This window comes from Synechococcus sp. WH 8101 (assembly GCF_004209775.1).
GTDB lineage: Bacteria > Cyanobacteriota > Cyanobacteriia > PCC-6307 > Cyanobiaceae > Synechococcus_C.
In genome coordinates, this window is record NZ_CP035914.1 from 879,780 (window position 1) to 1,096,830 (window position 217,051).

Here is a 217,051-nt window from a genome sequence, read left to right on the forward strand (position 1 = left end):
TTGCCTTGCAGCGGGCCCGCAGCGCCTGCCTCAAGCAGGTGGTGCGCCATCAGGGGCCGGTGCTGCAGTTGGCCAGTTGCCTGCGCGATGGTCGGATCGCCTGTGAGCGGCCTCCCCTGTTCCAGCCCTTGCGCACGCCCCAGGGGTGTGTGGCCGCTCTGGAACGTCAGGCCTGGCTGGGGCGAGCCCAGGCGGCGTTGAAGCAGGCGTCGATCAGCGACAACCCGGATGCCGCGCGCATTCTTTGCTGGACCAACCGCAGCCTGGAGCAGCTGGTGCCCCATGCCAGGCGCGCGATTCATGGGGAACTCGCCGATCAGATGCCCGTGCTGCCCGGCGAGGTGCTGATCACGCGCACGGCCGTGATGGCTCCCGCCTCCCGCGATGGCGGTGAAACCGGTGAGGAACCGGATCTGGTGCTGGGCTCGAATCGGGAGCTGGTGGTGGAAGACGTGACACCAGAGCGCTGCGATCTGGTGGATTTCGGCCTCAGCGCCGCGGATCTGCAGACCAATGGCTCGCTGGCGCCAGTGATCGAGACCCAGATGGCCCAGGTGCGGTGCGGTGAACTGGAGCTAAGCCTGCGCTTGCTGCCTCCCGCAGGTTCCGAACCGCGTCAGCAACTCGATTCTTGTTTGCAGCGTCTGCGTCAGCAGGCCCGGGAGGCTGGCAAGCGGGACGGTCGCGGCCTCTGGCGTCGCTTCTTCCTGGTGCGCGATGCCTTCGCCTCCCTGGGGCCGGCCGCCGTGCTCACGGTGCATCGCAGCCAGGGCAGCAGTTTCGGTGAGGTGTTCGTTGCCGATGATGTGTTCTGGCCCCAGGATTTGGCCCTGCGTCGCCAGCTCGTGTATGTGGCCGTGAGCCGTGCTCGGGAGGCGGTCTGGATGGTGGGACGCGCTGGCGCCGGCAACGCTGCGGAGCGTTGGCAGGCGGCGCTCAGATCAGATGAAGACCGCTAATGCCCTGCCAGCCGAGATAGACCCCGAGCCCGAGGCTCACGCCCCCCACCACGAGGCCGCTGCGGGCGAAGAGCACCTGTTTGCCCTTCTCCAGGAGGGGCAGCACCCTGTCGCGACCGATGATCACCGCCAGCAATGGAGTGAGCAGGAACAGGCTGGCGCCGATCGTGAAGGCCACCAGCCCCACCACTTCCTGCCAGGTGGGCAACTGCGCCGCCAACACCACCCCGGCGGATTTGGCGAACAGCACCAGATCGTCGGGGCTGATCACTTCACCGACGGCCCCGAGCAGGAGCAGCAGGGGGAGGGGCATGGCCACGAACCGATCGATCCCCGTTGTCCAGGCCGGGGGCTCTGTCCCGTCGGCAAAAGAACGCAACAGTTCACGACCGCCCAGCGCCACCAGCGCGCCCCCCGCCAGCAGGTCGAGGCCGGTGCGGTGATGGGAGCCATGGCTCATGTCCAACAGCAAGACATGTCCCACGGTGAGCAGCAAAATGGCAGTGACCAGGGTGGTGACGATCCAGCCCGTCACGAACCAGCTGCCGCGCCAGATCGGACGCGGACCAAGCAGAAGCAGCAGCAGCACGGCGATATGGATCGGCGACAGGCCGATGCCGGTGCCATACGCCAGCAGTTCGGCCCAGAGCGTCGTGTCAGTCATGCAGATCAGAACATCCCGTCGGTGGGGGCATTCCAACGGCTGATCGCCCGGCTGCCCCGCTCAAAGCCAAGCACGCAGATGCTGCCGGTGTTGAGTTTGAGCAGCCGGCCGCCTGTGGCCCCCAGGCCGAGCCAGGTGCCGGCGAGGGCGCGCAGCAGGTGTCCATGGGCAAACAGGGCCACATCGCCCTCACCCTGCACCGCCAGGGCCTGGTTGATCGCTCGTTCGCAGCGCGCCTGTACGGCGGGTGCCGCTTCACCGCCCGGACAGCCATGGCTCCACACGGTCCAGTCGGGCACGGTCTGGCGGATCTCGGCGGTGGTGATGCCTTCATAGGCGCCGTAGTTCCACTCGAGCAGCTCGTCCATCACCTGAGCTTGAGCGCCGAGGCCCCCCAGTTCGCAGGTGCGTCGCGCTCGCTGCAGGGGGGAGGTAAACACGGCCGCAAAATCGTGGGCCTGCAGCACCGGCGCCAGGCGCCGCGCCTCCGCTTCTCCCTCCGGGAGCAGTGGCAGATCGGTGCTGCCGGTGTGGCGGCCGTTACGGGCCCATTCGGTGGCGCCATGGCGCAGCAGCCACAGTTGACGTTCCCGGCTCATGCTTTCACCTCAAACCAGTCGTCTCCCGTGATGGGCAGATGGCTGAACCGCACCATGCGCACATGGGCCCCAGTGGGCCCCCGCTCACACCAGAGCCTCAGCTCGTTCAGGGCGAGTGGATCACCTTCCGCCTGCACCTCCACCCGACCGTTGCTGAGGTTGCGCACCCAGCCGCTCAAGCCGAGGTCGGTGGCGCGGCGGCTGCAGCTGCTGCGGAAGCCCACCCCCTGAACCTCGCCTTCCACCATCAGCCGCCAACGTTCCTTGAGTGCGGAGGCGCGGGGCGGTTGGCGCTTCAGAAAGCGGTTGCTTTCACCGCGGTTTCGAGCGCGGCGCGCCATCGGCATGGGATCGTCCAGGAGCCGCCCCAGTGGAGGTGAACCCAGCTGGCGTGCACGTTGGTTCTCTTCCATCCTTCCTCCCGTCGCTCCGATCTCCAGCCCTCAACCTGCCACAGGCGTTCCTCGTTGCCCACAGGTGGATCACCCGCCAGCGGCCGCAGTTGCCAGCGATGGAATTCATGGCCCATCCAGCGCTCCCCCCGGCGCAGCAGCAGACTGTCTGCGCAGGTCGTCAGCTGGCGATAGCCCACCTGAAGTCTGTCCTTGGCGGCTTGGAAAGGAAGCAGCCCGGCCATGGCATGGGCGGTTCCCTCCAGGTCGGTGAGGCTGTGACCCAGCAGGAGCATGCCGCCGCATTCCGCGTAGAGAGGCTTGTGGCCGAACCAGTCGCGGAGGGCCTTCAGGCTGCGTTGGCATTGGCTGAGGGCGGCGGCATGTTGTTCGGGGAAGCCGCCGGGCAGGATCAGACCGATTGCCTCGTCGGGAATCGGTGCATCCGCCAGGGGGCTCCAGGGAAGCACCGGCATGCCCAGGATCTCCAGGGCTTCCTGCATTTCCGGGTAGCGGAAATGGAAAGCGGCATCCTGGGCGACGGCCACCGGCAGCGGTGTTGTGGGCTGCACCACCGCTGTGGTGTGTCGCTCGAGTTGGGCCTGTAGCGGGTCGATGCCGCCGCTGGGCGCGGTGAGCAGCGGTCGTAGGCGGGTGATGTCGAGGTGACGCTCGGCGAGATCGGCCCAGGCGGCAAGGCGGCTGGCGAAGCGCTCGATCTCGTGGGCGGGGGCCAGTCCCAGATGGCGGCTGGGCAGGTCCAGCTGCAGATCCCGGGGCAGGGCCCCGAGGAGGGGCACATCGATGCTGCGCAACACATCCGCGAGCAGGTCGCGATGGCGATCACTGCTGACGCGGTTGAGCACCACCCCGGCTAGCTGCACCCGTGGTTCATGGCTCTGAAACCCCCGCACCAGGGCGGCCAGTGATTGCGCCTGACCGCCCGCATCCACCACCAGCAGCACGGGCAGGTTGAGCTCTCGGGCCACGGCGGCGCTGCTGCCGTCGCTGCCACTGCCGATGCCATCGAATAGCCCCATCACCCCCTCCACCAGGGCCAGATCCGTGCGGCCGCCATGGCTGTGAAAGGTCTGCTGCACCCATCGGCTGCCGCACAGGGGCAGGTCGAGGTTGCGGCAGGGGCGACCAGCGGCGACCGAGAGCAGCTGGGGGTCGAGATAGTCGGGGCCCACCTTGAAGGGCTGCACGCTGAGGCCCTGATGACGGGCCCAGGCGATCAGGCTGAGGCTGAACAGGGTCTTGCCGCTGCCGCTCGCAGGAGCGGCGATCAGACAGGCCATGCAGCAGCTCGGTGGGTCAGCTGAGCAGCTTGGCAGCCAGGGGAGCAGCGGCGGCGAGGAGGGGGTTGGTGGTGTCGTGGCCGCCCTCCAGCAGGCGGGCCACATCCGCTTCCACGGGCTGGTTCTGAACTGGTACCACCTCCTCCAGCAGTTGCATGCTCGCCATGCCACCGGCCTCCAGGCGCATGCAGCCCCCCGATTCGGCGCAGAGAATCACGCACACCGCTGGGGCGGACTCGGGCTTGCTGATCAGGCGCAGCCCCACGATCTGACCGGGATGAATGCTGGGGGCGCCCATGGGCACCGGTGCAATGCGCATCTGCACCGCTACCCCATCCGGGCGCTGAAATTCGGCGCTGATGCTGTGATCCTCGTTGCGCTGCGATCCGTTGAGGTGCCAGCCGAGGCGGTCGGCGATCCAGGCAGCGAGAAGCAGCCCCTGCACCGGATGCTCGCCTTCCACATCAAGATCCAGCTGCACCACATGGCTGAGGGCATCGCGCCGGTTCGGCGGATCGAACACCATCGCCAGGGTTTCGCGCCAGCTCCGCAACCGCAACCAGTTGAGATCATTCACCGCCAATCGGGCGTCGATGCGGGCGGCGAGCAGGTCGAGGCAGGCGACTGGGTCGCCGAGGGCGGAATCGATGATCAGCCGCCGGGGACCGATCGCCAGCTGGCGCAGGAGATCCGGTGCTTCGTCGAGGTTGCCGTTCCACCACACCCAGGAGGGCAGGTCCTCGGGCAGCAGCGGTTGGAGGATGCCAAGTCCACGCTTCAGGGCGTCGTGGCCGCCCCGCAGCACCACCACATCGCCGCAGGCGGCCGTTCCACCACCTTCCTCGGGCAGGGGGCAATACGCCGCCACCAGGGTTTCCAGCTCCTGGGTGGCGTCCAGGGTCGGTGCCAGGGTGATCAGGCGTCGGGGCCGCAGGGAGCTCACCGAGGCATCCACGTGCTGACCGCGCAGGTCTTCCGCCGTCGTTTCCCCCGCCAGGCCGGCGAGGGCGTCAGCGACTGTGGCGCTGAGCGGTGGTGTGCTCAAGGGGAGATCCACCTCGATCACGGCCTGACGGGCCGCGGCGATTAGCTCCTGGCGCTGCACCCCGGTGATCGGCCCACTCAGCCGTCCGGTGCGGATCAGCTGTTGCTCGGTCCACGCCGGTTGCCAGATCAGCAGACAGAAGGTGTGGGCGCCGGCGTTGCCATTGCTGGATTGGTCCTGACCCCAGAGCTGCTCGAGGTAGGCGGGAACGTCGGCGGGCGGGAGTTCGAGCGGGGTCTGGAGGGTGAGCTGGGGAGACATGGCTGGCCTGGAGGGGAAGGGCGTCGGGGTGAGGGGCTGGGGTGAGGAGAGGTCAGGGGCGGCGCCAGAGCAGACCGTCGCGGGCCAGCAGGGCATCCGACGCGGCCGGTCCCCAGGTGCGCGATTCGTAGGGATGGATGGGGAGCTGCCAGGGACTGTCTTCAATCAGTTCCAGCAGGGGGGTGTACAGCCGCCAGGCTGCTTCCACCTCGTCGCTGCGGGTGAACAGGGTGGGATCGCCGAGCATCGCGTCGGCCAGCAGGCGGACGTAGCCCTCATCGGAGGGTTCACCGAAGGATTCGTCGTAGGAGAACTCCATCTCCACCGGACGGCTGCGCATGCCTGAACCGGGGGATTTCACATCGAAGCGGAATTCCGCCCCCTCATCCGGCTGGATGCGCAGGATCAGCTGATTGGCTGTGGGGCTGCCACCAGCGGCATCAAAGAGATGCACCGGGGCCTCCCGGAAGGTGAGCACCACTTCGCTGAGCCGTTTGGGCAGGCGTTTGCCCGTGCGCACGTAGAAGGGGACCCCCTGCCAGCGCCAGTTGTCGATGAAGAGTTTCATCGCCACGTAGGTCTCCGTGGTGCTGTTCGGATCCACGCCAGGTTCCTGGCGGTAGCCGGCCAGGGGAGCGGACTGGCTGCCGCCTGGCCCGTATTGACCGCGAATGCAGCAGTTCCAGGGTTCCTGTTCGTCGGCGAGGCGGGCGGCCTGCAGCACCTTCGCCTTCTCGCTGCGGATGGCTTCCGGGTCAAACCGACCCGGGGTTTCCATGGCGGTGATTGCCAGCATCTGGGTGAGGTGGTTCTGCACCATGTCGCGCAGGGCGCCAGAGGTTTCGTAGTACCCGGCCCGCTCCTCCACACCCACCGTTTCGGCGGCGGTGATCTGAACACTGGAGATGTAATTCCGATTCCAGATCGGCTCGAAAATGGTGTTGGCGAAGCGCAGCACCATGATGTTTTGCACCGTCTCCTTGCCCAGGTAGTGGTCGATGCGGAAGATCTGCTTCTCCTGGCCGCAGGCTTGCACCACCTTGTTGAGCGCCTGGGCGCTGCTGTAGTCGCGACCGAAGGGTTTCTCGATCACCACCCGGCTGCGATCCGGATCCTTGAGCAGTCCGGCATCGGCCAGGGCGCGGCAGCCGCTGCCGTAAAACTTCGGTGACACCGAGAGGTAGAAGGTGCGGTTGCTCCGGGTCGCCCGCAACCGATCGATCTCCTGAAGGCGATGCCCCAGCTTCACCAGATCCTCCGGCTGCTGCAGGTCGACCGGTTCGTAGAACATGCCGGCCGAGAACTGGTCCCAGGCCATCCTGTTGTCGCTGACTTTCGCTCCCATGGCTTCCGCCATCTTCTGGCGGAACTCCTCGTCGCTCCAGGGGCGGCGGGCACAGCCGAGCAGGGCGAATTCACTGGGAAGACGCCGCTGTTGAAACAGTTCGAACAGGGCCGGCACCAGCTTGCGGTGGGTCAGGTCACCGCTGGCGCCGAAGATGATCAGGCACTGGGGGGCGATGACCCGCTCCTGACGCAGGCCGACCCGCAGCGGGTTCGTGATCGTTGCGCTCATGCCACGGAGAGATCTGCTGGATGTTTAACCAGGAATCCTCGGCCTGACAGTGTTCCAGAACAACCCGCCATGATTTCGCCATCAAAAAGCCCGCCTGATGGCGGGCTTTCGAATCACTCCGATCAATCGAATCAATAGGTCTCGACGTGCCAGCGCTCGGCTTTCTTGAGCTGAGGCCGCAGCTCACTCCAGTCGAGCCCCTTGGCGGCGGCAGCAGCGGTCATCGCTTCGTCGATGCCCGGCTCCATGCCGCGCAGACCACACATGTACACATGGGTCTTGGGATCTTCAATCATCGCGAAGATCTCATCGGCATGCTCGAGAACGCGGTCTTGGATGTACATCCGACCGCCCTTGCTGTTCTGCTGCTCGCGGCTGATCGCCTTGGTGTAGCGGAAGTTGTCGGGGAATTGCTCCTGATAGTGCTCGAAGTCGGCGTCGTAGAGCAGGTTGGGGGTTTTGGGCGCTCCCATGAACAGCCAGGCCTTGCCGCGGAAGTGCCAATTGTTGAGCTCCCGCTCCTTCGGCTCGAACATGCGACGCAGATAGGTGCGCATGGGAGCGATGCCAGTGCCCGTCGCCAACATGATCACGTTGGCCTCCTCGTCGTCGGGGAGGAGCATCTCCTTGCCCACTGGCCCGGTGATCTTGACTTTGCTGCCGGGCTCGATGTCGCAGAGGTAGGTGGAGCAGACTCCGTTCACCGTCTCCCCATCCTTTTCATATTGCAGCTGGCGCACGCAGAGCGACACGGTGTGGTCGGCGTAGTTGTCGCCATGACGGGTGCTGGCGATCGAGTAGAGGCGCAGCTTGTGGGGTTTGCCATTGGCGTCCTCGCCCTCGGGAATGATGCCGATGCTCTGGCCCTCCACGTAATGCAGCTGCGGGTCACCACCACTCAGGTCGAAGGTGATGTGTTGCACACGCCCGATTGCACCCTCCGCCAGCAGGCTGTAGTTCTCGGTGACGGTGCCGATGAAGGGGGTTTTCGGCTTGTAGAGGTTGACCGGAACGGCCTTGTGGGCCGGTTTGGGGGCGGAAGCAGTCACGGGGGCGGCGGGGGGTGTCGACGAAGGGGCGGGGCTGGCGCCAGCAGCGGCGCCCGGAATCACCGCTTGGATCGTGCCACCACTGGCCGTGATGCGCCGCACGGTGGCCTGAAGCTGACTGAAGCCCACGGTGAAGCGACGTTCAGCACGACGCTGACGGCCTGACTGAAGGCCAAGCACCACCACGGTGAACATGCGTTCTTGGGAGTCGCCTGAACCAGCCGTGCTGACACGCATGGACTTTGCCTTCTTGGGAAACGGCGCGATCATAGGCGCGCTGTTGCAGATCAGGAGTTACGTTTGCCGACTGCAGCACTCCTGTCGCTCGCCGCTGCACAACGCTTTCCTTAGGATTTTCGGATCAACACATTCAGTTTTCCTGCGGAGTTCTGCTGTTGACGTCCACTGACCTGCCACTGCAGCAGTCCATCGCTCCAGGCATGGCGCCGGTGAAGGGGGTGCGGCGCCAGACCATCGAGCAGACCATGGAACGGCTGCCCCAGGGGGTGCGTCGCCTGGCGGTGCAGCTGCGCACGCCCATCAGTGTGGATCTGCTCTGGTCGGTCCTCACCGATTACGACCAGCTGAGCCGGTTCATTCCCAACCTCAGCAGCAGCACGTTGGATTGGCGTGAAGCCAACCGTGTGCGTCTGTCGCAGGTGGGCAGTCAGCAGTTGCTGGGCTTGCGTTTCTCCGCCTCGGTGCAGTTGGAATTGGTGGAGCACCGGCCCGAAGGTCTGCTTCAGTTCCGCATGCTGAAGGGCGATTTCCGTCGTTTCGAGGGTTCCTGGCGTCTGCAGACCCTGCCCGATGGCAGCTCCTTGCTCTATGACCTCACCGTTCAGGGATGCCTCGGCATGCCCGTGGCTCTGATCGAGCAGCGGCTGCGCAGCGATCTTTCGGCCAATCTGCTGGCCGTGGAAAGGGAAGCGCAGCGACGTTTATCTCTCAGCTGAGTTCGTCACATCTGTCAGGTCTTGATGAAATAAACCAATTTGGGCTATTCAGATCGCGATTAGTTACAATTATTGTAATGCAATCATATTGGTTCAATTTTTGGCAACTTAATTGAATTTCAGCAATTGGATTGCTGGTAATCAAAAGTTTGTTAGTTATACCCCCAAGGGGATTCGAACCCCTGTCGCCTCCGTGAAAGGGAGGTGTCCTAGGCCTCTAGACGATGGGGGCGAGGCCGTGATCGCTCGGATGTGCTCCCGATCACTTGATGAAATTAGGCGTCCGACTGACCCTCCGTCAAGGACGCCACCGGGCTGATCTGATCCTGTCCTTGCCAGACTGGAACGGTGAAGAAGAAGCAGGCGCCTTCCCCCGGTTCGGAGACCACCCAGATCTTGCCGCCGTGCACCTCCACAATCCGTCGGCACACCGACAGGCCCACGCCGAATCCTGAGGTGCCGCCGGAGGTCTGCGGCAGTCGCACCCGATCCTGAAAGAGGCGTTGCTGCTCCTCCTCCGGGATGCCCGGGCCGCTGTCGCAGATGCTGATCTGTAGCCACTGACTGGTCCGGTGCAGCATGGTCAGGGCGATGCGGCCGCCGTCCTGGGTGTATTTCAAGGCGTTTTCCAGCAGGTTGAGCAACACCTGGCGCATGCGCCGCTGGTCGGCGTAAACCTTCGGTAGGTCCGAGGGGATGTCGGTGTGGATCGCCACATCCCGGCCCAGCCAGAGTTTTTCCAGCTCAAGAATCGCTTCCGCTGCCACGCTGGCCAGGTCGAGCCGCTGGGGATTGAACAGGGCCTCCCAGCGCGTGCTTCCCACTTCCAATAGGTCCTTGGAGAGCAGGGCGATCTCGTCGAGGCGGCGTTTGAGCACATCCTGAAAGCGCTCTAGGTCGATCTGTCCGAGTTGCTGGCTCTGCAGGGCGAGGGTTGCTGCCGTCAGCGGTGTGCGCAGTTCATGGGCCACCATCCGCAGCAGGCGTTCCTGCGCGCCGAGACGGTCGATCAGGGTTTCGTTTTCCTGGCGCAACACCAACAGTTGGTCTTCCAGTTGCAGCTCGCGCTGGGTGCGACTGCCATCCAGCTCTGTGGGTTGCAGGCTGAGGCCAAGGCCGCTCACCACCTCATCCTGTTGCCAGCGCGGCAGCCAGCTGCGCAGTTGCTGAAAAATGCTGCTGCCGGCAAACACCTGTTTCGGTGAAGGCTGCAGCTTCACCAGCGCCGGGGTCACCACCAGCCGATGCAGCTCGAGCAGTTCCGGTTGCTGGGTGGGGTCCGACATCTGAAGTGTGACGTCGAAACCGCAGTCCTCGTATTCGAGAAACTGAATCAGGGAGCGAAGATCGCCGCTGGAGAGGTGGTGCCTGGCGGCCACCAGCAGGAGCTTGAGCTGCTGTCGCGGATTGGGACCGTTCCCATCCACAGGGCGATCAGAAGCAAAGATGAGGCTCACCTTATGGGGTTTTGCAGCCTGCGGCAGAGCCGCTATGACGAAGAGGTACAGACTGTCGTTTCACCGAGCGTTCCATGCCGCTGTTGCCGCTTGAACGACGGGGAGTCTCCGAGCCCCCCGGAGATCCGCCGATCGTCCAGCGGCTGCCGCTTGACAGCCATCTGCGCCGTTGGTTCGCCCGCAATCTCGGTCTCTGGCGTTCCCGTCGGCAGTACCTCTTTCCGGATGATGAGGTGCTCACGCTCGACATGATGATCCGAGTGGAGATCTTTGCTGAGTCGCCCTCCGGTCAGCCCCGCTACCGCTTCACCTGGTGGCCGGAGCACGAGACGGATTTCTTTGAGCGCAAACCCCGTTATCGCCGTGAGGGCGTGATGGAGGCCACCCTCAACGGGCATCAGCTGCAGCGCGATCAGGCTTACCTGGAGGCCGTGCCGGTGCGCACCCGCATCCGGCAGGTGGATGAACACGAAGTGATCTTCGAATCCCACTATGGCGACTGGCACATCCTGGAGCACACCCGGTTGATCGATCAGGACCGCTACCGCTCAAGAGCCATCTACAGCTGGGAGAACGGGGAGCTGGCGATCGTGGAGCATCACCACGAAACCCGGATGGAGGATGCGTCGGCGCCGATCGCTCGATGAGCACCTGCACTGGCCCATCCCAGCCCGGATGGGGCAGCATGGCGCTGTTATCTGACTCGGACTGTTGCTCTCCCTCCCCCGCCGACTCCGGCTTGTTCTTGCAGCTCCCCTGCTGATCTCCCCTCTGGCCCTGGTCGGTCCCTCCGCTCTCGCCCAGGGTGCTGGCAACGCCGATGCCAAACCCGCCACCAATGAGGACGTCTTCCTGTACCGGGGTATGGGGTCGTCCTATGTGTGCAATGCCCGTGCCGCCGGCGTTGAATTCCCCAAGGCGGTGGGCATCGCTGCCGCCACCTATGTGCAGATCCTCAATGGTCGTCACGGCGGCCAAGTGGCCTCGGCCGGCGACAAGAAACTCACCAACGAGCAGCTGTTTGCCGGTGCGGAGTTTCAGATCATCACCGGAGCGCTGCAGTTCTGCCCGAAGGAAGTGCCCGCTGATGTGAAGGCGAAGGTGGAGGAAGCGCTGAAGAAGCAGAAGGCCGGCAACTAAGGCCGGCAACTGAGGAGCCGCCTCCCGCAGTGGCAGAGGGCCAGGCGTCAGGATCTCCAGAACGAGAGCTGCGCATGGCCCCCCTTTCAACCTCTCCCGACCAGACGACTGCCGTGGTTCGCCTTTGCGACTACCGGCCCTATCCCTTCCGAATCCCCACGATCGATCTCGACGTTGTGATCGGGGATCGGCAGGTGCAGGTCACCAGCGTTCTGCGGATCGAGCCACGCTCGGATCAGTCGCCTGATGATCAGGTGTCCGAGCCGCTCGAACTGCGTGGTGTGGCGCTGGAGCTGGTCAGCCTTCAGGTGGATGGCCAGCCCTGGCCGGCCGAGGCCTATCGGCAGGATGCCACCACCCTGGTGCTGCATGAGCTGCCGCAGGCGCCATTCAGCCTCACCACGGTCTGCCGCTTCGATCCCCACGCCAACACCTCGCTGGAGGGCCTCTATGCCAGCGGCGGCATGCTCACGACCCAGTGTGAGGCGGAGGGCTTTCGGCGCATCACCTTCCATCCCGACCGGCCGGATGTGCTCAGCCGTTTCCGGGTGCGGATCGAGGCCGACCGGGAGCGCTATCCGGTGCTGCTCTCCAACGGCAACGCCGTCAGCAGCGGCCCTCTGGCCCGTGATCCCTCACGCCATGAGGCGATCTGGGACGACCCCTTCCTTAAACCCTCCTATCTCTTTGCCCTGGTGGCGGGCAATCTGCGGGAGGTGCGAGATCGCTTCCTGACCCGTTCCGGCCGCAGCATCAATCTGCGTCTGCACGTGGAACCCGGCGATGAGCCTTACACCGCCCATGCGATGGCCTCGTTGAAACGGTCGATGGCCTGGGATGAACAGGTGTATGGCCTCGAATACGACCTCGACGAGTTCAACACCGTCGCCGTGCGCCACTTCAACATGGGCGCGATGGAGAACAAGAGCCTCAATATCTTCAACTCCAAACTGGTGTTGGCTGATGCGGAAACGGCCACCGACGGCGAATTGGAGCGGATTGAAAGCGTTGTTGCCCATGAGTATTTCCATAACTGGTCGGGGAATCGGATCACCTGCCGCGACTGGTTCCAGCTCTCCCTCAAGGAGGGGCTCACCGTGTTCCGTGATCAGAGCTTCACCGCCGATCTCCATTCCGCTGCACTGAAGCGAATCGAGGATGTGGCGATGTTGCGCAACACCCAGTTCCGCGAGGATGCCGGTCCGACGGCCCATCCGGTGAAGCCCGACGCCTATCAGGCGATCGATAACTTCTACACAACCACGATCTACGAAAAGGGTGCCGAGTTGATCCGCATGTTGCGCACCCTGTTGGGGGAGGAGCGCTTCATGGCGGGCATGCGCCTCTACTTCCAGCGTCATGATGGCGACGCGGCCACCACGGAGGATTTCGTGGCGGCCATCCTCGAGGGGGCCTGTGCCAAGGGCGAGCCCCTCGGCTTCGATCCGAGCCAGTTTCAGCGTTGGTATCACCAGGCCGGAACGCCCACGGTGACCGTGCAGAGCCAGTGGGATGCAGGCAAGGGGCGCCTGACGCTGGAGCTGCAGCAGGCCACTCCCCCCACCCCAGGCCAGGCGCAGAAGCAGCCGCTGGTGATACCACTGCTCTGGGCGCTGATTGGATCGGATGGGCGGCTTGGCGAGGAGCGGCTGCTGGTGCTTGATCGGGCGGAGCAGACGCTGGTGGTGGAGGGTCTGCCCGCCACCGAGCAGCCACCGGCCCTGTCGTTGTTCCGGCAGTTCTCCGCCCCGGTGCACTGGCAGGCCCACCAGGGCGACGACGCCTTGTTCACCCTGTTCGCCCGCGACGATGACGCCTTCGCTCGCTGGGATGCGGGGCAGCAGCTCTGGCGTCGCCTCTTGCTCGCACGGGCCAAGGGCAGCGGCGATGCGGCGCTGGAGCAGCGCATGGTGACGGCTCTTTCGGTGTTGCTCCGGCCCGATGGCGAGTCGGATCCTGCCGTGGTCGCCACCCTGCTCAGTTTTCCCGGTGCTGCTGAGTTGGAAGGCCTGCAGGCGGAGGCGGATCCGCCGGCGCTCTATCGCGCTGCCTGCGCGCTGCGGAGTGCGTTTGGAACGGCGCTGGCCCCGCTGTTGCAGCGGCGTCTGGCGGAGGCGGCCTCCGGCCTGGCCCGGCCCTGGCCCGAGGGGCAGGGGGAGCGGCAACTGACGGCTCTGATCTGGAGCTGGATGGCGGCCGCCGGGAATGGCGCCGTGCGGGCTGAGGCTCTTGCCGCTGTGAACGGCCCCTCCATGACCCTGGCGCGGGCCGCCCTGCGCGCCCTGCAGCCGATCGATTGCGCCGAACGGGATCAGGCCCTGCAGGCTTTCCATGACCGCTGGCTGGAGCGGCCTGTGATTTTCGACAGCTGGTTTGCCCTGGAGGCGTCCACACCACGACCGGATGGCCTGGAGCGGGTGGCCGCCTTGTTGCGTCATCCGCGTTTCGATCCAATGGCACCGAACGCCGTTCGCGCGGTGCTGGGCGGGCTCGCCGCCAACCCATTGGTGTTTCATGCCCCTGATGGCAGCGGCTATCGCTTCATGGCCGAGCAGATCGCCGCGGTGGATCAACGCAATCCGATCACCGCCTCGCGCATGGCCAAGGTGTTCAGCCGTTGGCGCAGTTATGCCCCCGCCCGCCAGGACGCGGTGCAGCAGGCCCTGAAGGCCCTCGATGGAGCCGATCTCTCGACGAACACGCGGGAGGTGGTGGGCCTGATGCTCGCGAGCTGAGGGCTCAGAGCACAGTCGCTCATGGGCTGGCGGCGCCGAGGGCCTGGAAGGCGGCCCGCCTGAAGGCGGGCCCTTCCTCGCCGGCGTGTTCTCCCCAGAGCCCTTCCCAATAGAAGAAGATCACGCCGTGGCCGCGTTCACGGGCGAGGCGCACTTTTTCGCGTAACACCGGAATTGGTGTGGTGCGCTTGCCGAAACCGGCGAGCACCCCGATCTGCACCGGCAAGCCCCAGTCTCGCGCTTTGCGTAAGGCCGGTTGATCGAGGTCGCGCGCGAAGCCTTTGAGGGAGTAGGCGTAGTTCTGCACCACCAGATCATCGATCAGTTCGCCGACCGCCCAGAGCTCCCAGTCTTGAAGCCAGTGGTTGTAAGCGAAGCGGAAGGGGCCCGGCGAGAGGCTGATCCGTTGCGGCAGGGCTTGCTTTTCCAGGCTGGCGCGCAGCTCCCGCAGCAAGCCGGTGAGTTTGCGGCGACGCCAGGTCATCCAGGCCCGGTTGGTGTGATCGCGCGGCGGTGGCGCGCCGGTTTCGCGGGTGTAGAGCGCCACGGTGTAAGGGTCATAGCCCAACTCCACCGGCCAGGCGAAATGGTCATCGAGCTGGAGCCCATCCATGCGGCAGCGCTGCATCACCTCGAGCACCAGACCGATGAAGCGCTCCCGCACCTGGGGATGGGCGGGATTGAGCCACACCATCGGTTTGTTGTGCAGCATCGTGATCGGGCTGCCATCCGCTTTCTGCAGCACCCACTCGGGGTGCTCCTTCACCACCGCGGCATCGGCTGGCTCCATCAGGCCGTATTCGAACCAGGGAATCACCCGCAGGTCGCGGGCATGGGCCTCATTGCTCAGGGTGCAGATCGGATCGATGGCGATGCCGGCGGCGGCCAGGGCCGGTTCCACGGGGGCAAAGCGACTGCGGTGGAAGGTGGTGCCCCGACTCCACACATTCGGGTACAGCGTCGTGAATCCGGCCTGTTGAAGCTCCTTGACGGCGTCCGCCAGGCGCCGCCGGTCGTAATAGAGGGGGCTGGGGCTGTTGGTGAGCCAGACCCCGAGGCTCTCCTTGCGTCCCACCGACGCCAGGCGACTTTTGAGGCTGCTGAACTGGGCACTCGCCGCCCCCATCGGTGGCGGTGGTGGGGGTGGCAGCGGAGCACCATGCAATGCCGGGGTAGCTCCGGCGGCCAGTGCCCCCAGCAGGCCAAGCGCAGCGGACCACCGCCAGGGGGTGATGTTCACGTCAGCGGAACATCGAGCTCACGGAGCTCTCCTCATGGATTCGCCAGATCGCTTCTCCGAGCATGTTGGCCACCGAGAGCACCTGGAGCTGGGGGAAGGTGCGGTCGGCGGGGATCGGGATGCTGTTGGTTACCACCACCTGCTCGAACAGGCCGTCGGCGGAGAGTCGTTCGCAGGCCGGCGGCGAGAACACGGCATGGGTGGCGCAGGCGATTACCCGCTTGGCGCCCTGCTGACGCAACAGCCTTGCTCCGGCACAGATCGTGCCACCCGTATCGATCATGTCGTCGATCAAGATGGCGGTGCGGTCGGCCACATCGCCGATCACGGTGAGGCTTTCGGCCATGTTGTGACCAGTGCGGCGCTTGTCGATGATCGCGAGGGGGGCATCCTGCATCTGTTTGGCGAAGGCGCGGGCCCGGGCCACGCCGCCCACATCCGGCGACACCACCACCACATCACCCAGATCCTGCGCCGAGAGGTAATCCACCAGCACTGGCGAGCCGTAGATGTGATCGCAGGGGATGTCGAAATAGCCCTGGATCTGGGCGGAGTGGAGATCCATCGCCAGCACCCGATCCACCCCCGAGGTCACCAGCAGGTTGGCGGTGAGCTTGGCGGTGATCGATTCCCGCCCAGCGGTTTTTCGATCGGCGCGGGCGTAGCCGTAGTAGGGCACCACGGCCGTGATCTGCCGGGCTGAGGCACGCCGGCAGGCATCCACCATGATCAGTAGCTCCATCAGGTGGTCGTTGACCGGGGCGCACGTGGGCTGGATCAAGAACACATCGCAGCCACGGATTGATTCCTGGATCTGCACATAAAGCTCGCCATCCGCGAAGCGCTTGCACACCCGAGGGCCATCGGGAACACCCAGATAGGCCGCGATTTCCCGTGCCAGGGAAGGGTTCGACGTGCCGCTGAAGAGGCGCAGGCGGCGGGTGTCTTGGTGGATTTTCTCCTGTTCGGCACGGGCTGCAGTCAGGAAACTGGTCACGGGCCCGCAGACGAGGACAGTTGTTTTCCGATGGTAGTGCTGCGTCGCTCCCGATAGGGTTGCGCCATGCCCGAACACCACCTGGTTCTGATCGGTGCGGGCCTGCAGCCCGAGTTGCGGATGCGCCAGGCCGCTGAAGCACTGGCGAGCGCCTGGGGCCGTCCCCTGCGTCATCAGGCCTGCGGTGAGGACCCCGACCCCCTGCTGGCGGCCCTCGCCGGGGAATCCGACCCCGTGCTTCTGCGGCTGGCCGGTGATGTGGCGGCCGAGCGCCCCGATGGCGCCTGCTGGCTGGAGGGCCTGGCGGCCTGGCGCCAGCCCACGCTCCTGGTGGCCGCGCCAAGTGCTGATGGCACCATCCCCGGCGTGGTGCCTGCCTACGCGGCGCTCTGCACCAGCCTCCGGGTGCCCCTGCTGGGTCTCGTTCAGCTGGGTGGTGCTTGGCGACCTGAACGCCGCCGCCGCGATGGTCTGCCCTGGTGCGGGGTCTGCCTCGGGCAGGGAGACCACCTCGAGCAGGGAGACCACGCTGATGACCTCATGCCCCTGGTCGATCAGTTGAAAACTCGCCTGCGTGCCGTTGCGGCCCCAGGTCAGGGTGTGGCGCTGGCCTGATCCGGCCAAAGGGGGCGGCTGGCATCGGCCTTCAACTGGCGCAGGGTCTGCTTGCCGGCGCGGGGCGCCAGGGGAAGCGTGCTGATCCGGGGCGGTTGGTTGCTGCTGAGGCTGGCCGCCGCCAGGCTCAGCCACTCGCCACTGCTGAGGTTGCTGTTCACCTCCGATGACACCTCGCCGAGCAGCCCGGGCAACAGGGTGATGGCATTGGGTTGACGCAATTGCTCGCTGATCGCCAGCAGCAGCCATTGCTGGCGAATGCGCCGCGCTTGGTCCTCGAGAGGCGTGGCACGGAAACGCGCCAGTTGTTCAGCCTGGGCACCGTTCAGGGTCTGGCGCCCCGCCTGCAGGTTCACCTTGTAGTTTTGGCTGCGGTCGGTGTGGCTGTACGACTGATTCAGGGTCACCTCCACCTGCCCGAGTCCATCCACCAGATCGCGGAGCGCCCGGCGCGGCACCACCACATACCGCTCCGGTTCATCCGCGGGCAGGCCGACCAGCTCGCGCACCACATCGGTCGTCAGCGCCACACCGCCGAGGCGATAGCTGGCCCCCAGGGGTTGCATCTCCTTGCGACCGGGCAGGTGCACAGCCAGCTCCACCGGCAGCTGCAGGATCTGGAGCGGTTGGCCGGCCTGGAACCGCACCAGCATCACCATGTCGGCATTCGGAGCGCCCTTGGGGGCGGCCTGATTGATCGAATCCTCCACCCGATCGGCATCGATGCCCACCACGAGCACCGTGACCGGACGGCTGGGGTAAGGGGCGAGGCTGGTGGGATCCTCGGCGGAGGGCACATCAGCAGCCACCCGATCCGCTTCCGGCCACACCAAGCTGAGGGCCGCCCCCACCAGGCCAACGGCCACCACGGCGGTGCCGATCCGCAACAGGGTGCGAGTCGGATGCTGGCCCAGCCAGCGGCGCTGCTGCGGGGTCATCAACCGGCCAGAACAGAACGGCGCCCAGTCTCGCCCAACTCCCGCTCATTAGCGTTGGAGGCCTCCAGGACCCAACGGCTTCGTGACCCAGACTCCCGCGACCCCCGCCCCCCACGATCGGGCCCGGCCGATGGCGCGCGACACGGTCCGTCCGGCCAAGGATCTGTGCAGTGACTGCGGCCTTTGCGATTCCCGCTGGGTGGCTTACGTGAAACGGGCTTGCGCTTTTCTGCACCAGGATTTCGAGGCGATGGAGCGGCGGCATCACGGTCGCTCCCGCGATCTCGACCAGGAGGATGAGCTCTACTTCGGCGTGCATGAGCGCATGGTCACCGCCCGGATGCGCGCGCCGATCGACGGTGCCCAGTGGACCGGCATCGTTAGCCATCTGGGGGCCAAGGCGCTGGAGCAAGGCCTGGTGGATGCCGTGCTCTGCGTGCAACAGAGTCCGGAGGATCGCTTCACCCCGGTGCCCGTGCTCGCCCGCACTCCCGAGGAAGTGATGGCGGCCCGCGTCAACAAACCGACCCTGTCCAACAACCTTTCGGTGTTGGAACAGCTGCCCGGCAGTGGCATCCGCAAGCTGCTGGCGATCGGCGTCGGTTGTCAGATCCAGGCCTTGCGCGCCGTTCAGGACACCCTGCCGCTCGATGCGCTGTACGTGCTTGGTCTGCCCTGCGTCGACAACGTGTCGCGCCAGGGGCTGCAGACGTTTCTAGAGAGCGCCAGCGATTCACCGGAGACGGTGGTGCACTACGAATTCATGCAGGATTTTCGTATTCACTTTCGGCACAACGATGGCCGCCAGGAAACGGTGCCGTTCTTCGGGCTCGATACGCCCCGCCTCAAGGATGTGTTCGCCCCCAGTTGCCTCAGCTGCTTCGACTATGTGAATGCGGGCGCGGATCTGGTGGTGGGCTACATGGGGGCGGAGTACGGCCGCCAGTGGTTGGTGGTGCGCAATCAACGCGGCGCCGCCCTGCTCGATCTGATCAAGGCCGATCTCGATCTGGCGCCGGTTACCAGTCGCGGTGATCGCCGTGCGGCGGTGCAGCAGGGCATCGATGCCTACGACAAGGCGGTGCGCTTGCCGATGTGGCTGGCGGAGCTGGTGGGCTGGGTGGTGCAGCGCATCGGACCGAAGGGCCTGGAATATGGCCGTTTCTCGATCGATTCCCACTTCACCCGTAACGCTCTCTGGTTACGTCGCCATCATCCGGAGGTGGTGGATCGGCATCTGCCGGCTTTCGCCCGTCGCATCGTGGAGCGTTATCGCCTCCCATCCACCTGAAGGCCCGTCATGCGTGAACTCGGAGTGCTGCTGCACCCCACCGCCCTCCCAGGCAGTCCGGTGTGTGGCGGTTTCGGTGCTGCGGCCCAGCGCTGGCTGGAGGCCCTAGCACGCCATGGCATCCGCGTCTGGCAGGTGCTGCCGTTGGCCCCCCTGACGGCACCGGCTCTCCCTACAGCTCGCCGTCGAGCTTCGCGCTCAACCCCTGGTTCCTCGATGCCGATGCGCTGGTGGCGGAGGGCTTCCTGGCGCTCGAGAGTCTGAGCGGCCTTCCCGGCCAAGACGCTCAGGCTTCCCCAGAAGGGGCGGTGGATCTGGCCCTCGCCGAGCGGCGGGCCGCCGCCCTCGGCGAGGCGCTGCTGGCGGCCTGGCCGGAGCAGTCGGAGGAGCGTCAGCGTCACTTCGCGGCCTGGTGTGCCCAGCAAGCGTTTTGGTTGGAGGATCACGCCGCTTTCATGGAACTGCGTCGCCAACAGGAGGGGCGCCCGTGGTGGACCTGGCCGGAGCCGTTGGCACAACGCCAGCGCCGGGCGCTGAAACGGTGGCGCCGGGAGCATGGGCCGGCGCTGCAGCGTCAACGCCTGCTCCAGTGGCATGCCGATCGGCAGTGGCAGGCCCTCCGCGCCCTGGCTCAGGATCTGGGGGTGCGCCTGTTCGGCGATCTGCCCTTCTATGTGGCCCGCGACAGCGCCGATGTCTGGAGTCATCGCCAGCTCTTTGCGCTGACGCCGGCGGGCGAGCTCATTCTCCAGAGCGGTGTGCCGCCGGATTACTTCTCCGCCACGGGCCAGCTGTGGGGCACGCCGGTGTACCGCTGGTGGCGGCATCGGCTCAGCGGCTTCCATTGGTGGCGCCAACGCTTCCGGCGTCAGTGGCAGCTGGCGGATCTGCTTCGGCTCGACCATTTCCGTGCCCTGGCGGCTTACTGGGCGGTGCCCGGCGCCGACGACACGGCGATGCACGGCAGTTGGCGGCCGTCGCCCGGAGCCTCGCTGTTGCGGCGACTTCGCCGCGACGCCGGGGGCGTGTTGCCTCTGGTGGCGGAGGATCTCGGTGTGGTCACCGCCGATGTGGAGCGGCTGCGGGATCGCTTTGCGCTGCCGGGCATGAAAATTCTTCAGTTCGCCTTCGACGGCAATCCCGACAACCCCTACTTGCCGGCCAACATCAAGGGGGAGCGCTGGGTTGTGTACACCGGAACCCACGACAACCCCACCAGCATCGGCTGGTGGCAGGGCTTGGATGAGGCGGCGCGACAGCGGGTGACCGCTTTGCTGGGGCGGCCGGTGGAGGCGCCGGGTTGGCAGTTGCTGGAGCTGGGCCTGGCCACCAGCGCCGGGCTGGTGGTGGCACCGCTTCAGGATCTGCTCCATCTCGACGACGCCGCCCGTTTCAACACCCCCGGCACGGTGGGCGGCAACTGGACCTGGCGGCTGGCGGTGGAACCGGCGGCACTGGAGGGGGCGCTCAAGGGTTATGGAGAGCGCGGCGCGGTCTGGGGCAGGCGGTAAGTCCCCGGTTGGCCTTTGCTGGCGCTGAGGGGAGCACCGTTCCAGAGCACCTGATCGGTGGCCGACGGGGCTGGTTCGATGCTGAGGCTGAAGGGGGGGAGCAACTGGAGGCTGAGTTTGCCCTGGGCTCCGTTGAGTTGGCTGCGATCGCCGCCGGCGCTGCTGAAACGGATGGCGCTGGGGCGGTTGAGCGACAGTTCCAGCACTCCGGTGCGGGTAGGGGCGTTGTTGGCTTCGGCTTCTTCCCGCGGCGGCAGCCATTGACTGAGGGGGCGCCGGCGCGCTTCATCCAGGGGGCGCAGACCCTGGAGGGCCGGGTCGCTGGCGGCGGGGGCGAGCTGGAGATCGTCGCTGCTGGGCGGAATCGGGGTGAGGCTGAGGCTGTTGCGCATGGCGAGGTAGCGCTGTTGCTGATTCAGGGCCAGCAGGGACCCCACCATCACGAGGGCATACACGACGCTGCCCTGCCAGGTGGTGAAGATGTCGATGCTGCCGATCGTGAATCGGGCTGCACCCCGTTGTCGGCCCTGCAGGCGTGAGGGCTGAACCGGTGGCAAGGCGCCGTTGAGACTGCCTGGATCCAGATCCAGGTGATGCTCCAGGCGATTGAGCATGGCGCCCAGGTAGGCCGCTTCGGGCAGGCGGTCGCGCCAACCTTTCTCCAGCGCCTCGAGCACCGGGGTGGTGATTCTCATGTCGCGGGAGAGATCGCGCAGGGAGAGGTTGCGTTCTTCCCGGCGTTCCCGCAGCAGCTGGCCGGCGGCGAGCAGGGGATCCACGCCGTCGCTGCCGGTGCTCACCACAGCCTGATCGCGCTTGCGCCGTCGCCAGATCCTGGGAAACCTCATCGGCGCGTCGTCGGCTGCCCCGTCTCGGGCATCAGATGGCGCCATTCTCCCCTGTGCAGGGCCCGCCATTCACCCTCCGCCAGGGATCCCAGCGGGATGCCGGCGATGGCGATCCGCTGCAGGTCGAGCACCGGATGGCCGAGCTGGTCCGCGGTGCGGCGGATCTGGCGGTTTCGGCCCTCCTGCAGTGTCACCTCCAGGAGGGTGCGGCCGCCTTCGCGGCGGAGGCGCTGCACCCTTGCCGGCTGGGTGCGCTGCCCATCCAGCCACACCCCGTCGCGCCAGGTTTGCAGGTACTGGGGCGATGGATCGCCTTCCAGCCAGACCCGATAGATCTTGCTGTGTTCGTAGCGGGGGTGGCTGAGCCTCAGGGTGAGCTGGCCGCGGTTGGTGAGCAGCAGGGCGCCGCGACTGTCGGCATCGAGCCGTCCGATCGGGTGGAGGCCGCGGCGGAGGTGGTGCGGAATCAGATCAAGCACGGTGCGACGGCCGCGGGGGTCATGGCAGCTGCTGATCACCCCCACCGGTTTGTTGAGCAGGAGCAACCGGGTGGCTTCGGGTGCCCTCAGGGGCCGGCCATCCACACAGATCCGGTCCTGCTCCGGGTCGGCCCGATCGCCAAGCGCCGCGACCTGGCCATTCACGCGCACCCGTTGCTGCCGCAGCAGCTCCTCCGCCTTACGGCGGGAACAGAGGCCAGCGGCGGCGATCAGTTTCTGGAGGCGTTCGCCGTTCAAGCTGCCTGGCCACCCTTGGGGAGCAGCAGTTCCACATTCGTGCCGCCTTCGGGGTGGTTCCGGGCCTGGATGCGTCCACCGTGATTGACGGCGATCTGCTGCACGATCGCCAGGCCGAGACCGCTGCCGCTGCGGTTCGAGCGCGCCCTGGAGGGATCGCCGCGGTAAAAGCGCTGGAACATGTTGGTGAGATCCTTTTCGCTGAGGCCGGGGCCATGGTCCCGGATCGAGAGCAGCCACCAGCCACCGCTAGGAAGGATCTCGACCTCCACCTGGCTGTGGTCGGGGGAATAGCGCAGGGCGTTGTCGAGCAGGTTGAGGATGGCCCGGTGCAGGCGCCGCTGGTCGCCGAGCAGGGGTGCCGGCTCATCGCTGTGCAGGGCCAGCGACACCCCGCGCTCTTCGGCGAGGGGGCGGATGCTCGTCCAGGCGTTCTCCACCAGATTGTCGAGGCAGAGCGCGCTGTAGGCCTGGTCATCGCGGGGGAGGCTGTTCTCCAGGCGCGAGAGTTCGAGCAGGTCTTCCACCATCAGCTGCAGCCGGCGTAATTCCTTCTGGAGCCGCTCCACCAGCACGGTGTCTTGCCCCTGCACGGCCGATTCGAGCCGATCGCTCACGAGCATCAGGGCGGTGAGGGGCGTTTTCAGTTCGTGGGCCACATCGCTGACCCAGCGCTCCTGTTGCTGTTGCTGGGCTTCCAGGGAGCGACAGCTCTGCAGCAGCACGAGCAACCATTCATCTGAGCCCGGCAGCACGATCGCTTCGAGTGGGTCGCTCTGCCATTCCCATTCCGTGCGCTGGGGACGTTGCTGGTGGCGCACCCGCACGATCGCTTCCTCCAGCTCGGGAATGGAGAGCACCTCTTCGAGCGGTTGGCCGCGCACGAGCAGGTTGCGGGAGATCTGCAGCAACCGCTCCGCCTTTTCGTTGATGTAGGCGATGGTGAGGTCGGGGGTGAGGATCAGCCATCCCTGGGTGGCGGCATCAATCCAGGCGAGCAGCTGGGGGGTGGTGAGGGTCTTGCCCTGGAGCACCGCACCCCGTTGAGACCTTCGCTGGCGCTGTTGGCGTTGCCCTGTCCAGCTGACGGCCGCTCCAATCGCTGCCCCCAGCACCAGGCCCAGGCCGAGCTGTTCTGCCATCGCCTGCCTCAGCCGAAGCGGTAACCGAAACCGCGCACGGTGCGGATGTGTTTCGGTGCGGAGGGTTCGTCTTCGATCTTCTCCCTGAGCCAGCGAATGTGCACATCCACGGTTTTGGTGTCGCCGACGAAATCGATGCCCCAGATGCGTTCCAGCAGCTGATCACGGCTCCACACCCGGCGGGGATTCTTGATGAACAGTTCGAGGATTTTGTATTCCTTCGGGGAGAGGGTGAGGTCGTGGTCATCGCGGCTGACCCGGCATTCCTCGGCAAACAGGCAGAGGTTTTCGTGGCGATACACCTGGGGCGGCGCTTCGCTGCTGGAGGGTTGCTGGGAGCGGCGTAACAAGGCGCGGCAGCGAGCCACCAGTTCGCGCAGGCCGAAGGGTTTGACCAGGTAATCGTCGGCACCCACCTCCAGGCCGAGCACGCGATCGGTTTCGCTGTCGCGGGCGCTGATCACCAGGATCGGGGTGCTGTTGTCGTTTTTGCGCAGCTGGCGGCAGAGATCGAGACCGCCGAGGCCGGGGAGCATCAGATCGAGCACCACGAGATCGACCGGTTCGGCGGCGGCGTCGGTGAGGGAGGCCAGCGCTTCGGCGCCATCGCCGCAGGCAAGCACATCGAAGCCTTCAGCTTTTAGGGCTTCGCGGACCGTTTCCCGGATCGATTCATCGTCTTCCACCAGGAGAAGCCGGGCCGTGCTGACGGCCGTGGCGGCTGGGCTGATCACCGGGAAGCTCCGCTCTAGCGCCATTCTGCCCAGGCGGTGCAACCTTGCCCGGGGGAAGGGAGCGATGCCTGTAAACGATGGTAAATTACGAAACAGATCGGTTTCGTAATGACGCATGGCTCCCCTGTCCGTTCTCCCCGACGTCGATCTGGTGCGTTCGTACCTGCGGGACATCGGTCGTGTGCCGTTGCTGAGCCATCAGCAGGAGATCACGTTGGGCCGCCAGGTGCAGGAGCTGATGGAGCTGGAAGCGCTGGAGTCTGAGCTGCGCGATCAGCGCGGTGGTGAGGCGGTGCCGGCAGGGGAATTGGCGACAGCGGCGGGGTTGAGTGCGCTGCAACTGAAGCGAAAGCTCCAGGCGGGCCGCCGCGCCAAAGAGCGGATGGTGGCGGCGAATTTGAGGTTGGTGGTGAGTGTGGCCAAGAAATACACCAAGCGGAATATGGAACTGCTGGACCTGATCCAGGAGGGAACGATCGGCCTGGTGCGGGGTGTGGAGAAATTCGACCCAACGCGGGGCTACAAGTTCAGTACGTATGCGTATTGGTGGATCCGTCAGGGGATCACGCGGGCGATTGCGGAGAAGAGCCGCACGATCCGGCTGCCGATCCACATCACCGAGATGCTCAACAAGCTGAAGAAAGGGCAGCGTGAACTGAGCCAGGAGCTGGGGCGCACACCGACGGTGACGGAACTGGCGGCATTTGTGGAACTGCCGGAGGAGGAGGTGAAAGACCTGATGTGCCGTGCGCGTCAGCCGGTGAGCCTGGAGATGAAGGTGGGGGATGGAGATGACACCGAATTGTTGGAGCTCTTGGCAGGTGATGGCGAATTGCCTGAGGAGCAGGTGGAGGTGGAGTGCTTGAAGGGCGACCTGCGGGATCTATTGGAACAACTGCCGGACCTGCAACGGCGTGTGTTGCGGATGCGGTATGGGATGGACGGCGAGGAGCCGATGAGCCTCACCGGGATCGCCAAGTCGTTGCGGATGAGCCGTGATCGCACCCGCCGGCTCGAACGCGAAGGCCTCGAGATGCTGCGCCGCTTCGATGGCCAACTGGAGGCCTACGTGGCGGCTTGAGCCCAGTTCAGAACAACTTGGCTCAGAAAAACTCGTCGAAGTTGTCGAAGTCGACCGCCTTGAAGTTGCCGCTCTCCACCTGGCGCATCAGTCGTTCCAGCTGCACCCACAGCGCCCCACCGGTGAGGAGCGACAGCAGCAGGGCGATCAGGTAAGCGGCCCCAGAGGCAAAGCCGAACACCTGGAGCGAACCGCCGATGAACAAGGTCACGCCGATCAGGGTGCCCGCGTAGCTCATCGTGGTTTCTGCCGTTCCCAGGGGCAGCAGCGCCAATCGATCCTGCTTCCAACCGTTCAGGCGATCCTGCACCAGCTGGGCAAAGGTGAGGCCGCAGAGCACGCCGATCGCCAGACCGAGGCCGGCCACCAGATACGGCGGCTGACTCAGCGGCGCGTACTCGAGCAGGATGTCGTTGGCGCTCAGGTCGCCGAAGGCACCGGAGAGCACATCGAGCTCGGCCTGTTGGGCATCGATCGGAGCGAAGTCGGGGACTGGTGCCATGGCGGGCCGAACTCCCTGAATCAGGGCGGATGCAAGCGCCGACCTTATCGGAATCAAGCCACCGCGAGGGGATTGAGCCGTTGCAACATGTCGCCGGCCACCCGTCTGGGGCTGAAGGTGCGTCTGAGCAGCCCCATCAGGGCGCCGATGTCCTCGGTGCTGAGCCGGTCATCTTTGATCAGCGTCAGCAGCAGCCGTTTGCGCAGATCGGCGCCATCCCGGCCGAACAGCAGCCTCAGGCCCGCTCCGGCCACGGGCAGCAGATCGAGGCCAGGGCTGGTCGCCTCCTCGCCCACCACGTTCAGCAGGCTCTCCAGGCGTTCAATCCGCAGATGGCCGTCGCCATCGAAGATCACCTCCAGCAACTTCTCGCGCATCTCGCGGGTGTCGCCCGCTAGCAGTCGCCTGGCCACATAGGGATAGGCCACGGCGATGATTCGGAAGTCGGGGTCGAGCCGCAGCGCCAGACCTTCCTGACTCACCACCGCCCGGATGATCAGGGCGAACCGGGCCGGCACCCGGAACGGGTAATCGAACATCAGCTCCGAGAACCGATCGGTGATCGCCTTGAAGTTGAAGGAGCCCACGGCATCACCGAGGCTGCCGCCGAGCACCTCCTCCAGCGCCGGAATGATCGGGGTCAGATCCGCGTCAGGGGCCAGGAAGCCCAGGGTCTGGAAATCCTTGGCCAGGGACGCGAAGTCGCGATTGATCAGGTGCACCACCGCACCGGTGAGGGTGAGGCGATCGGCATCGCTGATCGAATCCATCATCCCGAAATCGACGTAGGCCACATGGCCCAGATCGCCGCTGCGGCCGCTGAGGGCAAACAGGTTGCCGGGGTGGGGATCGGCATGGAAATAGCCGAACTCGAGCAATTGCTGCAGGCCACTGATCACGCCGGTGCGAATCAGGGCACTGGGATCGAGGCGCTGCGCCCTCAGTTCCTGCCGATCGCGCAGTTTGGTGCCGTGGATCCAGCTGGTGGTGAGCACGCGCCGGCTGGAGAGCAAACGCTCCACTTTTGGGATCGTGACCGCCGGGTTGTCGGCGAACAGCGCGGCAAACCGCTCGGCGTTGTCGGCCTCGCAGCCGTAATCGATTTCTTCGAACAGGCTGCGGCCGAATTCATCAATGATCTCCCCCAGCCCGAAGCCCAGGTTCAAGGGCAGAAACGGCGCCGTGAGCACGCCGAGGCTGCGGATCAGCACCATGTCGCGCCGGAGGATGAAGGGCAGATTCGGGCGTTGCACCTTCACCGCCACCCAGTGCTGGCCGTGCAGCCGGGCTCGATACACCTGGCCGAGACTGGCGGCGGCCACGGGCGCATCGGGGAAGTCGGCGAACAGCTGCTCCACCGGAGCGCCGAGGTCCTCCTCCACCGTTTTCAGAGCGATTCCATGGGGGAAGGGGGGCAGATCATCCTGAAGGCGGGTCAGTTCATCGAGCCAGTCGCGCCGGATCAGGTCGGGCCGGGTGGAGAGCGCCTGCCCGACCTTGATGAAACAGGGCCCCAGATCGGTGAGGGTGCGCAGCAGGCGGCGGGCCAGGTTGCGCTGCACCTGGGGGTTCTGGCTGCCGCCGCGGATCAGGAGGCTGAGCAGCAGTCCGATCATGGCCCAGAGAATCTGGATGGCCCGCGGAATGGCGATCCAGGGGCGGAGCAGTAACCAGCGGGCATCGCGGCCTGGGGCGTAGCGGATCTCCGGCTCGCAGGAGCGCGATCGTTCAGCGCTGGTTCCGATGCTGCCTGTCATGCCCTCACCCCCACAGCCCGAATCTAGTGAGAGGGCCCTGGCCGATGATGCAGTTCGGCTGGGGGGTGCCCTAGGGAAACGGATGGCTGCATTGCTGTCGCACCTGCGATCCGGTCGTTTCGCGGCCCCGATCGATGCCCTGCATCTTCCCGCCCATGGCCGGGGCGCTGGCCTGCCTGTGGCGATGCGGCGCCTGCTGCGCCGCCGGCCCGGCAGCTGGGACCTGCCGGAGCTGCCCCAAATCGGTGGTCCACTCGAAAGCGAAGGAGCGGTGGCCGCCAGTCAACGGGCTGCTGCCGCTGCGGTCGGGGTCTCCGCCTGCTGGTATGGCGTCAATGGCGCCACGGGGCTGCTTCAGGCGGCCTTGTTGGCGTTGGCGTCACCGGGGCAGGCTGTGCTGATGCCCCGCAACGCCCATCGCAGCCTGATCCAGGCCTGCGCCCTGGGAGGCCTGACGCCGCTGCTGTTCGATCTGCCCTTTCTGAGCGACCGCGGTCATGTGGGCGCCCTGGAGGCGGCCTGGCTGGAGCGCGTTTTGGCGGAGCTCGACCGCCAGGGTCAGACGCCTGCGGCAGCTGTGCTTGTGCATCCCACTTATCACGGCTATGCCAGCGATCCGCTGCCGCTGGTGGCCCTGCTTCACCAGCGCGGCCTGCCTGTGCTGGTGGATGAGGCCCATGGTGCCCATCTCCAGCCCGGCGTTGACCCTGCCCTGCCCATCTCGTCGCTGGCGGCTGGGGCTGATCTGGTGGTGCATTCGCTGCACAAATCCGCCGCCGGCCTCGGCCAGACCGCCGTGCTCTGGTGCCAGGGCACCCAGGTGGACCCGGAGCTGGTTCAGCGCTGCCTGGGCTGGCTGCAGACCACCAGCCCCAGTGCCCTGCTGCTCGCCTCCTGTGACACGGCGCTGCACCAATGGCAGCGACCTCGTGGCCGCCGGGCCCTGCGCCGGTGCCTGGATCAGGGGCGGGCCCTTGCGGATCGGCTCAGCGATGCCGGTGTGCCCTTGCTGCGCACCCCAGACCCCCTGCGCCTGATCTGGCACACGGCCGCTGCCGGCATCAATGGTCTTGAGGCCGATGCCTGGCTCCTGCAGCGGCGGCTGATTGCTGAGTTGCCCGAACCGGGATGCCTCACCTTCTGCCTCGGTTTCGCTCGACACCGGGGCCTGGCGGGTCGGATGCTCCGCCGCTGGCAGCAGCTCCGGCTCGCGCTGGGCAGCTCCACCCCCCTTCCTCCGTTCACACCCCCGCCCTTGCCATTGCTGGGAGCGCCGGAGCATCACCTGGTGGAGGCCTGGCGGGGGCCGCAGCGCGCCGTGCCGCTCGACGACGCCTGTGGTGCGATCGCCGCTCAACTGATCTGCCCCTACCCACCTGGGATTCCACTGGTGATTCCGGGGGAGCGGCTGGATCGGTCCAGGCTGCGCTGGCTGCAGGAGCAGCGCCAGCTTTGGCCGGATCAGATCACGGCTATGGTGAAGATTGTGGCTTGAGGGTCGCCGATGCAGCGACTCAGCAGTGGCCTCCTCGCTGGAGCGTTCGGACTGCTGGTGGTTGGCTTGGGCGGATGGTGGTTCACCCTCGCCCTCGGTGTGATCGTGCATCTCGGCCTGCTGGAATTCTTCCGCATGGCCCAGTTCACCGGGATCCGGCCAGCCACGAAAACCACCCTGGTGGCCTGTCAGCTGCTGTTGATCAGCACTCAGTGGGGGGTGGCTGGTGGGTTGCCCTCCCATCTGGCCGCTGCCGTGCTTCCCCTCTCCGGGGCCGCCATCTGCGGCTGGTTGTTGCTGCAGCCAGTCACCGGTTCGATCGCCGACATCGCCGCTTCGATCTTCGGCTTGTTTTATCTGGGGTTCCTTCCCAGCCACTGGCTGCGCTTGCGCAATCTCAGCGCCATCGATCTCGCTCCGGCTCTCAGCCGCTTGCCCCCCTGGTGCAACGGCTGGATCACCGCCGGCATGGTGATCACCCTGATGGCCTGCTTGATGATCGTCGCCAGCGACATCGGTTCCTACGCGATTGGCCGACGTTTCGGACGGATTCCGCTCTCGCCGATCTCCCCGGGCAAGACCGTGGAGGGCGCCTTCGGGGGCTTGATTGCCGCCGTGCTCGTGGGCATCGGCTTCGCCGTGGTGCTGCAGTGGCCGATGGCCCCCTGGCTCGGTGGCGTGCTCGGAGCGCTGGTGGCGCTGTTCGCTCTCGTGGGTGATCTCACCGAATCGATGATGAAGCGGGATGCGGGCCTCAAGGATTCCGGTGATGCCTTGCCTGGGCATGGCGGCATCCTCGATCGAATCGACAGCTATCTATTCACACCGGCGGTGGTGTTCTATGCCGTCACCCTGGTGCTGCCCCTGATGCCTTGAGCTGGAACGGCCGTCTCAGGGGTTGACGCTCGCTTCACCACGCAGGTGCAGCTGTCCCCCCTGCAGCCGCGCCTCCTGGATCTGAATGCCTGGGTCCATCGGCAGCTGCACCGCTTCCTCGGCCTCGAGATGGCGAATTTCCACTGTGCCCGCCGCCGCCTGCAGCCGGAAGCGCCGTCGAATCGCATCGCCCGCATTGATCACCGGCGCCTCCAGCAGAAGCACGTCGTTGTCGACCGTCAGGCAGCCCAGCGTGGGCAGGCCCATCAACTGGGCGGCCAGCCAGTCACCCAGCCAGCGCCAGCGGTCACTGAGCAGGGCCCGGTTGAGATCTGTGCCCAGCATCGTCACCTCTCCGTTCAACTGAAAGGGGTCCTGCAGCTGGGGCAGGCCGGGGCGCAGATTCACATGCAGGGGCCCGCTGCGCAGTTGCGCATGCTGGATCGGTAACCCCTGGAAGGTCACCCGCCGCGCCTTCAGCTCCACCGACACAAGTCGACCGCGCAGCAACTGCAGGGCAGAACCATTGAGCCGCAGGTTCAACTCCCCCACCTCATCGCATTGGCTGCGGATCCAGAGGCCCAGGCCATTGGCGAGCAGCTGTAGAAGCGGGCCGGTACGGTCGCTGGTGTCGGTCATGACGGCATCTCCGGTTGCCGCCAGCGGCGGGCCACCAGCTGGGGCTGATCCAGATGGGGCAGATGACCGCAGTCTGTCACCTCCTCCAGCCTCTCTCCCAGCAAGGCCATGGCAGCGCGCCGTTGGGGTGGACGCAGGATGCGGTCGTTCTTGCCCCAGAGCACATGCAGAGGCTGGGGAGGCAGCGGGCTGCCGCAGCCGGCGAAGCCACCGCTGCGGGCGAAGGCCGCCAGGGAGGGGCCCCAACCCGGCACCTGGAGCTGAAGCGAGGCGATTTGCAGTTCGGCGTCGCCGACGCTGCGCTCCGGATCGGCGAAGGCCTGCCGGCACAGCCCCCGGCGCACGCCTGGGCGGGAGAGAAACCAGACACCGAGCCGATCCAGTCCGGGAGGAATCGGCATCGGCCGGCCATCGAGACCGGCCGGCGCCAGCAGCAGCAGTCGCGCGATGCGCTTCGGCTGACGGCGCGCCAGCTCCATCGCCACCGCTCCGCCCATGGAGGCGCCGATCAGGCCCAGCGGCTGGTCTTGAGGCAGCTGATCCAGCAAAGCCTCCAGGTGCTGGAGCACCGCCTCGGGGCCGTAGCGACCCTGTTCCGGCTGCGGCCTGGGAGAGAAGCCAAAGCCGTGCAGATCGGGGATCAGCAGGGTGTGATCGCTGGCGAGCAGGGGGGCGAGACGCCGGAATTCGAGCCCGCAGCTGTCGAAGCCATGCAGGAGCAGCACCGGCGGGCCCGTGCCGATCCGGATCAGGGGGTAGGGCTCTGTGGCCAGGTCAGGGGTGCGGTCGCCATCAGCCAAATTCCACCACTCCAGGTGTTGGAGCAGCGCCCGGCCCTGGGGATCGAGCAGGTTGCGGGCGGCTGCCTCGAGCAGCTCCCGGTTGGTCAAGCGCCGCGCCTCCGGCTGGTCTCGGAAGGTTCCAGCAAAGCCTCGGCACTGATCAGCGCTTCGAGCAGATCGGTGTCGCTCACCGGGAAGGGCAGATGGTGCAGATCGGAGTCGGGGCGACAGGCGAAGCGGCAGGCCTGGCGCAATTCGTGCAGCCCCACCTGGCTAAGGCCGAGATCAGCGAGGCTGACCGGAAGACCGAGATCCCTGAGCAACGGCAGGAGCTGGCGGCGGGCCTGGTGCGCCAGCCGGTTGCCGCCGAGCTTCTCCTCCAGCCGCAGCTGCACCAGAATTCCGAATCCCACTTTCTCGCCATGCAGGTTGTTGTGGCAGGCCTGCAGTTGGGTGAGGCCGTTGTGCACGGCGTGGGCGGCGACGGTGCGGCACTGGGCCCCCCCGAGTCCCCCGATCACCCCTGCGGTTAGGGCACTGGCTTCGGCGACGCGGATCCAGGCGTCGCTCTGGGGATCACGGCAGGCTTCGCGGGCATCGATCAGCAACTGATCGCGCAGCACACGGGCCATCTGCACCGCCTGTTGAATCAATCCGTCCTGGCTGGAGCCGCTGCTCACGGAGGCCTCGTACCACTTCGCCAGGGCATCGGCGACTCCACTGGCGAGGGTGCGGGCTGGCGCCTGCCGCACCAAGTGGTGATCAAACACGAGGAGATCGGGGCAACGGGCGAGGGCCTGATCGCGCAGAAAGGCCCCCTCCGGTGAATAGATGTTGGCCAGAGCTGTCCAGCCGGCGCAGGTGGCGGCACTGAGGGGCACGGTGATGCAGGGAAGCTGCAACCGATCCGCCAACCACTTGCCCGCATCGAGCACCTTGCCACCGCCGGCGGCGATCAAGCCATCCACGGCCTCGGCCCTGAGGCTCGCCTCCAGGCGTTCCAGATCGGGATCGCAGCAGTCGTGCTCCAGCGTCTCCAGCGTCACTTGCAGCCCGGCGGCCATGAGGTCGCTGGCCAGGCGTTGACGGGTTGCGGCGGTGGCACCACTGCGCCCGAGCAGAACGGGCCGCTGGCTGAGGGCCTTGATGCGTGGCAGCGCATCCGCCCAGGCCCCTGGACCACGGAGCACCGTGGCCGGGGCAATCGCATGGCTGGCCAGGGGCAGCGATGCAGCGGATTGGCTTGACATGGCTGTGGTCAGAGTCCGGCGCTCGCGAGTTCCGGCGTGGCCGGTGCAGGGGTGTTGGTGCCGTGACGCACTACCACCTGCTTGTTCTCATCCACGTCTACTTCCACGGCATCACCGTCCTTGATCCGACCGGAGAGCACCTCTTCCGCGAGGCTGTCTTCGAGCAGACGCATCACGGCACGACGCAGGGGGCGTGCGCCATAGGCGGGGTTGTAGCCCTCCTCCACGAGCCGTTCCTTGAACGCATCCGACACCGTGAGGGTGATCCCCTTCTCGCCGATGCGGGAGAAGACCTCGCGCAACATGATCTCGGCGATTTCCTTCACCTCCTCGCGATTGAGCTGGCGGAACACAATGATTTCATCGAGACGGTTGAGGAATTCTGGCCGGAAGTATTGCTTGAGTTCCTCATTGACCAAGGAACGGATCCGATTGTATTGATTCTCTTCGGCGTTCTCGCCAGAGAATTCGAACCCGAGGCCGCCACCACCCTTTTCGATCACTTTCGACCCGATGTTTGAGGTCATGATCACTAGGGTGTTCTTGAAGTCGACGGTGCGCCCTTTGGAATCGGTCAGTCGACCATCTTCCAGCAGTTGCAGCAACAGGTTGAAGACATCAGGATGGGCTTTTTCGATCTCATCGAAGAGCACCACGGTGTAAGGCCGGCGGCGCACCGCTTCGGTGAGTTGGCCGCCTTCGTTGAAGCCCACATAGCCCGGAGGGGAGCCGATCAACTTGCTGACCGTGTGGCGCTCCATGAACTCCGACATGTCGAGGCGGATCATCGCCTCTTCGCTGCCGAAGAAATACGTAGCCAGAGCTTTGGTAAGCTCGGTTTTGCCCACACCGGTGGGTCCGGAGAAGATGAAGCTGGCGATCGGACGATTCGGATTCTTGAGGCCGACCCGTGCCCTGCGAATCGCTTTCGACACCGCCTTCACCGCTTCGTCCTGACCGATCAGGCGCTGGTGGAGCGTTTCCTCCATGTTCAGCAACTTCACCGATTCGCTCTCGGTGAGCTTCTGCACGGGCACCCCGGTCCAGGAAGCCACGATCTGGGCGATGTCTTCTTCGCCGACCACCGGCGTGGTCAGTTCGGACTCCACCGCCGTGCTGGCGGTGGCTTCAGTTGCGGCTGGCGTGGCAGCGTCATCGCTGGCGGGACTGTCGTCACTCGTAGGACTATCGCTGCGGTTGCTTTGCAGCAGGGTGCGGATCTGCTCGCGCAGCTCCACCTCCTTGTCGCGCAGTTCACCAGCGCGAGTGAAGTCCTGCTCCCGCACGGCGTTCTCTTTGTCTTTCTGCACCTGGCGCAGTTCCTTGTCGACTTCCTTCGCGGCGGGAGGCAGCTTGGAATTGAGCAGGCGCACCCGGCTGCCGGCCTCATCGATCAGGTCGATGGCCTTATCGGGAAGGAAGCGATCGGAGATGTAGCGATCGCCCAGGGTGGCGGCGGCCTCCAGCGCTTCGTCGGTGATTTTGAGGCGGTGGTGTTGTTCGTAGCGCTCGCGCAGGCCCCGCAGAATCTCGATCGTGTCGGTGATCGAAGGTTCGCCCACCATCACCGGCTGGAAGCGGCGTTCAAGCGCGGCATCGCGCTCGATGTGTTTGCGGTATTCATCGAGGGTGGTGGCACCGATGCACTGGAGTTCGCCGCGGGCCAGGGCCGGCTTGAGGATGTTGGCGGCATCGATGGCACCTTCGGCGGCACCGGCACCGATCAGGGTGTGCACCTCATCGATCACGAGGATCACATTGCCTGCGGCCTTGATCTCCTCCATGATTTTCTTGAGCCGCTCTTCGAACTCACCGCGATATTTGGTGCCAGCCACCAGCAGGCCGATGTCGAGGGTGAGAACGCGCTTGTCTTCCAAAATGTCGGGGATGTCCCCCTGTTGAATCCGCTGGGCCAGCCCTTCGGCGATGGCGGTTTTGCCCACGCCCGGTTCGCCGATCAGCACCGGATTGTTCTTGGTGCGGCGGCCGAGGATCTGGATCACCCGATCGATCTCGTTCTGACGGCCGACCACCGGATCGAGTTTGGCTTCGCTGGCCAGCTGCGTGAGGTTGCTGCCAAATTCGTCGAGGGTGGGAGTTTTGGTGGAGCCCTTGCTGCCGCCGCCACCGCCCCCGGCGCCCACTTCCGCCGTCTCGCCGAGCATGCGGATCACCTGGGTGCGTACCTTGGCTAGGTCGACCCCGAGGTTTTCGAGCACCCGGGCGGCCACCCCTTCCCCTTCCCGGATCAGGCCGAGCAGCAGGTGTTCGGTGCCGATGTAGTTGTGGCCGAGTTGGCGCGCTTCCTCGAGCGACAGCTCCAGCACCCGTTTGGCCCTAGGTGTGAAAGGAATTTCCACCGCCACGAAGCCGGAGCCGCGGCCGATGATCTTCTCCACCTCAACGCGGGCGTCCTTGAGGTTCACACCCATCGACTTGAGCACCTTGGCGGCTACACCCGTGCCCTCACCGATCAGGCCCAGCAGGATCTGCTCAGTGCCCACGAAGTTGTGGCCGAGGCGACGAGCCTCTTCCTGGGCCAGCATGATCACCTTGATGGCCTTCTCGGTAAACCGCTCAAACATCGTCCAGGCCGGATGCAGATAAAACCAACCTATCAGGGGTGAAGCGCACCTGTGAGCGGATAGCCGTACCGGCAACTTCCCAGACAGCTCGTGGGAAGACGGGACGCCAAAGTAATCACAATTCGCCGCATTGTTGCGTCGGATTTTTGTTATGAAAGTGGACTGGTCCAGGTCGTTGGCTTGGCCCTGGCTCAGGCACTGCTGCCCAATCGACACCATTGGATCAGGGCATCGCCGCCGTCGCTGTAGTAATTGCGACGACAGCCGGCTGTCTGGAAGCCGCAATCCTGATAGAGGCTGACAGCGGCTCGGTTATGGCTGGCCACTTCCAGGGTGGCGTGGCGTGCCCCGGAGGCCCGGCCCTCCTCCATCAGAGCGACCAGGAGCTGGCGGCCGTGCCCCTGGCGTCGCCGCTCCGGTGCCACGGCGACGGCGGTGATATGCAGTTCATCCACCACCAGCCAGCCGCAGGCGAGGGCGATCAGGCCGTGGTGCTCAACGTGGCCGAGGCCAATCCGCCCCGGCTCGGAGAGTTCGCGTTGCCATTGCGCCAGGCTCCAGAGCCCCCCCAGGGCCGCCTGGTCGAGTTGATGACAGGCCGCTGCATCCGTGGCCCTGAGCGCCCTCACACTGCCGCTGGCCGCCTCGCTCATCGTTCCTTCAGGCCCTGTCACGCCGGTTCCTACATTGCCGGCCGAAAGAGCCATCCATCGCGTCATGCCGACCCCCTTTGAGCCGGGCTCTGATCCCCAGAGCCCGAACCGCAACCTCGCACCAGTCTCAGCGGCCCTGGATGAAGAGGGACGTTTGATGGTTGGCGGCTGCCGCCTCAGTGCTCTGTCTGAGCGCTACGGCACACCGCTGTATGTGCTGGATGAAGCGTCGATCCGCGCCGCCTGCCGCGCCTATCGGGAGGCACTGCAGCGTCACTACCCCGGCCCATCGCTGGCGGTGTACGCCTCCAAGGCCAACAGCTCCCTGGCGATGACGGCCCTGGTGGCGTCCGAAGGACTCGGCCTTGATGCGGTGTCCGCCGGTGAGCTGCTCACGGCGTTGGAGGGAGGCATGCCCCCCGAACGCATCGTCTTGCATGGCAACAACAAATCGGATGAGGAGTTGCTGCTGGCGTATCGCAATGGCGTCACGGTGGTGGCCGACAACCACCATGACCTCGAGCGGCTGGCCCAACTGGTTCCTGACGGTGGTGCGCCAGCGCGACTGATGCTGCGTTTCACGCCAGGTATCGAGTGCCACACGCACGAGTACATCCGCACGGGCCATCTCGACAGCAAATTCGGCTTCGATCCCGATCAGCTCGAATCGGTGCTCCGTTCCCTCAAAGGTGCCGCCTGGGCCGAGGTAAGCGGACTCCATGCCCATATCGGCTCCCAGATCTTTGAGCTCGATCCCCATCGCGATCTGGCGGCGGTGATGGCCGACGCCTTGCGGCTGGCCCGTGGCCTTGGTCATCCCGTGGAGGACTTGAACGTGGGCGGTGGCCTCGGCATTCGTTATGTCGAATCCGATGATCCGCCGAGCATCGACAGCTGGGTTCAGGTGGTGGCCAGCGCCGTCGCGAAAGCCTGTGAAGACCGACAGTTGAGCCTGCCGCGCCTGCTCTGTGAACCGGGCCGATCCCTGGTGGCCGCCGCCGGCGTCACGCTGTATCGCCTCGGTTCGCGCAAGGAAGTCCCTGGGCTGCGCACCTATCTCTCGGTGGATGGGGGCATGAGTGACAACCCACGCCCGATCACCTATCAGTCGCTTTACACCGCCTGTCTGGCCGACAGGCCGCAGGCTGCGGCCACGGAGACCGTGACCCTTGCCGGCAAGCACTGCGAATCCGGCGATGTGCTGCTCAAGGATGTAGCGCTGCCCGCCAGTGTCAGCGGTGATGTGCTCGTGGTGTTGGCCACAGGGGCCTACAACGCCTCGATGAGTTCCAACTACAACCGCATCCCGCGCCCGGCGGCGGTGTTGGTGCACGACGGCGAAGCCGACCTGATTCAACGGCGCGAGCGGCCAGAGGATCTGCTGCGCTACGACGAGATCCCGTCTCGCCTTAGCCCGGTAGGCTGAAGCTGGGATCTGGAGGACTGGCGTGAACGTGACGGGGGTGTTTCATCCGCGCCTGCTGCTTGACGTTCTGTTCGCTTCCGGTCTGGGTTTTCTGCTCTTTTCAAGGGTCAACGAGCAGCGGACTCTTTGGTTGCTGCGGGGTTACCTGCTGTTGGTGGCGCTGGCCTGGTTTGTGCAGCGTTTTGCCAACCTGCCGCTCACCTCGAAGCTGATCGATGCGCTGGTGCTCGCCTGCTCCCTGTCGCTAGCGGTGCTCTGGCAGGGGGAATTGCGCCGGCTGATGGAGTTGCTCGGCACCGGTCGTCTCGCCGTTCTGCTGGGCAATCCCCAGGGCAAGCAGCGGGCCACCGCCAGCACGGTGGCCCAGCTCACCGATGCCGCCGGTCGACTCTCGAAAGGGCGCCGCGGTGCCCTAATCGTGGTGGATCTCGGCAGTGATCTGCGGCCAGAGGATTTTCTCAATCCCGGCGTGGCGATTGATGCTGTCCTGAGCAGCGAATTACTGCTCAACCTGTTCGCCTCCGACACGCCTCTCCACGACGGTGCCGTTCTGGTGAAGGGCAGCCGAATCATGTCGGCCGGAGTGATTCTTCCTCTGTCACGGCAGGGCATCAGCCGCTACGGCACCCGCCATTTGGCAGCCCTGGGCATCACCGAACGGTTCGATCGCTGCATCTGCGTGGTGGTGTCCGAGGAGACCGGCACCCTCTCGCTGGCCAACCAGGGCCGCTTGGAGCGCCCGATCACCAGCAGCCGCTTGCAGGATCTGCTCACCGAGCTGATGGGTGTCTCGCCCCAGGCCGCCGTGGCCAAAACTGCTTCCACGCCCGTTGGGCGTAGCGTGAGCGTAGGCACCCAGGACCCGCTGTCGTGAGCCAACGCTTGGCCGCCCATTCCGACGACCCAAAGCTGAGGACGCTGCCAGCTGACCTCGATTCCAGCCGGCTGCCGGCCCATATCGCCGTGATCATGGACGGCAACGGACGCTGGGCCCAGGCGCGGGGGCTGCCAAGGGTGATGGGGCATCGCGCCGGCGTAGAGGCGCTCAAGACGACGCTGCGTCTCTGCAGCGACTGGGGTGTTTCGGCCCTCACCGCCTATGCCTTCTCCACCGAGAACTGGTCCAGGCCCGGTGATGAGGTCAATTTTTTAATGACCTTGTTCGAGCGGGTGCTGCAGCGGGAACTGCAGGCGCTGGAGGCGGAGCAGGTGCGGATCCGCTTTCTCGGAGATCTCCAGGCCCTGCCGTCACGGTTGCAGGATCTCATCGCCGAGGCGACGGCCCGCACCGCCGCCAACGCGGGGATTCATTTCAACGTCTGCACCAACTACGGCGGACGCCGGGAGCTGGTGCGTGCTGCCCGCCATCTGGCGGAGCAGGTGGCCCAAGGGGAGCTCGATCCTGCCCAGATCGATGAAAACCGCCTGGCGTCTGAACTGTTCACCGCCGGTGAGCAGGATCCCGACTTGCTGATCCGCACCAGTGGTGAACGGCGGATCAGCAACTTTCTGCTTTGGCAGCTGGCCTATGCGGAGATCCACGTCACCGAGGTGTTCTGGCCCGATTTCGATCACGCCGCCCTGCTCACCGCCCTGCGCGATTACCAGAGCCGCAGCCGCCGTTTCGGTGGTCTGCAGGGATGGAGTGAGTCAGACGCTCTGGGATCCTGAGACAACAACCTGAACGCAGCAGTGGAGGGATTCGGCGCCAATGAGCGATGAGCTGACCATGGCCCCGGTGGAGCGGCGTCATGACTGGAGTGTGGCCGAGATCCAGACCCTGCTGGAACTGCCCCTGATCGAGTTGCTCTGGCGGGCCCAGCAGGTGCATCGCCTCGCCAACCCTGGCTACCGGGTGCAGCTGGCCTCCCTGCTCAGCGTCAAGACCGGGGGCTGCGAGGAAGACTGCGCCTATTGCCCCCAGTCGATGCATCACAGCAGTGATGTGACCGGTCAGCCTGAGCTGGATGTGGCGCCTGTGCTGGAGCGGGCCAGGGCGGCCAAGGCCGCCGGTGCCGATCGGTTCTGCATGGGCTGGGCCTGGCGTGAGATCCGCGAGGGGGCAGCGTTCGAGTCGATGCTGGCGATGGTGCGTGGCGTGCGCGAACTGGGGCTGGAGGCGTGTGTGACGGCCGGGATGCTCACAGACGAGCAGGCGGAGCGTCTGGCGGCGGCGGGATTGACGGCCTACAACCACAACCTCGACACCAGCCCGGAGCACTACGACCAGATCATCACCACGCGCACCTATCAGGAGCGCCTGGAGACGCTGCAGCGGGTGCGGCGCGCCGGAGTGACCCTTTGCAGTGGCGGCATCATCGGCATGGGGGAGACGGTCCAAGACCGGGCCTCGATGCTGCAGGTGCTCGCCGCCATGAACCCCCACCCGGAGAGCGTGCCGATCAATGCCCTCGTTGCAGTTGAAGGCACGCCTTTGGAGGAGCGGGCGCCGGTGGACCCGCTGGAGCTGGTGCGCATGGTGGCGACGGCACGGATCCTGATGCCCTCCAGCCGTGTGCGACTCAGCGCAGGGCGAGAACAGCTGAGCCGCGAAGCCCAGATCCTCTGCCTGCAGGCCGGCGCCGATTCGATTTTTTACGGCGACACCCTGCTCACCACCGGCAATCCGGCGGTGGAGGCTGATCGGGCCCTGCTCGCCGCTGCCGGTGTGAAGGCCAGCTGGGAAGGGTCGGCCCGTTGATGAGCGAGCGACCGCCGATCCTGGTGGCGGCGTTCTATGCCTTCACCCCCGTGCCTGAGGCGACGCGGGAGTCGTTGCTCACGGCCTTGCCGGCGCTGGCATCCCGCGAAGGGGTGCTCGGCTCGGTGTTGATCGCCGCTGAGGGGGTCAACGGCACGATCAGTGGTGCGGAGGCGGGCGTTGAGGCGGTGCTGAACCAGTTGAGGGATGCCCTGTGGTTGGGGGAGGCGCCCTTCGCCCGGCTGGATGTGAAACGCAGCTGGTGTGCGCATCAGGCCTTTCGTCGCTTTCGGGCTCGCCGCAAGATGGAGATCGTCAGTCTGGGCTGTCCGGAGGTGGATCCGCATCGCAGTGTGGGCACCTATGTGGAGCCCGCCGATTGGAATGCCCTGATCGATGACCCAGGCACCCTGGTGATCGACACCCGTAACCACTACGAGGTGGCGATCGGCAGCTTTGAGGGCGCCGTGGATCCGGGAACCGCCAGCTTTCGCCAGTTCCCGGCCTGGGTGGAGCAGCACTTGAAGCCGCGGCTGGCGCAGCAGCGACCGCAGCGGATCGCCATGTTCTGCACCGGCGGGATTCGTTGCGAAAAGGCCAGCGGTTATCTGCAGCAACAGGGATTCGGTGAGGTGCATCACCTGCGCGGCGGCATCCTCAACTACCTCGAGCAGGTGCCCGAAGCACAGAGCCGCTGGCGGGGGGAATGTTTTGTGTTTGATCAGCGGGTTGCCCTCAACCATCGCCTCGAGCCCGGTGTGCACCAGCTCTGTCACGCCTGTGGCCTGCCGTTGACCCCGGAGCAGCTGGCGATGGACTCCTACAGACCCGGGGTGCAGTGTCTGCACTGCGTCGATCGGTTCAGCGATGCCGATCGGGCCCGTTTCGCGGAGCGGCAACGCCAGCTGCAGCAACGCCTCCAGAGCGACAAGCGCTGAGGTGCATCGGATGCCCGCGAGCCCGATCCTTTACAGCTTCCGCCGCTGCCCCTACGCGATTCGTGCCCGGCTGGCCCTGGCGGCGGCGGGGTTGCGGCCAGGACCTGATCTGGAGCTGCGTGAAGTGGCCCTGAAGGCCAAGCCGCCGGAGCTGGTGGAGGTCTCCGCCAAAGCCACCGTGCCCGTGCTGGTGTGTCCGCAGGGCGAGGTGATCGAGGAAAGCCTGGCGATCATGCATTGGGCGCTGGCTCAGGCCGACCCTGGCGGCTGGCTCGCGGGATGGAGTGCGTCTGATCGCGCCACGATTGAGGCCTTGATCCACGAGAACGACGGCCCTTTCAAAGACCATCTCGATCGCTTCAAGTATCCCGATCGTTACCCGGGCGCAGTTTCTGAAGCTCATCGCCAGGAGGCCCTGGCCATCCTGCGGCGCTGGAATGAGCGTTTGGCGGCTGCGGGTTGGCTGCTCGGTGCGCGGCCTTCCCTGGCGGATTGGGCCCTGATGCCGTTTGTGCGGCAGTTCCGCCTCGCCGATCCGGAGGGCTTCGACGCTGAGCCTGGGCTGGCGCCGCTTCAGGGTTGGTTGGCGCATTTGTTGCAGGGCCCCGAGCTCGCGGCGGTGATGGAGGCGCCCTGGGCATCGCGCAGCGCCTGGCGCTCCCAGGCCTGGCTGTATCACCTGGCGCTGCGGCCGGAGTGGCAGGCGGCGCGGCAATCGGGGACCTACGACCGTTCCACCCGGGGACAATCCCTGGAGGCGGTGGGCTTCATTCACCTCAGCGCTGCCGATCAGGTGGACGCCACCGCCCAGCGTTTCTACGCCGATCTGCCGCCCGGTGAGGTGCTGGAGCTGTGCATCGACCGCCAGCATCTGATCAGCGCAGGCCTGGAGGTGCGCTGGGAGCCGGTGCCGGGGAGCGGCGAGCAATTTCCGCACCTCTACGGTGCCCTTCCCCTCGACGCTGTGGTGTTGGCCCAGCCCTGGACACCATGACGGCACCCTCTTTGGCGGAGATCGAGCAGCTGGCGGCGTCGCGGGGGCTGTTGCTGCGCCTTCAGGTGGGGCGCCCTCTGGGTCTCTGGAGTCTGCGCCTGGTGGTGGCCCAGCCGCCGCAGACCCAGGGGCAACCCTTGCTGTTGCTGGGTGAATTGAAGGCCTGGGCCTATGGCGCTCCGGCTGGCCTCCAACTCGACACCATGCGGGTGCTGCCGGCCGCTCCTGCCGGCGTGGGGGCGTTGATCTGGGCCGCCACCTTCGCCTGGGCGTTGGACTCCACCCCCTGCCGCAGCGCTCGGCTGCTGGCGATCCGGGATGACGACCGTCAACATCGCCGCCTGGTGCGCTACTTCCGCCGGCTGGGGTTTGCGCCCCTGCGTGAAGTGGGAGCGGCGGCCGCTGATCTACCCCTGCGCATGGTGTGGGGTGGGGCTGGGCTGTTGATGCGGGGTGATTGCAGGGAGGGATTGGCTCGGGCCTGGCGGCTTGCTCAGCGGGCCTCGGCTGCGTGATAACTGCTGCGCACCAGCGGCCCTGAGCGCACATCAGCAAAACCCAGCTCCCGGGCGATGGTGCCCAGCTCTGTGAATTCCTCCGGTGTCCAGTAGCGATCCACCGGCAGGTGGGCCAGCGATGGGCGCAGGTATTGGCCGAGGGTCAGCCGCTGACAGTCGACGGCGCGCAGATCCCGCAGCGTGGCGATCACCTCATCGCGCGTCTCCCCCAAGCCCAGCATCAGGCCGCTTTTGGTGGGGATCTGGGGGGCCAGCTCCCGGGCGGCGGACAGGAGCCCGAGGGAGCGGCTGTAGGTCGCGCCCCGGCGCACCTCCCCCTGCAGGCGCTGCACCGTTTCCAGGTTGTGGTTGAAGCACACCGGATGGGCTGCGAGCACGGTCTGGAGTCGTTGCCGCTGGGCCTGTTCGCCCTCCCTGCACTCCCGGTGACCTCCCCAGAAATCGGGGGTGAGCACCTCGATCGCGATCAGGGGGTTGCGGGCCCGGATCGCCGCCATGGTGGAGGTGAACAGGCTGGCGCCGTGATCGGCGAGGTCATCGCGGGCGACGGCGGTGAGCACCACATAGCGCAGGCCCATGCGTTGCACCGCATCGGCCACCCGTTCCGCTTCGCCTGCATCGAGGGCCATGGGTGCCCGGCCCTTCTCCACCTGACAGAAGGCGCAACTGCGGGTGCAGATCGATCCCCCCAGCAGGAAGGTGGCGGTTCCGGCTGCATAGCACTCGGCACGGTTCGGGCAGCGTCCCTCTTCGCAGATTGTGTGCAGGGCGCCCTGCTTCACCACCGCTTGCACTGCCTCCAGCGCGCTGGCATTACCCACGGGCCGGCGCAGCCAGTGGGGCAAGCGCTCTTTGGGGCGCAGGCTGCTGTAGCGGCTGACTCGGCTCATACGACGTCTCGGCGACCTTCAAGCGCTCGACTCAGGGTGACATCGTCGGCGTATTCCAGCTCGCTGCCCACCGGCAGGCCGTAGGCGATCCGGCTCACCCGGGTGAAGGGCCGCAGCAGCCGGGCCAGATAGAGGCTGGTGGTGTCGCCCTCCACACTCGGGGTGAGCGCCAGGATCACCTCGCCGATGCTCTCCGCTTCCACCCGCTGCACCAGGCTGCTCACCTGCAGCATCTCCGGGCCGATGCCATCCATCGGCGAGATCAAGCCGCCGAGCACGTGATAGCGACCGCCGTATTCCCGGGTGCGCTCCAGGGCGAGCAGATCACGGGAATCGGCGACGACGCAGAGCAGGCCACTGGTGCCGCGTTCGGGATTGCAACAGATCTCGCAGGTTGGCTCGGCGCTGAGATGAAAACAGGTCTGGCACTGCCCCACTTGGCGACGGGCCGCCAGCAGTGCTTCCGCGAAGCTTTGGATCTGCTCCTCCGGTTGGCGCAGCAGATGAAGCGCAAGCCGCTGCGCGGTTCGGGGGCCGATCCCGGGCAATCGTTCAAATTGCTCGATCAACCGGGCCAGCGGTCGGGTGAAGCCGCTCAGGGATCTGCCGCGAATCCCACGAATTTAGGCAGGCTGCCCAGGGGCAGAATGGCCTCCAGTTCTGTTTTGGTCTTGGCGTCATGCGCTCGATCCTGCAATCGCCCTGGCGCCTGCTGCTCGCCCTGCTCTGTGTGCTGTCGCTTTCGGCCTGTGCTGGATCCACCGCCGGTTTGAACTCCTTTCAGAGCCCCGATGGGCGTTATGCCTTTTTGTATCCCACCGGCTGGACCCGGGTGGCTGTAAGCAACGGTCCCCAGGTGGTGTTTCACGACCTGATTCACAGCGATGAAACAGTGAGCCTGGTGGTGTCGGATGTGGACGCCAACGATGACCTCACCCAGCTGGGCAGCGCCGTGGCGGTGGGTGAGCGGCTTCGCCGAGACGTGATCGCTCCCCAGGGCAGTGGCCGCGCTGCCGATCTGGTGGAGGCGACGGAACGGGAGAGTGGCGGTCATACCTTCTACGACCTCGAATATGCCGTGCACCTTCAAGACCGTGACCGGCACGAACTCGCCACTGTGGTAGTGGATCGCGGCCGCCTCTACACCCTGGCCACTAGCACCAATGAGGAGCGCTGGCCGAAGGTGAAGGGTCTGTTCGACAAGGTGATCAGCTCCTTCACGCTGCTGATCTGATCGATTCCGACCTGAGCGGTCCTGAGCTCATCGGATCGTGGCCTGGGCCGTTTCAAGCAACTGTCCCCAGCAGCACAGCCATCCCCCTCCCCAGGGGCCATGCTTTGGCCCATGACGACGTCCTCCCGGGTTGAGCGCCTGAAAGGTCGCTGGAACGGCCTTTCCGACCACCAGCAGGTGGGAGCTTCCCTGTTGGGCGTGGGCGGCATCTTTCTGTTCTGGCTGGTGTTCTGGCCCGTACCCACCCAGGTGAAGGGCCAGGGGGTGCTGATCTACCCCAACAACGCCGGCGTGCTCAACGCCCGCGCCACCGGCCAGGTGCTCGATGTGAACGTGTCGGTGGGCGACAAGGTGCGCAAGGGGCAGGTGTTGATGACCCTTTATCTGCCGGTACTCGAACGGCAGCTGGAGCAGCAGAAGGGCAACCTGGCCCAGTTGGTGAGGCAGAACAACGAACTCAACCAGCGCGACGCCCTGCGGATCAACACAGCCCAGGTCGCGCTCGACACGACCCTGGCCAAGTTGGCTGATGATCAGGCCCGTCTCAGCCAGCTCCAGGCCACCTATGGCAGCAAGGTGGAGAACCTCAACTGGCTTTCCAAGCGCGCCGTGGTGGCGCCGCTCTCCACCGCTGTGGTGTCGGCCGAGCAGGGCCTCACCAGCACGAGCGTGCAACTGGATGACATCAAGATTCAGCGCAAGGAAGCGGTCACCAACTTTCAGCAGATCAAGCTGAACATCGAAACCGAACAGCTCAATCGCAATTACCAGATCGATGACCTGAAACGTCAGATCAAGGTCACCGAAGCCCAGATTGCTTACGACGGCACGATCACGGCGGAACGCAGCGGCACCGTTCTCGATCTGCAGGTGATCCCAGGGCAAACGATCAAAGCGAAGGATCGTCTGGGCACGATCGGCCGCGCCGAAGCCCCACCGCCCGGTGAGAAAAAAGATGGCGGCGACCTGATCGCCGTCGCCTACTTCCCCCCCGCCGATGCCCGCCGCTTGCCGCTCGGGCTCCCTGTGGAGGTGGTGCCCCTCTGGAATCAGCGCGGTCGCTTCGGGGGGATTGAAGGCACGGTGCGCAGCGTGCTCACCCTGCCGGCCACCCCGGAAGACATCTCCACCACCGTGGGCAACACCCAGCTGGCTAACGAGCTGGTCAAGGAGGGGCCGGTGATGCGCGCCGAGATCAGTCTCGATCGTGATCCCCGCTCCGACGACGGCTACCGCTGGACCCTCTCTGGCGGCAGCGGTGTCTTCCCGATTCGCGATGGCTTGACCGTCGACACCTTCGCCTACGTGGAGTGGCGTTCGCCGATCACCTACATCTTGCCCGGGCTGCGCTCGCTCACCGGCGGCTATCGCTCCCTGCGGATCGATCGCCTCTGGAACCTGCCCTTCCTGCGCCAGCCCGGTACCCCTCGCTAGCTCGCCAGTCCCGATGTCTCTTCGTCCTTTGCTGCGTCAGGAACTGCCCTGGTTGATCGCCGAGGTGGTGCTGTTGATTGTGCTTATGAATGCCAATCCGCCCGAGCTGTGGTTCTGGTTGGTGGTGTTCCTGGTGGTGTTTGGCTACCGGATCGAACGGTGGTGGTCGTCAAGGGCGCTCTGAGCGGTTGAGCGTGAGTTGGGTGGGAACCGCTACCGAGGGGTCACTGGGCATGGGCAGCAGTTCGCGCAGCAAGCGGGCGTAGGTGGTGTTCACATCCACGGTGGCGAAGAGGCGGCGCACCAGGGAATTCACCAGTCGCTCCTGGGTCACCGAGAGATCGATTTCATTGGCCAGACCGGTCTGATAGCGCAGCTTCGTGTCGCGGAAGGCCTCCTTGCTCGCCCCCACGGCCCGTCGAGCCGACACGAGCTTGGCGAGGCTGGCTTCATGGTTGAGGAAGGCCTGCTCCAGGCGTAGACGGATGTCGTTGCGGGTGCTGGCGTAGCGCTGCGCTTCCGCCCGTTCCTTCAGCGCCAGGGCTTTGACGCTGTTGGCGGTGGTGCCGGCATCGAAGATCAGCCAGTTGAAGGCCAGACCCACCGACCACTCGTAACCGCTCACCTGCTCCAGTGGAAGGAAGGTGGCACCGCAACAGCCACCGCCGATGACCGAGAAATTGAACAATCGCTCCACCGACCCCAGACCACCGGCAGCGGCGAACAGGCTCAGCTTGGGCAGCAGCTGGGCGGCGGTGGCGTCCTGGCGCAGGGCGAGGGCGCGGCGGGTGGCGAGGATCGCTTCCAGTTCGGGGTTGTTGTCGTAAGCCGCCAGCAGGGTCTGCTCCAGATTGAGGGGCCAGGCCGGTTGCAGGCTGATCGGATCGGCGGCGCTGGGGGTGACCGAGGCCGGCAGGTTGAGCACGGTCCAGAGGCGGCGGCGGGCGACGGCACGGTCGGCCAGGGCCTGAATCAGATCCTCCTGATCAGCCGACAGCACGGCGCTGCGACGCAGCAGGTCGACCCTGGGCACCAGGCCGGCCCGCTTGAGGTCGAGCACGTCTTCGAGCACCACCAGATCGGTGCGCACCACCGCATCGCGGATGCGCACCAGCTGCTCGCTGCGCTGCAGGTCGTAGTAGGCCTCGCTCACCGCCAGCTGCAGGGCGCGCAGGTCGTTGGCGTAGGTCTTCTCCTGCTGTTCGAGCACGGCCTGGGCAGCCCGCACCCGCGGCGTCCGGGCGAAGTCGATCACCGCGTAGTTCAGTTGCAGGCCCGCATCGGCCGACACACCGTTGGCGACGGCTCCCAGGCCTCCTCCGGCTGGCACGTAGAACGGCCCGGCGGAATCGCCGCTGACTGATGTGCCGTTTTTGGTGAGGGCGAAATTCGGCATCTGCCCCTGGGTCGCAAAGGGGGGCCCAAAGCCGTAGGTGTTGTTGCCGTAGGGGGAGTAGGTGGTGGTGCCACTCTGGAAGCCCTCGACGTTGCCGAACACGCTGATCGTGGGCCAGTAGCTGCCGGCCGCGGCGGCCACGGTGGCGGCCTGGGCGGCGATCTGATCCCGCTGCACCTGCAGGTTCGGGTTGTTCTGGAAGGCGATCGCGATCGCGTCCTTCAGGCTCACCGCCTTGATCTGGTTGGCGGGGGTGCCTGCGTTCGGCAGGCTCAAGGGCGCATCTGGACGAGCCTCCTCGGGGCTGAGGGGACCGGAAGGCGGTTGGTTGGCATCGAGCAGGTTGGCGGGTACCTCGGGGGCGGCCAGATCGTCGCTGCTGTCAAGGCCTGGCGCCGGACCCAGCATCGAATCGAGCGCCTCCATCTGGCGGTTGAGCTGATTCCAGCTTTCTTCCAGCTGGCGGGTGCCGCCGCCGGTGTTGAGGGGGGGCACCGCGGTGGCGCGGGGTTGCACCGGCTGTGCGCCAGCGGGAGAGAGCGCTGTCAGCAGAGTGAGCAGCGGCGTGAGACGGGAACAGCGGCGGAGAATCAGGAGCACAAGTCCGGCGCTGGTCATCGCAATCCGCCTGATCCTGCCGAGCCATCGCTCGCCAGCGCCTGGGCAAGGACAGGTGTTGATCCGGCCAGGCCTGGGGTGTTGTCTCGGGTGATCATCACCATGTGTCCCAACAGCGATGCCCGCAGCACCATCTGGCGCAACCGTTGGGCGCTCACCTGGGCCTGGGCTGATTTGGTGGTCTGAAGTACTTGGTGCTCAAGCTCGTTTGCCTCGGTTTGGAGGTCCTGAAAGGCGCTTTTCAGGGCCTCGCAGCGCATGGTTTGTTGATTGAGAAGTGAGGGGCGCCTGATTTCATCAGCGAGTGTGTTCAGAAGCGTGATTTCCTTTTCCAGCACCCTCACCTCTTGTGTGTGGAGGTGGCGGACGTCGTCGGGAAAATGAATCGGTGCCGGCAGGCCCCGAAGCCCATCGATTGTGCTGAGCAGCTGGGAGCTGAGGAGATCCAATTGGCTCCAGAGACGATGCAGGGGGTGGTTCTCGGGGCTGGCTCCCAGCTCCATCTGGGCCGTCTGGCGCTGTTGGCGGATGGTGTTGATTGTGTTTAGAAGAGTGGTTCTACGGGTGCGTCGCTCTGTTGTGGAAAGTCGATGGGGCCTCTCCTGCTGGAGTTGGTGGGATTCGAGATTCAGTTCCTCAGCAAGTGAATCAAGGAAGGAAGCCCATTGCTGATGCAGCTCTGGGATGGTGCGACTTGGCCAGATCCATCGGGCAGCCCACAGGGAGATGACGATGCCCAGCGAGGTCCAGAACAGGCGTAGCGGTCCCCAGACGGTTTCTTCGCTGTTGTGAACCAACCAGCCCATGATGATGATGTTGCCCGCCACCTTGTAACCCACCTGCAGGCCAAGCGCTCCGCCCAGGAGGCGTGTTGCCCCCAGAGCCAGACCCAGGGAGAGAGCGAGTGGGAGTTGCAGGCTGCGCGAGAAGATCACCAGCAGGATCACCCCCATGAGCGACCCAAGCAGCCGTTGGATGCCCAGCTTCAGCGAACTGCCGTAGGAACTGGAGAGCACGGCTGCCGTGGTCATCGGCAGGTAGTAGCCGAAAGGGATGTCGCTGAGCAGACCGAAGCCGGCGCTCAGGCCGGTCACCACGGCCAGGCGTAGATCGCTTCGCACCACCCAGGGATTGCGTTGCGTTGTCTTTGGCGTTGGAGCAGCCATTAGGCCATCGCCCGTTCAAGAATTTGTTGGCTCCGAATCAGGCGAGTGAGCCGCGTCACCTGCTCCTCAAGGGCGATCCGTTGGGGCACGCTGAGTTGTTGCGTGTCGCGGGGAAGCATTAGTGCCTGGAGGTGTAACGGTTGCTGGGGATCTAAATAGCGACCCAGTTCAGGCAACGCGAGCATTCCCTCCTCCGGCCGCAAGCGCTCCAAGAGGCGCTCCACGAGCAACCAGCGCACCTGCAGGCAGCGCAGCAGGCTCATCCGTTGTGGCCAACGGCGTAGGCGCAAGCGCTGGATGTGGCGAGGTCCGAGGCTTTCCTCCACATTGATCAGGCGTTGCAGTTCCAGCAGGCTGCGCGTAATCGCTTCCGAATCAATCGGTTCCGGCGCTGGGCCTCGGCCCTGGAAGGCGGCGCTGTGGGCCTTCAGGCGGTGATGCAGGATCGCCACCAAGTCATCGCTGAGCTCCTGCATGCGGGCCAGCCGATTCTTCGGCCAGAACAGGCGACCCATCAGCAGGGCCACAACGATGCCCACCACCGTGTCGACGCTGCGGTTGAAGACGTAGCTCCAGTTCAGCAGGGCGTAGCCCGGAATTCCCAGGAACATGATCGTAATCACCGCGGCGGTGGAGAGGCCGCTGCTCCAGCCGAGGCGCCGCAGCAGCGGAATCGAGATCAAGAGGCTCACCAGGATGCCGATCCAACCGGAGAGGATCGTGTGCACCACAAAGGTCACCAGCCCGCCGGTGACCGTGCCCAGGATGCGACCCCGGGCTGCCCGCAGGGAGTTGTCGTCCTGGTCGTCGACCACGAAGGTGACGGCGAGCAGGGGGTACCAGAGATAGGTGATGCGCTGAAAATGCTGGGCGATGGCGCAGGTGATCAACACGCTCAGCCCGAGACGCAGGCTCTGTCGCAGCAGATTGCCGTTCACGCCGAAGCTCACGATCGCTGCCATTGTGCGGGCACGGCCTCGTTGTCGCCCGTGTTGTCGCCCGATTTCCTCTCCACCGCGCTGTCGCACACCACCGATCTCGACCTCGACGCGCTCTGGCGCATGGGTGCTGCGGTGGCCTGTGGCTCCGCTGTGGGGTTCAACCGCTTCCGCACCGGTCGCGATCATCCGCATCGCTTACGCGTGCATGTGCTCGTGGGGCTCAGTGCCTGTCTCCTGGTGCTCGCGGCCGGTGATGGGCTGGATAGCCGTAGTCGGGCGATTCAGGGGGTGGCCACGGGGGTGGGGTTCCTCGGTGCCGGCGAGATTCTTCAGGAACCGCGCTCGCGCAAGCGCGGTGAGCCGGCCCATGTGCGCGGCCTCACCAGCGCCGCGTCGATTTGGTTCACCGCGGCGTTGGGGGTGACCGTGGCCACGTCCACGCCATCGATTGTGCTCATCGCTCTGGTGCTGGCCCTGATCGTGCTCAGCTTTGGGGGTCAGAACAACACCCGGTAGCGCCAGCTGCTCGTTTCACTGGCATCGGCACCGCTGCTGTTGCCCCCGGGCCATTCGGTGTCGAGATAGCTGATGCCATTGCGGTCGAACGGCGTGGCCTTGAGCCGCTCGGTTTCCAGATCGGTAGTGCCCATGGCGGTGATCAATCCACCGAGTTCCATCGGCCCTAGATCGGTTTTGAGATTGCGCCCTGCGGCCGTGATCAGGGCGGGTAGGCGCACCAGATTTTCCGGTCGTTTCAGCGAACTGAACAAACTCTTGAGCACCAGTTGTTGGCGCGCGAGCCGGCCTAAATCGCCTTCGCCGTCGTGGCGCCAGCGCAGAAAACCCTCCAGATCTCGTCCTTTGAGGGTCTGCGGTCCCGGTTGAAGATCAATCTCCAGCCCCTGCGAGCGGTCGAGGTAATACAACCGCTTGGGTACATCCACCCGCACGCCGCCCACCAGCTCACCCATGGTGCGGATGCCTTCCAGGTTCACCAGGATGTGGTGTTGGATCGGTCGCCCCATCAGCCGCGAGAGCTCCTGCTTCACCGCCTCCGCGCCACCCCGGGCATAGAGGGCGTTGACCTTCATCGGGCCGAAATTGCGCGAATCGATGTAGCTGTCTCTAGGGATCTGGGTGATGCGGGTTTCGCCGTTCTCCACCCGGATGGTGAAGATCGCATCGGTGTTGCCGCCACCGGCATCCATGCCGAGCACCACCACTTCTCTGTTGCCGAAGCCCGACCAGGCGGCGAAGGGATTGCTGATTGGCAGCAAGGAGTCACCGGCTTCCGTTGCGGGTCCCGGTGCTAAGGAGCGTCGCAGGGGGATGGAAAGCAGCAACCCCGCACCCAGGCCGATGCTCACGGCGATGAGCAGGGAACGGGCGGCTGTTGGCCTTGGGTACGGCGCTTTCATCGGCCAACTTTAGCCATGCCTTTTTCTTTTCTTAAGCTTGGTCTCCAGCGCTGCTGGCGTCGTGTTGCAGCGGTTCAATGCAGGGGCTCGCTGATCACCATGGTGGGGCAAGCGAGCTGGCGGATGAGGCCACTGGTGCGATCGCTTGCCGGGATGGGCAAGCCGGCCACCCGGCGGCGCTGGGAGCGGAGAATCACCAGATCATGGTGGCGGCTGGAGCGTTCGATCATCTGGTCGATGCCTGGCCCTTGCACCAGATGGATGCGGATGCGCTCGTGCGATTCCCCTGGGGGATGCCAGCGCCGCAGTTCCCGTTCGATCCATTGGCGATCGTGGCGGCTGAAACGGGGATCAACGATGTGCAGCAGGGTGATCACCCCTGAGGCTCCGCCCCCGCCATGGTTCAGCAGGCGCTGCGCCAGTTCGAACTGCTCGCGCGCGCTGGCGGACAAGTCCTTGATCGGGACGAGGATCCGTTGCAGCTCTTCCGGATCCCGTCCGGCCAGATTCACCACCACCACAGGACAGTGGGCGCTGCGGCAGACCCCATCCACCAGATCACCGAACAGCCACTGGCGCAGTTTGTCGGGCTGTCCTGTCCCGATCAGCAGCAGATCGGCCCCCTGTTCCAGGGCGCTGCGACTCATGCCACCGGCGATGTCTTCATCCAGCCGCAGCAGGCAGTGCGTCGGCACCCCAAGGGTGGATCCGATGGCCGTGGCCTGTGCCAGTCGCTCTCTGGCGGTGGCGACGGCCCGGGTGAGACTGCCACGGGCTTCCTCCAGGCTTGGGCAGACCAGAGCCATCGGCAGCAGCTGGCCGGAGTGGTCTGATCCTCCAGTCAAGAGACGTGAGGCCATGCTCAGCAGGCCGTACTCCGTCGCGGGATTCGCCACTGGCACCACGATTTTCAGGGGACGTCGAACCACCGCTCTGGGTGGATCTGCGAGGTCATCACCGGATGTACTCGCAAGAAGCGATGGTTTGGAGGTGACGAGGAAGGATTTGGTGTCGTCATCAGGTTCGACAAGTTGTGTGACGGAGCGAGCCGTGAGCGCTGGCCCAAGGGACGCTGTCACCACCATCATTGCGAGGACTCCGTTGAGCACAGAGGCACTCAAGAGGCCCGCTTCATACCCCACAAAGGCCGCAGCCAGAGTCGCGGCAACCTGAGGCATGGCCAAAGACCACATCATCACCACTTGATTGCCGTTGTAGCCAAAGAGTTTGCCGGCGATAAAGCTGACAATCCCTTTGCATGCAATCACTCCAAACACCATTAAGGCGGTGAGTTCAAACTCGCTGATGCTGTTGCGAAGACTGTTGAGATCGATCAGTAATCCAAGATGAATAAAAAAGATTGGGATAAAAAGAGCTCCCCCAACAAAGATGATTTGTTGCTTTGCCTTGCCTTCAGGTAGAACAGAGTTGATGGCCAGGCCGGCTAGAAAAGCGCCCACGATTTTTTCGACGCCAGCCAGTTCGGCTCCGAGTGAAGCGATAAAGAGGGTTAGTAGAACGGCGAGGAAAATCCGGTTTTCATCGTTGATGCTGCTTTTGAAAATCTTTTCTCCGATCGTGCGGATGCTGACAACAACAAGGACTGCGAACAAGCAGACGCTGGCAATCAGGCTGATGACGCTGGGAACTGAAAACGATCCCTTGCCGAGCCCCATGGCAATTGCGAGGACCAGCAGTGAGGCGATGTCGGTGAGAATTGTGCTGCCAACGCTCACAACGACCGATTCATCGCGTTGGGCTCCGTAGCTGCGGACAATCGGGTAGCCAAGAGGGGTGTGGGTGGCAATCAATGTGCCCACAAGAATGGATGGAACAAGGGGGAAGCCGAACAGGATTCCGATGCCTGTTCCTGTTGCCATGCCAAACAGAAAGTGGAGAATTCCGAGTGTTAAGGAACGGGTCTTGACGCGGCTGAATTCGTCAAGATCGATCTCTAGCCCTACGATGAAGAGGAGATAAATGGCGCCAATATCCGAGAAAAGATTGACGGTTTCTCCGCCGGGTTGTAGCCAGTTGAGGAGGTTGGGGCCAACGAGGATTCCTGCGATCAGCAGACCCACCAGGTCGGGTAAACCTGTTTTTCTGACGATGGGTGGCACCAGCATCGAGATCCCCACCAGCAGAGCGAAAACCCCCAGCGGGTGGTGAAAAAGCTGAGAGATCGATGCGGTTGATGGCGCGGCCGCAGCCAGCGAGGCATTCATCAGAGGGCGAGGGCTTCGTCAGGACGCAGGCCTGCCTGCACTCGCCAGAGATCGGCGTAGGCGCCACCGCAGGCGATCAGGGCGTCGTGCGTGCCTTTCTGGGCAATGCGTCCGTGATCCATCACCACAATCCGGTCCGCGTGCCGCACGGTGCTGAGGCGGTGAGCAATCACCAGTGTGGTGCGGTTGGCCGTGATCTGCAGCAGCGAGCGTTGAATCGCCGCTTCTGTTTCGTTGTCCACCGCTGCAGTGGCTTCATCGAGCACCAGGATCGGCGCATCTTTGAGGATCGCCCGCGCCAGGGCGATGCGCTGGCGTTGTCCGCCTGAGAGCCGCTGGCCACGTTCGCCCACCACGGTGTCGTATCCCTCGGGCAGGGCGGCAATGAAGGCATGGGCCTCGGCCAGTTCGGCAGCGTGACGCACGGCTGCGGCACTGGCCTGCTCCTGGCCGTAGCGGATGTTGTCGGCGACGCTGCCATGAAACAGATACACGTCCTGGCTCACCAGGGCGATGCAGCGCCGCAGATCGGTGAGATTGAGCTGGTCGATCGCCAGGCCATCCAGGCAGATTCGCCCGGCCTGGAGGGGATAGAGGCGCAGCAGCAGTTTCACCAGGGTGCTCTTGCCCGATCCGGTGGCGCCGACAATGCCCACAGTTTCACCGGCGTTGATCCGAAGGCTGAAGTTCTGCAGCAGCGGTGCCCGCTCGCGGTAGTGGAAGTCGACCTGGTCGTAGCTGATGGCGCCTCGGAGCGTGTCCGGGTGGAGCCGCCGTTGGCCTCCGGTGATTCGGATCGGCGTGTCGATCAGATCCAGCACCCGCCGGGTTGAAGCCATCGAGCGCTGATAATCGTCGAGGGTGCGGCCCAGGGTGGTGAGGGGCCAGAGCAATCGCTGAGTGATGAACACCAGGAAGCTGTAGGTGCCCACGGCGATCGACCCTTGCCAGGCCTGCAATCCGCCGATGAGCAGGATCGCCAGGAAGGCGAACAGGATGGCGAAGCGAATCAGGGGGATGAAGGCGGCGGAGAGACGGATCGCCCGGCTGTTGCTTTGCCTGTAGGCGTCACTGGCCTGGCGGAGTTGCTCCAGTTCCCAGGCTTCGCTGGTGAAGCTCTTGATCGTGAGCATGCCGCCCAGATTGTTGGCGAGCCTGGCGGCCATCGCACCGGCCCGATCGCGCACGTCGCGGTAGCGGGGAGCGAGGCGCTTCTGGAAATGGAGTGACCCCCAGAGGATCACCGGGATGGGCAGATAGGCAAACAGGGCGACGCCGGGTGCCATCACAGCCATCGCTCCGCCCACCAGCACCACCGTGGTGATCAGCTGCAGGATCTCGTTGGCGCCGTGATCGAGGAACCGCTCCAGCTGGTTGATGTCATCGCCGAGCACGGTGAGCAAGCGGCCGCTGCTGTCGTTTTCGAAGAAGGCCATCTCCAGGTTCTGAAGATGGTCGTAGGCCTGGAGGCGCAGGCTGTGTTGGGTGGTCTGGGCCAGGTTGCGCCAGAGCACGCCATAGAGATATTCGAACAGCGATTCCGCACTCCACACCAGGAAGGAGAGGCCAGCCAGCACGCCGAGCTGACTGGGGACGGTCACGGCGCCCAGTCTGGCCAGCCAGGAGGTCTGCTGTTGCACCACCACATCCACAGCGAGACCGATCAGCACCGGTGGCGCCAGATCGAAGAACTTGTTCAACAGGGAGCAGGCGCTGGCGGCCAGCACCAGGCGGCGATGGGGGGCCAGGTGGGCGAGCAGCCGCTGCAGGGTGGAGGGGGGATGTGCCATCGCTGCATTCAAGGCCAGGCGCCGGTGGAGCTGTGCAACGCTCAAGCGATTGAGCGAGTGGCCCCGATGCATGCGTTCATCAGTCCTGCCGATCAACTGCGGGCGATCTTGGCGGGGGAGTCGTGCCAGGTGATGCCCTGCTGCTTCGATGCCCTCTCGGCGCGGTTGGTGGAGCGGGCCGGCTTTCCGCTCACCTTCATGAGCGGCTTCTCGGTGGCCGCGGCGCGGGCCGCGTTGCCCGATACGGGCTTGCTCACCGTGACGGAGATGCTCGATCAGGGGCGCTCGATCTGCAGTGCGGTGCGCATCCCGGTGATCGGCGATGGCGACACGGGCCATGGCAACGCGGCCAACGTGCAGCGCACCATGCACCAGTTCGCCCGGGCCGGGTTCGCGGGGATCATGTTGGAAGACCAGCTGGCCCCGAAGCGCTGCGGCCACACGGGGGTGAAGGAGGTGGTGAGCCGCGAGGAGGCGCTGGGCCGGATTCGCGCCGCGGCGGCGGCCCGCGCCGAAGGCGCCGATCTGGTGATCGTGGCGCGCACCGATGCCCGCTCGGCCCTGGCGGCCAGCCATGGCGATGAGGCTGCGTTGGAGGAGGCCCTGTGGCGCTTGAAGGCCTTCGCTGAGCTGGGCGCCGACGTGTTGTTCCTGGAGGCGCCCCGTTCGGAGGCGGAGCTGCGCCGCTTCTGCGCCGAGGTGCCCGGCTGGCGCATGGCCAACATGTTGGAGGGAGGCTTCACGCCGCTTTTGCCGCCCGCACAGTTGGCGGCGATGGGCTTCCGGCTGGCGGCCTATCCGCTCACCCTGCTCTCCTGCGCCGCCGCCGCGATGCAAGCCGCCCTGGCGGATCTGGCGGCCGGGCGTCCACCGGAGCGGATGCTGGAGTTTGCGGAGCTGCGTGAGCTGGTGGGGTTCGATCAATACGACGCCATGCTGCAAGCCCACGCCCGTAGCTCACTGTGAAGCTGTTGCTGATGAACAGTGCAGGGGTTGCCCCCGGCGTTAGACCAGTGGTGTCACCACCAGGAGGTGTTCATGACACGGACCCGAGACTTCCATCGCTTCCACCGTTGGACCGCCAAGTTGCGTCGTCGCAGCCTGCGCCAGGCTCTGCCGGAGCCCCGCGAAGGCGAACTGCAACCCACCCATCCCGTGGCCGAGGTGCGTTGCCGCGAGTGGCAGCGGGATCAGCTGCATGATCTGATCGAGCTCGACGAGGCTGAGGCGATCGCCTGACCTCTTGAAGTCGCAAAAAAGCCCTGGGCCGGCCAGTTGACCGAAACCCAGGGCTTTCTGTTGAGCGGACGCGATTGCTCAGAGGGGCTGGATCACCAGCGGTTGCCACCGCCATAACCACCACCGCCGCCGCCGCCACGGTTGCCGCCACCGCCGTAGCCGCCACCACCACCACCGGTGCGCTCGCGCGGGGTCGCTTTATTGACGCGGATCATGCGGCCCATCCACTCCACGTTCTGGAGATCGTCGATCGCTTTCTGCTCGTCGCTGTCGTTGTTCATTTCCACGAAAGCGAAGCCACGCTTGCGGCCGGTTTCGCGATCCAGGGGCAGGCTGGCGCTCTTGACGTCGCCGTACTGGCTGAAGAGGTCGAGCAGATCCTCCTGCTCCGCTTGGAAGGAGAGATTGCCGATGTAGATGGTCATTCCTGTTTGGACCGATGGAGAAATGTGATCAGTGAAGCCGTGGTCCGAAAAGGAAAGTCCTTGATGCTGAAGCCGTGTGAAGCTGAAGCCTGGGGGAGCGAGCCGATCAGAGCCGAACGCTGAAGCTGATGCGGTTCCAAACTACAGGGGCATGTGCTCAGTGAGTTTCTATCGCGCGCTGTTCACAGGATTGTGAAGGGAAGTGGAAGAAGCCGGGGCTGGCCGCGCTCATGCATCATTGTCAGAAGATCCTGACAGGAGGGAGCGATGGGGCTGGCTTCGATCCGGGCGCTTCAGTGGACGGCGGAGGGTGAACTCAGCCCCTCCGATCGCTTGGACCTGCTGCAGTCGCTGGTGCATTGCAGCGTGCCAGAAGTGCAATACGAACTGGTGCGCGCTGTGGAACTGCTCAGCGTCACCCAGCTGGATGTGTCCAGTCAGGTCACGGTGTCCTGACTGGCGCTTTCAAATTTTGTAGCGAGCGGCTGCCTTCTGCTTGCAGCTCTCCTGGGCGGACTGAATCGAGGCGCCGCTGTTCACCTCAGCCAGAAAGCAGTTGCAGGTGTAAGTGCCCATTCCTGCCGGTGGCGTTTTGCCGGCATGGCTCATGGCGGCATTGAAGCCAGCGAGGCAGAGGCGTTGGATCATGCCGTCGTCTCCGGCGGCCCAGCCACTGGCCGGAACGGCCGCAGAGAGGCCCAGGCCGGCCGTGGTGGCAAGCAACAGTGTTGAGAGGGTGCGCATGATTCAGGTGAACGGGCGGATCTGCAGTTCCCTGTTCATCACCTTCAGGCGCTTCAGGGACTGAAACACATCCTGGGGCATCCCTTTGGGCAGGTCCACCAGGCTGTGGGATTCGAAGATCTGGATGCGGCCGATCATCCGCCCCTGCAGACCGGATTCATTGGCGATCGCCCCCACCAGGTTGCCTGGTTTAACCCGGTCGCGATGGCCCACCTCGACACGGAATCGCTCCATGTTGTCTTCGGGTGGTCGGGAGGGGCGCTCCTGCCGACGTCGGTCGCCGCGTTCGCCGCCACGGCTGCTGAGTCGATCTTCGCGCGTGCGGCCGCGGTTGGCGTTCTGTAGCCAGCTTTCATCTCCCTGCACGAGCAGCGGCTGGTCGCCCACCGCCAGGGTGAGGGCGGCCAGGGCGAGTTGCTCCATGCTCAGGCTGTGCTCCTGGGCGACGCGCTGCAGCAGTTCCTGCAGGAGGGGGCCTTCATCCGCCTGGCGCTCAGCGCCATCACCGTTGGCCACGGCCGTCAGTTTCTGGCGCAGATTGTCGAGCCGGGCCTGATTGATCTCGGCATTGCTCGGGATCTGCATCGGCTCGATCGGTTGCCCGGTTGCCCGCTCGAGGTTGTTGACAAACCGGCGCTCTCGAGGCGTGACAAACAGAATTGCCTCACCGCTGCGACCGGCCCGGCCGGTGCGACCGATTCGGTGCACATAGGCCTCACTGTCGAAGGGCATGTCGTAATTGATCACGAGGCCGATGCGTTCCACATCCAGGCCCCGTGCTGCCACATCGGTGGCCACCAGGATGTTCACCGTGCCTTTGCGTAGGCGCTCCACCGTGCGCTCCCGCTGATTTTGGGGCACATCACCGTTGAGGACGGCGACGTCATGACCGGCCGCCTCCAGGTTTTCCGACACCGTGAGAGTGATCGCCTTGGTGCGGGCAAAAATGATCACCCCTTCGCCGGTGACCGCCTCCAGTACACGGTTGAGCGCTTCCAGCTTGTGGCTGTTCTGCAGCGTGATGCAGCGTTGACGGATGCGTCGGGCTTCCTTTTCCTGCGTTTTGATCGTGATTTCTGCCGGTTCGCGCAGATAGCGCTTGGATAAGCGACGAATTTCGGCCGGCATCGTGGCCGAAAAGAGCACCACCTGGCGTTCTTCTGGCAACTGATCGAGGATCCATTCGACATCGTCGATGAAACCCATGCGCAGCATTTCATCGGCTTCATCGAGCACGAGGCTGCGCAGATGGCTGGTGTTCAGCGTGCCCTGGCGCATGTGATCCATCACTCGCCCCGGGGTGCCCACCACCACATCCACCCCACGCTTGAGGCTGTGGATCTGGGAGCGGAAGTCGGAACCGCCGTAGATCGCCAGCACATTCAGGTGGGGATGGCCGGCTGCATAGGCCTTGAACGACTCGGCCACTTGCATGGCCAGTTCCCGAGTGGGAGCGAGCACCAGCACCTGGGGGCCCGGTCCCTCCGACTGCAGCCTCTCGAGCAGGGGCAGGGCGAAGGCGGCGGTCTTGCCGGTGCCGGTTTGGGCCTGTCCCACCAGGTCCCGGCCCAGCATCAGCTCGGGAAAGGCGGCCCGCTGGATCGGTGAAGGTTCCTGATAGCCCTTGCTGGCCAGGGTGCGCAGGAGCGCCTCACTGAAGCCAAAGCCGTCAAAGCCCGACGCCGCATCCTGCGGGTTGTTGATCACGGTGGTGAAGAGGGGATCTTCCGAGCCCGACGCTGCATTGGTCACGCTGGCCGGAGGGGCGTCGTCGATCGTGGCGGCGCTGAGATCCACCGAACACGACAGCTCACTGCCGTGCGTTGCACTCTGGGTCATGTCGAAAAGGCACTGGCCTGATTGATCCTTCAAATCAGGCCTGCAACGTCCAATCGGTCGGAACCGTGATGTATTGCTTGCCCTTCCTTCAAAGGCTTTGACTCAACCTATCACCCGACCGAAGTCATCTTCTAGGCGTTCGATATCGCTTTCGCGCAGATCTGTGCCGTGTTGCACTTCGATGATCAGGAGATCTCCCCGGCCGGCGCGGGCGCGATGGATGGCGCCGCAGGGGATGTGCAGAGTCGTGCCCGGTGTTGCTGGATGCCAGTGGCCCTCGCAGTAGAGCTCGCCCCTGCCGGCCGCCACCGTCCAGTTTTCACTGCGGTGCTGATGCCGTTGCAGGCTCAGGCGTTGCCCCTCGCGAATCCAGAGCCGCTTGAGCTTGTAGCCGGGTCCTTCGAGCAAATCCTCATACCAGCCCCAGGGCCGCTCGACCCGTGGGCCAGGCTGCAGGTTCACGATGTCGCTGCGATCGCTGACTCCAGCTTGGCGGGATCCGTCGCGCGGAGCAGCAACAGTTGTTGGCTGGCCCGGGTGATCGCGGTGTAGAGCAGCGCCGTGGTGGTGTCGTGTGGCGTGTCAGACATCGTGTCGGGCCAGAGCACCAGCACCCGATCGGCTTCGCTGCCCTGGGCCTTGTGAATGGTGAGCGCCAGGGCGGGTTCGAGGCGCATCAGGCGTGCCGGGTGGAACAGACGGAGCTGCGTTTCACCCCTGGCATCGACGGAGCGGAACAGCAGGCGACGCTGCTCGCCCAACCCCACCGTCAGGCCCCGGTCGCCATTGGCCAGCCCCAGCTCATCCTGGTTCTCGGCGCAGAGCACGGGCACGCCAATAGGCCAATCCTGCACGCCACCGGCAGGCAGCAGACTTCGATGCACCGCATCCACTCCCCAGGGCCCGCGCCGCCGGGGGCAGAGCACCTGCAGGCTGTCCAGGCCCTGCAACACCGTGTCAGCGGCTTCGGCATTGAAGGCACCGCTTTCTCCCGGTTCCGGTTGGACGCTCTGCAAAGCAGCACGCAGCTGTTGCAGTTGCTCCTGCAATGCCTCGATCACCACCGACGGGATGGTGCGCCGGTCAGCCCGCTGCAGCTCAACGTTGGTCTCGGCAAGGGCAGCGCTGAGTCGATCAGGCGCTGCCGCTGCCCAGAACGCCTCCATGCCCTCCTGAAGCAGCACGGCGCTGAGGTGGGCCAGGGCGCCGCGGTTGCGATACACCCGATGCAGCTCCACCGCTGCGGTGCCGAACCGTTGCCGCTGAGCCGGCTGTTGCAGGTGGCTCCAGACCGCGCCCACGCCGATCGGGGGCAGCTGGGCGGCATCACCCACCAGGATCAGCTGGGCGTTCGCCGGTAAGGCCTCCAGCAGGGCTGTGGCCATGGCCAGGTCCACCATCGAGAGCTCGTCCACCACCAGCAGATCGAGAGGCAGGGGCCGGTGGCGGTGGCGGCCATAGCCGCCGGGCCTGGCTTCCAACCAGCGATGCAGGGTGGCGCAGGGCAGTTGCCCCAAGCGCTCCTGCAGGGGCAGCGGCAGCTGGGGCAGGCCCGAACGGATCGCCTCCTGCAACCGTGCCGCCGCTTTCCCGGTGGGGGCCGCGAGGCCGATCCGCAGGTCTGCCTGGTGCTGCAGAGCCTGGGCGAGCATGCGCACCACCGTGCTCGTTTTTCCAGTGCCCGGCCCACCGCTCAGCAAGACGACCCGATGGCGCCCGATCGCGGCGACCGCCTCGCGCTGCTCCTGATTCAGCCCGTTCAGGAGGTTCGGATCCACGGGGGCGGATGGGACCAACCGGTCTGGGGCACAGCGCTGCAGCAGGACCTCCACCAATTGCGCCATGCCCTGCTGCCATCGGCGGAAGGCGAGCTTGGCGCCCTCCCGCACCAGAGGGGCATCGGGCCCATCCAGCCAGCCGCTCGCTTCCACCGCTTCGAGCTGCTCGGCGGCAACGACACTGTGGCTGGCACCGCTTGCCAGGGCCTCGACCAGGGCGAGCACCACGGCATCGAGGTGGGTCGAATCCCGGCGCGGTGGTACGAGGCGGCGCAGGGTGGCCAGCACGCCCTGCGCCAGGGCCAGGGAGGCCTCGCTGGCGCCAGGGTTGGAGCGGCTGCTTTCAGCTATGGCGGGGAAGGGAAGGGTCATGGCACTCCCCCGTTGAGCACGCGATCCAGAGCCAGAATTCGCCGCACCGGCGCCGTCTCCACCAGCACCCCCGGGGTGATGTCTCCGTCCTGGACGTTGACGTTGTTGATGCCTGCGGCTTGGACCTCGGGAAGGCCACGCAAAAAGACATAGACGTAGCCGCCGAGATGGCGTTCGGGCGCGTAGTCATGCAGGCGCCAGCGCAGAAAGCGATGCAGCGCCACCAGGTAAAGGTGGGCCTGCAGGGGGTAGTGGTGGTGCACCATCTCCCGCTCCAGAGCTTTGGGGTGGTAATGGCTGGGCCCACAGGCCAACGCCTGACTCGCTGGATCACGCTGCCCCAGCCAGTTGCTTTTCCAGTCCGCCACCCACCAGCGGCCGGTCTGGGGATCGGGGTCATCGCAGAACACCAGATCGATGGAGCCGGTGAGGTAGCCGCGGCTGTGGATGCTCAGCTGGGAGATTCGGGCGGCGTAATCGCCCCCGAAGCGCGCTTCGGCTTGCACGCGAAAGGCTTCAGCGAGGTTGCGGGCCAACACGGCCTCGCCGTCGTGGGCCACGGGTAAATCGAAGTTCAGTTCATGGCGGCGGCGGTCGGCGTTGATCTGCTGGAGACGGAGCTGGCCCAGGGCGCCCCCCAGCGGTGCCAGGAGCAAGCGTTGCAGCCCTTGCTGCACTGCTCCAGCCCAGTCCGGTGCCAGTCCGGCCCGGCGCAGTTCTTGCTCGATCGCGTCACGACTGGCTGCATCCTCCGCAAGCGTGTCAAAGCCAACCCGCTCGAGAATGCGATGGAGGCAGTCGCCAGCAGCCGGCCCGCGCGGGAACTCGCAGAGGGGCCCGTTGGCGCTCTCCTCCGCCGGCAGGGCCTCCGCTGCCCCATCGAGTTCAGCCTCCGGATCCTGGTCTCGGCCCTCCTCCTGGCGATGGGGATCCGACGCGTTGGCGCTCCAGGCGGAATAGCTACTCCGCCCCCAGAGCCGATCCAAGGGGCGTTGCGGCACAGATCCCAGCTGATGGTCCTGGATCTCGGCCGTGCGCTGCCAGCGGCGCCGCGGCGTGTCCGGGGAGAGCACCAGCGGATGGAGACCCTTGGGTCTGGCTTGCAGCCAGCTCTGCAGGGGGCCTGCTTCCTGGCCGCTCGCCTGGGCGTTGATCAGGATCAGCTGGCGCACGGCCCGGGTCATCGCCACGTAGGCGAGTCGTTCCGCCTCTGCGCGGTTGTCGCCGTCTTCCTGGGCTGCCATCGCCGCTCCCGCACCCCACTCGCGGTTGAGGGCCACCACCCAGCGGCCGTGATGGCGCCAGAGCGGTCCCTGGGCCGGCGCCGGTTCCTGCCAGAGATAGGGGCAGATCACCACCGGATATTCCAGGCCTTTGCTGCGGTGCACGGTGACCACTGCAATGGCGCTCTCGGCCGTGTCGCTGTGGGGTTGGCGTTCCTCCGGTAACGCCTCCAGCGGTTGCAGGCGTTGGCGCCGCAACCAGTCGGCGGCGCTGGCGAGATCCAGACCCAGGCGATGCATGGCGTCCTGCACCAGGCGGGCGCTCTGTTGCAGATCGCTCCCAAAGCGCCCTCGTTCCGAGAGGCTGGCGACGGTGTCGCTTTCCATCACCTGGGCGAGACAGCCGAGCAGGCCGAGATGGTCCCACTGGGCCGCCAGGACGTCGATGCGTTGGGCCAGGCGATCCAGCTGGCCGTTGTCTTCCGCTGCCTTCAGCTCCGCCGCTGACCACTGCACCAGGGCGGAGCAGGCAAGCAGCCGCAGGCGGGCGCCATCGGCAGGGTTGGCCAGGCTGTCGAGCAGGCGTTGCAGCGCCTCCGCCGCCCCTGTCGCCAGCACATCACCCTGGCTCACCAGACGGCTGGGCAGGCCGCTGGCGGCGAGCTGGCGGCGCATCGCTTCCGCCTGGCGGTGTTTGCTCACCAGGATGCAGAGATCACCGGGCTGGAGCGACGGCTGCCTGTGCAGAAGGTCGATGGCGATCTGCGTCACGATCCTGGGCAGTTGCTCGTCCAGGGCGGTTTTGCTGGAGGCGCTTCCCTCCGCCGTCAGGTCGAGCAGCTGCAGGGGGCCTTGCGCGCCGTTTTCGCTGAGGGGTTCCGCGCTGCTTTTGGCCTCCAGCGCCGGCACTTCCAGCTGAGAGTGGAGCAGCCCAGGCGCCATGAAGCGGTTCAGGGCCTGCATCAGGGGGGCGGTGGTCCGGAAGTTGTCGAGCAGGGCGTCGATGCGATCGGCCCGCGCGCGCGCCAGTCGATAGGTGTTCAGGTCGCCGCCGCGGAAGCGGTAGATCGCCTGTTTCGGATCGCCCACCATCAACAGCAGGTGCGTCTCGCTGCCCGCGAACACGCTGCGCAACAAGCGCCACTGCAGCGGATCGGTGTCCTGGAATTCATCGATCAGGGCGACCCGGTAGCGGCGGCGCAGCGCTTCGACCACCGCCTGCTGGCGTTCCGGCGGCTGGGTGGCTGGATCGAGCGCATCGAGCAGCCCGGAGAAGCCGATCACGCCGCGCCGTTCGCGCCGTTGGCGGAGGGCCGCCAGTCCCCACGGCAGAGCATGGCGCCAGACCTGCTCGGCCGGTCCATCCCAGAGATCGGCAATTGCCGTCATCAGGCCAGGGCAGGGCAGGCTGGCGGTGGCGTCTCCGGCCTGGCGCGCCACGCGGCTGAACTGGCCCGGGTGGAAGTAGCCGCCGAGCAGCTCCTGGGTGCGCACGCTGTCGTAGCGGGGAGCGGCGGGGCAGGCCTCCTGCTGCTGCACCCAGGCATGGAGCAGTTGCTGGCGTTGCTTGCGCGGTTTCGGGCTGTAGTCGCCGGTTTTCTTGAGGCCGGCGCGGCTGCGCCAGTCGGCGGCGGCAGCGCGGAAGGCGGTCTCGAGCGCTTCCCCGTCCTGCCGCCAGGCTTCGACGAAGTGTCGCCAGCGTTCCGATCGCCAGTGCTCGAACTGCTCGCGAAGGTTCTGCTTCGGATCGGGGGCGTCGGTGCCGGGATCGAGAGCAACGCCGCTGTCGCCATCCAGGCGCACCAGGGCTTGGCTGAGGGCCTCGGCGGAGAGTCCGGCCGCCTGCAGACCGCGCAGGTCCCCAGGTTCAAGCTGCAGCACCTGCTCGTGCCAGTAGTCATGGGCCACTTCCCGGCACAGCCGGTCGCTGTCGCTTTCCAGGGCAGGGTCCATCGCCTGGCCGCTCTGCAGGGCCTGACGCTGCAAGGTGCGACGGCAGAAGCCATGGATCGTGGTGATGTCGGCCCGCTCGAGGCTTTCCAGGGCGCTGAGCAGACGACTGGCGAGCTCGCGGCAACGGCCGGCCTCCTGGCCCTGCCGTGCCAACCAGTCGAGCAGCACCGGATCAGCTCCGGCCTGCGCAGCGGCTGAATCCTCAGGGGTCTGGTTCGCAAGCAGGCCCTGAAGGGCCTGCTCTAGGCGCCGACCGATGCGATCGCGCAATTCCGCCGCTGCCGCATCGGTGAAGGTGACCACCAGCAGTTGGTTGAGATCCAGGTCACGTTCCGTGACCAGGCGCAGCACCAGGTGGGCGAGGGCGAAGGTTTTTCCGGTGCCAGCACTGGCTTCAAGCAGGCGCACACCGGGATCGAGCGGATAGGTGTTGTGCTCGAACCGTTTCATCGCTGCAGGTGCTCCACCAGGGGCTGGTACAGGCCGTGGAAGGCCTCCTCGAAACCCGGTGCCTCCAGCAGCTGATCGCTGTCACAGCCCTCGCCGAAGCAGAGGCGCATCTCCGGTCGCTCCCGCTCAGGGAAGGCCTGGAAGTCGCCTTGCCACTGGCTGCGGAAGGCCCGGTTGGCGGCGTCTTCGCCTTTATGCAGCTGCAGCGCCCGCGTTAAGCCGCTGTCGGGAGGCACCGGCCAGCAGTGGTGCCAACCCTTTAGGGCGCAGGCCTGCAGGGTGTGGAGATATGCCACGGCCCGATCCGGGTCGAACCCTCGCCAGCGCAGGGCCACAGCAAATCGGTCGCTGGTGCCCCTGCCCGTGTCGCGGGCGATCATCACCGTGTCGCGGCCCTCAGCTGCCGCCTGCGCCTGCAGATGCTGCCACCAGCCGCGGAGAACCCCCCGAGCGCGCAAGCGTCCAGGCTGGGCGACCACCAGGGTGTCGCCGGCGACCAGGCGCCCACCTTGCCGACGCACGGATCCGACTTGCAGCAGGGCGCTCTGCAGGCTTTGCCAGCGCTGCTCCAGGCGATCGGTCTCCACTGCGGCGGCGGCGGCAGGGGGGAGCCAGCCTCGGCCCCGGCTGCGTTCCAGCCAGTGCCCCGGTTCCGGTTCGCTCCAGCCGCGATCGATCTCAGCCTCGGGTAGCTGATCAATCCGTTGTTGCAGGCTCTCCTGCAGCAGCGCCTGCCTGTCCCGTTCCGCCAGGTCGAGGGCCTCGAAGTCTTCGATCGGCTCCAGCCATTCCTGGGGCCTGAGGCCTTGCTCCTCCAGCCAGACCCGTTGGGGGGCCACCAGCCAGCGTTCGATCTGCTCCCCATCCAGCGAACCGAGATCCTGCGAACCGTTGGCCTCCTCTTCGGTGGCGTCGCTGAGGGCCCAATGCAGCGGTTGGGCCAGGCCCTCCTGGGCATCGCTTGTGCTGGTTGTCATGGCAGAGCCTCCCTCCCCCCTGAGGGCCTGATCAAGGCAGCGGCGCGCCAGCAGCAGGCGTTGGTCACAGCTCGCCAGAACAACCGGTGCCTGTGGTTGGAAGTTGGTCGGATCGAGCGGATTGGCGGCGGGTTGAAGCCGCAACGCCCTCATGGCGTCGGGGCCCAGTTGCTCTTCAAGCAGCGACAACCACTGCTGCACCGGCGCCGCGGGCGGCAACGACTCCCCCCGTCGCTCGTCGCGGGCGTTCCAGCTGATCAGCAGATGTTGGCGCGCCGAGAGCAGGGCCTCGAGCAGGGCGTAGCGGTCCTGATCGCTGGGGGAGGGATCCCCCAGCCGGCGTTGCTGTTCGAGCAGATGGAAACCGGGGCGCTCGCTCTGCCTGGGAAAACTGCTGGCATCCAGCCCCATCAGGACGATCACCCGGTGAGGGATGGCGCGCATCGGTTCCAGGGCGCTGATCGTCACGGCGCCACTGCGATGACCGAAGCGACCGCTGTCGCGCGAGAGCACTTCCCGCAATACCGCCACCACCACGCTCGGTTCCAGCTGCAGAGCACAGGTGTCCGCCCGTTCCCGCCAGCCCTCCAGAGCCGCCAATACCGCTTGCTTCTCTTCGCTCCAGGCGCCGCCATCGCCATAGAGCTCCTCCAACAGGGTGAGCAGCAGGGGGATCCAGTCGCTGCAGCGACGCGGCTGGCCGAGGCGGTCGAGCCAGCGGGCGACTCGATCGAGCAGGGGCCACCAGCGGCCCAGCTGCTCCGGTGTCAGCCCATCGCTGAATGGGGCGGTGTCACCGTTGCCCACCGTGGTGGCGTCATCAAACACCAGGCCGAGCAGCCAGCGATCCAGGCACCAGCGCAGGCTGTGGGTGGGATCGCCGCGCCGGTCGCGCCCATCCAGGCCCCAGCGGAAGCCGCAGCGCTGCAGGCAGCGATGGATCGCCTCCACCTCGCTGCGCTCGAGCTGTTGCGCCGCCTGCAGGGCCGGGTTGGCGAGCAGTTGCTCGAGGCCTGTGGCCGTCAGGCGTTCACCGGCCATCTCCAGGAGTTGGAGTACGCTCTGGCAGAGGCCGGGACTGTCCTGTTGGCTGCGGTCGGTGAGGCGCCAGGGCAGGGCGACGCCCGTGGCCGCGGCGTCGTTGAAGACCGAGCTCAGCAGCGGCGCGAAGCGATCAATCTGAGGGGTCATCACCAGCACATCCCGGGGTTGGAGCGTCGGGTCCGCCGCCAGCCACTGCAGGATCTGATCGCGCACCAGTTGCACCTCGCGCCAGCGGCCTGGACTGGCCAAAAAGCGGAGTGACTCGTCTCCCGCCCGATGCTGCAGGTCGGTGTCCTGCGCCACCACCAGCTGCTCCTGCAGTTGTTCCAGCAGGGAGGGACGTCGGTTCGCCTCGAGGGCGTTGGTCATCGGCGCGGCGAAGAGATCCCCGTCGGTGCGTTCACCCAGCTGACAGTCGCCGCTGCCTTCGAGCAGCAGCTGAAATTCCGCACCCATGCGCCCTGCCATCGCCTCCAGTCGTGGTGCCTCCAGCAACCAGGACCCATCCAGGGGGGCCTGCCAGTGGTCGCCCAGCCGGCGTCGCCGTTGCCCCGAGCGTTGCCAGAGATCTGGGCAGGGGGTGAGCAGAAACAACTGCACGTCGATCACGCCCGAGAGGGCCTGCAACAGCTCCACCTGCACCGGCGCCATGCTGCTGATTCCGAACAGGCGCAGCTGCCTGGGCAGGCGCTCGGTTGGCGCTGCACCGGAGCGCAGCCGTTGCACGGCATGCCGCACCTGGAGGCCAAAGGGGGGGGAGGGGCAGTGTCGGGCCAGCCGTTGCACCAGCAGGGGTTGCCACTGCAGGGCGGTTGGCAGGTCCGGGTCCGGGCCGCTGCGGTGCAGCCAACGCTCCAGCTCGTCGGGCCGATACAGGGCGTAATCGTCGATTGCATCGGCGAGGCTGCGGGCGAGCAGCCAGCGGTCCCGGTTCAGCTGATCGGGGCCGCTGGGATGCAGGGCCATCCATTGGCGCAGCGGTTCAGCCATCGCTTCCTCCAACAGGTCTGGAAGCACCTCGAGCACGCGCCACACCAGCCCCTCCGCCCGCCAGGGATCGTCGGCAGCATCGGGTTGCGTGGCGTCGCCATCAAGGCTGCGGACCAGCTGACGCAAGCGGGAGCCTGGGAAGGGGAACCGCACCAGGGCGCTGATGCCGTTGACGGCCGCGAGCTGCTCCCCGAGCCAGCGGCTGGTGGGCCAGGTGTTGACCATCACCTCCACCTCGTCGAACGGTGCCGGTGGCGCCAGCCTCAGCTGCTCCGCCAGGATCCGGGCCAGCCATTCCGCCCGGTTGCTCCGGTAGACCGTCAGCAAGGCACGCGCTCGACCTGATCGGCGCGCTGCTGCAGGGCGGGGCTGGGCAGGGCGGTGTGTCCGATCACCTGCACAACGGCATCGCTTTCCGGGCAGTAAGCGGTGAGCAGTCCTCCGTACACCGCGCCGGTGTCGATCATCACGATGTCCCCTTTGCGCTCCACCGAGGGTCTGGGCGTGTGGCCCACCACCACCCGGCCATAGCGACCGTCGTAGCTGTCCCAGAAGGGTTCGCGGATGCGCAGGTCCGGTCGGCCCTCGGGATCGAAACCGGCGTGGGTGGCGACCCAGCCATCACCGCGATAGAGATCCGGCAGGCGGCGGAGGCGTTGCAGCCATTGCCGCGTAAGGCCATCGCCGAGCTGGCGATAGGTGTCGATGGTGAGCAGCTGGCTGTCGCTGCGCCCGGGGCTCCGTTCGAGGCCCTCGATCAATGCCTGTTCGTGGTTCCCGCGCAGCCAGGTGGCGCGACCTGTGCAGACCAGATCCCACACGAGGTTGATGGTTTCGGTGATCCCCGGGCCGCGGTTGATCACATCACCACAAAACACCAGGTGATCGCCCGCGGGCAACACACTCAGCAGCCGCCGCAGCGGCTGATGGCAACCGTGCACATCGCCGATCACCCAGTGACGAGGCGCCACAGCCACGGGATGACCTCTCTCAGCATCACATCGCTTCGGATTCTGACGAACGGCCGGGGTCGTGTCAGCAACCCTGCCTACGGTGTTGCCTCGCTGAGACGAGAGCTGTGAATCCGCGCTCATTGCCGGTGGCCCGCCGGGTCGCCCTGTTGGTCAAGGCGCTCGATGGGGCGCCACGCACGAATGAGGCCCTGGCCAAGGCCGCCGATGGTGAAGCGATGTTGGATGTGCTGGTGTCGGCGTCCGAAAAACTCGGCCTGGGCCTGACCCGGGAGGAGTTGAGCCGAACGCCGCCGATTCGCGACTGGATCTGGTGGCACGGCAAACAGGCTCCGATCACTATCGGCAATTGAGCGGCTAACGATCGATTTCTTGCTCAGGTTTCACCAGGGGTAATCCTCCGGTTTGGCATCCGGCGGGCAGGGATCGGACGCCCGCCCTCCCGGCAGATCCTCATCGCCGATGATGTCGTTGAGGTAAGCGGCGCAGAGTTGTTCGGGGGTGAGTGAATTCACCCAGCTCTGCCAGCCTCCGCCGGAATCCGCCCACGCCGCCCCGGCACTTGTGAGCACCAGGCTGAGGGCCAGGGGGAACAGGCAGGAGCGGTGGGGCATGGCTGAGCAGGGCGTCGGGGTCAACTCAATGGGCCGCCACCAGGGAGGCGAGGGCTTCGGGGATCGTGGCGCTCGGGGCTTCGAACTGCCCCTCCACCACAAATTCAAGCCGCAATTTCATGAAGGTGATGAAGCTGGCGTCGGTGGACACCACCGCTGCGGCCGGCTGGGGCACCTGGGCAGCCAGATCCTTCAGCTCCGGAGCGCTGAGGAAGGCCGGTTGGCGCACTAACCAGAAATCAATCTCCCGGCCCTGCTCGCTGTAGTGACGCTGGCGCTCCCGCAGCACCTCATCGAGCGGCTCCTCCTCGGTGAGGAAGCGTTCGCTGGCGGCGACGAAGTGATACGTGGTCATGACGGGGTGCTTCCAAAGAGCGGCTCACGGCGGGGATTCTGAACCAGACGCTTCATTTCGCTGACGGCGCTCTGCAGGCCGACCGCCAGGGCGCGGGCCACGATCGTGTGGCCGATGTTCAGCTCCTCCATGCCTTCGATCGCCGCCACCGGCTCCACGTTCTGGTACGTGAGGCCATGGCCGGCGTTGACGCGCAGGTCGAGGTTGCGGGCGATGAATGTGCCTTCGATCAACCGCGCCAGCTCCAAGGGCTGGTCGGGCCACGCCGCTTCGGCGTAGCGGCCGGTGTGCAGTTCCACCCAGCGAGCTCCCGTGGTGCGGCAAGCCTGTAGTTGGCGTGTGTCGGCATCCACAAACAGGCTCACGCCAATCCCGGCGTCCTGCAATCGGCCCACCAGTCGCTGGAGCGGCTCTACCTGGCCGGCCACATCGAGGCCCCCTTCGGTGGTCACCTCCTCGCGCTTTTCCGGCACCAGGGTCACCATGTCGGGGCGGATCCGCAGGGCGATCGCTTCCATCTCGGTGGTAGCCGCCATCTCCAGATTGAGCCGGCTGCGCACCGTCTGACGCAGCAAGTCCACGTCGCGGTCCTGGATGTGGCGACGGTCTTCGCGCAGATGCACGGTGATGCCATCCGCGCCGCCCAGTTCGGCCAGCAGGGCGTAGCTCACCGGATCGGGCTCAACGGTGCGGCGGGCCTGACGCACGTTGGCGATGTGGTCGATGTTCACACCGAGGCTGGCCACGCTGGAGTCGCGAACGTTGAATTGAATCTATGCAGCGGCACCCGGCGAGCGGCCGAAGGATCAACTGCCCAGCAGAGCCAGGAAAGGCCGGCTTCGGCCTTTAGGTTTCCTGCCGTTCGATGACCACGCCGACGCGGTGACCTCCAGCCTGGCGACACGTGAAAGTGCCCTGGGTTCGGGGATTGACCCCTTCTGGGCCCCCTTGGCGATGGTGCTCACCCAGGACCTGGCCTTGAAGGCCTATTTCCGAGAGCGCATCGTGCTGGGAGCGGAGCGGTTGCCTTTGGAGGGTCCCCTGCTACTGGCTCCAACCCATCGGGCTCGCTGGGATGCCCTGATGCTGCCGATGGCGGCGGGACGGCGCATCACTGGGCGTGATTGCCGCTTCATGGTGACCCGCACGGAGATGGATGGGGCCCAGGGGTGGTTTCTGCATCGGCTCGGCTGCTTCGCCGTCGATCAGGGGCGACCGTCCCTGACCACCCTGCGCTTCGCGATCGATCTCCTCGCCGCTGAGCAGCAGGTGGTGGTGTTCCCGGAGGGGCGGATCAACCGCACGGATGACCCCATCCGCCTGCAGCAAGGATTGGCGCGCCTGGCTCAGCTCGCCCATCGCCAAGGGGTTCCGGTGCGGGTGCTGCCTGTCGGGTTGGCTTACAGCCAGGCTTTGCCACGTTTCTGCGCCAGGGCGGCCATCTGTTTCGGCGAAGTCATGGACGTCGAGGGCCATGGCAGGGAGGCGGCTCGCGCCTTCAACGCCGAACTGGCCCAGCGCATGCAATCAGCTGAACAAGCGGCCCGGGAGGCGGTGGGCCGTCCCCTCAGCTCCCCTTAAAGTCCGGCCACTGTTCCGGTCTGTTCATGCGTTCCTGCCTCTCGCTGACCGCCTTGGCTCTGGCGGCTGGCCTGTCGCTGACTCCCGGTGTCGCCATGGCTCAGGCCGATGGTGCTGCCGACAGTGGTGTCGCCAAGGTGCTCGCCAGTGGTGGTGCCGGTTTCAACGTGGCTGCGGTGCAGGATCTGATCAACCGTGGTGATGCTGCGGTGGCGGCCGGCAATCTCCCGGAGGCGCGCAAGGACTACGACAACGCCCGCTCTGCTGCGAAGCAGCTCCTAGCGTTTTACCGCGATCTGAGCGGTGCCTTCCGCGGTCTCGATGCCCGCATCCCCAGGGAAATGGATGCGAAAGGCCGGGCCGCTCTGGGGCTTTTGGCGGAAGCGAATCTCCGCCTCGCCGCCCTGTTCCGGCGTCAGAACCAGCCGGAGGTGGCGGTGCCCGTGCTGGTGGAGGTAGTTCGTCTGATGACCCCGTCGCAACCGCAGGGCCAGAAGGCTTACCAGAGCCTGGTGGAGCTCGGCTTTGTCGAGACGCCGTTCGCGGCAGCGAAAACCACCCCTGCGAACTGACACGCCTGGTTGTTGCCACGTCGGTGGCAGCCGCCATCTGTCAGCATCGGCACGCATCTGAGACAGGCGCTCATGGTTCAACCCGATGCAGTGGTGGCGGCGATCCGTCATGCCCTACCGGATGCCCAGGTGGAGGTGGAGGACCTCACCGGTGGCGGCGATCACCTCCAGGTGACGGTGGTGTCGAGCGGCTTCAGCGGGCTCAACCGGGTTCGCCAGCATCAGCTCGTTTACAAGGCCCTGCGCGATGAGCTCGCCAGTGAGGCGATTCATGCCCTGGCCCTCAACACCTCAACGCCTACCTAATCGCCGCTCGTCTTTTATCCCATTGCTCTTCCGTCATGGATGCCCAGACCAAGGCCCGCATTGAGAGCCTGATTCAATCCAGCCCGATTGTCGTGTTCATGAAGGGCACCAAGCTGATGCCCCAGTGCGGCTTCTCCAACAATGTGGTGCAGATCCTGAATGCCCTCGGTCTGCCGTTTGAAACCTTCGACGTGCTCTCCGATATGGAGATCCGTCAGGGCATCAAAGAGTTCTCCGATTGGCCCACAATCCCCCAGGTGTATGTGAAGGGGGAATTCATCGGCGGATCGGACATCCTTATCGAGATGTACAACTCCGGTGAGTTGAAAGAAAAGCTTGAGGTGGCGCTCGCGTCTTAATGCTGCGGTTGCCTGAACAGGGTGCTCAGGTCGCCGTCGGGTCCGATGAAGCTGGAAGGGTCAAGGATCCAGCGATCCACCAACCCTTCCAGCCTGGCCTGCTCGCGTGGTTCCAGGCTGCCGGTTTTCCGCAGGGCGTGGAGGTAACCGTCCGCATAGAGCCGGAGCTCCGCAGGACTGTGATAACGGTTTGTCAGCTCCTGGCAGGCGTCACACAGCGACTGGAAGTGTCGAATCGCCTCCGGATGCTGCAGAGATGTCATGGCCAGTGAGGACGGCAGCCTCTGTTACCAGCGTGCCTTGAAATTGGCCTTAGCGTAAGCATGCACTCCATCGGCTTGTGACCTCCTCCTCCCGCGATCTGCTGCAGAACGGAGCGCCGCCAGCTCCTGCAGCCACCTCCATGCGATCCAGCGGGAGTCCGAAGGAGCCGTCACGGGTGCTGGTGGTGGAACCGCATCCCACCCTGCGCACCGTTCTGGTGCAGCGTCTGCGTCAGGACGGCCACCTCACGGCGGCGGTGGCCACCGCCGCCGAGGCTTTAGAGGTGTGCCAGGAGCAATCGCCCGATCTGTTGGTGAGTGCTGAGATCCTTGAGCAGAGTTCCGCCCTGCGGCTGGGTCAGCAGCTGCGCTGTCCAGTGATTGTGCTCACGGCCCGTTCCGGTGCCGAGCCCGTGGTGGGCCTTCTCGATGATGGTGCCGATGATGTGCTCCGCAAACCGTTTGGGTTAGAGGAGCTGGCGGCCCGTTGTCGCACCCTGCTGCGCCGTGGCGGCACCGGACTGCAGGAGCAGGTCACGGTGGGGCCGCTGCAGGTGCATCTGCTCCTCCGCCAGGTGACGCTGCGCGAGAAGCCCGTGGAGCTGAGCCCGCGGGAATTTGCCCTGCTCTGTGCCCTGCTGATGCCACCGGGGATGGTGCGCAGTCGCCAGGACCTGTTGCGCATGGCCTGGCCCCCCTTCAGCGGTGGGCCGCGATCAGTGGATACCCAGGTGCTCACCCTGCGGCGCAAGTTGGAGCAGGCCGGTCTCGGTGAAGGTGGCGGCATCACCACCGTGCGCCAACAGGGCTATCGCTTCAGCCTGGAGGGCCTGCCGGCAGCGTGAGCCAGCCGACTCTCATCGCTCCGAACACGACCAGTTCCGACGTGAGCATGAGGGTGGCGAGCACTGCAAGGAGCTGATAAGTCCAGGGAGGGGTGAGCCGTTGCACCTGGGAGGTGTCCACGCCGCTTGCGGCCTGGAAGCGCGCGAGAAAATCGTTGAAGCGATCGAGCCGCTGAGGCAACAGATAGTGCTCCTGGCGGGCACTGCTCACGTAATACACCGTGCCGCCCTGACTGGTGCCCATGGGAATGAGGCGGCTGATCTCCTGCCAGGGCAGCTGCCAGCCGCGACGCAGCAACCAGGCGCACCAGCGTGGATATCCCACCTGGATCCTCTGGTCATTGAGAAGCACCTCTTCACTGAGCAGCGCCCACACCAAAGCAAGGCCGATCGGCGTGGCGAGAAGCAGCAGGGGGCGAAGTCCGGCTGGTGCTATCAGGGGGAGAGGCAGCACCAACGCCAGGTAGACGCCGATCAGCGTGCCCCGGATCAGTGGTGAGATCTGGAATCGTTCGTCCATCGCCTCCATCTCAGCGATCGTCGGCGGAACCGGGAAGCGGCTCGATCAGGTCACTGGGGCTGTAGCGGCCCTCGAACACTTCGGCTTCGCGACCTTTCCAGAATTCCCCAAGCCGCATCAGATCAGCATGGGCCTCCTGAATGCTGCGCATGTAGGCCTCCGGACTCATCTCCTCACGGGCTTCCTTGAGTTTCGCCAGCCGGAGCATCTGCAGCATCCAGGGTTTACCCAGCTCACCCCGCTGCTCGATGTAGCGGGCCAGATCCGCTGCGCTCGGGGTGCTGTCGCTGGAGGCGGCCATAAAGCTACACAAGACGCTTGATGGCGACACCCTATGGAGAGGGGGGCAGGCGCTGTGAGTGGGGAGCGTTGCCCCCGGCTTCTTGCCTTGGTCTGATCAGGCTGGCAGCGCCCAGTGGTTCAGGCCCAGATCGGCGCCGATGCGGTGGGCGCAGGCAAAGCCGCTGAAGGCAACGGCATTGAGCCCCTGGCCGGGGAAGCAGGAATCTCCCACGCAATAGAGGTGATTCACGCCGGTGCGGTTGAAGGGCATGGGCAATAGGCCGGGCAGGCGCAGCGCCGGGATCGGGCCGTAGCTGCCGCCCATGCGGCCGAGGAAGCGGCGGTGGGTACGGGGGGTGCCGATCTCCTGGTGGCGAATAGCGGCGCCGAGGCCGGGGAGAATCGCTTCGAGCCGCTGCACCAGCCGTGCTGCGTCGGCGCTTTTCTTGGCTTTGTACTCGGCGGGGCTGAGCTTGGTCCAGGCCTGGATGTCACTGGGGGTGAAGGTGTGCACGATGTGCCGGCCTTCCGGCGCCAGGGAGGGATCAAGCAGCGTCGGGATCGACACGAAGATCACCCCCTGCTCGCTTTCCATCTCGGCCCAGTCGTCGAGCAGCAGGTGGTGGCAATGGAAGCCTTCGGGAATCACCGAGGCGTCTACGCCCAGGTGCAGCGAGAGGAAGGAGGGGGAGGGCTTGTAGCGGCGGCGCCAGGTGGTTTCGGCTTTGGGGGTGTGGGCGGCGTCCACGAGTGCGGCGCTTCTGGGTCGCTGCACATCAGCGCTTTCCTGCGGGGTTTCAAAGGTGTCCCAGCGGCTGGCGTTGCTCACCACGCGGCGGGCGCGCAGCTCCTCGCCATCGGCCAATCGCACACCCACAGCCTGACCATGCTCAATCAACACCTTCACCACGCGTGCCTTGTAGCGGATGGCGCCGCCATGGCTCTCCAAGCCGGCCACCAGCTTCTCGGCGATCACTCCCACGCCGCCTTTGGGATAGTTGATGCCGCCGGCATGGCGATCGGAGAACACCATCCCCGCATTGATCATCGGCGTGAGGTCTGCGGGCATCACGCTCCAGCAGAAACACTCCATGTCGATCAGCTTGAGCAGCCGGTCGTCTTGGATGTGCTTGCGGGCTACATCGCCCACGTTGAACGGCAGCCAGCTGGCCAGGCCCAAGCAGGCCAGCGGCGCCTTGAAGAACACCTTCGTGAGATAGGCCGGGTCTTCGAGCGAGAGCAGCGGCATCGCATCGAGGCACTTGAACACCTGCCAGCAGGTGTCGTAGAAGGTTCGGATGCCTTCGGCTTCGTGGGGGAAGAGGGTGGAGAGCCGCGCGATGAAGGCCTCGTAGTCGCGGTCCACCGCCACGTTCAGGTCGCCGGGCAGGTGGTATTCCAGCTGCACTGGATCGGGCACCGTGTCGCAGTGCTGGCCCACATCGGCCAGGGCGCGGGTGAGCAGGTTGGTGTGGCCCCTGTCTCCGAAGCCAAAGATCATTGAGGCGCCCACATCAAAGGTGTAGCCCTCGCGCCGGAAGCTGCCGCCCGAGCCCCCAGGGATCAGGTAGCGCTCGAGCACCAGCGTTTTCGCGCCCTTCGCCGCCAGCTGGGAAGCGGTGACCAGGCCGCCGATGCCCGAGCCGATCACGATCACGTCCCAGTGAGGCTTTGGCACGGACACCCGTCAATCAGGCCTGAACCCTACGAGGTGCTGGAGGCGCTGAAGGGAGGTGTGGCCGTGAGGATCACTTCTGATCGCACCGGCATCCGCAGGAGCTCGCGGCAGCGTTCTTCAATCCGATCGCGGATCAGATCGATGGCGGCACCATCCATGGGTTGGTTTGGATTCAAATACACGACCACGAAGGCGGTCCGCCCCACCTGCATCACGGTGAGGTCGAGCAGCCAGCAGGAGAGTCCGGCCAGAAGATCCGTCAGGGCCAGGCGAGTGCTGTGGATCATTTCCCCTTTCGCTGATGCACCGGCGGCCTGGCCAAGAGCAGTGAGGAAGGCTTGCAGCGGTTCGCGCAAGACCACCAGGCTCACCACCAGCACCAGCAAAGCGTCGGTGATCGGACCGAGACCAGCCAGAGCGGTGCCGCTGAGCAGTGGGGATGCGAGCAGGGCGAGCCCGGTCAGGCCGCTGATCAGGCCATCCACCCGGGCCGCTTTCGCTTCGGTGAGCAGCAGCTGGGATTGGCTGCCGGTGCGTTGCCAGTCGTGGTGGTGACGCCAGGCCAGCCCCCAGCAGATCACCACCATCGCGCCGGAATAGAGCGCCACTGGGCCGAGGCTCACCGGACTGATGGCCTCCCCATTGGCGTAGTCGATGATCGTGCTCAGGGCGGAGATCGCCGCGAAGCTGAGCACACCTACGAGAACTAAGGAGCGAAACAGCACATACAGAGCTTCCTGGCCGTCGTAGCCGTAGGGGTAAGCGCGATCGGGGGGACGCACGACGTTGCGGCTGATCCGTGCCGCCACCAGCCCAGAGCCCACCATGACGGCCGAATAGAGGCCATCCAGCAGAAGGGCCGTGGAACCGGACAGAAGATGCACCCAGACGCCTGCAAGGGCCATCAGGGCACTGGCGAGCACGCCGATCTGCAGGGATTGCCTTTCGATCAGGCGGGCGTGGCTAGCCCGTGCAGGCGACATGGGTTGGCGACCTTTTCTCTGTTGCTAGCAACAGATCCGCCAGGGCCCGATCGCGGTAGGCGCCGTAGCGGCGACGTTTGTCGCGGATGCGCTCAGGCAAATCCGGCAGCAGCCCGAAGTTGGGGGGCATTGGTTGGAACTTGCCCGAGGGTGCGCTGCTGATGAAGTGGGTGAGAGCGCCAATCATTGTGGTGGGTGGTAAGGCGAGCGGTTCTTCACCGCGGGCCAGCCGGGCCGCATTGGTGCCGGCTAGCCAGCCGCCGGCTACTGCTGCCGCGTAGCCCTCGGTGCCGGTGATCTGGCCTGCCGCGAGCAGCGTCGGGCGCTGGCGGAATTGCAGCGTGGCATCGAGCAGTTGTGGTGCCTCGAGGAAGGTGTTGCGATGCATCACCCCGAAGCGCACGAATTCGGCGTTCTCCAGGCCAGGGATCATCCGCAGCACCCGCTTTTGCTCACCCCACTTGAGGTTGGTCTGGAAGCCCACCAGGTTCCAGAGGCGGCCGTCTTTGTCTTCCTGGCGCAGCTGCACCACGGCGTAGGCGCGCTTGGCGCGGCGCACATCGCGGTCGTTGACGTCACCCCAACGCGGATCCCAGAGGCCGATCGGCTTGAGCGGGCCATAGCGCATCGTGTCTTCGCCGCGGCGGGCCAACTCCTCGATCGGCAGGCAGCCTTCGAAGAAGGTGGCGTTCTCCTTCTCGAAATCCTTGAGTGCGGCCTGCTCCGCCGCCAGCAGCGCCTCGCGGAAAGCAAGGAACTGCTCCTTGTTCATTGGGCAGTTGATGTAATCGGCGTCGCCCTTGTCGTAGCGGGAGGCGCGGAAGGCCACGTTCAGGTCAATGCTCTCGCCTTCCACAATCGGGCTGGCAGCATCGAAGAAGTGGCAGTCGGCCCGGCCGGTGAAGGCGCGCAGCTGCTCTGCCAGCGGTTCACTGGTGAGCGGGCCTGTCGCGAGCACGGCGATCTCGCCAGGGCCGGGGAGTGCGGTGTGCTCGCGGCGCTCCACCGTCACCAGCGGGTGCTGCTCCAGTGCTGCGGTGAGGGCGGCGCTGTAGCGGCCGCGATCCACCGCCAGGGCGCCGCCGGCGGGTACAGCGTGCGCATCGGCGGTGCGGATCACCAGCGAGCCCAGGCGGCGCAGTTCCTCCTGCAGCAATCCAGCGGCGCGGTCGCTGCTCAGCGCCCCGAAGCTGTTGCTGCACACCAGCTCGGCGAATTCGCTGCTGTGGTGGGCCGGGGAGCGGCGGATCGGACGCATCTCCACGAGACGCACCGAGACCCCGGCGCTGGCGATCTGCCAGGCGGCCTCAGTACCAGCCAGGCCGGCACCGATCACGACGACAGGGGCGTCCTGGTTCAAAAAACCTGAATCAGTGGTGATTGTTCACCCTATCGATCAGGCCTGTAGTTCAGGCGCGGCTGCGCTTGAGCATCAGTTGCAATTGCCCCACGGCGGCGCGACCGATGTTGAAGCCTGCCCAGCCCAGTGCCAGAAGAATGGGTGATGCCACGAGGACAAGCCGGAGATCCATGGGTCCGAACGGATGGTGCAGCTGATCTTAAGGACTGCTTGATGAGTGAGTGGGATGGTTGGTGCTGACCGTTTGGTTTTGCAGCATTGCAGCGTTTTGGTCGCGCCACTGCGCGGCCAGGGCGGCGTAGTGGTGGGCGTGCTGCCGTTGCTCTTCGACGGTTGCCTCTGGGAGTTCCCGTTTCACCTGGGCCGGCACGCCTGCCACCAGGCTGCGGGGCGGGACGTCTTTGGTAACCACGGCTCCCGCGGCCACCAGAGCCCCCTCGCCAACGGTGACGCCATTGAGCACGATGGCGCCGATGCCAATGAGGCAGCCCTTTTCGAGGGTGGCTCCGTGCACGACAGCGCGATGGCCGATCGTCACGTCCTCGCCGATCTGCACTGGTGCGCCTGGATCGCCATGGAGTACGGCGCCGTCCTGAACGTTGCTGCGGGCGCCGATGCGGATGGCGGCCATGTCACCGCGTGCGACTGCCATCGGCCAAAGACTGGCACCGGCGGCGATCTCCACATCGCCCATCACCACCGCCGTGGCGGCAACCCAGGCCTGGGGATCAACGCGTGGCTGCCCCCAGCGTGAAGAGATGGCTGTTTCCGGCATGAATCCAACGCGTCGGCCAGCCCAGTCTCCCGTCAGGCCCGGTGATAATGTCCACCAGTGCCAAACGGCATGCCCACGCGGCGGGTCGCTAGCTCAGCGGTAGAGCACTCGGCTTTTAACCGATTGGTCCTGAGTTCGAATCTCAGGCGACCCATGATTCGAGATCCGTTGGACTGCAGGGCATTTCCCTTGCGGCCCAAGCGATCACAAGGGGTTTCGAGGCTTCTTTTCTTGGGCGGAATGAGTCCGAGAAGGATCGCCGAAAACCGCTGTTGTGTCATTTCCTTGGCATAACTGCCAAGAAACTGCCAAGGACGTCACCGGTCTCAGGGCCTGTCTCAGGGCTCTGATCCAGAGGAGCGGGGAACCCTCTCAACAGTGGTTTCACCGTCATGCCTTGCCTTGTTTCTCCCTTGGAGCGCGCCAACGGGATCCTGCGTCTCCATGAACTGCCGCTGCGCATCCGAGTGCGTCGGCATAGCCAGTGGCTGAGCGTCTATGAAATTCGTCCTGGCGGCGGCACGCGGGAGCGGGCCATGCGTGGATATGCAGCGCAGAGTGACGCCGATGTGCAGCGCTTATGCGACGCCCTTATTGAGCAGTGGCGAGCGGATGGGGCAAAGGGCTGGACCCTGCTTGCAGAGCCCAATGCCGCGAGTGATGCTCACCTGGCCCTGCCCCACTGGCCGGAGATCTGCGCGGCGTTGGTGGCGTTCCAGAGGGCCCAGGGGGTGAACATGAACCTGGTGGGTCCGTTCAAGGGCAAGGGCTATTTCTGCCTGCTGCCCGCCGACCGCCCGGCGACGGAAGCGGATGTGCGCCGCTTTGCGCTGCATACCAGCGAGAGCCTCAAGGCCCGTCTGGAGGATCCAGCGGCCTTGCTGCAACCGATGGCCACTCACCGCCAGGGGTTTCGCCAGAAACGGGAGGTGGTGTCGCTGCTGCGGCGCGCGGGTTTTGGTGCGATTGCGCCGGAGAGCCTGAGTGAGGAGCTCAAGGCGATGGTGAACAAGAAAAAGGTGGCGCTGTTAGCAGCCGGTGAATCACGCCGCCGGATTCCGAGCACAGCGGCGATTGAGAACTGGCTGGATCAGGTGATGGAGGAGGAGCCGCTGTGGGGCTGGGTGTTCGCGATGGTGGCGACCTATGGGCTCCGGCCGCATGAGGTGTGGCACATCGCCGAACTGCCCGACGCCAATGGCTTGATCACGATCGGTGTGGCAGCGCGGCACATCAAGGTGACCAAGACGGGCTTTCGCGTGGCGTTGCCCCTGCCAGCGGAGTGGGTGGAGCGCTACCAGCTGGGCGGCGTCAATGGAGAGCAGCGACTGGCGGAATTGCGCCGCCGCTATGTCCCGAAGTTCGTCAATGAGGAGGGTCAGCCGTTTGATCCGGAACGGGACCTCGTGAAACGCTGCGACAACAACGAACGGCTGGGGGCGGTGTGCTGCCACAAGCTGCGCAGCTCGGATGCCAAAGCGGAGTTTGAGCTGCAGCACAAGCTCTATGCCTGGGTCGAGACCGCACCGGCTCAGGGCAAGAAGAAGGCGCAGAAACGGAAAGAACGCTGCGTTCCCTACGACCTGCGCCATGCCTATGCGATCCGGGCGCGGGAAACGACGACCTGGAACTACGCCGATGTGGCGGCGGTGATGGGCCATAGCCCCGAGGTGCACCGCCGGACCTATCTGAGTGAGATCACAGGAGAGCAGACCAAGGCGTCGGTGGCGCGGCGGATGCTTGGCGGCCAGCCAGAAGCCGCCTGATCGTTCCAACGATGGCTGCTGTTGCTGGAGCCGACAGCACAAAGGGGGCCATCGGCCCCCTTTGGTGTGGATGAGATGGCTGGGCCGACGCTGTGATCACAACTGGCGCTGTGGCTGGAGCAGAGCGCGGCAGGTTGCGAGGTTCCAGAGCAGGGAGGATTTGGCCGTGGTGGGGTTCTTGCGGACCCAGTGGATGGATTGCCTGAGCACCCGTCGTTGTTGCCAGCGGCAGAGCTTGGAGCGGCTGATGCCGAGCTGGGAGCAGAGCTCCGGAGTCGTGAGCCAGGAGATGCTCGTGCCCTCAGGGGAGCTGGCCTGGTTGGCGTTCAGGCTCATCAGCTGATCCTCCCGAGGGCGAGCTCACAGCGTTGGCGATGCCAGAGCAGGTGGGATCGCGCGCTGGTGGGGTTCTTGGCGACCAGATGGCGCCCGTCTTTGAGCAGCCCGGCTTTGCGGATGGCAAAGAGGGTGGAGCGACTGATGGCGAGATGGGAGCAGAGCTCGCTGGTGGTGCACCAGAGGGAGTCTCGCAAGGGCCAGGAGCGTGGATCAGACGCTGCAGCGAGGACACCGGCAGCGAAGAAGGCTACCGGCGCCCCCTTGTAGGGCCGCGTGGGCGTCAATCAGAGCTGTTCATCCCAGAGGCCCATGCGATCGAGCCAGGCATCGGCCTGTTCGAGGTCCCAACCGTGATCGGTTTCGAGGACGTCGGCGATGGCGATCATCAGATCAAAGAGCCGGCCCTCATAAAAACCCTGCTCAGAAGCGGTCTGGCGCAGGGCTGAGGCGAGCTGGAGCAGATCGAGTTCCGCCAGCCAATCGCCCTGTTCAAAGGCGGCAAGGGAGTGAATGGCATCCAGACCGCTGAGGGCGTTGGTCTCGTTGGTCAGGTTTGTAGGAAGCGGAACGTCCTGGTGAGAGGCATTGCGGGACTGCTGCGGCCAGGAGAGCAGCGGCAGGAGCGTGGGGAGCAGGTTGAGGGCAGAACGGAAGAAGGCGTTCAAGGAGGAAGGCGTGAGGCCTGAAAGGGTTCCGGATCGATGGAATCGGCTGTGCTGCAGAGGATTCAGCCAGAAACATTGAGCAGGAGGCAGACAACCAAACCAATCCCTGCTAGTACATGCGTACGCATTGAGGCTGGTCCGCATGTCGAAAGGAAAGACGCAAGCGCAGGGGCCCGTGCTGGTGCCGGTGAGCGCTGACTGCGAGGGCTGGCCCTACCTGCCACCCGATCTGCTCCGGCCCAGCCGCAGCCGCAAGGTCTGCATGACCTGCCACTGGTTTCGCCACCACGCCGGTGCGGAGTGCATTCCGCTGCTCACCTGCCGGCTGCACCACGGCCTGATTGCCCAGGGTGAGCACCTGATCAACCGCTGCCAGGGTTGGACCGACGACATGGCCCGCCAGCGGGGCTGGGCACCAGAAGCTGGTTGAGGCGTGTTCGTTCATAAGACGGGCCAGCAGATTCCATCGTCTCCGGCTGAGGGCTGGCTGAGCGATGGCCGACAGGTGCTGCATTTCCGGCCCGTGATCTGGGAGCGCTCGCACCAGGAGCTGGAAGTCACCAGTGGTGAGTGGCTGGCGGGACAGGCGGCACCACTGCTCAAACGGCGAAAGCGGCTCGAGCGCCACAAGGCCCTGGCGCTCTGGCGGCAGAAGCGGCAGGAGGGCTGGATGCCGTGCGAACCGCAGTGGCAGCCGCCGCAGCCGCTGCAATGGCCGCATTGGCGCTGACTGCAGCACAAACCATCCACCCTGCTCCCGCTCAGCGCCAGAGGCAATGCGTCTAAATCCCGATTGCCCAGCGCCATGGGCGGCGCGATTCTGTGTCCATCAACCAAGGAGGCGCCCGCATGGACGACACGCCACCCCGCTACCAGCCATAAGCACGCTGACTGCAGGCTCCTGCTCCAACAGTCTTCACCCAACCGTGGGCAGGTCGTCAGTTCGGACACTGGATGAGGGACGTCTGAACCGTCGACACTCCGTCTGCACCGCCATAGGTGCCCCAGGAGAACCAAGAGCCCACACCTGGAACGTTCGGCCCCAGGCGCCAACGCCAGCAGCTTCGACCAACGACAGCCATTGGACTATTGATTGACTCATGACCCCTGGGCTGCGCCTGGGGGTTTTTGATTGAGCAGAGCTAAGTGTTTGTGGATCAGCCCTATTGCTCGCCAGGTTCAACACGTGGCGATGCCTCGTCACCGGAATAACAGCAGTTCGTCGACCAGGCTCATCACACCCATGGGCCGCAGCCCGGGGTGATGCAGTGCTGGTATCTGAACACAGGCGTCAATTCTGGCCGCTCTGACCTGCCCACAAGACCGAGCGATAAACCCGGATCAATCTCTCGCCGTTGATCTCCTGGAAGAGCAACAAGAGCCATGCAAGCATGCCGCCAGAATCAGAACGCCGGTGGACCCTGATAGTCACTGAGACTGGCGAGCTGCTCCAGAGGTTTGACGCCGGAGTCGATCACACCATTGATCTCCCAGCTCGGATAGCCCTCAATCCCTTTCTCCTTGCACAGAGCAGCCTGGTTGTTTCGGCCATCTGGTGCACATTCAATGATTGTTAGTTCAGTGACCGCTGCCTGGCCAAAAAGCTCTTTCTGGTCGTGGCAATGGGGGCACCAATAAGCCGTATACAGCTTGGCGCCGATCCCGGTGAGGTGCTTCGCCAACGCCACCTTGGCGGGCGTGCTCTCATTCCGGACCGGCGGCGGGACACCGGGGCCACCCTCGACAACAGGTTGATCAGCCAGCGAGGCCCAGCCCAGACCGATCAGAAACACCAGAACACCGGTGATCGCCACCCGAAAGATCAATGTCCCGCGGTCTTCTCCACGGTTGAGCACCACGCTGAGCAGGAACAACGCGCCACAGAGTGCGGCGGACAGCACACAGAACGCACAGATCGCCTTGATGGTGAACAGCATCAAACCCACGAGCACCAGGCTGAAACCAGCCATGGCCGTGCACAGAAGCAGCAGAAGCTGTTGACTCCATTCATTCAGGTTCCGGCCACCTTGATGCCCGTGCACCAGCGGGGCGAGTGCCAGAACCAGTGCCAATCCGTAGGCCAGTGCTCCGTAGAGGGAGAGGGGCTGGCCGAACAGCGTGCCCCAGGCACTGCCGAGCACCTTGTCGCAGCCATCGCTGCCGCCAGGGCAGGTGAGGCTGCCGATCAGACCCCAGCGTTTGAGGGTGATCGAGGCGGTGTCGAGCAGGCCGATCGTGGCCAAAACACCCATCGCCACCCGCAGCCAGGGGCCACGCGTTGGGGAGCTGGGCTGCTTCTGCCGCAGCCTCTCACTGAGCAAAGAACTGGTCACGACAGCGTTGGGTGTGGCTGCCTCAGCAAAAACCCTCAAGCAGCTAGAGGGTCAAGATGCTCTGCCCTGGGGCGAACCAACGGGCGCCTCCGGCGGTTTCGCTTGACCCTGCAGCAACTCCAGGGTTGATGCTGCAACTGAACGCCTCCTGCAGCCCGATGGTTCACGACCGCGACCACGGTCACCACGACTGCTGCGGCACTGACCATCGGGCTGCGCAACCAGCTGATGGCTGCATCAGCTCCGCCTCGGCGACTTGTCCGCCACGGGCAGGCGCCGGAGAGGTGCTCTGGCGCATCAACGCCATGGACTGCGCCGCAGAAGAGAACGAAATCCGCCAGGCGTTGGCGGGTGTGACCGGCATCGCTGATCTGCGCTTCCAGCTGGCTTCCCGCACGCTGGCGATCCGGGCCAAGCCGGCCGCTCTGAGCACGGCCGAAACGATCCTGCGTCGGCTCGGGTATCCGCCGCAGGTGCTGGAGTCAGGAAGCCCCGCTGCTCCGGTGACCGGCTCAGTGCCCTGGACACGCCTGATCGCCGCACTGATGCTGGCGGCGGCGGCTGAGGGGATCCATGCGCTGTTGCCTCAGTCCTGGCTGCACGAGGCTCTGGAGATCGCCCTGGCACTGGGAGCCATTCCCCTGGCTGGGCTGCCGGTGTACACCAAGGGCCTGGCGGCCCTGCGCCTGGGGCGGCTCAACATCAACGCCCTGATGACGGTGGCTGTCACGGGGGCCTTCCTGATCGGCCACTGGCCTGAGGCCGCCATGGTGATGGCGCTGTATGCCATCGCCGAGGCCCTGGAGGCCCAGGCCGCTGATCGGGCCAGAGCGGCGATCAGCCGGCTGATGGAGCTGGCACCGGAGCAGGCGCGGATCAAGCAGGACTCAGGCGAATGGGCCTTGGTTGGCGTTGCCGCGGTGGTCATCAACCAGCTGGTGCGGGTGGAGCCAGGCGAGCGCATTCCTCTCGATGGCGTTGTGGCCACTGGAAACAGCGCCGTCAATCAGGCGCCGGTCACCGGCGAGAGCCTGCCGGTTGAAAAGGGAGCGGGTGATCAGGTCTTTGCGGGCACGGTCAACACCCACGGCAGCCTTGTGATCACGGTCACCGCGCCTGCTTCAAAGAGCACCCTGGCGCGCATCATCCATGCGGTGGAGGAAGCCCAGGCATCGCGGGCCCCGATCCAGCGCTTTGTGGATCGCTTCGCAGCGCGCTACACCCCGGCGGTGTTTGTGCTGGCGCTCGCGCTGGCGTTGCTCTCCCCGCCACTGCTCGGTCTCACACCGATCGATGCGGTGTATCGCGCATTGGTGCTGCTGGTGATCGCCTGCCCCTGCGCCCTGGTGATCGCCACGCCGGTCACCCTGGTGAGCGGGCTGACCGCCGCTGCTCGTCGCGGGATTGTGATCAAGGGCGGGCTCTATCTGGAGCAGGCGCGTCAGCTGCGCACACTGGCCTTCGACAAGACAGGCACGCTCACCACCGGCCGGCCAACGCTGGAGGCTTTTCAGGTGATCGATGGACGCGTGCCGATCACGCTGCAACAGCAATGGGCGGCGTCGTTGGCTTCGCGCTCTGACCACCCGATCAGCCGCGCCATTGCAGCCGCCCTCAATGACGAGCGGCTGGCGGTGGAGGCGCTGAAGGCCTTGGGAGGACGGGGCGTCAGCGGAGAGATTGATGGCCAGACACTGCGTCTCGCCAACCACCGCTGGGTCCACGAACTGGGGCTCTGCACCCCGGATCTGGAACAGGCGATGTCGGCCCATGAACAGCGGGGCCGCAGCGTCAGCCTGTTGACGGATGCCCATGGCGTTCTGGCTCTGATCGCTGTGGCGGATCAACCCAGGGCCACGGCAGCAGCCGCCATCACTGGCCTCAGACAGCTGGGGCTGACCCCGGTGATGCTCAGCGGCGACAACGCGCGCACCGCCGGCGTGATTGCTGATCGGCTGGGGATCGAGCAGGTTCGCAGTGAGCTGTTGCCTGAGCAGAAGCTGGCAGCAATCGCGCAACTGCAGGCGCAGGCACCCACCGGCATGGTGGGCGACGGCATCAACGACGCCCCCGCCCTGGCCGGTGCCGCGATCGGAGTGGCGATGGGCGCCGCCGGCAGTGATACCGCCATGGAGGCCGCCGATGTGGTGGTGATGGACGACGATCCGCAGCGCCTCGTGGAGCTGATCCGGCTGTCGCGCTGCACCTGGGCCGTGCTCTGGCAGAACATCGCCCTGGCACTGGGAATCAAGGGCGCCTTCCTGGTGCTCACCCTGCTGGGAACCGCCACCATGTGGCAGGCCGTGTTCGCCGACATGGGCACCAGCTTGCTCGTCATCGCCAATGGCCTGAGGCTGCGGCGTCAGCAATGGGCCTGAGTGAGCTGTTCAAGTGAGGGGGGTGCCTGCACCGCAGTCAGGTAAGGCCAGGGTGGAGTCGGGCTGACAGCTCAATGATCAGGTTGAGCTGCCTGCTCCAGACTCTGGAGAATGCCGCAGTCAGCGGCGGTAGCCGGGGCCGTGCAGCAGGAGCGCAACTGTTGCAGTTCTGCCTGCAGGTCCTGCAACTCGCGCAGGCGGTGGTCCACCTGCAGGAGCTTCTCGTCCAGCAGCCGGTTCACGGCAAGGCAGCTCTGGTTGGGATGGCTCCGAAGTGACAAGAGACGTCGGATCTCGTCGATGCCGATGTCGAGGCTGCGGCAGTGGCGGATGAAGCGCACCTGCTCCAGGTGATCCTCGGTGTAGAGGCGGTAATTGGCGCGACTGCGCCGGGGCGGGGTGAGCAGCTGTTCCTGTTCGTAAAAGCGCAGGGTTTCAACAGCAACGCCGGTCGCACTGGCGAGCTCGCCGATTCGCATCACCGCATCCACCGATGGCTGATCAGGCTAGAAGCAGTGGGTGGTACGTGATCGGGTTCACCAGGGCTGCCACGCGCGTGGCACGGATGCGCTGCGGCTCCTGGCAGAGGTCCGTTCAGTTCAGAGTGGACCCGATGCGTCGGCAAACAATCCACATTGATCCCGCTCAGCGCCAGAGGCAATGCGTCTAAATCCCGATTGCCCAGCGCCATGGGCGGCGCGATTCTGTGTCCATCAACCAAGGAGGCGCCCGCATGGACGACACGCCACCCCGCTACCAGCCAGAAGCACGCTGACTGCAGGCCCCTGCTCCAACAGTCTTCACCCAACCGTGGGCGGGTCGTTCAGCCGGGCATGAGGAGGAATGGTATCAACAGCCGCCTCAACCTGTGCGCCTGACTGATCGACACTCCGTTTGCACCGCCATAGGTGCCCCAGGAGATCAAACAGCCCGCACCTGGAACGTTCGGCCCCAGGCGCCAACGCCAGCAGCTTCGATCCAGACCAAACGCTTCATTTGACGTGAATAGCCAATGACCCTCGGGCTTTGCTCGGGGGTTTTTGATTGACCCTGGCCTGATCTCTCAAGACCTTCCCGCATCACCATTCAGTGATTCAGGCAGGCTTGGTTTCATATCAACCGATCATACAGTCGTCGCCAATCACCACTTCAGGAACCAGAGGAGCGTGTTCACTGGTGTCTGTGACGGTGGTGCGCGTCGCTCACATGGGGATGCTTGTGCTCAAGCTCCTCGTGCTCATGTTCATGGGCATGCCAATAGGGCCGATCGCCTGGATAAGCCAGTTGAGCGTCGGAAGGATGGGCGTGGTTGTGATGGGGATCTGGGTCGCTCGGGTCATGGCGGTGGCGATGGTGATGGCGCTGCGCCGCGTGGTGATGCCTGTGGCTGTGCTCGTCCCTGAGCAGTAGAACCACACCGGCGACCATCAGTCCTGCAGCCATCGCCAATGGCAGGGTGAGTGCATCACGCAACACCACCACAGAGAAGAGCGCTCCAACGAAGGGTGCCGTGGCAAAGATCACGGCTTCACGGGCAGCACCAAGGGCACGCAGTGCCAACAGATCCAGCCAGATCGAGAGGCCATAGCCCAGCGCTCCAATCAGCAGCACCAGAGCCATCTGGGCAGGCGATGGAAAGCGCTCCTCCAGAGCCCACGCAAGCGCAAGCATCGGCAGGGCGGCTCCGATCGCTTTGAAGCTGGCGATCTGCAATGGGTCCCGGAGCGACAGCCGCTGGCTGATGTTGTTGTCGATGCCCCAGGCCAGGGTGGCCAGAGCGATCAACGCCGTGCCTGGCCAGGTGCTTCCTGCCAGCGATCCGCCTGAGAGCAGGGCGGCGCCGGCGAGGGTGAGCGCAGCGGCAAGCAGGCCACGCCGACCCAGATGTTCCTTGCCGATCACTACGGCAATCAACAAGGTGAACACCGTTTCCAGATTGAGCAGGAGTGAACTGGAGGCGGCGGGCAACAGAGCCAGGCCATGCACCAGGGCCAGAGGGCCGATCACTCCGCCGAGCAGCGTCAACGCCACCAGAGCCTTCCAGTCGCTCGGTTGCACCGGGGCTTCCTGCGTCGCCGCTGGCTGCACCAAGCGCAGCGGCCAAAGCACCAGGGCCGCACCGCCATAGAGCAGCCCAGCCAGGCTGAGGGCCGAGCCTGCGTGCGTGAGCGTGCTGATCACAGGAGCACTGCAACCGAACAGCACGGCAGCGATCAGTCCGGCCCACTGGCCTCGCGCCTGCGGATCAGCGTGCAGGCGCATCTCCCTGGAGCAACACAGCCGTGTTGCCACTGAGGATCTGCTCACCGCCCTGTAACCCCTGCACAATCTCCAATTGATCCGATCGGGCTGGCCCGAGTACCACCCGCACCGGCTCGGCGGAGCCGCGCTGATAGCGGTAGACCACCGGCTCACCGTTCAGCAGTTGCACCGCTTGACGGGGCACGGTGAACTGCTGCTCGCTCGACGGCACCAGGGCAAAGGCCGTCACCGCTGTTCCGGTGGGGGGTAAAGCCCCTGCCACGGGCGTGGCGCGCACGATCATCACGCGGTTGGCGCTGGCGGAATCCGGCGCCACGGCCACCACCCGGGCGCGCATTTCCTGGCTCCCTGCTTTCACGCGCAGCACCTGATCGCTCTTCAGGTTGGCGGCCAACAGAGGCGACACCATGAAGCGCAGTTCACGGCCCGAGGTATCGGTGATCTCCGCCAGATCACTACCGGCCGGCAACACCGATCCTGGGGTAGCATCCAGAGCGGCCACCGTGCCGGTGATCGGGCTGCGGATCTGAAGCACACCAGCGCTGGTGGGAGAACCGATGGCCCTGACCTTCGCCTGAGCTGAGCGGGCATCAGTGCGCGCCTTCACGCTGGCGATCCGCCGTGTTTCGAGCTCATGCCAGGCCAGGGCACCCTGGCGTGCCATCGGCAGGGCCCGCTGATACTGCTGCTCCAGCGATTGCGCTGTGGCGGCGGAGCCGTCGGCTTCTGCGCGGATGGCTGCCGCCTCCGGGCTACGCACCTCGGCCAGTACCGATCCGGCCTGCACCCTTTGTCCCGGGGCCACGAGCAAACGCATCACCTGGCCCGCCACCGGCATCCCCACCAGCGCGCGGGCACCCACATGGGCCTCCACGAATCCGGTGATCGGCCGCTCGATGGTGGTGCTCAGTTCAGGCCGGATCAGCGTCAAGCCCGCCTGGCGGAGTTGCTGCTCCGTGAGGGGAATGGTTCGGTTTTCACCTGAAATCTGAGCCGAATCGGCTTGCGGCGTTGTGCTGTTCGGTGATCGGCTGTGGCGGCCCAGGCCGAAAGCGAGGAGCAATGCCACCACGAAAACGAAGGGCAAGGCCACAGCACGGTTGGCGATCCACCAGGCCTTCTGCGGGCTGGCATCCAGCTTCCCGGTGAACCGGGTGAGCGTTCTTGCGAGGGTGTTGGTCATGGGGGATCAGAGGTCTGCAGAGAGCGACGACAGTTGCGCTGCGGGGAGCAACCAGCGTCCGAAACGGGCATAGAGAGCCGGGATCACCAGCAGGGTGAGCGCGGTGGAGGTGATCAGGCCGCCGAGCACCACCACCGCCAGCGGCTGGAGGATTTCACTGCCGGCGCCAAAGGCCACAGCCAGAGGCAGCGTTCCCAGGGCCGAGGACAGCGCCGTCATCAAGATGGCGTTCAGGCGCTCCAGGCTTCCCTCCTCAATCACGGTGTGCAGAGGCTGGCCAGCGGCATGGCGGCGGTTGTAGTTGTCCACCAGCAGCAATCCATTGCGCACGGCCACACCGAACAACGTGATGAAGCCGATCAACGACGCCACCGACAACACCGCACCGCTGAGCAACACCGCCACCACACCACCCACCAGCGCCAGCGGCAGATTGAGCATGATCGCGACAGTGGCGGGCACTGATTTCACGGCCGTGATCATCAACAACATGATCACCACCACCGCCACCAGGCTGTAGAGCACCAGGCTGCCTGTGGCACGTTCTTCTGATTCGAATTGACCTCCGTAGCGGATCGCATAGCCCTGCGGTAGGCGAACCTCGCGTGCCACGACCCGCTGGATGTCCCGCACCACCGAACCGAGAGCGCGGCCGCTCACGTTGGCGGAGACAACGATCAGGCGGGAGACATCTTCCCGGTTGACGATGTTGTTGCCGAGACCCTCCTCCACCCAGGCCACGCTGCCGAGGGGCACGGTCATGCCATTGGAGAAGGCCACCGGCAGGGCCCGGATGGCGTCGAGACTGCTGCGGCTGGCGGCATTGAGCTGCACGAGCACATCGCTGCGCACGCCGGCTTCCACAACATGGCCCGCCACCTTGCCGTTGAGGGCGATCTCCACGGCCTGGGCCAGATCCTCGATGCTCAGTCCGAGGGCGGCCGCCAGGGGGCGGTCGTAGTGGATCTGAATCTGGGGGATGGGCAGTTGGGGCTCAAGCTGCAGATCCACTACCCCCTCAATCGGCTCCACCACCTTCACCACGGCTTCGCCGAGGCGCCGCAACTCCGCCAGATCGGTGCCATAGATCTTGATGGCGATGGCGCTGCGCACACCGGAGAGCACCTCATCCATGCGGTGCGAGATGAAGCCACCGATGTTCGGGGCCACACCGGGAATCTTCAGGAAGGCCTTGCGCAATTCCGCAAGCGCGGCGGGCCTGTTGTCCATGGCCCTGGCGCTCAGCTCCACATCCACGTGGGCCAGGTTCACCCCGGCTCCGTCGGCATCGCCGGGAGCACGGCCGGTGCGCAGCTGCACCCACTCCACCAGCGGACTGTCCTGCAGCGAGCGCGTCAGCGCCAGGCCGGCGCGATTGGTCATCTCCAGCGACACACCTGGATAGAGCACCATCGAATTCACCAGCGACTGCTCGCGGAACTCCGGCAGGAACACCCGGCCCAGGCTGGGCAGGATCAGCGCGGTGCCCACCACCAGGCTCAGGGCGATCGCGAGCAGCCGCTGCGGTTGCGCCAGCGCCATCGCCAGCCAGGGCCGATAGATCCGTTCGCAGCGGTTGGCGATCCAGGTGTTTTCGGGCGGCAGCTGCACCGGCGCGAGCAAAATGGCGCAGAGAGCCGGCGAGAGCGTCACCGCCACCAGGGTGGACGCGCCGATCGAGAAGAGATAGGCCAGGCCCATCGGCGCAAAGATGCGGCCCTCCACCCCCGTGAGCGAAAAGATCGGGGCAAACACCACCGCGATAATCAGGGTGGAGAACAGCACCGGCTGACGCACCTCCACCGAGGTGTCGAACACCACCTGCAGCGGCGACCGTGGTGTGGGACTGCTCTGATTGCGGCGCAGACCGCGGTAGCAGTTCTCCATGTCGACGATCGAGTCGTCGACCACCGAGCCGATCGCCACCACCAAACCGCCCAGGGTCATGGTGTTGAGGCCAAGGCCAAAGGCCTTCATCAACATCAGGCCAACCAACAGCGACAGGGGAATGGCGCTGAGGGTGATCACGGCTGCGCGCCAGTTCATCAGAAAGGCCACGATCACCAGGGACACGATCACAATCCCGAGCAACAGCGATTCGCTCACATTGCGCAGCGCAGTGTCGATGAAATTGCTCTGCCTGAAGGTGCGCTTCACCCGCACATCCGTCGGCAGGGTGCGATTGAGCTCAGCGATGCGCTGCTCCACCGCACGGGTGACCGTGGGCGTATCCACATCCGGCTGCTTGATCACCATCAGCACCACCGCCGGTTGACCGTTGAAGCTGGCGTCGCCCCGTTTCAAGGCAGGCCCCCGCTGCACCTCCGCCAGGGTGGAGAGCAGCACAGGCCGGCCCTGCTGATCGGTCACCGCTACATCCGCCAGATCGCTCGTCTGCTGGATCTGAGCCAGCGGCCGGATCAGGCGCTCCTGGCCGCCAGCTACGAGGAAGCCTCCCGGGCTGGTGGACATCGCCGCAGAGACCCCCTGCATCACAGCTTTGAGGCTGACCCCTTTCACCTGCAGTTCCTGCGGATCGAGGAGCACCTGATACTGCGCTTCTTCCCCGCCATAGACAGTGATCTGCGCCACCCCAGGCACCGCCAGGATCGGGTTGCGATAGGAGCGCAGCACCAGCTGTTGCAGATCCATCAGCGACGTGGTGCCGCCGGGTTCCACTGTGAAGGCGACCTGAAGAATCGTGCCCAGGGGCGATACCAGCGGTGAGATCTCCGGCGCTGCGGCATTGGCCGGCAACTGGGTCTCCACCTGCTGCATCCGCTCGGACACCGATTGGCGGGCCCGATAGATGTCGGCGTTCTGGTTGAACACCACCTGCACCATCGAGAGCCCCGCCTTGGAGGAGGAGCGCACGGTCTCCACGCCGGCGATGCCATTCAGCGCCGATTCCACCGGCAGGGTGATGCGCGTTTCCACCTCCTCCGGCGACAGGCCATCGGCTGTGATCTGCACATCCACCTGCGGTGGGGCGAACGGCGGAAACACATCCAGCGGCATCTGGCGGAGCATCCCCAGGCCAGCAACGCTGACCACCACGGCGGCCACCACCACCAGCCAGCGGCGGGCGATCGAGAAGCGCAGGGTGGTGTTGAGCAGCGCTTCGATCATTCGCCCTGCTGCTTGCGGCGCAGGGTCAGCGTTGCCCCGGCGGCCACCACCAGGGCAGCAGCGACGCCACCGGCGATCAGAGCGCTGTTGCCTTCAGGTTGATCAGCTGGGCGATCGGCGCTGGCCTCAGCGGCGGAGGGTTCGGCCTGCTGCGTTTTTTTCGATTCGGCATACAGCGAGAGGGCACCGTTCACCACCACGTCGTCGGTGGGATCGAGGCCCTCGGTGATCACGATCTGATCGCCAAGGGTGGGACCGGTCTGAACGAAGACCGGGTCGTAGGTGGTGGCCGTTTTCACGAACACCAATGGTTTGCCATCCGCCTGCACAACCGCGGCCGTCGGCACACTCAGACCCTCCGGGCCCTGTTGTGGTTGCGTGGCCGTCACACCCAACAGGGCATCGGTTTCGGTGTTCGCCTTCACCTGGCGCACATCCCCTTGCTGCTGAAATTCATCCCCATGGCCCACGTGGGACCAGGCCGGGGCCGTCAGCAGCAACGCCGCGGAGGCGACCAGAGCGGAGGCACTCCCTTGAACAATGCGGTGGATCAAGGCTGGACAGAACAACACTGCGCGGAGGATGGCGCAGGCGCGATGAAAAACAGATGAAATCCGCTGCCCCACCTAGCCTTTTGGCGATCTGAACCGCACGCCATGCCCTTGCGGATCCTGCTGGTGGAAGACGAGCCGGATCTGGCTGAATCCCTGGTCGCCGTTCTGGAGCAGCAGGGCCATGTGGTGGACCACTGCAGCGATGGCCTCTCCGCCTGGACCTTGCTCAGTGGTGATCTGGCGCGCTACGAGCTGGCGCTTGTGGACTGGATGGTGCCGCAGCTCAGTGGTGTTGAGCTCTGCCGGCGCCTGCGCGCCGCAGGCTTCACCGTGCCGGTGTTGTTGTTGACGGCCCGCGATGGCACCGCCGACCGGGTGGAAGGACTCGATGCGGGTGCGGACGACTACCTGAGCAAGCCGTTCGCCATGGAGGAACTGCTCGCCCGGGTGCGCGCCTTGCAGCGCCGCCATCCGGGCTACCGCGAGCCGCAGCTGCAGGTTGGCAGCTACAGCCTGGATCCCTCCCGCAGCGAGCTGACGGTGCAGGCGCCAACTGGCGCGGTGCGTGTGCCGCTCTCGGCCAAGGAATTGCAGCTGCTCACGTATTTCATGGAGCACTCCGGAGACATCCTCAGCGGGTCTCGCCTGCGCAACCAGCTCTGGGACCTGCATCAGGACCCGGTGAGCAATGTGGTGGCGGCGCAGGTGCGGCTGTTGCGCCGCAAGCTCGCCGATCACGGTCTGCCGTCGCCGATCACCACGGTGCCCTCCCGCGGCTATCGCTTTGATGCAGACGCCACGGGCAGCGCCTCGCAGCCGAGCTGATGGCAGGGCTTGAGCACAACTTGATCCGGCGTGCACGCCTGCGGCTGGCGGGCCTCTCCCTGCTCGTGATGGGGAGCATCCTCTATGCAGCGGGATTCTCGATGGGCCGGCTGTTGCTGCAGGCCCAGGAACAGGCCCTGCAGAGCGAGCTGGTCAACCTGGCCGGCACCCTGCACGACAGTCTCAAGCCCGTGCTCCCGCCGCCTTCGGCAGGACCTGCCTCACTGGCCACGGTGCTGCCTGGGCTTTGCCTGGCGGATCGCCCCTGCCCTGCGCCCACAACCCTGATCGAGCGCCATGCGCTCGGCGTCACCGATCCGGAACGGTTTCAGCTGCAGATCCTCAACGGTGAGGGAGAGGTTGTGGCCACATCCCCACCATCTCGGGAGCCAACCCCCGGTTCGCTGATGCTCACCACCAGCGTTGTGCTGCACCGCTCTCACGGCGATCAGGAACAGGACTGGGGCAGCTTGCGCCTCAGCCGCAGCCTCGCTGGCCTGGAGGCGGAGGCACAGCGCCTGTGGTGGCTCGGCCACGGCGTGTTTGTGCTGGCGTTGGTGGTGATCGCGCTGGCGAGCTGGTGGCTGGCCGGCCTGGCGATGGCACCGTTGATCGAGGCCTACCAGCGCCAGGAGCAATTCAGCGCGGATGTGGCCCATGAGCTGCGCACGCCCCTGGCCAACTTGCTTGCTGTTGCTGAGGCTCAACGTGCCCAACCTGGAATCGAGCGGGTTCTGGCTCAGGGCCAACGGCTGCAGCAGCTGATCGCCGATCTGTTGCTGTTGGCCAGCCTGGAGCGGCCCGGCGCCAAGACGCCGATGCAGCGCTGCGACCTGGCTGAGATCACAGCGGATGTTGTGGAGGACTGGTCCGAGATCGCGGTGGCATCGGAGCAGACCTTGTCGATGGCGCTGGAAGCAGAGACCACCACGCTGCGCGGAAACGAGCGGGAACTGAGCCGGCTTCTGATCAATCTGATCAGCAATGCGCTGCAGCACTCACCCTGTGGTGGAACGGTGGAAGTGCGCCTGGAAACTCAGGGCCGCTGGTTGGCTTTGAGCGTTCGCGATCAAGGCCCCGGCATCTCGCTGGAGGATCAACAGCGGATCTTTGAGCGCTTCACACGCCTGCAACCGGATCGCTCGCGTCAGAACGGTGGTAGTGGCCTGGGGCTGGCCATCGCTCAGGCGATCGCAAACCGCCATGGGGGAGAGATCCGCGTGGCGTCAGAACCGGGGCACGGAGCCACATTCACGGCACTGCTGCCAGCGATCGGCTGAAGCCGCCCAATCGCCTTGACTCTCCACCCACTGGAGACTATACGGTTGATGGAGATGTCTGATCCCGTGATGCCCGCGCTCCCCCTAGCCCTCGCCCTGGCGGGCCTCTCCGTCGCCGCCGCCGCACCAGGTCACGCCGCTGAGGTGGTGTCGGCCTACCGCTCCGCCAGTTGCGGCTGTTGCAAAGGCTGGCTCGATCACATCCGGAAAGCCGGCTTCACGGTGCAGGACCACGTTGTGAACAACCTGCCGGCGATCAAGCAGCGCTATGGCGTTCCCGGCGCCCTCGGCTCCTGTCATACCGCCACGATCAACGGCTACGTGATCGAGGGGCATGTACCGGTGTCGGCGATCCAGAAGCTGCTCAAGGAGCGCCCCAAGGTGGCTGGCATCGCTGTGCCAGGCATGCCCCTGGGCTCACCCGGCATGGAGTCGGCGCTGCGGAGTGAGACCTACACCGTATTCACCTTCACCAGAACAGGGGTGATCAAGCCGTTCCAGACGGTGAAGGGTTGATGGAGCAGACCCCGACCAGCGGCAGCGCAGCTCTGCGCGATGTGCGTCTCTACCGAATGGACACGGCTGATCACGCCTGCCCGTGGGGGCTGCGGGCGGTGGCGCTGCTGCAGAGCCAGGGCATTGCGTTTGAGGACCACCGCCTGCGCAGCCCTGAGGAGGTGGAAGCGTTCAAACGCGCCCACGGGGTGAGCACCACCCCGCAGGTGTTCAGCGGCCAGCAACGCATCGGTGGCTACAGCGATCTGGCGGCACGGCTGGGGGTTCGGGCCGAGCGAGCAGACGTGAGCTACACACCGGTGATCGTCGTGTTTGCCACCGCGGCCTTGATGGCCCTTGCCCTTGGCGTGGGTGTGCGCAGTTTCATGGGCCTGGCCATCACTCTGCTGGCCATGCTCAAGCTGATGGATGTGCCGGCCTTTGCCGCCAGCTTCCTCAAGTACGACCTGCTCAGCCAACGCTGGCGAGTCTGGAGCCGCCTCTATCCAGGCCTTGAACTGCTGGTGGGGCTGGGCATGCTCACGCCGCCGTCCATCTCCGCTCTCGATGGGCTGGTGGGAGCGGTGGCGGTGTTGTTGGGCGGAATGGGCATGCTGTCGGTGGGCAAGGCGGTGTTCATCGATCACCTCGCCCTCAACTGCGCCTGCGTGGGTGGCAACACGCGCACACCGCTTGGCGTGGTGAGTTTTGCCGAGAATCTGATCATGACCTTGATGGGCGCGGCGATGGCACTGGATGCCGTTGCTCATCGCTTGCCGTGGAGTGGATTGCCATGAATCGCCGCTCGTTTCTGGCGTTGACGGCCGGTGGCGCCGCCGCCGCTTCTGCAGGGCTGGTGGGTCAGCGTTGGCTGAGTCATGCCCGTGAGGTCGCTGCGGCCGGTGCGGCTAGGGCTGTGCGATCCAGCCAAGGTGTTCTGAACCTGGATCTCGTCGCGCAGGAAACGCGGATCGCGATCCCAGGAACGGCTGGTCGCGCTCTCACCTACAACGGCCTGCTGCCAGGGCCGTTGCTGGAATTAGAGGCTGGTGACGCTGTACAGATCCAACTGCACAATCAACTCAGACAACCCACCAACCTTCACTATCACGGCCTTCATGTCTCGCCAGAGGGGAATGCCGACAACGTATTTCTGAGTGTTCAGCCCGGGGCCAGCCAGAGCTATTCCTTCCGGATTCCCGAGGATCACCCTGCTGGCCTGTTTTACTACCACCCCCATCACCATGGAACGGTGGCCGATCAGGTGTTCGGCGGGCTTGGTGGTGCCCTGATCGTGCGCGGTGCTCTCGACCGCATTCCGGAGGTGCAGGCCGCCCAGGAGGAGGTGCTGTTTCTCAAGGATCTCCCAGCCGATCGGGAGTCATCGATGGGTGGAGCGATGCTTGGCCGCGAGGGTTCGGTGCTCACCGTGAATGGGCAGTTGAACCCCAGGATTGAGATCCCTGCCGGGGGATTACTCCGGCTGCGATTGGTGAATGGCTCCAATGCACGCTTCTGGCGCCTGGCGCTGGAAGGGCATCGTCTTCATCTGATCGCCACCGATGGCGGTGCACTGGAGCGGCCGGTTGCGGTGGAGGATCTGCTGCTGGTACCCGGCGCACGCGCCGATGTGCTGGTGCAGATCTCACCGAGTGGCGGACGATTCCGCTTGCGCAATCGCGCCTACAACCGTGTTGGCCGGCGCATGATGGGAATGAGGCGGATGATGGCTCCCTCCCAGGGTGAGGAGACCATTGCCACGGTTCAGACCGATGGCACCACAACGCCAAAGCCGCTCCCTCAGCAACTGCTTCCCGTCCAGCCGCTCAACAATCCGGTGCGCACGCGCCGCTTTGTGATGAACCATGGCATGGCCCCAGGCATGGGCATGGTGTTTCTGATCAACGGGCAGGCCTACGACCATCAACGCATCGATACCCGGGTGCGCCTGGGTGAGATCGAGGAATGGGAGCTGATGAATACCGGGGTGATGGATCACCCCTTTCACGTGCACGTGAACCCCATGCAGGTGATCAGCCGCAACGGACAGCCGGAGCCATTCCCGGCCTGGCGCGATGTGGTGTTGGTGCGGGCGGGAGAAACGGTGCGGGTGCGGACGCAGTTCCGCGATTTCCCTGGTCGCAGCGTGTACCACTGCCATATCCTCGATCACGAGGAGCTGGGCATGATGGGCAACCTCCTGATTGAGGCCTGATCAGCGGCCCCCGCAGGATTGCCAGCCGGCGAGCATCGCCTGCAGATCCGATTCCAGGCTCTGGAGAGCTTCGATGCGGCTTTGGATCTCACCGAGCTTGCCGCGGATCGTGGCCTGCAGATCCGCGCACGTGCACACCCCGGAGCGGCGCGCGCTGAGCACGCCATGAATGGCGCTGAGGGGAAGATCCATCGCCCTGAGATTGCGTATCAGCGCCAGGTCGGCGAACACGCTCTGATCAAACAGGCGGTAGCGCCCCTCCGAGCGCGAGGTGGGCTGCAGCAGGCCCTCATCGCAGTAGAAGCGGATCGTTTTCACCGGCACGCCCGAGCGCTGCGCCACCGCACCGATCTTGAGGAGCTCATCGGCCACCGCTGCACCCATGCGTCTTGACTCTCCACCTGCAGGAGAGTGCATCGTAGGAGGACTGTGCCACCGCTCATGCGCCTTCTGCTTGCACTCGCGGCCTTCGCGCCCCTTCTGGCGCCCCCGGTCCTGGCTCAATCAGGCCATGAGCACCACGATCATGGGCAACACGCGATGCCGATGCCGGCAAGCGGCGCGAGCGACCATGGCGCCCACGGCAGCCATGGCCATGACGTTGGCCCCGCCGGAAGCACCTACGACCTGCGCTGGATCGACGCGATGGTGCAGCACCACACCGGCGCCCTTCGCATGAGTGAATTCGTGTTCAACGTCGGCTCCCCGGGAGTGGGGGCTCTGGCGAACACCATCTGGAGCGATCAAGCCCGCGAGATCAAGGCGATGGGGCAATGGCGCAAAGCTTGGTATCCCCAGGCGCCTGTGTATCCGGTGACGCTGCCGCCGGGCGGCGACCCCAACAGCTTGGCGGCGCTCAGGCGCATGTCTGCCGCGCAGATCGCGGCGATGCAGATGGCGGGAACGGCACCGAGCCCCGACACACGGGTGACTTGGTTCCTCGAGGGAATGCTCGAGCACCACGGCGGGGCGCTGCAGATGGCCCACGACGCCCTGGACAAGAGCACCACCCCCACCATCCGCCGCCTGGCGCGGGAGATCATCGTGGCCCAGCGCCGCGAAATCATTGAGCTGCGGCGCATGCTCCGCCACGACGGGCTCAACAAGCCCGCCTACTACCAGTACGACGCGCTTTTTTCCCTGTGAATCAGCACGTGCTTCACCGTTTCAGCCTCGCCGCTGTGGCCATTGGCATGGCGTTGCTACTGGGCCCCGAGGCCGGCTGGTCCCACAGCAGAGGTCTGTACGCCACCCAGGCGGAGGCTGAGCAGCGCGCCAAGCAACTGGGCTGCAAGGGCGTGCATCAGAACAACGGTCAGTGGATGCCCTGCAGCAATGAGTCGATGTTGCATAAGGAACTGCGAGAGGAATGAAGCCTGTGTCTCGCGCTCGCAGGCTGCATCGGCTTCTGGTTCCCCTGGCCGCTGCGCCTCTGCTGCTCACTGCGGCCAGCGGATCGCTCTACAGCCTGTTGCTCGAGCAGGGGGTGGATGCCTTCTGGCTGCTCAAGATCCACACGGGCCGCTTTGGACCGGTGAATCTCCAGCCCTACTACTCGATCCTGTTGGGCCTGGCCACGCTGGTGGTGATCGTCTCCGGGGTGGTGCTTCTGCTGCCGCGCCCGCGGAGCTCGGTGCGCTGACGGCAACCGCAGGGTCTGTATCAGCGCCTCTGCAACATTGCCTCCCCAAGAAGCACGCTGACAGAAGGCCCCTGCTCCAACAGTCTTCACCCAACCGTGGGCGGGTCGTTCAGCCGGGCATGACGAGGAAGGGCATCACAGCCGCCTCCACCTGTGCGCCTGACTGATCGACACTCCATCTGCACCGCCACAGGTGCCCCAGGAGAACCAACTACCCCACACCTGGTACGTCCGACCCCAGGCGCCAACGCCAGCAGCTTCGACAAGCCACAGCCATTGGAATGTTGATTGACTCATGACCCCTGGGCTGCGCCTGGGGGGGGTGATGGGCGCGCCGGCATCAGCTCACCGCAGGCACGCGGGCCACATACACGCCGTAACTGAAGAGGGATCTGAACTTTCTGTACAGAGCGATTTCTACCTCCATGTCGGCGACCACAGCACGTGCTTCGGCTGAGTGGTTGTTGCGCTCGAGGTAGGCCGCGAAGCGCTCCTGCATCGGCATGTAGAAGTGATCGATCCAGCAGTCTTCTGGAAGCGCAAAGTAGGCCTCCGGCGCATATCCAAGCTGCTCCAGAACGGCTAACTTCTCAGAAGCCAGGCCAATCTCGGGGTATTCCGTCTCCCAGTGCTGGCTGAGTTCGGCGGGCCGCTCAGCGGTGAGCCAGGTGATTTCCGAGACCACAAGCCATCCGCCGGGCTTGAGATAGCGCTTCCAGGTACGCGCACCTTCGGCAAAGCCGATGTTGTAGATCGCTCCCTCCGACCAGATCACATCCAGCGATTTGTTCTCGAAGGGAAGCGCATCGATGCTGCAACAGAGGGTCTCAATTTGATCACTAATACCTCGTTCTCGAGAGCGGCTTATAAGCGTATCGAGAAAGGGTTGCAGGAAATCAACGGCGATCACTTTGGCGTTGAGTTCTTCCGCTAGCACCATCGCTGATGCGCCGGTGCCGCAGCCAAGATCTGCAATCTGCAAGGGATGCTCTCGGTTCAGTCCCGTTAGCTGCAGGGCTTTTTTGGTGCAGGCGTCGCTTCCCGGTCCCTGACGCTCGCCATCCACATGGAGATCGATCAACAGGCTCAGATCATCCAAGGGGGGATCAATCGCTCTCTGCAATTGTAGTCCGCCATAGCAAGCGCTATTGAGACTGGTGGCTGCCTACTCAGGTGTGCAGCAAAAAGCCCCAGGCCTGAGCCTGGGGCATGGGAGAGCCGGTGTCTGGAGTCCAGGCGTCAACCCTTGGTGGCTCTGACCTCCCAGAATGCCGCGCCGAGGCTGTAACTGGCGAGACCGCTCTGTTGTTCATAGCTCTGGCGTGCCTTGAGCTGGCACTCGATCTCCTTGCAGTCGATGGAATAACGCCACTGCTTGCGGCCGGGGCGGCGGTTGAGCACCAGGTCCGGGGTGATCTGATAGCCGTTGCCGTCTTTACCGGCAGGCATGCAGGTGAGCAGGTCGCCGCGCAGGTGGGCCAGGCGCAGCTGCTCGTTCAGTTCCTTCTGCTCGGAAGCCAGGAGGTCCTGCTGCTGCTTGACCTCAAGCAGGCGACTGACGCAGCTGGTGATGGCATCGGCGGAGAAGCGCGGGTCGTCTGCACCGGCACCGGCCGGGAGAACACCTGCAGTCGCAAGAAGCAACAGGGCCTCGGGGGTTCCCGGTGCCGGTTCGCCGAGTGCGGCGGGAGCAGTGGTCGTGACGGTTGCGGTCATGTGCGTGTGTGAGGTGTGAGCGAGTGGACGTGGCCTGAATTGCAAGGGGCCCCTGGCCCCCCACTGGCCCCTCAGACGCCGAGGGCCTGGATCTGGTTGAGGGCCTCGATGAGTTCGTTGCGGCGCAGGCGTTCGATGGCGGAGGGCAGGGAGGTGCGATCGATCGGGTAGCTGCGCAGCAGGGAGCGGAGTTCGACCACCGAGAGCTCATCCCAGAGGGGCGAGAGGTTTACCGGGCAGCAGGGGGCTGGCTTGGTGGTGCTCCGGGTGGGGACCTCCTCCATCCAGGGCTCTGCCGCCGCGGCGGTGGGCTGGTTGATCGGGAATTGCTGGCTGAGCTGGCTCACCAGTTGGGTCAGCCCTGTGATCGCCTGTAGGAGTGCGCTCTGGAGCTCGGTGGCGGCCAGCTCAGTGCTGAGCTGGGCAGTGGCGCAGGTGCCGATGGCACCGGTGGTGGTGGAAACGGTCATCAGACAACAACCTGGAAAACGACAGAAGGGGTGTGGAGCTTGCGCTCGCTCTTGGGGCAGTAGGCCTCCCATTCGGCGGCAAAGGGATAGGGCGTGATGCCGGTGACGTCCTGGAGGTCGACCTTCATCCCATCGATGGCGCCAGAGCCTTTGGCATCTGTGCCTTTGGCACCGGTGACGATGTGGATGTTCTGCGCGGCCTTGCTGCAGAAGTTCAGACCGGCTTCTGAGTAGGCGTTGCTGCCCACCAACGAGGCATTGCGGGCGTGGTAGTCGCCGATGGCGCTGGCGTGCAGGTGGCCAAAGAGCGTGTAGTCGACCGTGATGCCCTGGGCGGCGTACTTGCCGCTGATCTCTTGCACCGATTTCTGCACATTGGCGCCGATCTGATGGCCGTGCAGGCAGAGGAAGGTGCGGCCCATCACTTCAAAGAGGAGCTCATTGGCCTGGAAGCCGCAGAACTGGATGCCATCGGCGCCGTCAAAGCCGCGTTTGAGGATCTCGTAGATCATCAGGTCGTAGCTGTCGGTGGCGAGTGCATCGCTCCAGCCCAGCTCCTTGCTGACGCGGCTTTCATTGCCGGTGATGCCATAGACCTCCAGCTCGAACTGCTCGCGTAGATCGAGCAGAAACGCCCGCAGGATGTCCACCGCCAGCAGCGTCGCGCGTGAGCGGTTGGTGCTGTTGGAGAGCAGCTCATCCAGGCGCCGGTCGCTATTGAGAAAATCCCCAAGACAGGCGACGACGACTTTGCGGGCGCCGTAGCTCTGGCCCAATTGCTTGACGCGCTGGGCAAGCTTGGCGAGGCGCTGCGCCGCCACAGTGAAGTCGTAGCGATTGGAGGGCAGCTCGACCCGTTCGTTGAAGTGCAGATCGCTCAGTTGCACGATCAACACCGCGTCGCCGCCCTCGGGGATGCGATTGAGCGTGACGCCCTGGGTAAAGCCCCGTTCATCCAGGAGGGAGCAGAGCTCGCGGGTGTAGGCGGTGACGGCGTTCTCGATGCGGGCGTGCTCGCGGAAGGCCTTGCGCTCGATCCGGTTGGTGTCGGCCTGGGCCTGGCGGGCCTTGGCGAGGCGCACATTGAACTGGAGCAGTTCGCGGTCTTGCCCTTGATCGGGGACGGGGCAGCGGCCGGGGAGATGCCTGGTGTGCCGGCGGCGGTTGCGGTTGTGGTGTGCTCTGGAACCCATAGGGAGAATCGGCTGCGGGAGGCTATTGGCATCGGCCCTGTTCCATGGCCGCGGGGGTTGGTTTCGTGTCAGGCGATTCAGTCGCGCAGAACGTCGTGCAGCGGTAAGGGCCGTTGGCTGCAGGCAGTGCGGCAGTCGAGCCAACGTTCCAGGGGGACCTGGAGTTGCTCCGCGATCTGCTGATCTGAGAGTCCGAGGGCAACGTGCCGGCGCGCTTTGATCCACAGCTCCCGCAGGCTGTGGCTGATGCGCAGGGAGAAGCCGGTGTCGCGCAGGTGATGGAGCAGTTCCCCTTTCACCTTGGGGACGAGGTAGCTGGAGGGTCGATGCCCGCGGCTGGCGTCGTAGCCGATGGCGCCTTTGCAGAGCCCCTCATAGGCGGGACCAAGCAGGTCATCGCTGTGGAGCGACCAGCGTCGGGCAAAGCGATGGGCCTGTTGATGGGCCAGGCCGAGGTGGGCGCAGGCAAAGGCGCGTTGGGCGCGGGTCATCGGCCGGCGTAGAAGGCGTCGCCTGGACATGGGCTGGAAGGTGCGGGTGCGGGAGGCTATTGGCGTCCCGCCTGCAGCACCGCGCTCGAGCGGATGGTGGTGCTGGTGACGAGATCAGTGCGCATCAGCGGCAGCGCCTGGCGGCGCTGGGCGCGATCGATCAAGACCAGAAGCGGGCTGGGGGCCTGCAGCTGCAGGGTCAGGGCGAGCAGTCCACCCATGCAGGCGGCGCGATGGGGCAGGGCCATGGGCAAGACAAGGGAGGCGAGACGCAGCAAAGGGTTCCGGGCCCCGGTGCCCAATGCCCAGTGGCGCAGCTGCCCGCAAGGGCTCAGAGCCTGACGCCCATGCCCCAGGCGAGCTGACGATCGTTGTGCTCCTCGCTGAGCAGGGAGGGCAGATAGCGCTGCAGGATGGCGAGGACGATGGCGGGCGGCACCTGATCAGCGGCCTGCTCGATGTGGCGGTTGTAGGCCTCGGGGTCGTTGGCGGCGATGGCGGCCTCCAGATCGTCAAGCAACTGGATGGCCCGGCGGCTCGCCGCTGTGTCCGGGGCCGTGCAGGCGGCGGCAGGAGTGGCGCTCGAGGTCAGGCAGTCCATGGGGGAGGGGAGGCGGAACTGCCCAGAGGATTCCCCTCTCTCAGGCTTGGCGTGAGATCAGGTCGATGCTTGTGCTCGGTAGCCGGCTCAGAAATGCCTAAGCAGTTGGCAGGATAAATCGGTCATCGTGTTCCCTGAAGCCGTTTGTGAATCGAAGCGCAATTGCCAAGCTTACTGTTTTGATGAGTCGTGTTGATCTCCTGCCCACTGGTGATCTTGGTAAATCTTTGAGGCAATCTTCTTTGATGTTTCTGACTGTCGTCAGATTTTCACAAGTCCTCGTAATTTGTGTAAAGAATTTCTTCGTAGTCGAAGCCTAGCCACTCGCAAAGCGTTTCCTCTGTCAGATCGCTTAGGTCTTCGTCATCAACTTCTACGCAGCACTCGACCTGGTCGCCATAGACGTCAAATTGAATTCCAGCGTAATCGCTGCTTTCTTTGTCCTCGATTTCTTCGGTGAAGTAACTCGTTCCAATATGGAAAACAAATCGATTCGACATTGCCTTTGTTCAATGTGAATTGGGGCGTTGGTGGGTGGCTGTGCTTGCTTGGTCGCAAAGGATTTTAGCGTCGCCGCCTGTTAATGCGATCCATCTGAATCCATGTTTGTTTTGCCCATCCCATTCTCAAGTAGAGAAAATACCTCAAGAATTGCCAGCCACAGTTGCGCAATGGTCACTCAGGGGCACCCCATTGTGTTGTATCGCGCGCTCCTTGCCAGCAGAGCAGGCTCGTGGCTGCATGTCATCGATGAACGATCACCCTGCTCCGCTGCTGCCATGGACGACCAACTGCGCCTGAGCGTTGCGCTCAAACCTGAACTGGTGGACCGTATCGACTGTTTGCGTCAGGAGTGGGGGCTGCGCAGTCGCAGTGCGGTGCTGGAGCGACTCCTGGAGGAACTGTTGGCCTCGCCAGAACCAGACGCCCGCTGACTGCCAGCCGGATCATCGGAAACCAATTGGAGCTTTTGCGGTGACACCGCAACGCCCGCATGGGGCTGAGCCCTGATGGCGACTGCTCGTGGCACCAGCGGCTGAGCCGGGCGAGCCGGCGCTGCCACGGCTGTGGCCTGGCAAGCCCACGCCGGTGGGCTGGGGGCTGCCACAGCTGTGGGCGGTGGTGCTGGGGTGCCCGGAGCCAGAACCAGTGCAGTGATTCCTGATCGCCATGACCACCAAGGTTCTGCTCACCCACCACCACCGCGATGCAATGGAGAACGCTGCCGATCGCGGCTTCTGGATGCCCTTGCCCCTGCCGGTTGCGGAAGGCTCGCTGGATGAGCTGATGTATCTGACTGCCGTGAGCTACGGCAGCGGCCAGATCCGCGAGTTGCTGCAGATCGAGAGCTTTGAACCCTGGCGTGAGGCGGATGGCATCCAGCGTTGGTTGCCGTTCGTTGGCCGCCGGATTGCCCTGCCCCGGCCGCTGCCCCTCGGCAATCGCGGTGCCCTGGCGGGTTGGTTGCCGCGTCAACGGGAGGCGGTGCAGATCGTCGATCTCGATGCCCTGCTTGCCGCCAAGCGGCTCAGTGATGTGTTGCCAGGTTCCGGCGCCTGTTGCCATCTGCCGCAGGGAATCCCGGCTCTGACGCCGCTGGTTTCTGCTGAGCCCATGTCAGGACTCGCCGCCTGACGCCGTTCGCTCGTCGTGGGCCTTGTGCTTCTACGCTGGATCCATGACGAGCGTGCATGAGATCGAGACAGCCGTGCAACGGCTGGCACCGCAGGAGCGGGCTGAGTTTCGCGCCTGGTTCGAAGCCTTTGATGCCCAGGAATGGGAGCAACAGATGGCTGATGATGTCGCCAATGGCAGTCAGGTTGATCTATGCGCCGCTGGTGGCGCTGCAGCGACAAGATCAAGCGGCCTGATCAGGCCCTGAGCGATGGACCAGGCGATCAGCCCGCGTTGATCGCTGACGCCCGTCTTGCGGTAGAGGAGGCTGAGTTGACGCCGGATGGTGTCGCGTCGCTTCTGCTGCAGGGCGGCAATTTGGGTGGCGTTGTGCCCGCGGCCGAGGAGCTGGATCAGCTCGCGTTCCCTGGGGCTGAGGTCAGGTTCCTGCGAATGGCCTGAACGGGGCGTGAGGGCGTGTGAGCGGGCCTGTTGGAGGGGCGCTCGGAAGTGGGCATCGACGGTTTGCTGACCATGCAAGGCCTGGATCAGGGCGCGGAGCACGGTGCCGCTGCCACCACTGCGCTTGGAGCAGAGCGCATCGAGCCCGGCGCTGTGCAGGGCCGCCAGACGTTCGGGGGCGGTGGTCTGCGGCAGATAGGCGAGGAAGCGGCAGGTGGCTTGGGGGAGATGGTGATGCAGCTGGTGCATCAATTCGAGTGCGCCACCATCGGCGAGGTCGTCATCACAGATCACCAGCAACTTGTCGAGGTCTGGTGGCACCCGGGCGAGCAATTCGGCGATCGACTGCGTGGCGAGATGACAGCTGGGCAGGAAGACCGACCCCATGGCGATGAGTTCATTGTTCGGGCTGCAGATCGCCACGGTCCAGTCCTCTGCGGCTTGGGCAATGGCGTCTTGCAAGCTCCGCAGGTTGGAGCAGATGGTGTTGGGACTCATGCCGGCGATGGAGGCGTGGCAGATCGATCGCACAAGGCGCCTTTGTTGATGGTGGGGCGCTGGGGTGGAGAAGGATCAGCGGCCTTTTTGCTGTAGCCATGCGGGCCGCAATCGCGCCATGATCTGAGCCGATGCGCGGTGTTTTATGCAGTTTCTGCATCACTGTTCATCGCTTGGCGCAGGCTGGCGAGCGCCTGGTCATGGAGTTGGCCGAGTTCCTCACTGCTGATGCCTCCCAGAGAGCGGCGCAGCTGGGCGGGACTGAGGGCCGGCCGGCGCAGGTAGCGGTTGCGGATCAGGCGTTGTTCCCGTTCGCTCAGGACGCTGAGGATGGATTGCATCCGGGCGTTGTGATCCGCTTCTGCCTCTGCTTCTGCCTCGGTGTCCGCTGCTGAGGGTTGGTGTTGGCCAGCGGCGAGGTGATGGCTGCGGCTCCAGTCGGCGTCGTCCTCACCGGCGTTGTCGATGGACACAGTCTGTGTCGTGTCCCATTGCCGGATGAAGCTGGTGAGCTGCTCGGTGGTGAGCGGTTTGCCGTGGAAGCGCAGCTGGTCCGCCAGCCAGCTCAACGCCGGGGTGGTGCCATGGGCGGCGAGGTGTTGCTGGCTGAGGCGCAGGGCCTTGAGCACAATCGCGGCCTTCTCGGCGGGGATGCGGATCGCCCGTTTGCAGCGCTGCTCAAAGTCATGGAAGCCGCGCCGAATCCAGAAACTGGCGTAGGTGGAGAAGCAATAGCCCTTGGCGGGATCGAACTTCTCCGCCGCCCGCATCAGGTTGAGAGCTCCCTCCTGGAGCGCATCGGCGGTGGTGTCGTTGTGGGCAGGAAGGCTGGAGCGATGGCGACCCCAGGTGTGGGCGACCAGGCTGAGGTTGTGACGGACCAGCTGTTCGCGGGCGCGCAGAGCGCTCTGGCGGACGGGCTTGGGGGCATGGGATGGGCCACCGGGGTGTTGCTGCCAGCGCTGGATGCGGCGGGAGAGTTCGAGCACGGTGCGCTCACACAGGGGCCTGTGACGGCTGCTGCTGCGCAGCCAGTTGGACACAGAACTGGCCTGGTGTACGGGATGGGCCTGGACTGCCATAGCGATGCAATGGGAGCGACAACTGCTCAGAGGATTCCCCGCAATCGCACGGTTGCGCGCCCTGCTGCGCCTGCGGTAGTGCGGAGGCCAAGACGCAGGCCTGGGGTTGTGGTGGCGATCTGGCCCCAACGGCCGCGCTTTGTGGCTGGTGGTGCGTGCGGAATGCCCCAGCTGTGGGGTCAGATGGCCCGCACCGGTGTGGGCAGTCCGCCTGCAGTGGTGGAGGCAGTGCGCCCCCAGCAGTGGGTGCAGATGGCACCACCATCTATATCTCTGAAAAATCAGAGAAAAAAGAACAAACCAAAAGCGCGAGCAGGTGGTTTGGATGGGGCTTTCAGCCAGGCAGGTTGAGGCGTGAGCAGCTGTTAGGGCCGGTGCCCATAGCCTCCCGTGTCCATTCAAGGATCGCTGCTGCTGCTTCCTATGCGCTTTTACGCCGTTCGCACCGAGGCCATTGAGCTGACGCATCAGGCCTTGCAGAAGCTCGATGAGAAGCGCACCGGTTCAAGGCGCCCGAGCCGTGCCCTGCGAGTGGCGACGCTGTACGGCCATCTGCAGTGCAGGGCTCAGGGCGGGCAGCCGATTCGCCTGGGTTGTCGCGAGCTCGCCAGTGCCTGGCATCTGCAGCCCCGTGAACTGAGGGCTGATCTGCAGGATCTGGCTGCGATCGGCTGGTTGAGTTACACGAGCAGTTCATCAGGGCTGTGCATTCGCCTGCATGACGCCGATGCGGTGATGTCAGCTGAGACGGAGGGTCAGGAGGGGGCAAGCGCGGCTGATGACCGCGCCAGGCAGGACGTCGGCCCCAGGGAGGGTGCTCTGCCGCTGGTTGTCTCTGAGTCGCCAGAGCGCAGGGCCGCAGCGAGTGATTGGATCAGCCGGTTCACGGCGCTCTACAACGCGCACAAGCCGGCGGCCTGGCCGGCGTGCAACAGCAGCTGCGCGGTCCTGGCGTCACGGCTGCAGCAGGCGATTCTCCAGGCCGGTGGCGCAGAGGCGTTCTGGGCTGTTCTGATCCGTGCCCTGCGGGGGATGCCTGAGTTCTGGCGTCACACCTACCCGGAGGGCCGCAGCGGCGTGGAGTGCGCCAGTGCGCTGCTCAAGGTGGATCGCGGATCAGAAGGCCGCGGAGTGGAGCACTGGCATGTCTTCTGCTGGGGGGATGGTGTGGATGTTGGTGGTGATGTTGCTGGGGCCGCTGCGGGTGAGAGCGATCTGCAGAAGGCGCATCGGCTCCTCTACTGGAGCCGTGACCACTGGCATGGCCGCGGGATTGAGACATCCAAGCTGGATCGCCGCGAGAAATGGCGCCTGGCGGAGTTGCTGGAGGCAGAAGGAGAAGGAACGCCAGGCACCGCCGCCGAACAGTTCAGCCAGCCGCCGCGTCAGCACTGAGGCCGCGGGGCGAGAGCGCCCTGACCAGGGCGTTGTTGTTGCCCGCACCGATCTCCCTGACCACCAATCTCCCTGACCACCCCGAACTCCCTGCCCTTGACTGCCACTTCCACTTCCACTTCCACGCTTCCTTCCACTGTCACTCCCATTCCGACTGTCACACCGGCGCAGGACCCGACGTCCGCTCAGTGCACGGATCCCTCAAATGCGGCTGAGCTGGAGCAGGGGATCCCTGGAGGCTTTGATCCAGCGCTGCTGCAGCGTCTGATCGATCAAGGGATCTTCCTTGAGACCGCAGCCGGCCTGGTGGCAGCTGCGCCAGCCGATGCGGCGCCGGAGCCGGTGTTGGTGGAGCACGAGAAGAACCTGCTGGCGGCTGTCCTGGTGGGCCCAGGCGATCAACGGGAGCGCTGGGGCCAGTTCCGCCGCGCCATCGGGCTGCGCTTTGACGAGCTGGTGCCCGGTTCGCTCTGGAGCCAACCGGGGCTACGGGCGCTGGCGCTGGAGATCGATGAACTGTTCCGAGGGCAGCGCGATGTTGCCGTGCTCAATGCAACAGCGATTCGAGAAGACCTGCAGCGCCGCGCCCTGGATGGACGCTTCCGCGGCTCGCTGCAACAGCTGGAGGAAGCGCTCAGGGAGGTGATCGCCTGGGGGGAAGACGGTCAGCCCCATCCGGAGCTGGAGTTCAGTCTTGCTTGTCAGTTATTCCAGAGCGCCAAGGCGCGGGCGGTGTTCTATCCCGGCCTGCGCCGCTTGATGGCCCGCGAGCAGCGCGATGGTGGCATCGACGCCGAACTGGAACGCTGCCGTGAGCTGCTCAATGAAGCAACGGCGATCACCGCCGGGCGCTTCCGGAGTCAGATGGAGATCTGCAGCGCCGCTGATGCGGCAACGGAATGCATCGCTCTGGCTTCCCTGCCAGAAGAGCAACGCCCCCAACCGATCTCCACTGGCATCCCCTCATTGGATGTGGACATGCGCGGCGGTGTCTTGCCTGGGACGGGCGACAGCACCTGGGTTCTGGCGGCCCGCTCAGGTGTGGGCAAAACGACGGTGGCGATCGCTGCTGCGATGGGTCTGGCGATCAACGGAGCGTCTGTTCTGGTGCTCTCCTGTGAACTGAGCCAGCGTGCGATTGGCGCCAGGCTGCTGTCGCACTACTGCCGGCGCGCCAGCGGTGGTTTCTCCTCCCGGTATTCGAGCAATGCCCTGGAGGGCCGCGCGGAGGTGATCGCCGGCCGGGATCTGGAGCGTCTGCAGCAACTCTCGTCCCAGTTCGCTGAAGGGATCGCCCCCAATGGTGAGCGGATGGGCCGGGTGCTGTATCAGAGCCAGTTCGCCGCGACGGCAGAAGAGCTGGCGGCGCTGGTGGAGGACTGCAAGAGCGCCCATCCCGAGCTGGCGGCGGTGGTGCTCGATCACTTCCATGCGATGGGCCCGACCGCGGGCTACGGCAGCAACACGACGGCGGAACTGGCGGCGCGGGCGACGACGATCAAGGCGATGGCGGGCCGCTGTGAACTGGATGTGCTGGTGGTGGCGCAGCTGAACCGGGGCGCCTATGGCAACCCCAGCGGCCCGGATGTGTCGCACCTGGCAGGGACCTCGGAACTGGAGCGTTACGCCTCAGCGGTGTGGCTGATCGATCGCCCCAAGGCCGATGAATTCGGCAAACCGCAAGCGGGTGTGCTGGAGGTGCATCACGGCAAGGCGAGACACGGCCAGCTCAGCGGTGAGGACGACTGCAGCAAAACGAGGATCCGGCTCGATCGCGGCCATTGCTATCTGGAAGCCGATGAGGCCCGTCACCTGTTTGCCGGCCATGACCTCTACCCCGGTGTGGAGTGCCTCTGATGGTGCCTGTGACGCGTAATCGCAGTGGTCCTCCCGCCTCGCTGGTGACGCCGGCGTTGCTGGAGCAGGTGCGCGAGCGGGCGCAGATCGTGGATCTGTTTGCCGCCGCTGATCTGAGGCGAGCCGGCCGGGAGTTTCTCGCCCGTTGCCCCTGGCATGACGACCGCCGGCCCTCGTTGACGGTCAGCCCCAAGCGCAACCGGGTGCATTGCTTTGTCTGCGGCAAGGGCACCGATGCGATCGGCTGGCTGCAGGAGCAGCAGGGGATGAGCTTCCAGGAGGCGGTGCTGGAGCTGGCGCGGCGCACGGGGCTGACGGTGGCGGAGGGTGACCCGGCGGCGCAACGGCGCTTTGAGCAGGAGTGGCGCGAGCGCAGGGCGTTGATGGCGCAACGCAGCGAGCAACGGGCCCGGTTTCAAGACGCGCTCGAACAACAGTTGCAAGAGGCAGATGGAGCTGGTGAGGCGGCGGCCTATCTCCAGTCCCGGGGCATCAGCGTCGACTCAGCGCGGCAATGGCAGCTGGGGACCGCGGGCGGACGTCTGATGATTCCTCTACAGGATCCCGCCGGTCAGGTGGTGGGTTTCTGCGGCCGGGCGATGGGGCAGCAGCAACCGAAGTACCGCAACAGCGCTGGCGATCTGCTGTTTCAACGCAATGGTCTGGTCTTTGGCCTGGATCAGGCGGCTGAGGCGATCCGCAGGGAGGGAACGGCGCTGCTCGTGGAGGGCCCGTTGGATGTGATTCAGCTGCATCAGGCCGGCTTTCGACATGCGGTGGCCTGTCTGGGCACGAGTGTGTCGGCGATGCAGCTGCAGCTGCTCAGGCGCCACGGCCTGAAGCAACTGCTGATCGCACTGGATGGCGATGCGGCCGGTCAGGCCGCCACGGAGAAGCTGCTTGTGCAGTTGCAGGATGCGTTGTTGGGCGATGGCCTCCAGGCGCTGGTGGTGCCGTTGCCTGAGGGCCAGGACGCCGATGGTCTGCTGCGCAGTCCCGGTGGCATCGCGGCCATGAAGGCATTGCTGGCCTCGGCGCCGCACTGGCTGGAGTGGCGGCTTGCGCGGGTGCTCGCACCCTTGAGCTCGGCTGAGCCCGCAGCGGGGGCTGATAAGCCAGGCCAAGGTTCAGGTGCGACCCCATACACGGGCCAAGGTTCAGGTGCGGCAAGCCTGGAATGCCTCCAGGCGGTGGAGCGGGCCGGCCAGGCGCTGGTGGACCAGCTCCCCGAGGGGGTGCTGAGGCGAACGGCGCAGCAACGACTGGAGCAGGCGCTGCGCCACCACAGCGGCGTCCCGCAGGAGCCGCTGGAGGGGAGTGGCTCTGCCGCAGTGGCTGGTGGCATCCAGTCCGGTGTTGCCCGTGTTGCCCTGCCAGAGGTCTGGAGCGGCGGGCTGCTGAGCGCGCGTCAACGGTTGGAGCGCCGGGTCTTGCGTTTGTTCATCCATGCACCGGACTGCCGCGAGCTGCTCGGTTGCCTGGCGCTGGAGGATCCCGCAGCGGCCGTGGCGATGGAGTGGCTGCGTCAGCTGGCGGCTGTGGCGGCGGCAACTGATCTTGCGGCGATGGTGCTGCCGCTGGCGACGCAATTGCCCGGCTCGGTGGCGGCGTGGCTGAGGCAGGCAGCAGCCCCCGGCCCTGAGGTGATCGCCTTGTTGCAACGGGACCCGCAGGCGGAACTGCAAGCACTGATCGAAGCCTTGGAACCGGTGACGTGAGCGCGTTGGTAACGGCGCGAACGCCATGGTGGTTGACGCCGGGTCTAAGAAGGAGATGTAGCAACAGCTACCAAGCGTTCACTCCACCACTTGCGTGGAGCGCAGTTCGATCCAGGCCAAGGAACGGGGACCTGGACTTGCTCCGAGGAACTGAATCATGACCCTGACCTATCGCGGCCAGACCGTCCAGCAGCGCCACGCTGCCGTGACGATGACCAAGCCTGCCCTGACCTACCGGGGCCAGGCCGTGGCCGAACGCAAAGGCGCAGCAACAACGGCAGTTCACCCTGCCCTGACCTATCGCGGCACGACCTATCGCAAGTGAGCGGTACTGAGGCGATCTGCCGCCCGAGTCAATTGCTGAGCCCCGCCCGGAGCGGGGCTTTTTTGATGGCAAGCCCTGCGGCTCAGAGCACCGAGACGGTGACGCCGGGTGTGCCCTGCAGCTTGCGGGCGATGGCATGGGCGCGCTCAGCGGGAATCAGGCGCTTTGTTTTGACGGGTTTGCCGCGCTTGCCGATCCACTGCAGCTCATAGGGGCTGGTGCCGCCTTTGGGGACACCGGGCGCGTAGCGATGAATGCAGAGGAAGCGGATCGGGCAGGAGAGGGGTTGAACAGCGCAGGCCATGGAGCGGAAGTGCGAGGGACACCACAGGTGAGGCACGGCCGCGCAACCCTCAGGCAAGGACACCCCGCAGGGGTGCATGGCTCGATCCTTGCCGGGTGAGCAGGCCCGTGGCTGGATGGGGTCAGACCTCGCGCTGCTCTGTGGGCCGGCTGGGCTCAGTTTTCCTCCCGTTCTGATGAATCCGATGACACACCTTCATCGCTGCTGTCAGGGCGATAAAGCTGCAGCGCTGGAAGAACCCGTCCAGCTGACTTTGACGCTTCAGCCCGCAGTGCTCGATCAGGTGGAGCAACTGAGGTTGGAATGGGGCCTGAACAGTCGCGCTGCCGTGGTCGAGCGCTTGCTGGTGGAGGTGTTGATGCCGATGGTGTGAGTCTTCAGGCCAACTGGCGTTTGCTGTGTTCTGCTGAGGACTGAGTCGGTGCAGAGGTGAGGGGTCGTGTTCCGTCGCTGTTGCCGGTGTTGCCGCAGGCGCTGGCCTTGGCGTGGGCAGGGCTGGTGACTACGCAGGTGGCAGCGTCACCGTCCTGGGCTGGATCCCAGGACAGGCAGGGTCAATTGCCAGCTCAGGTTCAGCCTCTGGCCCGTGAGCTCCAGGCTTATGGCTTCCAGATCCGACTGGCGCCGCCACCCAAACGCGGTGCCTATGGATTGTTTGACAGCAAGAGCCGAACGCTGTGGATTGCACCGGTCACGATCCCTCTGGGGATTGCCCGTCAGACCTTTCTGCATGAGGCGGTGCATGCCATCCAGAGCTGCCCGTCCGGTCAGTTGACGCCCCTGGGAGTCAGCGGCCCTTTGAATCCGGTGGTGGAACGTGAGATCAGCGCGATCCTGCTGCGGAACTATCACCACACCAACCGCTTGCTCGAACGTGAGGCGTTTCTGATGCAGGCCCAGCCAGATGCAGTGCCCCGCCTGCAGGCGCTGCTCAAGCGTCGCTGCAAGAAGTCTTCCCGCTGAGTATCCAGCTGCTCAGGCTTTGCCTCGTCAGCCAAGCTGCAGCAGCCGGATGGATGACGCCTGGACCAGTGAAGTGGGTCACGTCATCTCAACCGAGCAGGAGAGCCGCTCGGGGGGCGTGAGCACCGCGCAGGAAACCCTCGACGCTGAGATCTTCATCGATGTCAGGCCAATGGATGCCAAAGCCGCCACCAGCCGGTTCCCAGTTCCGGCGCTGCTCGGCAGTGGCATGCAACAGGCGGGGATACCAGACCATCGGTACGGAGATGGTGCGTCCGTCTTCTAGATCAACCGTCAATTTGTCGTCGGTGCAGACGACATCAGCAACACGTTCGCCTGGGTTAGCCATGCCAAACCTCCCATGCCTTGAGAAGCGTAGATGCAGGTCTCGATTCGCTTCTCGAGTTGCTTGGGTTGATGAACCAAAGACTCTTGTTGGACCCCCCGGCGGCGGGGGATGAGGATGCCACGCGGCGCAAGGGCTGCGCGAGCCGATCAAGGCGCGATGCGCTGATCGGCCCTTGCCCTCGCGTGTGGGTTTTATTCCTCGCCGCCACCGGGGTGGGTGGTTTGGGTTCTGATCGCATGAATGGCCTCCCGCGACTGCGGTGGCCCGGCGCATTGAGGCCGCTCTGAGGCGCCTGAAAGCGGCTGTGGTGGCTGCGTTGGTGGCGTTTGGTGTTGTGCCTTGGTCTTATTGAAATAGCGTCACTGCTGCTGCCTCAGGTGTGGTGAATCAGGCGCATTAAGTTCTAAGAAGAGGGGCAGAAATAGACCGGCGGCACTAGCGCATAGTACGCCTGTATTGATAGAATAAGAGGATGCTCGAGGGAGGGCGTTACGCCCAGCGAATCCCTTGCTGCTGCTGTCTTTTGCCTTCTAAACATTGGCTCTCAATCTTTGCTCTGGTGCCGCCGCATTGGCGCCGCCTGTTGTTTCATCAGATCCCTTGTCTGGTTGCACGCAACTGGTGATGGTGGCTGGTGGCGGCCGTGATCTCACCTGGCCGGTGGAGCGTGTTGCGGCCCATCTGCTTGAGGTCTCCTGTGGCCGTTTGGTTCAGGCCTTGTTCCATGGCGCAGCCCGCGGCGCCGATCAGGCGATTGCCGCTGCCGCTGAGCAGCTGGGTTGGCCCCAGTGGCCCTGCCCGGCGCAATGGGATCGCCATGGCCGCTCGGCCGGCCCAATCCGTAATCGGCTGATGCTTGTCACAGCGCTGGAGCGTGTTGCGGCCTTGCCGCAGGGCTGCGGCCTGCTGGTGATCGGCTTTCCCGGCGAGCGGGGCACGCGCTCATTGCTGGAGCAGGCCCGGTGCATGGCGCAGCGTGCCAGTTCCTTTCGGGTCGCGGTGCTGCAGATCCCAGGGGCATAGCCCACCACCCCACCACCCCACCACCCCTCACTTCTCTTCATTCCCTTTTCTCTCCTCACACCCCCATTCACCGATGTCTGTTGCCATTCCCCTTGCTTCCCCTCCGGCAGAAGCCGCCAAATTGCCCAGCCTCTGGGAGCTCGGCAGTGCCCTTGAGGCCGAAACCCATTGGATCGCCCAGCTCGCAGAACGCCTCGATACAGGTGATGAGGACGAACGTGCCCTTGCGATTGCCGATCTGGAGGACTCTCTCGCCTCTGAGGAGCACCAGCGGGAGGCGTTTGTGCGTAAGGCCGATGCCACCTGCTGGGTGATTGAACGTCTCCGCGCTGAGGCCAGTTACCACCAGTGCCAATCGAAACGCTTTGCTGCGCTGGCCAAAGGGGAGGACAACCGCGCCGATGCCCTGGAAGCCACCCTGGTGCATCTGCTCGATCGGCTGGAACCCGGCGCCAGTGCCCACCGTCTCCACGATCACTGCCTCCGCTCACGGCTGACAGAAGCAATTGAGATCGATGACGCCAGCGCCTTGCCCGCTGAGCTGCTCACGATCCAGACGACAAGCACCCCGAACAAAAGCTCGATCAAGGCCCGCATTCGCGCCGTGATTGCAGCAGCCGTGGCGGGCCTGCCCAAACCAGAAGCGGCTCACCTTGCCTTTTCGCTGGCTGCCACAGCGGTACCCGGCGCCCGCCTGATCAAACGACGCCACTGGTCCATCACCTGAGGCCACGGGCCTCCTTGCGATTGGGTTTGCAGCAGCGGGCCGGGGTTGATTCATCGATCCGGCCAGGCACTGCAAGCCCCATTTCCACTCCTTTCTCTCCAGTTCTCTCCACTCACTCACTCACGCCCTGAAATCTCGCCATGGCCATCACCTCCACAGCTACCAACGCCCAAGCCAGCAAGTCCGCAAGGCCTTCTGCCAGCGCCGGAGCCGAGCGCTCCGCCATGCCGCGACTCCTCCAACGCCACCCCTCTGCGTTGCAACTGCTGCGCGAATCGCTCCAGCAGGAAGGCGACGCCACCACACCCGCTCCTGCTGCGCCTCCGCACGTTGCAGCTGCTCCAGCTAAAGCAGACCCTGCGAGCGATGTAACCCCAGGATTCAGCGCCCGCCAACGGGAGTTGCTCGCCGCCCCGCTCGATCGCGCCAAGGTGCGGCAACGGGAGCAGGGCCGGATGCGGGTCAGCTACTTGGAGGGCTGGCAGGTGATTGCTGAGGCGAACCGGATCTTTGGTTTTGATGGCTGGGACCGGCTCACCTTGAACGCCAGCTGCGTGGCGGAACACGAGCGGCCGGTGGGGCGGGACCGCAAAAGCGGCTGGGGTGTGACCTACACCGCCCGGGTGCGGATTGTGGTGATCGCCGGTGAACGCTGCTTGATCCGCGAGGGTTCCGGTGCCGGCCATGGCATTGATCTGGATCAAGGTCTGGCCCATGAATCAGCGCTCAAGGAAGCGGAGACCGATGCGACAAAACGGGCGCTGATGAGCTTTGGCAACGCCTTTGGCCTGGCGCTCTACGACAAACAACAACGCCAGGTGAGCAGCGGGATGGAGCAGGGCCAGGCCCAGAGCCAGGGCCAGGCAACCAAGACCGCTCAGCAACAGCCCGAGCCGGTTGCTGCCCCCCTGGAGCCAGCGGTGATCACAGGGCTGCAGACGCGGATCAAGGCGCTGCCCCCGGCGAGGCTGGAGGCGTTCTCCAGGGGCTTCCGTGCTGCGTTCCAGGTGCCTGATGCTCAGCCCTCATTGGCGGGACTGATCACGACCAGCGCCCATCAGCGCTGGATCGAGGGGTTCCTGGCGGAGGAGGCCAATACCTGAACCTCCAGCACTGACCCTTTGCCCGGGAGCAACAGAAAAGGCCGGCCAAGGGGCCGGCCTGGACTGGGGCCTCAGCAGAGCTGGGAGGAGGAGGCCTGGATTGCCTCGATCAACGCCTCCTGCTCGGCCTCAAGCGCCTGATCGATTTCATCGATGCGGGCGAGGAAGGAGGCGATCACCGGCATCACCTCCTCTTCCAGGCGGGTGATCTCTTCTTCTCCGTAGGGGTGATCAATCCAGGGCCTGGGGATCAAGAGCCCCCTGGCGGAACGAGAGGAAAGGATCCACTCCACGGCGCGGTAGCAGGACTCAACCAGGGCGATCGGATCACCTGGAGAGGCGGAGATCAGGGAATGAAAGGCCATGAGCAACTGACGCCTGATGGCGCAGCGACGGGACGCCTGCAGGAACACCCCGCCCGGCAAGGGGCGAGTCCATCCGCTGATGCGCGGTGAGCACCGGCCCCGCCGGGGCGATCGCGCCAGAGCAACCAGCCGATTCGCCTCGCGTCAGCCCTTGCCCAGGGGTGACCCTGGAGAGGCCCGGCGCAGCGTTTCTTGCGGTGCCTCCGGGTGTTGGTGCTGCCGATGTCCCCTGCCCTCGCGGTCCGGTGGCGCAGTGCGCTCACCGCGCAGTCACCAGAGCGCCTGCCATGGCGATGGCGTGCCCACAACCAGGATGCCCACCGGTGCGGGGTTGGCAAGGATCAGGCCTGGCCGCGGTCTCTGCAAGGCGCATCTCTCGGTGCGATGCATCAAGCGCACCTCACGGTGCGACGCGGTCCCTGCCACCCCCACCCCAGCGGGCCTTGGACCTGGGTGTTCCACGCCAGTTCTCTCCATGGCACGTTCCTCTGCTCCCTGCTGCGAAGTCCGCTTCCTGGTGCTGCACACCTACCCGGATGGCATCAAGGCCTATGGCCATGAGCGGCTCACCATCCCGATCGGTCGGCGCGGCAAGCCGGTCAAAAAGATGCGCCTGATCCCTGCCGAGAGGGCCCATGCCCTGGCGCGGAAGCTGCAGGGCCGCTTCGGCACCACGGTGTCAGTGCTCTGAGGGCGATCGCTGATCGCCCTGGCCGGGAGGCGCATCAGCCTCCCGGGGTTGTCTGGGCGTATCAGCTGGAACTTGCCTGGATCCCTTCCTGGCGGCAGTGTGAATCCACCCCTGGGGTTGTCCCCGCATGAGCTGGCAGGAGTTCGAACGGCTGGTGGACGATGCCGAGAGCGACCGGGAGCTCCGCTGGGTGTTGCGCCACTGCCGCAGCGCCGAGGACCTGGTTCTGGCCGCCCGCAAGCTCGGCTACCGGGTGACGCGGGTGGATCTGCAGCGGGCGATCGAGGAGGAGCGGCAGGAGCAACGCGGTGATCGTCCGGTTGCAGCAGCAGCTGACGCCACCGCGCTGACCGGTGGCTGGGATGACGCGCGGGAGCGGTTGTGATCACCACTCCGCTGCACCAGCAGAAACAGAAGCTGCGGATCACCTACCGGGTGCTCTGGCCCAATGAAACCTCCCGGGTGTTCATCTCCGATGCCAGCCGAGCTGACGCCCAGCTGCAGGTGGAGCGCTGGCAGGCCTGGCGATCCTTCACCCGCTCGCAGTGGTTCCCGGCACCCTTGACCGCAGATCAGATGCAAGAGCAGGTGGAAGCAGATCTGCGTCAATCCCATCCCCGCGCTCTTGATCTGGTGGTGGAGCGAATCGAGATGGTGCGCCGCTGAGGGCGCAACGAGGAGCGCGATCGCCAATCTCGTCTGGTGCTGATGCGCTTGGCGCCAAAGACCAGCTGTTGCGCTGCCAGACTCATCGGTCTCATGCTGCTCCGGTTGCCAGCCATGACCGTCAACATCGAATGGCAGGACCAGCACGGCCGCTGGCATCACCTTCAAAGCCAGCAGAACCAGACCGACGCCTATCGCGTCGCCATGCGCCGGGCTGAATCCACCGGCAAACGGCATCGCCTGGTCGACGACTCAGGTCGATTGCTGGAGCTGCTCGCCGCCTGAGCTTGCGTTGAAGCGCTCCCGGCTGATCCAACGGCTCAGCCCCTCAGCTGCAGTGAGCGGCTGCGGCAGCAGAGCGGGGACCATGGGCGGGAAAGGTGATCACGAACCCGCGATCGGCTTGAGAGCAGAGAAGAAGGCCAAATCTGCATGGTTACGATTAGGCAAAGTTGCCACCTATGTGGTTATTACGGGCAAGTCGGCTTGCCCTCACCGCTCTGGCGGCGATGTAGATCGGCTGCCCAGCCGAGAGCATCGTTGTATCGCTAGCTGTGGGCGAAGGGTGCATCGTTCACGGGTTCTGAGCGCTTGGACTGTTCTGCATGCGGTGTTCCAGCTGCATCCATCGCGCTCTGTAGGCCTCCAGGCTGATCGTCCCGGCAGCCAATTGATGATCGAGTTTGCTCATCTCCTGAAGTGCGTGAGCTGACTCTCGCTCACTGGCGCCTGCTTCCAGGCCTGGATCCTGTGACCCTGGCTCCGGGAGTTCTTGCTTGCGGAGTTTGTCCTTCACCCAGCCGAACGCGGAACCCATGGCTTCGGTGGCGCTTCCGGCAGCGCTGCCAACCACATCACCGACGGCACCCATGGCCTGACCCAGGACTCCTTCTTCCTTTCGGTACCTCTCACATAGCTCCTCGGTTTGCTGCAACTGGTGGCTCTGATTCAGCGCAGCAAGTAACTGGCTGAGGGTCTGCTTCTCGGCTGGATGAAGAACGCCGTCCGCTGCTGCAATCAAGCAGAAGCAGTGTGCAAGAGCTTTTGAACACTCCTCATCGCCAACGGTGCTCAGCTGGGCCAGTACCCCATTGAGATCGGCATGCACCTTCCCGGCAAGGCCTTCCAGTTGTTCGGGACTGAGCTGCAGCTGCCTGAGGAACGTGAGGTAGACCTCATGCTCCAGATCGCTGAAATCACCATCAGCTAGAGCCAGGGCCACGAGCCCTTCCACCATCGCCAATGCGGTGGACTCATCTGTTGTGACCTTGGCCTGAAGTCGAAGGGCCTCCTCTCTCAGCCCAGCCTTGATGCGTACTTCCTGGCGAACCCGGCTTCCCATCGCTCGGGTGGCTGTGTAGTTCCATCCCGCAGACAGGGCCACACCCACAACGGGGACAGCTGTTTTGAGAATGCCTTTCTGGGTCACACTCCTGGCGATGCGAGGACCCAGGACACGGTTGACAGCCGACTGGATTGCCTTGGTATTGCCATGAATCAGCCGATACAGCTGGGCACGCATCACCTCGGGACCCAGGGCTTTGGCACCGATGCCACCGACCTCCGCCAGCTTGACGCCATAAACCACGGCGAAGATTCCCAGTAGATCTTCTGGATCCGAAGCGTCGAGAGGAATGCCGTAGAGGAGGTGCAAGTCGTAGACGAGCCTGAGCTGCAGCCGAACGGTGTAGAGCACTTCTGCCATGACGGCGGACACGGCCATTGGAATGCCAACGCCGGCGGTGAACACCGCACCGCTGGCTGCAGCACCGGAGAGACTTCCGGCGATAGCGGACGTCTGTTCAGCCAGTTCGCAGAGCTTGCCCGCAATCGCTTCGGTGGGGAGGCCCGGGTATTTGCTCCGTAGCCAGGCTTCACCGCCCTGCTCGATCACCCGTTCCTGGTATCCGCGAAGGCAGGCCAGGAGAAAATCGTTAAACCAACTACCGCTTTTGATCGCATCCCAGCCAAACGCTTGAGCAGTCTCTTTGAGATCATTGATCTCATTGAGAATGGCAGATCGGAAATCAGCCGAATTTTGAGCAAGTTCTTCTGGCGAGGATTGGATCGTCATAAGGTTTAGGGGACGGATGTTGCAAGTGGCCGAAGCAGGTCAATGGGCTCGGTGAACATGAAAGAAGATGAATCGTGGCTGGCACCCTCCGCTACGTCGCAGCCAGTCGGTAACTGGACGGATAAACTTTGATGCGACCATCGCTGATCATGCTTTGCAGTTGAATGCCGGATATTTCTGTAATGCGTCCGCTGGTGTCAGGAAGAAGGATTGAGTGTCCATCAGGAAGGCGCTCGAGGAGGCCAAATGCAACCGTATCTAGCTCCAAAGGGGATGCAACGATGGGTGATGTCCTAACGAGAAAACGCTTGATCTCTAGGCCTGAAGGCGCTTCAAGAATCCATGGGAAAAGTTCACCTCGCTGTCGGCGCAATGTTGTTTGATCACTGCCACGGAAAACACCATCGCTTACCTCTTGAAGGTCTAGCGACTGTGCATATTGTGCTATGACACCATATTGAGCAGAGACTCCTGGTTCTTCGCTTGGTTGAGATTGTGATTCAGATCTGCCTTGGTGGTCACTATTTATATCAGGAGAGGCACTCGGTTCATGTGGGCTATCTGCTGCACCAAGCAGGGCTGAACCCCGATATTCGCCCAGAGAGGCCTCTTCTGGCGATGGCGTGGATGAGTGAGATGCGGGCGCATCGGTGAATACAGTTTCAAAATCATTTGGCTTGAGGAAGGAGGGTATTTCTTTGTGCGCTGTGCGAATGGGTTCCTGTTCTAATTCCTTTGCGAACATCTCCTGGTGTGACTGATTTGATTGCTCAGGGCTGGTTTGGCTTGCTACTATGGACCCATGGTCGTATTCGCGTTCCTCTGGATTCGTAACCTGGAAAGTTGATTCGGCCTGAGGTGCACTGGTGGCGGCCAACGCAAAGTTGGGAGCGGTCAAAATTACGTTATAGTTTACTCTAAAATATTCTCTTATGATTTCATCCGATCGCTCATAGCAATAAGCTGCTGCTGCCTGTAGGTCTGCACTCTGAAGATACTCGCCAATGATGATTGGGATTAAATTGGCTAGTCGCGGGCCTGGAAGTTGTTTTACGTAGATCGCGCTCGAAATCAAGGCTCCATCCTTTTCGATGGCTAGTCCAATCGGTTTTCCATCCAGGATTGGAGTTACGCGCAGATCATTCCGGAAGTAGATCGGCGCCTGCGATAGAACAATGCCGGCATTAACCGAATTGCTTTTGTCAGTTGATTCTGGCTTGATTTTGCTGACGCACTGGCCAAAGGTCTGGAGCCATTCATGCTTTGCAAAAGCTAATTGAGTGCTGTCTGGAGCGTCTGTTAATTGGTAACTCAGTGAGTTCGTGATTTCCTGAATAGTGCCTTGCTGTAGCAGGAGGTCTAGGGAGTAGCCATCAACAAAACGCAGATCGGCGCACCGATCAAGAGTCTCGTCAAAGAGCGAGTTGGTATCGAACGCCTCATCAGAAAGTCCGTAGGGAAGTTCTGTTAAAAGCTTGAGTTGCTTGGATAAAGAAAGCCAGACGCCACAGCGATCGATCACACTGTCGGTGAACCTGCGCAACAGGATCTGCAGCAAGTTCAACACTTCTGTACTCAGATCTGAGTTGAGGCTGATCGCACTTACCAAGGCAACGGCTGAGTCGGCATCAGGTCGTTCTCGCAGTCCCAGCTGCCGCCATAGCGACAAATGCCGAACTGATTCGACGACGGTTGCGATGCCAGATCCTTCAAGGCCATCGGCAGAAATGAAGACATGGAGAGGCGATGACCAGCTGCCTTGCTCTGTGAGAATCAGATTCTCAGCTTTGAACGCATCAAGAATCAGGCTTTGCTCTTCTGACTTGCTCAGTAGATAAAGCTTGTCGAGTTGTTCATAGAGCTTCAGTGCTTCAGCTCGAGGGGGGCATTCGAGTGCTGTCAGAGTGTTGAGTAGCGAAAGAAGGAGTTGGGGGCCGGGCAACGCAGCTGACACACCAAGCGCATTGAGGATGTCGTCGTTGGCTTCATTGTCAAACCGCTTTTCGATAAATCGCTCAACACCAATGAGCGGCTCTGTTTCTTCTGATCTCCTTAGTAGCTCAGCCGGCTTACATAAATTGCCACGAGTATCTGGAATGCACGCACTATTGCGGATTCGTCGCAGCCAGGAAGCAGAGATTTCGTGTCCTTCGACGAGTTTCTCTCTTAGCCCATTCGTATTTGTTTGATAGATCTCGAGCCTTGCTTTTGTGAACCAGTCTGTGGATGAAGTTTCAAGGATATAGCGCACCAATACGGCTAGAGACGTGTCGACGGACTGTTCATTTAGCCAGTGTGCGAGAATCTGCTGGTCGAAGTCATGGTCAATGATGAAGTACCGCTGTGTTGCGGAGTATCGCTCCCACTTGTAGGGAAACAAGCTGGTTTCTAGCGGCTCACCATAGTTCGACTGCAGGTGGTCAAGGAGATCTTTTGAATGCCGAAATTCATGCTTGCGCTCTGCGATTGGCGGCAGAGATTTCAGGCCTGGCTTTCCCGATGCGATCCAGCTATCCCATTCATCAGTACTACATGAGTGTGGGACTGCCCAGTAGTCGTTCGCAATGAAATGCTCGTCTGTATAAGAAGAGGGGAGAAGACCTTGAATCGTCTTCGTCTGGTCATGACAGACCCCCCTTGCAACGTGCCGGATCTTGCCTGATTGGGTGATGTAGGGAAAGTTCTTTGGAACACGGCAGTCCAGCCGTGCGCAGATGTGAGCAAGCCGTACGCACGATGCTCCGTCGAGAGTTCTACTTTCGCTCAGGCTTGTAGCGATTCTCTCAACGAGCTTTGTGGTGTCGGTGCCATCGGCCAACCCCATGCGTTGGAGTAGGGATAGAGCAGCCTCCTTCGCAGTAATCGAACTATACTTACCCTGCTGAAGTGCATAGTCGGTATCTTGGTCAACGAGGTAGATAAGCCATTCACGGTCAACAAAAAGTACATAACTTGCTAGCCAATGTAAGTCGCTCTCATCCAGCTGTGACTTTGAATTCCCTAGCCTGACCGTGCTGCGAGGTGGTACTAAATGATTCTTGTCTGCAGCGGGAACAATCGCAAGCTCATCGAGGCTGATCCCAGTTGCTGGCTTTGTGAACTCGCCAGAAACATAGACCCAGAGTCTCAGGAGTTTTTCTTTGCCTGGATTTGGTGGCGCAATCTGTTGGAGTAGGCTACAAAAAAGTACGCGACTTATCTTTTCGATCTGCTCTAGCTTCTGTAGTAGATCTACGGTTTCCCGTGGTATGGCTGTGCTGATTAGTTTTCTTTTTTTTGGGTCAAGGATACCGGTGTAAAAGCTTGATTCCCAGATGTCCTGGACTTCTTTTTCTAGCGCAATGCAGGAGCCACTCCCTTCCACGCATCCGTCGTGGGCAAGGACAATGCGCTGATGTTGTATGTGGTGAAAAAATGACTGACTGACTTCTTCGACGCATTCGTCCTCGATTCCTCCTTGGTTGGCAATGCTGAAGTAAGCTCTCGTTCGACTGCCAGATAGTCCAGCCTTCGGAATGAGTTGGTAGGCCTGAGCTCTTGAGCTCATGTCGAGTGCCTGGTTTGCTAGCCAATTGACCATGCATGACGCAGCCAATCTCCCCACGCGGGCAAGCAACCAGCGATTTGTAGGAGATGTTTCAGGATCTTTAATCTTGACCCGCGCTGGGTCCTGCATGAACGGGCCATTGCATGCAAACGGAAGATCTGGTTTGACTGATGTGGGAAGGACAACGTAGATCCCTGCACTCGCTCCAAGGACGAGTTCAACCCTGGAGGGCGGCAGAGAAAAGTCTGAGTCCGCGCCTAAGATCCTTTCGTGTTTGATTTCGTCTACGCATTCGCTAGGAAATTCTTCGGGTTCGGATCTCGCCAGGAGATACCTGTCTGACTCAGTGTCATTCAGCGAATACCATTCGCTGCCATGAACCGGTCCGGCCCCTCGGGAATGCCAAAACAGCTGATGCCCGTCCAGCGTCAACCTGCGGATATTCCTAAAAAAGAGCAGGGAGATAGGGCTCTGCTTCCATTCGGCGAGATTTTTTGCTAGTTCAGCTTGCCTCAATTTGTCTTGAATCTCAACCAGGATGCAGGTCTTATTCTGATCATTCGTGGTGTCTTCATACCAGCAGGGCAGCGTGAATCGATCTTTCTCGAAAAAGACGCTCAGGGATGGCGTCCGAATCCCAACAACAGGGCCAAGGCTGAATGTGCTTTTGAAGCCAATGCCCCTGAATCCAATGGTGTGCAGTGAGCGTTTATTTGAGTATCCAAATCTGCACAAGGATGCGAAGTGGTCTGGCTGAAAGTCCTCGCCATTGTGCGTGAACTCGAAGACGCCGTTAACCACACGAGCACTTGCTTCGGTGGCTCCTGCATCATCGGCATTCTGGAGCAGCTCAGAAAGAACATGCCTGGGACTCTGAACTTGCTTGAACAGCTGATGCCATGGCCCTGCTAGTTCAGGGTCAGCCTCAAGTTGCTGCCAACGCCGCTCTGCAGCTTGGCGGATGGGTTCGAAATACTCAGGTGGCTGTCGGTTCATGCGTCTATCTGAGCTTCAATACAATCCCGGCTTCTCAACCTTTAGCGCCGCCGAGTTCTCCAGCACGATCCGAGCGGTTTGTTCATCGATACCGCCGGGGGCGTTGACTTGCACTTCCAGGGTCATCTCGATCTGAACGCCGGGTAGGGCCTGCAGGTGTGACATCACCTCCTCCACGAAGGTGCTCATCTGCAGGCTGGCACGGGTGGGATCGAGCTTGACCGAGGCCACATAGCGCGTTGGCTGCGCTGGTTTGGATGATTCTGCGGATGTGGTTGTTGGGTCAGTGGTTGTGCCCTCGCCAGCTGGTTTCGCAACAGCCCTGCCGATGCCTGGACTGGACGGGTTTGTGTTGGTGAAGTTGCTTGCGGTGAAGCTGGACGCCCCGGACTCTGTTGCGGCGGCGGCTTGTTGGGCAGCGGCTTTGTCCGCAGCGATCTGCGCTTGGGCCACCTCGTCTTTGACGATCAGGCTGTTGAGGTTGGGCAGCTGACTGCTGGAGGCCTGTTGGGGCCGGAGGCCGTTGTAGCGACCGGTGGACTCATCGATGGCATCGGCCAGGTGGAAGGTGGTTTCGCCGCTCATCGCCGCTTGGGCGTTCACGAGAGCGTCGAGGATCACCTGATCGGTGGTGACGCGCGGCAAGTACAGGTATTTGCGGCACCAATCCACGAGCTCGCGCACCTGAACGTGGGGACGTTCGCGCCAGAGAAAAGCGTTGAGCTTGTCGCGGATGGCACGGGCACCGAGCTGGTTGGCGAGTAGGTCTTCCTGCACGCATTTCTCGCTGGCCCGTTCAGCAAGGGACCCCTTGCCGCCGCTGAGCCGCTTCTCATCCCAGTTGGCGCCATGGGGGCCCGGTTCGCTCTGGTAGGGCACCAGCAGGTGAGACCAGGTTTCGGGGATGCGGGCGTCAATGGTGCGGTTGGCGTCCTCCACCTTCGCGGCGGCTTGGTTCTCCTGGTTGACGGTGAGATTGAGCAGGAGCTTCTCATCGAGAACCCTCTGCCAGGCGCGGCGTTCGGCCAATGCCAGGAAGAGGTTGTCGAGGTTCTGCCCATCTGGTGCCAGGAACACCAGGGTGTTCATGAACTGGCGGGGGGCATTGCCTTTGCTCTGCAGGCACTGCGTAGTCCACTGCATGGCGGAGCTGAACTCCACCCCTTTGCGGTGGGTGTACTGGGCCGCGAGCAACACCAACCGGGTGGAGGGTTCATCGGGGATGCCGCTGCTGTCGATCTGAGCGGTGTGCACACCGGCGAAATCACCTCGCCTGGCGGCCTCCTTGCTGATCAGAGTGTTGAGCTCCGCCACCAGCTCGTCTTCTTGGCGCAGGTAGCTCTCGCGATAGTCTTCAGCGGTGCGGTTGAGGTTGGGGCTGGTGTCGATCCAGTAGCGGTCGCCGTCTTGCTGGATGTAGCGGCCGCGATCCCCCAGCCGCCGCAGGGCGTCGCCGAAGACAGCAATGGGTTCACCGGGCATCACGCAGGCGAGCTTCACGCTCTGGTCGTTGATGCCTTTGCGTTCACGCGTGGCACCGGGGGCCGTACCCATGTAGAGGCTGCGGGCCACACGCTTGCAGGCGCTCACCCTGCCGAAGTTGGGGTTCTCGGCATCGAGGCGGGTGGGGATCGATTGGCCGCCATCCACGTCTTGAGAAATGATCGGCTCCCACTGGTTATCGAGGAAGCGCACCAGCTCGTTCTTCACGTCGTTGTCGTCGATCGGCATCGAGCTGGGCATGATCAGCAGGTCTTTGCTGTTGCCGTTCCAGAGGCCTTCGATGGTGAGGGCGAGCAGACGCAACACACCGCGCGTGCGTTGGAAGCGATCGAGGGTGCTCCAGTCTTCGTAGAGACGGTCGAACAGTTCCGGGTGGATCGGGTAGGCGGAGGTGAGCAGGTCGCGGTAGCCGGGTTCACGGGCCTGGGCGGGGAAATCAGCCCGGTTGGCGGCGTACATGTCGCAGAACTTGCGCACCACCGCATCGCGGTTAGCACCGTCGTCCTGGGTGGTGATCGGCTCGAACAAGCGGCGCCGCACGATCTCGAAGCTCTCGTTGCCGGTGGCCGGACGCCACTGGTAGGCGAGACGGGTGACGACGTTCTTGAGGCCGTTACAGGCCAGCTCGCCATTGCTACCGCCGATCTCATTGATGCTCTGGGGCACCGAGATCAACAGCAGGGCATTGACCACCTGCTTGGTGGCTTCTGTGAGCTGTTGGGCAAAGGTGAGCTGGGTGTCGTAGGTGCCGGCCGGTAGGTCGGACTTGTCGACCAGGTTGCGGGCATAGGCCACCCACTCATCCACCAGGATCAGGCAGGGACCATGGGCTTCAAACAGGGCAGCGAGGGCACGGGCACCGGGTGCCACCTGCTGCTGGTCGCTTTCGGCGATCTGGGCATAGGCCGCTGCACCGCCGAGTTGATAGGCCAGTTCACCCCAGAGGGTGTGGACCTCGGTGCCATCGGGTTTGACGTCGACCTTGGACGGGTTGAAGGCGGTACCCACCAACACGGCCCGTGAAGCCTTGGGAACACTGTTGATACCCAGCTCGCTGCACACCTCATCAAGGCCGGGCAGGTTGGCCAGGGGAGTGCCGGAGCTCAGGTGGTAGAGCGCCAACATCGAGTGGGTTTTGCCACCACCGAAGTTGGTTTGCAGCTCGATTACCGGTTCACCGCCCTGGCCGTTGAGGCGCTGCAGGGCGATGCGCAGCAGTTCCTTCAGGCCATCGGTGATGAAGGTGCGCCGGTAGAACTCAACCGGGTCGGTGTATTCCGCGCTGCCGATGCCGCGTTGCACCAGATCGAGATCGGCGGCGAATTCGGCTTGTTGGTATTTGCCGCTGATCACATCCGGGTGCGGCGTGATCACCTCCCGCCAGGGTTTGAGGCCGGATTCCACCTCGTTGGCGATGGTGGCCTGATAGCGGGTGCGGTTGCGGGCGCGCTCGTTGAAGACCTGCTGCTGCAGCTCTTCCCGCATGGTGCGGATCGCTTCTGCCTGCTCGCTGGCGTTGATGTTGCGACAGAGGCGAACAGCGGTGTCGAGATAACGGTCAACGTCGTCCGACGACATCGCTTCCGAGTGGGCCCACTTGTTGCGGGCTTCCTTCAGTTCACTGACGTAGGCACGGTCGGACTGGCTGAGCAACCGCTTGAACACCGTTTGCCAGTGCTCCATGAACAGGCCCAGCAGAACGGAGACGTCTTGGAGGTTGTTGGCCTGAGGCGGCAGGCGGTCTTGCCAGTTGGTACCGACGTTGTCGTAGAGCTGGCTGGAGATATAGGGGAGCATGGCATCACGGAGCTGATCGAGAGCCTTGCCGATGCGGTCGCGGTTAGAGATGGCCATGGCGGGATTAGATCAGGGAAGCCTGAACGGTGGTTTCGGTGCTCTGGGATGCGGCTAGACGCTCAAGTTCGGGCCAGGCGATCACAAGGCCGTTGTAGGCGCGGGCTTCTTCTGCTTGTTTGGTCTTCTCGCAGTGGTTGTATAGGCGGTAGGCCAGTGCCCGGCAGTTTGCTGCGAGGTCGCCGTGTCCAGAAACCTTCTTGAGCTGGCCCAATAGCTCGGCCGCCGCACCTTCTCCACCCGCTTCCAGCCGCTTGATCAAGTGCTGGGTGGCCTCCCAGACGCAGAGACGTTCGTCACAACTCGGATCCCAGTCATATGCGAGTTGATCGCGCCGCAGGAGCCATGCTTTGCCTGCTACCGACCGGAGAATGCCAGCCTTGGCTACTCCTTCCACAGAAACGTTGCGTGCTTTGGCAAGGCCTTCAGCATCCCCAAAATCCCGCTCGGAATATCCAAAGCTCTCAAAGAAAGTCAGAGCAAAGCGACTGTCAGCATCCAGCTCTCCATCACCCTGTGACAGGCACTCATCCAGCGCAGCATTAATCTCAATCAAAGCATCTCTCACTGACATGCGACTGTCGTCTGGATTCAGAACTCCATTTGCACTGCTAAAAATAGCCATGCCAGGCCCAATTGCGGCCTGAGCCATATCAGCGGGAGAGATTAATGCTTTAGAGAATTCGGCTATAAACGTTTGCAGTTCATTGCGCAGACTCCTCTTGAATGCTGATCTGCTCAATGCGGATGAATTCGCAGACCTCTTCCTGCAAGACAGCACAATGCTGGACGACAGAGCATTTGACTCCTGATTACGCTTTCTATTTTCTCGCTCGGTGCTAACTGGCCAGGCCGCTGTAATCACTAAACCAGTCGAAACAAGCGCATCCAAGAACGCTTCCCATCCTGTGCTAAATGACTGACTCGATGAACTCGTCTCAGACTGCTTGAAAGCATAATATATGGTCATTGGATATGCTGGATGAGAATTCGCTGCAATAGCCATTACAGCTTTTTTCATGCCATCCAAGAAAAACTCGGTAGCCCCCTTCTTCCCGCCATGTCGAGCGGGAGTGGCAACCAGCTCTTCATGCTTTGGTGTTTCAATTGTTCCAAACAGCAAAGGATAATCTGCCTTGATAGCCCTTCTCAGCCAAACATAGAAGTAGTCAGAGAGGTCCGCGTAGCCAATATTGTCAAAGTAAGGCGGATCAATTGATACTACCCTTGCCGCTCCCGCTTTCTGCTGCGCCGCGTCTTCAAGAAACGCAACTCCTTTGTATTCACTAGATGTCGCTACTGACCTGAGGCCTGACACAACAGTGTCAACCATGCTTTCGAAGGAGCCACTTGGCCCACTGAGAATATTCGCCTCGCAAAAGTCCCATGTCATCGACAATGTCTGTCTAGAAAAAACATCGCCAGGGCATTGAACACCCGATTTAAATGTGCAGAGAGAGCTCGATCTATTACTCGTCTTGCTCACCGCAATTGACAAATATAGCCTGATCGCCTTTATGTAACTATCTTTCTTTTCCTGGCTCCAGTCGCTTATAGACAGCCTTCCTAGGCGAATTCCTTTATCTATGTCGCTGGAGACCAACAAGTCAAGTGCACCTAGTTCATCGCAAAGAGTGGTGAGGGCCAGTGCCTGCCTGTTTGTATACAAGTCGCCCCAGCTGCTCATGCCGTAGTTGCCGACACGAAAGCCCAGAGCATCCTGCAGAAAAGCCGTGTTTGGTTTCCAAGGTGGCTGCTCTATCTGTGCAAGCCTTAGCTGATCTACGGTTGGCGTTATGTAAACTCGCTCTTTGTTACCTTGCAAAACAATCGCGATCATTTGACTGCCTAGCCTGCCTTTCCTGGCTTCTTCGCGGATATATTTTGCAGTTATAGGCGCCCCTGACAGCAAGCACTTGAAATTCGCACCATTGACCTTGGTGCCTGATCTCCACTTGTAGGCAGCAGGTGGCCGACCCTTAATTACGTTCAACCGATACTTGTTGCCAGATACAATCGGCTCTATCCATGACTCCGACTGGGAATTACTTGTTAAGATAAACGTAGATGCCAGTGGGACTTCGCAATCCGAGTATGATGGGTCAGGACTCGAAACCGTTCGAGCCCATATCCATGCAATACACTGAAGATTTTGATCAAGATATTTTGATAAGTCAGGCCTGGAATCAACAATGTCGGCCGTGATCTTGACGGGTTGATAATGGGAGCCAATTCTGTCGATTGCTCGACCCAGAAGAACTCTTCCATAATGAACAATATCCTCGCACAAGCCATTTGCATTTTCGCCAACGCTAATCAACTCGGAATCATCTAAGCGTGGGTGAACCGAGAGCGTCTTTGCGTACTTGGGTGGCACTTCGATCAGTGCCTTGTTAATCAGCACAGCAACTGGATTGAGATCACTAGCCAGGACCTCAAATCCAAGGGCTTGCGCTTCTAGCGGTATCGCCCCGCCTCCAGCAAAGGCATCATGGAATGGCGGCAGTCTTTTGGGGTCAAAAAGATTTACCGCATCAGGATGATCCTTATTGTCATTGCAACAACGGGTCCAGCTCTTCTTGATTTCGAGCCTTGCTTCATCGAGAAACTTCTTATTGGAGCGGTTGGTCCAATCAAGCGCCTGACATAGAACCCTGAAAAGGCGAATTCTTTCAACTTCTTGCTGTTCTGGGGTTGGGAAATCTTCAGGAATCGAGGACGGATCATCAACGCATTGGCAATAAATAGCCGCCTTAGCCGCTGCAAGTGGTCGAGGCGCAAACCAGTAATGTATATTCCTTGGATGCCCACGACGAATTGCTTTGTCATGAGCACAAGCAGCATTGATCGCCTCGAGCGGGATGGCGACCTCGATCAGCTTCTTGCGGCGTTTGACGGAGTGGTCAGTCATCAGATTAGATCAGGGAGGCCTGAACGGTGGTTTCGGTGCTCTGGGAAGCGGCCAGACGCTCCAGTTCGGGCCATGCGATCACCAGGCCGTTGTAGGCGCGGGCTTCTTCTGCCTGCTTGGTTTTCTCGCAGTGGTTGTAGAGGCGGTAGGCCAAAGCTCGGCAATTGGCGGCGAGGTCGCCGTGGCCTGAGATTTGTTTTAGTTGGCCCAAGAGTTCTGCTGACGCACTTTCCCCGCCAGACTCCAGCCGCTTGATCAGATGCTGGGTGGCCTCCCATACACAGAGGCGATCGTCACGACTGGGATCCCAGTCTTCTTCAAGTTGCTCTCGGCGGAGCAGGCAGGCTTTTCCTGCAACGGAGCGTAGGATTCCAGCCTTGGCCACCCCATCTACGGATACATTACGGGCTTTTGCCAAGTTTTCTGCATCGCCAAAGTCGCGCTCGGTATAGCCGAAGCTCTCAAAGAAAGTGACAGCGAATCGGCTGTCTGCATCAAGCACTCCTTCGTCTTTTGAGAGGTGCTCATCGAGGGCTGCATTAATTTCAATCAAGGCTTGCCGCACGGTCAATCGACTGTCATCAGGATTAAGAACCGCTTTTGCGCCACTGAAAATCCCCATACCCGGTCCGATGGCAGCCTGAGCGATATCAACCGGTGCAATGTTTGACGCTTCAAGAAGGCGAGCAACCCTGGGTACAACAGACTTAATCTCTCTCCGAAACTCAGTACTGGAGAGGGTTCTTGCATCAGGGTCCTTGCGGTCGCAGATAAGAGCTATGCTCGATGCCAAAACATTTACCCCTTTGCCGATCACTCTGTTAGAGAGCTCCGTACGAATAGGCCAAGTCCCAAGTATTCGGAGTCCAGACTGAATAACAGCCTCTAGAAAAGTCTCCCACCCAGTACTTGTTATGCCACTGTCTTCGACTCTCTCGGACTGCTTAAAGGCATAGTAAACCGTCACAGGGAAGGCTGGGTGGGCAAGTGTTGATATTTGGCGGATTGCTAATGACATGCCATCAAGAAAATAAGACTCAGCCTTGTCCTTTCCGCCATGCAAGCAAGCAGTAGCAACGAGCTCTTCCGACTTGTCAATCGAAATCCTAGAAAAAATAGAAGGATAGACATTCTTGAGATTACGCCTTAGCCAGACATAGAAAAATTCCGACAGCTGCGCATAGCCAATGTTGTCATAGTAAGGCGGGTCTGTTGACACAATCTTTCCCCGAGAAGTTGCCTGGTTTCTTGCGTCTTCGTGAATACAATAACCAACCCCTCTCCCAGGCATTTCGTCGATAGACTTTGCAATCCATTCAACACTTGGAGACCATGCTCCTGATGAAGAGCACAGAGGATTGCCTTCGCCATATTCCCAACACATGGCCAGAGCCTGGCGAGCAAACGTATTCCTGAGCTGAAGCTTTGTAGGACTGGAATCCCAGGTAGCTAACGAGGTATGCCTATCAGCCAACTTACTTATTGCAAAAGAGAGGTAGAGTAGTATGGCTTCTGCATATGCTTTCGCGCCCTTTCCTCCTGCTCTCAGGGGCCTTGAATCGGTTGTACCAATGACAGTAGACGCATGACATTCCGCAAGTTGCGAGGCCTGAGCGCATATGTCTGAAAGTATATTCAGAGCAAATAGTTGTCTATTGGTGAAAAGGTCCCCGAAGGATAGAAGGCCGTATAGCACGCAGTTGTTTCGCTTGTTATCGTAGAAGATTTCCTGCTCAGGCCTCCAGTTGGGTGGCTCAATATCAGCTGCTTTTTCTTGGTCAGGAGTTGCCTCAAGAAAAACTCTTTCTCGATCACCTTCGGCAACAACTGCCATTAGGCGAGAGCCCATTCGCCCTGCAAGCCCCTCCTTTTTTATGTAATCACCCGTTATCGGAGTCCCTGTAAGTATGCAGGAAAAGTTGGCTCCCCGAGCCAGTTGCGTTCCCTTTTTGATTGTTGCCCAGTTATCGGGGCGACCTTTTCTAATCTTGAATTCGTATGTAGCGCCTGTGACTAGGGGTTCAAGGTAAACTTCCTTTCCAGGCTTGGCTGACAAGACATAGGTTGAAGTAAGGGGAACCTCGATATCTGCCACAGAGGGATTAGGGCTTCTAACAGTTCTAGCCCAAATCCAAGCAATTACTTCTAGATCTTTGCCTTCGTATTTTTGAAGATCATCCCTTTCGGATGCAAGAGTCGGCGCTATCGATATCTTCGGATAAATCTTGCCTAGGCGCCTATCTGCCTCTTGCCGCACCCACTCTCCGTAATATCGCAAATCACAAGCGATTCCTTTCGCGCCATCCCATTCTTGCTGCAGCAGAGAGTTGCTGCATTGGTGCTCCGGGTTAACCGGAGATGTATTGCTGAATCTTGACGGGATGTCAATGGTTCCAATATTAATAAGAGAGGCAACCGGATTCAAGTCACTCGCGTATGCATCAAGGCCAAGTCGCTGAGCTTCAAGTGGCAGAGTGCATCCTCCGGCAAAAGGATCATGAAAGCTGGGGACATGCAGGGGATTGAATAGTGTGCTCGCTTCTGGGTGATGAGTATTATCAGCGCAACACCGTATCCAGCTTCTTTGGATCTCCTCGACAGCTTCTTGAAGTACTTTATCGCATGATCTGTTTTCCCAAGCGCTTAGACGACTAACTAGAGAAAACAGTCTCTGCCTTTCTCGCTCTTGATCTTCAGCCGTTTCGAAATCCTCCGGAACAGATGAAGGATCATCTACTAATTGGCAGAATATAATTGCTCTTGCGCACGCAGTCGGCTTGCGTGACCACCACAAGTGCAAAGTGCTTGGGTGCCCATGACGGATGCTCTTCTCCCGCGCCGACGCCGCATTGATCGCTTCCAGCGGTATGGCGACCTCAATCAACTTCTTGCGGCGTTTGACGGGGTGGTCGCTCATGGGATGGTCCAGGGATTGATCAGCTGCAGGCCGAGATCGGCGAAATCAGAGGTGTTACGGGTGGCCAGCGGAGCGCCGTGGGCCAGGCCGATGGCTGCGATCACGGCATCGGCGGTGGCGATCGGCCGAGCCAGGCGTTCGCGGTGGCTCACCAGCTCGCCATACCAATGAGCGGCCTCGCTGGTGAAGGCCCACACCCGACCTGCAAACAGGTCGGCTGCCAGTGCATCCCAGCTCTCGCGCAGTGCCTGCTTGCGGCGTCCACCCGGCAGGCGCGCCAGGCCGTGCAGGATCTCCGCTTCGTTCATGGCGGTGATCGCTGCGCTCTCTGGATCGAGGCTGTTGGCCCAGGCCAGAACCCGTTGATCCGGCTGCGGACGCATCAGCTCGGAGATCACGTTGGTGTCGAGAACGATCACCGGCATCGCCTTGGCTGTCAGCGTGGCTCGAACTCAGCGGCTGCAGGGGCTGAGCTGCGCTCCAGCAGATCGAGCTCCACACCGCCCAGCTCAGCGAAATGGGCATGGATGCGGCTGCCCAGGCGCTCCACCTGCACCTCAGCCTGGCTGGATTCGATCGCTGTTCGCAGGATCGTGCGCGCTTCTTCCTCCATGGATCGGCCATGGCGGGCGGCCTGCACGCGCAGCTGAGCCTTGGTGCGCTCGTCGAGATTACGGATGGTGAGGGTGGCCATCGGAGTTGCCTGTCTGCAATGCCAGCATTGCAGTCAACGCTAGCCCTTGCGGGCCTGGCTGATCCGCCTAAGGTTTTGGTGTGGTCTGACAGGGAGAGCGCCGCCGATGGCCGTTGAGCTGCCCCTCGCTCAGATGACGCACGACGAAAAACTCCAGGCCATGGAACTGCTCTGGGCGGAGCTGTCCAAGACGCCAGAACAGTTGACATCTCCTGCTTGGCACCGCGACGTGCTCCGCAGTCGATGCGGGCAGGTGCAGCAGGGCCAGGCCAGGTTCCAGAGCTGGGACACGGCCATGGATGAACTAAGGGCTGAGCTGCGTGGACATCAGGCTCCTTGAGGGCGCCAAGGAAGACCTCCGCAATGGCTGGGTGTTCTATGAACGCCAGGCTCCAGGCCTGGGCGATCGCTTTCTGGATGCCGTTGAGGCTGATGTGCGTCTTCTTCCCACCTACGCCGGGATCCACCTGGAGGTGGATGGCTTCCACCGGATGCTGATCAAACGGTTTCCATTCGCCCTCTACTACCTGATCGAGGAGGCCACGATCGACATCTACGCGATCCTTGATTGCCGCCGCGATCCCAGTTGGACTGCTCAGCGGCTGACTGACTCGCGCTCCTAGACAACGCTTCATCAATGCGGTGCCCTCCCTGCGGCGAGCAGCTGCTGCAGGTTCTTGGTGATCTGCGTGTCGCCAAAGCCGGGTAGGCCCCAGTCCACCCCGCTCACATACACCGGTGTGGTGGCCTGATCACCGGCCACACTCACCAGGGCGAGCCGGAAGCGATGCGGGGCGTTGCGGCCGGTGTTCACCTCGTTGATCGTGAGCGTCACCGAGTCGGCGCCATCGGTGCGGCCCTTCACCTCAATAAAGAACAGGTTGCCGTCGGCATCGATCGATTCGATGTCGTAGCCCCGGCCGCGTTCGGCGCTCACGTCTTTGGGCATGCGGCCCAGGGCTTTCTCCGCCTCGAACACGGCGTTCATCGCCAACAGTTCCACCCGTTTGCGCGCCGCTGCATCCACGCCCTGCGGATCGCTCTGCCCCTGCTGCGCCAACAACCAGCCCGCCGGGATCACCAGGGAGCCGCCCTTGAGGTTTGGCACCTTGGCAGTGATCTGCGCTTCTGCCTGGAGTTGGGCCAGCCGTTTTTCCAGACGGCTGGTGAGCACCTCGGCGCGGTCTTTGGCCACCTTGGCGGGTAGGCGCACCTGTTTGCCCGCCTGTTCCTGCAGCTTCAGCTCTTCGTAGCGGCGGCTCCAGTGGTTGATCTCCCGCTGCATGCGCGCCTTGATCTCCCGCTCGGCCTTGGCGATCCGCTCCAGCCGTTCCGCCGACACTTCTTCCAGATGCCTGGGCACGAGGGTGGTCATGGCGTGTTGGAGCACCAGCGCATCCCAGTCCTGCGACAGCCAGCTCTCCTGCAGCAACGGCGCCACCAGCTCCTGTTCGCCATCGCGCAAGGGGCGGTAGTCGAGGTATGGAGCCGAACCTGCTGGGCTCACCACACCGGAGCGGCTGATCTCCAGGAACTGCAGACGGTTCGAGATCAGTTGCTGTTGGCCGGCGCGGGTCTTGCGGCCGTCTTGCAGGCCGTGCTCCAGGCAGAACAGCAGGCGCGGTTCGCTGCCCAGATCGCGCTCATCGATGAGCACTGCTCCCTGGCCGAGCACGGAGCCATCGCGCTCAACCACCAGCGAGATGCAGGCCTCCAGCAGGGGGTGGCCCGGGCTCACCAATTCAGCCCGTGGACTGTCGGCCACATGCTCCTTTTCAAAGCAGATCCGCTCGTAGCGGCCCTGCACGGGCACACCCACGCCGATCTGTTGGTTCCGATCGAGGAGCAACGGCGGCACATAGGTGATCTCGTAGCGCCCCTTCTCCCGGGGATTCAGCTTGCCGCCCAAGCGCCGAAAGGCCTCAATGAAGAAGTCGTGCACGTAGTGCGGGTGGATGCGGCGCGCCATCGCCCGCTCCATCTGCTGCCGCAACTGCTCCACCGTGGCGGCATCCATGCCCTGGCGTACCAGGGCCCGCTGCGCCAGCAGATCTTCCAGGTGGTGCTGATCCACAGCCCCCTCGATCTCCAGCTCCAGCTGGGCCTTCACATCGGGGCGAGCGTTGTAGCGCACCGCATCCATCAACAACTCCCGCAGCGAACGGCCGGAGAACAGCTGGCCGAGCACGTCGAACACCTTGTCGCCCAAGGCTTCTCGCGCCGCTTCGAGCTTGCGCAGCAGTTGGATGTAGACGTCGCCCTCGCGGGTGTCTTTGGCCAGGAGGTTCCACAGATGGCACACCTCCTTCTGGCCGATCCGGTGGATGCGGCCAAAGCGCTGCTCCAGCCGGTTGGGGTTCCAGGGCAGGTCGTAATTCACCATCAGGTGGGCCCGCTGCAGGTTCACTCCCTCCCCAGCGGCGTCATTGGCCAGGAGCACCACCACCTCGGGGTCGTTCATGAAGGCGTGCACGATCTGGCGGCGCCGATCGCGTGCCACACCGCCATGGATCTCCACCACCGCCTCCGGCCGGCCCAGCCGGTCACGGATCTTGGCGGCCAGATCCATCAGCGTGTCTTTGAATTCGGTGAACAGCACCAACTTGCGCCGCGCCCCATTGGCCTGCTTCATCAGCGGGTCATCGAGGATGCGATCGAGCTCCTGCCATTTGGCATCGGTGCGCTGATCCACCACCTTCTTGCTCAGCTGCTCCAGCTCCTTGAGCGTTTGGATCTCGAACTCCAGCTCGGCGAGGGTCTGGGCTGAGGTGGCGTTATCGGTGAAGGCGTCTTCTGTGTTTTCGATCTCGCCGGCGGTGTCTTCTTCGTAGAGATCGTCGATGTCGTCGTCGCTGAGCCCGCCGGGTTGAAACTTGGCGTCAAGCCCCAGGCGCGCTTCGGCCCCGCGCCCCTCCAACAGCAACCGCTCTTCTTTGAGGCGGCTCTCCAAGCGTTCGCGCCGGCGTTCCAGCGAGCGATGGATCGCAAACGGACTGCTCGCCAGCCGCCGCTGCAGGGTCATCAAGGCAAAGCCCACATTCACCCGCTTTTTGCCGCCGCCTTGCTCGTTGGCATTGCGATCGGCACGGTTCATCTCCTCACGCACGTACTCGGTGACTCGCTCGTAGAGCACCTTCTCGGCATCGGAGAGCTCGTATTCGGCGGTGTAGCTCTTGCGCTCGGGGAACAGCTTCGTGCCCGCGAAGGTGTAAAGGTCTTCCTTCACCAGCCGGCGCATCAGGTCATTGGGATCGCTGCGGTGCACGGCATCGCGCTGGTGGCCGGCAAAGCGGTCTTCATCCAGCAAGGCCATGAACAGCTGGAAGTCTTCTTCCTTGCCGTTGTGCGGCGTCGCTGTCATCAACAGCAGGTTGCGGGCGTGGTTCCCCACCCGCTGGCCCATGTCGTAGCGCTTGGTGCGTTTCACCTCACTGCCGAAGTAGTGGGCGCTCATGCGGTGGGATTCGTCGCACACCACCAGGTCCCACTCCGGGGCCTGCTCCAGGCGGGTCTGCAGCTCCTCATCGCGGGAGAGCATGTCCATCCGAGCGATCAGCAGCGGCCGCTGCTCGAACGGGTTGCCCAGCCCCGTGGCGTTGATCAGGTCGCGGGTGAGCAGCTCGAACTGCAGCTCAAACTTCTCCTTGAGCTCGTCTTGCCACTGCTCGGTGAGCGAGCCAGGCGCCACGATCAAGCAGCGCTCCATCTCACCTCGAATCAGCAGTTCCTTGATCAGGAGGCCGGCCATGATCGTTTTGCCGGCGCCGGGGTCATCTGCCAACAGGAAGCGCATTGGCTGCCTGGGGAGCATGTGCTCGTAGACCGCGCTGATCTGGTGAGGCAGCGGATCGATCGTGCTGCTGCTCACCGCTACGTAGGGGTCGAACAGGTACGCCAGCCGGATCCGCTCGGCCTCACTCACCAGCCGGAACAGATCACCGTTGCCGGCAAAGCTCCACTTGCGCCCCCCGCCCGCCAGCTCCAGATCCGCTTCGTTGGTGCGGAACACCAGCTGCTCGCCCAGGGCACCGTCCTCGCCGCGATACACCACCTTGCAGGCCATGTCGCCGAGCATCTCGGCGCTCACGATCCGCACCGCTTCCCGACCCACCAGGCCCTGAACCAGGCCATCTGGTTTGAGGTCTTCCAGGCGGGCCGTCATGGCTGCAGCGGCCTCCATAGGAGTAGCCCTGGGACGGATCCCTGTGTGAAGGCTTTAGCTGTCGACCACTCCCGGACCATCACAGCCAGCGCTGTATCTCCAGTGTGAATCAACGTGCCGCATCCGGCAGCAATTCTGCGGTCCCTTGAACAGCAATCAGGCCTTGTTTTCATGCGGATCCTGCATGGTTTCGCTGTTCCTGATTTGTGAGCGCAGTTGGCGGACAAGTTGCTGCACTGCGTTATGGCTTCCGCTGGCCTCAGGCAGGAGCAGCCAGAGCTGCTCGATCAGGGGTGGTTGCTCCTGCAGCGGCACAAGGCTGTGGTTACTCAGCCAGCTCTCCCCGACCAGGGCCGGGATCACGGGCAGCGCTAGCCGCCGATCCGTGGCGCGTTTCAACCAGGCAGCGGTGTCCTGACAAGCGGCCGGTTGTTTCTCGATGCGCAGGCCCTGGGCTTCAATCGACTGATGCAGCAGCGGCGCTGTGGCCTGGGCCGGAAGCAGCACCCGCTGAGCCTCGGCGGTGGTGGCGACCAGCTGCACCGCGATCGTGCCCAGCGGACTGGCGCTGATGCCGTCCCACCGGGGCGCCTGCCCTGAAAGCAAGCGTTTCTTCAGTGCCAGGGAGCTCAGGATCGCGCCATCGAGCAGGCCATGGCGGATCAGCTCCACCCAATGCTCGGCACTGCGAAAGCGCGGTGGCACGGGCTGAACGGCTCCGCAGCGCTCAAGCAGGTCGTGGTGCAGAACATCGGTGCCGATGCGCAGGACTCCAGCCATCAGGCGGTGGGCCCGGTAGGCCAGCCGTAGGTGATGCAGACAGGAATTGTGGCCGTGGCGGCACACCGCTGGCGCGGTGGCTGGTGTGAGTTGTAACTCCTGCTGCAACAGCCGCAGGCTGCGACAGACGGTGCTCTGATGCATCGCCAGGGCCCGGCCGGCCCGGCTCTGGGAGCCCGCCAGCTCCAGGAGATCGAGCACGTGCAGGTCCTGCAGGAGCGACGGCGGGGTGTATCTGCCGGAGAGGGTCACGGGGTGTCGGGTCCGGGATGCAGACAGCGTCAGCGGAGCAGCCCCTTAGTCCGCTGTTTTTCCTGCGAAAGAGCAGTGAGCTCATGTCAAGGTGCTGGCGCGAGCGGGACTCAGAAGCGGTAACGCGCTCCCAGGCGGGCTCCCCAGCTGCTGAGCGGGTCGTAGCTGACGCTCTCCACCGAGAAGCTGGCGGTGCCCTGGTACGTGGCTTCCAGGAATACGTCGGCTTCCTTGCTGGCGCGGTAGCTCACGCCTACCTTGCCCTGGTAGCCCAATACCCCCTGGCCGCCGGAGGACTGGCTGAGGGTGAGGCCACCGGCACTGGCGTTGTAGCTCCCCCAGGACACGTTGGTGTAACCCAAACCGCCACCGACGTAGGGAACGATGCGGCTCTTGGTGGGGATGTCCACGTAGGCCGAGGCCATCACCGAATTGGTGTTTACGCCGCCATTGCTGATCGAGGCGCTGACGCTCTGACCGAGCGCCGAGACCCGCAGGCTGTTGAGTGTTGCGTTGTTATAGAGGTAGGTGAGCTCAGCGCGCACCACCCCGAAGTCATACCCCGCACCTACTTCCACGGCGACACCGGGGTCGAGGCTGTAGTCACCGCTGACATCGATATCAAACACGGAGGTGCTGCCGGTGACGTTCTGCGGCCAGGCAGCACCGACGCCGAGAGTGGCATAGAAGCCGGTGGCATCAGGGCTGGGCTCGTTGCTTGGCGTCTCCTGGGCGCGGACCTGAGCGGCTGAGCCCACCAGCAGGACCGCGGCGACCAGAAGTGAGCGCAGCGGACGATCAAGAGTGCGCATTGGCTCTCAAACAGAAGGATGGAAGCCACTGCAACAAGCTTGCAGCTGCACTGGTGCGGATCTAAGGCAAGCTGCTGTTTTGACCCCTGGTTGGCTCTAGCTCCGATTCAGCTTGTGCATGGCTTTGTTGGATTGCTGATCGCCATTGCCCAGCCAGCTGGGGAAGCACTGGATGGCTCTCCCAGTTGTTCTGGAGCACTAGAAGCCAGTGGTCGTCGCAGGTCGCTGGCGACAGGGGCCACCAGCGCCAACTGGGGAGGTGCCGCTGCAAGGCGCGGCACCAGCGGGGTGTGGCGAGGGCTGGCAGCTTCTGCTCGCTCAGCCATGCTGCCCAGTCGTGGGCGGACTGACAGCTTCTGGGGGCGTAGAGACAGTGCCAGTGGCGTTGGCGTGTGCAGGCGCCCAGGCCTGGCGCCAGGGACGGCGCCGGGACGGCCACCACACTCCAGCGCGTTAGGCCTTCTTCTATGTAGGTGTCAGGCAACAGCAGGCCCAGTGGTTCTGCGGTCAGGGGAACGAAGATGTAGTCATCCCAGGCCATTGGGCCTTGCGCGGGTTTCAGCGGTTGAGCCAGAAGCTGCTCCAGATCAACGCCGCTGAGCACAGCAGCGTCGAGGATGCGGGCTCGAACCAGGGCCTGCCAGGAGCGGGGGTGACGAAACTGCGCCGGGACCAGCGGTGTGGGCAGGGTGGTCTCAAGCAGTGCTTGCGACCAAGGTGAACTACTCAGGCGAGAGGCACCGGCCTCGAGGCGATGCAGTTGTGCGGCCTGACGCAGCAGATGCAGGCAAGCGTTCTCTCCGTAGCTCAGCTCCGTTGGCTGGCGGGGGCCTGGTGGAGGGAGCTCCAGCTCGCGCAGCAACTGCCGCGTGCGGCGACTCACGGTGGGCTGGGAGAGTTCTGCTGCTCGGGCCGCCGCGGTTGTGGTTCCGCAGAGCTCCAGAAGATCGAGCAGCTGGAGCGGCAACAGCAGCTCCGGTGTGCGGTAAGGCTCAAGGAGAGAACACACAGGAGAAAGCGCTGCAGAGCTGCCAGGTTTTGCCGGGGAGCACCCTGCTCGCCGGTTTCTCGTGCGAAAGAGTGGAGTGATCTCCGGAGCCCGCCGCATGGAACCGCTGCGCTGCCACCTGCTGATCGGCCAGCCCGCAAGCGGCAAGACCACCCTGGCCAGGGCCCTGGCGCCATTGCTCACGGGCCCTGGCGAGTCCCCAGCGGTGGTGCTCTCCACCGATGCGATTCGCGCGGAGGTGTTCGGTGATGCAGCAGTGCAGGGTCCCTGGCCGGACATCCAGCAACGGCTGCACCAGCGCATCCGCGAGGCTGTGGCGACAGGGACTCCGGTGATCGTGGATGCCACCCACGCCAGGCGACCCTGGCGGCTGGCGATTACCCAGTCGCTGGACTTGCCGGCACCGGTGGAGTGGATCGGCTGGTGGCTCTACACCGATTTGCCCACCTCACTTGATTGGAACGCCAAGCGAGAGCGGCCGGTACCGGTGCCCGTGATTCAGGAAATGGCAGCCGCCCTGGCCGATTCGCACTTTGGGCCCTCCAGAGCCGAGGGCTTTGCTGCGATCTGCGCTGTGGTGCCCACGCACCACCAGGAGCTCACATCGGTGCTCCAAGCGGAATTGGCCGGGCTGGAACGGCGCATCCGCTCGGCCACGAATCGTGAACGCAAGCTGCAGCGCCATGGCTACTCGCGCCTGCTCGATTTGGAGCGGCTGCTTTACCTGATCCGACTGCTCAGCCGCTGGCCGGATCTCTCGGCGGCCGACCCTGCCAGCGCCGCGGAGCTGGAAGCGATCCTCTCACCTCTGCCTGAGGGTGATCTGGCGCAGCGTGCAGCGGCCTTTCTGGGGCGGCTGCATGGGGAGTGCTACAGCGATGCGGCGGCGATCCGAGGTGATCTGGCCTGGCTGGAAGCCAATGGCTTCTGCAGCGCCCTGCCTGTGGAGGCACCGATTCAGCTGGCACCGCTGATCAGGGCACCGGAGCTGCAGGGACCGCTGAACGGTGGTCTGCCGCCCCTGGGTGATGCTCCGGTGTTTATCCGGGTGATGACCCTGCTGCGCCACCTGTTGCAGTCGCCCTTTGATCGCCCGGCGGAGCGCGGCGCCAATCTGCATGAGCACCTGATTGCGGCCACCAGTGCCATCCCCGGCGGCTATCTGCCCGGTGAAACAGCAACGCTGCGCAAGGACCTGGAGAAGCTGCTCAGCCCCTACGGCTTCCGCTCGCGCAACGACAACGTTCGCCATGGCTATTGCCTGGGCACAGCGCTGCTTTCACCGCTGCGGCTTCAGGAGCTCCACAACGTGGTGCGTCAGGCTGCGGGCCGGCTGGCGGATCCCTCGGCCCTGGATCTGCTGGAGGAGCTGGAACAGCGGCTGCGCTGGGCTGGGATTGATCTGGATCCTGGAGCACCGGTGCGCAGCTACGCCCGCCATACGTCGGTGGACAGCGCCCTGGTGCGGCGCGATGCGCTGGCGGCACCGCGCCAGGCGGAGCGAATCGAAGCGGCGATTGTGGAACACCGCCGGGTGCTGCTGCACCGCTACGACGGGATGGGCAGCTTTGCCGATAGCCCCGCGGGAGAGCTGCGGGTGTGGCCGCTGCAGCTGATCTTTCACAACGTCGGCTGGTACCTGCTGTTTGAGGAGGATCACATCGGCGCGGAGCAGGGCCTCATCCGCAGTGAACGGCTGGATCGCCTGTCGCTGCGCGGCTCTTGCAGTCGCGGTGATCTGCGCAGATCGGAGCAGGCGCATCAGGCGGCGTTGCTGCGGCTGGAGCGATTGCTGCACCTGAGCGGCGGGATCTATTTCGGGGAGGACCTCGAGCAACAGTTGATTCTGGGCAGTGCAGCGGGTCAGCGGTGCCAGAGGGCGCTGGTGACGTTGCGCTTCTGCTGCGCGCCCTGGGCCTTTGCCTTCATTCGTGAGGGCCTGCAGCGCTACCCGATCGAGCACACCCGCTTTTCAAGGCCGTTGCCGGCTGATCGCTGGTGGCATCACCCAAAGGCGCCGCATATGCTGCCGCCCGGCCCGGCCGAGGCCAGCCATCCCTACCCGGTGGAACTGGACCTGCCGCCCTGGACGGTGGCACGGGATGTGGATCTGCGCAGCTGGTTGTTCGCCTTTGGCGGCGGGATCCGAATCGAGCAGCCGGAGGTATTGCGGCAGGAGTTGGTGGAGCGCTGCCAGGACACGCTGGCGGCCAACAGCAGCCAGACACACACCGCCGCTGATGATGAGCCTGTGTTTTTTCGCAGCCGGCTGCGGCGGGACTGACGCTCCTGATACAGCCATCCATGCGGGTCACGCATCAAGACGCCAGTGAGCAGCAACGCTCTTGCAGGATGTGGGCTTGAGTCCGCTCTGGCGACGATGAGCTCACTTGTTCTTCCCATCGCCGCGGCACTTAGCTTGGGAGGAGCCCTGGCCCAGCAACCGGTGCGCCCTCTCCCGAAAGTGGGCGGGTGCCCGGTGGGGTACTACGCCTCAGGGGATTACTGCGTGCCAAGCAAGAGCGGCAACAGCCGCGGCGCAATTGAGAAGGTGGGCAACGGCTGCCCGATCGGCTTCTACGCCTCGGGCAACTACTGCCTGAGCAGCCCGAGCAATCAACGCGAGGCGATGGAGAAGCAGGGCAACAGCTGCCCGATGGGCTGGTTCAGCTCCGGGCGCTACTGCGTCAAGACCCGCTGAGGGGAGTGCTGCCCTTTGGAGCGAATCTGCAGAGATCTTGGGATCGACCCGGATTTGTGAGGCACCCTATGGCTGAACCACTGATTCTTGTTCTCTCCAGCGATGGGACGCACACGGAGCTTTCTCACTGATTTCAGGGCTTTTATCAATCGCGGCAATGTGGTGGATCTTGCCGTCGCGGTGGTGATCGGTGGAGCCTTTGGGAAGGTGGTGGATGCAGTGGTGAGCCTGGTGATGGGGTCATTGCTTGAACCTGCTCTCAAAGCCGCGAACATTGATGCCATTGCCGATTGGCCAGCTGGTGCCGTCCTGGTGGCGGTGATCAATTTTCTGGTGATCGCTTTGGTCGTGTTTCTGATCATTCGCGCCATTGAGTCGTTGCGTCGAAAGGAGGAAGCCGTGGCTCCCCCAGAGACTCAGGCCCAGCTGGCCGCAGCGGTGACCCGCTTGGCGGATGCCCTGGATCGCCGCCAGCTCTGAACCAGGCCCGGTGTCGTTCTGTCCCCTACGAATCCGCTCTGGCGGCCTGTTTTCTCATGCCTTGATCAGGAACGATGGCCACAATGCCTGCATTAGGAGGACGCGAATGGCACGTGGTTTGCGGGCTTTGCTGGCTGGTGCTGCCCTCACGCTGATCCACGTCACACCGGCGGCGGCGCTCACCTGGAGAGAGGAACCGCTTCTGCAACCGCTGTTTGAGAAGGCTGGAGTGGAGGGCACGTTCGTGGTGCTGGATGAGCGCAACGGCGTGTGGCGCGGGCACAACGGGTTGCGTGCAGAGCAGCGCTTCTCTCCTGCTTCCACTTTCAAGATCCCCAATAGCCTGATCGCCCTCTCGCTTGGGGTAGTGGCCAACCCTGATGAGCTGATTCCCTACAAGGGTGATCCCAACCCGTTCATGCGCGAGTGGCTAGCGCCGATGGGGATGCGCGGCGCGATCAAGGTGTCGAATGTGCCGCTGTATCAGGAGCTGGCCCGGCGGATTGGGTTGCAGCGCATGCAAATCGCCCTGCAGCAGTTGCACTACGGCAACGAGCGGATTGGCGGCAACGTCACCACGTTTTGGCTGCGTGGGCCGCTGGCGATCAGTGCCCTTGAGCAAACGCAATTCCTCCTGGGCCTGGCCAAACGCACGTTGTCGTTCCCTGTGGTCGCCCAGCAGCAGGTAGCTGAGATCACGCGCATCGATCGCGGCCCTGGCTGGAGCCTTCATGCCAAGACCGGTTGGCAGAACGCTCCCGGCGCCGGTGTGGGCTGGTGGGTGGGTTGGGTGCAACAGGGCGATCGCATCACTCCTTTTGCGCTCAACATCGCCATGAAGGGCAGTGACGATGCCCCCAAGCGTGAGCAATTAGGTCGGCGCAGCCTGCAGCTGTTGGGAGTGTTGCCTGTTGATGATCAGAAGGCGGCACGTTGATCCAATTCCTGCACGCTTGTGTGCCTGGTTCTCTCAGTGCTGACCCAGGCTCTGGAGGAGTGTGTCTACGGAACCTGGTGCTGTTTCTCGGTCAGGGATGCATGGCCCTTTTCTATAGACGGTGGTTGCGTGCCCGCTGGGTTGATGGGACTGGCAATGTCGCGACAAGCACGCACAGAGTGGCTTTCTTCTGAATTCCTGCGGAATCTCTTGAACCCGAAGACCATCCGTAGATTTCGTTGCATTTGGGTCGGAACCCAGGACAGTGTGAACGCAACTGGCGAGATGCTGCACCCTGGTGATCGTGATTCAAAGCCGCGCAAGTGGCGAACTCGTCTGGCGTGATGAAGTTTTGAGGACTAATCACTTCAAGGCTTACATGACGGCCAAGGCGAAAGCTCGGCTGACTGGTCGCGTCTATCGACTGGTGGATCGAGATGGTGTTGTTTTGGAACAGATCTTCCATTAACGCTGTGATGGCCTCCGCGACGTCTGTCGCAGCTCTCAAGCACGCTTTGAACGGCCTTGCTGTGAAACGCCGACCGGCTGTCAGCTGAGTGTCTGTGTTGGCGTGCCGCTAATCGCCATCACCCCGCGGGTTCGATCCGCCTTGTGTTGCCACTAAAAAAGGAGGCCTCCTCAGACCTCCTTGGACAAGCAGTTGTCATCCTCTGCTCTGGCTGGGTTGTAACACCCCTGGTGGGTGTCATGCCATCAAATGCTCTGCAGCAGGCGCTCCAAACGCACCAGTTGATAGCGGTTGGCCTCTGTGGGCAGAGCGTTGTACATCGCCCAGCACTGGCGCAGCTGGGCTTCCAATCCAACCCGCACATGGTGATCGCTGTGCAGGGGGATGGTCGCCATGGCGGGAGTGAAGGTCATGGGTGATCGGGCGCAACTGCTGGAAGTGTTCCCCGCTTTGGCACGTCAGGTCCCCGCGCTGATCTCTATCCACCAGCCGCTGCCGGCGCCCTCCACCATCCAGCGGCGACCCCAGTTGCGCTCGGAATAACGCTGCGCCTCGCCGCTGCCGATCGCCGTGGTGACGTAGCCGCCGTTGATGAGATCGGCCTCGCCGTTGGGGTCGTGCATGAGGAACTGGCGCTTGGCAGGATCCCAGCCGATCACCAGGCTCCAGTGACCGCTGCCCGTGGGGGAGGAGACAGGGCCTTGATGCAGCCAACCCACCGGGCAGGGGATGCCGCGTTGGAGCTGGGCGATTAGGTGGTCGATGCAGCCATCCGTCCTGAACCGCGCCTTTAGCCCCAGGCTCCGGAGCGCCGCCACCTGGGCGCTGGCGTCAGTGGTGTCGCCGTAGCGCTGCACCAGGGCCAGGTATTGATCGTCCAACTGGCTATTGCCGTTGAGGGCTACGGGTTTCAGGTAGGCAGCGGCCATGGCGCAGCTGGAGGCAAAGCACATGCGGCTGCCCTGGCCGGTGACGCTGTCGTTCTGGCTCAGGTACGGAACGGGGAGCCGGAGCAGGCCTGGTTTGGCTGGAGCTTTGGGCGGTCGGGTTGCTGTGGCTTCTGTGCCTGATGCCCGAAAGGCGGTGGCAAAGGCGATCAACTGCTCGGCCGTGAGGCTGCGCTGGAGCAACTGCCAGGCCTGACGCTGGTGGGGGAGATCCCTGTGGTGACGCACGGCGTCCAGGAGCTGGAGCGGTTCTGAGGCCTCTTGCTGCGCTCGGGTTTGGCTTGCCGCATGGGCCACCTCAGCCGCCCGGCGTCGTATGAGCCCTTCCACCGGACCATTGGGGCCCTTGCACCATCGGGGCAGCTCCTCGGCGATCACCGCCGCCGCTGGTTCACCAGCAAGCAGGCGTTTGCGGAGGGTCGAGTGCTCCAGCGCTCCTGCCCCCACGTTGAAGCAGAAGCTGATCAGGGCATCGCGCTGGCGAGACGTCAGGTCAACACCCCGGAGCAACCGATCGACAGCGTCGGCCGCCACGGCCGCATCTTGCTTGAGCCAGGCCTCGGCTTGCGCCTGGCTGATCGTCAGCCCAGGCACCACATCTGGCCCGGTGTGGCCGTAGCCGATGGTCCAGGGAGCACCGCCACTGGCGGGATCGGGATAGGCCGACAGTTCGCAGCCCTCCCAGCTTTTGAGCAGGGTCCAGCCCTCGGGGGTGAGTGGCATTGCGGCGGAGCGGGGAACCCCAGAGGGTTCCGGGATCTGGAGCCAGACCCGCCGGTTGTTGCCCGCCAGCGTCGATAGGTTGATTCCATCGACTGGGCTCGATGTCCTACCGCATACGCCTGCTGGAAACCGATGGAGGCTGGTCGGTGAGTTGCCTTGATCTGCCCGGCTGTCATTCCCAGGGAGACAGCCGCGATGAAGCGCTGCTGAACATCCGCGAAGCGATCCAGCTCTGGCTGGAGGTGGAGGCAGAAGAGGCCGGCGTGAAAACAGTGGAGACGCTGGAGCTGGCGGTCTGACTCCTCAGCAATTCCGCGAGCTGCTCTGAGCTCTGCCCCGGAACCCTATGGCGCTGTTCGTTGATGCGCGCCATGACATCCCGCCGCCTGGTGGTCTGGATTTCGACTGGGATCCTGGGGTTTCAGGGGGCCACACTGGCGTTCGATCTCCTCAACTGCACGGCCCTGAGCTGGCTGGTGTTGCGCGTCAACGGCCTGCCCAGGCTGGAGCGGCAGCAGAAGCACCAGCCCTCAGCGGCCGAGAACGGCTTGGTCTTGGATCCAGATGCCAAACCCCAAACCCCAGCCGGAACCGCCGACGCCCAGCAGACGGTGAGCCTGTTCTGTGAACGCCCCCAGAACCGAATCGATGACGCCGTGAAACAGGGCCTGAGCATCCTGGCCGGACTTGCCTTGGGCAGCTCGGTGCCCGGGAACGGGCGGGAGCGGCTTTGAGTCGATCATTCGTCTCATCACAGTCTCGTTTTCTGGAGATTCAATTGCCTAATCTTGAGAGACCTCGTTTCTCTTTCTTCTTGGCATTTTTCTTGGCATAGCGACAGGTGGACGCTTGCAGTCATTGGGTTTTGGTTGTTCGCCATTTGGCTTTTAACCGATTGGTCCTGAGTTCGAATCTCAGGCGACCCATGATTCGAGATCCGTTGGACTGCAGGGTATTTCTCCTGCGGCCCAAGCGATCGCAAGGGGTTTCGAGGCCTCTCTGCTCGGGCGGAATGAGTCCGAGAAAGACCTGAGACGTCGCTGATTGCGCCAAATGTTTGGGGGTTTCCCCCAAACACCCCCAAACATGACGGGCTCCTTCTGGGGGGCCTGAGGTAAATCGACACGCGGCTGGGGAATCCTCTCCGTAAAGCCACTGAGCGATGACACAAGCCAACAGTGCCCTCAGCCGCGCCAACGGCGTGCTGCGGGCCCATCACCTGCCATTCCGCCTGAGGGCGGGGCACAACAGCCGTTGGGTGAGCGTCTACGAAAACCTGCCTGGGCGTCGGGTCAGAGAACGTTCGGTGCGCGGTTGCTCAAGCAAGGACGACCAGGCGATTGAGGCGCTCTGCTTCCGCCTGGTCAGTGAAGCGCGCAAGCTGCCTGAGGCCAGCCTCGAGGAATTGCTCAGCCGCCCAGGAGAGGACGGGGATCAGCCCGCAGTGCGTCCCGCTCCCTGTTGGTCAGAGATTTGTGAGGCGGTGGTGGCGTTTCAGCGCCGTCAGGGGGTGAACATGAATCTGGTGGGGCCGTTCAAGGGCCAGGGCTATTTCCGTCTGTTGCCTCCTGAGCGTGCCGCCACTGAGGCGGACGTACGTCGCTTTGCCCTCCACACCGGCGAAAGTTTGCGCGCCAACCTGGTTGACTTTTCTGAGCCGTTGGTGCCTGTGGCCACTCACCGCCAGGGGTTTCGTCAGAAACGGGAGGTGGTGTCGCTGCTGCGGCGCGCGGGTTTTGGTGCGATTGCGCCGGAGAACCTGAGCGAGGAGCTCAAGGCGATGGTGAACAAGAAAAAGGTGGCGCTGTTGGCAGCCGGTGAGTCACGCCGCCGGATTCCGAGCACGGCGGCGATTGAGACCTGGCTGGATCAGGTGATGGAGGAGGACGTGCTCTGGGGCTGGGTGTTTGCGATGGTGGCGACCTATGGGCTCCGGCCGCTCGCGACCAGCACAAAGAAAACCCCTAAGCCATGCCCAGGGGTTCCAAGATTTGTGCTGCGGGCTTCACCCGCAAGACTCACAAGCAGAACGGTAGAAACTGTGTTCGGCAGGCGGCAAAGCCATCGACCAGAGCACCAAGGCCGATCTGGTGTGCAATACCAGCACCTGTCAATCCTTCGGTGATGATGCCGATCACGATCCCAAGCATGGCGGCGCGGCCGTTGTACAGCTCAACGCGCTTGAGTTGCTCAAGATGGATCTGGTGAGATGCGCGGTCTTGATACCACTTCTCGTTGGCGGGAGTGTTTGTCATGACCTCAACCGAGGCCGATCTGGGACAGGATTCCCTGGCCAGTGAGCAATTCGGTACCGAGGCCGATGACAAAACCGAGCATGGCGAGACGGCCATTCCAGGTTTCGGCAAATTCAACGAAGCCAAAGCGTCCAGAAGATTCAGTCATTTGTTGTGCAGAGTATTGGGGCTAATTGATTGTTAAGACCTGAGGTTGCCGATGGCGGTTTACCCTCAGGGTCTGTGCTGTGCTCAGGCTTGGCAAGTCACTAGTGGCATCTCAGGCTGATCCCAGAGCGGCCGATCCGTTGGATGCCCATTGCATGCAACATCGGTTGAGCGGTTGGGAACGAGTTCACCAGCGGCTGTTGCTGAACGAAGGTGTGGGACGAGGCTCGGCCTTGTTCACCCTGATCGATCGGCCCATCCACTCCACGTCCTGAAGATCGGAAATGGCCTTGTTTTCGGCATTGGCGTCGGCCATGTCGACAAACGCGAAACCGCGTTTGCGACCGGTTTCGCGATCCAGAGGTAGGCTGCACTTGCTGACCGATCCGTACTCAGAAAAGAGGTGTTGAAGGTCCTCAACTTCGGCGTCGAAGGAGAGGTTGCCAACGTAAATTGTCATTCAATAAATCCAATTATGAAGCCGATTCGCTGATAGCCCTGAAGAAAGTGACTGGTCGAGTGGAGGAATGCCGAGCCCGGAAGCTCGTGAGACTCGCCGCTTGAAAGAGAAACCCGCCCGAGAGAGGTCATTGAATCGATTTCACTCTACACCCATGCATGGACGCTTGCAAGATCGTCCATTGCGAGGCGCTAGCTCTGTTCTGCTGAAGGAGCTGGCTGGCCGTTATGAAAAAGGGCCGCCTTGGCGGCGCCTTTCCCCCTCGGCACGCCAAGCAGGAGCCGCCGGCGTACGCATCCATGATGGCTTGGATCGTCAGGGCGGCTCGCAATTGCCTGAATCACCATAGATTTACGCTGAATGTATTCATTTGTGTCGCGGGATGAAGTGAGACGAAGTCGGGTTGAGAATTGCGTGATTTCCCGTTTCTTGTTGACAGCATTGCTTGCTGGTCGCCAGCCTGGGATCAGGTTTATATCGCTCTAGCAGAGGAGGTGCAGCGCACGATGGTTGAACAATCATTCAGGTATGGGGCGTCTGTTCTTCCTGTCATCTGCGACAGCCCGATGCAGATTATTGTCAAGGTGCGTGAGTACTTTGGCCTCCACTTTCAAGAGTCAATTGATCTCAGTCAGTTGCCCGCTCTCCTTGGGATTAGTCAGGACTGTCTGGATCTGAGTTTTATGCAGGCGCGTGGTATCAGCTTGTCGCAAGCCTTGCAGGAGTTCCGTCTCAACAAACTGTTCGCCGCGCTCACTGATCAGCCACGCCAAGGTCTGGGTCATGCCATTGAGGCATGCGGTCTCAGCCAGACTAAAGGTGTTGTGGCGCAATTTGAGCACGCATTTGGGATTGAAATGCCATTGTTCATGCTCACATGTCGTCGCGCAGCTGATGATCGTTTATTTCGTCAAGATCATCCCAACTCGGATGCATTGGTGCTGCCAACGTGATGCTTGTATCGCTACTGCATCCGGAGCGGCCTTGAGAGTTTTCTAACAGTATGGGTGGTCAGCGCAGCTGCTGCAGCCCAGTCATATCAGCGCCAAGGCGTTAAAAAATGCACTGGGCTCAGCAGGTGCGGTAAACCCTAAGCGGAACACCAGTGAGCGGCGGAGCTCTTAGAGCTCTGTCTCCCAAAGGCCCATGCGATCGAGCCAGGCATCGGCCTGCTCCAGATCCCAGCCGTGATCAGTTTCGAGAACGTCGGCGATGGCGATCATCAGATCAAAGAGCCGGCCCTCATAAAAACCCTGCTCAGAAGCGGTCTGCCGCAGGGCTGAGGCGAGCTGGAGCAGATCGAGTTCCGCCAGCCAATCGCCCTGTTCAAAAGCGGCGAGGGAGTGAATGGCATCAAGACCGCTGAGCGCGTCGGTCTCGTTGGTGATGCTTGAAGGAAGCACAGCGTCGTTTTGTTGGGCGGATGTGCAGGACTGCTGCGGCCAGGAGAGCAGCGGCAGGACTTTGGGGAGCAGGTTGAGTGCAGAACGGAAGAGGGCGTGCAAGGAGGAAGGCGTGAGGCCTGAAAGGGTTCCGGGGATCTGGAATCGGTTGCGTTGCAGAGGATCCGCCAGAAGCGCTGAACAGGAGGCAGACAACCAAGTCAATTCTCGCTAGTGCATGCGTACGCATTGAGGATGGCTCGCGTGACGAAGGAAAAGACACAAGTGCAGAGGCCCGTGATGGTGCCAGTGAGCGCTGACTGCGAAGGCTGGCCCTACCTGCCACCCGAACTGCTCCGGCCCAGCCGCAGCCGCCAGGTCTGCATGACCTGCCACTGGTTTCGCCATCACGCCGGCGCGAGCTGCATCACCCTGCTCTGTTGCCAGTTGCATCAGGGCCTGATCGCCCAGGGTGAACACCTCAGCCGCCGCTGTCATGGCTGGAGCGAAGCACAGGCGCTGCGGCAGGGCTGGGCGCCGGAAGTGGGGTGAGGCGGTCTGGGATTGACCCGGTTCCTCTGAGCAGGTAAGAACTTTGAAGCGATTTTGCTTTCATGTCAGAAGAGCAACTCAAAGCATTCCTGGAAGCCGTCAAGGCTGAATCAGGTCTTCAAGAGAAGCTAAAGACAGTAAAAGATGTGGATGCCGTGGTGGAGATTGCTAAGACTGCGGGCTTTGTGATTTCTGCTGAGGAAATGATGAGAGCTCAGGCAGAGGTTTCAGAAGAGGATCTGGAAGGTGTGGCTGGTGGTGTACTGTACTGTTATTCTACCTATCCTACCTCTAATTCTTACTGTACTAAATAATCCTCTGCTATTCTTCCTAGGTTTCACTCTAAGCTTACACGCTGTCAGCCCTGTATTGACAGGGGTTTACTTCCTTTTATTACCCCATTCCCACCATCAATCGGCCTCCGATACCTGGCAGCCTGCATCAAATGGAGAATTGCTGTCTGGTTTTTACAAAGGCTCCTTAGGTGCCTCCGATTTGATCGAATCGCCAACATATGGAACGTTCGGCCCCAGCCGCCAACGCCCGCAGCTTCGACCATCTACAGCTATTGGACTATTGATTGGTTCAGGACCCCCGGGCATCGCTCGGGGGGGTTAACGCGTCAGGGTTCCCGTTCGATGAATAGACAGGAAGGGCCTTGATGCTGAAGCGCTGCTTGAATCTCCTGCTCCACCGTGGTTGTATCGCGCAACCAGCTTGTGCGAGCGCCGTAGCCACGGGCAATGGATTGCAGGTCAAGTGCCGGATCATCAAAATCAAGACCAATAAATTGAGCCTGATCGAAACTTGTATTGAGGGCTCCACACCAAAGGTCTTTCAGGATTCGGTACTCACGATTCACAAAACAAACGAACACCACAGGGATGCGATAACGCGCAGCGCTCCAGATGGAGTGGATTGAAAACTGAGCGCCTCCATCACCCACAAAACATACCGCAGGCTGCTTCGAACCCAGTGACAGGCCTACACCCAGTGGCATCGCCCAGCCCAGACCACCCCCACGGGGTGCGAAATGAACGTTGCTGAAGCCCAGTGTGATGGCCATCCGCTGGACCAATGCATCTTCTGAAGACCCTTCGGTGATGAGGTGACACTGGCGTGGCAGCTGCTGCAACACATCCAGTATCAGGGCGTCACTTGCATGAGCTCCATGATCTGGATACTCCGCCCGCAGTTGAGCCAACAGCGTGGCGTCATCGCACTGAAAACTGGGTAACGCAGGAGCAGCGAGCTGATCGACCAAAGCCTTCAAGCAGGCGCCCACATCGCCCAGAACCGCGAGGTCACAGGGGTAATCGAAACCCAACTGGCGCGTTGAGGGAGCGAGATGGAAGATCTTGAGGTTGGCCGGAATGGCCTGTTCGCCATTGAAGGTGAAGGTGTCGATCTTCTCGCCGAGTAACAGCAGGCGTTTGTATTGGCTTAAGAGCTTCCGGATCTCACGGGTTGTAGCTGGCAATTGCCCCTTGTAGTTGGGATGCAAGGGATCCACCACGCCCTGCACATGGAATGGTGCTGAATACAGATCGGCTTGCAGATGAGAGGCCAGCTGGCTGAGGTGCGTCACAGCACCTGATGCCCCCACGGCGTAGTCGGCCACGATGGCCATGGGTCCAGCGTCAGGGTCACGCAATGCATGGGCGAGCTGATGCAGGCCGGCTGGCACCACGTCATCAAGCACTGTTGTGCGCCGCAGCCCCACCTCAGCCATCGGTTCCTGCATGAAATTCATGGGAACTGAGAGAAAAACCGGACCACTCGGTTGAAGACGGGCCTGTAGCCAACAGCGCTGCAGGGCAATCGGAAGATCTTCCGCCTGCGCAACCTCAAAGCTGTATTTGGTGGCTGTTTCAGCCAGTTGGGCGTTGGGGGCTCCCAGTACTGGGTTATGGATCAGAAAACGGGAGTCCTGTTGACCATTCATCACCAGCAACGGCACCCCCGAGAGAAGGGCGTTGCGCATGTTGAACAAACCATTCGCCAAGCCCGGGTAGGTGTGGAGACTCACGATCGCGGGCTTGCGGGTCGCCATGGCGTATCCCGCTGCAATCCCCACGGCACTCGATTCGTGAAGCGCCAAGAGGTATTGAGCCTTGGAGCGCCCCACCGCATCGAGAAATGTGGTTTCTGTGGTTCCTGGATTGCCGAAGACGTATGAGATTTCTTCAAGATCCAGAAAATCGCGGATCAGATCGCCTCCGGTGTAGGTCATCAGAATTCGAGCTCAGCTTGCTTGATCGCACCTTAGAAGCCTTCACCGTTTACGGCAGCCCAGATGTATTTGGTATTACATCAAAAAACCGCCACTGTTGTTTCCTGACGACCGGTTTGACTATCGCATAGAGGAATGTAACATAATGTTGCTTTGTATTGCTGGGCGATTCCTCGTTTTGCTCATTTCTTTGAGTGTGGCTAGTTTCCGGTTGAACACGACAAGGCTTTCTTGAGCATGGCCCCAAGCCGCTTGGCAATGTTCGTCCAGCCGCCATTATTTATTTATGTCTTTTAAGGATCTCAGGGCTTTTCTGGCCAAGCTTGAGGAAGAGGGGCAGTTGCTTCGCATTCAGGAAGCAGTGTTGCCGGAGCCCGATATCTCGGCAGCTATGAGTGCTAATAATAAAGGCTTTGGCGAGACGGCGCCAGCTTTGTTGTTTGAGAATATTAAGGGCTACACCGAAGAGACGTGTTTGGCGGCAAATGTTCATGGCTCATGGCCGAATATTGCGCTTGCTTTTGGAATGCCCAAAAATACGCCACTGAAGCAACTTGCTTCAGAGTTTAATCGTAGATATCAAAACTTCTCGAAAGGCTGTATCGAGGAGCGGGAATCTGCGCCATGGCAGGAGAATTGCCTCGAAGGGGATGCAATCAACCTATTTGCATTGATGCCCCACTTTCGCCTTAATTCTGGAGATGGAGGGCTGTACATCAACAAGGCCTCCATTGTGTCACGGCATCCGGATCACATGGATGACTTTGACCAGCAGAATGTGGGGATGTACAGGTTGCAGGTTAAGGGGCCTAGGCATCTGAGCATCCAGATGGTGCCCGATCATGATATTGCTGTTCACTTCAAAGCCGCTGAAGAAAGCAATCGGCCGCTTGACATTGTGATCTCGATAGGCAACGAGCCGCTGCTTCCGCTGGTGGCCAGTATGCCATTGCTTTATGGTCAAGATGAATACAATATGTGCAGTGCTCTCAGTGGAGAGCCTTATCCTGTTGTCACCCTGGATAGCAAATTACAGGCGCCCTGGGGTGCTGAATATGTTCTCGAGGCGAAGATCTTGCCCCGTGTTCGAGAGCCCGATGGTCCCTACGGAGAGTTTACGGGGCATCTTTCGGGTATTCGCAATATGTGCAGCGTCGAGGTGACGAGGGTTTATCACCGTACCAAGCCGCTCTATGAGTACTGCGCCATTGGCATGCCATGGACAGAGATCGACTACATGTTCTTGAACACAAGTCCTGCTCTCTATGTGCAACTTAAAGAGAAGTTTCCCGAGGTCGTCGCTGTTAATGCCTTGTATACCCACGGCCTTGTGGTGATCGTTTCGACAGAGATGCGCGTTGGTGGTTTTGCTAAAACAATCGGAATGTCTGTCTTGCAGACGCCACATGGAACCGGTTACGCCAAGGTTGTGATCGTCGTTGATGCCGATGTGGATCCTTATAACCTTCCGCAAGTGATGTGGGCGCTGTCAACTAAGTTCAATCCGAAGTTTGACTGTGTGATTATTCCGGGTTGCTCAATCCTGGCATTGGACCCTGGCTCCGATCCTGTTGGCATCTCTCACAAAATGATTCTCGATGCGGCGACACCCGTGCCGCCCGATGATCACGGAGATTATTCCATGCAAATCAAGGATCCTCCTGAGGCCCAGGATTGGCTGCCAAAGCTTCAAGAGCTGATGCAGTCCATTTCGTCATCTGCCGTTTAACCTCGAGTCATGCCAGATCCAGACTTCGCAACTTGCCCTCGCTGCAATTGCAAAACAACGGAGGTTCAGTTCCGTTCACCCGTTCATGGGGCCTGGGAACTCTACCGATGCACCACTTGCATGTTTACGTGGAGAAGCACAGAGCCAGCTTCAATGACCAATCCTGACCTTTATGACCCAGTCTTTAAGATTGATCCCAATGATCTTTCCAGCTTCCCTGTGATGCCAGCGATTCCCCCACTCAAAGACAATACCCGCCGGGAGGCCAAGCAATGACGATCTCACTGCAGCACAGCATCAACGTGAAGGCTTCGCCCGCCGAGGTATATCAAGCGCTCACAAACCTCGACCAAATTGCTCGATGGCACTGCGGTCAGGTGAATGGAGAGGTCGCGATTGGTCAAACTCTGACGCTGGAGAGCGACGAAGGGCCGACATTCACTTGGACAACACGCGAGCTGATTCCTAATTCTAAGATTGTCCAAGAGTGCACACAGGGCCCTGGTTCTTCGACCGGTAAAGCCCTTACTTTTCAGCTGCGTGCGTCAGGCCAACAATCATCGATTGAGTTGAGCCATGACGGCTGGGATCCCGCTGATCCGCATCTCCCTAGGTGTAATACGCATTGGGGGCATGTGCTTCATCGGCTGAAGGCTTACGTCGATCAATAGGCAGGGCAAGGTCTGCGCGACAGCGCTCAGTCCGTCGCACTGAGCGCCATTGAGACTTGACTGGTGGGCCTGCTCAGATGTTCATCAAAAGCCCCGGGTGATCACCCGGGGCTTTTGATGAAGTGATTTTTTTGTGAGATGCCTCAGCCCTTGCTCGCCCGCACTTCCCAGAAGGCAGCGCTGAGGCTGTAGCTGGCCAGACCGCTCTGCTGTTCGTAGCGCTGACGGGCCTTGAGCTGACATTCGATCTCCTTGCAATCGATCGAGTAGCTCCACTGCTTGCGGCCCTGTCGCCGGTTGAGGACAAGGTCTGGAGTGATCTGATAGCCGTTGCCGTCCTTGCCGGCTGGGAGCGTTTGGTGCAGGTCGCCGCGTAGGTGAGCCAGACGCAGCTGTTCGTTCAGTTCCTTCTGCTCGGCGGCGAGCAGTTCCTGCTGCTGTTTCACCTCAAGCAGCCGGCTGATGCAGCTGGTGAGAGCCTCGGCGGAAAAACGCGGGTCCATGGCTCCAGCGCTGGCGGGGAGAACTCCCGCGTTGGCCAGGAGAAGCAGGGCATCCGGGGTCCCCGGTGCGGGTGATGCCGCGGCCTGTGCTCCAGACGCCAAGACCCTTGAGGCGCGCCTCGGTTTCCAGGCGGCTGTAGGTCTGCCGGTCACAGCCTTTGATGTACTGCCAGTAAACAAACGCTGCTCTTGAGGCCACCAGGGCCTGGTTGATGTTGCGCCCACCGCGAGTGATCTCGGCAATGGAGCGCCCGTAGCGATCGGTGGTCTTGATGCGCAGATCGATGCCACTGCCGATCGGAACCAGGGCTTAGAGCGCCTGGCTGGCCTGGGCGCCATGGGGTTTCTGGCTGCTCTCCAGCGCGTCGATGCAGGCAAGGCGGATGGTGATCGTCTGCCCCGCCTTGCGCACCCTGAGGGTGTCGCCATCGCCGACCGACACCACGTTGGCGGGGGCTGCGTGGACCTGCCAATCACCAAGCCCTACGAGCAGACAGGCGCCAAGCAGGGGGCCGAGCAGAGTTCGGAACCGTCTTCTCAAGGCCGATCCGTGCTCTGCTCGAGGCTGGGTTCCGTGCGCTCCAACAACAACTTCAGCGTCCGGTTCTGACGCTCGAGCAGCACAACAAAATCACTGACGATCGCCGCGAGGAGGGCCAGCCAGATCGCTCAGGTGATGAGCACCAGCCGCCAAGGATCGGAACCTGCCATTGCAGGCACGGGCCAGGAGGGCAGGGCGCGGCGCTCGGTTCCAGCGCTCGGCGTGTGGCCAGAGGTGGTGGTGGAGTGCTGCTGCCCGCTGAGCACCAGCTCCAGGACCCGATCCGCTGTCACGGGCACCAGAGCGGAGCAGGCCTCGGCGTCATGACCTGCTCGGCCAGCAATTCGCGGCAACGTTGTAAGCCACCACCGGCCCAGAACAGACCCCAGGCCCGGTTATCGAGTTGCAGCGCCACCCAACGGTGCGGCCGGGCGTCATTGCGGATCAGCTGCGCTGCGCTCCTCAGAACACCAGGGCATCCCGGATCCGTTGGATTGCCTTCAGAGGAATCGCGTTCTCGATCAGCTTCTTGTGGCGTTTGACGGGATGGTCGGTCATGGGTTCAGACAGGGCGGGTCAGGCGGTTGAGACGCAGAGCGCTCACCGAGGCGATGGCTTCAAAGTCGGCGTCAAAGGTGACCAGCACGGCGTTGTGGTGCAGGGCTACTGCGGCTATCAGCAGATCCAGGCTCAGCAACGTGCGGCCGATCTGACGGCAGGCTTGGCCAAGATCGATGGCCCGTTGCCAGAGGTTCTCTGGGGTGGTGAGCAGGGGCAAGCTGGCGAACTGGGCCTGCAGCTGGCGAGCCTCCCGCCCCGTCGCGGCGCGGAGCACCTCGAAACGCACCGGTTCAGCCAGGTGGGCTGTGGGATCCAGCACATATGGCGCAATGAATTGCTTCAGGGCTAGCGGGCTGCGGCTCCGGGTGAAGTCGATCCAGAGGCTGGTGTCAACGAGCAGGGTCATGAACTGAGCTCCTGAGCGCGCCTTCGTTCGCGCTCCTGGTCGGCCTCATAGGTGTCCAACTCCACCCCCCACTCACCGTTGAGAAACTTCTGGGCAATCCGAGCCCTGCGCCGCAGCTGCAGGGCCTCCTCCATCAGACGGCGGATGGCGGGCCCCTTCTTGCGCTCGCCCGTCAGGTCAAGGATTTCGCTCATCTCAGAGTCTGATAGCTCAACGGTAACTTTCATGGTTCGGGTCTCCTAGAATCGGACTTTGAGGTCAGCATGGCAGCCCTTGTCAATGCGGTGCCCTCCCAGCCGCCAGCAGCAGCTGTTGAATCCCAGTGGCGAGAAATACCTGGATGAGACAACCGAGAAGTGAGTGGTTGTACTGATCGCGGCCCAAGTGCTGCATCGATCACAACAGGGCCCGCGGATCCGGACTAGACAATCCTGAGACGCCTGAGACTCATGCCTGCCTTTGCTGTGGCCTGCACCCCGCGCGGGTCTTCGATTGAGCGGTTGCAGGCTGGTCGCTACCGGGTCTGCGACACCGACCATCACTGCCGGGAGGTGGAGGACGTCTGGACCGCCTTTGAGCTGGTGCGGGAACTGGAGCTCGAGGGTGCACCGCTGAGCGACACGACCCTTGCTGAGAACAGCTGATGCCAGACGAGCGCCGCTATCGCCTCACCGATGCTGCGATGCAGCCCCACCCTTATCTGGATGTTGATTACCCGTCTCTGCAGGAGGCCCTGGATGCGGCACGCCGATGGAGCCGCAACCGGACCCTGGATCTTTATCAGGCCTCGATCGGCGTGGAGGTGAGCACCGAGCGGGGGGATTGGCGCACCCTGATGCTGCCGACCGAGATCCAGCAACTGGACCTGATCAGCAAGGGGTGAGGCGCCAAAAGCGTCGCCGATCACAACAGCTCAGCGGTTCCGTCGTGAGCTTCTGTCCAGCGGGGCGATGCTGCTGAATTGATTTCTGAAAACTGTCTGTGATTGCGTACAAAACCGAATTGCGGGCGTTTTTGATGGCTCGCAGTCAATGCTTGAGCACGGGAGAGACCTACCGCGTGCTTGACCACAACGGTGATGTGACCAGCGAGGTCACGTTCGCGGAATGCAAGCGCCAGCTGGGGGCGCGGTAGCGATCGGCACATCGGCGCGGTTTGCCGGAGCCCAAAGATCAAGGTTCACGCATCGATGGCCGATGGCTGAGTTTGCGATGCTGAGGGGTGGTGCGATGGCGTCAATCGAGCAGGAGCTGGAGTGAGGGGCTTGTGTCGAGCTGTCCTGATCTGCAAGGTTGAAGAAGGATCCTTTGCGGAGAGCATGAACAGGAGCAGGCGCTTGGGGTGGAGCACCGTCGCTGCGCTGGGCCTGATGCTCTCGATGGCGAGTTACCTGGTGCTCCAGGATGGTGCACTGCCCAAGAAAAAGAAGCCGGTGGCGGTGATCACCAGCAAAGAGATTGTCAAGAAGACCGGCCGCCAGTGAGCTGAGGGGATCAGCTTTGATCAACCAGTGCCAGCTAGGTCGGATGCTTGACCGTGACTTCCAGGGAAGTCACGCCACTACGTGTCCAGGGCCGCCTAAAAGTCTGTCCCTGTAGTCCTTGGCGGGCCTGTCACCATTGGGTTTCGTCAGCGGGTCTCACCGCTCCCGATGCCCGAAACCGCCTCCGTTGCAGCTGATCTGAGCGCACCGGATGATCTGATCAACTTTCTCAAGGCCATTCCCGACGGCCGCTACCGGCGTGGCGTGCGTTACCCGCAGTGGTTCCTGCTGTTGGTGGCGGTGCTTGGGATCCTGAGCGGCTGCAGGAGCTCTCGCGATCTGGAGGCTTTTGCCAAGCGGCACCGGGAGGCGCTGAACCAGGCCCTGGACCTGAACTTCAAGCGCTGGCCGTCAGATGCCACCTTCCTTTACCTGTTCAATAAGGCGCATCTTCAGCAGTTTGGCGAGGTGCTGCAGGCCTGGATGATCAGCCAGATCCCAGGTGGCGCCGAGGGTCTGGACCAACTGGTCTGCGACGGGAAAACCCTGCGGGGCTCCGCCATCGAGACAGATGACGGCAACCACCGGTTCGTTGCCCAGGTCACCGTCTACGCCCGAGCCCTTGGGGTGGCGTTGGCCCAGACGACCTATGACACCCACGAGTCCAGTGAGAAGGCAGCGCTCAAGGAGCTGCTCAGCACGCTTGATCTCAATGGCGTCCTGATCCAGGCCGACGCACTGCACACGACACAGGCGTTTTTCGCTGGTGCCTGGAGCAGGGGGCCGACCTCCTGTTGACCGTCAAATCCAACCAAAAGATCCTGTACCGGCAGATCGGCTGCCAGTTCGAGGGAAAGCGCAAGATCCCTTTTGCAGCAACGGATGTCGAGAAGCGGCACGGACGCCAGACACGCTGGGAACTCAAGGCCAAAGAGGCGCCAGAGCACATCAAGGCGAACTGGCCAGGCAGCGCCTGGATCGTGGAGGTGATCACCAGCAGCACGACCCTCAAAGGCAAGCGGGACATCGCCTGCCACAGATTCATCACCAGCCTGCGCACCACACCAGATGCTCTGCTGCGACTGGTCCGTCAGCGATGGAGCATTGAGAACGAGTGGCACTGGGTGCGCGATACGCAGCTCGGTGAGGACGCACACCGCTACACCAATCGGACCGGTGTCGGCGTGTTCTCCTTCCTGCGAACCGTGGTGATGAACCTGCTGCGCCGTGGTGGCTATCGCTCAATCCGCCAGGGCTTCCGGGAGCTGGCCTACGACATCAAAGGGATGCTGGCGTTGGGTGGGGTTCGGCTCGCGCAGGCGAATTCCGAATGACTTTCAGGCAGCCCTGACTACGTGTCCAGAGAGCGGCGCAGCGTGTAGTAGTGGAACACCATCCCGCCCGATCCATCTTGGTGGATCACATGGGTCACCAGCTCCCAGCCCTCCTTGCCGAGTGAGTCGAACAGCTGCGGAACGGTTGGCATCGTTTTGCTGTCTGCCCAGCGTGTCAGGCGTTCACCGTCCACATCGAGGACGTCGATCTCCTGCGTGATGCCACGCCCCCTGTAGTTGAGGCGAATGTGCTTGTAGCGCCACTGGGCCATGATTTGCTCGTCTCCGATCGGGTGGACTACCAGGCGATGGTCTGCAGCGGATCTTCCGGCTCGTTGGGCTTCTGAAACACCCCCAGGTTGCCCGCCTGGGCCTGATTCTCGATCGTGATCGCTGCGCCACCCACCACGTCCTCCAGCTCCTGGTCCGAGACGGTGGAGTGTTGTGCGGGGGGATCGGTACTTCGTTGTTCAGTCATGGGCGCATTCGGTGCCGCTGATTCCACATTGCCCCATCCGGCCGATCTCCCCTTTGGAGCGACACCATCCTGGCGATACCCCGACGCCATATTGCTGGCGGCCGAACGGGATGGAGAGGCGTCAACTTTCCTGGCAGAGGGGGGGGGGTTGAGTTCACAGACTCTCGAGCAACCGCTTCAGGCGCACCAGTTGGTAGCGGTTGGTGCCTGAGGGCGTTGCGTCGTAATTCGCCTGATGCCAGCGGCGTTGGGCCTCAAGGCCGCGACGCACAGGTTGATGTCAAGGCACCAAGGCACCAAAGCACAACAGAGCCTATGTTGTAAGGCATAGGGCGCAATCTGACGTTTCTTCAGCGACAGAAGAGAATGGTGTTGTTAGTTTTGAGGTTTCTGTTAGCAGCGTGTGTATGAGACTAGATCCGAACCAATTTCCACGCCGTGTTGAGATTGACGTGCCTGAGCGGGTGCTCAATTGGGTGCGTCAGAAGTCAGCGGAGACTGGCCGTGACCAAGATGAGATCCTGCTGGAGCTTCTGAATCGGGGCCTGCAGCAGGAGGAGCCGTGAGTGGTCCACCGGGCCTCAACTGGACTGAAGCCAGGCGTCCCAATGGTCAACATTGTGGAGCAAAGCTACCGCAACACCCAGCTTTCGGTGCCCTGCATCTCAGATGAACTCGCAGCGGAATGCAGCATCATTGATACAAATAATCTCTAGAAGTAAAATCGTGTCGAGAGTGTCTATTCTGCGGTTGATTTCCTGTGAGGTGACATGCCGTTTGGAGATGGATCTCTTGCCCAAAAGTTAGATGATGTTTTTGGTGAGTCGTATTGGCTAAATGCTGCAGTTTTGTTTGTTGCGATAAACCTTCGTATGCTTCTGGTAGTCACCTTAGTTGGCTGGCCTTTACGCCGATCGTTGTCAAACCTCAACACCGATATCCAAGGTGACACGAAGCTTGGCTTTCTCTCCACGGCTGTCTTTGCCGGTGTACTGGCAGGCTCGATCAAGCTGTATGCGATGGGCCTAACTAGGGTTTACTTGGATCCCGGTCAATATGGTTGGATCTACATACCGTGCAGCTATTTGATTGTCCTTCTTGTGCAGGATACCGTCTTTTATTTTATGCATCGACTCTTTCATTACCCGCAGTTGTATTGGTTGACGCATCGCGGCCACCATCGCTCCAAGCAACCCTCTCCTTGGACCTCCTTTGCCCTGGATCCAATCGAATCTTTGGTGCATTCTTTGCTGCTTGTAATGTTAGTGATTCTGCTGCCGCTTCATCTGGTCACTATTCTTGCGGTCCTCACCACCATGAGCGCCTGGGCCATGGTGAATCACTTGAGCCCTGAGATCTTGCCACGCTGGTTTCCACATCATTGGCTTGGCGACTGGATCATTGGGCCAGTTCACCATTCCATTCATCACAAGTATCACAACAGGCATTATGGCCTTTATTTCACGCTGTGGGATCGGCTAATGAACACCCAAGATCCTCGTTATCCAATCCAGATCCAGCAATCCCCTTCCCTCTAGCTTTCACAAGTCGCCATCGGCGAAAAGTCTTTCAAGCTTTCTTTGGCTTATCGTGCTATCATTATAAAGCAAAATAACTGAATCCCGAAGCGCATTCCTTGTGCCTGGACGTTCGATTTCTGTTTTGTGACTATGAATAAAATCAGGTTTATCCCCGTCTCGCATAGACCCTTGTGTCGTGAGTCGAGATGGTTTAAGGTTGTCGAAGTTAGTTGTTTTATTTTCCCTTGAGCAATATTTAGAATTATTTAATGTTTGTTTTGGGCATGGCGTTTCTTCTAAGGTTTGCCCATCTTCGAGGCTTTCTCATGTCGCCAGCCGATCTGTCCAGTGAATTCTTTCTTGGGTCAAGAATTCCAAAGCGAGTCACTGTGACCATCCCGTATTTTGTTCATGAGCAAATGATAAAAAGGAGTAATCTGGAGGGGCGATCGATGAGCAATCTTGCTGCTTATCTCATCGAACGAGCTTTGGATGGCAGTGGTTGCGTTGAGTGATTGCTGTGGGGCTGGGCTTGGTTACTGCTGGCCGAATCCCAGCCCTTTGTCTAGTAGCTCAAGAAGGATTTCATTTGGATCTCGCCCGGTTTTCTCGGCAATCTTTTCTATTTCAATCGATACTCGCTCGGGGAGCTCTATCTCGATCTTCTGAGGAAGTTTTAAATGATCTAGCTTGTAGTCGTTGTCATTCATAGTCTTCGTCTAGTTTTTTCAACTACCATTTTAGCAAGGTTTTTCTCCCACTCAGCGAAGTATTCCAGGAATTCTTGTGATTTATGATACAAAATGTGTTTGCGGTGTTGGCCTGCTAGCTGAGTTGATGTTTCGTTCAGGCCTCAAAGCAAGGTCCCGATGAGCGTGGGCAGGGTCCGGAAGGGTGATCGCGCGTAGCTATGCAGGGAGGGGCTTGGCGTCTGGATTGTCCCTCCTGTCGTTGTTGTTTCTGGCCTCCAGCTTCTACATCGATTGGCTCTCTGTGCGTGGACGATGCTCAACCCGTCGCATGGCTCTGCGTTCATCTCTTTGCATTAACGGATCACCCTTGAGCATCAGATTGAGGAGGTCAGCATCTTTGCTTGCCAGTGTATTCATATCTGTCGATCAGCCGTCGTCCTGGTCAGTGATGTGACGATGTCGGAAGAGTCCGTCCCTTCAGTTCAGTGGTTGGGAGGGCCTTTCCCCGGCTGTATCGGGCCTGTGGCTTGTATGACCTCAGGCCCGGCTGAGCACCTGGCTTAGTTGCACCCCTGCACGGAGATGCGATAGGTGAAACCGGTGGCGGCCTGATCGGCAGTGGCCCCGATCTTGAAGTTCACCTGGCTCACGGTTTTCCCAGGCACCGCCTGCACATCCCACTGACGCCCAGTGCCAACCCCAGGAGTGAGGGAATCATTGACGACCTGCAGGTTCGAGCCATCGGTGAACTTGAGATAGGCCTGGATCGGATAGGTGGCGCTCACCGACGAATTGGCGGTGAAGAACAGCTTGTAGGAGCTGAAGGGCTGGGTCACGAAGAAATCCGTGTTCCAGTTGGGGCGGCTGAAAGGCAGCGGATTCCCAGGGCTGATCGTTTTGGTCACAATGTCGGTGACACCGTTCCCGCCCACGGGGGTCAGGAACTGGCAGCTCTGAGCGAAGGCGGGCTTTGCAGTCGTGAGCAGGCAGCCACTGGCGCAGACCACTGCAGCGCGTACAAGGGAACGCATAGACATCGGCATCTGCCCAGAGGTTAGGCGACGCCTTTCAGATCCCATCCTGCTCCTGCACATCGGCGCCGGATCCCACCTCGCTGGAGGCAGCCTGCCCAGGTCTCCAACCGCTGGCCCAGATCTCGCGGCAGCGGAGATTGAGTTCCTCTTGCTTCAATGACCAGAGCGTGAGGCAACGCTCCAGGTCATCTCTGATGTCCTGGGCACCGGGAAAATCTTTGTAGCGAATCAGCAACATCGCAGCGCGGGTGAGCTGCTCTGGCCCCGGGTCACCGGTGTGACCCAGGAGTGCATCCACTGCGTCCCGATCGGTGCGGTAAAGGGGATGGACCTGTTCGTCGCTCATTGGAGTTGCGGCTTGCCTAGGCACAGACTCTGCAGCAATCGTTCCGGAATCGCAGCTGCGCTGGCGGGCTCTTCTGTGGCAATGGGCACACCAGCTGAGTCTGACCATGGGCCAGAACGGAACCACCGTGATCAGGTTCTGGTGCCCATGGATAGCTCCAAAGCATTCGCCGCCATCGCCCTGGCCGCTGTGTCCTGGGACGGAACGCTCACGCAGGCAGGGTCACGCAGCTTGCGTCATGCACTCGACTATCGCCAACCCTTTGCCACCTATCCCGCAGACAAGATGGTGAGCCTGATGGATGAGTTGCTGCAGGCGCTCAGGCAACAGGGTGCGCAACGGCTGATGGTGACAGCTTCAGAAGCCCTCAATCCGCAGCAACGACGCACGGCCTATGCGATGGCAGCGGAGATCATGCGCTCCGATGGTCCCTATCAGGATGATGAGCTGAACATCCTCAGTAATCTCGCCGAGGTCCTGATGGTGGATGCACGGCTCACCAACGAGATTCAAAGCACCATGAACCTGTTGCACGGCGAGCTGGGGTGAGTTCCGCCATAAAAAAAAACCGGTCGACCTGGAAGGCCAACCGGGAGTCTCTGAGACTTCAAATCCGAAGCTTGACGCTTCAGGCTGCGCTCACCACGTCACCGGCGTCGCCCTCATTGCCATCTTCATCCACGGCACCCATGGGGATCAGCTTGATCTGCTTGCGACCCAGTTTAATTTCGAATTCATCGCCGGGTTCGAGATCGAGCATGACCGTGTAGGCCTTGCCGATCAGCAGATTGCCGTTGCCCTGCACCTTGGCGATATAGCTGAGTTTGCGACCGCCCTTGCCGATGCCCTTGCTGGGAGCATCACCGAGGCTGACGCCTTTGGCCTCCAGGAGTGCTTCGTAAAAAGCGGTGAAATTCAGGCGCTCACCGCCGTCCTTTTTGGTGCTCACGTAGCCGCAGGCGCGCACGAGATCCGATTTGGACACGTCGCTGAGTTCTTTGACCTTGGTGAGCAGATCAGATCCGGTGAGCATGGCAACAGGTGAGTTGTTATGTGCAAGATAACAGACAATCGCGCCGCTGACGATGCAAGGAACAATCCGGGAACGACGCAGTCCTGGTCGATCGAGTTGGCCATTTTGGATGCAGCCAGCGCCGGACGATGCGATCGCTGCGTGCTGATCTGGCGCTGGTGAACGCGTTGCGGATCCGATCCGATCCCGAAAACAGCCTGAAATCTGAGCCACTCCGCAGTGCTGCGCGGCATGGTGCAGAGATCGGAGACTGCCATGTTCACGATCGAACGGATGTCGCCAGCGGGCTGGACGGCTGAAATCGAATGCAAGACTGAATTTCGCGCCTTCCTGAATGCCCGCACCAAGTGCATGGCCACCGGCCAGGTCTATCGCGTGATCACCGGCGATGGTGATGTGGCTTGTGTGATCACGCTGGAGGAGTGCAGACGCCAATTTCAGGCCCGTTGACGTGTGATCCTGTCCGTCGCTGACCTGGAGTTCCCGCGCTTAGCTGATCAACAGCCTCAGTTGGGAGTGGAGTTCACGCTGCAGGGCATGTCGGCAAGTCCTGGTTCTAGCGGTGCCGTCAGGGGCAGGCGTTTTGCGCCGCCTTGCGTAGAGCATCGGCCTTGCGCGCAGCCTCGGCGCCGCTGACGGTGAAGAACGGGACGTTCTGGTTGTTGATGTACAGCACGGGTTTGCTGGCTTTCAAATCCACCTCCGCCTGACGCCGGCAGCGTGCATAGGCGCCGTAATCAAGGCGATTCAGCTCGCTTTGGCTTTGGTCTTTTGCAGTGGTTTCAGTCCCCTGGTAGGCCAGGGACTCCAGCTGCGGACAGAGCTGCAGGCGCCGTTGGTGCACCAGCTTGACCTCTTCTCGCCAGGCCTGACGCGCCCGGTGATCCCGCTGCTCCTGAAGCCTGAGGCAGTGATCGGAAGCCTTCGTGGCGGCGATCGCCTGCGCGCCGAGCAGCCACGTCAGGAGGAGCAGCCAGGGATTGCTTCGAGTGGTGACAGAACGAACGGACATCAGGGCGTTGCCGAGGCAAGGTGTGGGGCTTGATGAGGCTTGGCAGCGTTGGATGTTCTCAATGATTGGCTCTGGGGACGGGTTCTGATCGTCGCCCTTTTGGCGATCGGTCTGGTCTTGAGCGCACGCACCCGCTGGGTGCAGTTTCGCTATTTCGGGGCGATGTTTGCGCTGCTGGGACGCGCCTTTCAGCAGGAGGGCAATCACCTGAGCTCTTTTCAGGCTCTCGTGCTCAGCGTGGCCGGTCGGGTCGGCGGTGGCAACATTGCCGGAGTCGCTGTCGCCATCAGCCTCGGCGGCCCGGGTGCTGTGTTCTGGATGTGGGTCACCGGTTTGATCGGCATGGCCACCAGCTTCTTTGAATGCACGATCGCCCAGGTGTTCAAAATCGCTGAAGTGGATGGCACCTATCGAGGCGGACCGGCGTATTACATCGAGCGCGGCATCGGCCTGCGCTGGATGGGCCTGCTCTTTTCCCTGCTGTTGCTGCTGACCTTCGGCCTTGGTTTCAATGCGCTGCAGTCATTCACGGTGGCCAGCGCCCTGGCCGACACCTTTGGTGTTCCACCCTCCATCAGTGGTGCGGCGCTCATGGTGGTGCTGGGCGTGATCATCTTCGGGGGTGTGCGGCGGATCGCCGAGGTGGCGGAGGTGGTGGTGCCGTTCATGGCGATCGGCTACTTCCTGCTGGCGCTGGTGTCGTTGGTCATCCATGCCAGTGAAATTCCTGGCGTGTTGGCTGAGATTGTGCGGGGTGCCTTCGGTTTGAAGTCGGCCCTGGGTGGGGGGATCGGCGCGGCGGTCATGTTCGGTGTCAAACGCGGTTTGTTCTCCAATGAAGCCGGTCTCGGCAGTGCCCCCAACGTGGCGGCTGTGGCTTATGTGAAGCATCCGGTGGAGCAGGGGATCATTCAGGCGTTCAGTGTGTTCATCGACACCATCGTTCTCTGCAGTTGCACCGCCTTTCTCATCCTTGTGACGCCCTTGTATCAGCCGGATGGCGGCGCAGTGGCGGTCACCCTCACCCAACAGGCGATGGGCTACACGATGGGCTGGTGGGGACAGGCCTTCATCACTGTCGCCCTGGTGTTGTTTGCCTTCACGTCCATTATTTACAACTACTACCTCGGTGAAAATGCTTTGAATTACTTCAGTGATTCCAATCAAACCCTGTTTCAGGGGTTGCGATTTGTCACCTTGGTGTTGATCATCTGGGGGGCCAGCCAGGACCTTGCCACGGTGTTTGGTTTTGCTGATCTCACCATGGGGCTGCTGGCGCTAGTGAATCTGGTGGCCTTGGTGATGTTGATGCCTGTGGGCTTACGGATTCTCGCCGACTATGAGCGGCAACATTTGGCTGGCTTGAGTCCGAGTTTCGTGGCGGCTGATCACGATCATCTGGGCATCGATCCCCGCAGTTGGCCCTCGGACTGACGCGGAACCTCAGCGCATCTCGATGGCGTTGAGGCGTTCCCGGAAAGAGCGTGGCGTGTCGTTGACCGGGCTCGACAGCAAGGCGTCGTTCGGGGTTGATTCGAGGGCGTTTGGGCGACGGTGGCCTCGGACCGACTGGCCCCGATGGGGCATCGCCTTCAGAGAGAGTTCCTGCGTTTTGGGGTCCCGATTGAGGGGCTGATTCTTCAGTTCACTGCGCACCTGGTTGAGCAGACGGTAATGGCCTGTGCTGCTGAACTTGCGGAGCAGGGCCTGATCCCAGGCCATGGGGCGTTTCATCATGGGCTGAACTCTACTGCGCCTGTCCGGCTTGCCGTACACCAAGGGACCGCAGCGGCGCGTCAGACCGTGATAAATTGTCAGGAGCAACTGGAAGTCGTTTCGACTTCGACTTGGTTTCGATTCAGTCCCTGCGCTCCCGTTGCTGCACCTTCGCCCCCTCATCATGACCGCCAACGGCTGCCTGCGTGTGGGCCAACAGGCCCCTGACTTCACCGCCACCGCAGTGGTTGACCAGGAGTTCAAGGAGATCTCCCTGTCTCAGTACCGCGGCAAGTATGTGGTGCTGTTCTTCTACCCTCTCGATTTCACCTTCGTCTGCCCGACGGAAATCACCGCCTTCAGCGATCGCTACGCTGACTTCTCCAGCAAGAACACCGAAGTGCTGGGCGTGTCGGTGGACAGCCAGTTCAGCCACCTCGCTTGGATCCAGACACCCCGCAACCAGGGTGGTCTTGGTGACATCGCCTATCCCCTCGTTGCCGACCTCAAGAAAGAGATCGCCAGCGCTTACAACGTCCTCGATGAAGAGGAAGGCGTCGCCCTCCGCGGTCTGTTCATCATCGATCCCGAAGGCGTGATCATGCACGCCACCATCAACAATCTGCCCGTGGGCCGTAACGTTGATGAGACTCTGCGCGTGCTCCAGGCCTTCCAGTACGTGCAGTCGCACCCCGATGAGGTTTGCCCCGCCAACTGGACCCCTGGCGAGAAGACCATGAAGCCCGATCCCGTGGGTTCCAAGGAGTTCTTCGCAGCTGTCAACTGATCGACGCCTGCATGTCGTCTTGATGTGTGAATCATGGCAGCCGCCCCACGGGGCGGCTTTTTTATGAGCGCGACAGCTCCTGCACCAGGGCCCCTTCCACCCGTCCGGTCATCAGGGCATTGAGACCTTCGATCAGATTGGCCGCCATCGCCACACGACTGCCATCACTCACCACCACCCGGGTCAGGGTCGGCAGGCCGCCACGACGGGCCCGCAGATACACCGGCTCCACATACAGCAGGGCATTCCCCAGAGGGACCACCAGAAGGTTGCCCTGCACCACTTCCGATCCGGCCCGATCCCAAAGCCCGAACTGTTGACTGATCGCTGGGTTCTGGTTGATCAGGGCCTGGATTTGTTCCGGACCGAAGATCGGCACGTCGGAGGGGAAGCGCAGCAATACCAGCTCGCCGTAGTGCTCATCGTCGCTGCGGGCCGCCAGCCAGGCTGAGAGATTCGGCCGAGCCAGGGGGGTGAGGGGCTGCAATAAGAGGAATTCCGACGCTTCATTCGCCCTCAGCTGGGCTGTGATGTGATAAGGAGCGACGGGAATCTGCTGCGTGCCATAGAGCTCCAGCGGCACCTGCCACACATCATCGCCGCTGTAAAAGATGCGCGGGTTGGTGACGTGATAGCGAAGCAATTGCTGCACCTGAAGTTCAAACAGACTGGGCGGCACCATCAGATGCTGACGCAAGGTGCCCGGGAGAGCGCTGATCGGTTCAAACAGCTGGGGAAACAGGCGCTGCCAGCCCCGCACGATCGGGTCGTTCGGTTCCTGCACGTAGAGATGCACGCTGCCGTTGTAGGCATCCACCACCGCTTTCACCGCATTGCGCGCATAGCGCAGCGGCCGGCCATCGGGAAGGCTCGAGGCGTAGGGATAGGTGTTCGACGTGGTGAATCCATCGACAATCCAATATTGATGTTGCTCGCTGTCGTATCCGCTTGTGTTCGCCGGGATCGGCACCGACACCAGATAGGGCTCTCCCCAGAGCTGCAGAAAGGGCGCCAGGGCTTTCACTCGGCTTTTCACATCCCGACGCAGCAACAGCCGGGATTCCGAGGTCAAGGAGCCGGTGTTCAACAGGCGCGGTTCCTTCAAGTACACCGCTGCCGCGACCCGATCCATGCCGGTGCGCAGAGGCACCCCTGCAGCTCCGGAGTAGTGGTTGTAAATGTTGCGATCGCCTTCGGGGAAATCAAATTCCTCCACCGTCGTCGGTGCCACGGCATAGGGCGATGGCAACAAGCCGAAATAGAGCGCGGCCCGACCGATCGGCACATGCTCTTTCACGTCGGCGGCGCTGATCTGCAGGGCGGGGTTGCCTTCAATTCGGGTCGAGAGGCCCAGATCGCTGATGAAATATTCCGGCAGGCCATCGGCGGCCCGGGTGTTCACCGGGCTCATCGTGAAGCCGAAGCCATGGGTGAACACGAAATGGCGGTTCAGCCAGGTGCGGGAGCGATCGGGCAGGGAGGCCTGATCCAGCTCCCGGGCCGCCAGGATCACCTGCTGGCGGTTGTCGGTGTCGTTCTGGAGTTGATAGCGATCCACCGCCGCGTTGGAGAAGCGGTAATACACCCGCAACTGCTGCAACTGGCGGTTGGTGGCCAGCAGCGGTTGGCTGTCCCAGAGGCGGATGTTGCGCAGGGTGCTCGCCCCTGTCTCCAGATCGGCCGGTTGCAAGCGCGAGGAGGGATTGATCTCGCGGCTGCTGATCGCGTCGAGTTGAAAAGCCCGTCGAGTGGCGGCAATCGCCCGCTCCAGATAGGGCGTTTCCAGCATCAGTTCCCGCGGCTTCACGACCAGCCACTGCATCGGTGGCACCAGCAACAGTTCCGCCAACAGCGCCAGCGCCGCCACGGTTGCCACGATCAGGCGCAGGCGTCGGCGCCGGATCGCAGCCGGGATCGGCACCACCAGAACCGCCAACAGGGCAAAGGCGATCGCTGCCAGTTGCCGCAGGGGCAGCACCAGATGCACATCGAGCCAGCCGGCGCCAGCCACCACGCCATCCTGTGACCAGAGCAACTGATGGCGCGACAGCCAGAGCAGGGCTGCGAACAACAGGCACACCAGGGCGAGCAGGGGACGTAGACGTTGTCGTTCGGCCCGGTTGAGGCCCGGAAAGGCCCAATCCGTCAGTCCGGGGATGCGGCTGAGACGGGCCCAGAGGCTGGTGCTCAGGGTGAGCAGCAGTTGGATCAGCAGCAGTTCGAGCCCGAGGGCGATCGCCGAATAGCGTCCGAGGCCGAAGCTCACATCGGCGCCGAGCAGGGGTTCGCGTTCGCCCAGGGATGGGATCGTCAGGGCCAGCGCCCAGAGCCCCCAGGCGCGCCCCGCCGTGATGCAGAGGCAGACGCTGCCGAGCCCATGGGCCAGCTGCAGGCCACCTTTCGGCCTGAGGCCCAACCCCAGGCTCACACTCAGGAGCACCAGGGCCAGTCCGGCCGGCCAGCCGGGCTGGATCGGCACGCTCCACCACTGACTCAGGGCAAAGGGATCGACCAGGGCCAGCCAGGTGAGCCGCAGCACCATCGTCAGACTCGAGGCCGCCACCAGCAGACAGGCGGCGAGGGCGAGTCCGTAGCGCCAGCCCTGCAGGGCCCACAGTCCCGGAGTCGTGGCCTGCGCAATGGCCTGTCTGGGGTGGGGGTCAGGCTCGGCGAGCCGCAACCAGCGCCAGCGCCACAGCAGCGTGGCAGCGGCGATCAGGGCGGCTCCAGCGAAGGCGAGGGTCTGGAGCAGCCAGCGCAGAGCGAGCACGCTCTGCAATTGGAATTGGGCAAACCAGGCCCATTCGATTCGCAGCCGCAACAGCAGCCACACCACGAGTAGGGCCAGGGCCATCCATGCACCGACTCGCAGGGCTCCGGTCCGCTTCCTGATCAGCACCCGCCGGCCGCTCAATGACCCAGCTCAACTACCCAACGGTAGGGGCGGTGGCGGTTTCGTCGATGCCTGCCAGGGCGAGAAAGCGGTCGGTGTGCAGGGTCTCCTCTTCGATCAGGGCCTCCACCAGCCGATCCATCACCTCCCGTCGACAGCGCAGGAGCGCCATCGCCTGATCCAGCGCCGCCTGGGCCAGCTGGCGCACCTGCAGATCGATTTCCCGACCCGTGCGCTCGGCGTAGGCCGGACGGGTTTGGATCAGATCGCGGCCGAGAAACACCTCATGGCCGGCGCCCTCGAGGGCCACCGGACCGAGGCTGGAGAAGCCGAAGCGGGTCACCATTTCCCGCGCCAGTTGACTCACCATCTGCAGATCGCCCGAGGCTCCCTGGGTCACTTCGCTGAGGCCGAAGACCACGGTTTCCGCGGCCCGACCACCCAGGGCCACCACCAGGCGGGCCTGCAGGGTGGCGCGGCTGATCAGGCCGGAATCGAGTCGCTCTTCATCGGGCCAGAAGCGAGTGAAGCCGCCCACGCCGCCACTGCGTGGCAACAGCGTCACCTTGTCGACCCTGTCGGCATGGGGGGTGAGCGCCGCCACCAGAGCGTGGCCGATTTCGTGATAAGCGATCAGGCGCTTCTTGGCGCTGTCCTGCAGCGGTGCGGCGGTGAGCCCCATCGTGATCCGCTCCAGGGCGGCCTCGATCTGGGCATCACCGATCGCGCTCACCTCTTGCCTTGCCGTGAGGATCGCCGCCTCATTGAGCAGATTGGCAAGGTCGGCGCCGGAGAAGCCCGGGGTGCGCCGGGCCCAGTCTTGAAGCGAGACCTCTGGAGCCAGGGGGCGGGTGCGGGCATGCACCCCCAGGATCGCTTCGCGGCCCTTGCGATCGGGAAGGTCGACGTGGATGCGCCGATCAAAACGGCCCGGGCGCATCAGGGCCGTGTCGAGCACGTCGGCCCTGTTGGTGGCCGCCAGCAGGATCACACCGGAGTTGTCGGCGAAACCGTCCATTTCGGTGAGCAGCTGGTTGAGCGTCTGCTCCCGCTCATCGTTCCCGCCGCCGATGCCGGCGCCGCGCTGACGCCCCACCGCATCGATCTCGTCGATGAACACGATGCAGGGAGCTTTCTCTTTGGCTTTTTTGAAGAGATCTCGGACGCGGCTGGCGCCCACGCCCACAAACAACTCCACGAATTCGGAGGCGGCCATCGAGAAGAACGGCACGCCCGCTTCACCGGCGATCGCTTTGGCCAGCAGGGTCTTGCCAGTGCCGGGGGGGCCCACCAACAACACGCCGCGGGGAATCTTGGCGCCGATCTGAATGAAGCGTTCCGGTGTCTTCAGGAAGGTCACAACCTCCTGCAGTTCTTCTTTGGCTTCATTGATGCCGGCCACATCTTCAAAGCGGATCGTCACCTCCTCCTGGGATTTCACCCGCGCCTGGCTGCGACCGAAGCCCATGGCGCGATTGGCCACCTGGGCGGAGCGCCGCAACAGCAAGGAGAGCCCCACCACGATCAGGGCGATCAGGGCGAGATTGCCGGCCAGGCCTGCGAGGGCCTGCTCCTGGCGGACATCTTTCACCGTGAGCGGGATGCCCGCCGCCTCGGCGGTGCGCAGCACCTGCTGGTCGTTGGCAAAGATCGGCACGGTGGAGGAGCGCCCATCCGGGTAGTGCACGATCACTTCGCGCCTGGCGGGAACGAGCTGCAGATCTTTCACCTTGCCGGCCTTGATCTGGCTGAGAAGCTCGCTGTAGGTCGGTGGCGGCTCGGGCTTGAAACGTGCCAAGGGATCTGCACGCTGTGCGGGGTCCGGTTGACCTGAACTCACGGCAACACTGCGTTGGCGGCAGCCTAGCGATTTGACGGAGAGACTCTCGGCAGGAGAAGATCGTCGTTTGGCAGAAATCGCCGGCGATGGCCGTACCCAAGAAGAAAACCTCCAAGAGCAAGCGCAACCAGCGCCACGCCGTGTGGAAAGCAAAAGCGGCCACCGCAGCCCAACGGGCTCTCTCGATCGGCAAATCGGTGCTGAGCGGTCGTGCCCAAGGGTTCGTGTATCCCGTTGATGAATCAGCCGACGCTGACGCCTGACCGGTTGCTCACCTGAGCTGCACCTCACGAACCCGGCGGGTTTCCGTGAGGTGCACCACGACAGCCACATCCCTTGGGTTTTGCAAGACCGTTTCAGGGATGGCCGTTTCAATCATCCGTACAAAACCCTCCAGTTCCTCTGCAGGGAGACGGATGCCGGTGCGTTGCTCCATCGCCTGTTCCTGCTCTTCCTTCCAGCGGCGCGATGCGCTTGGAGAGGGAGCCTTCAAGTGCCAGAGCTCGTCGAGGCAATCCCAGATCGGCTGGTAGCGCTCCAGTTGGCTCAGGGCCTGCGCTCGCCACTGCCGTTCGGCGTCGCTCAACAGCAACGTGCTGATCGCCTCGAAGGGCTCCGTCGTGGCGTGCCCCGGGCTGGCGCCGAGAAACCAGCCCTCCAGTAGCACAACCTGGGCGCTTTGCTGATGCCAACCGCTGCGGTCGCCTCGGCCTGCGCGCAGCGATTTTTCAAACTGCGGCATCCTTAACTCACCGCTGCGCCGCCAGCGCTCCAGGCTGGCGTCCAATAGCCCCAGGTCATGGCTGCCTGGCAAGGCGCGGGGCACGCCCCAGGGGTTCCCAGCCATCGCCTGCTCCAGCTGCTCCCCCGGCCAGTAGAAATCGTCGATGGACACCACGGCGACCGGTAGGTCCAGGACGGCTGAGGCGCTGGCCAGCCACCGCGCCAGGGTGCTCTTGCCGCAACCGGGTAGGCCGCTCAGCCCGACCAAATGGCGCTCCCCATCACGGCAGTGCCGCTCCAGCGCCGTGAGCAGGGGCAGGGCGACGGCCCAGACCCATGGCTCCGCCACCGGATGCCCCCAGGCTTGGTGCTGAAACGCTGCGCCACCCCGTTGCTGCCAGCGCTCGAGCCAGCGGTCGGCATCCTCCACCTCCAGGGCCGCGAGCAGATCCGCCAGTCCGGGAACGGCATCGATGGCGAAGCTGGGCTGGCGTTCAGGACCCAAGTTTGTAGGCCTCCAGCACCACGGCATACACCACGCCGATGCGCAGATTGTCGAGGGCGAGCCAGGCCAGGGGCCAGGGTTCCGCCTGAACGCGGGTGCGCAGCCGCACCATCACCTCGATCATCGCCACCAGGCCGAACACCACCAGCGGACGCTGACCGATTTTCTGCAGGTAGTAGCTGGTGAGGTTGTTGCCAAGAAAAAAGCCGATCAGCAGGGTGAGCACGCCCACACTGCGCCGTCGCCACGGCCCCACAAAGCTCAGCAGCACGTGGTTGCCCAGGCGTTCCTGAAGCCGTTCGTAGCGGGTGAGCTGCGGCACGATCAGTTGCCGTCGGCCAGAAGGGACTGCAGATACTCCAGCGTCACCACCCCGCTCGGGCAAGGGGGCCCTGACCATTGCCGCGCTGGTGCCTCCGCTTCGCCGAGATGCTCGAAGGCAGCTGGATGGGATGCACCGGCTGGTGCACCGTTGCGGAGCCTGGCCTGCAATCGCTCCTCCCAGGCAGAGGGGGTGAGCAGGCAGCGCAAGCCCGCTGCGCTGGCGGAGAGCAGCCCCGCCTCGGAATCCTCGATCGCCACCACGCCCTCGCAGGCCACACCGCTGCGTTCCAGGGCGAGTTGATAAGGGGCCGGATCGGGCTTGGCGACAGCGACATCGTCGGCGCTGATCAGGCCCGCGAAGGGATGCCCCTCCGCTGCAAAGACCCCTGTCAGCAGGGCGTGCACCGAGGCGGCGCCGCTGCTGGTGACGATCCATTGCCTCACCCCCGCCTCTTGCAGCGCTGCGATCAGGCGCGCCACCCCCGGCCGCAGAGCGATCGCGCCGCTACGGGAGCGCGCCAGGTAGTGCTTCTGCTTCAAGGCGCGCAACTGGTCGAGTCGTGTGGCGTCGAGCGCTTCCCCCCGCTCGGCGGCATAGGCCGCCATGCGCTGGCGCCCCCCTGCAATCGCGAGCAGCTCGGCGTAGAGGGTTCGGTCCCAATGCCAGTCGAGCCCCGCCTCGTGGAATGCGGCATTGAAGGCGGGGCGATGTCCCTCCAGTTCGGTGTCTGCCAGCGTCCCATCCACATCCCAGAACACGGCCTGCAGTTCAGCCACTTGGATCCCCCCCATCGGAAGGCCAGCTTGAAGCAGGACCCACAATGCAGGCACGTTCAGGCGTGGACCTTGGCTGCAGCAACCCAGGGATCACGCCATCCACAGGTCTGGCAGCTGCCCCCCGCCTGCGGTGAGGATCCCCTTGCGGGTGTGCCCCTGCCCCTGCCGCTACGGGCCGTGCTGGCCAGGCGCGGCCTGAACCGGGCCCAGGTGGAGGAGTTGCTCCAGATGCCGCCTCTCCCTGAGGCCACCGAGCACTTCCCCCAGCTCGCCGTTGCTGTCCGTCGCCTGCGCCGCGCCTGCGACGGCGCTGAAGCGGTGGCGATCTGCGGCGATTACGACGCCGATGGCATGACCAGCACCGCCCTGTTGATCCGGGCCCTCCGCGCGCTCGGTGCCCATCCGGTGGCGGCGATCCCCAGTCGCATGGACGATGGCTATGGCTTGAACCCGGGCATGGTCGAGCGCTTGCACGGCGAGGGGATTCGCCTGCTGGTGACAGTCGACAACGGGGTGTCCGCCACTGAAGCGCTGATGGCAGCAGCCCAGCGCGGTATGGAGGTGATCCTCACGGACCACCACACCCTGCCCTCCCCGCCACCGGAGGCTCTGGCTTTGATCCATCCGGCCACCACCCCCGAGGCGTCGCCCTATCGCGGTCTGGCTGGGGTGGGGCTCGCCTATGTGCTCGGCCATGCGCTCGCACAGGCGATGGGGCAGCTGGAGGCGATCGAGACGGCGCGCGATCTGTTCTGTGTTGGCACCATCGCCGATATGGCACCGCTCACTGGAGCCAATCGCAGCTGGTTGCGCCAGGGTTTGGCCACGCTCCATCGCAGTCGTTGCGAGGGGCTGCGCGCCTTGCAGCAACTCGCCGGCCTGGAGGAGACGCCCCTGCGCGCTGATGCCATCGGCTTTCAGATCGCGCCTCGGATCAACGCGGTGGGCCGGCTCGGCGATCCCCGCCTGGTGGTGGAGCTGCTCACGGCCGACGACCCCGGGGAAGCGATCGAGCTGGCGCGTCAATGCGATGCCCTCAACCGGCAGCGGCGGGAATTGTGTGATGCGATCGAGGCGGAGGCGCTGGCGCTGTTGGATGCCGATGGCGACAGCCTGGCGCCGTTTCTGCTGCTCGCCCAGGGGCATTGGCACCATGGCGTCATCGGCATCGTCGCTTCTCGCCTGATGGAGCGCTTCCAACGCCCGGTGGCCCTGCTCGCGGGGGAGGGCGAGGGGCGCCTGCGCGCCTCCGTGCGGGCACCGGAGGGTTTTGCCGTCGATCAGGCGCTCACCACTTGCGCCGAGCACCTCGAGCGTTACGGCGGCCATCCCGCTGCGGGAGGATTCACCGTGCGGGCGGAGGCGGTGCACGCGCTGCACGACCAGCTCAACGGCCTCGCCCTGGCCTGGCAGCAGAGCCAGCCCCTGGGCCAACCGGTTCGCCCGGAAGCCCTGCTGACGCTGGACCAGATCGATCGACGCTTCTGGCAGCAACTGCTCGCCCTGGAGCCTTTCGGTGTGGGCCATCGCTCCCCAGTGTTCTGGGCGCGCGACTGCCAGGTGCTCGAGGAGCGGCGATTGCGCGGCGGTCACCTGCGCCTGAGCCTGCGGCAGGGTGAGGCCCGCTGCGAAGGAATCGCCTGGCGATGGGAGTCGCCCGGGCCCGTTCCCGAGCGGCTGGATCTCGCCTTTCGCGTCGGTCTGAACCGCTGGAACGGTGAGGAACGGCTGCAGTTGGAGATCCTGGCCCTGCGCCAGCATCACCCCGAGATCCGTCTGCAACGCGCCAAGCAGACCTATGTCTGCCGGCGCTGTGGTGAGCAGCAACTGGAGCTGCGCAACCCCTCGGGGGATCGGATCCACGCCCATCGGCTGCCGAATGGCGCGATCCGCAGCGATGACTGTCGCGCCGAGCACGCCTACGTGGCCGGACTGCTGCAAGATGCGGCCATCGGACTCGGTCTTCAACCATGAGCCTGGATACACGACGAAGCAAGGGGCTCTTCCCGGGCCTGATCGAGAGCCCTGCTTCGGCGCTTCCTTCGCTCATCCGCCACCTGATCGGTCTGATCGTGGTGGGGTTGCTGATCGGCCTCGCCTGCTGGCCCCTCAATCTCACCGACACGGTGCAGGACCAGCTTTATCGCCTGCTTCCCACCCGCAGCGATCGCCCCTGGAGCCTGGTCGGCGTCTTGATCGCCTTGATGCCGATCGTGGTGATGCCTGTTCTGCTGTTGCTGCAGCGCGGCCCTTGGAAGGATGGCGCCGGTTCTGGAATTCCCTCCACCATGAATGGCCTGGAGGACCCCAGCAAACTGCCCAAGGCGATGGCGGCAGCGGGAACCGTGCAGCGGGGTGTGCTCTGGGGAATCGCCACCGTGGCCATGTTTCCCCTCGGCCGGGAGGGTCCCGTGGTGCAGTTCGGTGCCGCCGTGGCCCGTGCTGCCCACCAACGCCTGGCGGGCTGGTTGCCGAGTCTCACCGAGCGTCAGATGGTGGCGATCGGCGGTGGTGCCGGCCTGGCCGGTGGTTTCAACACACCCTTGCTCGGGGCGGTGTTCGCCCTGGAGGAACTCACCGCCGACTATTCGATCATCACGCTCTGGCCCGCCCTGGTGATCAGCGTCGCCGCCGCGGGTTTCAGCCATTGGGGCGGTGAGCCGATCTTCGGTCTCGGTGTGATCAATGTGATGGTTCCAGAGGAGGAGCAGCTGTTGATCGCCCTGCCGGTGGGTCTCGTGGGCGGCCTGGTGGGCGGCTTCTTCAATAAGGGCCTGGTCTGGTCCACCGGCCGATTGATGGAGGTGGTGAAGCGCCGGCCGATCCGCGTCGGTGTGTTGCTCGGTGGTGGGCTGGCGCTTCTGGCGCTGCTCAGCTGGGGCACCAGCAGCTCCGATGGCGAAGCGCTGATTCGCCAGTTGATGGATGAAGGACTCCCCAACATCGATCCCGCCGGCGGACAGATCGCGGCGGGCCTCACCAGCCTCTGGATCACCGTGGTGCGCGTGATCGCTCCGATGATTGCCCTCGCGCCTGGGGTGCCTGGCGGTCTGATCGACCCGTCACTCACCTTTGGGGCAGTCGTGGGCTACACCGTCTGCGCCATTCTCGGCGTCAGTCAGCATCTCGGCATTGCCCTGGGCATGGCAGCGGGTCTGGCGGGAGCGACCCAGCTGCCGTTGGTATCGATTGTGTTTGCCTGGCGACTCACTGGAGACCAGCAACTGTTTGCCGGTGTGGTGCTCGCCGCTGTGATCGCCGCCTATGTGGGCCGGCTTGTGGCACGCCAGCCCGTGTATCACGCCCTCGGCGCGCTTCAGAGGGCGCCGCGACGGTAGAAGAGGATAAAGATCACGGCGGGGCCGGCCAGGGTGATCAGGGCCAGGGCAGCGAAATTGGCGATCAGGTGAAAATCGATTCCCATTGGATGGCGCGGTGAAGCGGTGCAATCGTCGCATCAGGCTACGGGGCCTGCAGCCTTAGGCCGGCCCGCTCGCCCTGCCACTGTGATGGCTTGTCACAGCGACTGCTGATGCTCGATGGATCCGGCACCTGGCGCTGTCTCCACCAGTGCGGGGCTTGCTGCCGTCTCGCGCCGGAGGAGCGGCCGGAGGCCCTGGAGGCCCTCGATGACGCCCAGCGTCAGCTCTACCTGGAGATGGCCGGTCCCGATGGCTGGTGCCGGCACTACGACAGCGGTGGTCGTCGCTGTCGGATTTATGAGGAGCGCCCGGACTTCTGTCGCGTCAGCAACCTCGCCGAGCTCTTTGCGGTGGAGGCGAGCGACGCGGAGGCCTTTGCGATCGCCTGTTGCCGCCAGCAGATCCGCTCGGTCTATGGCGGCAGGAGTCTGGAACTGCGTAAGTTCAATCGATTGTTGCGAGCAGGCGATGAGTGATCACCCCGTGTCCGCCGGCGACGAGGGGCTGTCGCTGAGCTTCACCGCTGTGATGCTGAGCACGTTCACCACCGTCTTTCTGGCGGAACTGGGTGACAAGACCCAGCTCGCCACCCTGTTGCTGTCGGCCCAGTCCGGTCAGCCCTGGCTCGTGTTCGTCGGAGCCGCCCTCGCCCTGATCAGTTCCAGCCTGGTGGGGGTGCTGGTGGGCCGTTGGCTCTCGCGCATCCTGCCGCCGGAGCGGCTTGAGCAGATGGCCGGCCTGTTGATGGTGGGTCTCGGTCTATGGCTGGGCGTGCAGGCGGTGCAATCGTTGCTGCAGGCGGAGGGCCTCTGAATCGCCATGGACATCACGCTGCTCCTCTCCACCTTCGTCACCGTGTTTCTGGCGGAGCTGGGCGACAAGACCCAGCTGGCCACCGTGGCGATCAGCGGCACCTCGAATCGCCCCGTCGCCGTGTTCATCGGCTCCGCCAGCGCCCTGGTGCTCGCCAGCCTGATCGGTGCGATCGCTGGCGGCTCGATGGCCAGTGTGATCCCAGCCGATCTGCTGCAATTGCTCGCGTCGATCGGTTTTCTGGTGATCGGCCTGCGGTTGCTCTGGCCCCTGTTGCAGAACGCCACCAGTCCGGCCGCCCTGAACGATGACGAGGCGTCCCCTAAAGTCTGAGTTCACCAGGATGGCGCTGCATCGTCTCCGGACACGTCCCGGGTGATCGTTCCCCCGGCCCTGAAGGCCGGTAAGCCCACGTTCCACGATGAAATTCACGGTCGCTGACCTGCTCGACCAGCTCCCAGCCGAGGGGTCCATCGACACCGGCACCCTGGAGAAGATCTTTCGCCTGAGCAACCGCTCTGAGAAAGACAGTCTCCAACTCGCCATCACCGGCCTGGAAAAGATTGGCGTGATCAGCCGCGACGGCGACGCTGCCGTGCAGCGTTCGGAGGATGAGGGGTTGATCGAGGCACGTCTGCGCTGCAGCAGCAAAGGCTTCTGCTTTGCCATTCGCGAAGACGGTGGCGAAGACATTTACATCCGTGATCACCAGCTCAACCACGCCTGGAATGGCGACCGGGTGCTGGTGCGGATCACACGGGAGGGCGGGCGACGTCGCTCACCGGAGGGTGGGGTGCAGTGCATCCTCGAGCGCCAGACCACGAGCCTCTTGGCCCATCTCGATCAGCAGGACGATCGCTGGGTGGCGCTCCCCCTCGACGATCGCCTGCTCGCCACGATCGAAGTGCCAGAGGGCACAGAGGAGACCTCGGCGCTGGTGGAGGTCAAGGTCGACCGCTACCCCGTGGCCCAGTTCCCCGCCCGCGGCCATGTCGCGCGCCCCTTGCCTCTCGATGCCGGCCCCGCCGGTGATCGCGATCTGCTGCTCACCAAGGCGAATCTGCATGAGCGGCCCGATCCGCCGCGCAGCAGCCTCAAGGCCCCCAATGCCAAGAAGCGCCACGACCTCACCGCCCAACCGGCGTTGCTGTTGCGCAGTTGGCGTGCCGAACTGGCACCGGATCTCCCCGCCGTGCACGTGGAACCCCATGACGGCGGGACCCGGCTCTGGATCCACAGTCCCACCCTCGCGGAACGACTCAGCCCGGGGAATGCCCTGGATCTCTGGCTGCGCGATCAGGCTGAAGCGATCTGCCTGGGCGATGTGTGGCAGCCCCTGCTCACCAAGGCGCTGATCGACGCTTCCCGCTTTGCGGTGGGAGAAGCTCAGGATGCGATCAGCGTGCGGCTCGATTGCTCCGCTGATGGTGAGCTGCGCGATTGGTCGTTCTGCCTCAGCCGCATCCAACCCGTTGCCTGCGTCGATGCCGAGGCGCTTCAGGCCCTGGCCGCTCGCAAGCCCAAGGCGCGCACGGTGCCCGCCGTGCTCAAGCCGATCAAAGATCAGATCGGTCAGCTGGAGACGCTGCTCTTCTGTGCCCGTTCGCTGCAGGCGGATGCCTTACGCCGTGGTGGCATCGAGCTGGATCTGCCCGCCCCCGAGCTCGAGAGCCTTGGGGATCTGCGCGACGCCTGGCCCGACCCCGGTCGCCATGGCTGGCTGCCCCCCTTCAATCCGGAGGATCCCCAGGCGATTCTCTCCCTGCTGCTGGAGGCCGCCGCACGGGCTTGGGCCCTGCATCGCCAGGACCTGAAGCTGCCTGCATTAGAGCTGCGGGCCCCCGAGGCCGATGCCTCAAGTCTCACCGATGTGGCCAAAACCGCCGTCGCCCTAGAGCTACCTCTGGAGCTGGATGACGAGGGCAGCCCCGCAGCCTCGGAGCTGGCGGAGGTTTTCCGCGACAGCCCCTTCCGGCGGGTGCTGGATCAGCAGTTGCGCCAGGCCCTCCCCGATCCGCTGTTCACGCTCGCCCGCAGCGAGGAGGCCGAGCAGGGCCAGGAGGCCAAGGCGGTGGAGGCGGCCCTCGCGCCCTGGTGTTGCCCCAGCCTGCAGGTGGCCGATCTGATCAACCAGCAGGTGATCACCAGCCTTCTTCTCGATGGCAAGGATCGCCCCACCGTGCGTCACAAAGACAAGGTGCCCCTGGGGGATCGTGGCGTCGGCAGTCGCATAGACTGGCCCTTGTTCACCCAGAGCCTGACCCAGAAGGTGCACGACTGGTTCAGTGATCGGCTGGTGCAGCGGCTGAATGCGCGTCGTCGTCAGGTGACGGATCTGCAGCGGGACGTGGTGGCGATGATGCAGGCCCGCAGTTGCGAAGCCCTGGTGGGGCAGGAGCACAGCGGCGTCATCAGCGGTGTGCAGAGCTACGGCTTTTTCGTGGAGATTCCGCCGTCGATGGTGGAGGGGCTCGTGCACGTGAGCTCTCTCAACGACGATTGGTACGAGTACCGCTCACGTCAGAACCGCCTGGTCGGTCGCCGCCATCGGCGTCGCTTCCAACTGGGCGACACGGTGACGGTGCGGATCATCAAAGTTGATGTGCTGCGCAACCAGATTGATCTGGAGGTGGTGCCCGAATCCCTGCAGCCGCTCCCGGATGACGCCGCTTCCTGAATCCCGCCGGGATCCTCCCTATGTGCTGGCGGTGACTGGGGCATCGGCCCAGCCGCTGGCCGAGCGCTCCCTGCAGCTGTTGTTGCGCAACGGCCGCCAGGTGCACCTGATCCTCAGTCGCGGCGCCCATGAGGTGTGGACTGCGGAAACCGGGGTGAGCATTCCCGTGGATCCGGAGCAGCAACAGCGGTTCTGGCGTGAGCGGTTGGCCGTGGACACCGGTGCTCTCACCTGTCATCGCTGGAACAACCAGGCCGCGAGTATCGCCAGCGGCAGCGTGCGCACCCGGGGCATGGTGATCGTGCCCTGCAGCATGGGAACGGTGGGCCGGATCGCCGCCGGGGTCGCCACCGATCTGGTGGAACGCTGCGCTGATGTGCATCTCAAGGAGGGGCGCCCCTTGGTGATCGCCCCACGCGAGATGCCCTGGAATCTCATCCACCTGCGCAATCTCACCACCCTGGCGGAGGCCGGGGCGAGGATTGCCCCACCGATCCCGGCCTGGTACACCCAACCGAAGAGCCTCGACGACATGGTGGATTTCCTGGTGGTGCGCCTCTTCGATGGGTTGGATGAGGATCTGGCGCCGTTGCAGCGCTGGGGCGACAGCGACGCGCGATGACGGCATTGCAACGGCTGTTGCTGAGCGCTGGCCTGGCGCCGCTGCTACTCATGGCCTTGGTGGCTGGGCTCAACCTGCGCCGGAGCGTGTCGTTGCGGGTGCTGGTGTGGCGTTCCCCCTCACTCCCGGTGGGGGCGTGGATCGCCATCGCCACCGGAGGTGGCTGCGCCCTGAGCTGTCTGGCGGGCTTGGCATTGCAGCCGGGAACAGCGCCGCTGCAGCGGCAGGTGCATCGACGCCAGGAGGCGGATCGCCCCGAGGCTGGCTGGGCCGACAGGCCCTGGCCGGGGCCTGAGCCGCAGGCGAACCACCGCGCCACCCCCTTTCCTGAGCGCGATCTGCGCGATCCCGCTCCCACCGTTGCCGTGCCCTACCGGGTGATTCAGCGCGGAACAGGGCGCGCCGCTGAGGCCACAGCTCCATCGCCCACCCCCGCTGCGTCCACAGCCGAACCGCCCACCGCATCGGCATCCTCCCCGGCGCCTAGCGCTGCACCGTCAGATCACGACGACTGGTCCGTTGTCCCCAGCGAGGACTGGTAAGGGTCTCCGCGCACTGATTACAGTTCCGCCAGCGAAGAGCTTCCGGTGAGCGACACCCCAGCAGCGGCCACGCCTGATCCCGCGGAGAAGCCTGCGGCTGCGGCGAAACCGGCACCCCAGGCCAAGCCCAAGCCTCCGAAGCTGGAGGACAAGCCCTTCGCTGCGTTCATCGCTGAAGACTTTCTGCCTGGATTGCGCAAGGGCCTCGCTGACCATGGCCTCACCCCCACCAGCCTCGATCTGATCCAGGGGGAACGCCCCGTGGTGGGAGGGTCCTGTTGGATGGTGTGTGGTGAGCTTCCTCCCGGGCGGCGCTTCTGGCTTTGCTTCAACGAGGCGGCGATTCAGTCGGGGAAGACGATCGCCCTGGCGGATCCCGGCACCGAACCGAGCCTGATCGAGTCGTTTCTGATCGATGAGAAGCGCATCACCCTGCCTCTGCTGCTCTCGCGCCTGTTGCAGCGTCTCAATGGTCAGAAGTGGTTGGGAGGCAACTGAGCCGTTACACGGCCCGACGACGTCAGGACGACGCCACCTACGATGGTGCTCACTGAAGATCAGAATCGATGGTGCCTCCCACCGCTGTTTCGGAAGCCGCGCCCTCAGCCGATTCCGCCGTCGCCATCAAGGATCCGGTCAAGGACACAATCCTCACGCCTCGGTTCTACACCACCGACTTCGAGGCCATGGCCGCCATGGATCTCCGCCCGAATGAGGCGGAGCTCGAAGCGATCTGTGAAGAATTCCGCAAGGACTACAACCGCCATCATTTCGTTCGCAACGACGACTTTGATGGTGCCGCCGACAAGCTGGATCCCGACACCCGCAAGGTGTTTGTGGAATTCCTAGAGCAGAGCTGCACTTCTGAATTCTCCGGATTCCTGCTCTACAAGGAGCTGAGCCGCCGGATCAAAACCCAGAACCCGCTGTTGGCAGAATGCTTTGCCCACATGGCCCGGGATGAGGCTCGCCATGCCGGCTTCCTTAATAAAGCGATGAGTGATTTCGGGCTTCAGCTCGATCTTGGCTTCCTCACCGCCAACAAGAAATACACCTTCTTCAAGCCGAAATTTATCTTCTACGCCACCTATCTCTCTGAGAAGATCGGCTACTGGCGTTACATCACCATTTTCCGCCACCTCGAGCAGAACCCCGACAGCAAGATCTTCCCGATTTTCAATTTCTTCGAGAACTGGTGTCAGGACGAAAACCGCCACGGTGATTTCTTCGATGCCCTGATGAAGGCGCAGCCCGACACCGTGCGTGGTTTCACTGCTCGTCTGTGGTGCCGGTTCTTCTTGCTCGCCGTGTTCGCCACCATGTATGTGCGCGATGTGGCCCGTAAGGAGTTCTACGAAGCCCTTGGCCTTGATGCCCGCACCTACGACCGTGTGGTGATCGACAAGACCAACGAAACCTCAGCGCGGGTCTTCCCCGTGGTGCTCGACGTGAAGAATCCCCGCTTCTGGGATGGTCTGGAAGCCCTCGTGAGCAACAACGCCGCCCTCACGGCCGTGGATGAAAGCGCTGCACCCGCCCCGCTGAAACTGCTGCGCAAGCTTCCCCACTGGATCGCCAACGGTGTGCAGATGGCGTCGCTGTTCCTGATGGCACCGGTGCGCAGTGAGGCCTATCAGCCGGCTGTGCGCTGATTCAGGCGGCTGTTCGCCGCGTCAGTTGCCCATAATTGACGCTGACGCAAACGAGGGGCTTGGTCGCTACCCATCCCGCTCCACTCCAGGTGGTTGGCCTGGATCCCCAACGCAGTCCGATTCAGGCCCAGCTCGAACACCTCCTCACAGAGGGGCGACGGGCTGGCGCTGATCTTGTTGAGGTGTTCCTGGAACGCACCGACCACATCGGTGTTCTGGTTGAACAGGATCGGATCACCAGCGTCAGCCCTTCCTTTTCGATGGGGGCCGGGATTCGGGTCTTCAAGGGAGGTCGCGATGGGTTCGTGAGCACCGATGACCTCGGCGACGTGGGTCTGCTCAAAGCCCTAGATCAGGCGCTGGCGATGTTGGGGCTCGAGCGTTCCGCTCTGGCATCCTCTGAAGGATTTGAAGGCCTTCAGCCCCTGCGCGATTTTGGCGCTGTCAAGCACGACTGGTTGCAGCGGTCTCCCGACCTGCGCACGAGCACCGACCGCTTGCTGGAGGGCACCGCTCTGTTGGAGCGGCTCGGCCAGCATCTGGAGGTGCGCCGTGGCAGTTATGCGCGCGACTGGCAGGAGGTGCTCGTCGCCGCCAGTGATGGCACCTTTGCCCGCGACATCCGCTTGCATCAGTCCAGTGGCCTGAGCGTGCTCGCCGCCGATGGCGACCATCGCGCCAGTATTGGGCGCCGCTACGGCTCTTCGGATCGCCCCGACGATCTGCGCGAGTGGGACCTGGAGGCCTCGGCTGCGGAGGTGTGTCAGAGCGCCGCCACGATGTTGCGCGCCGACTACGTCGACGGCGGCCAGATGCCCGTGGTGTTGGCCAATCGCTTCGGCGGGGTGATCTTCCATGAGGCCTGCGGCCACCTGCTCGAAACCACTCAGGTGGAGCGGGGCACCACCCCCTTCGCAGACAAGGTGGGTGAGTTGATCGCCCACCCGGCTGTTACCGCAATCGATGAGGGTCTCAGCGCCGGCGCCTTCGGCTCCCTCTCCATGGATGACGAGGGGATGGAAGCACAGCGCACCGTGTTGATTGAGAACGGTGTGTTGCAGCGGTTCCTTAGTGATCGTGCCGGCGAGATGCGCACCGGCCATGCCCGCACCGGCAGTGGTCGGCGCCAAAACCACGGTTTCGCTGCCGCCAGCCGGATGCGCAACACCTACATCGCCGCCGGTCCCCATAAGCCCGAGGATCTGATCGCTTCGATCGACCAGGGGTTGTATTGCAAGTCGATGGGGGGCGGCAGCGTCGGCCCGACGGGCCAGTTCAATTTCTCTGTGGAGGAGGGTTACTTGATTGAGAACGGCAAGCTGGGCAAGCCGGTGAAGGGGGCGACCCTGATCGGCGAAGCCAAGGAGGTGATGCCACGCATCTCCATGTGCGCCGATGATCTCGATCTCGCGGCGGGCTTTTGCGGCTCCGTGAGCGGCAGCATCTTCGTCACCGTCGGTCAGCCCCACGTCAAGGTGGAGTCCATCACCGTTGGAGGCCGCTGAGATGACATCCACACCTCAGACCGCTCAGGCGGAGTTGCAACCGATCGATGTCGCGGCCCTGCGCGACCACTTGCAGAGCTACGCCAGCCGGGAAGGGATTCGTCAATGGGATCTCGGCGCCAGTCGCAGCACCAGCGCCTCGGTGCAGGTGGATCGCGGTGAGGCCAAACAGTTGAAGGCGGCCCAGCGCAGTTCGATCACGGTGCGGGTCTGGAACGACCAGGGACTGGTCGGCATCACCAGCTGCACGGATCTGTCCCCCGCCGGGCTGGAGCGAGCCCTCGCCGGCGCGCGGGACGCGAGCGCCTTCGGCAACAGCGAGGAGATTCCAGCCTTCTCCCCCCTCGCCAAGGCGCCCACGCCCGAGCTGGAGCGCCCGCTGCAACCGGCCCGCGGCATTCAGTCGCTCCTGCACACGCTCAAGGATGCGGAGCGGCAGCTGCTGGCGCGCCATAGCGCCATGAACACCGTTCCCTACAACGGTCTCAGTGAGGGGTGCAGCGAGCGCCTCTATCTCAACAGTGAGGGGGCCCTGCGTCAGATGCAGCGCACTCAGGCCAGCCTCTATCTCTATGCCCGGGCGGAGGAAGCTGGCCGCAAGCCGCGCAGCGGTGGAGCCGTGCGCCTGGCCCTTGGCAGCGATCAGCTCGATGTCGCTGGTTGTATCGATGAAGCGGCCAACCGCACCATCAGCCACCTCGCGTACCAACCGGTCCCCACCGGTCGCTATCTGGTGTGTTTCACCCCAGAGGCGTTTCTGGATCTGCTCGGAGCCTTCAGCAGCATGCTCAATGCACGGGCGGTGCTCGATGGCGTCAGCCTCAGCAAGTCGGAGTCGATCGGTGAGCAGGTGGCCGTGCCCTTCCTCTCCCTCCACGACAACGGGCTCCATCCCGGTCATGTCGGTGCTGCACCCTTCGATGGCGAGGGCACACCCACCCGGCGGCTCAGCCTGATCGAGCAGGGCCGCTTGGTCAGTTTTCTCCATTCCGAAGCGACGGCGCGCCATTTCGGCGTCGAGCCCACTGGCCATGCCGGCCTGGGCGCCAAGGTCTCCGTCGGGCCGGATTGGTTCGAAGTGGGCACCAGCGATGGCATGAGCAGTGGTACCAGTCATCTGCATCACGCCCGCAGCACCGACACGTTTGTGTTGATCGAAGGCCTCAACGCTCTCCATGCCGGTGTCAAAGCCAGCCAGGGTGCTTTTTCTCTGCCCTTTGATGGTTGGTTGGTGCAAGGGGGCGAACGGATTTCGGTGGAATCGGCCACCGTGGCCGGTGACATCCGCGAGCTACTCAAGGGGATCGTGCATCTGGAGGAGCCGGTGGTCACCCACCAGGGGGTCAGTCCCCATGTGTGGGTGGAGGGCCTCGCCATCACCGGTGATGCCTGAGCGATTCAACCCGTGAAGATCCTGTTCTGGGGAACGCCGCGCTACGCCGTTCCCAGCCTCGAGGCCCTGCATGCAGCCGGGCACACGATCGTGGCGGTGGTGACCCAGCCCGACCGCCGTCGCGGTCGGGGCAAGGCGTTGCAGCCCTCTCCTGTCAAGGAGAGGGCATTGCAACTGGGTGTGCCGGTGTTCACGCCAGAGCGGATCCGTCGCGATCCGGAGATGCAGCAGCAACTCGAGGCCCTCGGCGCCGATCTCTCCGTGGTGGTGGCCTTCGGCCAGATCCTGCCGCCGGAGATTCTGCAGCAACCGCCGCTGGGCTGTTGGAACGGCCATGGCTCCCTCCTGCCCCGCTGGCGCGGCGCCGGTCCGATCCAGTGGTGCCTGCTCGAGGGCGACGCTGAAACCGGCGTCGGCATCATGGCGATGGAGGAAGGCCTCGACACCGGTCCGGTGCTGTTGGAACGTCGCCTCGGCATTGGGTTGCTGGAGAACGCCGAGCAACTGGCCATGCGCCTGAGCGCGCTGACGGCGGAACTGATGGTGGAAGCGATGCCTCGCATTGAAGCGGCTGGCCCCGGTCCGGAGCCCGAGCGCTGGCAGCGGTTGGGGCTGCGCCCCCAGGCCGCCGACGGCATGACCTACGCGCGCATGCTCAGCAAACAGGATGCCCAGATCGATTGGAGCGCCTCGGCTCTGGCGATTCATCGCCAGGTGATGGGGCTCTATCCCAACGCGGTGAGCCAGTGGCAGGGCAAGCGCCTGAAGATTCTCCAGACCGAGCCCCTGATCGAGCGTCTGTCAGCCCAGCTCTCCAGCGATGCCCGGGAGTGGCTGGGGCGCTGGCCCACCGGGGGGCACGCCCCGGGAACAGTGCTCGCCTGTCCACCCGGTCTTGGGGTGGTGGTCAGCAGCAGTGGCTGCCCGCTTTTGATCCGGGAAGCGCAGCTGGAGGGCAAGGGACGCTGTGGCGGTCAGGCCCTGGTGCAGCAACTTCAGGCTCGGCCCGGTGATCGCCTCGGCTGATGTCTGTTGCGGCGCTGGGGGCTGCGGCGTCCCCGGCCACCACTGAGATCCAGCGGTGGGGCGCTGAGCACCGTCGGCTCGAAGCCCTGAATCTCCACCCGGGGCAGGGCCTCACCGGTGAGCCGTTCAATCGCTTTCAGCAGCAGGGCTTCTTCGGCGGCCACCAGAGAGATGGCATGGCCGCTTTCGCCGGCGCGACCCGTGCGGCCGATCCGATGCACATAGTCTTCCGCCACATTGGGCAGATCCAGGTTCACCACATGGGGGAGCTGTTGGATGTCGATGCCCCGCGCCGCGATGTCGGTGGCGACGAGCACGCGCACGGACCCGTCCTTGAACCCTTGAAGGGCCCTGGTGCGGGCGCCCTGACTTTTGTTGCCATGGATCGCCGCTGCGACCAGGCCCTCCTGGTTGAGTCGGTCGGCCACCTTGTTGGCACCGTGTTTCGTGCGTGAGAACACCAGCACCTGCTGCCAGTCTTCCGATCGAATCAGGTGCGTGAGCAGGGCGGCCTTGCGGCCCATGTCGCAGGGGTGCACCGTCTGTTCAACGGAGCGGGCGGTCTGGTTCGCCGGCGCCACCTGGATCTGGAGGGGGTGATGCAGCATCCCCTGCGCCAGTTTGCGAATCGGGGCACTGAAGGTGGCGGAAAACAGCAGGGTCTGACGCCGTTCGGGAAGGCGCGACAGCAGACGACGGATGTCGTGGATGAAGCCCATGTCGAGCATCCGGTCGGCCTCATCCAGCACCAGGCACTCCACCGCCTCAAACCGCACTGCCCCCTGCTGGTGCAGATCGAGCAGTCGACCGGGGGTGGCGACCAGCACATCCACTCCCTGGGCGAGCCGCTGGATCTGGGGATTGATCTTCACCCCACCGAACACCACCTCGCTGCGCAGGGGCAGATGGCAGCTGTATTGCCGCACGTTGTCGAGCACCTGAGCCGCCAGTTCCCGGGTTGGCGTGAGCACCAGGGCCCGGATCTGGCGTCGCCCGGCGCGAGCGCCATGGCAGAGCCTCTCGAGCATGGGCAGGGTGAACCCGGCCGTTTTGCCCGTGCCTGTCTGCGCTGCCGCCATCACATCCCGCCCGCTGATCACCGCCGGAATCGCCTGCGCCTGAATCGGAGACGGGGTGCTGTATCCCTTGTCTTTCAGGGCGCGGAGCAGCGGTTGGCTGAGCCCGAGGCTGTCAAAACCGCTGCTGGTGGCGGTGTCGGCCGCGCTCCTGTCGGCGGGCGTTGTGCGGGAGGCAGGGCTGGATGCAGTGATGATCGAAACGCGCTGGAGCTTCAGCCTACGGGCGGGGCTCAGGGCTCTCCGTAGAGCTGCTTCGCCTGCTGCCAGACCCGCTCCAGATCGGCATCTGCCAGGGCCAGCGCTTCCGGATGCAGCGCCTGGAGCCACTGACGCCGCGCCGCGGGTGTGTCGTTGATGAAGAAGCTGGCCTCCGCCGCCAGCACCCGGAACTTGAGGAACTCCAGCAAGCGGGCCCGCAGCCGTACGCCATCGAGCAGGCGCAGGCGTGAGCGGGGATCCCGCAGCTCCAGCGCTGCCCCTGGCTTCAGGCCCGGAATCCAGGCGGTGAGCAGTTCCACCGTGGTGGCAGGTTGCCAGTGCCGTTGCTTGGTTTCCGGATGGGGGTAGTAGATCCAGCCCATCTGCACTCCGCCGGCGCTGCGCAGCTCCACCCGCCAGAAGGAGAAGGTCTCGGGAGGATGGCGATCGGTCCAGCTCACGGCCTTGAAGCAGTGATCCGGATCGCGCAGCTGCAATTCCAGGGGCGCGAAACTGAGGTTGAGTGTGCCCGGCCAACAAGCACTGAGATCCAGGCCGAGGCGCTGAAAGATGGGCCGTTGCATCGCGATCGTTCCCGCCGGATAGGGAGACGCGTCGCTGCGGCCGGAGGCGACACCATGACCTGCGTTGATTCGCCCCTGCCACCAATCGGATGCCTTTTCGGCGCTGTCGTGGGGCATGGCCTCAGCGCTCCAGGCGGTGGACGCACCGCTCACAGGGGCCATCGGGCATCACCGCACAGCGCAGCAGAGGGCTGAGGGCATTCAGCTTGCAGGTCGGGTCTCCGATCACCCAGCCATGCCGCCAGCGGCGGGCATCGGCCGGCCGGCGCTCGGGTTTGACCAGCAGCACCAGGCTGCTCAGCTGATAGCGGCCAGAACGCAGGGTGTAGCGATGGCGGCGTTGCAACACCAGAAAGCTGCGCTCGCCATGCTCGAACCAGAGACCCGGGTGGGGAGGCTCCTCCAGCTCGAGCCGATCGATCAGTCGTTCCGAACCCGCCTGTTTCAGTTCCACCAGCATCGGTTCAGGGTTCCTCCACCAGGGCCATGGCGCGACGTGAGAACCCCCAGAGCACCAGGCTCGCCACCACCACCAGCGTGAACCACTCGGGCAGGGGCCAGCCAGGCAGAAGCAGGGCCAGGATCAGTTTCAGCCCCACGAATCCCACGGCGGTGTAGCCAGCCGTTTCCAGGCGCGGGTAGAGCTCGAGCCAGCGCACGAACAACCCGGCGGTGAAGCGCAGGGCGATCACACCGATCAGGGCACCACTGATCACCAGTAGCAGCTGGTCGCTGATCGCCACGGCGGCCGCAACGCTGTCGATCGAGAAGGCCAGGTCGGTGAGGGCCAGGGCCAGCACGGTGCGAGCCATGCTCGGTGCCACCAGCGCGGCAACATGACCGCTGCCAACTTCAGGGCTTGCACTGGCCTGGTTGGTGATGAGCGGATCGCCTGAGCTGGTCTGGCGCCAGTGGCTGAAGAACAGCCAGAGCAGGTAGGACCCGGCCAGCCATTGCAGGGGCTGGAAGGCGAGCACCCATTGGGCCATCAGGATCAGACCGATGCGCAGCACAAAGGCGAGCGCGATGCCGACGTTCAAGGCCCGTTGTTCCCGTTGCTGATCGTTCTGTTGCCTGGCGATCGCCGCCAGGGCAATGGCGTTGTCGGCCGAGAGAATCAACTCCAGTGCCACGAGCACCGGGAGCAGGGGAAGCAGCTCTCCCCAGCGATCGACGCCATCGAGCAGGGGCGTGAGCGAGGGAAGGGCGGCGGAATCCATAAAGCCCAGCCTAGAAATGGGCAACTCCCAGCAGTGAGATGCGCACCCAGGCCCGCCTCTGCCACATCGATGAGCGGCGCTGCGTCGTGGAGGTGATGGTGATCGGGGCGGAGGGGGTGATCGCCAGTGCCCTGGGTCAGGGGGCTGATGCGGAAAGCGCCGAGGACCGTGCCCTGAGCCGTCTGCAGCAGCGTCTGGATGCAATTCCAGCCCCTCCTGCGGCAACACCGCCAGCCGCAACAGCGTCAACACCAGTGCCCCCACCAGCTCCCGCACCCACCGCGGCGCCTGTACCTGTCCCTGCGCCGGTGCCCGCTGCACCTGAGCCGGAACCGCCCAGTGAGGCCCCGACCGATCCGGAGGATTGGAGCGATGAACTGGCGGCGATCGATCTGGAGTTGCAGCGCCTCGGCTGGGATCGGCAACAGGAGCGTCTCTACCTCGAGCGGGCCTTCGGTCATGGCAGTCGCCATCGACTCACGCGCTATAGCGACCTGGTGGCCTTTCTCAAACGCCTGCGCAGCCTCGAGCCGGGCATCAGCGCCGACAGTGCTCCCGTGCCGTTGCGCCGCAGTGACCTGATCAGCCAGGGCGATCAGATGCTGCAGACCCTGCGCTGGAGCTCAGGCCAGGCCAGGGACTTCCTCCAACAGCACCTTCAGGCCTCCTCCCGTCAACAGCTGAGTGATGAACAGCTGCTGCAGTTCAACATGCTCCTCGAGGAGCAGTTGCTGGCGCTCACGCCGTCGCCTGGCTCCCCCTCTCCCCAGGCTGCAGCGGACCGGGCGGCGGCGGCGGGCTGAACAGGGCCGGCACCGATAACGCCACGAGGGCCGATCCCACTGCCACGAGCACCAGCAAGGGAATCGGCCGCACCAATGGCTGCTTCTCGAGCACCGTGCCGCAGCGGGAGCAGATCGGCGTGGCACCACGGGGAGGGCGGAGCACGATGGCGGGCCCGCAACAGCATTCCGGACAGCGAAAACGCGGCATGGGCCCATCGACTGGATGACCCGCAGCGTCAGGCCATCGATTGCGACAATCATGCGTTGCCATCTGCCGCATCGCCATGCCCCTCAGCTCCCTGGTGCGTCTGCTGCAGAGTTCGGCGCTCACCGGAGAGTTGCTGGAACGGCGCTCACGTGATCAGCGTCTGTTGCTCCGGGGTGGCCACAGGGCGGCGCGGGCCCTGGTGGCTACGGCGCTCGCCCGTCGCGCCGACCAGCCGCTGCTTGTGGTGGTGCCGACCCTGGAGGAGGCCGGTCGCTGGACGGCGTTGCTGGAGTTGATGGGGTGGAGCAGCACCCAGCTCTATCCCACCAGCGAGGGATCCCCCTACGAACCGTTTGACCCCACCACGGAGATCACCTGGGGCCAGCTGCAGGTGCTCAGCGAACTGCAGAGCGGCAGCGCCCGGCCGGATCTGGCGATCGTCGCCACCGAACGCTGCCTCCAGCCCCACCTGCCGCCGCCGCAGGCGTTGGCCGAGCGCTGCCGCAGCCTGCGCAAGGGCGACACGGTCGACCTGGAAGAGCTGGCCACCTGTCTGTCCCAACTGGGCTACGAGCGGGTGTCGAGCATCGACCAGGAGGGCACCTGGAGCCGTCGCGGCGACATCGTCGACATCTTTCCGGTGAGCAGTGAGCTGCCGGTGCGGCTGGAGTTCTTCGGAGATGATCTCGACAAGCTGAGGGAATTCGACCCCGCCAGCCAGCGCTCTCTCGATGCGATCGAGAGCCTCCGCCTCACCCCCACCGGCTTCAGCCCCCTGATTGCCGAGCAGTTGCGGGAGCGGATGCCCGATGGCCTGGAGGCCCTGCTCAGCGAGCAGGCCTTGCAGGAGTTGCTTGAGGGGGGCACCCCTGAGGGGATGCGCCGCCTGATGGGACTCGCCTGGGATGCCCCAGCCTCCCTGCTCGACTACCTGCCCGCCCATTGCTGCGTGGCGATCGATGAACGGCGCCACGGTCGCGCCCATGGCCAGCAATGGCTCGATTACGCCGAAGAGCAGCACGGGGAACTGACCGCTGAGCTGAGCCAGCCCCTGCCGCTCCTGCACCGTCCGATCGAGGCGGCCATGGCCTTGGCGGAAGCCTTTGATGGGTTTGACCTGGCGGAGCTGCAGGAGAACGACAGCCACGCCAATGCCTTTGATCTCACCAGTCGACCGGTGCCGGCTTACCCCAACCAGTTCGGGAAGCTCGGGGAGCTGGTGAAGGGCTATCAGGCCGAGAAACAGTCGGTGTGGTTGCTCTCCGCCCAGCCCAGTCGCGCGGTCGCCCTGCTGGAGGAGCACGACTGCATCAGTCGGTTTGTGCCCAATGCCGCCGATGCACCGGCGATTGAACGGCTGGTGGAGCAGGGCACCCCCGTGGCGCTGAAAACGAAGGGAACGGCGGAATTAGAGGGACTGCAGCTCCCCGCCTGGCGGGTGGTGTTGATCACCGATCGGGAATTCTTCGGGCAACACAACCTCGGCAGCAGCGGTTACGTGCGTCGACGGCGCAAGGCGGCCAGCCGCACGGTCGACCCCAACAAGATGCGCCCCGGTGACTACGTGGTGCATCGCAACCACGGCATCGGCCGTTTCCAGAAGCTGGAGAAACTGGCGATCAGCGGTGAGGTGCGCGACTACCTCGTCGTGCAGTACGCCGATGGCATCCTTCGGGTCGCCGCCGACCAGCTGGGCAGCCTCGGCCGCTACCGCGCCAACAGCGACACCCCACCCCAGCTCAGCAAGATGGGCGGCTCGGCCTGGGTGAAGGCGAAGGAGCGCGCCAGCAAGGCGGTGCGCAAGGTGGCGCTCGATCTGGTGAAGCTTTACGCCGAACGGCATCAGGCCCCGGGCTTCGCCTTCCCCGCCGATGGCCCCTGGCAGGAGGAACTCGAAGACTCCTTCCCCTACGAGCCCACGCCGGATCAGCTCAAGGCCACGGCGGAAGTGAAGCGCGACATGGAACAACCCCAGCCGATGGACCGGTTGGTGTGCGGCGATGTGGGCTTCGGCAAGACGGAGGTGGCGATCCGGGCCATCTTCAAGGCGATCACCGCCGGCAAACAGGTGGCGATGCTCGCTCCCACCACCGTGCTCGCCCAGCAGCACTGGCGCACGTTGTCGGAACGCTTTGCCCCCTATCCGATCAAGGTGGCGCTGCTCAACCGTTTCCGCACCGCCAGCGAGCGCAAAGCCATCCTGGAGGGTCTCAAACAGGGCACGATCGATGCGGTGGTCGGGACCCACCAGTTGCTGAGCAAGAGCACGAGCTTCGACAAGCTCGGCCTGCTGGTGGTGGATGAAGAACAGCGGTTCGGGGTGAATCAGAAGGAGAAGATCAAGGCCCTGCGCAAGGACGTCGACGTGCTCACCCTGTCGGCGACACCGATCCCCCGCACGCTCTACATGAGCCTTTCCGGGGTGCGGGAAATGAGTCTGATCACCACGCCGCCGCCGCTGCGTCGTCCGATCAAGACTCACCTGGCGGCCCTCGATGAGGAGGCGGTGCGCAGTGCGATCCGCCAGGAATTGGATCGCGGCGGCCAGGTGTTTTATGTGGTGCCCAGGGTGGAGGGCATTGAGGAGGTGGCGGCTCAGCTGCGCCAGATGTTGCCCGGTCTGAAGCTGCTCGTGGCCCATGGCCAGATGGCCGAGGGAGAGCTGGAGAGTGCCATGGTGGCGTTCAACGGCGGTGAGGCGGATGTGATGCTCTGCACCACGATCGTGGAGAGCGGCCTCGATATCCCCAGGGTGAACACGATCCTGATCGAGGACGCCCATCGCTTCGGCCTGGCCCAGCTCTATCAGCTGCGCGGACGGGTAGGACGCAGCGGCATCCAGGCCCATGCCTGGCTGTTCTATCCCGGCGATGCCTCTCTCAGCGATGCCGCCCGCCAGCGCCTGCGGGCGATCCAAGAATTCGCCCAGCTCGGCAGTGGCTATCAGCTCGCCATGCGCGACATGGAGATCCGCGGCGTCGGCAATCTGCTTGGTGTGGAGCAGAGCGGCCAGATGGAGGCGATCGGCTTCGACCTCTACATGGAGATGCTGCAGGAATCGCTGGCGGAGATCCAGGGTCAGGACATTCCGGCGGTGGACGACACCCAGGTGGACCTGCAGGTGACCGCCTTCATCCCAGCCGACTGGATCACCGACTCCGACGAGAAGATGGGGGCCTATCGCGCTGCGGCCGAGTGCACCAGCGCCGAAGCGCTGGTGGACCTGGCGGCCACCTGGGCGGACCGCTATGGCGCCCTGCCTGGTCCGGTGCAGTCACTGCTGCAGCTCATGGACCTCAAGCTGCTCGCCAAGCGCTGTGGTTTTTCCCGGATTCGCCCCGAGAAACCAAACATCGCCTTGGAGACCCCGATGGAGGAGCCGGCTTTCCGTTTGTTGCGCCAGGGGCTGCCCCAGCACCTGCATGGCCGACTGGTGTATCAGGCCGGCACGGGCACCAGCGCCAAGGTGCTCGCCCGCGGTCTTGGTGTGTTGCCGATGGAGAAACAGCTGGAGGAGCTCAAAGGCTGGCTGGAGCAGATGGCAGCCCAGATTCCCGATGCTGATGGGTTCACCGCCGAGCAGCGACAGGAGCAGGACAAGGCCCGCAACGAGGCGGTGCTGTCGGTGTGACGCGCCTGGAGAGGCCGGCCCTGGGGATGGCGAGGTCGTGACCCGCAAAAATGAGAAGCGGCCGACACATTGCGCAATTCTTCGTTACAGTTTCTGGAGTACGCGGAGTCGTCGTGGGTGAGTTCATCGATCCGATCAGCAGCGCTGGATCCATGGGCCTCTTCGGCAGCCTGATCGGCGCTGCCGCCCTCGGCGTGTATGCCCTCTGGCAGAACGACACCCAGAATGATGATGACGATTCCAATCCCGGTGGTGGCTTGATGCAACCGGTGGCCTGACCCTTCACATCTGGTCATCCCTCTCCCCCGTTTGGGTGATTCTTTTTGAGCGGCAGTGGTCGACGGTGGAGATGTCCTCCGTCAGCACTGGATGACTCCCCGCCTGTTGCGCTGTTTTGTCACTGCCTCTCTTGGCGTTGTGGCCCTGGCAGCAATTTCCCCTGTGGAGGCCAGATCCTGGTCGGCCATTGATGCGCTGCGCACCCGTCTGAGCCGCGAAGGGGTGCGCGTCGTTCAACGCGATTGTCCGCAGCGTGGTCTGCAAGGTCTGTATCACCCCCGGAGCGACACGCTTGTGGTCTGTCGCTCCCACCGCAGCGCCGCTCAGGTCTGGGACACCCTTGCCCATGAAGCGACGCACCGCATGCAGCAGTGCGCCGGTGGCGCGATCACCAAGCGTGATCAGCACCAGGCGATGGTTGTTGCTCTCAACCGCAGCCATCCCGCTGAGATCGCTTCGCTGCGGGCCTATCCACGCGTTGAGCAGCTGGCTGAGCTGGAAGCCCGTTACACCGCAAAGCTTCCGCCTGATCAGGTGCTGCATCTGTTCGATCGCTACTGCGGTGGCCAGACACGCCTCTGAGGGCGCCATCGCTGCTGACGTTGTCACCTCTCCGTTCGTCCTTTATCCGTTCTTCCTTCCATCCTCATGAACCAACTGTTGATGCAACTGGCCCTCGCTGCTCTGGGGCAGTTCGCTGGTGGCGGCCTCGGTGGGGCGCCGATGGGCCTGCCGATGACTCCGATGGCTCCCATGTCTCCCATGGCTCCCATGTCTCCCATGGCCCCCATCACTCCGGTCCCCACCAGAGCCACGACCCCCTCCCTCCAATTGGCCTCCCTGGCCACGGCCACCTGCCTGTTGCGGGGCGGTGTCATCCAACGGGATCAGGCCCTGCAGATGATGCACCATCAGGGCCAGACCTGGGGGTGGCGCCCCGACTGGGGCCAGCGCATCCCCCTCGCCCAGGTGGATCGGGCGATCGGTTCCGCCGGCGGCTGCACGGCTTTGCTGGAGCGGATGCAAGACGGCGAACGGGGTGGCAACAGGGTGGTTCCTGCCACCTACCCCAGCCCTTCAAGTGGGGCCAGCAGCTTCAGTGAGCGCGAAGGCTTCGGGCTGGCGCCCTATCGCTGAAGTGCCGACTTGAGATTGGCGGAGCCGGGCTTGTAGGCCCGGCCGCTGCTGGGAGCCGCCAGGGCTTTGATCAGGGTTGTTTCGGCAACGCGGTACTGGCTGTCTTTGTTGGTGCCGAGGTCTTCCAGCTTGAGCGATTGGATTTCCTCCTCGCTCATCTCCACCTTCACATCCGGCTTGATGCCGTTTTTGTGAATGTCGGTGCCACTGGGCGTCAGATATTTGGCGATGGTCACCGTCATGCCGGACCCATCCGCCAGGCCGCGCACGGATTGCACCAGGCCTTTGCCGAAGGTTTTCTGGCCCACCAACTGGGCCCGGTGGTTGTCCTGCAGGGCACCGGAGAGGATCTCGCTGGCACTGGCGGAGCCTTCATTCACCAACACCACCACGGGACGCTGGGTCAGAGCACTGCCGGTGGCCCGCCGCACATCCTGAATGCCGTCGCGGGTCTTGGTGCTGACGATCGTGCCTTCATCGAGCCACTGGCGAGCGATGTCCACGCTTGCTTCCAGCAGGCCACCTGGATTGCTGCGCAGATCGAGCACGTAGCCATCTACGCCTTGCTCCTCCAGGCTGCGGATCGCCGCCCGCATCTCCTTGGCAGCGTTGGCATTGAATTGCTTGAGGCGGATATACCCCACCTTCTGACCGTTGGGCGCCTTGTTGAGCTGGCTGCTCACCGAGTGGATTTCGATGCGGGCCCGCACGAGGGGCACCTGCAGCACCTGGCCCTTGCGACGCAGGCCGAGGGTCACCTGTGTCCCTTCCTTACCGCGGATCAATTTCACCGCGTCTTCGGTGGTCATCCCCTTGGTGGAGGAACCATCGATCGACACGATCACGTCCTTCGGTTGCACACCGGCGCGGGAGGCCGGGGTGCCTTCGATCGGCGACACCACCACGATGTCTTTGGTTTCTTTATCGAGCGAGATCTGAATGCCCACCCCGGTGAGTTCACCGGAGGTGTCGATCTGCATCTCCTTGAATTCCTTTGGATCGAGGAACCGGGTGTAGGGATCATCGAGGCTGGCGAGCATGCCTCGGATCGCTTCATACGATTCCTGCGTGCCGTTGTAAGGCTTGGCGAGCAGGTTGCGGCGCAGGCTTTGCCAACGCTCCGGGTTGTATTCGCCGGTGGAGTCGAGGTAGTCGCGATAGACGATCTGCCAGACCTGATCGATCACCTCCTTCGGGCTGTCGGTGATCGCCGAGGACGTGCTGCTTGGGAGCCCCAGGCCGGGTGAGGCCACCGCCACGGCCGCTGAAACGCCGCCCACTCCCAGAAGCACCATCCAGGTGCTGCGGCGATCACGCATGGAGCGGCGGTGCTGGGGGGAGGGCATGGGAAACGTCCCGTCAGGACTGATCCTTCACCCTAACGAGTTCAGGCGGGTTCCACCCAGCGACCATCGTCTTTGATCAGCTGAATCAGGGCCTCCACCCCTTCGGATTCCGGCACCTTGCGGATCTCGTCCCGGCCGCGATAAAGGGAGATCACCCCAGGGGTCTTGCCCACGTAACCGTAGTCAGCATCAGCCATCTCGCCCGGGCCGTTGACGATGCATCCCATCACGGCGATGTCGAGACCGGTGAGGTGGGAGGTGGCGGACCGCACCTGGTGCAGCACTTCTTCGAGATTAAACAAAGTGCGACCGCAGCTCGGACAGGCCACGTATTCGACCATCGTTTTGCGCAGCCCCAGGGCCTGGAGGATGGAGAAGCAGACGGGAATCTCTTTCTCCGGTGCTTCGGTGAGGGAGACGCGGATCGTGTCACCCAGACCTTCCGCCAGCAGGGTGGCGATCCCGGCGGTGCTTTTGATCCGGCCGTAGTCACCATCGCCCGCCTCGGTGACACCGAGATGCAGTGGATAGCGGAACCCCTCCGCATCCATGGTGTCGGCCATCAGCCGGTAGGCCGCCAGCATCACCGGCGCCCGCGAGGCTTTCATCGAAATCACGATGTTGTGAAAGTCGAGCGCATCACAGAGCCGCACGAATTCCATCGCCGATTCCACCATCCCTCTCGGTGTGTCGCCGTAAGTGAACAGCATCCGTTCGGCGAGGGAGCCGTGGTTCACGCCGATGCGCAGGGCCTTGTTCTGCGCTTTCAGCACTTCCACCAGCGGGGCGAAGTCATCGCGGATGCGCGCGCCGATCGCATCAAATTCCGCCTGCGTGAACTCCTGACGGCTGGGGTCGGGTTTATCGAACACAAACAGCCCGGGGTTGATCCGCACCTTGTCGACATGGTTCGCCACTTCCAGGGCGATACGAATGCCGTTGTGGTGCACATCCGCCACTAGGGGCACCGCACAGCCCTGGCTGCGCAGCGCCGCGCGGATCTCCTTCATCGCCTTGGCATGCGCCATCGAGGGGGTGGTGACCCGCACGATTTCGCAACCCGCATCGGCCAGTCGACGAATGCCGGCCACAGCCGCCTCGATGTCGAGCGTGTCCTCGTTGATCATCGATTGCACCACCACCGGGTGCTCACTGCCGATCGGCACATCGCCCACCATCACGGTGCGGGTGACGCGGCGGTGGATCTGGGTGTCGTACCGACGGGACGAGCCGACAGAAGAGGTGGCGGTCAAGGGGAGGGAGCGCCGAAAGCGGCTTCACCCTGACACAGACGCTCCCGGATCTGACGTAGATCCGACCGGGTCAGGTCGAGCGGTCGGCCTGGCTGCGTTGAGGGATTGCGAAGTAGATAGGAGGGATGGAACAGGGGCATCCAGGCCCGTCCATCCCGTTCGATCCACTGGCCACGCAGGCCGGTGATCGGCCCGCGTTCCTCCAGCACGGCCGCCAACGCCGTGGACCCCAGCAACCCCACCACGGCGGGATTGACCAAGGCGATCTGTTGCTCCAGCCAGGGGCGACAGGCGGCGAGCTCCTGGCGTTTCGGTTTGCGGTTGCCGGGCGGCCGGCACTTCACGGCATTGCAGATGTAAAGGTCATGGTCTGGGTTGAAGCCCGTTTCGCGCAGCAATTGATCGAGCAGGCGTCCGGAGCGCCCCACGAAGGGGCGCCCCTCAGCATCTTCTGACGCGCCCGGCGCTTCGCCGATCAACATCAGCGGAGCAGCAGCCGAACCACGGCTGATCACCACCTGGTTGCGACTGCCGGCTAGGTCACAGGCCTGGCATTGGCGGCAGGCCGTGGCGAGCGTGGAGTCGTTGGTGGTGTCGTCGTCGCTGTGGGGCTTGGCGGGCGACGCGGCTGTGCACAGGAGCAGCAGCCGATTCCCCTCCGGATCCGCCAGCCAGCATTCGGCGCCGAAGGGTTCTTGCCGCGCCGGTTCAACCACCGTGGCGCCGAGTTGGCGCGCGGCGTCCACCATGGCGTGGAGTGGCTCCAGCGGGTCATCTGCTGTGACGCCCACCTGGTGCTGCAAACAGGGTGCCAGAGCCTGAGCTGCAGTTGGCCTATCGCGAGTGCGTGAGGGGCGATAGAGCTGCAGAACCCCACCACCAGGAAGGTCCACCAGCCAGTGCTGCTCCGCGACGCCTGGGCGATGGTTCGTCTGAAACAAGGCGCCGTAAAAGCGGGCCAGGGCCTCGGGTTGCTGGGCGGCCAGCACCCAACTGAGGCTGGTGGTGGGTTGGGCCGTCATCGCAGCGCTGCGGGTGCTCCAGTCTGGTTGTCTGGAACACCAGATCAGGCAGGATGGGTCATCCCTGCGCACCCGCTGGAGGAGTGCCGCGTTGATGTCAAGCCCGTCAGTTCTCTCCCATCGGGCTGTGGCCCTGAAGCCGTCACTGACGCTTGCGATTAGCGCCCGTGCTCAGGCTTTGAAGGAGGCGGGCCGCGACATCTGCAGCCTCAGCGCCGGTGAACCGGATTTCGACACGCCTGAATTCATTGTCGACGCGACGATGAAGGCGCTCCGCGATGGGATCACCCGCTATGGACCCGCCGCCGGCGATCCGCAGTTACGCGAAGCGATCGCCCGCAAACTCAGCAACGAGAACCGGGTGCCTACCGACGCCGCCCAGGTGCTCGTTACCAACGGCGGCAAGCAGGCGATTTACAACCTTTTCCAGGTGCTGCTCAATCCGGGCGATCAGGTGCTCATCCCGGCGCCCTACTGGTTGAGCTATCCCGAGATGGCTCGACTGGCGGGTGCGGAACCGGTGGTGCTGCCTTCGTCTGCTGCGACAGGATTCCAATTGGATCTGGAGGCACTCGACGCGGTGCTCACCCCGCGCAGCCGGCTGCTCGTGCTCAACACACCGAGCAACCCCACCGGCCGGGTGATGCAGCGGGCTGAGTTCGAGGCCCTGGCGGCATGGCTGCGACGCCACCCTGATCTGCTCGTGATGTGCGACGAGATCTATGAGTTCCTGCTGGCTGAGGGCGAAACCCACCACAGCCTGGCGGCCCTGGCTCCCGATCTGGCGGAGCGCATTTTTATCGTGAATGGCTTCGCTAAGGGTTGGGCGATGACCGGCTGGCGCCTGGGCTATCTGGCTGGGCGCGCCGAGGTGATCAAGGCAGCAGCGGCGCTGCAGAGTCAGAGCACCAGCAATGTCTGCAGCTTTGCCCAGCGCGGTGCCCTGGCTGCCCTGGAGGGATCGCGCAGCTGCGTCACTGCGATGGCGGCGAGTTACAACGAACGCCGTCAGCAGATGATTGCGGGTCTGCAGGCGATCGATGGGCTGACGCTGGTGCCGCCCCGGGGTGCCTTCTATGCCTTTCCCCAGCTTCCGGACGACACCACCGCGTCCGTGGAGTTCTGCCGTCTTGCCCTGGAAGAGGAGGGTCTGGCGTTGGTGCCCGGTGAACCGTTCGGGGATCGGCGATGCGTCCGGCTGTCCTGCGCTGTGGCTCGTGAGACGATTGCGGATGGTCTTGAGCGCCTGCAGCGATTGCTCGATCGCCTCAGGGGCTGACACCACACCTCACTGTTCAAGCAACCCATTTCAGCCATGCCCGCACGAGAACGTCGGGCCGTCGTGTGCCTTGGCCTGCTGGTCAGCCTCGTCACGACGGCCCTTCCCACCTGGGCGCAGCAGGTGCTGCGCATCGGCGCCATTCCGGATCAAAATCCGGAGCGCCTCAATCGTCTGTACGGCGTCCTGGCGAAGCAGCTCAGCAGTGACCTGAAGGTTCCGGTCCGCTATGTCCCCGTCAGCAACTACCCCGCCGCCGTGACGGCTTTTCGCACCGGCAGCCTCGATCTGGTCTGGTTCGGTGGTCTCACCGGTGTTCAGGCCCGTCTGCAGACGCCCGGCGCCAAGGTGCTGGCCCAACGCGACATCGACGCCAAGTTCCGCAGCGTCTTCATCGCCAACACCGCCAGTGGCCTGAAGCCGATCAGCAGTCAGAAGCAACTCACCACATTGCGCGGCAAGCGGTTCACCTTCGGCTCGGAGAGCTCCACCTCCGGCCGTCTGATGCCCCAATACTTCCTGCAGCAGGCTGGCGTGTCGCCCAGTCAGTTCGCCGGTGGTCGCCCTGGATTCAGCAAGAGTCACGACGCCACCATCGCTCTGGTGCAGAGCGGCTCTTACCAGGCCGGTGCCCTGAATGAACAGGTGTGGTCGACTGCGGTGAACGAGGGGCGCGTCGACCCGCGCAAGGTGCGCGTGATCTGGCGAACACCCACCTACGTGGATTACCACTGGGTTGTCCGTCCGGGTCTGGATCAACGCTTCGGCAAGGGCTTCACCACCCGTCTGCAGAAGGCCCTGCTCAACATCGATCGCACCACCGCCAACGGCAAAACGATCCTCGAACTGTTTGCTGCCGGGTCGTTCATCCCCGCCAAAGACAGTCAGTACCAGTCGATCGAACAGGTCGGCAGGCAGTTGGGCAAGATCCGTTGAGCGCAGTGCTCGCCCTGGATCAGGTGTCCGTTGTCGGCCGTGATCTGCCGCGTCTCGATGCGGTCTCCCTGGTGTTGCACCAGGGAGAGCGGGTCGCCCTGCTCGGTCCGAGTGGTGCCGGCAAGAGCACCCTGATCGCCGTGGCCAACGGCAGCCTGCGTCCCGATCGGGGCCAGGTGGTCTGGCCGCAGCAAAGACAGGGGCGGCGGCAACGGCGGGCGATCGGCACCCTCTGGCAAGACCTGCGCTTGGTGGAGGAGCTCTCGGTGCAGCAGAACGTCAACGCCGGCGCGCTTGGCCGGCGTTCGCTGGGCTGGGCCCTGCTCAATCTGCTCTTGCCTCTTGACACGCCCGCTTGTCGCCGCTGTCTGGAGGCGGCAGGGCTGGATCCGGGCCTGCTCGAGCAGCCCGTCTCCCGCCTCTCCGGGGGGCAGCGTCAGCGGGTGGCGATCGCCCGTCTGCTGCGCCAGGAACCGGAGTTGCTCCTGGCCGATGAGCCGCTGGCCAGCCTCGATCCCGCCCTAGTGGACGACATCCTCCAGCGCCTGCTGCATCAGAGCGCGGCCACGGTGCTGATCAGTCTTCACCGCCCCGATCTGGTCGATCGCTTCGATCGGGTTGTGGGTCTGCGCGCCGGATCGGTCTGTCTGGATGCGGTTCCAGCTGAGCTCAGCCCGGAGCAACTGGAGCGGCTCTATCGCCCATGAAACTGCCTTGGCCAAGCGCGCCCTTGCTATGTCTGTTGCCGGCCCTGGCCCTCGTTCCAGTGCTGGTGGTGGTGTTTCCTGCCCTCCATGCCGGTGGTCTCGCCACCTGGGGGGCCTTCCTGTTGGGCGCCCTGAGGCCCAGCTTGGAGCCGGCGGTGCTCAATTCCGTGTTCCACGGTCTTCAGGTGACGCTCGCCACCGCTTTGCTGAGCTGGGCACTGAGTGTGCTGATCGGTGCGGTTCTGGCCCTGATCAGCGCCGATGTGCTTTGGCTCAGTCAGGGCGGCTCGCCCTGGCCTGGTCGCGCCTTGCGTGTGGCGCTGGCCCTGCCCCGTTCGATCCACGAGCTGATCTGGGGGTTGTTGTTGCTCCAGGTCTTCGGGCTGCACCCCTGGGTGGCCGTGCTCGCGATTGTGATTCCCTACAGCGCTCTGGTCGCGCGGGTCTGGCGTGATCAGCTCGACAGCCTTGATCGACGCCGTCTCATCGCCCTGCTTCAGGGCGGCGCCGGCGCCCATGCCGCCCTGCTCACTGCGATGGCACCGGTGATGGCGCCGAGCCTGTTCAGCTACGGCGGCTATCGGCTCGAATGTGCGTTGCGCAGCGCCACCCTGCTGGGGGTGTTCGGCCTGGGTGGTCTGGGCACCGAACTGCAGCTGAGTCTTCAGTCGCTGCGCTTTGGGGAGTTCTGGACCGCCCTCTGGCCCCTTGTGCTGGTGAGTGTGGCCCTGGAGCAACTGCTCCGCCTCTGGCGCCTGCGTCGCGGTGGTGCTGACCGTTTCGTTGATCAGCGCCAGCAACTCGGGTGTGTGGTGGGACTGGTGGTCGCCGTCATCGGCGGCGCGCTTTGGATGCAGCAGTTGTTCCCGCCCGAGGTGGGGGCCCTGCCGTTGCAGTGGCCGCCGCTGCCGGATCGGGCGGCCCTGGTCGCCGCTGCCGGCGAGCTGCCCTGGCTCTCCCTGGTGGGAGACACCCTGCTCCTCACCGTTTTGGCTGCCGGTTTGGCCATCGGCCTGCCGCCGCTGGGTCTGCTGCTCTGGCATCGCGGCGGTGGCACCACGCTGCAGAGCCTGATCTGGATGGCGTTGCGACTGCTTCCCCCACCCTTGACCCTCCTCTTGCTGTTGCTCGCCAATCAACCGAGCTTGGCGCTCGCCGCCCTCGCCCTCGGGCTTCAGAACGCTGGCGTGCTCGGTCGGTTGCTGCTGGAGGGTCTGGAGCAGCAACCCCCTGAGCGGCGCATCGCAATCGAGGCCACCGCAGCGCCGCCGGCCGCCAGCTGGCTCTACGGATCCCTCAGCGGCCAGAGCCATGCCTACCTGGCCTATGCCGCCTACCGCAGCGATGTGATCCTGCGGGAGACGGTGGTGGTGGGCCTGGTGGGGGGCACAGGACTGGGCTGGGCCCTGATCGAAGCCCTGAGCTCGTTCCATTGGGCCGCCATCGCTCTGCTGATTGCCGCGTTCGCTGGGCTCACCCTGGTGGGGGAGTGGCTCAGCGAGCGCCAACGGGCCCACTGGCTGGAGGGCTCCGCACCGCGGGGGCCTGAAGTCCTGCTGCAAAGCTGAGCCCATCTTCCAAAGTTCATCGTCCACCGCTCTCCTGGAAGTTCGCCCCCTATGGAGGTTCGTCCCCGTCAACTGATCGTGATCGGCGACAGCGGTGTCTACGGCTGGGGCGATCGGGAGGGGGGCGGTTGGTGTGAGCGACTGCGCCGCGATTGGATGCGCAGTCCGCTCGCTCCTGTGCTCTATCCCCTCGGTGTGCGCGGCGATGGCCTGGAGAAGGTGGCGGAGCGCTGGCAACGGGAATGGGGCTGCCGGGGGGAACTGCGCCGTCAGCTGCCCGAAGGGGTGCTTCTGGCGGTGGGCCTCAATGACACCGCCCGGGTCGGCCGGGTCGATGGGCGTCCCCAGCTGTCGCTGGAGGCCTATCGCTTCGGCTGCGAGCAGCTCCTGCGCGCCATCACGCAGCGAAGCCAAGTGATGGTGCTGGGCTTGAGTGCCGTGGATGAGGCGGTGATGCCCTTTGCCGGGTGTCTCTGGTATGCCAACGACGCGGTCGCGGCCTATGAAGCGGCGCTGGAGGAGGCCTGCCTGGAGGTGGATGTTCCTTTTCTGTCGGTTCACGCCGCCATGCGGGACGAACCGAACTGGTTGCGCTGGCTGGAGCCCGATGGCATCCATCTCAACGCCGAGGGGCATCACTGGTTGCACCAGCGGTTGATGCACTGGCCGGCGTTGCAGCGTTGGGCAGGCTTCGAGCCGCTGCATCAGCGCACCCCGCTCGCGCTCTGATCGCGTTCTGATTCATCCGATCGGGTGAGTGCCAACCCTTCCCTCCGGGGAGGGTTGGGGTGTGGATTTCACCGACGGTGAAGAGAGTTCACCGTGATTGCCATGACCCAACAGGCACCCACACCCAAGATCCGACAAGGGCGCATCCGCCGCGAGTGGCGGCGTTCCCTTCCGGAGGCCATTCGCCAGCGCAACGGCGAGATCGTGAGCCATCTCGGCCTGGCCCATCACGTCGCCGGGCGTCAGTCGACGCGTGGCCAAGGTGAGTGGGATGACCTGGTGCAGGAGGCGAGCCTGGGATTGATCGCTGCGGTTGAGGGCTTTGACAGCAGTCGTGGTCACCAGCTCAGCAGCTATGCCGTGAGTCGAGCCAACGGCCAGATTCTCCATTTCCGCCGGGATCGCCAGTCCACGATCCGTATCCCCTGGAGGCTGCGGTCGTTGTATGGCCGCGGCATGCGTCTGCAGGAGCAGCAGTGGCAGGCCCATGGCGCTCACCTCAGCGAGGATGCCCTGATCGCAAGGCTTGAGGTGAGCCGGGAGCGTTGGCGGCAGGCCGTCCAGGCTCATGAGCAGGAGGAGGTGCTCAGCCTCGATGGGCCGGGTGTCGAGCCAGGCGAAGCGGCCGAGGAGGTCGCGGTAGAGGATCCGCAGCGGCAGTGGTTGCACCAGGCTTTGCCCCAGCTGCCACCGGAGCAACGGCGCTGGCTGTTGACCCACTGGGTGGAGGGCGTGTCGTTGCGGGCCCTGGCGCGCCGGGAGGGAGTGCATCCGGCCATGCTTCAGCGTGTGCTGGCGACGGCCCTCGAGCAGTTGCGGAGCCTGGCTCAGGTGGCGGCTGAGCCGAGCAGGTTGAGCCCCATGGCCAACAGGGCGGCCAGGGCCGTCTGAATCCCGTTCACCATCTCATTGCTGAGCCAGGCCACTCTTCCTTGGACGAGCGCCCCGAGCACGCTCTCCAAAAGGGTGGCCACGACGCCCACGCATGCCACCAGGGCGGCGACAGCCGGGGAGGCGATCAGACCGAGCGCGAGCACCAGGGCTGTCATCAGGACGCTGCCCACCACGCTGGCCAGGGTGCCCTCGAGGCTGATGGCGCCTTCGGTGCCCGCAGGCACGCGATGCAGGTTGGTGATCAGCACCGTGGTGCGCCCCCAGCGCTTGCCGATCTCACTACCGAAGGTGTCCGCCAGCTTGGCGGCGAAACTGGCGGCGAAACCGATCAGCAGCAACCTTTCGCTGCCCACACCCATCCCGATCAGCAGGGCGAGAACCGCACCGGTGAGGGCTGATCCCCACACGTTCGCCGGCCCCCGCTGCCCGCCTCGCGCCTCGGCCAGGCCAGCGGCTTGTTTCTGGGCGAATCCCAGCTTGGTCACAAGCGAGCCCAGGGCGAGGTAAAGCACCACCGCCAGCCAGCCCCGCCAGCCCAGGCAACCCCAGAGAATCGTCCCGAGGGCACCGGCATGGATCCAGCCGTTGCGCGTCAGCAGGGGCAGGCGTTGGGCCAGAGCGATCAGCAGGGTGTTGATCAGCAGGGCTGTCAGCCATTGGGCCCCGTCGGCCGCCTGTCCAGGCATCGGCTCGAGCATCGCTCTGTGTTGCACTGCCCTAAGGATCGACCGTCAGGGTCCCGGTGCAGCGGATAATCGAGCCACCCCCGGTTCCGATCCAGGCATGGTGCTGAAGCGCAAAGGGTTCTTCCTGAACCTCGAGGAGTCCGCCGATGCCGGCTCCACCCCGCCGGTTCAGGTGGCTCCGGTGAAGGCCCCAGCAGCCAAAGAAGCCAGCGGCAACAAGACGTCTGCCGTGAAAGCCGTGCCGACCCCATCGGCTCCTGCCACGGGCGCATCGGATCCGGCTCCCGCAGCTGACACCGGCAGCAAGCCCGCCCTCACCACCGCGGAAGCGATCGCGGTCGAACTCGCCGCCGCCGAAGCGGCACGTCCGGCGATGACGATCGCCAACTATGCCCCCGAGGCGCTACGGCCCGATCAGGCGCTGCGCCCCCAACGCCGCCGTCCTGGGGCCAACCTCAAGGGGTTCCGCAGCATGGCCGCCGATCTGTTCAAGAGCTGAGCTCAGCCGGCTCGGGACCCCTTCAGCAGCGCTGATCACGCCAGCTCGCCATCAGGGCGACGGCACTCACCGCAGCGGTGGAGGTGCGCAGGATCGATGCGCCGCAGCTGACGGGCGTCCACCCTGCTGCTTCCGCTGCCCGTTCTTCGTCGGGCGTCCAGCCCGCCTCCGGACCGATCGCCACCCAGACCACGCCAGCCTGATCGGGCTGTTGGTTCAGCCAGTGCGGCAGGCACGGCAGCCCTTGCCGGCGCGTGGTCGCCAGCGCTTTCACCGCATCACTGGGTGGCTCTCCCCACCAGTCATCGACGTCGCGACAGGGCAGCAGGCTGGGTTGCCAGAGGCGCTCACACTGCTCCACGGCCTCATCCAGGATCAGTTGCCAGCGTTGTGGTCGCTCCTCGGCCTGCACCGTGCGCCAGTGCGAGCGCAGCGGCTGAATCCGATCGACGCCCAGCTCGCAGGCCATCCGCATCAGCTCATCCATGCCGCGGCGCACCCCCACCACGGCCAGACCCAGCAACGGGGATGGGGCTGGTGCCGGATCTGAGGCCGCCATCGGATCGAGCGCCAGCTCCGCCGGAGAGCAGAGGCCTCCGGTCCAAAGCCCACCTTCTCCATCCACCACGGCCACGGCATCGCCTGGCCTGAGCCGGAGAACGCGGCGGAGGTAGTGGCCTTCCCGATCATTGAGGGACAGCCGTCGGTTGGTGTTCAGGCAAGGCTCCAGCCGGGAGCGCTGGATCAGCAGCCGACGCAACTCCGCCAAGGTCTGCGCTCAGTTGAACGAGGGGAAGAGGCTGTCGGGGTGCTCTTCCACCGGCCAGTCTTCGTTCTCACCACCAATGAGCAGTTCCTCCAGCTGCACCACATCGCTGTCGAGCTGACGCAGGGCGTTGATCAGCACATCGAGGCCGAGGGCATCGCTGGTGCCCAGATCGACCCAGCAACGGGCCCAGTCCTGGTGGTATTCCAGCTGGCCCATGTTGTGCATCAAGGCCGGCATCGCCGAGGTGGCCTCATCGTTGTCGTAGGCCATCCAGCTGAGTTCATCCCCCTCCTCGTGCGCCTGGAGGTTCTCGGCATTGAAGCCGCCAAGGCGACCGATCACATACCAGCTGTCGAAGATGCCATCCACATAATTGCGCTCGCCCTGGCTGGGCACATCGGCGAAGCGCAGCCAGAGCCAGCAGTTGAAGGGATCCACTTCGCGGAATCGAACGTGCATGGCCGGGCTGCAACCACCCCATCATCGCTGCCCCGAGCGGTGATCGACCAAGCTGTTCCCAGAATCGTGCGCAGAGCGGGGCTGGCCGGGCACCATGCTGGAGCTGAAGGATGTGGTGTACAGGCCGGCCACGGCGGAAACCGCCGTGCTTCAGGGCATCGATCTGCAGGTGTGCGGCGGCCAACCGCTTTTGATCTCCGGCGCCAGTGGCAGTGGCAAAACGAGCCTGCTGGAGGTGATCAGTGGCTTGAGTGGGCAGCGCCGGGGCCAGGTGCTCTGGAATGGCTCCGCACTGAATCAGCGGCAGCGACGTTGGCTCTGCGGTGTGGTGTTTCAGTTCCCTGAACGTCATTTCCTCGGACTCACCGTGGCGCAGGAGCTGAAGCTGGGCCATCGTCGCCTTGCCAGCGAGGCCCTGGATCGGGTCTTGGCCCAGGTGGGGCTGCGCGGCATCGATCAACGTCAGGCACCGGAACGCCTCAGTGGTGGCCAGCAGCGTCGCCTTGCTCTGGCGGTGCAGTTGCTGCGTCAACCGAAGGTGCTGTTGCTCGATGAACCCACCGCCGGCCTCGATTGGTCGGTGCGGCAGGAGGTGTTGGAGTTGCTCCACGGCCTGGCCCGGGATCGGGTGCTGGTGGTGGTGACCCATGAACCGGATCTGTTCGCGGATTGGGGCTGGGCCCACCAGCAGCTCCACGACGGCAGGCTGCGCCCTCTGGCACCATTGCCCCCAGCTGCACCATCGCCATGAGCGATCGCCTCGTTCGGGCCACAGCAGCGGCTGGAGGCATTCGTCTGGTGGCCGTGACCACCACGGAAGCCACCCGGACCGCCCGCGAGCGCCATGGCCTGTCGTATCTCACCACCGTGATGCTCGGTCGGGCGATGGGGGCGGGTCTGCTGCTCGCCAGTTCGATGAAGGTGGCCCACGGGCGGGTGAATCTGCGGGTGGGGTCCGATGGCCCCCTCAAGGGTCTGATGGTGGATGCCGGTCGCGATGGCACGGTGCGCGGCTACGTGGGCAACCCGCAGCTGGAGCTGGATCCCATTGCGGATGGCGAGGGGCACTACAGCTTTGATTTCGCCGCTGCCGCCGGCACCGGGTATCTGCATGTGGTGCGCGATGAGGGCAAGGGGGAGCCGTTCAGCAGCACCGTGGAACTGGTGCGTGGCGGAATTGGGGAGGATGTGGCCTCCTATCTGCTCCATTCCGAGCAGACCCCATCCGCTGTGTTCGTGGGGGAGCGCATCAACCGCGACGGTCTGCAGTGCAGCGGTGGCCTTCTGGTGCAGGTGCTGCCGAAGGCGGCTGAGGAGCCGGCGTTGGTGGCGCTGCTCGAAGAGCGGTGTCGGGAGATCGAGAATTTCAGTGCCCGGCTCGACGCCTGTCAGACCAATCTGGAAGCCCTGCTTCAGGATGTGTTTCCCGATCTCGATCCCCGGCCGATCCCGGCCGGAGAACCGAGCCAGGTCGTGCGCTTCCATTGCCCTTGCAGCCGCTCCCGCAGCCTTGGAGCTCTGAAGCTGCTCGGTGCCGAAGAACTCACCACCATGCTGGCCGAGGATGGCGGCGCCGAACTCACCTGCCACTTCTGCAGTGCGGTGTATCAGTTGGATGGCGGCGACCTGCGTCAGCTGATCCAGGAACTGGAAACGGTCGTCTGATCGCAGCCTGAATCAGGCCAGCAGCAGGGCACCGGCCCAGAGCAACAGCGCGGCCGGCAGGGCCTGGACCTGTTCGGGGCTGAGCCAA

Annotated in this window: 237 protein-coding genes, 2 tRNA genes and 1 pseudogene (2 of these 240 only partly in view); 116 read left to right on the top strand and 124 right to left on the bottom strand. The window is 63.7% G+C overall.

Annotation, left to right across the window (positions count from 1 at the left end; translation table 11 throughout):
- Positions 1-959, top strand: partial view of an AAA family ATPase gene (locus SynWH8101_RS04425; RefSeq protein ID WP_130128728.1) — the 3' portion only. Its footprint begins 520 nt before the window's first position; the window shows 959 of its 1,479 coding nt (coding positions 521-1,479); its start codon lies off the left edge, out of view; its stop codon occupies positions 957-959.
- Here the strand turns inward: SynWH8101_RS04425 and SynWH8101_RS04430 are convergent.
- The 7 genes from SynWH8101_RS04430 to SynWH8101_RS04460 form a co-directional block, all read right to left on the bottom strand.
- Complete coding sequence (locus SynWH8101_RS04430) at positions 937-1,623, bottom strand: GAP family protein (protein WP_130128729.1); 687 nt, start codon at positions 1,621-1,623, stop codon at positions 937-939. The two genes, SynWH8101_RS04425 and SynWH8101_RS04430, sit on opposite strands and share 23 nt — an antisense overlap.
- A gap of 5 nt (positions 1,624-1,628) precedes the next feature.
- Entirely contained in the window at positions 1,629-2,222 is a 594-nt protein-coding gene (locus SynWH8101_RS04435) for a histidine phosphatase family protein (RefSeq protein ID WP_130128730.1), read from the bottom strand.
- The gene (locus SynWH8101_RS04440) at positions 2,219-2,563 is read right to left on the bottom strand and encodes an acylphosphatase (protein ID WP_130128731.1); all 345 of its coding nucleotides are present in this window, start codon (positions 2,561-2,563) and stop codon (positions 2,219-2,221) included. Before SynWH8101_RS04440 ends, SynWH8101_RS04435 begins: the two co-directional genes overlap by 4 nt.
- Complete coding sequence (locus SynWH8101_RS04445; protein ID WP_130128732.1) at positions 2,518-3,915, bottom strand: cobyrinate a,c-diamide synthase; 1,398 nt, start codon at positions 3,913-3,915, stop codon at positions 2,518-2,520. Before SynWH8101_RS04445 ends, SynWH8101_RS04440 begins: the two co-directional genes overlap by 46 nt.
- Before the next feature lie 16 nt (positions 3,916-3,931).
- Positions 3,932-5,221 (bottom strand): glucose-6-phosphate dehydrogenase assembly protein OpcA, encoded by a 1,290-nt coding sequence (locus tag SynWH8101_RS04450; protein WP_130130341.1) that lies wholly within the window; start codon positions 5,219-5,221, stop codon positions 3,932-3,934.
- A 52-nt stretch (positions 5,222-5,273) separates the two neighbouring features.
- Positions 5,274-6,797 carry a glucose-6-phosphate dehydrogenase gene (zwf, locus tag SynWH8101_RS04455; RefSeq protein ID WP_130128733.1) on the bottom strand — a complete coding sequence of 508 codons (1,524 nt, stop codon included), beginning with the start codon at positions 6,795-6,797 and terminating at the stop codon, positions 5,274-5,276.
- A 131-nt stretch (positions 6,798-6,928) separates the two neighbouring features.
- A complete protein-coding gene (locus SynWH8101_RS04460) occupies positions 6,929-8,083 on the bottom strand; it encodes an FAD-binding oxidoreductase (RefSeq protein ID WP_130128734.1) in 1,155 nt (384 codons plus the stop codon).
- A gap of 203 nt (positions 8,084-8,286) precedes the next feature.
- Here SynWH8101_RS04460 and SynWH8101_RS04465 point away from each other — a divergent pair, with 203 nt between their 5' ends.
- A complete protein-coding gene (locus SynWH8101_RS04465; RefSeq protein WP_130130342.1) occupies positions 8,287-8,802 on the top strand; it encodes an SRPBCC family protein in 516 nt (171 codons plus the stop codon).
- Between the two features lie 159 nt (positions 8,803-8,961).
- Here the strand turns inward: SynWH8101_RS04465 and SynWH8101_RS04470 are convergent.
- Positions 8,962-9,034, bottom strand: a tRNA-Glu gene (locus tag SynWH8101_RS04470).
- Positions 9,035-9,077: 43 nt separating this feature from the next.
- On the bottom strand, positions 9,078-10,229 hold the full coding sequence (locus tag SynWH8101_RS04475; RefSeq protein ID WP_130128735.1) for a histidine kinase: 1,152 nt from the start codon (positions 10,227-10,229) through the stop codon (positions 9,078-9,080).
- Positions 10,230-10,333: 104 nt separating this feature from the next.
- On the opposite strand from SynWH8101_RS04475, the gene SynWH8101_RS04480 reads away from it, so the two are divergent.
- From SynWH8101_RS04480 to pepN, 3 genes are all read left to right on the top strand, one after another.
- The gene (locus SynWH8101_RS04480; RefSeq protein ID WP_130128736.1) at positions 10,334-10,906 is read left to right on the top strand and encodes a hypothetical protein; all 573 of its coding nucleotides are present in this window, start codon (positions 10,334-10,336) and stop codon (positions 10,904-10,906) included.
- Positions 10,907-10,970: 64 nt separating this feature from the next.
- Positions 10,971-11,399 (top strand): cAMP phosphodiesterase, encoded by a 429-nt coding sequence (locus SynWH8101_RS04485; RefSeq protein WP_130128737.1) that lies wholly within the window; start codon positions 10,971-10,973, stop codon positions 11,397-11,399.
- 74 nt (positions 11,400-11,473) lie between these two features.
- Positions 11,474-14,134 (top strand): aminopeptidase N, encoded by a 2,661-nt coding sequence (gene pepN, locus SynWH8101_RS04490; protein ID WP_130128738.1) that lies wholly within the window; start codon positions 11,474-11,476, stop codon positions 14,132-14,134.
- 19 nt (positions 14,135-14,153) lie between these two features.
- Here pepN and SynWH8101_RS04495 read toward each other — a convergent pair whose 3' ends face one another.
- Positions 14,154-15,260, bottom strand: a complete 1,107-nt coding sequence (locus SynWH8101_RS04495; RefSeq protein WP_254428108.1) for a glycoside hydrolase family 10 protein — start codon at positions 15,258-15,260, stop codon at positions 14,154-14,156.
- A gap of 115 nt (positions 15,261-15,375) precedes the next feature.
- Positions 15,376-16,371 (bottom strand): ribose-phosphate pyrophosphokinase, encoded by a 996-nt coding sequence (locus SynWH8101_RS04500; protein WP_130128740.1) that lies wholly within the window; start codon positions 16,369-16,371, stop codon positions 15,376-15,378.
- A gap of 66 nt (positions 16,372-16,437) precedes the next feature.
- Between SynWH8101_RS04500 and SynWH8101_RS04505 the strand changes: the two genes are divergently transcribed.
- A complete protein-coding gene (locus SynWH8101_RS04505; protein ID WP_130128741.1) occupies positions 16,438-16,986 on the top strand; it encodes a hypothetical protein in 549 nt (182 codons plus the stop codon).
- On the opposite strand, the gene SynWH8101_RS04510 is transcribed toward SynWH8101_RS04505, so the two are convergent.
- Complete coding sequence (locus tag SynWH8101_RS04510; RefSeq protein ID WP_130128742.1) at positions 16,965-17,924, bottom strand: LCP family protein; 960 nt, start codon at positions 17,922-17,924, stop codon at positions 16,965-16,967. The two genes, SynWH8101_RS04505 and SynWH8101_RS04510, sit on opposite strands and share 22 nt — an antisense overlap.
- Before the next feature lie 130 nt (positions 17,925-18,054).
- Here SynWH8101_RS04510 and SynWH8101_RS04515 point away from each other — a divergent pair, with 130 nt between their 5' ends.
- Together SynWH8101_RS04515 and malQ are read left to right on the top strand one after the other, a co-directional pair.
- Positions 18,055-19,215: a Coenzyme F420 hydrogenase/dehydrogenase, beta subunit C-terminal domain gene (locus SynWH8101_RS04515; protein ID WP_174719538.1), complete on the top strand. Its 1,161-nt coding sequence runs from the start codon at positions 18,055-18,057 to the stop codon at positions 19,213-19,215.
- 9 nt (positions 19,216-19,224) lie between these two features.
- Positions 19,225-20,726: pseudogene (malQ, locus tag SynWH8101_RS04520) on the top strand (4-alpha-glucanotransferase).
- On the opposite strand, the gene SynWH8101_RS04525 reads toward malQ, so the two are convergent.
- From SynWH8101_RS04525 to SynWH8101_RS04540, 4 genes are read right to left on the bottom strand one after another with little or no spacing between them, the layout of a single operon-like run.
- Entirely contained in the window at positions 20,690-21,574 is an 885-nt protein-coding gene (locus SynWH8101_RS04525) for a RodZ family helix-turn-helix domain-containing protein (RefSeq protein WP_130128744.1), read from the bottom strand. The pseudogene malQ and the gene SynWH8101_RS04525 overlap by 37 nt on opposite strands.
- On the bottom strand, positions 21,571-22,311 hold the full coding sequence (locus SynWH8101_RS04530; protein WP_130128745.1) for a pseudouridine synthase: 741 nt from the start codon (positions 22,309-22,311) through the stop codon (positions 21,571-21,573). Before SynWH8101_RS04530 ends, SynWH8101_RS04525 begins: the two co-directional genes overlap by 4 nt.
- Complete coding sequence (locus tag SynWH8101_RS04535) at positions 22,308-23,453, bottom strand: cell wall metabolism sensor histidine kinase WalK (protein WP_130128746.1); 1,146 nt, start codon at positions 23,451-23,453, stop codon at positions 22,308-22,310. The genes SynWH8101_RS04530 and SynWH8101_RS04535 overlap by 4 nt, the downstream gene beginning before the upstream one ends.
- Positions 23,454-23,461: 8 nt before the next feature.
- Positions 23,462-24,211: a response regulator transcription factor gene (locus SynWH8101_RS04540; protein ID WP_130128747.1), complete on the bottom strand. Its 750-nt coding sequence runs from the start codon at positions 24,209-24,211 to the stop codon at positions 23,462-23,464.
- A gap of 91 nt (positions 24,212-24,302) precedes the next feature.
- Here SynWH8101_RS04540 and SynWH8101_RS04545 point away from each other — a divergent pair, with 91 nt between their 5' ends.
- Positions 24,303-25,268 carry an RpoD/SigA family RNA polymerase sigma factor gene (locus tag SynWH8101_RS04545; protein ID WP_130128748.1) on the top strand — a complete coding sequence of 322 codons (966 nt, stop codon included), beginning with the start codon at positions 24,303-24,305 and terminating at the stop codon, positions 25,266-25,268.
- A 22-nt stretch (positions 25,269-25,290) separates the two neighbouring features.
- On the opposite strand, the gene SynWH8101_RS04550 is transcribed toward SynWH8101_RS04545, so the two are convergent.
- Positions 25,291-25,770: a hypothetical protein gene (locus SynWH8101_RS04550; RefSeq protein WP_130128749.1), complete on the bottom strand. Its 480-nt coding sequence runs from the start codon at positions 25,768-25,770 to the stop codon at positions 25,291-25,293.
- Positions 25,771-25,823: 53 nt separating this feature from the next.
- Positions 25,824-27,527, bottom strand: coding sequence for an AarF/ABC1/UbiB kinase family protein (locus SynWH8101_RS04555; RefSeq protein ID WP_174719497.1), 1,704 nt, complete (start codon positions 27,525-27,527; stop codon positions 25,824-25,826).
- An 82-nt stretch (positions 27,528-27,609) separates the two neighbouring features.
- On the opposite strand from SynWH8101_RS04555, the gene SynWH8101_RS04560 reads away from it, so the two are divergent.
- On the top strand, positions 27,610-29,022 hold the full coding sequence (locus SynWH8101_RS04560; protein ID WP_130128750.1) for an aminotransferase class I/II-fold pyridoxal phosphate-dependent enzyme: 1,413 nt from the start codon (positions 27,610-27,612) through the stop codon (positions 29,020-29,022).
- Between the two features lie 9 nt (positions 29,023-29,031).
- Positions 29,032-29,898 carry a phosphatidate cytidylyltransferase gene (locus SynWH8101_RS04565; RefSeq protein WP_130128751.1) on the top strand — a complete coding sequence of 289 codons (867 nt, stop codon included), beginning with the start codon at positions 29,032-29,034 and terminating at the stop codon, positions 29,896-29,898.
- Positions 29,899-29,913: 15 nt separating this feature from the next.
- Here SynWH8101_RS04565 and SynWH8101_RS04570 read toward each other — a convergent pair whose 3' ends face one another.
- The 5 genes from SynWH8101_RS04570 to SynWH8101_RS04590 all read right to left on the bottom strand — a co-directional run bounded on the left by SynWH8101_RS04570 (position 29,914) and on the right by SynWH8101_RS04590 (position 35,807).
- The gene (locus SynWH8101_RS04570; RefSeq protein ID WP_130128752.1) at positions 29,914-30,537 is read right to left on the bottom strand and encodes a DUF2993 domain-containing protein; all 624 of its coding nucleotides are present in this window, start codon (positions 30,535-30,537) and stop codon (positions 29,914-29,916) included.
- Positions 30,534-31,427, bottom strand: a complete 894-nt coding sequence (locus tag SynWH8101_RS04575; protein ID WP_130128753.1) for an alpha/beta fold hydrolase — start codon at positions 31,425-31,427, stop codon at positions 30,534-30,536. The genes SynWH8101_RS04570 and SynWH8101_RS04575 overlap by 4 nt, the downstream gene beginning before the upstream one ends.
- Positions 31,424-32,569, bottom strand: a complete 1,146-nt coding sequence (locus SynWH8101_RS04580; RefSeq protein ID WP_130128754.1) for an iron-containing alcohol dehydrogenase family protein — start codon at positions 32,567-32,569, stop codon at positions 31,424-31,426. Before SynWH8101_RS04580 ends, SynWH8101_RS04575 begins: the two co-directional genes overlap by 4 nt.
- 8 nt (positions 32,570-32,577) lie before the next feature.
- Positions 32,578-35,154, bottom strand: coding sequence for an ATP-dependent Clp protease ATP-binding subunit (locus SynWH8101_RS04585; protein ID WP_130128755.1), 2,577 nt, complete (start codon positions 35,152-35,154; stop codon positions 32,578-32,580).
- A 191-nt stretch (positions 35,155-35,345) separates the two neighbouring features.
- Positions 35,346-35,807, bottom strand: a complete 462-nt coding sequence (locus SynWH8101_RS04590; protein ID WP_130128756.1) for a GNAT family N-acetyltransferase — start codon at positions 35,805-35,807, stop codon at positions 35,346-35,348.
- A 64-nt stretch (positions 35,808-35,871) separates the two neighbouring features.
- Here SynWH8101_RS04590 and lysA point away from each other — a divergent pair, with 64 nt between their 5' ends.
- Genes lysA through SynWH8101_RS04625 form a run of 7 tightly spaced genes read left to right on the top strand, consistent with a single transcriptional unit; the run spans position 35,872 to position 42,381 of the window.
- Positions 35,872-37,233 carry a diaminopimelate decarboxylase gene (gene lysA / locus SynWH8101_RS04595; protein ID WP_130128757.1) on the top strand — a complete coding sequence of 454 codons (1,362 nt, stop codon included), beginning with the start codon at positions 35,872-35,874 and terminating at the stop codon, positions 37,231-37,233.
- A 22-nt stretch (positions 37,234-37,255) separates the two neighbouring features.
- Complete coding sequence (gene cdaA / locus SynWH8101_RS04600; RefSeq protein WP_130128758.1) at positions 37,256-38,107, top strand: diadenylate cyclase CdaA; 852 nt, start codon at positions 37,256-37,258, stop codon at positions 38,105-38,107.
- On the top strand, positions 38,104-38,904 hold the full coding sequence (locus tag SynWH8101_RS04605; protein WP_130128759.1) for an isoprenyl transferase: 801 nt from the start codon (positions 38,104-38,106) through the stop codon (positions 38,902-38,904). Before cdaA ends, SynWH8101_RS04605 begins: the two co-directional genes overlap by 4 nt.
- 40 nt (positions 38,905-38,944) lie before the next feature.
- Positions 38,945-39,934, top strand: coding sequence for a biotin synthase BioB (gene bioB, locus SynWH8101_RS04610; protein WP_130128760.1), 990 nt, complete (start codon positions 38,945-38,947; stop codon positions 39,932-39,934).
- Positions 39,934-40,872 carry a rhodanese-related sulfurtransferase gene (locus SynWH8101_RS04615; protein ID WP_130128761.1) on the top strand — a complete coding sequence of 313 codons (939 nt, stop codon included), beginning with the start codon at positions 39,934-39,936 and terminating at the stop codon, positions 40,870-40,872. Before bioB ends, SynWH8101_RS04615 begins: the two co-directional genes overlap by 1 nt.
- A gap of 10 nt (positions 40,873-40,882) precedes the next feature.
- Complete coding sequence (locus SynWH8101_RS04620; RefSeq protein WP_130128762.1) at positions 40,883-41,866, top strand: DUF952 domain-containing protein; 984 nt, start codon at positions 40,883-40,885, stop codon at positions 41,864-41,866.
- Positions 41,863-42,381, top strand: coding sequence for a hypothetical protein (locus tag SynWH8101_RS04625; protein WP_130128763.1), 519 nt, complete (start codon positions 41,863-41,865; stop codon positions 42,379-42,381). Before SynWH8101_RS04620 ends, SynWH8101_RS04625 begins: the two co-directional genes overlap by 4 nt.
- Here SynWH8101_RS04625 and lipA read toward each other — a convergent pair.
- Both lipA and recR read right to left on the bottom strand, forming a co-directional pair.
- Positions 42,360-43,274: a lipoyl synthase gene (gene lipA, locus SynWH8101_RS04630; RefSeq protein WP_130128764.1), complete on the bottom strand. Its 915-nt coding sequence runs from the start codon at positions 43,272-43,274 to the stop codon at positions 42,360-42,362. The two genes, SynWH8101_RS04625 and lipA, sit on opposite strands and share 22 nt — an antisense overlap.
- Complete coding sequence (recR, locus tag SynWH8101_RS04635; RefSeq protein ID WP_174719539.1) at positions 43,271-43,852, bottom strand: recombination mediator RecR; 582 nt, start codon at positions 43,850-43,852, stop codon at positions 43,271-43,273. Before recR ends, lipA begins: the two co-directional genes overlap by 4 nt.
- A gap of 101 nt (positions 43,853-43,953) precedes the next feature.
- On the opposite strand from recR, the gene psbP reads away from it, so the two are divergent.
- The 3 genes from psbP (at position 43,954) to SynWH8101_RS14020 (ending at position 46,126) form a co-directional block, all read left to right on the top strand.
- Complete coding sequence (psbP, locus tag SynWH8101_RS04640; protein ID WP_130128766.1) at positions 43,954-44,508, top strand: photosystem II reaction center PsbP; 555 nt, start codon at positions 43,954-43,956, stop codon at positions 44,506-44,508.
- Between the two features lie 111 nt (positions 44,509-44,619).
- Positions 44,620-45,942: an NHLP bacteriocin system secretion protein gene (locus SynWH8101_RS04645; RefSeq protein WP_130128767.1), complete on the top strand. Its 1,323-nt coding sequence runs from the start codon at positions 44,620-44,622 to the stop codon at positions 45,940-45,942.
- Between the two features lie 13 nt (positions 45,943-45,955).
- Positions 45,956-46,126 (top strand): hypothetical protein, encoded by a 171-nt coding sequence (locus SynWH8101_RS14020; protein WP_165380919.1) that lies wholly within the window; start codon positions 45,956-45,958, stop codon positions 46,124-46,126.
- On the opposite strand, the gene SynWH8101_RS04650 is transcribed toward SynWH8101_RS14020, so the two are convergent.
- From SynWH8101_RS04650 to SynWH8101_RS04660, 3 genes are read right to left on the bottom strand one after another with little or no spacing between them, the layout of a single operon-like run.
- Positions 46,112-47,956 (bottom strand): TolC family protein, encoded by a 1,845-nt coding sequence (locus tag SynWH8101_RS04650; protein ID WP_130128768.1) that lies wholly within the window; start codon positions 47,954-47,956, stop codon positions 46,112-46,114. The two genes, SynWH8101_RS14020 and SynWH8101_RS04650, sit on opposite strands and share 15 nt — an antisense overlap.
- Complete coding sequence (locus SynWH8101_RS04655; protein ID WP_130128769.1) at positions 47,953-49,122, bottom strand: FUSC family protein; 1,170 nt, start codon at positions 49,120-49,122, stop codon at positions 47,953-47,955. Before SynWH8101_RS04655 ends, SynWH8101_RS04650 begins: the two co-directional genes overlap by 4 nt.
- Positions 49,122-50,084, bottom strand: coding sequence for an aromatic acid exporter family protein (locus SynWH8101_RS04660; RefSeq protein WP_130128770.1), 963 nt, complete (start codon positions 50,082-50,084; stop codon positions 49,122-49,124). Before SynWH8101_RS04660 ends, SynWH8101_RS04655 begins: the two co-directional genes overlap by 1 nt.
- 27 nt (positions 50,085-50,111) lie before the next feature.
- On the opposite strand from SynWH8101_RS04660, the gene SynWH8101_RS04665 reads away from it, so the two are divergent.
- Entirely contained in the window at positions 50,112-50,579 is a 468-nt protein-coding gene (locus tag SynWH8101_RS04665) for an MgtC/SapB family protein (protein WP_254428109.1), read from the top strand.
- On the opposite strand, the gene SynWH8101_RS04670 is transcribed toward SynWH8101_RS04665, so the two are convergent.
- The 3 genes from SynWH8101_RS04670 to SynWH8101_RS04680 all read right to left on the bottom strand — a co-directional run bounded on the left by SynWH8101_RS04670 (position 50,561) and on the right by SynWH8101_RS04680 (position 55,496).
- Positions 50,561-51,481 (bottom strand): LCP family protein, encoded by a 921-nt coding sequence (locus SynWH8101_RS04670; RefSeq protein WP_130128771.1) that lies wholly within the window; start codon positions 51,479-51,481, stop codon positions 50,561-50,563. The genes SynWH8101_RS04665 and SynWH8101_RS04670 overlap by 19 nt on opposite strands.
- Before the next feature lie 74 nt (positions 51,482-51,555).
- The gene (locus tag SynWH8101_RS04675; protein WP_130128772.1) at positions 51,556-53,706 is read right to left on the bottom strand and encodes a cation:proton antiporter; all 2,151 of its coding nucleotides are present in this window, start codon (positions 53,704-53,706) and stop codon (positions 51,556-51,558) included.
- Positions 53,706-55,496, bottom strand: a complete 1,791-nt coding sequence (locus tag SynWH8101_RS04680; RefSeq protein ID WP_130128773.1) for an ABC transporter ATP-binding protein — start codon at positions 55,494-55,496, stop codon at positions 53,706-53,708. Before SynWH8101_RS04680 ends, SynWH8101_RS04675 begins: the two co-directional genes overlap by 1 nt.
- 66 nt (positions 55,497-55,562) lie before the next feature.
- Here SynWH8101_RS04680 and SynWH8101_RS04685 point away from each other — a divergent pair, with 66 nt between their 5' ends.
- Complete coding sequence (locus SynWH8101_RS04685) at positions 55,563-56,462, top strand: oxaloacetate decarboxylase (RefSeq protein WP_130128774.1); 900 nt, start codon at positions 55,563-55,565, stop codon at positions 56,460-56,462.
- Positions 56,463-56,534: 72 nt separating this feature from the next.
- A complete protein-coding gene (locus SynWH8101_RS04690; protein WP_130128775.1) occupies positions 56,535-56,735 on the top strand; it encodes a hypothetical protein in 201 nt (66 codons plus the stop codon).
- Positions 56,736-56,827: 92 nt separating this feature from the next.
- Here SynWH8101_RS04690 and SynWH8101_RS04695 read toward each other — a convergent pair whose 3' ends face one another.
- Entirely contained in the window at positions 56,828-57,160 is a 333-nt protein-coding gene (locus SynWH8101_RS04695; RefSeq protein WP_130128776.1) for an RNA-binding protein, read from the bottom strand.
- Between the two features lie 267 nt (positions 57,161-57,427).
- Here SynWH8101_RS04695 and SynWH8101_RS04700 point away from each other — a divergent pair, with 267 nt between their 5' ends.
- Positions 57,428-57,616, top strand: coding sequence for a hypothetical protein (locus SynWH8101_RS04700; protein WP_130128777.1), 189 nt, complete (start codon positions 57,428-57,430; stop codon positions 57,614-57,616).
- A 9-nt stretch (positions 57,617-57,625) separates the two neighbouring features.
- Here SynWH8101_RS04700 and SynWH8101_RS04705 read toward each other — a convergent pair whose 3' ends face one another.
- The 7 genes from SynWH8101_RS04705 to SynWH8101_RS04735 form a co-directional block, all read right to left on the bottom strand.
- Entirely contained in the window at positions 57,626-57,904 is a 279-nt protein-coding gene (locus SynWH8101_RS04705) for a hypothetical protein (RefSeq protein ID WP_130128778.1), read from the bottom strand.
- A 3-nt stretch (positions 57,905-57,907) separates the two neighbouring features.
- Complete coding sequence (locus tag SynWH8101_RS04710; RefSeq protein WP_130128779.1) at positions 57,908-59,743, bottom strand: DEAD/DEAH box helicase; 1,836 nt, start codon at positions 59,741-59,743, stop codon at positions 57,908-57,910.
- Between the two features lie 102 nt (positions 59,744-59,845).
- A complete protein-coding gene (locus SynWH8101_RS04715; protein ID WP_130128780.1) occupies positions 59,846-60,205 on the bottom strand; it encodes a phosphomannose isomerase type II C-terminal cupin domain in 360 nt (119 codons plus the stop codon).
- The gene (locus SynWH8101_RS04720; RefSeq protein ID WP_130128781.1) at positions 60,202-61,893 is read right to left on the bottom strand and encodes an AAA family ATPase; all 1,692 of its coding nucleotides are present in this window, start codon (positions 61,891-61,893) and stop codon (positions 60,202-60,204) included. Before SynWH8101_RS04720 ends, SynWH8101_RS04715 begins: the two co-directional genes overlap by 4 nt.
- On the bottom strand, positions 61,890-65,519 hold the full coding sequence (locus SynWH8101_RS04725; protein ID WP_130128782.1) for a UvrD-helicase domain-containing protein: 3,630 nt from the start codon (positions 65,517-65,519) through the stop codon (positions 61,890-61,892). The genes SynWH8101_RS04720 and SynWH8101_RS04725 overlap by 4 nt, the downstream gene beginning before the upstream one ends.
- The gene (locus tag SynWH8101_RS04730) at positions 65,516-68,857 is read right to left on the bottom strand and encodes an exodeoxyribonuclease V subunit gamma (RefSeq protein ID WP_130128783.1); all 3,342 of its coding nucleotides are present in this window, start codon (positions 68,855-68,857) and stop codon (positions 65,516-65,518) included. The genes SynWH8101_RS04725 and SynWH8101_RS04730 overlap by 4 nt, the downstream gene beginning before the upstream one ends.
- Positions 68,851-69,507, bottom strand: a complete 657-nt coding sequence (locus SynWH8101_RS04735; protein WP_130128784.1) for a metallophosphoesterase — start codon at positions 69,505-69,507, stop codon at positions 68,851-68,853. The genes SynWH8101_RS04730 and SynWH8101_RS04735 overlap by 7 nt, the downstream gene beginning before the upstream one ends.
- A gap of 101 nt (positions 69,508-69,608) precedes the next feature.
- Between SynWH8101_RS04735 and SynWH8101_RS04740 the strand changes: the two genes are divergently transcribed.
- Positions 69,609-69,854, top strand: coding sequence for a hypothetical protein (locus tag SynWH8101_RS04740; protein WP_130128785.1), 246 nt, complete (start codon positions 69,609-69,611; stop codon positions 69,852-69,854).
- A 30-nt stretch (positions 69,855-69,884) separates the two neighbouring features.
- Here the strand turns inward: SynWH8101_RS04740 and SynWH8101_RS04745 are convergent, their stop codons facing one another.
- The 3 genes from SynWH8101_RS04745 to SynWH8101_RS04755 are packed head-to-tail and all read right to left on the bottom strand — an operon-like array spanning position 69,885 to position 71,216.
- Complete coding sequence (locus SynWH8101_RS04745) at positions 69,885-70,115, bottom strand: hypothetical protein (RefSeq protein ID WP_130128786.1); 231 nt, start codon at positions 70,113-70,115, stop codon at positions 69,885-69,887.
- A 25-nt stretch (positions 70,116-70,140) separates the two neighbouring features.
- Entirely contained in the window at positions 70,141-70,470 is a 330-nt protein-coding gene (locus SynWH8101_RS04750) for an MgPME-cyclase complex family protein (protein WP_130128787.1), read from the bottom strand.
- Positions 70,467-71,216, bottom strand: coding sequence for a pyridoxine 5'-phosphate synthase (locus SynWH8101_RS04755; RefSeq protein ID WP_130128788.1), 750 nt, complete (start codon positions 71,214-71,216; stop codon positions 70,467-70,469). Before SynWH8101_RS04755 ends, SynWH8101_RS04750 begins: the two co-directional genes overlap by 4 nt.
- A gap of 136 nt (positions 71,217-71,352) precedes the next feature.
- On the opposite strand from SynWH8101_RS04755, the gene SynWH8101_RS04760 reads away from it, so the two are divergent.
- From SynWH8101_RS04760 to grxD, 4 genes are all read left to right on the top strand, one after another.
- Positions 71,353-72,051: a 1-acyl-sn-glycerol-3-phosphate acyltransferase gene (locus SynWH8101_RS04760; RefSeq protein ID WP_174719498.1), complete on the top strand. Its 699-nt coding sequence runs from the start codon at positions 71,353-71,355 to the stop codon at positions 72,049-72,051.
- Between the two features lie 26 nt (positions 72,052-72,077).
- Positions 72,078-72,623, top strand: coding sequence for a hypothetical protein (locus SynWH8101_RS04765; RefSeq protein ID WP_130128789.1), 546 nt, complete (start codon positions 72,078-72,080; stop codon positions 72,621-72,623).
- A gap of 72 nt (positions 72,624-72,695) precedes the next feature.
- A complete protein-coding gene (locus SynWH8101_RS04770) occupies positions 72,696-72,929 on the top strand; it encodes a BolA family protein (protein WP_007100156.1) in 234 nt (77 codons plus the stop codon).
- A 35-nt stretch (positions 72,930-72,964) separates the two neighbouring features.
- Positions 72,965-73,288, top strand: coding sequence for a Grx4 family monothiol glutaredoxin (gene grxD / locus SynWH8101_RS04775; protein WP_130128790.1), 324 nt, complete (start codon positions 72,965-72,967; stop codon positions 73,286-73,288).
- Here the strand turns inward: grxD and SynWH8101_RS04780 are convergent.
- Positions 73,285-73,551 (bottom strand): DUF6761 family protein, encoded by a 267-nt coding sequence (locus SynWH8101_RS04780; protein WP_130128791.1) that lies wholly within the window; start codon positions 73,549-73,551, stop codon positions 73,285-73,287. The genes grxD and SynWH8101_RS04780 overlap by 4 nt on opposite strands.
- Before the next feature lie 140 nt (positions 73,552-73,691).
- Here SynWH8101_RS04780 and SynWH8101_RS04785 point away from each other — a divergent pair, with 140 nt between their 5' ends.
- Positions 73,692-74,396 carry a response regulator transcription factor gene (locus SynWH8101_RS04785; RefSeq protein WP_130130346.1) on the top strand — a complete coding sequence of 235 codons (705 nt, stop codon included), beginning with the start codon at positions 73,692-73,694 and terminating at the stop codon, positions 74,394-74,396.
- On the opposite strand, the gene SynWH8101_RS04790 is transcribed toward SynWH8101_RS04785, so the two are convergent.
- From SynWH8101_RS04790 to SynWH8101_RS04820, 7 genes are all read right to left on the bottom strand, one after another.
- Positions 74,368-74,925, bottom strand: a complete 558-nt coding sequence (locus tag SynWH8101_RS04790) for a hypothetical protein (protein WP_130128792.1) — start codon at positions 74,923-74,925, stop codon at positions 74,368-74,370. The genes SynWH8101_RS04785 and SynWH8101_RS04790 overlap by 29 nt on opposite strands.
- Position 74,926: 1 nt before the next feature.
- Positions 74,927-75,217 (bottom strand): hypothetical protein, encoded by a 291-nt coding sequence (locus tag SynWH8101_RS04795; protein WP_130128793.1) that lies wholly within the window; start codon positions 75,215-75,217, stop codon positions 74,927-74,929.
- Between the two features lie 96 nt (positions 75,218-75,313).
- Positions 75,314-76,876 carry a carotenoid isomerase gene (gene crtH / locus SynWH8101_RS04800; protein WP_130128794.1) on the bottom strand — a complete coding sequence of 521 codons (1,563 nt, stop codon included), beginning with the start codon at positions 76,874-76,876 and terminating at the stop codon, positions 75,314-75,316.
- Between the two features lie 26 nt (positions 76,877-76,902).
- Positions 76,903-77,859: a cation transporter gene (locus SynWH8101_RS04805; protein WP_130128795.1), complete on the bottom strand. Its 957-nt coding sequence runs from the start codon at positions 77,857-77,859 to the stop codon at positions 76,903-76,905.
- On the bottom strand, positions 77,840-79,219 hold the full coding sequence (gene trmFO / locus SynWH8101_RS04810) for an FADH(2)-oxidizing methylenetetrahydrofolate--tRNA-(uracil(54)-C(5))-methyltransferase TrmFO (RefSeq protein WP_130128796.1): 1,380 nt from the start codon (positions 79,217-79,219) through the stop codon (positions 77,840-77,842). Before trmFO ends, SynWH8101_RS04805 begins: the two co-directional genes overlap by 20 nt.
- A 49-nt stretch (positions 79,220-79,268) precedes the next feature.
- Positions 79,269-79,391: a photosystem II protein Y gene (locus SynWH8101_RS04815; protein ID WP_130128797.1), complete on the bottom strand. Its 123-nt coding sequence runs from the start codon at positions 79,389-79,391 to the stop codon at positions 79,269-79,271.
- Positions 79,392-79,418: 27 nt separating this feature from the next.
- Entirely contained in the window at positions 79,419-79,994 is a 576-nt protein-coding gene (locus tag SynWH8101_RS04820; RefSeq protein ID WP_130128798.1) for a gamma carbonic anhydrase family protein, read from the bottom strand.
- A gap of 82 nt (positions 79,995-80,076) precedes the next feature.
- On the opposite strand from SynWH8101_RS04820, the gene SynWH8101_RS04825 reads away from it, so the two are divergent.
- Both SynWH8101_RS04825 and SynWH8101_RS04830 read left to right on the top strand, forming a co-directional pair.
- Positions 80,077-80,148: transfer RNA gene (locus tag SynWH8101_RS04825), tRNA-Lys, on the top strand.
- A 259-nt stretch (positions 80,149-80,407) separates the two neighbouring features.
- Positions 80,408-81,760: a hypothetical protein gene (locus tag SynWH8101_RS04830; RefSeq protein WP_254428046.1), complete on the top strand. Its 1,353-nt coding sequence runs from the start codon at positions 80,408-80,410 to the stop codon at positions 81,758-81,760.
- Between the two features lie 96 nt (positions 81,761-81,856).
- Here SynWH8101_RS04830 and SynWH8101_RS04835 read toward each other — a convergent pair whose 3' ends face one another.
- Genes SynWH8101_RS04835 through SynWH8101_RS04845 form a run of 3 tightly spaced genes read right to left on the bottom strand, consistent with a single transcriptional unit; the run spans position 81,857 to position 82,764 of the window.
- Entirely contained in the window at positions 81,857-82,096 is a 240-nt protein-coding gene (locus SynWH8101_RS04835) for a hypothetical protein (protein ID WP_130128800.1), read from the bottom strand.
- A complete protein-coding gene (locus SynWH8101_RS04840) occupies positions 82,096-82,383 on the bottom strand; it encodes a hypothetical protein (RefSeq protein ID WP_254428047.1) in 288 nt (95 codons plus the stop codon). The genes SynWH8101_RS04835 and SynWH8101_RS04840 overlap by 1 nt, the downstream gene beginning before the upstream one ends.
- Complete coding sequence (locus SynWH8101_RS04845) at positions 82,384-82,764, bottom strand: hypothetical protein (protein WP_130128801.1); 381 nt, start codon at positions 82,762-82,764, stop codon at positions 82,384-82,386.
- Between the two features lie 142 nt (positions 82,765-82,906).
- Between SynWH8101_RS04845 and SynWH8101_RS04850 the strand changes: the two genes are divergently transcribed.
- Complete coding sequence (locus tag SynWH8101_RS04850; protein WP_130128802.1) at positions 82,907-83,194, top strand: galactose oxidase; 288 nt, start codon at positions 82,907-82,909, stop codon at positions 83,192-83,194.
- Between the two features lie 3 nt (positions 83,195-83,197).
- Complete coding sequence (locus SynWH8101_RS04855; RefSeq protein ID WP_130128803.1) at positions 83,198-83,494, top strand: DUF1651 domain-containing protein; 297 nt, start codon at positions 83,198-83,200, stop codon at positions 83,492-83,494.
- A gap of 673 nt (positions 83,495-84,167) precedes the next feature.
- Here the strand turns inward: SynWH8101_RS04855 and SynWH8101_RS04860 are convergent.
- Complete coding sequence (locus SynWH8101_RS04860) at positions 84,168-85,097, bottom strand: vitamin K epoxide reductase family protein (protein WP_250544852.1); 930 nt, start codon at positions 85,095-85,097, stop codon at positions 84,168-84,170.
- Between the two features lie 158 nt (positions 85,098-85,255).
- Between SynWH8101_RS04860 and SynWH8101_RS04865 the strand changes: the two genes are divergently transcribed.
- Positions 85,256-87,475 carry a cation-translocating P-type ATPase gene (locus SynWH8101_RS04865; protein WP_254428048.1) on the top strand — a complete coding sequence of 740 codons (2,220 nt, stop codon included), beginning with the start codon at positions 85,256-85,258 and terminating at the stop codon, positions 87,473-87,475.
- Between the two features lie 71 nt (positions 87,476-87,546).
- Here the strand turns inward: SynWH8101_RS04865 and cadR are convergent, their stop codons facing one another.
- The 5 genes from cadR to SynWH8101_RS04890 all read right to left on the bottom strand — a co-directional run bounded on the left by cadR (position 87,547) and on the right by SynWH8101_RS04890 (position 94,603).
- Positions 87,547-87,966 carry a Cd(II)/Pb(II)-responsive transcriptional regulator gene (gene cadR, locus SynWH8101_RS04870; RefSeq protein ID WP_217350140.1) on the bottom strand — a complete coding sequence of 140 codons (420 nt, stop codon included), beginning with the start codon at positions 87,964-87,966 and terminating at the stop codon, positions 87,547-87,549.
- Positions 87,967-88,645: 679 nt separating this feature from the next.
- Positions 88,646-89,737, bottom strand: coding sequence for a DMT family transporter (locus SynWH8101_RS04875; protein ID WP_130128804.1), 1,092 nt, complete (start codon positions 89,735-89,737; stop codon positions 88,646-88,648).
- Entirely contained in the window at positions 89,721-90,920 is a 1,200-nt protein-coding gene (locus SynWH8101_RS04880) for an efflux RND transporter periplasmic adaptor subunit (RefSeq protein WP_130128805.1), read from the bottom strand. Before SynWH8101_RS04880 ends, SynWH8101_RS04875 begins: the two co-directional genes overlap by 17 nt.
- A 6-nt stretch (positions 90,921-90,926) precedes the next feature.
- Positions 90,927-94,049, bottom strand: a complete 3,123-nt coding sequence (locus SynWH8101_RS04885; RefSeq protein WP_130128806.1) for an efflux RND transporter permease subunit — start codon at positions 94,047-94,049, stop codon at positions 90,927-90,929.
- Positions 94,046-94,603, bottom strand: coding sequence for an efflux RND transporter periplasmic adaptor subunit (locus tag SynWH8101_RS04890; protein WP_250544854.1), 558 nt, complete (start codon positions 94,601-94,603; stop codon positions 94,046-94,048). The genes SynWH8101_RS04885 and SynWH8101_RS04890 overlap by 4 nt, the downstream gene beginning before the upstream one ends.
- A gap of 108 nt (positions 94,604-94,711) precedes the next feature.
- On the opposite strand from SynWH8101_RS04890, the gene rppA reads away from it, so the two are divergent.
- Genes rppA through SynWH8101_RS04915 form a run of 5 tightly spaced genes read left to right on the top strand, consistent with a single transcriptional unit; the run spans position 94,712 to position 99,418 of the window.
- Entirely contained in the window at positions 94,712-95,428 is a 717-nt protein-coding gene (gene rppA, locus SynWH8101_RS04895) for a two-component system response regulator RppA (protein WP_165381008.1), read from the top strand.
- Positions 95,428-96,708 (top strand): cell wall metabolism sensor histidine kinase WalK, encoded by a 1,281-nt coding sequence (locus SynWH8101_RS04900; RefSeq protein ID WP_130128808.1) that lies wholly within the window; start codon positions 95,428-95,430, stop codon positions 96,706-96,708. The genes rppA and SynWH8101_RS04900 overlap by 1 nt, the downstream gene beginning before the upstream one ends.
- A 54-nt stretch (positions 96,709-96,762) precedes the next feature.
- The gene (locus tag SynWH8101_RS04905; RefSeq protein WP_250544855.1) at positions 96,763-97,224 is read left to right on the top strand and encodes a DUF411 domain-containing protein; all 462 of its coding nucleotides are present in this window, start codon (positions 96,763-96,765) and stop codon (positions 97,222-97,224) included.
- Positions 97,224-98,000, top strand: coding sequence for a MauE/DoxX family redox-associated membrane protein (locus SynWH8101_RS04910; protein ID WP_130128809.1), 777 nt, complete (start codon positions 97,224-97,226; stop codon positions 97,998-98,000). The genes SynWH8101_RS04905 and SynWH8101_RS04910 overlap by 1 nt, the downstream gene beginning before the upstream one ends.
- A complete protein-coding gene (locus SynWH8101_RS04915) occupies positions 97,982-99,418 on the top strand; it encodes a multicopper oxidase family protein (RefSeq protein ID WP_371413216.1) in 1,437 nt (478 codons plus the stop codon). The genes SynWH8101_RS04910 and SynWH8101_RS04915 overlap by 19 nt, the downstream gene beginning before the upstream one ends.
- Here SynWH8101_RS04915 and SynWH8101_RS04920 read toward each other — a convergent pair whose 3' ends face one another.
- The gene (locus tag SynWH8101_RS04920) at positions 99,419-99,802 is read right to left on the bottom strand and encodes a MerR family transcriptional regulator (RefSeq protein WP_130128811.1); all 384 of its coding nucleotides are present in this window, start codon (positions 99,800-99,802) and stop codon (positions 99,419-99,421) included. It lies immediately after the preceding gene.
- A gap of 57 nt (positions 99,803-99,859) precedes the next feature.
- Between SynWH8101_RS04920 and SynWH8101_RS04925 the strand changes: the two genes are divergently transcribed.
- From SynWH8101_RS04925 to SynWH8101_RS04935, 3 genes are read left to right on the top strand one after another with little or no spacing between them, the layout of a single operon-like run.
- A complete protein-coding gene (locus SynWH8101_RS04925) occupies positions 99,860-100,564 on the top strand; it encodes a DUF305 domain-containing protein (RefSeq protein WP_130128812.1) in 705 nt (234 codons plus the stop codon).
- 8 nt (positions 100,565-100,572) lie between these two features.
- Positions 100,573-100,791: a DUF3721 domain-containing protein gene (locus SynWH8101_RS04930; RefSeq protein ID WP_130128813.1), complete on the top strand. Its 219-nt coding sequence runs from the start codon at positions 100,573-100,575 to the stop codon at positions 100,789-100,791.
- The gene (locus tag SynWH8101_RS04935) at positions 100,788-101,060 is read left to right on the top strand and encodes a hypothetical protein (RefSeq protein ID WP_130128814.1); all 273 of its coding nucleotides are present in this window, start codon (positions 100,788-100,790) and stop codon (positions 101,058-101,060) included. The genes SynWH8101_RS04930 and SynWH8101_RS04935 overlap by 4 nt, the downstream gene beginning before the upstream one ends.
- A gap of 340 nt (positions 101,061-101,400) precedes the next feature.
- On the opposite strand, the gene SynWH8101_RS04940 is transcribed toward SynWH8101_RS04935, so the two are convergent.
- From SynWH8101_RS04940 to SynWH8101_RS14290, 8 genes are all read right to left on the bottom strand, one after another.
- A complete protein-coding gene (locus tag SynWH8101_RS04940) occupies positions 101,401-102,159 on the bottom strand; it encodes a class I SAM-dependent methyltransferase (RefSeq protein WP_130128815.1) in 759 nt (252 codons plus the stop codon).
- Positions 102,160-102,299: 140 nt separating this feature from the next.
- Positions 102,300-102,776: a hypothetical protein gene (locus SynWH8101_RS04945; protein WP_130128816.1), complete on the bottom strand. Its 477-nt coding sequence runs from the start codon at positions 102,774-102,776 to the stop codon at positions 102,300-102,302.
- A 71-nt stretch (positions 102,777-102,847) separates the two neighbouring features.
- Positions 102,848-103,246, bottom strand: a complete 399-nt coding sequence (locus tag SynWH8101_RS04950; RefSeq protein ID WP_130128817.1) for a hypothetical protein — start codon at positions 103,244-103,246, stop codon at positions 102,848-102,850.
- Entirely contained in the window at positions 103,246-104,439 is a 1,194-nt protein-coding gene (locus tag SynWH8101_RS04955) for a hypothetical protein (protein WP_130128818.1), read from the bottom strand. The genes SynWH8101_RS04950 and SynWH8101_RS04955 overlap by 1 nt, the downstream gene beginning before the upstream one ends.
- Positions 104,440-104,516: 77 nt before the next feature.
- Entirely contained in the window at positions 104,517-104,960 is a 444-nt protein-coding gene (locus tag SynWH8101_RS04960; RefSeq protein ID WP_254428049.1) for a sigma factor, read from the bottom strand.
- A 26-nt stretch (positions 104,961-104,986) separates the two neighbouring features.
- A complete protein-coding gene (locus SynWH8101_RS04965) occupies positions 104,987-105,178 on the bottom strand; it encodes a hypothetical protein (RefSeq protein ID WP_130128819.1) in 192 nt (63 codons plus the stop codon).
- 83 nt (positions 105,179-105,261) lie between these two features.
- A complete protein-coding gene (locus SynWH8101_RS04970; protein ID WP_130128820.1) occupies positions 105,262-105,531 on the bottom strand; it encodes a hypothetical protein in 270 nt (89 codons plus the stop codon).
- 269 nt (positions 105,532-105,800) lie between these two features.
- On the bottom strand, positions 105,801-106,031 hold the full coding sequence (locus SynWH8101_RS14290) for a hypothetical protein (protein ID WP_130128821.1): 231 nt from the start codon (positions 106,029-106,031) through the stop codon (positions 105,801-105,803).
- A 279-nt stretch (positions 106,032-106,310) separates the two neighbouring features.
- Here SynWH8101_RS14290 and SynWH8101_RS04980 point away from each other — a divergent pair, with 279 nt between their 5' ends.
- The 4 genes from SynWH8101_RS04980 to SynWH8101_RS04990 all read left to right on the top strand — a co-directional run bounded on the left by SynWH8101_RS04980 (position 106,311) and on the right by SynWH8101_RS04990 (position 107,413).
- Positions 106,311-106,466 (top strand): ribbon-helix-helix protein, CopG family, encoded by a 156-nt coding sequence (locus tag SynWH8101_RS04980; protein WP_130128822.1) that lies wholly within the window; start codon positions 106,311-106,313, stop codon positions 106,464-106,466.
- An 88-nt stretch (positions 106,467-106,554) separates the two neighbouring features.
- Entirely contained in the window at positions 106,555-106,689 is a 135-nt protein-coding gene (locus SynWH8101_RS14500) for a hypothetical protein (RefSeq protein ID WP_255423179.1), read from the top strand.
- A gap of 12 nt (positions 106,690-106,701) precedes the next feature.
- Positions 106,702-107,166, top strand: coding sequence for a hypothetical protein (locus SynWH8101_RS04985; protein ID WP_130128823.1), 465 nt, complete (start codon positions 106,702-106,704; stop codon positions 107,164-107,166).
- Between the two features lie 43 nt (positions 107,167-107,209).
- The gene (locus SynWH8101_RS04990) at positions 107,210-107,413 is read left to right on the top strand and encodes a hypothetical protein (protein WP_130128824.1); all 204 of its coding nucleotides are present in this window, start codon (positions 107,210-107,212) and stop codon (positions 107,411-107,413) included.
- Here SynWH8101_RS04990 and SynWH8101_RS04995 read toward each other — a convergent pair.
- On the bottom strand, positions 107,347-108,105 hold the full coding sequence (locus SynWH8101_RS04995; RefSeq protein ID WP_130128825.1) for a response regulator transcription factor: 759 nt from the start codon (positions 108,103-108,105) through the stop codon (positions 107,347-107,349). The genes SynWH8101_RS04990 and SynWH8101_RS04995 overlap by 67 nt on opposite strands.
- A 143-nt stretch (positions 108,106-108,248) precedes the next feature.
- Entirely contained in the window at positions 108,249-109,187 is a 939-nt protein-coding gene (locus tag SynWH8101_RS05000; RefSeq protein WP_130128826.1) for a sigma-70 family RNA polymerase sigma factor, read from the bottom strand.
- Positions 109,188-109,610: 423 nt separating this feature from the next.
- On the opposite strand from SynWH8101_RS05000, the gene SynWH8101_RS05005 reads away from it, so the two are divergent.
- From SynWH8101_RS05005 to SynWH8101_RS05020, 4 genes are all read left to right on the top strand, one after another.
- Positions 109,611-110,582 (top strand): hypothetical protein, encoded by a 972-nt coding sequence (locus SynWH8101_RS05005; protein ID WP_130128827.1) that lies wholly within the window; start codon positions 109,611-109,613, stop codon positions 110,580-110,582.
- A 96-nt stretch (positions 110,583-110,678) separates the two neighbouring features.
- The gene (locus SynWH8101_RS05010) at positions 110,679-112,439 is read left to right on the top strand and encodes a DnaB helicase C-terminal domain-containing protein (RefSeq protein WP_254428050.1); all 1,761 of its coding nucleotides are present in this window, start codon (positions 110,679-110,681) and stop codon (positions 112,437-112,439) included.
- Between the two features lie 8 nt (positions 112,440-112,447).
- The gene (locus SynWH8101_RS05015; protein ID WP_187007172.1) at positions 112,448-114,157 is read left to right on the top strand and encodes a DNA primase; all 1,710 of its coding nucleotides are present in this window, start codon (positions 112,448-112,450) and stop codon (positions 114,155-114,157) included.
- A gap of 157 nt (positions 114,158-114,314) precedes the next feature.
- The gene (locus SynWH8101_RS05020) at positions 114,315-114,482 is read left to right on the top strand and encodes a DUF4278 domain-containing protein (protein ID WP_130128829.1); all 168 of its coding nucleotides are present in this window, start codon (positions 114,315-114,317) and stop codon (positions 114,480-114,482) included.
- Between the two features lie 82 nt (positions 114,483-114,564).
- On the opposite strand, the gene SynWH8101_RS05025 is transcribed toward SynWH8101_RS05020, so the two are convergent.
- Entirely contained in the window at positions 114,565-114,849 is a 285-nt protein-coding gene (locus SynWH8101_RS05025; RefSeq protein WP_254428051.1) for a hypothetical protein, read from the bottom strand.
- Positions 114,850-114,970: 121 nt separating this feature from the next.
- On the opposite strand from SynWH8101_RS05025, the gene SynWH8101_RS14295 reads away from it, so the two are divergent.
- Positions 114,971-115,159: a hypothetical protein gene (locus SynWH8101_RS14295; protein WP_130128830.1), complete on the top strand. Its 189-nt coding sequence runs from the start codon at positions 114,971-114,973 to the stop codon at positions 115,157-115,159.
- Between the two features lie 185 nt (positions 115,160-115,344).
- Positions 115,345-115,749: a hypothetical protein gene (locus SynWH8101_RS05035; protein WP_130128831.1), complete on the top strand. Its 405-nt coding sequence runs from the start codon at positions 115,345-115,347 to the stop codon at positions 115,747-115,749.
- An 88-nt stretch (positions 115,750-115,837) separates the two neighbouring features.
- Here SynWH8101_RS05035 and SynWH8101_RS05040 read toward each other — a convergent pair whose 3' ends face one another.
- Positions 115,838-116,098: a DUF2442 domain-containing protein gene (locus SynWH8101_RS05040; RefSeq protein ID WP_130128832.1), complete on the bottom strand. Its 261-nt coding sequence runs from the start codon at positions 116,096-116,098 to the stop codon at positions 115,838-115,840.
- Between the two features lie 600 nt (positions 116,099-116,698).
- Between SynWH8101_RS05040 and SynWH8101_RS05045 the strand changes: the two genes are divergently transcribed.
- From SynWH8101_RS05045 to SynWH8101_RS05055, 3 genes are all read left to right on the top strand, one after another.
- Positions 116,699-117,121, top strand: coding sequence for an SLOG family protein (locus SynWH8101_RS05045; protein WP_254428052.1), 423 nt, complete (start codon positions 116,699-116,701; stop codon positions 117,119-117,121).
- Between the two features lie 73 nt (positions 117,122-117,194).
- The gene (locus SynWH8101_RS05050) at positions 117,195-117,848 is read left to right on the top strand and encodes a siphovirus Gp157 family protein (protein WP_130128833.1); all 654 of its coding nucleotides are present in this window, start codon (positions 117,195-117,197) and stop codon (positions 117,846-117,848) included.
- Between the two features lie 140 nt (positions 117,849-117,988).
- Positions 117,989-118,951, top strand: coding sequence for an RAD52 family DNA repair protein (locus SynWH8101_RS05055; RefSeq protein WP_254428053.1), 963 nt, complete (start codon positions 117,989-117,991; stop codon positions 118,949-118,951).
- Positions 118,952-119,022: 71 nt separating this feature from the next.
- Here SynWH8101_RS05055 and SynWH8101_RS05060 read toward each other — a convergent pair whose 3' ends face one another.
- Positions 119,023-119,316: a hypothetical protein gene (locus SynWH8101_RS05060; RefSeq protein WP_130128834.1), complete on the bottom strand. Its 294-nt coding sequence runs from the start codon at positions 119,314-119,316 to the stop codon at positions 119,023-119,025.
- 475 nt (positions 119,317-119,791) lie between these two features.
- Here SynWH8101_RS05060 and SynWH8101_RS05065 point away from each other — a divergent pair, with 475 nt between their 5' ends.
- The 4 genes from SynWH8101_RS05065 to SynWH8101_RS14030 all read left to right on the top strand — a co-directional run bounded on the left by SynWH8101_RS05065 (position 119,792) and on the right by SynWH8101_RS14030 (position 120,958).
- Positions 119,792-120,007, top strand: a complete 216-nt coding sequence (locus tag SynWH8101_RS05065; protein ID WP_130128835.1) for a hypothetical protein — start codon at positions 119,792-119,794, stop codon at positions 120,005-120,007.
- Positions 120,008-120,134: 127 nt separating this feature from the next.
- Positions 120,135-120,392, top strand: a complete 258-nt coding sequence (locus SynWH8101_RS05070; RefSeq protein ID WP_130128836.1) for a Nif11-like leader peptide family natural product precursor — start codon at positions 120,135-120,137, stop codon at positions 120,390-120,392.
- Complete coding sequence (locus tag SynWH8101_RS05075; protein ID WP_130128837.1) at positions 120,389-120,673, top strand: hypothetical protein; 285 nt, start codon at positions 120,389-120,391, stop codon at positions 120,671-120,673. Before SynWH8101_RS05070 ends, SynWH8101_RS05075 begins: the two co-directional genes overlap by 4 nt.
- Positions 120,674-120,787: 114 nt before the next feature.
- Positions 120,788-120,958, top strand: a complete 171-nt coding sequence (locus SynWH8101_RS14030) for a hypothetical protein (RefSeq protein ID WP_165380922.1) — start codon at positions 120,788-120,790, stop codon at positions 120,956-120,958.
- Between the two features lie 289 nt (positions 120,959-121,247).
- Here the strand turns inward: SynWH8101_RS14030 and SynWH8101_RS05080 are convergent, their stop codons facing one another.
- The 7 genes from SynWH8101_RS05080 to SynWH8101_RS05110 form a co-directional block, all read right to left on the bottom strand.
- A complete protein-coding gene (locus SynWH8101_RS05080; RefSeq protein ID WP_130128838.1) occupies positions 121,248-122,567 on the bottom strand; it encodes a hypothetical protein in 1,320 nt (439 codons plus the stop codon).
- Between the two features lie 271 nt (positions 122,568-122,838).
- Positions 122,839-127,290 carry a sacsin N-terminal ATP-binding-like domain-containing protein gene (locus SynWH8101_RS05085; RefSeq protein ID WP_130128839.1) on the bottom strand — a complete coding sequence of 1,484 codons (4,452 nt, stop codon included), beginning with the start codon at positions 127,288-127,290 and terminating at the stop codon, positions 122,839-122,841.
- Positions 127,291-127,305: 15 nt separating this feature from the next.
- Positions 127,306-130,647 carry a DUF499 domain-containing protein gene (locus tag SynWH8101_RS05090; protein ID WP_130128840.1) on the bottom strand — a complete coding sequence of 1,114 codons (3,342 nt, stop codon included), beginning with the start codon at positions 130,645-130,647 and terminating at the stop codon, positions 127,306-127,308.
- A 7-nt stretch (positions 130,648-130,654) separates the two neighbouring features.
- Positions 130,655-133,558, bottom strand: coding sequence for a DUF1156 domain-containing protein (locus SynWH8101_RS05095; protein WP_130128841.1), 2,904 nt, complete (start codon positions 133,556-133,558; stop codon positions 130,655-130,657).
- A gap of 4 nt (positions 133,559-133,562) precedes the next feature.
- Positions 133,563-136,475 carry a DUF1156 domain-containing protein gene (locus SynWH8101_RS05100; protein WP_130128842.1) on the bottom strand — a complete coding sequence of 971 codons (2,913 nt, stop codon included), beginning with the start codon at positions 136,473-136,475 and terminating at the stop codon, positions 133,563-133,565.
- Entirely contained in the window at positions 136,472-136,900 is a 429-nt protein-coding gene (locus SynWH8101_RS05105) for a type II toxin-antitoxin system VapC family toxin (RefSeq protein WP_254428054.1), read from the bottom strand. The genes SynWH8101_RS05100 and SynWH8101_RS05105 overlap by 4 nt, the downstream gene beginning before the upstream one ends.
- 11 nt (positions 136,901-136,911) lie before the next feature.
- Positions 136,912-137,169: a plasmid stabilization protein gene (locus tag SynWH8101_RS05110; RefSeq protein WP_130128843.1), complete on the bottom strand. Its 258-nt coding sequence runs from the start codon at positions 137,167-137,169 to the stop codon at positions 136,912-136,914.
- Between the two features lie 106 nt (positions 137,170-137,275).
- Here SynWH8101_RS05110 and SynWH8101_RS05115 point away from each other — a divergent pair, with 106 nt between their 5' ends.
- A complete protein-coding gene (locus SynWH8101_RS05115) occupies positions 137,276-137,509 on the top strand; it encodes an addiction module protein (RefSeq protein ID WP_130128844.1) in 234 nt (77 codons plus the stop codon).
- Entirely contained in the window at positions 137,490-137,792 is a 303-nt protein-coding gene (locus SynWH8101_RS05120) for a type II toxin-antitoxin system RelE/ParE family toxin (RefSeq protein WP_130128845.1), read from the top strand. Before SynWH8101_RS05115 ends, SynWH8101_RS05120 begins: the two co-directional genes overlap by 20 nt.
- A gap of 11 nt (positions 137,793-137,803) precedes the next feature.
- Here the strand turns inward: SynWH8101_RS05120 and SynWH8101_RS05125 are convergent, their stop codons facing one another.
- The 4 genes from SynWH8101_RS05125 to SynWH8101_RS05140 all read right to left on the bottom strand — a co-directional run bounded on the left by SynWH8101_RS05125 (position 137,804) and on the right by SynWH8101_RS05140 (position 144,184).
- Positions 137,804-141,331, bottom strand: a complete 3,528-nt coding sequence (locus tag SynWH8101_RS05125) for a protein NO VEIN domain-containing protein (protein WP_130128846.1) — start codon at positions 141,329-141,331, stop codon at positions 137,804-137,806.
- 156 nt (positions 141,332-141,487) lie between these two features.
- Complete coding sequence (locus SynWH8101_RS05130; RefSeq protein WP_130128847.1) at positions 141,488-142,363, bottom strand: hypothetical protein; 876 nt, start codon at positions 142,361-142,363, stop codon at positions 141,488-141,490.
- Between the two features lie 110 nt (positions 142,364-142,473).
- Positions 142,474-143,175, bottom strand: coding sequence for an outer membrane protein (locus SynWH8101_RS05135; RefSeq protein ID WP_130128848.1), 702 nt, complete (start codon positions 143,173-143,175; stop codon positions 142,474-142,476).
- Positions 143,176-143,236: 61 nt separating this feature from the next.
- Entirely contained in the window at positions 143,237-144,184 is a 948-nt protein-coding gene (locus SynWH8101_RS05140; protein ID WP_130128849.1) for a hypothetical protein, read from the bottom strand.
- A gap of 97 nt (positions 144,185-144,281) precedes the next feature.
- Here SynWH8101_RS05140 and SynWH8101_RS05145 point away from each other — a divergent pair, with 97 nt between their 5' ends.
- The 5 genes from SynWH8101_RS05145 to SynWH8101_RS14035 all read left to right on the top strand — a co-directional run bounded on the left by SynWH8101_RS05145 (position 144,282) and on the right by SynWH8101_RS14035 (position 148,771).
- The gene (locus tag SynWH8101_RS05145; RefSeq protein ID WP_130128850.1) at positions 144,282-146,468 is read left to right on the top strand and encodes an AAA family ATPase; all 2,187 of its coding nucleotides are present in this window, start codon (positions 144,282-144,284) and stop codon (positions 146,466-146,468) included.
- A gap of 96 nt (positions 146,469-146,564) precedes the next feature.
- Complete coding sequence (locus SynWH8101_RS05150; RefSeq protein ID WP_130128851.1) at positions 146,565-146,885, top strand: hypothetical protein; 321 nt, start codon at positions 146,565-146,567, stop codon at positions 146,883-146,885.
- A gap of 102 nt (positions 146,886-146,987) precedes the next feature.
- Entirely contained in the window at positions 146,988-147,365 is a 378-nt protein-coding gene (mscL, locus tag SynWH8101_RS05155; protein ID WP_130128852.1) for a large conductance mechanosensitive channel protein MscL, read from the top strand.
- Positions 147,366-147,483: 118 nt separating this feature from the next.
- Positions 147,484-148,302, top strand: coding sequence for a class D beta-lactamase (gene blaOXA / locus SynWH8101_RS05160; protein ID WP_370587022.1), 819 nt, complete (start codon positions 147,484-147,486; stop codon positions 148,300-148,302).
- Positions 148,303-148,600: 298 nt separating this feature from the next.
- The gene (locus SynWH8101_RS14035; RefSeq protein ID WP_165380924.1) at positions 148,601-148,771 is read left to right on the top strand and encodes a hypothetical protein; all 171 of its coding nucleotides are present in this window, start codon (positions 148,601-148,603) and stop codon (positions 148,769-148,771) included.
- 245 nt (positions 148,772-149,016) lie between these two features.
- Here SynWH8101_RS14035 and SynWH8101_RS14040 read toward each other — a convergent pair whose 3' ends face one another.
- Positions 149,017-149,184: a hypothetical protein gene (locus tag SynWH8101_RS14040; RefSeq protein ID WP_165380925.1), complete on the bottom strand. Its 168-nt coding sequence runs from the start codon at positions 149,182-149,184 to the stop codon at positions 149,017-149,019.
- A 45-nt stretch (positions 149,185-149,229) separates the two neighbouring features.
- Positions 149,230-150,441 (bottom strand): glycoside hydrolase family protein, encoded by a 1,212-nt coding sequence (locus SynWH8101_RS05165; RefSeq protein WP_130128853.1) that lies wholly within the window; start codon positions 150,439-150,441, stop codon positions 149,230-149,232.
- A gap of 101 nt (positions 150,442-150,542) precedes the next feature.
- Between SynWH8101_RS05165 and SynWH8101_RS05170 the strand changes: the two genes are divergently transcribed.
- The 3 genes from SynWH8101_RS05170 (at position 150,543) to SynWH8101_RS05180 (ending at position 152,566) form a co-directional block, all read left to right on the top strand.
- Positions 150,543-150,740 (top strand): type II toxin-antitoxin system HicB family antitoxin, encoded by a 198-nt coding sequence (locus SynWH8101_RS05170; RefSeq protein WP_130128854.1) that lies wholly within the window; start codon positions 150,543-150,545, stop codon positions 150,738-150,740.
- A gap of 72 nt (positions 150,741-150,812) precedes the next feature.
- The gene (locus tag SynWH8101_RS05175) at positions 150,813-151,175 is read left to right on the top strand and encodes a hypothetical protein (protein WP_130128855.1); all 363 of its coding nucleotides are present in this window, start codon (positions 150,813-150,815) and stop codon (positions 151,173-151,175) included.
- Between the two features lie 428 nt (positions 151,176-151,603).
- The gene (locus SynWH8101_RS05180; RefSeq protein WP_174719499.1) at positions 151,604-152,566 is read left to right on the top strand and encodes a hypothetical protein; all 963 of its coding nucleotides are present in this window, start codon (positions 151,604-151,606) and stop codon (positions 152,564-152,566) included.
- Here the strand turns inward: SynWH8101_RS05180 and SynWH8101_RS05185 are convergent.
- The 3 genes from SynWH8101_RS05185 to SynWH8101_RS05195 form a co-directional block, all read right to left on the bottom strand.
- Entirely contained in the window at positions 152,460-152,696 is a 237-nt protein-coding gene (locus SynWH8101_RS05185; RefSeq protein ID WP_130128856.1) for a chlorophyll a/b-binding protein, read from the bottom strand. The two genes, SynWH8101_RS05180 and SynWH8101_RS05185, sit on opposite strands and share 107 nt — an antisense overlap.
- Positions 152,697-152,700: 4 nt before the next feature.
- On the bottom strand, positions 152,701-152,844 hold the full coding sequence (locus SynWH8101_RS05190) for a chlorophyll a/b-binding protein (RefSeq protein ID WP_130128857.1): 144 nt from the start codon (positions 152,842-152,844) through the stop codon (positions 152,701-152,703).
- A gap of 186 nt (positions 152,845-153,030) precedes the next feature.
- Positions 153,031-153,303, bottom strand: coding sequence for an RNA-binding protein (locus SynWH8101_RS05195; protein ID WP_130128858.1), 273 nt, complete (start codon positions 153,301-153,303; stop codon positions 153,031-153,033).
- Positions 153,304-153,713: 410 nt separating this feature from the next.
- Between SynWH8101_RS05195 and SynWH8101_RS05200 the strand changes: the two genes are divergently transcribed.
- Positions 153,714-154,256: a hypothetical protein gene (locus SynWH8101_RS05200; RefSeq protein ID WP_130128859.1), complete on the top strand. Its 543-nt coding sequence runs from the start codon at positions 153,714-153,716 to the stop codon at positions 154,254-154,256.
- 168 nt (positions 154,257-154,424) lie between these two features.
- Here SynWH8101_RS05200 and SynWH8101_RS05205 read toward each other — a convergent pair whose 3' ends face one another.
- Entirely contained in the window at positions 154,425-154,901 is a 477-nt protein-coding gene (locus SynWH8101_RS05205) for a hypothetical protein (RefSeq protein ID WP_254428055.1), read from the bottom strand.
- Between the two features lie 69 nt (positions 154,902-154,970).
- Here SynWH8101_RS05205 and SynWH8101_RS05210 point away from each other — a divergent pair, with 69 nt between their 5' ends.
- On the top strand, positions 154,971-155,237 hold the full coding sequence (locus SynWH8101_RS05210; RefSeq protein ID WP_254428056.1) for a galactose oxidase: 267 nt from the start codon (positions 154,971-154,973) through the stop codon (positions 155,235-155,237).
- Between the two features lie 62 nt (positions 155,238-155,299).
- Positions 155,300-155,551, top strand: coding sequence for a Nif11-like leader peptide family natural product precursor (locus tag SynWH8101_RS05215; protein ID WP_130128860.1), 252 nt, complete (start codon positions 155,300-155,302; stop codon positions 155,549-155,551).
- A gap of 308 nt (positions 155,552-155,859) precedes the next feature.
- Here the strand turns inward: SynWH8101_RS05215 and SynWH8101_RS05220 are convergent, their stop codons facing one another.
- A complete protein-coding gene (locus SynWH8101_RS05220) occupies positions 155,860-157,470 on the bottom strand; it encodes a thiamine pyrophosphate-binding protein (RefSeq protein WP_130128861.1) in 1,611 nt (536 codons plus the stop codon).
- Between the two features lie 286 nt (positions 157,471-157,756).
- On the opposite strand from SynWH8101_RS05220, the gene SynWH8101_RS05225 reads away from it, so the two are divergent.
- Genes SynWH8101_RS05225 through SynWH8101_RS14605 form a run of 3 tightly spaced genes read left to right on the top strand, consistent with a single transcriptional unit; the run spans position 157,757 to position 159,870 of the window.
- A complete protein-coding gene (locus SynWH8101_RS05225; protein ID WP_130128862.1) occupies positions 157,757-159,199 on the top strand; it encodes a UbiD family decarboxylase in 1,443 nt (480 codons plus the stop codon).
- Between the two features lie 9 nt (positions 159,200-159,208).
- Complete coding sequence (locus tag SynWH8101_RS14600; protein ID WP_130128863.1) at positions 159,209-159,475, top strand: non-oxidative hydroxyarylic acid decarboxylases subunit D; 267 nt, start codon at positions 159,209-159,211, stop codon at positions 159,473-159,475.
- Positions 159,472-159,870 (top strand): SRPBCC domain-containing protein, encoded by a 399-nt coding sequence (locus SynWH8101_RS14605; protein ID WP_130128864.1) that lies wholly within the window; start codon positions 159,472-159,474, stop codon positions 159,868-159,870. Before SynWH8101_RS14600 ends, SynWH8101_RS14605 begins: the two co-directional genes overlap by 4 nt.
- Before the next feature lie 143 nt (positions 159,871-160,013).
- Here SynWH8101_RS14605 and SynWH8101_RS05240 read toward each other — a convergent pair whose 3' ends face one another.
- The 7 genes from SynWH8101_RS05240 to SynWH8101_RS05255 form a co-directional block, all read right to left on the bottom strand.
- On the bottom strand, positions 160,014-160,373 hold the full coding sequence (locus SynWH8101_RS05240) for a hypothetical protein (RefSeq protein WP_254428057.1): 360 nt from the start codon (positions 160,371-160,373) through the stop codon (positions 160,014-160,016).
- Positions 160,318-160,680 carry a thermonuclease family protein gene (locus SynWH8101_RS14395; RefSeq protein WP_370587023.1) on the bottom strand — a complete coding sequence of 121 codons (363 nt, stop codon included), beginning with the start codon at positions 160,678-160,680 and terminating at the stop codon, positions 160,318-160,320. The genes SynWH8101_RS05240 and SynWH8101_RS14395 overlap by 56 nt, the downstream gene beginning before the upstream one ends.
- Positions 160,681-160,683: 3 nt before the next feature.
- On the bottom strand, positions 160,684-160,914 hold the full coding sequence (locus SynWH8101_RS14400) for a thermonuclease family protein (RefSeq protein WP_254428058.1): 231 nt from the start codon (positions 160,912-160,914) through the stop codon (positions 160,684-160,686).
- Between the two features lie 128 nt (positions 160,915-161,042).
- Complete coding sequence (locus SynWH8101_RS14045) at positions 161,043-161,213, bottom strand: hypothetical protein (RefSeq protein ID WP_165380926.1); 171 nt, start codon at positions 161,211-161,213, stop codon at positions 161,043-161,045.
- On the bottom strand, positions 161,204-161,329 hold the full coding sequence (locus SynWH8101_RS14505) for a hypothetical protein (protein ID WP_255423182.1): 126 nt from the start codon (positions 161,327-161,329) through the stop codon (positions 161,204-161,206). Before SynWH8101_RS14505 ends, SynWH8101_RS14045 begins: the two co-directional genes overlap by 10 nt.
- 147 nt (positions 161,330-161,476) lie before the next feature.
- Positions 161,477-161,881, bottom strand: a complete 405-nt coding sequence (locus tag SynWH8101_RS05250) for a PIN domain nuclease (RefSeq protein ID WP_130128866.1) — start codon at positions 161,879-161,881, stop codon at positions 161,477-161,479.
- The gene (locus tag SynWH8101_RS05255; RefSeq protein ID WP_007102601.1) at positions 161,878-162,075 is read right to left on the bottom strand and encodes a hypothetical protein; all 198 of its coding nucleotides are present in this window, start codon (positions 162,073-162,075) and stop codon (positions 161,878-161,880) included. The genes SynWH8101_RS05250 and SynWH8101_RS05255 overlap by 4 nt, the downstream gene beginning before the upstream one ends.
- Before the next feature lie 255 nt (positions 162,076-162,330).
- On the opposite strand from SynWH8101_RS05255, the gene SynWH8101_RS05260 reads away from it, so the two are divergent.
- The 5 genes from SynWH8101_RS05260 to SynWH8101_RS05275 all read left to right on the top strand — a co-directional run bounded on the left by SynWH8101_RS05260 (position 162,331) and on the right by SynWH8101_RS05275 (position 164,698).
- Positions 162,331-162,525 (top strand): hypothetical protein, encoded by a 195-nt coding sequence (locus SynWH8101_RS05260; protein ID WP_130128867.1) that lies wholly within the window; start codon positions 162,331-162,333, stop codon positions 162,523-162,525.
- Positions 162,525-162,764 carry a hypothetical protein gene (locus SynWH8101_RS05265; protein ID WP_130128868.1) on the top strand — a complete coding sequence of 80 codons (240 nt, stop codon included), beginning with the start codon at positions 162,525-162,527 and terminating at the stop codon, positions 162,762-162,764. Before SynWH8101_RS05260 ends, SynWH8101_RS05265 begins: the two co-directional genes overlap by 1 nt.
- 435 nt (positions 162,765-163,199) lie before the next feature.
- Positions 163,200-163,364: a hypothetical protein gene (locus SynWH8101_RS14050; protein ID WP_165380927.1), complete on the top strand. Its 165-nt coding sequence runs from the start codon at positions 163,200-163,202 to the stop codon at positions 163,362-163,364.
- A 168-nt stretch (positions 163,365-163,532) separates the two neighbouring features.
- Positions 163,533-164,162: an ISAs1 family transposase gene (locus tag SynWH8101_RS05270; RefSeq protein WP_130128088.1), complete on the top strand. Its 630-nt coding sequence runs from the start codon at positions 163,533-163,535 to the stop codon at positions 164,160-164,162.
- Positions 164,159-164,698, top strand: coding sequence for an ISAs1 family transposase (locus SynWH8101_RS05275; RefSeq protein WP_254427991.1), 540 nt, complete (start codon positions 164,159-164,161; stop codon positions 164,696-164,698). The genes SynWH8101_RS05270 and SynWH8101_RS05275 overlap by 4 nt, the downstream gene beginning before the upstream one ends.
- A 17-nt stretch (positions 164,699-164,715) precedes the next feature.
- On the opposite strand, the gene SynWH8101_RS05280 is transcribed toward SynWH8101_RS05275, so the two are convergent.
- Positions 164,716-164,970, bottom strand: coding sequence for a hypothetical protein (locus SynWH8101_RS05280; protein ID WP_130128869.1), 255 nt, complete (start codon positions 164,968-164,970; stop codon positions 164,716-164,718).
- Between the two features lie 26 nt (positions 164,971-164,996).
- Positions 164,997-165,176, bottom strand: a complete 180-nt coding sequence (locus SynWH8101_RS05285) for a hypothetical protein (protein WP_130128870.1) — start codon at positions 165,174-165,176, stop codon at positions 164,997-164,999.
- 770 nt (positions 165,177-165,946) lie between these two features.
- Between SynWH8101_RS05285 and SynWH8101_RS05290 the strand changes: the two genes are divergently transcribed.
- On the top strand, positions 165,947-166,714 hold the full coding sequence (locus SynWH8101_RS05290) for a sterol desaturase family protein (protein WP_254428059.1): 768 nt from the start codon (positions 165,947-165,949) through the stop codon (positions 166,712-166,714).
- A 308-nt stretch (positions 166,715-167,022) separates the two neighbouring features.
- Complete coding sequence (locus SynWH8101_RS14510; RefSeq protein WP_130130363.1) at positions 167,023-167,211, top strand: hypothetical protein; 189 nt, start codon at positions 167,023-167,025, stop codon at positions 167,209-167,211.
- 21 nt (positions 167,212-167,232) lie between these two features.
- On the opposite strand, the gene SynWH8101_RS14055 is transcribed toward SynWH8101_RS14510, so the two are convergent.
- The 3 genes from SynWH8101_RS14055 to SynWH8101_RS05305 form a co-directional block, all read right to left on the bottom strand.
- A complete protein-coding gene (locus SynWH8101_RS14055) occupies positions 167,233-167,406 on the bottom strand; it encodes a hypothetical protein (RefSeq protein ID WP_165380928.1) in 174 nt (57 codons plus the stop codon).
- 542 nt (positions 167,407-167,948) lie between these two features.
- Positions 167,949-168,431, bottom strand: coding sequence for a hypothetical protein (locus SynWH8101_RS05300; protein WP_130128871.1), 483 nt, complete (start codon positions 168,429-168,431; stop codon positions 167,949-167,951).
- 25 nt (positions 168,432-168,456) lie between these two features.
- Positions 168,457-168,768, bottom strand: a complete 312-nt coding sequence (locus SynWH8101_RS05305) for a DUF3288 family protein (protein ID WP_130128872.1) — start codon at positions 168,766-168,768, stop codon at positions 168,457-168,459.
- A 147-nt stretch (positions 168,769-168,915) separates the two neighbouring features.
- Between SynWH8101_RS05305 and SynWH8101_RS05310 the strand changes: the two genes are divergently transcribed.
- Complete coding sequence (locus SynWH8101_RS05310) at positions 168,916-169,317, top strand: tellurite resistance TerB family protein (RefSeq protein WP_254428060.1); 402 nt, start codon at positions 168,916-168,918, stop codon at positions 169,315-169,317.
- A gap of 79 nt (positions 169,318-169,396) precedes the next feature.
- Here the strand turns inward: SynWH8101_RS05310 and SynWH8101_RS05315 are convergent, their stop codons facing one another.
- Positions 169,397-169,801 (bottom strand): AbrB family transcriptional regulator, encoded by a 405-nt coding sequence (locus SynWH8101_RS05315; RefSeq protein WP_130128874.1) that lies wholly within the window; start codon positions 169,799-169,801, stop codon positions 169,397-169,399.
- A 231-nt stretch (positions 169,802-170,032) separates the two neighbouring features.
- Between SynWH8101_RS05315 and SynWH8101_RS05320 the strand changes: the two genes are divergently transcribed.
- On the top strand, positions 170,033-170,251 hold the full coding sequence (locus SynWH8101_RS05320; protein ID WP_038001452.1) for a hypothetical protein: 219 nt from the start codon (positions 170,033-170,035) through the stop codon (positions 170,249-170,251).
- Positions 170,252-170,369: 118 nt separating this feature from the next.
- On the opposite strand, the gene SynWH8101_RS05325 is transcribed toward SynWH8101_RS05320, so the two are convergent.
- Positions 170,370-170,813 carry a hypothetical protein gene (locus tag SynWH8101_RS05325; RefSeq protein WP_130128875.1) on the bottom strand — a complete coding sequence of 148 codons (444 nt, stop codon included), beginning with the start codon at positions 170,811-170,813 and terminating at the stop codon, positions 170,370-170,372.
- Positions 170,814-170,861: 48 nt separating this feature from the next.
- On the opposite strand from SynWH8101_RS05325, the gene SynWH8101_RS05330 reads away from it, so the two are divergent.
- Entirely contained in the window at positions 170,862-172,247 is a 1,386-nt protein-coding gene (locus tag SynWH8101_RS05330; protein ID WP_130128876.1) for a sodium:alanine symporter family protein, read from the top strand.
- Between the two features lie 9 nt (positions 172,248-172,256).
- Here SynWH8101_RS05330 and SynWH8101_RS05335 read toward each other — a convergent pair whose 3' ends face one another.
- Complete coding sequence (locus SynWH8101_RS05335; protein ID WP_130128877.1) at positions 172,257-172,550, bottom strand: hypothetical protein; 294 nt, start codon at positions 172,548-172,550, stop codon at positions 172,257-172,259.
- A gap of 163 nt (positions 172,551-172,713) precedes the next feature.
- On the opposite strand from SynWH8101_RS05335, the gene SynWH8101_RS05340 reads away from it, so the two are divergent.
- Positions 172,714-173,316: a peroxiredoxin gene (locus tag SynWH8101_RS05340; protein ID WP_007100072.1), complete on the top strand. Its 603-nt coding sequence runs from the start codon at positions 172,714-172,716 to the stop codon at positions 173,314-173,316.
- A 61-nt stretch (positions 173,317-173,377) separates the two neighbouring features.
- Here SynWH8101_RS05340 and SynWH8101_RS05345 read toward each other — a convergent pair whose 3' ends face one another.
- Positions 173,378-176,170 (bottom strand): UPF0182 family protein, encoded by a 2,793-nt coding sequence (locus SynWH8101_RS05345; RefSeq protein ID WP_165380929.1) that lies wholly within the window; start codon positions 176,168-176,170, stop codon positions 173,378-173,380.
- 73 nt (positions 176,171-176,243) lie between these two features.
- The gene (ftsH, locus tag SynWH8101_RS05350; RefSeq protein WP_130128879.1) at positions 176,244-178,007 is read right to left on the bottom strand and encodes an ATP-dependent zinc metalloprotease FtsH; all 1,764 of its coding nucleotides are present in this window, start codon (positions 178,005-178,007) and stop codon (positions 176,244-176,246) included.
- A 128-nt stretch (positions 178,008-178,135) separates the two neighbouring features.
- On the opposite strand from ftsH, the gene rpmF reads away from it, so the two are divergent.
- Positions 178,136-178,312 carry a 50S ribosomal protein L32 gene (gene rpmF, locus SynWH8101_RS05355; protein ID WP_130128880.1) on the top strand — a complete coding sequence of 59 codons (177 nt, stop codon included), beginning with the start codon at positions 178,136-178,138 and terminating at the stop codon, positions 178,310-178,312.
- Positions 178,313-178,320: 8 nt separating this feature from the next.
- On the opposite strand, the gene SynWH8101_RS05360 is transcribed toward rpmF, so the two are convergent.
- Genes SynWH8101_RS05360 through SynWH8101_RS05370 form a run of 3 tightly spaced genes read right to left on the bottom strand, consistent with a single transcriptional unit; the run spans position 178,321 to position 180,378 of the window.
- Positions 178,321-179,277, bottom strand: coding sequence for a hypothetical protein (locus SynWH8101_RS05360; RefSeq protein ID WP_130128881.1), 957 nt, complete (start codon positions 179,275-179,277; stop codon positions 178,321-178,323).
- Entirely contained in the window at positions 179,267-179,602 is a 336-nt protein-coding gene (locus SynWH8101_RS05365; protein ID WP_130130364.1) for a DUF565 domain-containing protein, read from the bottom strand. The genes SynWH8101_RS05360 and SynWH8101_RS05365 overlap by 11 nt, the downstream gene beginning before the upstream one ends.
- Complete coding sequence (locus SynWH8101_RS05370) at positions 179,602-180,378, bottom strand: HAD-IA family hydrolase (RefSeq protein WP_130128882.1); 777 nt, start codon at positions 180,376-180,378, stop codon at positions 179,602-179,604. Before SynWH8101_RS05370 ends, SynWH8101_RS05365 begins: the two co-directional genes overlap by 1 nt.
- A gap of 69 nt (positions 180,379-180,447) precedes the next feature.
- Here SynWH8101_RS05370 and recJ point away from each other — a divergent pair, with 69 nt between their 5' ends.
- Complete coding sequence (gene recJ, locus SynWH8101_RS05375) at positions 180,448-182,352, top strand: single-stranded-DNA-specific exonuclease RecJ (protein WP_370587014.1); 1,905 nt, start codon at positions 180,448-180,450, stop codon at positions 182,350-182,352.
- Positions 182,349-183,716, top strand: a complete 1,368-nt coding sequence (locus SynWH8101_RS05380; RefSeq protein WP_130128883.1) for a chloride channel protein — start codon at positions 182,349-182,351, stop codon at positions 183,714-183,716. The genes recJ and SynWH8101_RS05380 overlap by 4 nt, the downstream gene beginning before the upstream one ends.
- Here SynWH8101_RS05380 and psb30 read toward each other — a convergent pair.
- Complete coding sequence (gene psb30 / locus SynWH8101_RS05385; RefSeq protein ID WP_007100063.1) at positions 183,695-183,802, bottom strand: photosystem II reaction center protein Ycf12/Psb30; 108 nt, start codon at positions 183,800-183,802, stop codon at positions 183,695-183,697. The two genes, SynWH8101_RS05380 and psb30, sit on opposite strands and share 22 nt — an antisense overlap.
- A 108-nt stretch (positions 183,803-183,910) precedes the next feature.
- On the opposite strand from psb30, the gene SynWH8101_RS05390 reads away from it, so the two are divergent.
- The 11 genes from SynWH8101_RS05390 to fmt all read left to right on the top strand — a co-directional run bounded on the left by SynWH8101_RS05390 (position 183,911) and on the right by fmt (position 194,030).
- Positions 183,911-184,276 (top strand): YkgJ family cysteine cluster protein, encoded by a 366-nt coding sequence (locus SynWH8101_RS05390; protein WP_130130366.1) that lies wholly within the window; start codon positions 183,911-183,913, stop codon positions 184,274-184,276.
- Positions 184,269-184,613: a TMEM165/GDT1 family protein gene (locus tag SynWH8101_RS05395; RefSeq protein ID WP_130128884.1), complete on the top strand. Its 345-nt coding sequence runs from the start codon at positions 184,269-184,271 to the stop codon at positions 184,611-184,613. The genes SynWH8101_RS05390 and SynWH8101_RS05395 overlap by 8 nt, the downstream gene beginning before the upstream one ends.
- A gap of 6 nt (positions 184,614-184,619) precedes the next feature.
- The gene (locus tag SynWH8101_RS05400; RefSeq protein WP_130128885.1) at positions 184,620-184,946 is read left to right on the top strand and encodes a TMEM165/GDT1 family protein; all 327 of its coding nucleotides are present in this window, start codon (positions 184,620-184,622) and stop codon (positions 184,944-184,946) included.
- An 88-nt stretch (positions 184,947-185,034) separates the two neighbouring features.
- Complete coding sequence (locus SynWH8101_RS05405) at positions 185,035-187,290, top strand: RNB domain-containing ribonuclease (protein WP_130128886.1); 2,256 nt, start codon at positions 185,035-185,037, stop codon at positions 187,288-187,290.
- Positions 187,274-187,912: a flavin prenyltransferase UbiX gene (locus SynWH8101_RS05410; RefSeq protein ID WP_130128887.1), complete on the top strand. Its 639-nt coding sequence runs from the start codon at positions 187,274-187,276 to the stop codon at positions 187,910-187,912. Before SynWH8101_RS05405 ends, SynWH8101_RS05410 begins: the two co-directional genes overlap by 17 nt.
- Positions 187,909-188,454, top strand: coding sequence for a hypothetical protein (locus SynWH8101_RS05415; RefSeq protein WP_130128888.1), 546 nt, complete (start codon positions 187,909-187,911; stop codon positions 188,452-188,454). Before SynWH8101_RS05410 ends, SynWH8101_RS05415 begins: the two co-directional genes overlap by 4 nt.
- A gap of 45 nt (positions 188,455-188,499) precedes the next feature.
- Positions 188,500-188,952 carry a DUF2996 domain-containing protein gene (locus SynWH8101_RS05420; protein ID WP_130128889.1) on the top strand — a complete coding sequence of 151 codons (453 nt, stop codon included), beginning with the start codon at positions 188,500-188,502 and terminating at the stop codon, positions 188,950-188,952.
- Between the two features lie 68 nt (positions 188,953-189,020).
- The gene (acsF, locus tag SynWH8101_RS05425) at positions 189,021-190,106 is read left to right on the top strand and encodes a magnesium-protoporphyrin IX monomethyl ester (oxidative) cyclase (protein WP_130128890.1); all 1,086 of its coding nucleotides are present in this window, start codon (positions 189,021-189,023) and stop codon (positions 190,104-190,106) included.
- A gap of 89 nt (positions 190,107-190,195) precedes the next feature.
- Positions 190,196-191,611, top strand: a complete 1,416-nt coding sequence (locus SynWH8101_RS05430; RefSeq protein ID WP_174719540.1) for a TldD/PmbA family protein — start codon at positions 190,196-190,198, stop codon at positions 191,609-191,611.
- Between the two features lies 1 nt (position 191,612).
- Positions 191,613-193,004: a TldD/PmbA family protein gene (locus tag SynWH8101_RS05435; protein WP_130128891.1), complete on the top strand. Its 1,392-nt coding sequence runs from the start codon at positions 191,613-191,615 to the stop codon at positions 193,002-193,004.
- A 12-nt stretch (positions 193,005-193,016) separates the two neighbouring features.
- Positions 193,017-194,030, top strand: coding sequence for a methionyl-tRNA formyltransferase (gene fmt / locus SynWH8101_RS05440; protein ID WP_130128892.1), 1,014 nt, complete (start codon positions 193,017-193,019; stop codon positions 194,028-194,030).
- Here the strand turns inward: fmt and SynWH8101_RS05445 are convergent.
- The 4 genes from SynWH8101_RS05445 to SynWH8101_RS05465 all read right to left on the bottom strand — a co-directional run bounded on the left by SynWH8101_RS05445 (position 194,000) and on the right by SynWH8101_RS05465 (position 197,111).
- The gene (locus SynWH8101_RS05445; RefSeq protein WP_130130368.1) at positions 194,000-195,199 is read right to left on the bottom strand and encodes a DEAD/DEAH box helicase; all 1,200 of its coding nucleotides are present in this window, start codon (positions 195,197-195,199) and stop codon (positions 194,000-194,002) included. The two genes, fmt and SynWH8101_RS05445, sit on opposite strands and share 31 nt — an antisense overlap.
- A gap of 140 nt (positions 195,200-195,339) precedes the next feature.
- The gene (locus tag SynWH8101_RS05455; protein WP_254428061.1) at positions 195,340-196,053 is read right to left on the bottom strand and encodes a hypothetical protein; all 714 of its coding nucleotides are present in this window, start codon (positions 196,051-196,053) and stop codon (positions 195,340-195,342) included.
- Positions 196,013-196,351 (bottom strand): DUF6464 family protein, encoded by a 339-nt coding sequence (locus tag SynWH8101_RS05460; protein WP_130128893.1) that lies wholly within the window; start codon positions 196,349-196,351, stop codon positions 196,013-196,015. The genes SynWH8101_RS05455 and SynWH8101_RS05460 overlap by 41 nt, the downstream gene beginning before the upstream one ends.
- Before the next feature lie 4 nt (positions 196,352-196,355).
- Positions 196,356-197,111 carry a hypothetical protein gene (locus SynWH8101_RS05465; RefSeq protein ID WP_130128894.1) on the bottom strand — a complete coding sequence of 252 codons (756 nt, stop codon included), beginning with the start codon at positions 197,109-197,111 and terminating at the stop codon, positions 196,356-196,358.
- A 38-nt stretch (positions 197,112-197,149) separates the two neighbouring features.
- Here SynWH8101_RS05465 and SynWH8101_RS05470 point away from each other — a divergent pair, with 38 nt between their 5' ends.
- The gene (locus SynWH8101_RS05470) at positions 197,150-197,914 is read left to right on the top strand and encodes a hypothetical protein (RefSeq protein WP_130128895.1); all 765 of its coding nucleotides are present in this window, start codon (positions 197,150-197,152) and stop codon (positions 197,912-197,914) included.
- Here the strand turns inward: SynWH8101_RS05470 and SynWH8101_RS05475 are convergent.
- Entirely contained in the window at positions 197,850-198,104 is a 255-nt protein-coding gene (locus tag SynWH8101_RS05475) for a hypothetical protein (protein ID WP_130128896.1), read from the bottom strand. The genes SynWH8101_RS05470 and SynWH8101_RS05475 overlap by 65 nt on opposite strands.
- Before the next feature lie 76 nt (positions 198,105-198,180).
- Between SynWH8101_RS05475 and mfd the strand changes: the two genes are divergently transcribed.
- From mfd to SynWH8101_RS14065, 4 genes are all read left to right on the top strand, one after another.
- Positions 198,181-201,735, top strand: a complete 3,555-nt coding sequence (mfd, locus tag SynWH8101_RS05480) for a transcription-repair coupling factor (RefSeq protein ID WP_130128897.1) — start codon at positions 198,181-198,183, stop codon at positions 201,733-201,735.
- A gap of 113 nt (positions 201,736-201,848) precedes the next feature.
- Entirely contained in the window at positions 201,849-202,013 is a 165-nt protein-coding gene (locus SynWH8101_RS14060; RefSeq protein WP_165380931.1) for a hypothetical protein, read from the top strand.
- Positions 202,014-202,104: 91 nt separating this feature from the next.
- On the top strand, positions 202,105-202,596 hold the full coding sequence (locus SynWH8101_RS05485; protein ID WP_130128898.1) for a hypothetical protein: 492 nt from the start codon (positions 202,105-202,107) through the stop codon (positions 202,594-202,596).
- Positions 202,597-202,677: 81 nt separating this feature from the next.
- On the top strand, positions 202,678-203,151 hold the full coding sequence (locus SynWH8101_RS14065) for a hypothetical protein (protein WP_254428062.1): 474 nt from the start codon (positions 202,678-202,680) through the stop codon (positions 203,149-203,151).
- Here the strand turns inward: SynWH8101_RS14065 and SynWH8101_RS05500 are convergent.
- Genes SynWH8101_RS05500 through SynWH8101_RS14610 form a run of 3 tightly spaced genes read right to left on the bottom strand, consistent with a single transcriptional unit; the run spans position 203,142 to position 206,772 of the window.
- Positions 203,142-204,497, bottom strand: coding sequence for a S41 family peptidase (locus tag SynWH8101_RS05500; protein ID WP_130128901.1), 1,356 nt, complete (start codon positions 204,495-204,497; stop codon positions 203,142-203,144). The two genes, SynWH8101_RS14065 and SynWH8101_RS05500, sit on opposite strands and share 10 nt — an antisense overlap.
- Before the next feature lie 41 nt (positions 204,498-204,538).
- A complete protein-coding gene (gene ispG / locus SynWH8101_RS05505; RefSeq protein WP_130128902.1) occupies positions 204,539-205,750 on the bottom strand; it encodes a (E)-4-hydroxy-3-methylbut-2-enyl-diphosphate synthase in 1,212 nt (403 codons plus the stop codon).
- A complete protein-coding gene (locus SynWH8101_RS14610; protein ID WP_370587015.1) occupies positions 205,747-206,772 on the bottom strand; it encodes a uracil-DNA glycosylase family protein in 1,026 nt (341 codons plus the stop codon). Before SynWH8101_RS14610 ends, ispG begins: the two co-directional genes overlap by 4 nt.
- A gap of 94 nt (positions 206,773-206,866) precedes the next feature.
- Here SynWH8101_RS14610 and SynWH8101_RS05515 point away from each other — a divergent pair, with 94 nt between their 5' ends.
- The 6 genes from SynWH8101_RS05515 (at position 206,867) to SynWH8101_RS05540 (ending at position 212,882) form a co-directional block, all read left to right on the top strand.
- A complete protein-coding gene (locus SynWH8101_RS05515) occupies positions 206,867-208,051 on the top strand; it encodes a pyridoxal phosphate-dependent aminotransferase (RefSeq protein ID WP_130128903.1) in 1,185 nt (394 codons plus the stop codon).
- Positions 208,052-208,087: 36 nt separating this feature from the next.
- Positions 208,088-208,987, top strand: coding sequence for a putative selenate ABC transporter substrate-binding protein (locus SynWH8101_RS05520; RefSeq protein ID WP_130128904.1), 900 nt, complete (start codon positions 208,088-208,090; stop codon positions 208,985-208,987).
- Complete coding sequence (locus SynWH8101_RS05525; protein WP_130128905.1) at positions 208,984-209,694, top strand: ATP-binding cassette domain-containing protein; 711 nt, start codon at positions 208,984-208,986, stop codon at positions 209,692-209,694. The genes SynWH8101_RS05520 and SynWH8101_RS05525 overlap by 4 nt, the downstream gene beginning before the upstream one ends.
- A complete protein-coding gene (locus tag SynWH8101_RS05530) occupies positions 209,691-211,262 on the top strand; it encodes an ABC transporter permease (protein ID WP_130128906.1) in 1,572 nt (523 codons plus the stop codon). Before SynWH8101_RS05525 ends, SynWH8101_RS05530 begins: the two co-directional genes overlap by 4 nt.
- Positions 211,263-211,313: 51 nt before the next feature.
- Complete coding sequence (locus SynWH8101_RS05535; protein WP_130128907.1) at positions 211,314-211,991, top strand: GDSL-type esterase/lipase family protein; 678 nt, start codon at positions 211,314-211,316, stop codon at positions 211,989-211,991.
- Between the two features lie 102 nt (positions 211,992-212,093).
- Complete coding sequence (locus SynWH8101_RS05540; protein WP_130128908.1) at positions 212,094-212,882, top strand: sigma-70 family RNA polymerase sigma factor; 789 nt, start codon at positions 212,094-212,096, stop codon at positions 212,880-212,882.
- On the opposite strand, the gene SynWH8101_RS05545 is transcribed toward SynWH8101_RS05540, so the two are convergent.
- A complete protein-coding gene (locus SynWH8101_RS05545; protein ID WP_130128909.1) occupies positions 212,819-213,571 on the bottom strand; it encodes a TIGR00297 family protein in 753 nt (250 codons plus the stop codon). The two genes, SynWH8101_RS05540 and SynWH8101_RS05545, sit on opposite strands and share 64 nt — an antisense overlap.
- Positions 213,572-213,668: 97 nt before the next feature.
- Here SynWH8101_RS05545 and SynWH8101_RS05550 point away from each other — a divergent pair, with 97 nt between their 5' ends.
- On the top strand, positions 213,669-214,070 hold the full coding sequence (locus tag SynWH8101_RS05550; protein ID WP_130128910.1) for a hypothetical protein: 402 nt from the start codon (positions 213,669-213,671) through the stop codon (positions 214,068-214,070).
- Between the two features lie 22 nt (positions 214,071-214,092).
- On the opposite strand, the gene SynWH8101_RS05555 is transcribed toward SynWH8101_RS05550, so the two are convergent.
- Both SynWH8101_RS05555 and SynWH8101_RS05560 read right to left on the bottom strand, forming a co-directional pair.
- Positions 214,093-214,839 carry a 16S rRNA (uracil(1498)-N(3))-methyltransferase gene (locus SynWH8101_RS05555; RefSeq protein ID WP_130128911.1) on the bottom strand — a complete coding sequence of 249 codons (747 nt, stop codon included), beginning with the start codon at positions 214,837-214,839 and terminating at the stop codon, positions 214,093-214,095.
- A 9-nt stretch (positions 214,840-214,848) separates the two neighbouring features.
- Complete coding sequence (locus tag SynWH8101_RS05560) at positions 214,849-215,298, bottom strand: DUF3531 family protein (protein WP_130128912.1); 450 nt, start codon at positions 215,296-215,298, stop codon at positions 214,849-214,851.
- A 94-nt stretch (positions 215,299-215,392) separates the two neighbouring features.
- Between SynWH8101_RS05560 and SynWH8101_RS05565 the strand changes: the two genes are divergently transcribed.
- Together SynWH8101_RS05565 and hslO are read left to right on the top strand one after the other, a co-directional pair.
- Positions 215,393-216,049, top strand: a complete 657-nt coding sequence (locus tag SynWH8101_RS05565; protein WP_130128913.1) for an ABC transporter ATP-binding protein — start codon at positions 215,393-215,395, stop codon at positions 216,047-216,049.
- Positions 216,046-216,963 carry an Hsp33 family molecular chaperone HslO gene (gene hslO / locus SynWH8101_RS05570; protein ID WP_130128914.1) on the top strand — a complete coding sequence of 306 codons (918 nt, stop codon included), beginning with the start codon at positions 216,046-216,048 and terminating at the stop codon, positions 216,961-216,963. Before SynWH8101_RS05565 ends, hslO begins: the two co-directional genes overlap by 4 nt.
- Positions 216,964-216,975: 12 nt before the next feature.
- On the opposite strand, the gene SynWH8101_RS05575 is transcribed toward hslO, so the two are convergent.
- Positions 216,976-217,051 carry the end of a CPP1-like family protein gene (locus tag SynWH8101_RS05575; protein WP_130128915.1) on the bottom strand. 617 nt of this gene lie beyond the right edge of the window, so the window shows 76 of its 693 coding nt (coding positions 618-693); the start codon falls outside the window, past its right edge; its stop codon occupies positions 216,976-216,978.

Bases quoted from the DNA above. Each gene is read 5' to 3' on its own strand.
- SynWH8101_RS04430 (WP_130128729.1), bottom strand. From the start codon at position 1,623: ATGACTGACACGACGCTCTGGGCCGAACTGCTGGCGTATGGCACCGGC.
- SynWH8101_RS04435 (WP_130128730.1), bottom strand. From the start codon at position 2,222: ATGAGCCGGGAACGTCAACTGTGGCTGCTGCGCCATGGCGCCACCGAA.
- SynWH8101_RS04440 (WP_130128731.1), bottom strand. From the start codon at position 2,563: ATGGCGCGCCGCGCTCGAAACCGCGGTGAAAGCAACCGCTTTCTGAAG.
- SynWH8101_RS04445 (WP_130128732.1), bottom strand. From the start codon at position 3,915: ATGGCCTGTCTGATCGCCGCTCCTGCGAGCGGCAGCGGCAAGACCCTG.
- SynWH8101_RS04450 (WP_130130341.1), bottom strand. From the start codon at position 5,221: ATGTCTCCCCAGCTCACCCTCCAGACCCCGCTCGAACTCCCGCCCGCC.
- zwf (WP_130128733.1), bottom strand. From the start codon at position 6,797: ATGAGCGCAACGATCACGAACCCGCTGCGGGTCGGCCTGCGTCAGGAG.
- SynWH8101_RS04460 (WP_130128734.1), bottom strand. From the start codon at position 8,083: ATGCGTGTCAGCACGGCTGGTTCAGGCGACTCCCAAGAACGCATGTTC.
- SynWH8101_RS04465 (WP_130130342.1), top strand. From the start codon at position 8,287: ATGGCGCCGGTGAAGGGGGTGCGGCGCCAGACCATCGAGCAGACCATG.
- SynWH8101_RS04480 (WP_130128736.1), top strand. From the start codon at position 10,334: ATGCCGCTGTTGCCGCTTGAACGACGGGGAGTCTCCGAGCCCCCCGGA.
- pepN (WP_130128738.1), top strand. From the start codon at position 11,474: ATGGCCCCCCTTTCAACCTCTCCCGACCAGACGACTGCCGTGGTTCGC.
- SynWH8101_RS04495 (WP_254428108.1), bottom strand. From the start codon at position 15,260: ATGGGGGCGGCGAGTGCCCAGTTCAGCAGCCTCAAAAGTCGCCTGGCG.
- SynWH8101_RS04505 (WP_130128741.1), top strand. From the start codon at position 16,438: ATGCCCGAACACCACCTGGTTCTGATCGGTGCGGGCCTGCAGCCCGAG.
- SynWH8101_RS04510 (WP_130128742.1), bottom strand. From the start codon at position 17,924: ATGACCCCGCAGCAGCGCCGCTGGCTGGGCCAGCATCCGACTCGCACC.
- SynWH8101_RS04515 (WP_174719538.1), top strand. From the start codon at position 18,055: ATGGCGCGCGACACGGTCCGTCCGGCCAAGGATCTGTGCAGTGACTGC.
- SynWH8101_RS04525 (WP_130128744.1), bottom strand. From the start codon at position 21,574: ATGAGGTTTCCCAGGATCTGGCGACGGCGCAAGCGCGATCAGGCTGTG.
- SynWH8101_RS04535 (WP_130128746.1), bottom strand. From the start codon at position 23,453: ATGGCAGAACAGCTCGGCCTGGGCCTGGTGCTGGGGGCAGCGATTGGA.
- SynWH8101_RS04540 (WP_130128747.1), bottom strand. From the start codon at position 24,211: ATGGCGCTAGAGCGGAGCTTCCCGGTGATCAGCCCAGCCGCCACGGCC.
- SynWH8101_RS04545 (WP_130128748.1), top strand. From the start codon at position 24,303: ATGGCTCCCCTGTCCGTTCTCCCCGACGTCGATCTGGTGCGTTCGTAC.
- SynWH8101_RS04550 (WP_130128749.1), bottom strand. From the start codon at position 25,770: ATGGCACCAGTCCCCGACTTCGCTCCGATCGATGCCCAACAGGCCGAG.
- SynWH8101_RS04555 (WP_174719497.1), bottom strand. From the start codon at position 27,527: ATGACAGGCAGCATCGGAACCAGCGCTGAACGATCGCGCTCCTGCGAG.
- SynWH8101_RS04560 (WP_130128750.1), top strand. From the start codon at position 27,610: ATGGCTGCATTGCTGTCGCACCTGCGATCCGGTCGTTTCGCGGCCCCG.
- SynWH8101_RS04565 (WP_130128751.1), top strand. From the start codon at position 29,032: ATGCAGCGACTCAGCAGTGGCCTCCTCGCTGGAGCGTTCGGACTGCTG.
- SynWH8101_RS04570 (WP_130128752.1), bottom strand. From the start codon at position 30,537: ATGACCGACACCAGCGACCGTACCGGCCCGCTTCTACAGCTGCTCGCC.
- SynWH8101_RS04580 (WP_130128754.1), bottom strand. From the start codon at position 32,569: ATGTCAAGCCAATCCGCTGCATCGCTGCCCCTGGCCAGCCATGCGATT.
- SynWH8101_RS04585 (WP_130128755.1), bottom strand. From the start codon at position 35,154: ATGTTTGAGCGGTTTACCGAGAAGGCCATCAAGGTGATCATGCTGGCC.
- SynWH8101_RS04590 (WP_130128756.1), bottom strand. From the start codon at position 35,807: ATGAGCGAGGCGGCCAGCGGCAGTGTGAGGGCGCTCAGGGCCACGGAT.
- lysA (WP_130128757.1), top strand. From the start codon at position 35,872: ATGCCGACCCCCTTTGAGCCGGGCTCTGATCCCCAGAGCCCGAACCGC.
- bioB (WP_130128760.1), top strand. From the start codon at position 38,945: ATGAGCGATGAGCTGACCATGGCCCCGGTGGAGCGGCGTCATGACTGG.
- SynWH8101_RS04615 (WP_130128761.1), top strand. From the start codon at position 39,934: ATGAGCGAGCGACCGCCGATCCTGGTGGCGGCGTTCTATGCCTTCACC.
- SynWH8101_RS04620 (WP_130128762.1), top strand. From the start codon at position 40,883: ATGCCCGCGAGCCCGATCCTTTACAGCTTCCGCCGCTGCCCCTACGCG.
- SynWH8101_RS04625 (WP_130128763.1), top strand. From the start codon at position 41,863: ATGACGGCACCCTCTTTGGCGGAGATCGAGCAGCTGGCGGCGTCGCGG.
- lipA (WP_130128764.1), bottom strand. From the start codon at position 43,274: ATGAGCCGAGTCAGCCGCTACAGCAGCCTGCGCCCCAAAGAGCGCTTG.
- psbP (WP_130128766.1), top strand. From the start codon at position 43,954: ATGCGCTCGATCCTGCAATCGCCCTGGCGCCTGCTGCTCGCCCTGCTC.
- SynWH8101_RS04645 (WP_130128767.1), top strand. From the start codon at position 44,620: ATGACGACGTCCTCCCGGGTTGAGCGCCTGAAAGGTCGCTGGAACGGC.
- SynWH8101_RS14020 (WP_165380919.1), top strand. From the start codon at position 45,956: ATGTCTCTTCGTCCTTTGCTGCGTCAGGAACTGCCCTGGTTGATCGCC.
- SynWH8101_RS04650 (WP_130128768.1), bottom strand. From the start codon at position 47,956: ATGACCAGCGCCGGACTTGTGCTCCTGATTCTCCGCCGCTGTTCCCGT.
- SynWH8101_RS04655 (WP_130128769.1), bottom strand. From the start codon at position 49,122: ATGGCTGCTCCAACGCCAAAGACAACGCAACGCAATCCCTGGGTGGTG.
- SynWH8101_RS04660 (WP_130128770.1), bottom strand. From the start codon at position 50,084: ATGGCAGCGATCGTGAGCTTCGGCGTGAACGGCAATCTGCTGCGACAG.
- SynWH8101_RS04670 (WP_130128771.1), bottom strand. From the start codon at position 51,481: ATGAAAGCGCCGTACCCAAGGCCAACAGCCGCCCGTTCCCTGCTCATC.
- SynWH8101_RS04675 (WP_130128772.1), bottom strand. From the start codon at position 53,706: ATGAATGCCTCGCTGGCTGCGGCCGCGCCATCAACCGCATCGATCTCT.
- SynWH8101_RS04680 (WP_130128773.1), bottom strand. From the start codon at position 55,496: ATGGCACATCCCCCCTCCACCCTGCAGCGGCTGCTCGCCCACCTGGCC.
- SynWH8101_RS04685 (WP_130128774.1), top strand. From the start codon at position 55,563: ATGCATGCGTTCATCAGTCCTGCCGATCAACTGCGGGCGATCTTGGCG.
- SynWH8101_RS04690 (WP_130128775.1), top strand. From the start codon at position 56,535: ATGACACGGACCCGAGACTTCCATCGCTTCCACCGTTGGACCGCCAAG.
- SynWH8101_RS04695 (WP_130128776.1), bottom strand. From the start codon at position 57,160: ATGACCATCTACATCGGCAATCTCTCCTTCCAAGCGGAGCAGGAGGAT.
- SynWH8101_RS04700 (WP_130128777.1), top strand. From the start codon at position 57,428: ATGGGGCTGGCTTCGATCCGGGCGCTTCAGTGGACGGCGGAGGGTGAA.
- SynWH8101_RS04705 (WP_130128778.1), bottom strand. From the start codon at position 57,904: ATGCGCACCCTCTCAACACTGTTGCTTGCCACCACGGCCGGCCTGGGC.
- SynWH8101_RS04710 (WP_130128779.1), bottom strand. From the start codon at position 59,743: ATGACCCAGAGTGCAACGCACGGCAGTGAGCTGTCGTGTTCGGTGGAT.
- SynWH8101_RS04720 (WP_130128781.1), bottom strand. From the start codon at position 61,893: ATGACCCTTCCCTTCCCCGCCATAGCTGAAAGCAGCCGCTCCAACCCT.
- SynWH8101_RS04725 (WP_130128782.1), bottom strand. From the start codon at position 65,519: ATGAAACGGTTCGAGCACAACACCTATCCGCTCGATCCCGGTGTGCGC.
- SynWH8101_RS04745 (WP_130128786.1), bottom strand. From the start codon at position 70,115: ATGCCCCACCGCTCCTGCCTGTTCCCCCTGGCCCTCAGCCTGGTGCTC.
- SynWH8101_RS04750 (WP_130128787.1), bottom strand. From the start codon at position 70,470: ATGACCACGTATCACTTCGTCGCCGCCAGCGAACGCTTCCTCACCGAG.
- SynWH8101_RS04765 (WP_130128789.1), top strand. From the start codon at position 72,078: ATGCGTTCCTGCCTCTCGCTGACCGCCTTGGCTCTGGCGGCTGGCCTG.
- SynWH8101_RS04770 (WP_007100156.1), top strand. From the start codon at position 72,696: ATGGTTCAACCCGATGCAGTGGTGGCGGCGATCCGTCATGCCCTACCG.
- grxD (WP_130128790.1), top strand. From the start codon at position 72,965: ATGGATGCCCAGACCAAGGCCCGCATTGAGAGCCTGATTCAATCCAGC.
- SynWH8101_RS04780 (WP_130128791.1), bottom strand. From the start codon at position 73,551: ATGACATCTCTGCAGCATCCGGAGGCGATTCGACACTTCCAGTCGCTG.
- SynWH8101_RS04785 (WP_130130346.1), top strand. From the start codon at position 73,692: ATGCGATCCAGCGGGAGTCCGAAGGAGCCGTCACGGGTGCTGGTGGTG.
- SynWH8101_RS04790 (WP_130128792.1), bottom strand. From the start codon at position 74,925: ATGGAGGCGATGGACGAACGATTCCAGATCTCACCACTGATCCGGGGC.
- SynWH8101_RS04795 (WP_130128793.1), bottom strand. From the start codon at position 75,217: ATGGCCGCCTCCAGCGACAGCACCCCGAGCGCAGCGGATCTGGCCCGC.
- SynWH8101_RS04805 (WP_130128795.1), bottom strand. From the start codon at position 77,859: ATGTCGCCTGCACGGGCTAGCCACGCCCGCCTGATCGAAAGGCAATCC.
- SynWH8101_RS04815 (WP_130128797.1), bottom strand. From the start codon at position 79,391: ATGGATCTCCGGCTTGTCCTCGTGGCATCACCCATTCTTCTGGCACTG.
- SynWH8101_RS04820 (WP_130128798.1), bottom strand. From the start codon at position 79,994: ATGCCGGAAACAGCCATCTCTTCACGCTGGGGGCAGCCACGCGTTGAT.
- SynWH8101_RS04835 (WP_130128800.1), bottom strand. From the start codon at position 82,096: ATGAGCCTGAACGCCAACCAGGCCAGCTCCCCTGAGGGCACGAGCATC.
- SynWH8101_RS04850 (WP_130128802.1), top strand. From the start codon at position 82,907: ATGTCGAAAGGAAAGACGCAAGCGCAGGGGCCCGTGCTGGTGCCGGTG.
- SynWH8101_RS04865 (WP_254428048.1), top strand. From the start codon at position 85,256: ATGGTTCACGACCGCGACCACGGTCACCACGACTGCTGCGGCACTGAC.
- SynWH8101_RS04875 (WP_130128804.1), bottom strand. From the start codon at position 89,737: ATGCGCCTGCACGCTGATCCGCAGGCGCGAGGCCAGTGGGCCGGACTG.
- SynWH8101_RS04880 (WP_130128805.1), bottom strand. From the start codon at position 90,920: ATGACCAACACCCTCGCAAGAACGCTCACCCGGTTCACCGGGAAGCTG.
- SynWH8101_RS04885 (WP_130128806.1), bottom strand. From the start codon at position 94,049: ATGATCGAAGCGCTGCTCAACACCACCCTGCGCTTCTCGATCGCCCGC.
- SynWH8101_RS04900 (WP_130128808.1), top strand. From the start codon at position 95,428: ATGGCAGGGCTTGAGCACAACTTGATCCGGCGTGCACGCCTGCGGCTG.
- SynWH8101_RS04905 (WP_250544855.1), top strand. From the start codon at position 96,763: ATGTCTGATCCCGTGATGCCCGCGCTCCCCCTAGCCCTCGCCCTGGCG.
- SynWH8101_RS04910 (WP_130128809.1), top strand. From the start codon at position 97,224: ATGGAGCAGACCCCGACCAGCGGCAGCGCAGCTCTGCGCGATGTGCGT.
- SynWH8101_RS04920 (WP_130128811.1), bottom strand. From the start codon at position 99,802: ATGGGTGCAGCGGTGGCCGATGAGCTCCTCAAGATCGGTGCGGTGGCG.
- SynWH8101_RS04925 (WP_130128812.1), top strand. From the start codon at position 99,860: ATGCGCCTTCTGCTTGCACTCGCGGCCTTCGCGCCCCTTCTGGCGCCC.
- SynWH8101_RS04935 (WP_130128814.1), top strand. From the start codon at position 100,788: ATGAAGCCTGTGTCTCGCGCTCGCAGGCTGCATCGGCTTCTGGTTCCC.
- SynWH8101_RS04945 (WP_130128816.1), bottom strand. From the start codon at position 102,776: ATGACCGCAACCGTCACGACCACTGCTCCCGCCGCACTCGGCGAACCG.
- SynWH8101_RS04950 (WP_130128817.1), bottom strand. From the start codon at position 103,246: ATGACCGTTTCCACCACCACCGGTGCCATCGGCACCTGCGCCACTGCC.
- SynWH8101_RS04955 (WP_130128818.1), bottom strand. From the start codon at position 104,439: ATGGGTTCCAGAGCACACCACAACCGCAACCGCCGCCGGCACACCAGG.
- SynWH8101_RS04960 (WP_254428049.1), bottom strand. From the start codon at position 104,960: ATGTCCAGGCGACGCCTTCTACGCCGGCCGATGACCCGCGCCCAACGC.
- SynWH8101_RS04965 (WP_130128819.1), bottom strand. From the start codon at position 105,178: ATGGCCCTGCCCCATCGCGCCGCCTGCATGGGTGGACTGCTCGCCCTG.
- SynWH8101_RS04970 (WP_130128820.1), bottom strand. From the start codon at position 105,531: ATGGACTGCCTGACCTCGAGCGCCACTCCTGCCGCCGCCTGCACGGCC.
- SynWH8101_RS14290 (WP_130128821.1), bottom strand. From the start codon at position 106,031: ATGTCGAATCGATTTGTTTTCCATATTGGAACGAGTTACTTCACCGAA.
- SynWH8101_RS04980 (WP_130128822.1), top strand. From the start codon at position 106,311: ATGGACGACCAACTGCGCCTGAGCGTTGCGCTCAAACCTGAACTGGTG.
- SynWH8101_RS04985 (WP_130128823.1), top strand. From the start codon at position 106,702: ATGACCACCAAGGTTCTGCTCACCCACCACCACCGCGATGCAATGGAG.
- SynWH8101_RS04990 (WP_130128824.1), top strand. From the start codon at position 107,210: ATGACGAGCGTGCATGAGATCGAGACAGCCGTGCAACGGCTGGCACCG.
- SynWH8101_RS04995 (WP_130128825.1), bottom strand. From the start codon at position 108,105: ATGAGTCCCAACACCATCTGCTCCAACCTGCGGAGCTTGCAAGACGCC.
- SynWH8101_RS05000 (WP_130128826.1), bottom strand. From the start codon at position 109,187: ATGGCAGTCCAGGCCCATCCCGTACACCAGGCCAGTTCTGTGTCCAAC.
- SynWH8101_RS05005 (WP_130128827.1), top strand. From the start codon at position 109,611: ATGCGCTTTTACGCCGTTCGCACCGAGGCCATTGAGCTGACGCATCAG.
- SynWH8101_RS05020 (WP_130128829.1), top strand. From the start codon at position 114,315: ATGACCCTGACCTATCGCGGCCAGACCGTCCAGCAGCGCCACGCTGCC.
- SynWH8101_RS14295 (WP_130128830.1), top strand. From the start codon at position 114,971: ATGACACACCTTCATCGCTGCTGTCAGGGCGATAAAGCTGCAGCGCTG.
- SynWH8101_RS05040 (WP_130128832.1), bottom strand. From the start codon at position 116,098: ATGGCTAACCCAGGCGAACGTGTTGCTGATGTCGTCTGCACCGACGAC.
- SynWH8101_RS05050 (WP_130128833.1), top strand. From the start codon at position 117,195: ATGTCTGTTGCCATTCCCCTTGCTTCCCCTCCGGCAGAAGCCGCCAAA.
- SynWH8101_RS05055 (WP_254428053.1), top strand. From the start codon at position 117,989: ATGGCCATCACCTCCACAGCTACCAACGCCCAAGCCAGCAAGTCCGCA.
- SynWH8101_RS05060 (WP_130128834.1), bottom strand. From the start codon at position 119,316: ATGGCCTTTCATTCCCTGATCTCCGCCTCTCCAGGTGATCCGATCGCC.
- SynWH8101_RS05065 (WP_130128835.1), top strand. From the start codon at position 119,792: ATGGCACGTTCCTCTGCTCCCTGCTGCGAAGTCCGCTTCCTGGTGCTG.
- SynWH8101_RS05070 (WP_130128836.1), top strand. From the start codon at position 120,135: ATGAGCTGGCAGGAGTTCGAACGGCTGGTGGACGATGCCGAGAGCGAC.
- SynWH8101_RS14030 (WP_165380922.1), top strand. From the start codon at position 120,788: ATGACCGTCAACATCGAATGGCAGGACCAGCACGGCCGCTGGCATCAC.
- SynWH8101_RS05085 (WP_130128839.1), bottom strand. From the start codon at position 127,290: ATGAACCGACAGCCACCTGAGTATTTCGAACCCATCCGCCAAGCTGCA.
- SynWH8101_RS05090 (WP_130128840.1), bottom strand. From the start codon at position 130,647: ATGGCCATCTCTAACCGCGACCGCATCGGCAAGGCTCTCGATCAGCTC.
- SynWH8101_RS05095 (WP_130128841.1), bottom strand. From the start codon at position 133,558: ATGACTGACCACTCCGTCAAACGCCGCAAGAAGCTGATCGAGGTCGCC.
- SynWH8101_RS05100 (WP_130128842.1), bottom strand. From the start codon at position 136,475: ATGAGCGACCACCCCGTCAAACGCCGCAAGAAGTTGATTGAGGTCGCC.
- SynWH8101_RS05105 (WP_254428054.1), bottom strand. From the start codon at position 136,900: ATGCCGGTGATCGTTCTCGACACCAACGTGATCTCCGAGCTGATGCGT.
- SynWH8101_RS05110 (WP_130128843.1), bottom strand. From the start codon at position 137,169: ATGGCCACCCTCACCATCCGTAATCTCGACGAGCGCACCAAGGCTCAG.
- SynWH8101_RS05115 (WP_130128844.1), top strand. From the start codon at position 137,276: ATGGCCGTTGAGCTGCCCCTCGCTCAGATGACGCACGACGAAAAACTC.
- SynWH8101_RS05125 (WP_130128846.1), bottom strand. From the start codon at position 141,331: ATGACGGCCCGCCTGGAAGACCTCAAACCAGATGGCCTGGTTCAGGGC.
- SynWH8101_RS05135 (WP_130128848.1), bottom strand. From the start codon at position 143,175: ATGCGCACTCTTGATCGTCCGCTGCGCTCACTTCTGGTCGCCGCGGTC.
- SynWH8101_RS05145 (WP_130128850.1), top strand. From the start codon at position 144,282: ATGGAACCGCTGCGCTGCCACCTGCTGATCGGCCAGCCCGCAAGCGGC.
- SynWH8101_RS05150 (WP_130128851.1), top strand. From the start codon at position 146,565: ATGAGCTCACTTGTTCTTCCCATCGCCGCGGCACTTAGCTTGGGAGGA.
- mscL (WP_130128852.1), top strand. From the start codon at position 146,988: ATGGGACGCACACGGAGCTTTCTCACTGATTTCAGGGCTTTTATCAAT.
- SynWH8101_RS14040 (WP_165380925.1), bottom strand. From the start codon at position 149,184: ATGACCTTCACTCCCGCCATGGCGACCATCCCCCTGCACAGCGATCAC.
- SynWH8101_RS05165 (WP_130128853.1), bottom strand. From the start codon at position 150,441: ATGCCACTCACCCCCGAGGGCTGGACCCTGCTCAAAAGCTGGGAGGGC.
- SynWH8101_RS05170 (WP_130128854.1), top strand. From the start codon at position 150,543: ATGTCCTACCGCATACGCCTGCTGGAAACCGATGGAGGCTGGTCGGTG.
- SynWH8101_RS05175 (WP_130128855.1), top strand. From the start codon at position 150,813: ATGACATCCCGCCGCCTGGTGGTCTGGATTTCGACTGGGATCCTGGGG.
- SynWH8101_RS05180 (WP_174719499.1), top strand. From the start codon at position 151,604: ATGACACAAGCCAACAGTGCCCTCAGCCGCGCCAACGGCGTGCTGCGG.
- SynWH8101_RS05185 (WP_130128856.1), bottom strand. From the start codon at position 152,696: ATGACAAACACTCCCGCCAACGAGAAGTGGTATCAAGACCGCGCATCT.
- SynWH8101_RS05190 (WP_130128857.1), bottom strand. From the start codon at position 152,844: ATGACTGAATCTTCTGGACGCTTTGGCTTCGTTGAATTTGCCGAAACC.
- SynWH8101_RS05195 (WP_130128858.1), bottom strand. From the start codon at position 153,303: ATGACAATTTACGTTGGCAACCTCTCCTTCGACGCCGAAGTTGAGGAC.
- SynWH8101_RS05215 (WP_130128860.1), top strand. From the start codon at position 155,300: ATGTCAGAAGAGCAACTCAAAGCATTCCTGGAAGCCGTCAAGGCTGAA.
- SynWH8101_RS05220 (WP_130128861.1), bottom strand. From the start codon at position 157,470: ATGACCTACACCGGAGGCGATCTGATCCGCGATTTTCTGGATCTTGAA.
- SynWH8101_RS05225 (WP_130128862.1), top strand. From the start codon at position 157,757: ATGTCTTTTAAGGATCTCAGGGCTTTTCTGGCCAAGCTTGAGGAAGAG.
- SynWH8101_RS14600 (WP_130128863.1), top strand. From the start codon at position 159,209: ATGCCAGATCCAGACTTCGCAACTTGCCCTCGCTGCAATTGCAAAACA.
- SynWH8101_RS14605 (WP_130128864.1), top strand. From the start codon at position 159,472: ATGACGATCTCACTGCAGCACAGCATCAACGTGAAGGCTTCGCCCGCC.
- SynWH8101_RS05240 (WP_254428057.1), bottom strand. From the start codon at position 160,373: ATGGACCCGCGTTTTTCCGCCGAGGCTCTCACCAGCTGCATCAGCCGG.
- SynWH8101_RS05250 (WP_130128866.1), bottom strand. From the start codon at position 161,881: ATGACCCTGCTCGTTGACACCAGCCTCTGGATCGACTTCACCCGGAGC.
- SynWH8101_RS05255 (WP_007102601.1), bottom strand. From the start codon at position 162,075: ATGAGCGAAATCCTTGACCTGACGGGCGAGCGCAAGAAGGGGCCCGCC.
- SynWH8101_RS05260 (WP_130128867.1), top strand. From the start codon at position 162,331: ATGCCTGCCTTTGCTGTGGCCTGCACCCCGCGCGGGTCTTCGATTGAG.
- SynWH8101_RS05265 (WP_130128868.1), top strand. From the start codon at position 162,525: ATGCCAGACGAGCGCCGCTATCGCCTCACCGATGCTGCGATGCAGCCC.
- SynWH8101_RS14050 (WP_165380927.1), top strand. From the start codon at position 163,200: ATGAACAGGAGCAGGCGCTTGGGGTGGAGCACCGTCGCTGCGCTGGGC.
- SynWH8101_RS05270 (WP_130128088.1), top strand. From the start codon at position 163,533: ATGCCCGAAACCGCCTCCGTTGCAGCTGATCTGAGCGCACCGGATGAT.
- SynWH8101_RS05280 (WP_130128869.1), bottom strand. From the start codon at position 164,970: ATGGCCCAGTGGCGCTACAAGCACATTCGCCTCAACTACAGGGGGCGT.
- SynWH8101_RS05285 (WP_130128870.1), bottom strand. From the start codon at position 165,176: ATGACTGAACAACGAAGTACCGATCCCCCCGCACAACACTCCACCGTC.
- SynWH8101_RS05290 (WP_254428059.1), top strand. From the start codon at position 165,947: ATGCCGTTTGGAGATGGATCTCTTGCCCAAAAGTTAGATGATGTTTTT.
- SynWH8101_RS14510 (WP_130130363.1), top strand. From the start codon at position 167,023: ATGTCGCCAGCCGATCTGTCCAGTGAATTCTTTCTTGGGTCAAGAATT.
- SynWH8101_RS14055 (WP_165380928.1), bottom strand. From the start codon at position 167,406: ATGAATGACAACGACTACAAGCTAGATCATTTAAAACTTCCTCAGAAG.
- SynWH8101_RS05300 (WP_130128871.1), bottom strand. From the start codon at position 168,431: ATGCCGATGTCTATGCGTTCCCTTGTACGCGCTGCAGTGGTCTGCGCC.
- SynWH8101_RS05305 (WP_130128872.1), bottom strand. From the start codon at position 168,768: ATGAGCGACGAACAGGTCCATCCCCTTTACCGCACCGATCGGGACGCA.
- SynWH8101_RS05310 (WP_254428060.1), top strand. From the start codon at position 168,916: ATGGATAGCTCCAAAGCATTCGCCGCCATCGCCCTGGCCGCTGTGTCC.
- SynWH8101_RS05315 (WP_130128874.1), bottom strand. From the start codon at position 169,801: ATGCTCACCGGATCTGATCTGCTCACCAAGGTCAAAGAACTCAGCGAC.
- SynWH8101_RS05320 (WP_038001452.1), top strand. From the start codon at position 170,033: ATGGTGCAGAGATCGGAGACTGCCATGTTCACGATCGAACGGATGTCG.
- SynWH8101_RS05325 (WP_130128875.1), bottom strand. From the start codon at position 170,813: ATGTCCGTTCGTTCTGTCACCACTCGAAGCAATCCCTGGCTGCTCCTC.
- SynWH8101_RS05335 (WP_130128877.1), bottom strand. From the start codon at position 172,550: ATGATGAAACGCCCCATGGCCTGGGATCAGGCCCTGCTCCGCAAGTTC.
- SynWH8101_RS05340 (WP_007100072.1), top strand. From the start codon at position 172,714: ATGACCGCCAACGGCTGCCTGCGTGTGGGCCAACAGGCCCCTGACTTC.
- SynWH8101_RS05345 (WP_165380929.1), bottom strand. From the start codon at position 176,170: ATGGCCCTGGCCCTACTCGTGGTGTGGCTGCTGTTGCGGCTGCGAATC.
- rpmF (WP_130128880.1), top strand. From the start codon at position 178,136: ATGGCCGTACCCAAGAAGAAAACCTCCAAGAGCAAGCGCAACCAGCGC.
- SynWH8101_RS05380 (WP_130128883.1), top strand. From the start codon at position 182,349: ATGAGCCTGGATACACGACGAAGCAAGGGGCTCTTCCCGGGCCTGATC.
- psb30 (WP_007100063.1), bottom strand. From the start codon at position 183,802: ATGGGAATCGATTTTCACCTGATCGCCAATTTCGCTGCCCTGGCCCTG.
- SynWH8101_RS05390 (WP_130130366.1), top strand. From the start codon at position 183,911: ATGCTCGATGGATCCGGCACCTGGCGCTGTCTCCACCAGTGCGGGGCT.
- SynWH8101_RS05395 (WP_130128884.1), top strand. From the start codon at position 184,269: ATGAGTGATCACCCCGTGTCCGCCGGCGACGAGGGGCTGTCGCTGAGC.
- SynWH8101_RS05400 (WP_130128885.1), top strand. From the start codon at position 184,620: ATGGACATCACGCTGCTCCTCTCCACCTTCGTCACCGTGTTTCTGGCG.
- SynWH8101_RS05405 (WP_130128886.1), top strand. From the start codon at position 185,035: ATGAAATTCACGGTCGCTGACCTGCTCGACCAGCTCCCAGCCGAGGGG.
- SynWH8101_RS05410 (WP_130128887.1), top strand. From the start codon at position 187,274: ATGACGCCGCTTCCTGAATCCCGCCGGGATCCTCCCTATGTGCTGGCG.
- SynWH8101_RS05415 (WP_130128888.1), top strand. From the start codon at position 187,909: ATGACGGCATTGCAACGGCTGTTGCTGAGCGCTGGCCTGGCGCCGCTG.
- acsF (WP_130128890.1), top strand. From the start codon at position 189,021: ATGGTGCCTCCCACCGCTGTTTCGGAAGCCGCGCCCTCAGCCGATTCC.
- SynWH8101_RS05435 (WP_130128891.1), top strand. From the start codon at position 191,613: ATGACATCCACACCTCAGACCGCTCAGGCGGAGTTGCAACCGATCGAT.
- SynWH8101_RS05455 (WP_254428061.1), bottom strand. From the start codon at position 196,053: ATGGCCCCTGTGAGCGGTGCGTCCACCGCCTGGAGCGCTGAGGCCATG.
- SynWH8101_RS05460 (WP_130128893.1), bottom strand. From the start codon at position 196,351: ATGCTGGTGGAACTGAAACAGGCGGGTTCGGAACGACTGATCGATCGG.
- SynWH8101_RS05465 (WP_130128894.1), bottom strand. From the start codon at position 197,111: ATGGATTCCGCCGCCCTTCCCTCGCTCACGCCCCTGCTCGATGGCGTC.
- SynWH8101_RS05470 (WP_130128895.1), top strand. From the start codon at position 197,150: ATGCGCACCCAGGCCCGCCTCTGCCACATCGATGAGCGGCGCTGCGTC.
- SynWH8101_RS05475 (WP_130128896.1), bottom strand. From the start codon at position 198,104: ATGCCGCGTTTTCGCTGTCCGGAATGCTGTTGCGGGCCCGCCATCGTG.
- mfd (WP_130128897.1), top strand. From the start codon at position 198,181: ATGCCCCTCAGCTCCCTGGTGCGTCTGCTGCAGAGTTCGGCGCTCACC.
- SynWH8101_RS05485 (WP_130128898.1), top strand. From the start codon at position 202,105: ATGACTCCCCGCCTGTTGCGCTGTTTTGTCACTGCCTCTCTTGGCGTT.
- SynWH8101_RS14065 (WP_254428062.1), top strand. From the start codon at position 202,678: ATGCAACTGGCCCTCGCTGCTCTGGGGCAGTTCGCTGGTGGCGGCCTC.
- SynWH8101_RS05500 (WP_130128901.1), bottom strand. From the start codon at position 204,497: ATGCCCTCCCCCCAGCACCGCCGCTCCATGCGTGATCGCCGCAGCACC.
- SynWH8101_RS14610 (WP_370587015.1), bottom strand. From the start codon at position 206,772: ATGACGGCCCAACCCACCACCAGCCTCAGTTGGGTGCTGGCCGCCCAG.
- SynWH8101_RS05515 (WP_130128903.1), top strand. From the start codon at position 206,867: ATGTCAAGCCCGTCAGTTCTCTCCCATCGGGCTGTGGCCCTGAAGCCG.
- SynWH8101_RS05520 (WP_130128904.1), top strand. From the start codon at position 208,088: ATGCCCGCACGAGAACGTCGGGCCGTCGTGTGCCTTGGCCTGCTGGTC.
- SynWH8101_RS05530 (WP_130128906.1), top strand. From the start codon at position 209,691: ATGAAACTGCCTTGGCCAAGCGCGCCCTTGCTATGTCTGTTGCCGGCC.
- SynWH8101_RS05535 (WP_130128907.1), top strand. From the start codon at position 211,314: ATGGAGGTTCGTCCCCGTCAACTGATCGTGATCGGCGACAGCGGTGTC.
- SynWH8101_RS05540 (WP_130128908.1), top strand. From the start codon at position 212,094: ATGACCCAACAGGCACCCACACCCAAGATCCGACAAGGGCGCATCCGC.
- SynWH8101_RS05545 (WP_130128909.1), bottom strand. From the start codon at position 213,571: ATGCCTGGACAGGCGGCCGACGGGGCCCAATGGCTGACAGCCCTGCTG.
- SynWH8101_RS05550 (WP_130128910.1), top strand. From the start codon at position 213,669: ATGGTGCTGAAGCGCAAAGGGTTCTTCCTGAACCTCGAGGAGTCCGCC.
- SynWH8101_RS05560 (WP_130128912.1), bottom strand. From the start codon at position 215,298: ATGCACGTTCGATTCCGCGAAGTGGATCCCTTCAACTGCTGGCTCTGG.
- SynWH8101_RS05565 (WP_130128913.1), top strand. From the start codon at position 215,393: ATGCTGGAGCTGAAGGATGTGGTGTACAGGCCGGCCACGGCGGAAACC.
- hslO (WP_130128914.1), top strand. From the start codon at position 216,046: ATGAGCGATCGCCTCGTTCGGGCCACAGCAGCGGCTGGAGGCATTCGT.